The sequence below is a fragment of the Sorangium sp. So ce124 genome (genome assembly GCF_051525235.1).
In the GTDB taxonomy this organism is placed as follows: Bacteria; Myxococcota_A; Polyangia; order Polyangiales; family Polyangiaceae; genus Sorangium; species Sorangium atrum.
In genome coordinates this window covers 2,473,433-2,704,118 of sequence record NZ_CP150312.1, presented here as the reverse complement: position 1 = coordinate 2,704,118, position 230,686 = coordinate 2,473,433, and the positions used below count along the sequence as shown (strand labels likewise).

Below are 230,686 nucleotides of genomic sequence, written 5' to 3'. Positions count from 1 at the left end.
GCTCGCGTCGCGCGCGGCCTTCGCGTCCGTCGCGCCGCCGGCGCTCCCGGCGCCGCCGGCGTCGTCCGCGCGCGACAGGGCGCCCGAGAGCGCGATGCCGAGCGCGCCGCGGTCCTGCTCCGCCGCGACCGTGAGGCGCTGGAGCAGCGGCCGGGCGCTCCCTGGGCCGGCGACGCGGGAGAGCTCGATCGCCGCCCGGAGGCGCACGTCGGCCGACTCGTCGTCGAGCGCCGCGAGCAGGGCGGCGTCCACGGCCGCGCCGAGCGTCCCGGCCGCGCGCGCGGCCCCGAGCGCCTCGATCACGGCGAGGCGGAGCGGCGTGGAGCGCGCCTTGGCGAGCGGCAGCAGCGCCGCCTGCGCGCGCGGCGAGCCGGTGCGCCCGAGCAGCTGGACGAGGGCGAGCTTCTCGTCGGACGCGGTCGCCGGATCGACGAGCAGGGCGCGCGCGGGATCCACCGCGCGCCCGTCGGGCCGCGCTGGATCGAGCAGCGCGGTCGCGGCGCGGATGGCCTCCGCGCGGACCGCGGGGTCGGCGTCGCCGAGCAGCTCCAGCACGCTGGGCAGCGCCGCGGGATCGCCGAGCGCGCCCAGGGCGCGGAGCCCGTGCCGGAGCGGGACGACGCCCCGCTGCATCCCCCGGACGAGCGCGGGCAGCGCTTCCCTCGCCTTGAGCTCGCCGAGCACGAGCGCGGCGCCCGCCGCGGTGTTGGCCGACGGCGCGGCCGAGAGCGCGGCGACGAGGGCGGGGACGGCCGCGGCGCCGGCGCTGACGAGGGCGTCGCGGACCGCGGAGCGCGGCGCCGCGGGGTTGTCCTTCGCGAGCGCCGCGAGCAGCGCCTTCACGGCCGCTTCGGAGCCGATGCGGCCGAGCGCCCGGAGCGCCGCCTCCCGCACGTCGTTGCTCGAGGCGGCGCTGTCGGACGGCCGCGCCCCCGGGAACGCGCCGGCGGCCCCCGGCGACGCCGTGACGAGATCGGCGATCGCGGACGTCGCGTCGTCCGAGCGCAGCCGGCCGAGCGCGGTCACCGCCTCGACGCGCACGTCCTGGGATGCGTCCTGGAGCGCGAGCAGCAGCGCGCTGACCGCGCGCGGGTCTCCGAGCTCTCCGAGCGCGCGCGCCGTCGCCTTGCGGACCTCCGGCACCGAGTCCTGCACCTTGCCGATCAGCGGCACGACGGCGCGCGCGTCGCCGATCCGGCCGAGGGCGCGCGCGACCTCCGCGCGCACCTCCGGCGCGGTGTCGTCGAGGTGGCCGAGCAGCGGCGAGACAGCGTCCGGGAGCCCCGCCGCGCCCATCGCGGTCGCGGCGGCGAGGCGGACGTGCGGATCGGGATCGCCGAGCACCCGCCCGAGCGCGACGACGGAGCGGTCGGTGGGCGCCGCGCGGATGACGTCGCAGGCCGCGAGCCGCAGGCGCGCGTCGCCCTCGCCGAGCCACTCGATCACGAGGTCCCCCGCGCGCGGCATCCGCAGGCGCACGGCCGCCCCGGCGAGGTGCAGCCGCACCTCGACGTCCGGATCGCTCATGCCTCGCTGGATCAGCCGGATCGCCGTCTCCGGGGCGAGCTCGCCGACGCGGGTCGCGGCCAGGCGCCGCTCCAGGGCGTCGCCCGACGTCAGCGCACGCGCGATCTGCTCCGGCACGTTGGGCCAGAGGGTCGCGGCCGCTCCCCCGGGCGACGCGACCGCGGCGGCCGAGGCGGCGACGACGAGCAGGACCTGCGGCAGGCGGCGCAGCGGCGAGGACGAACGGCGCACGGGCCGAGCGTAATACAGCGGGCGCGGCCACGTCATGGCGTTCCAGACGGGCTCGAGCGCCACGGGGCGACGCGCCGCGGGGCGCGCCGGCCGGGCGCGCCGGCGGGGGACGCCTCCTCACCGCGATCCCGCGGAGACCGCGCGCGAGCCGCGCTGGTCCCCGAGCGCTGCCGCAACCGTCCGTGGCGTGCAACAGTCTGGCGAGGTGTCCAACATGATTCCTTTCTCCGTTCTCGACCTAGCTCCGATCGTCCAGGGCGGAGACGCCGCGCAGGCGCTCCGCAACTCGCTCGATCTCGCGCGCCACGCCGAGCGGCTCGGCTATCACCGCTACTGGCTGGCCGAGCACCACAACATGGGCGGCGTCGCCAGCGCCGCGACGTCGATCGTGATCGCGCACGTGGCCGCCGGCACCTCGACGATCCGCGTCGGCGCGGGCGGGATCATGCTCCCGAACCACGCGCCGCTCGTGATCGCCGAGCAGTTCGGCACGCTGGCGTCGCTCTTTCCGGGGCGCATCGATCTGGGCCTCGGGCGCGCTCCGGGCTCCGACCCGATCACCGCCCGCGCGCTCCGGCGCAACCTGGCCGGCGACGCCGACGGCTTTCCCCAGGACGTCCTGGAGCTGATGGGCTACTTCCGCCCGGCGGAGCCTGGCCAGCTCGTGCAGGCCGTGCCCGGCGCCGGGCTCGGCGTGCCGATCTGGATCCTCGGCTCCAGCCTCTTCGGCGCGCAGCTCGCCGCGGCGCTCGGCCTCCCCTACGCCTTCGCCTCGCACTTCGCGCCGGGCCAGCTGATGCAGGCGATCGCGCTGTACCGCCGGGAGTTCCGCCCCTCGGATCGGCTCGCAGAGCCCCGCGTCATGCTGGGGATCAACGTGGTCGCCGCCGGCACCGACGACGAGGCGCGCCGGCTGTGGACCTCGCTCCAGCAGGCCTTCGTCAACCTGCGCCGCGGTCGGCCGGGTCCCTTTCCTCCGCCGGCCGACGATTTCGAGCGCGACCTGAGTCCCCTCGACCGCGCCGGCCTGGAGCAGGCGCTGGCCTGCTCGGTCGCCGGCTCGCCCGAGACCGTGCGGCGGTGGCTGGACGGCTTCATCACCCGCACCCGCGCAGACGAGATCATCGTGAGCTCGCCGATCTTCGATCACGCCGCGCGGGTGCGCTCGCTCGAGCTCACGGCGGCGGTGCGCGACGAGCTCGCCCGCGCCGGGTGAAGCGCTGCCTCGGCACGCAGCGCTCTCCGTCCGGCTCGTTCGCGGGACGGTGCTCGGCACGCGCGCCGCTTTCGAGGCGGCGATGGCCTGGAAGAGGCGCGCGGCGGGGAGCGCATTGCGGGCGTCTGCCGGGCGGACGGGGGCGAAGTCGACGGGCAGGAGGAAGCCCTCGCCGCCTTGATTGAGCATCCGCTTTGAGACCGGCAGATCGCGGCCGAGCGTGCCGAGCGGGGCAAGGGTGAGCGCGTGGCTGGTGCGGCGGTCGCGCAGGTGGTCCCAGGTGCAAAACCGGCAAATCGCGCCGCTGAGCGCCGCGATCGTGGAGGGCACGTGAGGCCGACCGACGTCTGAGCGCCGAGGCCGATCACGTGGACCACGCGCGCACCCACGCTGCTCACCGTAAGACCTCCTTTGTACGCAGGACCTGACCCGCCCCCGCGCTATACCCTGCGTCCGACATGCACCGAGCCGCATGCTTCCTCCTCCCGTTCACCACCCGCCTGTTCGCCGCGTCGAGCCTAATCGCGTGCGACCTATCGTCGCCGGTGCCGCCGAACGCATCCACCACCGGCGCACCGCCGTCTGGGACGTCTCCGCTTTCCTCGTCCAGCGTCACTCCAACCGCATCCAGTGGCGCCGCGACATCCGCCGGCGTTCTCGCTCCGCCGTCCGCTGTCGCGCCGATCCCCGTGATGACGGGTGGGCGTCCAAAGGTCGATGCAGTCACGCCGTTCGACGTTGATGACTGGCTCACGGCCCGCGGCGTACGGTGGCGGCCCGACGCTGCCTGCTGGTCGACGCTCGTCGTCAGCCCACATCATCAGCGGGTCAACGAATGCAGTTGTAGCGGGACGCTCGTTCTGCCCGATGCCGAGCTGCTCGTGTGTTCTCGCGGGCATGAGCAGAAGGCGGCGCTCATCCCCTATGTGGTGCATACGGTGCTCTATCTTGCAGACAAGGGCGCCCTCCGACCTGTCCTCGATCTGCCCGCCTCAGCCGCCCTCGACGAGTGCCCTCCCCAGAACCTGGCCCTGTGCAAGGTCGCAATCACGCCCAGCGTCGAGGAGGGGGTACTCCGGTTCTCCGACGCCGCGAGGGCTCCCGGCGGCTCCTCCTGCGAAGACGCGCTCAAAGCGATCGACGCGGCCCACCACGGCGCCATGCCCGCGGATCGAGCAGCATGGCAGAACGCCCGCGACATCTTCCGACGCCTGTGCAGTGGACGCGGTCGCTATACCTGGCACGGCCGCGCACTCCGGCGCGCGCCCTGAGCTGCTCACTGCGGTCAAGGGGTCATGAACAGCGATTCCTTAAGGAAGCGCAGCAGGAACGTCAGCGCGAACGGTCCCGGGATAGCAATGTACCCTCCGAAAATCGCGAACTGATGCCGCGTATCTGGATCGCTCCGCATGTCTTCCCGATTCTGGAGGACATGATCCCAGAGCGGGTTGACCCCGGGCGCATAACCCTTGTCGCTCTCTGGGATCGCTGTCACGTTCGTGAGCGGTCCCGTCACCCGATTCGTAGTTTGAATCGTCCGATAGATGGATTGGTGCGTCGCCATGCTGTATGCGCCGCCCACCATCCGGAGCCGCGCCTCGGGACGGCTGTTATACCATTGCACGATCGTGCCGGCGCTCGTGCCCGTGCCGACGCAGTCGAAGGCGTACACCTCGTCGACCCGGCCGATGTTCGAGGCCAGCGCTGGCCACAGAGCGCCGCCGCCGCGGCTAAAGCCGGAAACACCGAGCCGGCCGAGGCGGACATTGCCCGTGCTCTGGAAGATGTGCTGGTCGGCCCAGAGCAGGCGGAGCGCGCCGGCGCAGAGTTCCGGCAGATCTTTGCCGGCCGCGCTGCCGAAGTTCGTGCCGCTCGGCCAGGGGTGAAGCAGCACCACGGCGCGCTGGCTTCGCGCGAGCGCGTCTTCAAAGCCGCAGCGGACGAGGTTGTATCCATTCACATCGATGAAATCGCGCTCCCACGACTGCGCTGTGGCGTCGTCCTCTTCCTTGGGCTTGAGAAGATACCGGGCTAGCGCCGACATATGGTGCGGCTGGTTCACCTGGGTATAGCTGTAGTTCGCCGGGCGGAAGAATACAAGACACGAGGCGAAGCCGTTGGCGCAATGAAGGCAGGCGTCCGGGATGCTCGCGAACCAGATGATCGGTGTCGCGCCCGTCGCGCCGAGCACCAGGAGCCTGGTACCCGGCTTATGCTCGGTCGCGTAATAGCTCCAGACCGCCGCGTAGACTTTCCAGAACGGCGTGATGTCGACGAACTCCGTGCGAAGCTTGATGGAGACAGCGGCATGAAGATTAGCCGCTCCGACCATGTGAACGAGCGGATGCGGGCCTGCGTACGCCGGTTGATTCACCGGCCGTAGCCGCGTTCCGCCGTCGACTACATCGAACTCCTGCTGGGCTCGGAGCACGACATGGGTCATCGCTCCGACGTCGATCAGCACATCCGGGTTCTTGGCCGTACCCTTGACCGGGCCGAACGCAACCGAAAAACTCGCCTTCAGCGAGAGCTTCGCCGCACCGTCCGGGATCTCGTACTCCCGCCGCCCCGGCGCAGTCTGCTTCGGCGTGAGCGGTGTGCCTCCGGCTTCCAATCTCACATCAGCGAGATTGTCCGGGAGAAGCGGGCTGTTTGCGTTTGGCCAGGTGACCGCGATGTGCAGGGTCATCCCTCCTCCGACGCCGAGTAGGGAGGATCGACCTGCCCCTCGAAGGCCAGGTGGGTCAAGTGAGCTCGAAAAATGAGCTCTTCGAGGATGGGCGCTGGTGCCTGCGCTGGGGGCGGCGAGGGCTCGATGGGCAGGCTCTCCAGGAGGGAGATGACCGTGTCGAAGTCCTTGTCAAACAGCGCTTCATGAATCCAGTCCACGGCGATGCTGAGCCATTCCGGCGCAGTCAGGTCGCCGGCGGGCTGTGGGGGCGCATCGATTGAGGCAGCGCGCAACCAGGGGGGAAGGGCATCATCAGGCATGACGAAGCGGTCGCCCGGATAGATGATGTCGGGGGTTCGACCCTCGTACGATGCTCGATTCCGTGCCCAGATTTCACCCCAGCGATCCACGGCGCCAAGATGGCGCGCGGCGATGAGACTCAGTGTATCTCCCGGCTGGACGATATAGATATTTGGTGGTTCCCAGCGCTCCGCTTCGCCTGGTAGAGGATCGTTCTTCGGGGGCAGGAACTCGGGTAGGGAGAACGGTTGGCCAAGGACTTGAACCTTTCGCTCCGCCGAATCGGCATGCAGGCTCAGCACCGTCTCGGTGCCCCCATGGAAGGTCCAGGGGCCTGCCGCATCGGCAAGTGATAGCCTTTCCCAACCTGCGACAAGCGCAAACACGTCGGTTCGTGTCACCAGCATGAGGTGCTGTCGCTCGCCGCTGGGCACCGTGATCGGATCAAGCGCTCGCGCGAGCGTGCGGATGTGCCACGCGTCCCCGTCGGGTGGTGGAGCCGTGCGGCGTGGCTTGCGCTCGCGCTCCTTCAAGCTCTCCCGCAGCTCGGCCAAGCCGACCACGGACGCGTTACCGATGCCAGGCGGTAGGTCATCGACGCGGGCGACGCCGCCAGCATCGGTCGTCCTCGTGAACGTGCCGGCCGGCGTGCGCATGGAGAAGCGCACGCCCGCAATGGGAGCATCGAGTTCATCGAGCAGGGTGATCTCGTAGAACGAAAGCGTGGCCGGCGCCTCCAGAGGCGGCTGTCGCGGCTCCGGTGTTTTCGCACCCACGCCTCGCGGCACGAACGATGCCGGCGTGCGAGCCTCGCGAAAGGCGACGAGCTCTCCCCTCTGCAGGGCTTGCCGCAGGCGAACGCCGATCAGCTCGCGAGCCACTCTCTGGTCATAGGCGTGCAAGCTCGACAAGCTACTGAGCGTGAGCTCGCAGAACATGTCCTGCAGGACGCGAACATTGTCGTCCCGCCAGTCATCGACGGCCAACGAAGCGAACACGGCAGGAATAGGCTCGAGGTGGGCCCCAGCCGGCTCGGCCGGTGCATCACGCGCTCGCAGCACATAGGTCCTCTCACCGCCGAAGCCGTAGAGCCTCCACGCTCTAAATAACCAGTAATCCCCCACCTCGAGAAGGCACTACCACTAGGGTGTAGGAAGCGCAAGCGCGTAGGCAAATCAAGCCGGATCCATATCCACCGCGACAGTCCCGTCCGCAAAGGCGCGCTTGAGCGAGAGCCGCAGCAGGCCGTCCTGCTGCGGCTCGACGCGCTCCTTTGCGATCGTGGGTCGCAGCACGTAACGCAGCAGCGCCTCGCTCGCCGCGGCATGGTGCGCACCGGCGCGCGTCGCTGCGTGTCGACCCGCCGCGATGACCCCTGGTCGAGCTTCCGTGACGAGGCGGTCGCCCCCTCTCGGCGCGCCTGTCACGCACGGCGGCGCGCCACGGGCACACGTTCGCCCCGACGCCGCCGAGACCGGCGCTCCAAGCACGTCGGGTCACGCGGCGTCGAAGCTCGGGCTCCGCGCCCGGGCGATCCTCGGCGCCTCCGTGGGCAAGCCGAGATGCGCCAGGATCGCGACGATCCCATCGCGCTCCGAGATGTCGGCCAGGATCCTGCGCCGCCCGCCGCATGGGCAGGCGAGCACGTCTCGCAGGTAGATTCGGCGCAGCAGGGAAGGCTGCTAGGAAGCGCGAGAGCGTTGCTGCCGGCCACGCCGTGCCCGGCGCCCGTCCTCCGGACGTCGAAGGTTCGGCGCAGAAGAAGATCCCAGTCGATGCGGCGCGATCCGGCGAAGAGCTCGCCCTCGCTCGAGCGCCCCCGATGCGCGACGGTGATGCTCGTGGGCATCACGACGTCGGGCGTCGGCCAAAGCGGCGACGTGGCGGGCGGCGCCGGAGCTTCGTTCTCCGTCTGCTCCGGCGCCTTGGTGGACTCGCGCTCCGGCGCTCTCTCGTCCGCCTTTGCGTCGTCACACGCCTTCTTCTCCGCGCGCCGCGTGCCGCTCGCGGGCGGCTTCGGCGTCACGTGGGCGCGCTCGGTCGTGATCGCGCACGTGGCCGCCGGCACCTCGACGATCCGCGTCGGCGCGGGCGGGATCATGCTCCCGAACCACGCGCCGCTCGTGATCGCCGAGCAGTTCGGCACGCTGGCGTCGCTCTTTCCGGGGCGCATCGATCTGGGCCTCGGGCGCGCTCCGGGCTCCGACCCGATCACCGCCCGCGCGCTCAGGCGCAACCTGGCCGGCGACGCCGACGGCTTTCCCCAGGACGTCCTGGAGCTGATGGGCTACTTCCGCCCGGCGGAGCCTGGCCAGCCGGTTCAGGCCGTGCCCGGCGCCGGGCTCCGCGTGCCGATCTGGATCCTCGGCTCCAGCCTCTTCGGCGCGCAGCTCGCCGCGGCGCTCGGCCTCCCCTACGCCTTCGCCTCGCACTTCGCGCCGGGCCAGCTGATGCAGGCGATCGCGCTGTACCGCCGGGAGTTCCGCCCCTCGGATCGGCTCGCAGAGCCCCGCGTCATGCTGGGGATCAACGTGGTCGCCGCCGGCACCGACGACGAGGCGCGCCGGCTGTGGACCTCGCTCCAGCAGGCCTTCGTCAACCTGCGCCGCGGCCGGCCGGGGCCCTTTCCTCCGCCGGCCGACGATTTCGAGCGCGACCTGAGCCCCCTGGACCGCGCCGGCCTGGAGCAGGCGCTGGCCTGCTCGGTCGCCGGCTCGCCCGAGACCGTGCGGCGGTGGCTGGACGGCTTCATCATCCGCACCCGCGCCGACGAGCTCATCGTGAGCTCGCCGATCTTCGATCACGCCGCGCGGGTGCGCTCGCTCGAGCTCACGGCAGCGGTACGCGGCGAGCTCGCCCGCGCCGGGTGAAGCGCCTTGCCCGGAGGCGCGGGCTCGCGCCGGGCGGGGCGCCGGCTCGGCACGCAGCGCTCTCCGTCCGGCTCGTTTCTACTGAGCTGCGCCGACGTCCCACTCCCCGCGGGGAGAGGCCAGGTGATAGGCTTTCGGCGAACACGAGGTGGCGCAGCAGACGCCGGCCTGGGCATGAATCCGCGCGAGGGCGAGCTACTTCATCGAGAGCCGCGGCGGGTCGCCTGAGGCGCCTCGGGCGCGTTGCGCGATGTGAAGCCTGGAGATGTCTCTGAGTTCCTCACAGGCTTCCTCTTCGACAGCAGAACCCACGACGTTCAAATTCCGCCTGAGATATCACTCACGGTCACGAGAGAGGTGATCCCTTCGATCGTCAAATTCGGCGGCGTCCGGCACATCACCCCGAACTGTAGCTCTTTACCGATAAGCTGCGAGGCGGCTCCCTGGTACAACTCACGAACGCCGGCAATCTTCGAAAGCGCGCCGGTATCTTGCATGATTCCATCCCTATCATACCACATGAGCCGGCAGCTCGGGCAAGTCGCGCCGCCCACGCAGGAGTTCGAGTTCGAGGCAGCCGTGTTGTAGATATCCGAGTAGTAGACCGTCGTGGCTGTGACGCTGCGATTATGCTCCCGACTGTCGTCCGAGGGTGGAGCGATCGGGCAGAAGATGTCGACGGGAGAGCTCCCGAGGTTCGTGACCCCACCCCCGTTCCGATAGACGGTCTCGATCGCACCTTCCGTGCCCGCCGGCGAACATTCGACGCCGCTCGTCTGAACGTAGTTCCCCATGGTCGATGAGGTGGTGTCGTCCTCTGGATCGCCGCCTCCGTGAGTGCAGTCACCCGTGAGCTGGCAGAGCTTGGCCTTGTAACCGAGGATCGCCGTTCGTTCGGGCACCAAGCACACGAACTCCAGGCCCTTCACGACGGTATCCTCATGGGCCTCCAGCGTGGTGCCGTCGCCCGTACCGCCCGCCCACTGGCCGCCGCCGCTCGTCGACCCCGCCACGTCGAGCCGACCGACGCCGGAGCCGCCGGTGTCCGAGACCGAGGCGCTGTAGTAAACAAAGTCATCGGAGGCGCGCATCGCGGCGTAGCAGCTCACGGTCCGCGTCCCCGCTCCTCTGCGATCGAAGTAGACGATCGCCGAGAGCGCATCCGCCCAGCGCTTGGCGTTGAACGCCGGCGTCCCGTTCGAGCCCCAGCGGCCCGACAAGGCGACCGGGCAGATGACGCCGCGCTCCGAGGTGCCGGAGTTGTGAATCGCACCGCTCGAATCCATCCGATCGGTGGCGAGCGGGTACGCGAATGTACACTCTGCCCCCCCGTTCTTCATCAGCCAGGATTTGTGCGTCGCGAGCGCCGAATGGCTCAACGAGAGAGCCGAGGCGACGAGCGCCACGATTGTGATCTTCTTCATGCCGTTCACCTGTCAATTCGAAGAGACCGTTGCTTCGTAGGAGCCGATGCTGGAGCTACCTGGCATGGTGCAGGACAGACCCCACTGAACCGATGTCTGCGACGTGAAAGGGTTGCTCCAGGAGAGGGTGTTGAATCCACCGAGAGGAGTCGTGTAGGACCCCGCCGGCGCGCTGGTGCAACCCCCGGCGGTGGAGCACGCGTAGCGGGAGGTGCCCCAAACGACGCTGCCGCCGATCGATTGCGCGAACGGTGTGCAGCGCACCGCCTCTCCCGTATTATCGTCCTTGACCTCGGCCTTCAACCCGGTCGCGGTCACTTCGGTCGCCGTGCTTGATGAGACCGAATCCCCGTAGTAGGCGGTCGCGCGCCTCGTGATCGGGCAAACGACAACCACGGGCGCAGAAACGTTCCCCTTGACCGAGGTCCTCTGCACCGAGTGCGTCAGTTTGTCTTGCTCACTACCGAACGCAGCGCGGCAGCGGGTGCCGCTCATGTTGACGTGGTTCGGACCTCGAGTGTAGACGTATTGCGCGTGCGCCCCGACCGTGACCAGGCCGATCGCGCAGAATGCCAGCGCCCCTATTCGCACCTTGTGTCCCATACCGTTCTCCTCTGTTCTCCGTTCACTTCGACGTCGAGCCGATCAAGGCTCCACGCCGCGCCGCGGCAGCGCAGCTCTCATCGTCCAGAGCCGCGCTCCACAAGCTCGTCGAGGTCGTCCCGAGGCAGCTCCTCCGGAAGCACGGGGCTGTCCGGCGGCGGCGCGTCGAGGATCCAGGTGACCTCCACCCGATCGCCGTCGTGCTCGATCAAGCCGCTGCGCATCTTGCCGGCTTGCCAGCCGTTGAACTCGCGGGTCCGGGTGATCACCGCGGTGGCCTCCTCCGCTTTCACCGCGGATGCATGGACGACCGTCACGGAGCAGCCTTTCGCGTAGCACTCCAGCGGCTCGAACGTCCCCGCGGCCCCCAGTTTCGCGAGCTTGCTCGTCCACGCGCCGACGACGGCCGACGCAGGCGCGAACAAGCGGTGGTCCGGGCCTGAAGCACGGAGCTCACGCAAGACGCGATCTCGATGCTCGCGCGGCGATGGCTCCCTGGGCGGCTCGGCGGGCTCGTTCGAAGGCGGCCCCGGATCGAGGGGCCGGATGGGCGGAGAGGCAGCGCCGGCGGCGTGCTCATCAGCGTGAGCGTGCTGCGCGCGCTCCTCCGCTCCCGGGGCGGCGTTCGGGGCGACCGAGCCTGGCCGCGACGGGCTGTCTTCGTGCTGCCGCTCGCGCTCTGGAAGCGTCGCGCGGGCGCCGAGCTCATAGGCAAAGAACAGCGACCCGATCACCGCGCAGCCCGCGAGCAACCTCCCTATCAAGCGGTCCTTGGAGCGCTCCGCCGGCAGCCCCGGAGAGCTCGAATCTCGTGGGTTCGAATGCAGGCCCGCCCCTGTCCCAGTATCATGCTTGACCAGCTGGCTCATCCCGTCACTTCCATCCTTACTTCTGCAGCCTGGACCGTGCCGCCCGGGCCCCCATGGCCGGAGCTGTCGAGCTCCTGGTATCGGTTCGAGCTCGGCTTCAAAGATCCGCAAGAACGTGGACAACGATCGGCGCGGCTCGGGCTCGTGGCAGTCGTGTCGCCTGCGCGCTGGCTGCCAGGTCTGCCGAGGCGGTCGTCGCCCGGAGGCCCGATGCCCGATGCCTCGCGGTCGTCGTGAACGACGGTCTTCCTCGACCGCTGCCCGGAGGTCCTCGCACGCCTCGTGCCAGGTTCAACAATGGCCTGGGTCGTCCGGCCATCACGCTCCGTGCGGAAGAGGCACGACCGAGCTGGAAATGCGGACCGATGCGCCGCTACCTGTCACGGGTTGAACCGTGACAAGTCACGGGTTGCACCGTGACAAGTCACGGGTTGCACCGTGACAAGTCACGGGCCGCAGCGTGAAATCCCGCTCCGTAACACCACCCAGCTCAGGAGGTCTGGGCGGTGAACGCTTACCAAGATTCTTACCTCAGCGGAAAGATGGGCATCCCCCGGCCAGCCACCTCCGCGCTTCTGTGCCACCTCCAGCACCCCCCGGGCCCCGGTCGCCCCGAAGTTCAGCAATTTCGGTCAGGCACGGCGCGCGGCGCCTCGTTACCTTGCCTCTCGCCGAGGAGGACACCGCGTTGACCGAAGCCGCCGAGAACGCGTATATCGCCAGGTTCCGCAGGGTGCTCGAGCACATCGACGCGCACCTGGACGAGGACTTGACGCTCGAGCGGCTGAGCGGCATCGCCGCGTTCTCGAAGTACCATTTTCACCGGCAGTTCTCCGAGCTGTTCGGAATGGGGGTTCACGAGTACGTGAAGCTCGTCCGCCTGCGGAGCGCGTCCTACCGGCTCGCGCTCCCGGACCGGGAGCACGCCCGGATCATCGATATCGCGATGGCGAGCGGCTACGAGAGCCCCGAAGCCTTCTCGCGCGCCTTCAAGAGGGCGTTCGGGCAGTCCCCCTCCGAGTTCCGGGAGCAGCCCCGGTGGGATCCTTGGCACGCGACCCACGAGCGCCTGAGAGAGACAAGGGCCCTCCCCATGAAGGCCGCTCACCGCGCCGAGGACGTGGCGATCGTGCGGTTCAACGAGACGCGCGTCGCGGCCTTCGAGCACCGCGGCGACCCGAAGCGGATCCTGGAATCGGTGCGCCGGTTCATCACGTGGCGCAAGGAGAACAAGCTCCCGCCGAGGGTCAGCGCGACCTTCAACATCCTGTACGACGACCCGGCCGAGTCCCCGCCGGAGGCCTACCGCGCGGACCTCTGCGCGGGCATCCACCGCCCCATTGCAGAGAACCCGCACGGCGTCGTCGAGAAGGCGATCCCCGGCGGCCGCTGCGCCGTCCTCCGGCACGTCGGATGCGACGACACGCTCTACGTGGCGGTGCGGTACCTCTATGCGACCTGGCTCCCCATGAGCGGAGAGGAGCTGCGGGACTTCCCGCTCTTCCTGCAGCGGGTGCGCTTCTTCCCGGAGGTGCCCGATCACGAGGCCGTCACGGACGTCTTCCTCCCGCTCCAGTGAGCTTCCCGTGAACAGACAGGCATCGTCCCTGATCTTCCCATCCCCCCGACACCGTCCGGAGAAACGAGCATGAATCGATTCGTGGGCTGCCGCAGCCTGACCGTTCGAGACCCGATGCACGACCTCTCGTTCCCGGTCCTCGTGATGTACCCGACGCACGTCCCTGCCGAGGCCGTCGCCATGGGGCCTTACTCGATCGAGGTGGCCTGGAATGCGCCCGTGCACGGCGGCCCTTTCCCCTTCGTGCTCATCTCGCACGGCGGCGGCGGGACGCCGCTCGGGTATCGGACGCTCGCGTCCCACCTCGCACAGAGCGGTTATGTCGTCGCGATGCCCGAGCACCCCGGGGACAACCGCAACGATCGGTCCCTGACCGAGGCGATCGAGAACCTGGAGCGTCGACCCCGGCACGCCCGGCTGGCGGTGGACGCTGTCTGCTCCGACGCGGAGCTCGGGCCTCGCCTGCAGCGCGACGACATCGCCGTCATCGGGCACTCGATGGGCGGCTACACCGCGCTCGCCCTCGCGGGCGGGCAGCCCTGGACGGGGCCGGGGCAGAGGGTCGCGGTCACGAAGGACCCGCGCGTCAAGGCGCTGGTCTTGATGGCCCCCGCGGCGTGCTGGTTCGTGCCCAACGACGCCTTGAAGGACGTCGAGGCGCCCATCCTCCTGCTCGTGGCGGAGCACGACCGCATCGCGCCGAGATGGCAAGGGCAGCTCGTCCTCGACCTCGTCCCCGACCCGAGCCGGGTCACGCTCAAGGTCGTCGAGAACGCGAACCACTACGCGTTCCTGAGCCCGTTTCCTCCCCAGATGCGGCGCCCGGACTTCCTACCGGCGATCGATCGCGCCGGGTTCGATCGCGAGGCGTTCCACCGTCGGCTCGAGCGCGACGTGCGCGCGTTCCTCGACGCGGCGCTGCGGCAGAGCCCTCCGTCGCCGCCACGTCGACAGCCCGTCCCGGAGGAGGCAGGCGACGCGCCGGCGGCCGTGGAGCCACCTCACCCCGGATCGAGCCGGTAGATGCGCCCCGTGTTGAACATCACCACATAGATCTCCCCGGCCGCGTCCTCGCCGAACGAGGATGGGAGTCCATTCGGGTTCAACGCCGAGGTCAGCTCGACGGGATCGGTCGCGGCCTTGCCGTCCCACACGAAGGAGAAGAAGCGGCCCGTCACGTAGTCGCCGTAGAGGTAGCGGCCGCGCAGGCACGGGATCTTCGCCCCGCGGTAGACATAGCCGCCGATGATGGAGCCCGCCTCGCTCCGCGGGTGCTCGACCGCGGGCGGGAGGCCGCGCGGCTTGCACGTCGCGCCGGGAGGGTAGCAATGGGTGCCCTCCATCGCTTCCCAGCCGTAATCGTTCCTGCCCTGGCCAGGGCGCTCCACCAGGATCTCCTCCCAGCTCTTCTGGCCGACATCGCCGATGTACATATCCCCGGTGAGCCGGTCGAAGCTGAACCGCCACGGGTTCCTGAGCCCGTAGTCCCAGATCATCGGGTCACCGCTCGTCATGTTGCCCGCCGGCGCCTTGCCCGGCTGATCGACGTCGATCCGGAGGATCTTGCCGAGCTTCGAGGTGAGATCGGCCGCGGGGCTCGGAGATCGCGCGGAGTCGCCGATCGCGGCGTAGAGATAGCCGTCCTTGCCGAAGGCGAGCATCCCGCCGACGTGGTTCCAGGCGCCGTGCTTCACGTCGACCAGCGACCTGACCGGCTCGGGATGGGCGGAGTCGCCGCCCTGCGCCGCGCGCTTCCACTCCTCGATCACCACGTTGCCGCGCGGGGCCGACGAATAGTGGAGCCAGAAGCGCCCGTTCTTCGCGTAGTCCGGGTGGAACGCGAGCCCGAGCAGGCCGCCCTCCGCGTTCGGCGCCGGAAAGAACACGCGCGATCGCACGTCGAGGAACGGCGCCTGCTGGACGGCGCCGTCCTTGATGAGCCGGACGACCCCCGTCTTTTCGAGCACGAGGAGGCGCGACGGATCGCCGGGCGGCCCGGCGACATACGTCGGCTGGTCGAGCCCGCTCGCCACCATGGTGAGCTTCAGCTGCGGGACGCCCCCGCACTTCGCCGGGCGGGCGAGCTCCGCGGCGCTCGCGGGCGCCCCCTGCGCCGCAGGGGCGCCCTGCGTCGCCGGCGCCCCCTGCGCGGCCGGCGTGTCTTGCGCGGCGATCGCCGCGCCAGGCGCCCCCGTGCCCCCCTGAGCCGCCTGGACGGGGTTCCCCGCCGCCGCGGCCTGGCCGGGAGGGCCGCCCTCGCGAGGCTCTTCGGGAGGCCCCGCGACCTGCACGCGCCTGTCGCAGGCGGCTACACTGCCTGCGAGCAGGAGGCACCAGGCGGTCCGATGGCACGCTCTCGTCACATAGGCAGCGCGCCCCATAACGCGCCGGTGGCTCGGTCTCTCGGGCAAGCGGGCACCTCCCTCTCCACCTTCATCACGAGAGGCCGCGCCTGGCAAGCCGTGCTCGCGTCGCTGCTGCTGGCCGGCTGCGGCGGCTGCGGCGCGCAGGAGGCGCCCCGGCCCGAGCCTCTCCCCACCCGGCCGAACGGGAGCGGCCCGCCGGGCGCGGCCACCGCGCGCGCAGCCGGCACAGGCGATCGCCCCGGCCAAGGCGCGGTCCAGGCGCCCGGAGGCCTGCCGCCGTGCAAGGACGGCGACACCGATCCTCACGATCTCCGCTGCACCGGGCTTTACAGCGACCCCGGCGCGCGCACGATCGCGCCGGGCGTCCGCGAGTTCAAGCCGGCCTTCGAGCTCTGGAGCGACGGCGCCGAGAAGACGCGTTGGATCTACCTCCCTCTGGGCGTGACCATCGATGTCTCCCGGATGAACGACTGGACCTTTCCTGTCGGTACCAGGCTGTGGAAGGAGTTCCGTCTGCCCGTCTCCGGCGCGAGCCGCCGTATCGAGACGAGGTTCCTGTGGAAGACCGCGGAGGATCGCTGGACGCGCGCCACCTACGTCTGGTCGGACGACGGAGCGAGCGCGACGCAGGTGAAGGCCGGTGTCCCCCACGTCCCCGGCGCCCCCGACTATGCGATCCCGGCGCAGGTCGACTGCATCCGTTGCCACGCTGGCAAGACCGACAACTCGCTTGGATTCGAGGCGATCCAGCTCGCCGCGCGGGGCGCCAGCGGCCTGACGTATGCCGAGCTCGTCGAGCGCGGCCTCCTGTCGACGACCTCCGGCGGCCCGCTCCCCGACGCGGCCGCGCTCGAGGTGCCCGGGACCGCGACGGAGCGGCGCGCCCTCGGTCTGCTGCACGTCAACTGCGGCGTCTCGTGCCACCACCCGCTCGGCGTCGCGACGCATTTCGAGATGCGCCTCAACATCGACGCCGCCGGCCGGGTGGGCGACGTGCGCGGCACGCGCGTCTACCAGACGGCGATCAACCAGCCCGCGAAGCTCCGCCCGCCCGGGGCGCCGCCGGGAGCCCGCTATGACCGGCTGAGGCCCCTCGATCCGGATCACAGCGCCGTGCTCCGCGCCATGTCCCGGCGCGACGCGCCCGGCGCGCCGCCCGAGCAGATGCCGCCGCTCGCGACCCGGCGCGTGGACGAGGAGGCCGTCGCCGCGGTCCGCGCCTGGATCGAGGCGATGACCCCCGCCGCCGGCTACCCGCGACCCTCCCCGTGATCGCCCGCCGGGGTTGCCCGGCGCGTCGCGAACACGCCGCCTCGTGGCAGCACCGCATGCCGCCGTCCGAGGCGCCGAGAGGAAGGGAGCACCGGAAACGCGCGAAGGGAGCCCGCGGGAAACGCCATCGCGCGCGCGCCGGCCCGTGGTGATCGCGGCGTTCGAGCTTCATGCTCCCGGCGGGTCGCAGCGCGGCGCGGCCTCGACCGACCTCGCGCTCGCCGCGCCCACGGCGCCGGCGGATGCCCGCCCTTGCCCGACGAGTGCGCACGACCACGACCGGGGGGAACACGTCACGTGAAGCAGCCGAAAGAGATCAAGACCGCGGAGGGCAAGCTCGGGGTCCTGCTGCCGGGGCTGGGCGCCGTCTCCACGACCACCATCGCGGGCGCCCTGCTCGCGCGGCGCGGGCTCGCGGCGCCCATCGGGTCGCTCACGCAGCTGGGCACGATCCGGCTCGGCCGGCGCACCGACGACCGCGCGCCCAGGATCAAGGATTTCCTGCCGCTCGCGGCGCTCGATCAGCTGGTGTTCGGCGCGTGGGACATCTTCCCCGACAACGCCTACGAGTCGGCGCGGCACGCGGACGTGCTCGATCACCGCCACCTCGACGCCGTCCGCGAGGAGCTGGAGCGCATCCGCCCCATGCCCGCGGTGTTCTACCCGCAGTACGTGAGGCGCCTGCACGGCAACCACGTGAAGAAGGGCGCGAGCAAGGCCGCGATGGTCGAGCAGGTCCGGGAGGATATCCGCGACTTCCTGCGCGAGAGCGGCGCTGCGCGCGCCGTCGCCGTGTGGTGCGGATCGACCGAGGTCTATATCGCGCCCGCGGAGGTCCACTCCTCCGTCGCGCGCTTCGAGGCGGGCCTCGCCGAGGACCACCCGGCGATCTCGAGCTCCCAGATCTATGCGTGGGCCTGCCTGAAGGAGCGCGTCCCGTTCGCGAACGGCGCGCCGAACCTGACGGTCGATTTCCCGGCCGCGTGGGAGCTCGCGAGGAAGCAGGAGGTCCCCATCGCCGGCAAGGATTTCAAGACCGGCCAGACCCTGATGAAGACGGTGATCGCCCCGGGGCTCAAGGCGAGGATGCTCGGCGTCGCAGGGTGGTTCTCGACCAACATCCTCGGCAACCGCGACGGGGAGGTGCTCGACGACCCGGACTCCTTCCGATCGAAGGAGGTCTCGAAGCTCGGCGTGCTCGAGCACATCCTCCAGCCGCACGTCCACGGAGAGCTCTATGGCAAGCTCTTCCACAAGGTGCGGATCGAGTACTACCCACCTCGGGGCGACGCCAAGGAGGGGTGGGACAACATCGATCTCGTCGGCTGGCTGGGCTACCCGATGCAGGTGAAGATCAACTTCCTCTGCCGCGACTCGATCCTCGCCGCGCCCCTCGTGCTCGACCTGGCGCTCCTCCTCGATCTCGCGCAGCGCGCCGGGCTGCGCGGCACGCAGGAGTGGCTGAGCTTCTACTTCAAGAGCCCGATGACCGCGCCGGCCCTGTACCCGGAGCACGATCTCTTCATCCAGTCGATGAAGCTCAAGAACACGATGCGATGGCTCATGGGGGAGGACCTCATCACCCACCTGGGCAACGAGTACTACGACTGATCGCCCGGCGGCTCGGCGTCGACGGCAGCGCTCACGGCCTCGCCGCCCTGCTCACGGCCTCGCTGCCTGGAAGAAGAGCTCGGTCCCCCCGCCCTGGCGGTGGCGTCACTGCCAGCGGAGGTGCACGTCGACGACCGCGCCCGTCCGCGTCGAGGCGCCCTCCGAGAACGTGAACGAGGCGCGCTCGATCTCGCAGTTGCCGCGCCCGTCACAGCGCCGATCGCGTGCATACGAGAGCTCGATCGCGACGAGCCCGCGCGACGCGAGCGGCTCGAGCTCGCCGGCGCTCGACGCGCGGTTCGCGTCGCGGTCGCTCCAGAGCACGAGCCGCGACCACGCCTCGTCCCGCGCCGTGATCCGGCCGTCTCCGTCGGTGTCGAGCTCGCGGAGCGCGGTGAACCCGTTGTCCGCGCGGGCGCCGCTCGAGAGCACCGTCGCCGAGCCGAACAGCTCCTCACCGCCGTCGATCGCCCCGTTGCCGTCCCGATCGAACGCGAGCCACGGCGTCGCCGCGGTCGGCCAGTCGGTGGCGATCGTGGCCCCGAGCCCGCTCAGATCGAACGCGCCGCTCATCGCGGTCACGTACTCGACGGGCCGCTGCTCGAAGGAGAGCACGAGCGGCGTGCTGGTGACGCTGCCGCCCGCCTGGCACCCGGTCCACGTCGCCACCCCGTCGATGTTCTCGCACTGCTCGAAGCCCTCTGTCCCGTTGACGGTGCAGCTCCGGGACTCGCCGATCTCACACGCCGCCTCGGCCTCCTCACCTTCGAGCTCCTCGCCTTCGAGCGCGCCCTCGTCGGTCCCCTCACCACGTTCCCCTCCGGTCGTCACCTGCGCGGCGCAGCCTGTGCCGATCGACCCTGCGCCGAGGAGGAGCGCGAGAGAGGCAATTCCCACGGAACCGGAGCGAAGAATGGTCAGCTTGATGTTCATGGCACATGACCAGGAGCAAGCGTTGCGCCAGCCCCTCGTCGCCCGCTCATCCCATGAAATCCCGGCAATCAGCGCAGCAGGAGCCCCTGAAGCGCGCCAATGTGCCACCCTGCGCCAGGAGCACGACGCGAGTCGTGCCAATCTGATCCAACCGTGGCGCCTGGTGCCCAGTCGGACGAGTGAGCCTTACCCGCGAGGCGGCGCGTAGAAATCCACGATCCGGATCGGCTCGGTCAGGCGCACGCGCACCCGCGATCGCTCCCCGCGGACGTCGCCGCCGATCTGGAAGCTCGTCGCCGGGTCCATCTCGATCGTGACCTCATCCACGAAGTAATCGAACACCGTCTCCAGGTCGTCGAACTCTCCGTTCCAGATGCTCGAGAAGTTCCGCACGAACGTGAACGGCGAGACCACCGACACGCGCAGCTGCATCCGGTCCTGGCGATCGTCCGCATAGGGGAACATCCGGAAGCCGAAGCCGTAATAGGGGATCGTCGATAGCGCCGCGATCTTCGCCGGCCCCTCGTAGATGACGCCGCCCTTCTTGATGGGCGCCCCGAGCATCGCCCCCTTCTCGCCGACGCGTATCGCGTCGTTGCCCTCGTTGATGACGCGGCAGTGCGGTGTGCGCCGCACGAGGTAGCTCGGGATCGTTCGCGTCGTCGCGGCGACGGCGTACGCCACCGGCCCCGGCGCGAGCCGCTTCAGCGGGCCGCGCGCGAGCGCCGACTTCACCGCGTTGTAGTCGCGGAGCATCACCGCATCGATCCCGAAGCCGCAGAACGGCGACAGGATGTCCTCGGCCTCCACGAGCCGCAGGTTCCGGCTCCCGGCCTCGGCGCGCAGCCGCTGGAGGTCGACCGCGAGCCCGGGCTTCGCGCCCGCGCCGCCGGACGCGCCGAGCACCCACGCCAGCGAGTTGCCCGTCCCCAGGCGGAGCAGCCCGAACCGCGGCAGCGGCAGCCCGCGCCGCTTCGCCTCGTTCACAACGGCCGTCACCACCACCGTGAACGTCCCGTCGCCGCCGCCCGTGAGGATCGTGCCGTAACCCCTGTCGACGAGGATCCGCGCGATGCCCTCGCTCTCCTCCACCCGCCGCGAGACGAACAGATCCCCCGTGTCAAGGATCTGATCGAGCGTCTCGATCACCTCCGCCGTCACGCTCTTGGCGTTGCCGTTCACCACCACGGCAATGCGGCTGCTCGCGGCGCCTCGCGGCAACTCGCTCGCACGACGCGGCGCATCAGCGACCACGGCCTGGGGGACGTCATCGGTGGGGCCGCGACCGGCGGGCGGAGAGGTCATGCACCGCGATCTACCACGACCCACCCCTGCGCTTGGAGCGCGGGATGACGCGGGACGTGCAACCGACAAACGTGCAACCGACAAACGACCGACAACCGACCGACAACCGACCGGCCGGCGGCCGGCGCGCGACGAGCGCCTCGAGCGCGGCCTTCGTCAGACCGCAGCGCCGACCGCGCCGGGGCAGGTGATTGTGGACCGATGTGGCCGACGCGACGCAGCGGCCCGCCCGACGACCACCTTTCCGGGAGGTCCGATAGCGTGCGATGCTCGCTCGTTTTGGCTCCCGGACCGATCTTGGGTCATGCTGCCCTTCGGGAAAGCGAGGAGCCTCCCCGAAACTTAGTGGACGGGGTGGTCGATTTTTTGGTAAGGCGACGACCTGGCGAGCCAATTGGGCTTGACAGCCGTGCGGGTCTTTACCGCCGCGCGGGCGGCGCGCGCTTGGGCGAAGGGCCGCGACGATCTCGTACCCAGCGGGGGACGCAGCGACATGCCGAAGATCACAAAGCAGGGCAGCTCCGAGAAGGCGACGGGTATGAAGAAGAAGGCCTCTTCGAGCAGCAAGGGGGGCGCAGAAGCTCAGCTTGCGAAGCCCGTGAATCCGGTAATCAAGGAAGATTCGAAATCGGCGTCGAGCGCGTCGAAGCGTAAGCTCGGCCTCCGTGGCGCTGCGCCGTGGGCTGCGCGGCACGCCGCGAAGCACGCGGCCGAGGCGCGGGCCCGGGCCGCGGAGCCGGCGCCCCCTGGCAGCGCCCGGGCGACCATCCGCGTGCCGAGCGGCGCGGAGGAGATCAAGGCGAAGATCGCCGAGCTCCACAACCAGACCCAGAAGATCCGCACGCTCCGCAAGCGGCTCGACAAGGGGTTCTTCGATATCGGGGTGGTGCTCGCCGAGATCCAGCAACAGGAGCTGTATCAGGCGAAGGGCTACGGCTCGTTCGAGGCGTTCCTCGAGCGCGAGATCGACCTCGGCAAGCAGACGTCGTTGCGCCTCATCAAGGTCGCCCACGTCTTCCAGCGCGAGGTGGCCCTCGACTACGGCATGGACCGGCTGTTCGTGGCGCTCGCGGCCCTTGAGGGCGAGGTGCCCAAGCCCGCCCCCTCCGCGATCCCCTCCGCCCCCGGCTCCAAGCCCCCTCTCCCGCTCAAGCCCCCGATGCGTATCGTGGGCTGAGCGGCGCTCACCCGCCCCGTCAGGCGCCAGCGCCGCGCGGGGGGGTTGATCCTGCCGGGCGCTCGATGGGCTCGGGGACGAAGCGGGGGAGGCTCACCCGGACCGTCGTGCCGTCGGCGGCGTGCGCGTCGACATCCACACGGCCCGCGTGCTGGTCGACGATCTTCCGGACGATCGCGAGCCCGAGGCCCGTGCCCGCCGCCTTCGTGGTGAAGAACGGATCGAAGATCTCGGCGAGGATCGTCGGCGCAATCCCCGGCCCCGTGTCCCCGATCGACAGCCACACCTCGTGCGCATCCCCCGACGCGCACGCCCGCAAGACCCCGCCGTCGGGCATCACGTCGAGCGCGTTGACGACGAGGTTCAAGACCACCTGCTTGAGCTTCTCGACGTCGCCCAGCGCGAAGCAGTCGTCCGCGAGATCGCGGACGACCTCGACATGGTGGCTCGCGAACGCCTCCTCCTCGAGGTCGAGCACGTCGCGCACGACGCGGGCCAGATCGACGGGCTCCCGGTGGGGCGCGCGCGGGCGGGCCAGCTCGAGGAACTCGCCGAGGAGCCGGCCCAGGCGGGCGATCTCCGCCTCGACGATGCCGACGCGCCGCTTCATGGGCTCGCGGATCGCCTCGTCGGAGAGGCGATCGATGCCGCGGCTGAGCAGGTGGAGCTCCAGGACCGCGGCGTTCAGCGGGTTCCTGATCTCGTGGGCGAGCCCGAGGGCGAGCGGGGCCATGGCGTTCAGGGCCTCGGCGTCGGCGGCCCGCCGCTCGAGGGCGCGCCGCTCGGTCACGTCGATGCCGATGCCGTAGACGAGGTCGGTCCTGCCGCCGCGCCCGCCGCCGCGGACGCCGGAGAGGTGCCAGCGCACGCGGCGGATCGCGCCCACCGCGTCCCGGACCCCGACCTCGACCTCGGCGGCGGCGTCTCCCTCGACGACGCTCAGGAACGACTGGTTGAACCGGCGCTGATCGGGCTCGTCGACGAGCGCCTCGCAGAACGCCATGCCGAGCGCGGCGTCGCAGGACACGCCGGTCAGCGCGGACAGGCGCGGGTTGAAGAGCGCGACGCTGCCGCCGGCGTCCAGGCCGAGGATGAGCACGTCCGCCGCGTCGATGATCGCCCGGTACCGGCGCTCGAGCTCTTCCCGCTCCCGCTTCAGCGAGATCTTCTCGATCGCCTGGGCCACCGTGGAGATGAGCTCCTCGGGGCGGAACGACTTGAGGATGAAGGCGAAGGCGCCGGCGCGGAGCGCGGCCATGGCGGCGTCGACGGTCGCGAAGCCGGTCACGAGGACGATCTCGCCGTGGGGGGCGGCGGCGCGGAGCGGGGCGATGAGCTCGAGGCCGCTCGCGTCCGGGAGCTTGACGTCGACGACCGCGACGTCGAACCCGTCGCGCCGGGCGGCGGCGAGCCCCTGCTTGCCGTTGGGCGCGAGGGCGACCTCGACGTCGAGCTCGCGCGCTCCCTCGAGCACCTCGCGGAGGTTTCCGGCGAGGCTCGTGTTGTCGTCCACGATCAAGATTCGAGCGGGCACCTGGGGTCTCCTGGGCGAGCGGTCCGGCGGGCGGCCCGAGGCGCGGGGCGTCCTTCCGCTTTGGGGTCTTTCCTAAATTGTATGCTATGAGCCGCCGTCATGCGGTTCGTCGATCGGTGCCGTCTGAAGGTGATCGCCGGGGATGGCGGCAATGGAGCGATCGCGTTCCGTCGTGAGAAGTACATCCCGTTCGGCGGCCCCGCGGGTGGAGACGGCGGCCGCGGCGGGGACGTCGTCTTCGTGGGCGACGGAGGCCTGTCCACGCTACTCGACTTCACCTACGCGCGCACGCTCGAGGCCGACCGGGGCGAGCACGGGATGGGGAGCGACTGCCACGGGCGCGCCGGCGCCGACCGGGTCGAGAAGCTCCCCGTGGGGACGCAGATCTTCGATGCGGAGAGCGGCGAGCTGATCGCCGACGTGACCGAGCACGGCCAGCGGGTCATCGTCGCCCGCGGCGGCAAGGGGGGCCGCGGCAACCTGCACTTCAAGTCGCCGCACGACAGGGCCCCGCGCCGCGCCGAGCCGGGCGAGCCGGGCGAGGCCCGCGAGCTCCGCCTCGAGCTGAAGGTGCTCGCCGACATCGGCCTGCTCGGCTTCCCCAACGCCGGCAAGAGCACCTTCGTCGCGGCCGTCTCGGCGGCCCGGCCCAAGATCGGCGACTACCCGTTCACGACGCTCACCCCGATCCTGGGCATGGTCGAGATCGGCGGCGGCGTCCGGTCGGGCGGGTCGAGCTTCGTCATCGCGGACATCCCCGGGCTGGTCCCGGGCGCGAGCGAGGGGGTCGGGCTCGGCATCCAGTTCCTGAGGCACGTGGAGCGGACACGAGCGCTCCTCCACCTCGTGACGCTCGACCCGGGCGAGGGCCGCGAGCCGCTCGCCGACTACCGGGCGCTCCGCAAGGAGCTCAAGAAGTTCAGCCCGGAGATCGCGGAGCGCCCCGAGATCGTCGTCCTGACGAAGGCCGATCTGACCGAGGTGCGCGAGGCCTACCCGAAGCTCAAGGCGCGGTTCGCGAAGGCGAAGGTGAAGCTCCACCTCATCAGCGCCGCGACGGGCGAGGGAGTGCCTGAGCTCGTCCGCGAGCTCGCGGCGCTCGCGCGCAAGCGGGAAGAGCCGGCAGAGCAGGAAGGCTGAGCGCGCCTCCGCCCGGACGGCGGGCGCGGCGCGCACCGACGGCGCGGGGCGAGCGCCGCCGTCTGCGCAGGGTGACACGGCGGAGCCTGCCGGCTCGCTGCCTTAGTGGACGCTGGGGGCGCCAGAGGCGGCGAAGCGCCAGCGCCGCGCGTCCGCTCGTCATCACGCGTCATCAACCATCTTCCGGCACACGGAAAAAGGGGAGCACTCGTCTTCGCACGTACAGACACAGGGTGTCCTCAAGTGCGTTAATCATCCACATCCGTCGTTGCTTGGCGCGTTCGGGCGCGCGCGGCATCTGGACAGGAGAGCAAAACTCGAGTCCAATTTACGATCCGGACTCACATACCTTGTCGGAAGGAGAAACCCGATGCGCTGGTCGACCCCCAACAAACCGTCTGCTCTCGCGTGGCGTGCGGCCCTCCTCGTGGCGCTCGCCGCGGGCGGGACGGCGCGCGCGGATGTGGTGCAGCCGAACGGCACCGTCGTTCCCGTGATCACGGAGCGATTGAGCGATCTGCTGAACGGCTCGGCAAAGAACGACAGCCTCGACGAGATGATCGACGTCGTGGCCGACGCCGCGGTGGAGCCCCAGGTGTTCTCGCCGCTCTGCGAGTTCAGCGGCAAGTACATCGACAAGGGAGGAGGCGCCAACTTCGCGGTCGGCTGGTACAACGTCGATGATGCCCGCGACAGCGGCGACCCGCCGCGGTACGTCCCAGTGGACACCGGCGCCAACCTCGGCACGCCGGCGCCGGAGAGCGATATCCAGATCCTCTTTCCGTTCTCTGGCGCTCTGCCGCCCGCAGAGAAGCGCGAGCTGACGGCCGTCTCGATCCGGGAGAACCCCGCCTACGCGGGCGGCCTCATCGGCTTCGTGCTGATCCCCAACCCGAACGGCACCGGCGATGGAAACGCCACGCAGTACCACTACACCGAGCATCGGTTCAACGTGGAGTGTACGGCGTGCGCGAGTCCGGGGCCCTGGTACTCCGATCTCATCTACAGGTCGAACCAGCTCGCCAACACGTTCTACCTGGGGTTCGAGGATCTCGACTTCCGGAACGCCGCCGGCGCCGCGGGCGTCAACGGCAACGACCTCGATTACGAGGACTTCCTGTTCCGCTTCTCCGGCATCACGTGCCCCGCGGCCGGCCAGCCGTGCGAGGTCGAGGAGAACGTGGGCGCGTGCCGCGCGGGCATCTCGGACTGCGACGCGCAGGGACAGGCGATCTGCACGCCGATCGTCGAGCCTGGCAGCCAGGCCGAGCAGTGCGACGGCATCGACAACGACTGCGACGACATCGTCGATGAGGAGGCGCCCTGTCCGGAGGACCAGGTGTGCAGCCGCGGCCGCTGCGTGAACCGCTGCGGCTCGGCCGAGTTCCCGTGCGATCCTGGGCTCGTGTGCGTGGAGGGCCTGTGCGTCGAGCAGGCGTGCGTCGACGCGAAGTGCGATGTCGGCCAGGTGTGCCATGACGGCGTGTGCCGCGCCCCGTGCGACGGCGTGTTGTGCCCGCACGGCCAGACCTGTCGCGGCGACCGTTGCCTGGATCCATGCGACGGCGTGACGTGCGGCGCCGGTGAGGTGTGCGAGAGCGGCGTGTGCGTTGTCGAGTGCGGCTGCCGGGGCTGCCCGTCGGACGACCGCTGCGCGGCGGACACCGGGCGGTGCGTCGAGGCGGCGTGCGCCGACGTCGCGTGCGGCGCGGGCACCTATTGCCGCGGCGGGGCGTGCGTCGACCTCTGCGACGGCGTCGTCTGCCCCGCGGGCGAGCGGTGCGTGGCCGGCATGTGCGCCGAGGAGCCGCCGTCTCCCGCCACCACGACGTCGGCGGGTCCGACGCTCGACGTGGCCGCCTCGGTCGGCGCGGGCGACGCCGCGTCGGGCTCGGGCGGGGCCGGATCGGGCGCGGGCGGGGCTCCCTCCACCGGCGCCGGCGAGGACGCGAGCGGGAGCGGGGAGTCGGCGGGCTGCAGCTGCAGCCTCGGCGGCGACGCGCCCTCCGCCGGCGGAGGGGCCGCGTTGCTCCTCGCCGTGGGCCTCGGGCTCCGCCGCAGGAGGCGCGGAGACCCGGGGCGCTCGGCTCCGGGCCTCCGCATCCGTCGCTCAGGGTGATTCGGACGTCGGGCCGAAGAACTCGACGTCGTCGATCTCGATGGTGCCCGAGTCGACCTTGTCCTTGCCGAGGAAGCCGTTCGCGCGAACGCCGTTCATCTCCGCGCTGAAGGAGAGGCCGACGATCGATCGGAGCACGTCGTTCACGTCGTCGCCCGGGTCGCGCCCCTGATCGATGGCCCAGCCGGGGAGCGCCATGTCGGCGAACCTCAGCTCGATCAGCGTCGGCTCGGCGGTGAGCCGCACGTCCCACCCGTGACGAACGCCCGTGAGCCCTTCGCTCTGCGCCGGGCTCTCGACGTCGAAGCGCATCCCCCGCGCCGCCTCCGCCCGCGCCCAGAAGCGGACCCCCTCGAGCGCGGTCGCGTCGATCACGCCCTCGGCGAGAGGCACCCCGAAATACACGTACTGCCCCCAGGGAGCCGCCTCGTCGCGGAAGTCGAAGCGGAGGAGCATGCTCTGCGCGCCGTTCAGGGGATCTTCCTGCGAAAGGCCCGGCACGGCGCTCGACGCGTTGTTGGTGGACACCACCGTCCCGACGTAGAGCCCGAGCGTGTCCGCGGCCTCGAAGTCGTTGATCCCCGTCGCGGTGAACGAGAAGGGCGCGAGCGGCGTGTCGCTGGCGAAGCGCCCCAGGCGCTCTCGCAAGATCGGCAGCTCGTGCCTGAGGCGCTCCACCGCGGGCTCCCACCCGGCGAGCCCGGGCCCGAGCGGATCCTCCTCGACGGCGGCGCGGATCAGCGCCGCGTACTTGTCGACCTGCTCCTCGAGCCGCCCCTCGCTGAACGGGCCCTCATAGAGCGCCTGCAGCGCGGCCTTGTAGCCCGCTGCGTCCTGGTTCAAGGCGCCGAACAGCGCGTCGCAGCCCGGCGGGCGCACGTGCTCGGAGCCCATGAACACGGGGACGACGGCGCTGCAGTCCGCCGGCGTCTCCGTCCAGCGCGGCACGTGGCCGAAGTAGGTGCTGGGGCCGAGGGTCTGATCGAGATCCCACGGGATGAGGTGGAACTTGCCCGACGAGGGCTCGTCGTAGAAGTAGAAGTTGTGGTTGGCGGCGACGCCGGCCTCGTTGGCATAGTAGGTCGTGACGCCGTCCCAGTTCACGATCGTCTCGTCGACGGCCATGTAGCGCTGCAGCTGCTCGATGTCCGTCCACTCCGACAGCGCGGAGAGGCGCCCCGCGCCCTCGGCGGACGCGAGGGCGGTCGAGAACGCGATGAATCGCTCGTGCGTGGCCGCGTCCTCGTTCGTCTCGATCCGCTCCGCGTAGTAGCCGGCGTCGTCCGAGACCGGCCACGCTTCCTTGTAGAGATCGCCGTCCGGAGCGTCGGAGAAGTGGTGTTCCAGGAAGCGGCCATCCACGTCCTCGACCATCGAGAAGAGCCCCTGCGACTCGCCGTTCACGCTCAGCGTCGCCCACGCGCTCCGCGGGGCGGCCACGCCCATCTCCCGGAACAGGCCATAGGCGATCCGCTCGTGGAGCCGTGTGGGGTCCCAGATCATGGAGTGGAAGTTCAGGCGCTTCTGCGCGTAGAAGCGCTGTCCGTCGACGTACTCGTCGAACTTCACCTTCATGCTGAGCTTCGGACAGGTGAGGTTTCCCTCCCCGTCGAAGCACATGTCCAGGGTGCCGTAACCCCCCTTGAAGCGCAGGCCCACCACGCCCAGGCTCTTGCCCTTGTAGCAGGCCTCGGCCTCGACATACTGCTCGTCACGGGCGTTCTCCTTGAGCTCCGCCCAGCGCTCTTCCGGAAGATAGAAGTCGAAGCGCGGGACCTCCTCCGCCGCGTACAGCTCGTCCGCGTCGCTGTCGGCCAGCGCGGGGTCGGACGGCTCGCACCGCGGCGTCGGGGGCTGCCCGCCGCTCCCGCCGTCGCTCGTGCCGCCCTCTCCACCGGCGCCTCCAGCGCCTCCGCCTCCAGCGCCTCCGGCGCCAGCCCCGCCCGAGCCGCCTGGCCCGACGCCGCTGCTCGCGCCTTCGTCATCACCGCAGCCTGCGCCCACCGCGGCAGCCGCAAGTGCAAGCACCATCCAATACCCAAGCTTCATCCAACGATCCTCCAAGAGCCTCGACCCTAGTCGCGGCCATCGCGTCCGTCGATGCCTGATTTTCACGGCAGGCATGGATGCCTCGCTGGACATCGTGCGTCGCCGCGCCGTGCAGGCGCGCCGTGTGACCCCGCGAACCCGCTCATGACCGGCACGGGGCGCGCGGTGATGGTACGTTTCCAGGCGTGAGCCAGCGCCCGTATCCTGAGCCCCAGGCAGCCCGCCTCTTGTCCGTCGCGGAGTGGGCAGCGCTGCCGGAAGACGAGGCCGGTGAGCTCATCGATGGCCGCCTGGTCGAGGAAGAGATGCCCGATTGCGTCCACGAGCTGGCCGTCGCCTGGCTCATCCACGCCCTGCGGGCCTGGCTCATCCCGCGCGGCGGCTTCGTCTTCGGCTCCGAGGTGAAGTACGCGCTCAAGCCGCGGCGCGGGCGCAAGTCCGACGTGTCGGCGTTTCTCCCGACCTCGCGAAGGCCCCCGGCCCGTGGCGCCGTCGGCGTCCCGCCGGACATCATGGTCGAGATCGTCTCCCCCTCGCCGGGGGACAGCCGGCGCGATCGCGTCGAGAAGCTCGAGGAGTACGCCGCGTTCGGGGTGCGCTGGTACTGGTTGCTCGATCCGCAGCTCCGCACCCTCGAGATCCACGAGCTCGCGCGCGGCGGGCTCTACCACCACCGCCTCACCGCGCCCGGAGGGGTGCTCCCGGAGGTCCCGGGCTGCGAGGGGCTGACGCTCGATCTGGACGCGCTCTTTCGCGAGCTCGACCGGCTCGACGCGACGGAGCCGCCGCAAGGCAGCGCGGACGACGAGTCGTAGCAGCGCGAGCGGCGAACGGCGCGGTCGCGCGGCGTCCACCCGCGATGCCAGCGCAGCTCACCCGCGGTGCCGCGGGCCGCGCTCGCTCGCCGCGGGGGCCGGCGCCTCGGCCTCGACGGCCAGGCACGCCTCGAACCCTTCGACGTAGCTCGGATAGAGCAGCGCCATGCCGAGGGCGCGCTTGATCTTCGCGTTGTCCACGGCGCGATCGTGGCGGAGCGTCTCGTGCAGGTCCTCCCGCGGCGCGCCGGCCGGCAGCGCGAGGCCGAGCCGCGCGCAGAGCCAGCGGACGACCTCGATCTGCGGCACGGGCGCGTCGTCCGCGACCAGGAAGGCCTCGCCGGGGGCGGCGCGCTCCAGCGCCGCGAGCGCGAGGCGCGCGAGGTCCTCGACGTGGATGCGCGAGACGACGTTCCTGCCCTGCCGATCGCCCTCGCCGGTCATGCGGAAGTCGCCGCGCAAGAGCCGCTGGTGCAGGCCGCGGCCCGGGCCGTAGATGCCCGCGGCGCGCAGCACCACGGCGCCGCGCGCGCGGTACACGTCCTCGGCCGCGAGGCGCGCCGCGGCGCGGGGGCCGTCGGCCGACGTGGGCGTCGCCTCGTCGATGCGCCCCGTCGCGTCGCCGTACACCGCGGTCGACGAGACGTACGCGATCGCGCGCGCGCGGCGGAGCGAGGGCGCGACCGCGGCGTCGGTCGCGCCGTCGGGCGGGAAGGCGACGAGCACGTCCGCGCCGTCCGTCACGAGCCGGTCGACGGCCTCGGCGGTGAGGGCCGGGAGGACGCTCACCTCGATGCCTGCCTTCGCGAGCTCCGCGGCGCGCTCGGACGAGCGCGTCGTCGCGACGACGCGGCCGCCGGACGCCCTCCGCAGACCGGCGACCACCGCGCCGGTGAAGCCGCAGCCGAGGACGATGAGCGGGGGAGAGGTGTTGAGCATGGGTGCTGGGCGACGCTTCTACCAGCAAGCGCGAGCGGACGCCTCCGCGGCGCGAGAGCGCTGCCGGCCGCGCCCGAGGTGCACGGATGGGGTCGCGACGCCGTCGTCTTCGTGCGGGTGGGTCGCCGGGTCTGCGCATCGCCGCCTAGGATGGTCATGGTCGGGCTGGCGGCCACGCTGCGATCGCCGGCATGGCGGGGGAGCGGCGCACCGAAGGCAGGAAGGACAGGGAGATGGGTAAAAGGGAGAGAGCGAAGCAGTTGCTGCTCGTGGTCGCGACCGCGGGGCTCACCGCGTGTGAGGAGGACGGCTCGACCAATCCCCCGTCTCCGCCGCTCGTGTGCGACGAGGTCGCCGACGGCTCTGCGCTGTGAGCCAGGGGGACGCTCACCAAGGATCCTCAGGAGCCCAGCGCTCTCCTGTGGATCGAGCTGAACCACGAAGGCTCATGGGAGGCCCCCCCGGTCGTGACGGCCCTGTCGGGGATGACCATCACCTCCATCGACACCTCCTTCGGTTCCAGGACCATCTATGCCGTCATGGACGACGGCGCCACGGCTGCCAGCTTCCAGGTGCGCGGCAAGCTCACTGACCCCGAGACGACGTGCGACGTGGACCGCACGTTCACCCTGACGATCGACGAAGAGAACAAGGTCGAGATCACGAGGCACGACGCGCTCCCGTTCCTGCCGCACAGGCACGCCTCGCTCGATCCGCGCAGGCACGCCTCGTTCGACGTGATGCGATGCGACGGTGGCGACGTCGGGCTGCGCGCGCCGGGCGGCGACGACAACGAGCGCGTCCCACAGGCGAAGGCCGCTGGCACCACCGAGGCGACAGCCGATGTGGCGCGCGGCGACGCTGGCCGGAGGGACCGAGCAACGACCAGGCGAAGAGGCTGAGCGAGCGCGACGAGCGCGGCCCCGCGGTGGCGTCGTGGGCATCTCGACCTCACGGGTCGACCGCCCGCGCCCCGGGGAGCCCCCCGGCCGCTTCCACGGCCGGGACGGCGAAGATCCAACGGATCGTCGAGGGCCCACGCCGCGTCTGGTAGCCTGGTCGACGGGGAGCGAGCGGCCAGGACGCAGCGTGCTCGCCGCAGCGACGCTCCTCTGCGCATGGCGGTCCACGTCTTCATCTCCTACGCCCCCGCGGATCGGTCGCACCTCGAAGCGCTCGAGTCGCACCTCGCCTCCCTCAAGCGGCAGGGCGTGGTGAGCACCTGGCACCGCGGCCGGATCGGTCCAGGTGCGATGCGCGACGAGTCGATCGCGGCGGAGCTCTCCTCCGCCGAGGTGGTGCTCCTGCTGGTGAGCGAGGCGTTCCTCGCCTCCGACAGCTGCTACGAGCGGGAGCTCGGGCGAGCGCTGGAGCGGCATCGCAGCGGGGCGGCGCGCGTGGTGCCCATCCTGGTGCGCGCCTGCGACCTCCAGGGCACTCCACTGGCGGAGCTCCAGGCGCTGCCTCGCGATGGGGCGGCGGTGGCGAGCCGGGCCAACCCGGATGAAGCCTGGAGGGAGGTTGTACAAGGCATCCGCGCGGCGGTGGAGGAAGCCGCCGCCAGCGCGCGGCCGGAGGCGGCGTTCACCGGCGCAACCGCGCTGCCCGGCGCGCTCGGCCTGAGCCTGCGCGAAGCAGACGATACGATCCGCGCTGTCGACAAGCAGATCGCCGCCGCACAGAAGCGGCGGGTGAGGCTGAGGGCCGCCGGCGCGAGCACCGAGGAGGTGGACCGGGAGATCGTGGACCTCCGGCGCAAGCGCCGGGAAGGCGGCCAGCTCCACGTCGGCGAGGAGCTCAGCGACGGCCGGTACCTGCTGCTGGAGCGGATCGGGCGCGGCGGGTTCGCGACCGTGTGGCGCGCGCTCGACGCGAGGAGGGGCGACCTGCCCGTGGCGATCAAGGTGCTGCACCCGAACCTGGCGGGCGACGAGGGCCGGCTGGAGCGGTTCTTCCGCGGAGCGCGCGCGATGGCGGAGCTCGACCACCCCGGCGTGGTGCGCATGCTCGATCCCAAGGGCGAGGACAGCGGCTGGCATTACTTCGTGATGGAGCTCGTCCATGGCGAGGACGTGCACAGCGCGGTCATCGGGAAGCGGCTGCCAGCAGAGCGGGTGATCCCGATGCTGCTCAGCGCTGGAGAGGCGATCTCGTTCGCTCATGAGCGGGGGCTCGTGCACCGGGACGTGAAGCCGGCGAACATCCTGCTCGACGCGGAGGGGCTGCCGCGGATCACGGACTTCGATCTGGTGTGGGCGCGCGACACGACGGGGGGCACGAGGAGCGGGGCGCTGGGGACCTTCCTCTATGCGGCGCCGGAGCTGATGCACCGCCCGCAGGACGCCGACGCGCGCGCGGACGTGTACGGGCTCGGCATGACGGCGGTGTTCTGCCTCTATGGGGCGGAGCTGCCGCCGATCATGATGCGGTATCCGGGGCGGGTGCTCGAGCGGCTGCCGTGCAGCGACGCGGTGCGGAAGGTGCTGGAGCGAGCGATCGAGTTCGAGGCTTCGGAGCGATTCCCCGACGTGGCGTCCTTCTGTTGGGCGCTCTGGGAAGCGGCTTCCATCACCCCGGCCCCGCCCACGGACGAGGACGGCGCGGAGCTCGATCCGTTGGACGAGGCCGAGATCATAGACGACGAGCCGTGAATCTGCCTCTTCTCCCCATCGGCGTTGACCGAGATTCACCCCTATCGTCCACATGCACATGGCCGAGTGATCGCCGTCGACGTCCGCGATCGGTTACACGGCCTTGCCATGAAACATGGCCCCAGCCACGGCCGGGCTGCCAGGCCCAGCGAGCGCAGGCACAGGGCAAGAATCGTCCAGAGAATGACGCAGGGCGCGTCGAACGCAGATACCGTCACCCAGCCGGCTTGCGCGTATACCGGTGCTTCACCCCGAGCGGGAAGTACTCCGGATCCCCCGCCGCCCTCAGCGTCACCCGCGGCGCCCGCTTCCCTGCCGGCACGTAGTTCCTGAACTCGCTGTTCAGCCGGACGAGGTGCTCCTCGATCGACCGCTCCGCCGCCTCGCGCCGCGCCTCGCTCTCCCCTTCTCCCGGCGCGAGCTCCACGACCACCGAGAGGACCACATCTCTGTCCGCGCCCTCGCGGACCTCCAGCACGAACTTCCCGGTCACCCACTCCTTCACGCCGGGCTGCTCGATGCCCACGACCACGTTCTCCGGATAGATGTTCGCCCCGAAGTACGACACCGTGAAATCCGAGCGCCCGAACACATAGACGAACGGGAGCTCCCGGGCCCCGCGCTCCCCGTCGAGCTCCCGCAGCGGGTCGAAGCCGAAGCCGCCCAGGGCCGCGATCATGTCCGCGTGCGAGTAAACGCCCCCGCTGTCGAGGATCGCGTAACGGACGAGCGGGACGCCGTTGTCGCCCGAGAAGAGGAGCATCCCGTCGCGCTGCTCGAAGAACCGCTCCGCCGGATCGTACTGCACGAGCGTGGGGAGCCGGTCCTGCCCGAACAGGGCGCGCGCGGCGTCCGGCCTCCCCGCGAGGAACCGGCGGATCGCGACGCTGAGCGGCGTCTCGTTCCCCAGCACGCCGGCGTCCGCCGTCCCGTACAGCGAAGCCGAGTCGTAGCAGGGCGACGTCGACCCGACGCGCTCGCCGACCAGGGTCCGCCACTCCTCGCTGAACACCTCCCCGGCCATCACGAGCTTGATCCGGAAAGGCGCCCAGTCGACGCCCCGGGCCCGCCCCGTGTCGATTACGTCCTTCAGGAACGGCGGATATCCGAGCAGGACGACCTGCTCGAACGCCGGCCCCAGATCCTGCACGACACGGAATATCTCGTCCTTGTTGTTGCCCGGCGTGACGACCGTGATCGGATACCCCTTCGCCGCGAGGTGACGGCAGCACGCGGCGGTGTACATCCCGCCGACCCACGAGCCGAGCGCGAAGCACACGACGGCGAGCGTGCGGCGCGTGTCGGCCCGGAAGCCGTCGTGGAACACCTGCTCGAAGCGCCGGGCGACCGGGAGCTCGTCCGTGATGGAGCGCGGCCAGAACGTCGGCTTGCCCGTCGAGCCCGAGGAGACAGCGATCATGTCGCACGGCTCGACGCGCCCGCCGCGGCACAGATCCGCGATGGGGTGCCTGAGCACGTAGTTCTGCTTCGTGATCACCGGCAGCGCCGCGAAATCCGCGGGCGTCCGGACCGCCGCCGGGTCCACGCCGTGCTCCGCGAGGAAGCGGCGGTAGGCAGGGACAGCGGCGGCGACCTCGTGGAACAGCGCGAGCGCGCGCTCGGCCGGATCGGCCTCACGGTGCCGCGACAGCGCCGCGTCGAGCGGCGTGCTCAGGAAGGCGTCGATGGCCGCCAGGACCCGCTTGGGTTGCACATCCTGCATCGCGAGATCTCCCTCCGTCCGATGGTTCGCAGAAAGCGAACGCCGGTTCAACGAAAGCGCCCGGCTGCCTCTCTATACCCTCGGGGGCGAAAGCGGCCGCGCAGGGTCAGCGCCCTCCACCCCGCACTGCGCCGGAGAGCTCCGCCGCGAGCGCGATCTCTTCGGCGCGCTTCTCGTAGCCGTCCGGCGGCTCGGAAGGCGGGTTCGCGAGCAGCGACGTGATCACCGTCTCCAGCCAGCGCCGGAGCGGCGTGTGCTGGAAGCCGAGCTCCGCCTTCGCCTTCGCTGGATCCAGCAGCGACATCCAGCGATCGCTGAACGGCGACATCGCGACCGGGTCGATGCCGCGGGCCCTGAGCGCCGTCGACGGGATCGGCGCGAGCCGCGCCGGCGCGCCGAGCAGCGAGGCGATGAGCTCGAGCAGCTCGGGGAGCGTCGGCGTCTCGTCCATGCAGAGGTTGTACGCCTCGCCGAAGGTCGACGGCGCGAGGAGCAGCTTCACGATCGCCCTCACGACGTCGCCGCTGTAGACGTGCCGCACCGGGTGTCCGCCGCCGTCCGGGACGAGCAGCGGTCCGCCGTCGAGCATGCGGACGATGTACCGATCGAGGCGGCGGTAGGGATCGCGCTCCCCGTTCACCATCGGGATGCGCAGGACGGTGGCGGGAAAGCGGTCCCTCTGCCAGGCGGCGGCGATCTCCTCCTCGCAGCCGCGCTTGTTCATGCCGTAAGACCACGCCTCGCGGTCCTTTTCGCCCGCGGGCTCCGGGAGCAGCGGGCCGTGGTAGTCGCGCTCGCGCGACGGCCGCGGGCACGCCTCCCGGACGAGGTACACCGAGCCGGTGCTGATCATCACGTAGTGACCGACGCGCCCGCCGCCGAGCGCCTGGGCCGCCGCGCGGCCGTCCGCGGCCGTGTATGCGGTGAAGTCCACCGCGGCGTCGAACTCGCGGCCTCCGAGCGCCTTCGCGAGATCGCCGGCCGCGCGATCGCAGCGGACCCGCGCGACGCGATCGCCGAACGCGTCGGGCGTCGCGCCGCGGTTCAGCAGCGTGACCTGGTGGCCCGCCGCGAGCAGGCGATAGACCAGGAAATGACCCATGAATCGAGTGCCGCCGAGCACAAGGACGCGCATGCGCGGCAACCTATCACCGCCGCGCGCAATGACGATGACGATGACGAGGACGTCATCGGTCGGCACCGCGCGACCGCCGCGCGCAGGCGCCGCCGCCGGGCGGCCGCGCGCGGCGCGGACCGGGACCAGGTCGACCCCCGGTCGTGCTAGATAGCGGGCCGTGCCGTTCTCCCACATCCTCGGCCAGGACACCGCGATCGGCACGCTCGTGCGCGCGCTCGAGGCGGGCCGCGTGCACCACGCCTACCGCTTCGAGGGCCCGCCGGGCGTCGGCAAGGAGCTCGCGGCCGTCGCCCTCTCCCAGGCGCTCGTCTGCACCGGGGGCGACCCGCTCGGCTGCGGCCGCTGCGACGCGTGCCGGCGCGCGGCCGCGCGCTCCGACGGGCGCCCCGCGGCGCCGCTCCACCCCGACGTGCAGATCGTCGCGAAGAACTTCTACCCCGCCGCCGTCATCGGCCGGAGCCGCGACGAGCTGACCGAGATCTCGGTCGACCAGGTCCGATCCATCGTGCTCGCCCACGCCGCCTACCCGCCCCACGAGGGGCGCGCTCGGGTGTTCATCGTCCGCGACGCCGAGGACCTCAGCGTCGGCGCCGCGAACGCGTTCCTCAAGACGCTCGAGGAGCCGCGGCCCGGCACCCACTTCATCCTCTTGACCTCGCGCGGCGACCGCCTGCTCAACACGATCCGCTCGCGCACCCTGCCCGTGCGCTTCGCCCCGCTCTCCGAGGCCCTCATTCGCCGCGTCCTCCGCGATCGCGGCGTGCCCGAGGGGCGGCACGACCTCGCCGTCGAGCTCGCCGCCGGCAGCGCGTCCACGGCGCTCGATCTCGCGGACGAGGAGCAGACCGCCTCGCGCGACGCCTTCGTGAAGGGTGTCCTCGACGCCGCGGCCGCCCGGGACCTCGGCCCCGCCGTCGCGTTCGCCGAGTCGGTCGACCGCGACAAGGGCGCCCTCAAGGACGACCTCCGCGCGCTGAGCGCCGCGCTCGCCCGCGAGGCCCGCGCCGCGGTCGCGTCCGATCCGCGCCGCGCAGGCCTGTCGGCCCGGCGTTACGCGGCGGTCTCCCGCGCCGTGGCGCAGCTCGAGCGCAACGCCTCGCCGAGCCTCGCGATGGCGTCGCTGATCGCGGAGCTGCGCAGCGTCGTCGGCTGACAGGCGCCGCGCGACCCTGCGATGCCGCGCAGGCCGCGCAGGCCGGCGTCAGCCCTCGCCGCCTCCGCCCAGCCGGTCGTATCCGCCGTCCTCGACGCGCCGGCCGGCCCACGCGTGGATCCGCCCCTCGCTGGCGAGCACCACGGCCGCGTCGTGCCCGGCGCCCTCGTAGAGGGCGATGATCCCTGCGTCGCCCACGGAGGGCGCGCCCTGCCCGCACCGCTCGAGCGCCGCCGGCAGCCGCGCCCGCCGCCGCATGGTCGCGCCCGCGATCTCGAGCGTCGCCGGCGGCTCGTCCGGCGAGTCGGCCGCCGCAGGCGCGAGCCACAGGATCTCGCGCCGCGGCGCGGGGAAGGCCACGACCGCCCCGTGCGCGCCGCCCTCGGGCGCGAGGAACACCGCGGCGACGATCTCGCCCCGCTCGCGCGCGACGATCGCGCCCGAGAGCCAGCGCTCCTCGCTCCCGGCGAGGACCACGTCGCCGAGCGCGAGCGGCAGCTCGTGCCACGGCGCGTCCCCCTGGGGCGCCGCCGGCCCGCCCCGCGCGCGCTCGCCGCCGCTCCCTCCCGGCGCCTCCCGCTCGCGGCGCGACGCCATGTAGCCCACGGTCGCGGCCACCGCCGCGGCGGCCGCCGCGAGCAGCGTGAGGCTCATCGCGCGCCCCTGTGCACGGGCGCCGCGCCCGCGCCCGCCAGCGCGAGCGCCTGCGAGAGCGCCTGCTGGAGCGCCCGCGCCCGCGCGCTCACCTCCTCGAGGGCGCGCGGCGCGGGCGTGCCCTGATCCGGCAGCAGCGCGGCGATGATCGCGGCAGCGGAGCAGTGCGCGCCCACCTCGGCCGCCCTCTCCAGCGAGATGCCGCCGATCGCCACGACCGGGAGCCCGGGACGCGCCCGCTCGACCAGGGCGCGCAGCGACGCGAGCCCCTCGAGACCGACCACGGCGTCGGGGCGCTCCTTGCTCGAGGTCGCGAAGATCGGCCCGATGGCCACGTAATCGAGGCGATCGAGGGAATCGCCGGAATCGCTTGAATCGCGGAGCTCGCTCGACGCCCGCAGCGCGGCCTCGATCTGCGCGGACGTGTGGGTGGAGAGCCCGACGCGCAGCGGGACGGAAGCGCGCTGCGCCAGCCCGCGAACCGCGGCCACCGGGAGATCGTCCTGGCCGACGTGCACGCCGTCGCAGCGGGCGAGGATCGCGAGATCCGCCCTGTCGTTCGCGAACAGCGGCACGCCCGCGCGCGCGGCCAGCGGCTGGATCGCGCGGAGGAGCGAGAGCGTCTGGGCCGCGCCGCCCCGCTTGTCGCGCAGCTGGATCGCCGCGGGGCGCGCGTCGAGGACGGCCTCGGCGAACGCCGCAGGATCGAGCCCGCGGCGCGCGAGCGAGTCGGTGTCGACGATGGCGTAGAGGCCGCGCATGACCACGCTTCGAGCGATGGGAGAGCGCCCAGGCGCTCCGGAGGAGGCCAGGCTCGCTGGCTACGCTAAGGTTGACGCCCCCGGAAAGAAAGCGGAAGCGTTCGCTCCCGAACGGATCCTCCATGCGCACACGTCTCGTCCGGATCGCCTGTCTGTTCACCTCGATCGCTCCGGCTGCAGCGGCCGTGATGGGGCTCGCGTCGAGCCCTGCGCTCGCGGAGGAGAAGTCGAGCCCCGCGCAGCAGACCGAGGGGCCGGGCTCCTCCGTGCCCGCCGAGGGGCCGAAGGCAGGCGCGGCCCCGCCGCCCGCAGCGAGCACGGTCGCCGCGCCCAAGGCGAGCGTCGGTGCGCCCAAGGCGAGCGCGAAGAAGAAGGCGCCCGAAGCCCCGCCGCTGCCGCCTGCGCCGGCGCGCCTGTGGCTCATCGCGCCGTCGCCTCACGGGCCATGGACGTTGCGGATCGACAACGAAGGGGAGCGGCCGATGCGCATCCCGGCGGACGTGCGGCTGCTGCGCCTGGAGGTCGACACGCTGAACAAGCGCACGAAGAAGACGGTTCGTTGCGCCGCGCCCGCGGGGCTCAAGCCGAGCGGCTTCCCGGAGCGACGCGCGCTGCTCCTCGCGCCCGGTCAGTCGTACATGGAGCATTTCGACCCGCGCCTGCTCTGCTTCGGCAAGGACGAGGCGGCGCTCGCTGGCGGGTCGGTGGTGAAGGCCTGGTATGGCTGGGGTCCGCCGCCCAAGTGGTCGAAGAAGCCGCCGGCGGCTCCGTTCGCTGCGGAGTCGACGGACCATCCGCCGGCGTTCGCCCCTGCGCCCGGCCTCGCGGGGCCCACCGTCGTGCTGAGCTACGGCCTGCCCCACGAGGAGGCCACGGAGACGGAACACGCGGGCGACGCCAAGACGCCGTCGCCGGCGGACCAGACAGCTCAGCCCCAGGACGACAAGGCCGCTCAGCCCCAAGGCGACAAGGCGGCTCAGCCCCAGGACGACAAGGCGGCTCAACCCCAGAGCGACAAGTCCGCTCAACCTACGGACGACAAAGCGGCCCAGACGTCCGCGGACAGTTCCGCTGGCGAGGCCGCGGAAAAGCGCGTTCCGTCGGACAAGGACCACGGCGCCGGTCCGCGGGGCAAGCCGATCGTGGACGCCAACGCGCCTCGCCTCGAGCTCACGAGCGACCCCTGGTCCGACGCGGCGAACCCTCGCTCGATCGTCGTCCGGGTGAGCGCGAAGAACGCTGGCAGGCGCCCCATGACCGTCGCCATCCGGTCTCGGATGTTCGGGTTCCACGTCGCCGGCCCGAACGGCGAGACGATATGCGCGGCGGCGCCGCCGACCGGGGCGGTCCCACGCGATCTCTTCAAGACGCTGAAGCCCGGCGCATCGGTCGACGTCTCGCTCCTCCTCCGGGAGATCTGCCCCACCGACACGTTCAACCGCGAGGGCCTCTACGAGGTGACGGCCACGCTGCACGCGAACGAGCCGGGCACCGATCTCGCCCTGGACGCGTACACGGCCGTCGTCCCCGCCAAGAACACGACGCTCCTTCGCGTGAAGAGCGCACCAGAGCCGTTCTACGCGGCCGCGCCGAGAGCCGTGCCGACGCCGAAGCCCGAGGCCGGCCAGGCATCGGAACACGAGGATCACGACCCGTAGAACGAAGTAGACACCCTGAGACGGTGAACGCCGTCCCGGGCGCGATCTACACCGGCAGGATCCCCCGCTTCTTCTCCGGCCGCTCCACCCGCTTCTTCCGCGCGAGCTCCAGCCCCCACGCGATCGCCCTCCGCGTGTCCCGCGGATCGATCACGTCGTCGATGAGCCCCCAGCCGGCGACCTTCATCACATCGATGTTCTTCTGGATCGCGTCGACCATCCCCTGCTTCACCTCCGGCGGCGGCGGCGCGTCGCCGAACATCTTCCTCGCCGCGATCCCGAGCATCCCCTCCGGCCCCATCACGCTGATCTCCGCGGTCGGCCAGCCGACGATGAGGTCCGGCTCGTACGCGCGCCCGCACATCACATAGTAGCCCGCGCCGTACGCCTTGCGCACGACCACCGTGATCTTGGGCACCGTGGCCGCCGCCATGACATGCAGCATCTTCGCCCCGTGGCGGATGATCCCCTCGTGCTCGACCTTCGAGCCGATCATGAACCCCGGCACGTCCTGCAGGAACACGAGCGGGATGTTGAACGCGTCGCAGATCTGCATGAAGCGCGCGGCCTTGTCCGACGCGTCCACGTCGAGGATGCCGCCCATCTGGGTCGGCTGGTTCGCCACGACGCCGACCGGCTGGCCGCCGATGCGCGCGAGGCAGGTGATGATCGAGCGCGCCCACCGCGGCTTCAGGTCGAACCGCTCGCCGTGATCGACGATGGCGTCGATCAGCTTCAGCATGTCGTACGCGCGCCGCGGGCTCTCCGGCAGGAGGTCGAGCAGCGACTCCTCCCGCCGGTCGATCGGATCCGTGACCGGCAGGCGCGGCGGCTCCTCGTCGCAGCTCGAAGGGAAGAACGACAGGTACCGCTTCACCGCGGCGACGCACTCGGCGTCGCTCGGGTACTCCGCGTCCCCGACGCCGCTCTTCGTCGCGTGCACCTTGCTGCCGCCGAGCTCCTGCTCGGAGATGTCCTCGCCCGTCATCGCGCGCACGAGCGCCGGGCCGCCGAGCGCCATCGAGCCGACGTCCTTGACCATCGGCACGAAGTCCGCGAGCCCCGGGATGTACGCGGTGCCCGCTGCGCCTGGCCCCACCATCGCCGCGACCTGCGGCACGACGCCGCTCATGTGCACCTGCTCGCGGAACAGGTGCCCGGAGCCGGCGAACAGCGAGATGCTGTCCGGGTGCATCGAGCCGGGATCGATGCGCGCCCCGCCCGAGTCGATGAACCACACGATGGGCCATCGGCCGCGGAGCGCCATCTGCCGCAGCCGGGTCACCTTCTCTTCGCCCGTGTGCCCGATGCTGCCGCCCTTCACGGTGAAGTCGTATGCCGCCGCGCAGACCATCCGCCCGTCGACCTTGCCGAACCCGCAGACCACCGCGTCCGCCGGCGGCCTGTCGCCCCCGTCCGGCCCGGCCGCGAGCCCCATCTGCGTGCCGTGCATCCCCACCTCGAAGTGCACGCCGTCGTCGAAGAACGCCGCGAGCCGCTCCCGCGCCGTCATCTTCCCGCGCGCGTGCTGCTTCGCCACGCGCTCCTCGCCGCCCATCCGCCGCACCTGCTCCCGGCGGGCCTCGAGGTCCTTCACGAGCTCTCGCATGTTCACGGGCCACCTCTCCCTGCGCGCCCCGGCGCGCCTACTTGCCCGACCAGCGGGGCTTTCGCTTCTCCAGAAAGGCCAGGAGCCCTTCCCGCGCGTCGTCCGTCGCGAGGCAGCCGGCGAGCCGCTCGCGCAGGAGCGGCAGCGCCGACTCGAGGTCGAGATCGTCCTGCGCCGCGAACGCCTCCAGGCCGAGGCGCACCGCGATCGGGCTCTTCGAGGTGATGGCGGAGGTCACCTCGTCGACCGCGGCGTCGAGCGCGCCCGGCTCGACCACCTTGTTGAGCAGGCCGCACTGCGCGGCCTCGTCGGCGTCGAGGCGCTGCCCGAGGAGCATCATCTCCAGCAGCTTGCGCCGGCTGACGTGCCGCTGGAGCACCGCCATGATCATCATCGGGAACAGGCCGACGTTGATCTCCGGCGTCCCGAGCTTGGCGCCGCGGGCGCCGATCGCGAAGTGCGACGCCGCGACGAGCCCGAGCCCGCCGCCGAGCGCGTGCCCGTTCACCCGCGCCACGATCGGCTTGCTCGAGTTGGCGAAGGCGAGCAGGAGGTCCGCGTAATCGCCCTTCATCTGGGGCGGCGGCGCCCCGTCGGCGCCCGAGATCTGCGCGAAGTCCCCGCCCGCGCAGAACGCGTCGCCCGCGCCGGTCAGGACCACGCAGCGCACCGACTCGTCCGCCGCGCCCGCCGCGAGGGCGTCGAGGAGCTCGCTCACCATCGCCGGCCCGATCGCGTTCTTGCGCCACGGGTTGTTCAGCGTGAGCCGGAGGACCCCCCCCGCGGAGAACGCCTGGATGACCGTGTACGCGCGCGCCGTCACGAGGCCGCTCCTGCCGCTCCTGCCGCGCCGCCGTCGTGAAGGCCCAGGATCTGCCGGGCTTCCTCGACCGTCGCCGGCCTGCGGCCGACGTCGCGCACCATGCGCACGGCCACCTCGCAGAGCTCACCGTTGCTGCGCGCCATCTCGCCGCTCGGCAGGTAGAAGTGGTCCTCGAGCCCGCACCGCACGTTGCCGCCGAGCACGAGCGCCGCCGCCAGCATCCTCCACTGCCCGTGGCTGATCCCGATCACCTCCCACTCGGAGCCGGGAGGCATGATCCTTGTCTGGAGCTGGAGCGACTCCACGTGCGCGGGGATGCCGCCCAGCACGTTGACGATGAACGAGAACTGGAGCGGTGGTTTGAGGAGCCCCATGTCGACGAGCGGCCAGGTGCCCTGGGTGTGCCCCGTATCGAAGCACTCGAGCTCGGGCTTCGTCCCGGCCTCGTTCATGGCGTGAAGGAGCTTGCCGATCTTCGCGTACGTGTTGGGAAACACCATATCGAAATCGAAGGTCTTCCGCGCGCGGGAGTACTTCGAGTAGTTCATGGTGCCCATGTTGAGCGCCGCGATCTCGGGGCGGCTCTCCCGGAGGGTGGCGCACTGCTCGCTCACGTCGTCGAGGAGGGTGCCCGTCGAGAAGTTCAAGATCACCGGGCAGCGCTGGCGCACCTCGTCCTTGATCCGCGCGAACACGGCCGGAGAGAACGTCGGAGATCCGTCGTCGTTGCGCGCGTGGATGTGCACCGCCGCCGCCCCTGCGTCGTAGGCCCGCTTCGCCTCCTCGGCGATCTCGACCGGCGTATACGGGATGGCCGGGCACTGCTTGCGGCCGGCGAGCACCCCTGTCAGCGCGCAGGTCACCACGCAGATATCGGGATCTCGCCCGTTCGGATCCCTCGGTTCCCCGGTGAACGTCGGCTTCTCTCTCATGCCCCCTGCCTCCCTTTCGCGTCCTCAGCGCCGTCGCTCTTCTTCAGTCCGGTTCTGTCCGACCCGCGACACCACCTGTTTTTGCAGCTTCGTCAGGATCCGGAGCAGATCGCGCAGATCGGTCGGGCTCAAGCTGAGCAGCGCGCTCCGGAAGATCTCCATCGGTTCGACCTGGATCTCGCGGGCGAGCCGCGCCCCCTTCTCGCTGAGCCGGATGTGGACGACGCGCCGGTCGGCCTTCGAGCGTTCGCGCCGGACGAGCCCCTCTCGCTCCATGCGATCGACGATCCCGGTCACGGTGCTGTTCTGCGCCCGGATGCGCTCCGACAGCGTGGACAGCGAGAGATCCTGGAACGACTCGAGCAGCTTGAGGATGGTGAGCTGTGGCCCGGTGAGGCCGAACCCGCTCGCCATGCCCTTCGTGAGCCTGCGCGACTCCGTGTAGAGATAGATGATCATCTCCACGATGGCGTCGATCTCCGGCCTCTCGGGCGGCGGCAGGGTCGCTGTCACGATGCTTCGTGTACGAAATATTCGCTCCCCGGGGTTGCGTCAAGCTCCCGCGCCCCCCGACCGAGCGAGCGCTGCCCCACCGCAGTCCCCCGGTCACCAACGTGAACGTTCACGTCGTCGTGAACGTTTACGTGGTCGTCGTCGTGAACGTTCACGTCGTCGTGGTCGTGGTCGTGGTCGTGGTCGTCAACGATAGGCCGTGAACGACCACGACCACGACCACGTTCACGACCACGTAAACGTTCGGGGGGAGAACGCGGCGCGAAGCGGGAGCTACCGCCGTCCCCGCCGCCGCTTCCCTGTCCCCCGGTCTGCCCGGAGCTCCCGGATGCACCACCTCAGCGCCTCCTGGAGGTCCCGATGCACCTGGACGGACGAGAGCTCGACCCCGAGCGACGAGGCCGTCTGCGCCACCTGCGGCTGGACCCCGGCCACGACCCCCTGCGCGCCGAGCAGCTCGATCGTCTGCAGCATGCTGATGAGGTGCTGCGCCGTCGTGGAGTCGACCTCTTCGACCCCCGTCACCTCGACGATCGCATAACGCGACTTCGTCTCGACGATCGTGTGCAGCAGCTTCTCCGTGATCTCGGTCGCCCGGTGACGATCGATGCTGCCGACGAGCGGCAGCACGAGCACGCTGTCCCAGACCTGGATGATCGGCGTCGACAGCGTCTCGATCGCGGACTCCTGCCGCGAGATCACCGCGCGCATCGACTCCTGCTGCTCGACCACCTCGCGCAGCGACTCCTCGGCGCGCATGCGCTCCAGCGTGATCGCGAACATCTCGCCGATGACCTGGAGCAGCGCCCGGACGCTCTTGTCCCACGCGCGGGTGGATCGCACCGCGTCGAGCCCCACGACCCCCACGAGCCGCCCGGCGTACGCTGCAGGCATCCGGACGAGCGAGGCGATCCCGAGCTCCGTGAAGGCCCGCCGCTCGCTCGCTGCCTCATCCGGCAGATCGGCCACGCGCGGCACGTCGCACACCTCGAGGCGGAACAGCCGCTCGACGAGCCACGGATACACGTCCCTGGACACGACCCCCCGCTCCGCGCGCAGCGACGGCACCCCCTCGGCGCACCACTCGTGCGTGTTCAGGAACCGCCGCCCGTCCTCCGCGAGGAGGAAGAGGCTCGTCCTGTCGGCGCGCAGCGCCTTGCCGAGCTCCGCGAGCGCCGAGTGGAAGCCTCGGTCGACGTCCGAAAGCTTCACGTTGATGAAGTGGGCCGAGATCGACGCGACCAGCATCTTGGTCTCGATCCGCTGCATCAGCGCCCGCTCGAGGCGCTTCTGCTTGCCCACGTTGCGCGCCCAGCCGTACACGAGCCCCTCGCTCGGTACCGAGAGCATCGACCACGACAGCCAGACGTAGAGGCCGCTCCTGCTCCTGCACCGGTTCTCCAGCCCGAGCGTGACGGGCCCCTGCCGGAGCCGATCCATCTGCTCCCTGGTCGCGACGACGTCGTCCTGGTGCACGAGATCGAGGAGGCTCCGGCCGACGAGATCCTCCGTCCCCAGGCCGAGCGTCCGCTCCCAGGCGCCGCTCACACGCAGGAACGATCCATCGCTCCGCAAAACACACAGCGGATCGGGACAGACAGCGAAGAACCTCTCTACGTCCGCTTCGTTCGAAGGTGTGTCCATCGCCGGCAGCCCTACCCAGCCCACACCCCCACGCTTAGGTCTCCTTGACGTCCTCGAACGTCGTCCGCGCGGCCACGTGCTCCTCGTTCAGGTTCAGCAGGATGGGCAGCGTCTCGTGCTGCCAGTCATCGTCGAGGATCCGCCGCACGGTCACCCGGCCGGGCACCAGGTTGTACACGGCGTCCACGATATCCATGATGACGTAGAAGCCGTTCGAGTTGCAGAACCGCATCTTCACGAAATCCATCACAGTGGACGTGATCGGGTGCTGCGGGAGGACTCGGGCGAGCTCGTCCAGGTAGCTCGACAGGTACCGGTACGGGTTGTCGATCCGGATAGCGCCCTCGAAGGTCAAGACGAGGCGGTTGTCGTCATCGAGCCGGGCGACCGACTGAAAGACGCTCAGCCCGCCATCCGTGATTTCTCCATAGCTGAGAGCCTTCATACGCGACCTTTCGTGGAAAACATACGCAGCCTTTTCAAGGGAAAGTAGCCTGGACGACGAGGATTCCATCGACGTACTGCGTCGAGAGATGGAATTTGTTCTCGGCGGTCAACCGAATGAGCCCTAGACCGCCCCTGCGTCGATCGTTGCGCCTCTCGCGCACCGTCCTGGCAAAGAGCTCTCTCGGGTCCTCCGCGGCGAAGATCTCGTCGAATACCGCCTTGACGGTCCGGTACTCTTCCGGCGTAACGCGGTTGGATACCTTGATCAGCAATCGATCCGGATCGATGCTCAGATCGAGCCGCACCTCGCTCTCACGCTCGGTCCCGTGCTGGAGCACGTTGGTGACCAGCTCCGTGACCACCACGTTGACCTTCTGGCAGATCCGTCTGGGATAGAACCTCACCAGAAGCGCGTCCAAAAAGTTCGCAAGCAGGCCGGCCACGTCGCCCGTGATGTGATCGATCGGAGATATATATATCGATGCACCGACCGACGTCTGCGAATGATTCTTCTCGGGCTTCATCAGGCGCACCTTCGCAGGATGATCAGTGTGATGTCGTCCGCGTCCGCGACCCGGAACCGCGTGTAGTCCTCGATGCACCGGTCGAGGATCACCTGCACCGGTTCCTCGCTGTGCTTGACGACGATTTCGTTGAGACGTTGCACGGAATATATCTCCCCGCTCGCGTCCTGCGCCTCGAACATCCCGTCTGTGTACAAGGCGAGGACGTCATCCTCCTCGAACGGCAGCTCGAACTCATGAAATGGCTTGATGCGCAGACCGATGAAGTTGCTCACCCGGTTGAACGAGCGAGGCGTACCGCGACGGACCAGGAGCCCGTACCCTCCGCCCGAGACGTAGCGGAGGAATCGGTCAGTAAACATGACGAAGTTCACCGTCGCGTACCGGCGAACCTCCCGGAGGAACGAGTAAGCGCTCCGGTTCACCCAGTCCACGATCGCCCCTGGGCTATCGAGCCGCTTGGTAGCGTGGGCGAACTGCGCCTTCAGAAACGCCATGATGAGCGCCGACGATACTCCGTGACCTGAGATATCGTAAACACCTATCGCGTGGCGCTCGCCGGGAAGGTAGAAGAAGTCGTAGTAGTCTCCTCCGACCTGGGCGAGCTGCTTGTGGAAGATCGCCATGTCGAACGACGAGGCGATGGCCCCGCTCGCCTCCGGAAGCAGGGCGCGCTGGACCTGCCGCGCCACCGCGAGGTCGTCGTCGATGGCCCGGTTGTACCCTTCAAGCTCGTTCTCGATGCTGGTCGCGTGCTCCAGGATCGCCTCGTGCACCAGCGAGAGGTCGTCGAAGTCGAGCTTCAGCTTGTCGACGTACTCCAGCAGCGCGCTGCAGCGCTCCATGAAGTCTGTGAAATTCCCCTCCTCGCGGAGCAACGTGTTCCACGCTTGCCGCTCCTTCACGATCGCCCTGATGGCATCCAGATTGCTCTGCTTCTGCAGGAAGCCTCTGGAGTGCATCGAGCTGATGTCCTTGGGTGCAGTCATGGCTCGACCTGGACGCGATTCGGGTTGGACGGAAGAACCCATCCGATCTCAATCACAGAGTATCATCTCGAAGTTCTGATTGAACTTCTTGAGGTTGGGCAGCGACTTCCCCTGCCACGGGATGGACTTCGACCCACGGACGATGAGCTGGAGCTCGCCCTTCTTCCTGGTGGCGATCGCGAACTTGTAGAGGACGTTGATCCCCGAGCTGTTCAGGAAGTTCAGCGCCCTTACGTCGAGTGTGATGGTGGGAGGGTTCGTGGCCAGGACCTTGTCGAGCAGCTCCTCGATGGGGGCGTACTCGGTGGTGCCGCCAAGACGAAGGATGCCTTCCAGGTACACCACCACCTCAGAGGGATCGTACCAAACCCGATAGTTACCACCTTTGATTTCCATTCTCGACCTTTCATTCAAAATAGGAATCCTGGCCATGGTCTTGATGCTGAAGCTGTTGACCGAGATCGGGTCCAGCTTCCACCCAAGACTCACACCGTAATCATTCATGATGATGAGATACCCGAGCCCCGACCCGGCGTTCTCCGCGTCTTCGGCGTTCGCCTCCGCCTGCCGACGCAGGAGCTCCCCAGGGTCCTCCTGCGTGAGCTCGAGGAGCTTCTCACGGAGCGAGGGGACGGCGGCGTTCGTGATCTGGTTGCTGACGAGGCACACCAGGTCCTCACGCCCGATACCCACGGTCACGGTGATGTCACCGTGCTGATTGAACTTGACGGCGTTCTCAACCAGTTCGTTCAGAACGTACCCGATGGCGCCTGAGACCTCGTCTCGGCTGATGAGCCTGTCCTCGCCGTCTATCTCCGGAAAGAGCTCGCCGAAGTACTCGGCCATGAAGTTGGCCGTCAGGTTACAAAGGCTCCATCTCACCGCGAACGAGTCGGGGTACAACGTCAGCGACATGTGTTCGCTGAACGAATCGTCTAAAGAGTAGACGCCGATGATTTCGCTCATGGTAATGCCCAGTCTCCCCCTTGCTCATACCCTCTTAATGACAAGTACAGTGATGTCATCATGGATTTTGTTGTAGCCTACGTGCGCCAAGACGTCCTCGATGATAGCGTCCTTGATCTCCCGCGAGGTCCTTTCGTGGTTTCGCGAGATCACCTGACACAGACGGTCGATTCCGTACTGCTCCTCTGCAGAGTCCTCCGCCTCGGTGATCCCGTCGCTGAAGAGCGTCACGACGTCCCCGGGCTCCAGCTTCACCTCGATGCTACCGATGAAATCGCTGATATCCAGGTCGATGCCTATCGGCAACCCGAGCCCCATGGTCTCGACACGATCGAGGGTCCCGTCCTTCCGGACGATGATCAGGTCCTCGTGCTGACCGGTGAGCTGGAGCTCGCCGTCGCTGTAGTCGAGCAGGGTCAGGGACAGGTTCTTGTCTGACCGGATGCGCTGGATGTTCTGGTAAATGACCTTGTTGACGATGCTCAGGAACTTCTTCGGATCCCGCTCGTTGGCCGCGAGCAGCGTCCGGACGGCCGTCTGGACCATGAGCATCAGCACGCCGCTCTCCAGCCCGTGGCCGGTGACGTCGCCGATGCCGATCTTGACGAGCCCGTCGCTCCGGAGCACGTCGTAGTAGTCCCCGCCGACCTCGTCCGCAGGGGCCATGTAGCCCGCGATATCGAGGCCCGGGATCTCCTGGAGCTCGCTCGGCGCGGGGAGCACCATGAGCTGGAGCTGACGCGCGACGTTGAGCTCGGCGCCGAGCCGGATGTTCTCCTGGGCGAGCTTCGCGTTCAGCTCGCTGATCTCCTCGTTCGCCTTCTCGAGGGCCCTCGTCCGCTCGCCGACGAGCTCTTCGAGGTTGTTCGTGTAGGCCTCGATCTCGCTCGCCATCTCGTTGAACGCGACGCCGAGCTGCCCGATCTCGTCCGCGGAGTTCACGTCGATGCGAACGCCGTAATCGCCCTCGCGCATCCGCGTCGCGCCGGTCGAGAGCGCGACCAGCGCGCCCGTCATCTTGCGGGAGATCAGGTAGACGCCCAGCATGAGCACGAGGAACGAGGCGATCGTGATGAGGACCTGGGTCCCGACGATCACCGTCCTGCTCTTCTCGATGCTCTTCTGCGCCGCGAGGAGCGAGGCGTACATCTCCTTCTTCGGGACGACGAAGCCCATCGTCCACCGCTCCTTGGCGATGCGCGCGTCCGGCCCGGCCCAGCCGTTCACCGGCGCGAGCCGCTGGAGGGCGATGATGTACGTCTCGCCCGATATCACCATCTCCCGGTAGTCGACCTTATCATCGTTCGGGAGGACGATGCCAGACACCCCCGCGTCCTCGCTGTCCTTGAAGAACCGCTGCAGCATGCCGACGCCGGAGTTCTGGCCGGCGCCCGCGTCCGTGCGCAGCCGCAGCGTCTTGGCGCCGAGCTCGTTGACCGCGAAGACGTTCCCGTCCGCCTGCGCCAGGAAGGCGAAGCCCGCGGTGGCCAGCTTGACGTCCTTGATCGACGCGATGAGCTGCGCGAGCGTCAGGTCGAGGCCGACGGACCCAACGAACGTCTTGCGGTCCTTCGCCCAGAGCGGGTGGAACGCCGTCATCACGATGCCGCCGCCCGCCGCGTCGTCGTACGGCGCCGTGACCGTGGTCTGATCCGGGTGCGCATCCAGCCCGGCGGGGTCCTTCGCCCACTCGTTCCAGCTCTCGGCGATACCGGGGAAGAAGAACTTGTACCACCCCTGGTCGTTGTGCCCCGGATACAGCCTGTCGAAGGTCGACGCCATGTCCGTGTACGGCGTCAGCCGCACATACGGCTTGTCCTCGGGGCCGATGTAATAGATCTGAAGCTTGTCGGCGCCGTACTTGCCGAACGCGGGCAGGATCAGATCGAGAAACGCCGTCTCGTCGACGGCCCTCTGGACCTCGGGCCGGATCGTCCCGTCCTTCCCCAGGTAGCCCCAGACGCTGACGACGCTCGGCTCGCGCGGATCGTTCTGGTACCAGTTCCCCTTCGGGTTGTACTTCATCTGATCGCGAAAATACGGGAAGTCGGCGGCCGTCCGCAGGAACGGGGCGATCTCCTCCTCGCGATCGATCACGGTCTGAAGGATGCCGGCGAGCGTCTGGAGATCCCTGTACGCCTCGCCGAGCCTGAGGTTGACGTGAGTGGCCTTGTCCTCCAGGTGATTGGTGAGGTACTCGCGGTTCGCCGAGTTGAGGCCTGCCTCGATCTCCGCGGCGGCCTCGCTGCTCAGCCGGTGGATGCCTTGCCGCCCGACGACGACGTTCCACACGGCACCGAGCAGGACGCTGACGCCCGTCACGAAGATGATCTTGGTGCTGAACTTCCTGAACCTGAAGAGCAGGCTCTGAGCCCGCTGTTCGCCAGGGTTCCGAGGTTGGACGCTCACGGCTGGCAATCTCCTAACGGCACGGCCCTGGGCCACTCGATCGGCATCACGACGCGACGGAGCATGATGACCCAGCCTCCCCTCACATGACCCGCATCGGCTTGCGGCCGGAGCCGGCATAGATCGGCCACGAGGCGAGGCCGTGCGGGTGCGTGATGGCCGCCATGTGAGCGCGCAGCCCGGTGCTCAGCTCCGCGTGGTAGTCCGGCGGGGCGCCGGCGGTCCGGGCCATGTTGGCGGTCACGGAGATCCAGCACTCGACGACGCGCGCGAAGTCGAAGCAGTCCGTGTTCATGTTGTTGATGTCGATCAGGTTGACGCGGATGTCCTCGAGGCCGGCCTCCCCCAGGATCTGCCGCGTCTTTATCCCCGTATCGAGATCCATCCCGATCGACCTGCCGAGCTCGACGAACCGCTTGTAGGTCGCGCGGATGAGGTCCTGCTCCGGATAGCCGTACGCGCACGACAGGAGCTCGTTCGTGATGTAGATCCGGCCGCCCGGCTTGCAGATGCGGTAGAGCTCCTGCATGATGCGCTCGGGCTGCGGAAAGACCTGGAGCGACAGACGGCAAGACACGAAGTCGAACGAGTTGTCCGGCAGGAGCAGCGCCGCGGCGTCCCCGTACTGATACTCGACGTTCTCCAGCCCGAGCCGCCGTATGTGGTCCTGCGCGTACCGGAGCGCGGGCCGGGAGTGATCGACCCCGGTGACGTGCTCTGGCTTGAACTCCTTCTGGAGCAAGATCGCGAAGTCGCCGAAGCCGCACGCGATGTCGGCGATCTTCATCCCCGGGTAGAGGCCGTGGTTCGTCAGCCCCGTCTTCTCGTGCTCCCAGATGATCCGCTCCTGGAGGCGGAGGACGTCGATGAACTCGGCATCTTCGAGCATTCCCTGGCTCGGGTAGAACGCGACGTCGTAGATCTCGACGGAGACGCTCGAGTAGATCTCCGCGATGACCTGAAACTTGCGGATCGCCCAGGGGATGACGCTGGAGATGATCAGCCTGATCTTGAGGTTGGGACGAGCCTCGACGGCCCAACGGACAAACCTGTTGATCTCCAGGAATGCCACGTTGTTCATGTACTTGAGCCGCTTGAAGTCCAGGCAGAGCTCGCCGCTCGCGTTCTTGGCCGCGGTCTCCAGCGTGCCGCGGATGGCCCTCATCTGATCGGCACCGAACGGCCGCAGCATGCCCGAGAGCGCAACCTCCTGGTCGGTCTGGTCGACGCGCATGCTGAAGGTCACCTGCGAGCGCCACGAAGGGAGGCCGCTCGCAGACGAGGGCGGTACGGCGGATTCGCGACCGATCGGAGCTGTCATAGTTCTTCTACCTCAGTGAACGGGAACTGAATCGCCAGGAGGAGCCAGTCCCCGCTCGTGGGTTCGGAGATACTGAGCTTCGAGCCGTAGACGACCGCGAGTTCGAGCAGCCCGAGCGCCTGAGCGTCATCATCCGGAACGTCGTGCTCTAGCTGCTCTCGATACCAGGCCATCGGGTCCGGCTGATTGGCCAGCTGGACAGCATGGTTGTAGAACTTGGCGCTCTGCTCGTTGATCGGGACCTCCGCCTCGACGAGGATGTGGTTCTGCTTCTTGCGGAACCGCATCTTGATCTCGCCGGTGGCGCCGTGATTCCGGTATATCGCTTCCAGCAATTCGTTGAAGAACGTCGATAGCAAGGTCGCGTGGCGCTCGGGGTCATCCTCATTGGCGCTCGCGTACCTCGCGAGGAAATTGGCTAGCTGATGACAGTGGTTCCACCGTTTACTGAAGCCACCGACCGAGAAGTTCGCGGAAATGACCATGCCGTCCGCCGGTAACGCGGGCGGCGGTCGCAAGGTCGGAGCTATGTCGGCCTGCTTGGAAACGGACATCAAAGCCTCGGGGGTTGGTTGACAAGTGAGGCACGAACGAGGTTACCCGGGTTCGGGGTGCCCCGTCGAGTGCATCGCGAGGTTTCCAGCGAGCGCCATCCGGGCCTTCACGCGGCAGAAACGTCAGCGGCCGCCCGGCCGGTTGCACCAGGCATGCCATCGCGCCGTAAACTTTCTGTGATACAGCTCTCATTTATCGAAGATCACTGGCCTCATGACCAGGTGAACCGATGTAGGGTACCGTCTGCTGGTCGACGGTTCCGTTCGGCCGTTTCGCTCTGATCCGGGTGAAACGGGCTCCGCTTGCCTCGGCACGCGATGTTCGTGGGTCACCACGACAGGCAGACATTTTGTCCACAGAGCACCCGCGCCGGCGGCGCCATTTGTAATTCGCTACACATGCGCTCGCCGCTCGCCATCGGCGGAGCGCACAGTGGTTGACCATCAGACCATTTAGAGCAGCAGAAGAGAGGTAATCGAAAGTGCGTCGCTGCTGTCAACCCCTTCCTGCGCGCGACGAAGGCGCGCTCAGACATCGTGTGGTCCCGCGAGTCGCCGCGGGAGTGCGAGGAGATCCGTGCGCCCACCTACCAGCTAGCCCATCGCGCGCCGGGGCCGAGTGCGTCTCTCGGACGCGGATTCGGTATGCGGGCCTCTCGCGCGGGAGTCGGCGTCTCGGGGCAGCGCCGCGACGCGCCCGCGCCGGGCGGGCGCTCGCGGCTGGCGCCGGGTGTCGTCTGGCGCCCGGGGAGCGCTTCACAACATGGATGGTACCGCGGCCCTCGACCTGCTGCGGGGCGCCGCTCGGCCGAGCGCCCCTGCCTTCGGCGCGAGCGGCGCGAGCGGCGCGAACGGCGCGAACCGCGCGAACCGCGCGAACGGCGAACCAACGCGCGAGGTCGGACATGGCAACGATTGAGCTTGACAATCAACCACGCAGGCTGCGTGTGTCCGCCGTTGCGCTGCCCGGCGCGGCTGCGCGCCGCCTCCCGAGCGCAGCGCGCAGCGCGGCCCGATCGCGGGCTCGCGCCGTGCAGCGCCGCCGCGGCGCGCGCGACCGGCGCCTCCGTGTCACCGCGGCGCAGCGCCGCGCCGCTCGATGGCGTCGAGCTCGTCCATCACCGCCTTCACCCGCGGATCCGTGGGATCGACGGCGCGCGCCTTCTCGTACGCCGCGCGCGCGTCCTTCAGCTGGCCGGACTGCGCCAGCGCGTTGCCCAGGTTGATCCAGGCGCTCCCGAGCTTGTCGTCGAGCCGGAGCGCCTCGCGGTAGAGCGCGGTCGCCTTCTGCAGGTCGCCGCGGAGGTGGTACGCATACCCGAGGTTCGAGCGGTACGTGGCGCGCGCCGGGTCGCGCGCCACCGCCGCCTCCAGATGCGGAACGGCGCGCGCGGGATCGTTCGCTGCGAGGAGCGCCGTCCCGAGGTCGTTCTGCAGGCGCGCGTCCGCGGGCGAGAGCCTCGCTGCGCGCTCGTAAGCGCGGATCGCGTCGGCCGTCCTCCCCGCGGCCAGGAGCGCTGTCCCGAGGTTCGCCTGCCGCTCCGCGTCCCCGGGGGCGAGCTCCGCGGCGCGCGTCAGCTCGCGGACGGCGTCTTGCAGGTTGCCGAGCGCGAGGTGAGCGACGCCGAGCGCGGAGTGTGCCTCGGCGTCGCTCGGGGCGAGCTCCGCGGCACGTGTCAGCTCGCCGAGCGCCGCGTCGGCGCGGCCGAGGACGAGGAGTGTGCGGCCGAGCTCGAGGTGCGCGAGCGCGTGATCGGGCTCGAGCGTCACCGCGCGCTTCAGCTCCGGGAGCGCGGCGAGCAGCGTCCTGTCGCCCGGCGCCCCGTTGTAGTCGGTGGACACGCCGGCCCTGGCGATCGCCGCGCGCTGGGCGCCGACGATCGCCGCGGCGTCCTTCCTGTCGAGCTGCGCGGCCGCGCGATAGGCCCTCTCGGCAGCGACGAAATCGCCGCTCGCATAGGCGGCGTCGCCCTCTTCGAGCTTCCTGTCCGCCGGCGTGCCGGTGCCGCGCGCGACGCGCGGAGGAGGGCTCGCCGCCGCTGCCTCGCTGGTGGACGGCGCGTCGAGCGGGACGCCCGAGCCGACCGGCGCGCCCACCTCGCCCGGGGCAGCGTCGCTCCCCGCAGGCGGCGCGGGCGCCGCGTTCGCCTGCGGATCGAGCCGGGTAGACGGCGCGGGGACCTCCCCCGAGGGTCGCGACGCCGGCGCCGGCGAGCGCGACGCCGCCGGGGCGCAGCCGGCGAGCGCGAGCACGACGCCGAGCCGGCGGATCGCTCCGCAGGCGCTCACAGCTTGTACGGGGTCATCGCGTGCTCCTTGCCGTCGTAGCGGAGCAGCACAGGCTTGTTATCCATCTTCGTCGCCACGCCGACCGGCCGCTTCCAGCACCGGACGAGCGCCACGAGCGTCTCGCGCGCGTAGTCGGCGCGCAGGTCGAAGCCGCCGTGCACGTGCTCGAGCAGGAGCTCTCCCCGGTTGCCGTAGTTGGCGTCGACGACACGGATGTACGGATCGCCGAAGTTCGTCAGCTGGAAGAGGAGCTTCTCCTTCACCTCCTTGAACTCGCGGCTCTCGATCTCGAACCTGTCGTTCCGCCCCGAGAAGCCGAACGTGTACATCTTCTGCTCGATCACGAACTCCGGCGTCAGGAACTCGTCGATGAAGGTCACGTCGTTGTAGAGCGCGCGCACCTGGAAGATCTTCTCGCGGCCGAGGCCGAGCCGCATGTCCCAGGTGCGCTTCGCGTCGAGGTCCGCGCACTCCTCCCACTCGCGGCCGAAGCGGCCCTTGTTCCATCGCTCCTCGATGTAGCGATAGAGCTCCACGCCGACCTTGTAGGGGTTGAAGCGGCCCGGCGCCGTCGCCATGACACCGGCGTTGTTCTCGGCGTAGTCGATGATCTCGGACGCATCGAGGACCTTCTCGGTCATCATCTTCGAGTGCCAGTACGAGGCCCACCCCTCGTTCATGATCTTCGTCTGGCGCTGGGGGACGAAGTAGTAGGCCTCCTCGCGGATGATCTCGAGCACGTCGCGCTCCCACCGATCGAGCGGCGCGTGATCGAGCAGGAACTTGAGCACGTCGCGCTCCGGGCGCTCCGGCACCTTGCGCTCCGGCTTCTTCTGGTCCTGCCGCTTCTTCCGCTGCGCCGCGAGGATCTCCTCCGGGTTGATGAAGGAGTCCATGTACTCCTTGGCCCGGAGCTTGTAGGTGTCCATCGGCTCCTCCGTGGGCTCCTCGTCCTCCTTGGGCGCAGGGCGGCCGCTGAAGGGGGCCCACGGGTCGATCAGGTTCTCGAGCGAGAGGCAGTGGTCGACGAACGCCTCGACCTTGTTGATGCCGTAGCGCTCGATGTGGCGCGACACGCGCGCGCCGTGGTTCGCCATCTTGTCGATCCACTTGCGGTCCGGATCGTAGGCGTCGCTCTTCCGCACGGGGTCGAGGATCGGGCCGCGATGGTCGAGATCGGTCGAGCGGAAGCAGAAGTTGTTCTTGAAGAAGTCGACGTGCGCGTACACGTGCGCCATGACGAGCTTCTGGTCGGTGAGCGAGTTGCCCTCGAGCAGGTACGCGTACGAAGGGTTGTTGTTGATGACCATCTCGTAGATCTTCGAGAGGCCATACTCGTAGCTCTTCGAGAGCTGCTCGTACTCCATGCCGAACCGCCAGTGCGGGTAGCGGCTCGGGAAGCCGCCGTACGCGGCGATCTCGTTCATCTGGTCGTACGTCAGCATCTCGAAGATGACGGGGAAGAAGTCGAGCCCGTAGTCCTGGGCGATCTTCTCGATGCGCTCCTTCTCGGTGCGCAGGTAGCGGGGAAGCGCGGTGTTCAGGGCGAACTTGCTCATACCGCTCTACTTCCCCTTCCCCAGGAAATCCTTGATGCTGCCCACGATGGCGTCCTTGTCCCTGATCTCGCTCACCACCACCCGATCGTCCTGCGAGAAGTGCTCTTTCAGATCCTTGATGAACTGGCCCGAGCCGTACGGGCTCTCGACCTGCCCGTAGGCGAACATGTTGACCCGCGGCAGGATCTGGGTCTTGAGCACGTCCACGCAGGAGAGCGTGTCGTCCATCGACCAGTTGTCGCCGTCGGAGAAGTGGAACGGATAGATGTTCCACTCGTCCGGCGGGTAGTCGTTGTCGATGATCTGCGAGCAGAGCTTGTAGGCGCTCGAGATCATCGTGCCGCCGGACTCGCGCGTGTGGAAGAACGTGTCCCGGTCGACCTCGCGGGCGATCGCGTCGTGGATGATGAAGCGCGACTCGAGGCCCTTGTACTGGCGGGTCAGCCACGCATCGATCCAGAACGACTCGATGCGCACGATCTCCTTCTGCTCGTCGCCCATCGACCCGGAGACGTCCATCATGTAGATGATGACCGCGTTCGCGACGGGCTCGGTGATCGTCTTCCACGAGCGGTACCGCTTGTCGTCCGGGACGGGGACGACGACGGGCGCCGTCGGGCGGAACGTCCCGCTCGAGATCATCCGCTTCAGCGCCTCGCGGTACGTCCGCTTGAAGTGGCGCAGCGACTCGGGGCCCACCCTGCGGATGCCGGAGTAGCGATCGTGGGCGTTCGAGATCTTGCTCTTGCCCTTGTCCTGGATGTCGGGCAGCTCGAGCTCCTCGCCGAGGATGCCGGCGAGCTCCTCGAGCGTGACGTCGACCTCGAGGAGGTGGTCCCCCTCGCCGCTGCCCGCCTGCCCCTGGCCGGGCTGCTTGTCGTCCGAGCCCCCCACGGGGTCGCCGGGGTTGCCGTCGCCCTGCCCCACGCCGCCGCGCTGCTTGTCGCCGAAGCGGAAGCGCGGGATGTCGATCTGAGGGATGGGAATCGAGACGAGGTCCTTCCCCTTTCGCCCGATGAGCTCGCCCTGCGAGATGTACTTGCGCAGGTTCTCGCGGATGCGGCCGCGAACGATCTGACGGAAGCGCCCGTGATCCTGGTCGATCTTCAACGACACGCTCGCGAGTGTAGCATCGGAAGCCGCCTCGGGTCCGCACGTTCGGCGGGCCGCCGAGGTCTCCCGCCCCGGGGGCGTCGCTTCGCCGCTTCCCCGCTTCCGTTCGGCATCTCCATCTCCACTTCCCCTTCCCCACGTCCCCGCCGTTGCCCCACCGCCACGCCCGCCCGTCGTGAACTGACCCCGTGTTAGCCTCGGCGCCGTGCTTTTCCGAGCGCGCTCCCTCCTCGTGTTCCTCGTGCTCGTGGTCCTCGCGGGGCCGGCCCTCGGGTGCGGCTCCCGAGAGCAGCTCGCCGGGCCGCCCGATCTCGCGGGCGCAGGGGGCGCCCCCGACGCGCCGCCCCCGGACCCGCCGGTGTGCCGGGAGGACGGGCTCCCCTGCCAGGGCGCGGCGGACTGCTGCAGCGCCGTGTGCGCGCAGGGGATCTGCGGCGGCGACAGCTGCGCGCGGGACGGCGCGCCGTGCGCCGCCCCGGGCGACTGCTGCGCCGGCCTGTGCACAGGCGGGCTCTGCGGGCAGGGCTGCTCCGCCGACGGGGCGCCGTGCCAGAGCGCGGCGGACTGCTGCACCGGGGTCTGCATGGGCGGCGCCTGCGGGCGGGGCTGCTTCCGGGACGGGAGCGCGTGCGGGTCCGCGGGGCAGTGCTGCTCGCTGAGCTGCGTGGACGGCGCATGCCGCGCGCCGTGCAGCCCGAACGGCGCGCGCTGCATCGCGGGCGACGCGTGCTGCAGCGGCGCCTGCATCGCGGGCGTCTGCGCCGAGGCGTGCGCGCCCGACGGCTCCGTGTGCGGCCAGAGCGCGGACTGCTGCACCGGGCGCTGCAACGCGGGCATCTGCGGCGGGTGCATCTCGGACGGGGACGCGTGCGGCTCGGCCGACGCGTGCTGCTCCGGCGCCTGCGCGCAGGGCGTGTGCGGGGGCGCGGCGTGCTCGCACGCGCCGTGCGCGATCGGCGCGCCGCTCGCCGCGGAGTGCGGCGGGTGCGCGGCGGAGCTCTGCCGGTTCGATCCGTTCTGCTGCACCACCAGCTGGGACGAGATCTGCGCCGGCGAGGTCCCCAGGCTCTGCGGGCTGGTCTGCGCCGAGTGCGCCGAAGACGGCGGCCGCTGCGCGTCCGGCGAGGCGTGCTGCAGCGGCGCGTGCGAGGACGGCGTCTGCCGGCCCCCGTGCACGCCCGATGGCCAGCCGTGCGCGGACGCCGGCGAGTGCTGCAACGGCAGCTGCCAGGACGGCCTCTGCGGCGGCCCCGCTTGCTCATCCGACGGGACGGGCTGCGGAGGATGTGTGGCCGAGAGCTGCTGCGCGCAGCTGAACCAGTGCCTGCTCCGTTCCGCTTGCGCGGACGACGTGGCGTGCTTCTTCGGCTGCCTCGACAAGGGGAGCGGCCCCGCCGTCTGCGGCTTCGAGTGCATCCACAGCCCGGAGACGTTGCAGCTGCTGCGCTGCGTGGGCACGAGCTGCGGCGGCGGCACCTGCTTCTGACGCGGGGCGCGATGGCGTCGCGAGGGGAGAGGGTCCCGCGCGGGCGACGCGCTCGCCGCGCCTGCGGCTCCTCCGAGCGCGTCTGGAGCGCGGATTTGCCGGGCGCCTGACGCGCAATAGGCGCTTCCGCCGGGGTTGGCTACAGCGGATCCTGATTTCGATTCCGGTGCTTCCCGCCGACTTTCCGACCGGGAAAGAGGGAAGGCTGTGGCACCATGAGTCCACGAGCGAGCTCATGTCGAGAGAGCTCGGGGGGAGGGCTCAATGCCGAGAGGCGAGACATCGAAGGATACGTCCAAGCAGAGAAAGCGGGTTCAGAGCAGCGAGCGCGAGCAAGCTGCGCCTGCGAACTCCCAGGGTGAGGCCGGTCGGAAGGCGCCGCGCAGGCGGACGAAGGCCGCTGCCGGCGCGCGGATGGCCGCTGGGTCGACCCGGCGGGTGACCCGGGCGAAGAAGGGAGCGAGCAAGGCAGGAGCGAGCAAGGCAGGAGCGAGCGCCTCGGCGCGGCCGAGCGCGCCGCGGAGCACCGCGGGGACGCAGAAGAAGAAGACCGGCAGCGCGTCGAGGAAGACGACCGCCGGACAGACGAGCCGGCAGCAGAGCGGCGCGGCCAAGAAGGCGGCCACGACGAGGAAGCGGACCGCCACCGGTGGCGCGGCGGGGCGCGGCCGGAGCTCGGCTGGCGCGACGCCTGCCGGCGGGCGCAAGACGACGCGCTCGGCGGGCGCGAAGCGCGCAACGCCGCAGCGCGCAGCTGCGATGAGGAAGCCGTCCGCCAGCGCCCGCGTCGGGCGCGGAGCAGCACGGCGAACGAAGGCGGCGCAGCCGGGCGCACAGAGGGCGGGGCAGAAGCGCGCGACCGCCGGCAAGCGGTCGGCGGCCAGCTGAGCTGCAGCATCGGGCGCGCCGCTCGCCGCGGAGCGCCCAACCGCACCTTTCCCGGCGCATCCCATCACAGACATCCCAAGAAGGCGCCGGCAGAGGCTCGGCTGTCGAGCCTCCGCGCCCGGCCGCGATCAGGGCGGTGACGGCAACGGCTCGCCGACCATGAGGACCACCCAGGTGGCGGCCAGGAAGGGATACGGCGCCCCGCCGAGGCCTGGCATCGCCGACCGCCCGCGCCGCGCGCAGAGGGGGCAGCCCGCGTCGCCGCGCCGGCCGAACAGGTACCGGCGCGAGGGCGGCGGCGACGCAGGACAGACGACCTGAACTTCATCGCCCTCCATCACTCCGCGCAACCCCCCCATCTCGCCCTGCAGCGGAAGCGCCTCCGTGCGCCCGGTCTCCTGCGACGCCCCGCGCGACAGCGGAGCGCGACCGCCCTCGCGAAGCCAGCGCTCGATGGCCCGACAAGCAGCCGCTGGCGTAGGGCGATGCTGGACCATCGTAGGAATGTTCCTTCTGCCGAGCCGAACACAAGCGGCCCAGGCTCCGGATGTAACCCCGCACTGCGGGCGAGGTTCATCCTAGCAGGATCCCCGGACCATGCATGGATGACATTCCGTATCTGCGTGGTGCTTCCCACCGCGACAGCCTGTTGTCTCGGCTGTCGTCATGATTGTCGTCTCGTACGCTTCCGTCTGCTCCCCCTGCTCAATCGATATCTCCGAGGCGCACGCGGAGGGCAGGGCGGCGACATGGCTGCGCAGCGCGGCAGCGTGCCCCGCCGCCGGCTGGCGCGCAATGGAGCACAGACGCTCCCCGGCTCGCGCTCTCCAGCGATCAGGCGAGGCGGATAGCGACAGGACATCCCGGAGAGGCGCGAAGGCGAGCCCCGATGGCGCGCGGCGCTCGCCGGGTCGAGCGGAGAGGACGCTCTCCGCCCATCGTCAAGGATCGTTTGCGGGGCAGCTCGGGATGGAGACGACGTGGCTCAGGAGAATACCGACATGCGTCCTTCAGCCCTGGCGGGAAGCTCCGGGGCCGGCGCACGGGCGCCGGCGGGGCGGCGGACGCGAGCGAGGCAGGTCACTGCGGGATGGGGATCGGCGGCGGCTCGTCGTCGGGCACGATGCAGGACGACAGGTCGAACAGCATGAAGAGCAGCGCCTTCTCCTGAGCGCTCAGCTCCTCCGTGGAGCACCCCCCCGGGAAGGGCGGGCCCGTGAGGTCCGCCGCAGAGACATGGATGTCCGTGAACACGAGGCGCCCGCACTGCTGATCTTCTGCGGCGTCGACGGGCGTGTTGAAGGTGAAGTACTGGACCCCGGGCGGCTCGGGTTCATCGTAATAGATCCACCGGGTCGAGATGCCTTCGGTCACGTCGCTCACCGTGTGCTGCGCGCCGTTGATCACGATCTCGCCGGGGACGTCCGACGCGCCGACGTTGACGAGCCACTCCGCGAGGGCTTGCCCCTTCGGGAGCGTGGTGTCCACGCGCGCCGTGAGGGGGCTCTCCGGGTCCTCGATGTTGTTGTCCCAGACCGCCGTGTCCGGGAACGGCGCCGGCCCCTTCTTCAGCCAGACGTTGTGCCAGTGGGACGCGAACACGCGCCCGCCGAGCGAGGTATAGTCCAACATGGCCTGGCGCGCGGGGCCGGGCTTGTCTTCCTGGTGCGGATCGCCCTCGCAGGCGAGGATCACCATGTCGTACTGGCGCAGGGCCTCGACGGTCCCCCAGAGGCTCGTGGCCGGGGTGAACTCCGCGCCTTGATTCAGGCCATCCGCATAGCGCGTCGTCACCACGTGATCGACGTCCCCGCGGCCGGCGAACAGGTTGATCCGTCCGGTCCCGGTCTCCGGCGTGAACTCGCTCTCATCGATCCCGAGCTTGTGCAGCAAGCACTCGAGCGGATCGGCGCCGCCCGTCGTGAGCGCGATCTTCGGGATGTGCCCCTCCGATTGGTTGCGCGGCAACCGGATGATCCCGGCGTCCGTCGCGGTGTCCTCGCATCGCTTGACCACGGGGAGCGTCATCTCGCGGCGCCATTTGCCCACCTGGACCACCAGCGGGATGTTCTCGCCGACCGGCACGTCCTCCAGGACGAACTTTCCTTCCGTATCGGTCAGCGCCGTCACGAGGGGTGAGCCGGAGAGCGTCGCGCTGCACTGATCACAGGTCGCGCCGTCGGGGATGGGATCGAGCGGCGCATTCGGGACGTAGACGATCACGTTGTAGAGCGGCAGTTTGCCCGAGGGGTCGTATACGGTGCCGCTCACCGTGGTCTTCGCCCCGTTCTCGCATTCGACCTGCTGGCACTCGAGGCCCTCGCAGCCCCCTGCGCCTCCGACGCCGCTCCCGCTGGCGATCGCCGGGAAGCCGCCGAAGCCACCGCCGCTCCCACTCCCGCCGCCAGGCCCAAAGCCGCCAGGCCCCGCACCGCCGGACGCTATGGGCGCCGTGCCCCCGGTATCTCCGCAGGAGCATCCAGCCATGACGCCCGGTGCTACAGCGATCGCAGCCATCAAGACTCCCGCCTTGCCCGACCAAGTCACCATTTCGAGCCTCCCGGCGACGCGAGCAAAGGTGCTCTGCTGCCGCCCAGTCTCTATCGTATGCCAGACTGTAGAAATCGGGAAGTATGTCCAGCAAAGAGCAGGAATGGAGCGATGGGTTATTAGGGCGAGTCCTGATACCTCTGACTACCGCGTCCGCGGAGGACACGCGTGTCGCGCGGTCGGACGGCCTGGACAGCGGATCTCCGTGCGTCCGACATGGTGCGTGACGCAATGACAAGAGGGATTGACGGATAGATGATTCGTAACGAGCGCGTTGCCCTGGCGCGCCGCGCAATCGCGCCGCGAGCGAGGCCCCGCGACGAGCGCCTCTCGCGCCTCCGGCTCGCCTGAGCCCGCCTCGGGCCGGACCGGCGGATTACTGCGGATCGACGCGGGTCAGCCCGAACCAGAGCACGGCGTGCCACCGCTCGTGCCACTTCAGCAGCATCGGCCCGATCGCGAGCCCGGCCTCCACGGTCCGCAGCTCGTCCTTGAGCGCGCGCACGGGCCAGGGATTGCCGAACGCCTTCTCGCCATACGTCAGCGCGAGCGTCGGCTCGCCGTCGAGCTCCGAAGGGAGCAGCTGCGCCTTGAAGCGGCACACCCGGCTCCCGAAGACCACGTTGGTGCCGGAGTTGCCGCCATGATCGAACTCGTTCCCTTTCCAGGGCATCCAGCGCGACGCGAGCGCCGTGATCAGCGGGCGCGTCGCCAGGTGGATCCCGGCCGTCGGCTGCAGGGCGAGCAGGCGCCCTCGCGGTAGATCGCCGAGCTCCGCCGGATCCGCCGGCTTCCCTGCCTCGTAGAACTGCCTCAGCGTAGCCGGGTGCGCGCCGACGAGGCTATCGAGGGAGGTCGTCCTGGTGCCATGACGGTGCCCGACGGACGGGCGTGCGCTCTGCTCGCTCTGGGTGGTCATCGGAGCGCCTGGCATTCCACCGCGTCCGACAAGGGTCAACGGCAACCGTCAGCGCTCGTCTTCGCCCGGTTCCCCCGGTTCCTTCGGTTCCCCCGGTTCCCCCGCGCTCGCCGTGTTCGCCTCTCGCGCCTCTCGCGCCTCGCCGAAAGGCGCCGCGCCGCCCGCGACGATCGCCTGGTACGCCCGGCGTACGCGCTCGGTGATCGCGCCGTAGCGCGCGAGCAGCTCGCGCGCGGCCTCGGCCGCGGTGCGGCCCCGGATGCCCGTCCGACGCGCGAGGGTCGGGACCCCGGGCGCGTCCTCCTCGAGGAGCTGCGAGGCGTCGGCGTGCACGATGCGGATCCGCTGCTCCAGCTTGCGCAGGAACGCGTGGCCGTCCCGGAACGTCTCGGCGTGCTGGGCCGAGAGGTGTCCGGCCGCGGCGAGCGCGTCGATCGCCGCGAGCGTCTCGGTGGTCCTGACGCGCGGATCGGCGCCGTGCCGGATCTGAAGGAGCTGCACCGCGAACTCGATGTCCGCGAGGCCGCCCCGCCCGAGCTTGAAGTCGCGGCGGCCGCGGCGCTCGTGCGAGAGCTCTAGCTCCATGCGCAGCCGGAGCCTGTGGATCTCCTCGGCGATCCGATCGAAGTCGTCCGCCTGGAGGTACGCGGCCTCGTGCGCGATGGCGATCGCCTCCGCCCCGAGCTCGGGATCGCCGGCCGACGCGCGCGCCCGGATCAGCGCGAGCCGCTCCCAGATCGCCGCGCGCATGTGCCGCGCGCCGGGCGACGACTCCGGCTCCGCGGGCGCCGGGGAAGCCGCGTCGGCGCGGCGGATGCCGTGGTAGCGAGCGAACGAGTCGACGGACGTGACGAGCAGCCCCTGGCTGCCCGACGGGCGCAGGCGCGTGTCGAGCTCGTAGCCGGGGCCCGCCGCGTGCGACATGGAGATGAGCCGGATGATCTGCCGCGCGCGCCGCGCGTAGTACGTGCCGGGGTCCGACGCGACCCCGTGCTCGCCGGGCGGCGCGCACGCCGGGTCGAACAGGAAGAAGACGTCCAGATCCGAGCCGTAGCCGATCTCGCGGCCGCCGAGCTTGCCCATCGCGATCACGGCGAGCCCTCTCACGGGCTCGCCCGCGGGCGTCCCCAGCGCGAAGCGCGTCGCGGCCTCGAGCGACGCGTCGGCCAGATCCGAGAGCGCCAGCGTCGCCTCGCGCGTGCCGACCTCGCCGCTCAGGTCGGCGAGGCCGACCTCGATGGTGACGCGCGCCTTGGCGCGCCGGAGCGCCCCGATGAGCGCCTCCTCCGGATCCTCGTCCGGCGACGCCTCGCTGAGGCTGGCCTCGATCGTGTGTCGGATCAGCTCGGCGCTCGGCGCGCCGCGCGCGAACAGGACGGCGTCGACGAGCTCGGGGTACCTCACCATGGCGTCGCCGATGAACGCGCTCGACCCGAGCGCCTCGACGAGCCTGCGCAGCGCGCGAGGATCGTCGCCGAGCATGCGCGCGTAGACGGAGGAGTGCCTGATGCGGGAGAAGCACAGCCGGAGGAAGCGCGCGGCCTGCTCCGGATCGGCGGCGTCGACGACCGCGGCGAGCAGCGTCTCCGCGAGGGACGAGGACGCCTCGCGGCTGCGCGCGCCGAGCAGGCCGTCCGGGTGACGCGAGAGCTCGAAGAGATCGTCGGCGACGTCGCGGAAGCGCGCCGCAAGCGTCGCGTTCGGCTCCGGCGGCGCGGCGGGCTCGGGCGCGGCGCCGCCGGCGCCGGCCGCCGGCTCGCCGCCGAGGACCAGCACGGCGTGCTTCGCCAGCGCCTCGGCGAACGCGTCGCGATCGCCGTGGTCGAGCGCGGCCATCGCGTCGATCCACCGCGACGGCCGGGAGCTCCCCTTCGGCAGGAGCGACAGGAGCCGGGCCTTGATGCGCCCCCGGCGCTGCGCGGTGTCGGCCAGGAACGCCGCGGCGTCCTCGAAGCGCAGCGTCCGCGCGAGGCGCGCGATCTCCGCCTCGCTGTCGGGGAGGAGGTGCGTCTGCACGCCGGTCGCGGACTGCACGGCGTGCTCCGCGCGCCGGAGCGCGAGGTAGCCCTCCACGAGCTCCCGCCCCTCCCGGTCGGTCACGTACCCGAGGGCGCGCAGGCGCCGCAGGCCGTCGAGCATGCCCTGCGCGCGCGCGCGGGGCTCGCGCCCGCCCCAGATGAGCTGCAGGGCTTGCACGAAGAACTCCGCCTCGCGGATCCCGCCCGGGCCGAGCTTCAGGTCGCGCGACGCGTCGTGCGGGAGCTCCGCGCGAGCGCGCTCGACGAGCTCGATCATGTCGACGGCGAGCTGCGGATCGACCTGGCGCCGCCACACGAACGGGCCGAGCACCCCGAGCGCCTCGGCGCCGAAGTCGAGATCGCCGGCGATCTCGCGGGCGCGGAGCAGCGCGGCGCGCTCCCAGAGGCGGCCGAACGACTCGTAGTAGCGCTCGGCGGCGGCCAGCGAGTTGACGAGCGGACCGCTCCGGCCCTCGGGGCGGAGCCGGAGATCCACGCGCCAGACGAAGCCGTCCTCCGTGACCTCCTCGAGCGTCGACGTGAGGCGGCGCGCGACGCGGGCCCAGAAGTCGTGCAGGGTGACAGAGACGGCGCGATCGCCGGGCAGGCCCACGTGCCCGTCGTCCGTGTCGTAGAGGTAGATCAGATCCACGTCGGAGCCCGCGTTGAGCTCGTCGCCGCCGAGCTTCCCCATCCCGAGCACGACGAACTTCGAGCGCGCGCCCGTCGCGGTGCGCGGCTCTCCGAACCGCGCGGTCACGGCGGAGACGGCCTCGGCGAGCGCGACCTCGATCGTGGCCTCGGCGAGGGCGGTGAGCTCGCGCGCGGTGACGTCGATGTCCGCGCCGCCCGCCGACGGCGGGAGCAGCTCGCGCAGCGCGACGCGGATCCGCTCCTCGCGCGCCACGCGCCGGAGCTCCCGCCGGACGCGGTCCGTGTCCGAGACGTCGCCGACGCGGCTCCGGATCCGCGCCAGGTACGTGCCGCGATCGCGGGCCGTCTGGTGGCCTTCCGCCGCGAGCCGCTCCACGATGTCCGGATTTGCCTCGATGATCGCGCCGATCGCGGGGTAGGCGGCCGTCAGGAGCGCCGCGATGGCGAACGGCATCGTCCCGGGACGAAGCCGAGACGACAGCCGCTCCGCGCGGTCCTTCACGCGTTGCTCATCGATCGCGCTGGCGATCTCCAGGAGCCTCGAGACCTGTTGCATGGCGGGAGGCTAGCAAGACCGTGGGGGCGTGAACGGCGGTTCCGCAGGGCCCGACCGCCGGTTTATCGCGACCTGGCCCCACCTCGCGCCTTGGCGGCGTCGCTCTCAGATCCTATGCTCGCCGGGTGCGATTGCTCTGCGTCTCGGATATTCACGGCCACGCCGACGCGCTCGCGGCGGTCCTGGCCACGGCCGAGCGCCGAGGGTACACCCAGCTCCTGGTCGCCGGAGATCTCTGCTTTCCCGGCCCGAAGCCGCTCGAGACGTGGCGCCGGCTCACCCAGGCCAAGGCGGTTTGCGTACAGGGCGTATCGGATCGCGCCCTGGCGACGCTGGACCTCGACAAGGTCAGGGCGCGGAGCGAGCACGAGCGAGCGCGGCTCGATCGCCTGTCCCAGACGCGCACCGAGCTCGGCGAGCTGATCCTTGCGCGGCTGGCGCGGCTCGCCCCGACGTACCGCCTGCCGCTCGAGGACGGCGGCGAGCTCGTCCTGGTCCACGGCTCCCCGGCGGATCCGCTCGAGCCGATCTCTCACGACATGACGGACGAGGAGGTGCTCTCCCTGCTCGGCGACGATCCGGCGGATGTCGTGATCTGTGGTGGCTCCCACGTCCCGTTCGATCGGATGGTGGGCGGCGTGCGCATCATCAACGTCGGCTCGGTGGGTGAAGCGCCGTGCTCGCTGCGGAGCGACGTGCGGGGCGCCGTTGATCACGTGCGCGTCGGTGCGCGCGCCCCTGGCGAGCTTGGCGAGCTTGTGCGGAGCGGCGGTTCCGTCACCGCGTATGGCGCGATGCACGCCGACGCGACGTTCATCGAGATCCGGGCGGGCGAGCTCTGGGTCGAGCAGGTCGTGGTGCCGCTCGGCAGGGCTGCGTGAGCGCGCGGGTGAGCAGGTGCGCGGGTGCGCTCCGTCGGGAGCGACGCGCAAGTCGTGGGAAACGCTCGAACCACGCGGACCACGCGGACCACGCGGCCCACGCGAACCACGCGCGACGCTCCGTCACGCACCCTACCCGACAGGGAACATCGCCTGTGCCATGCCCTCCCGCTTGAACCTATTTCAAGGATTTAGGATCATCCTCAGGGAGCATGGGCAGCTACCTCCCCGACGATGACTTCGAGGCCACGCGGGTGGCCAACGTTGGGGAGCTCCACAAGGAGATCCCGGCGCGCTCGCCGAAGGACCGCGCCTACCTCATCGTGCTCGCTGGCTCGAACGTCGGCGAGATGTACCGGGTCGAGGGCGCCGAGATCGTGATCGGCCGGGCATCCGGGGCGACCATCCGGCTGAACGACGACGGCATCTCGCGGCGCCACGCGCGCCTCCTCCAGATGGACAGCCAGGTGCTGATCGAGGATCTCAACAGCTCGAACGGGACGATGGTGAACGGCGAGCACGTCACGCGCCTCGCCCTGCACGACGGCGACAAGATCCGCCTGGGCTCGACGACCATCCTCAAGTTCACCTACCACGACCACCTGGATGAGTCGTTTCAGCAGCAGATGTACGACGCCGCGCTGCGCGACGCCCTCACCAAGGCCTTCAACAAGAAGTATTTCCTGGATCGGCTCGAGACCGAGGTCTCCTATGCCCGGCGGCACGGCGCGCACCTGTCGCTGCTCATGTTCGACGTCGATCATTTCAAGAGGATCAACGACACCTTCGGGCACCTCGCCGGCGACTACGTGCTTGCGAGGATCGCCAAGATCGCGAGCCACACGGTGCGGACCGAGGACGTGTTCGCGCGCTACGGCGGTGAAGAGTTCGGCATCCTGTGCCGCGGCGTGGGGCTCGAGAATGCGGGCATCCTCGGCGAGCGGCTGCGCCTCCTCATCGAGGGGTCGGTCTTCGAGCACGAGGGCGTTCGCATGCCGACGACGATCAGCGTCGGCGTCGCGGCGCACCCCGAGCTCTCGGTGCAGACCGGCATGGAGCTCATCGCGGCGGCCGATGAGGCGCTCTACGAGGCGAAGCGCACAGGCCGCAACCGCGTGCTCCTGAAGTTCGGCGCGAAGCCGTAGAGCGGGGCCCCGGCTCATCACACCACCGACCAGCGCGGCCGCGGCCGCGCGACGCCGCCGCGCCACCCGGTGCGCCGGGGCATCGGACGATGCGCCCGCAGAGCGCGGGGCGACCGGGCGACAGCGCGCGGTCGCTGGCGCGCGCCTCAGTCGATCTTGAGGAGTTCCTTGACCTTGGCGATGACTTGCGGGGCCTGGATGGGCTTCGTGATGTACGCGTTCGCGCCGAGCTGCAGCGCGCGCTGACGATCCTCCTGAGACCCCTCGGTGGTGATGATGATGATCGGGGTGTCCTTGTGGACCGGATCCGTGCGCACGCGCTTGACGAGCTTGAGCCCGTCCATGATCGGCATGTTGATGTCGGTGATGATCACGTCGTACTTGGTCGAGGCGAGCTTGCGGAGACCGTCGACGCCATCGTCCGCCTCGGTGACGCGGAGGTTCTTCACGCGCGCCAGCGCGAAGACCAAGAGCTGCCGCATCATGGGCGAGTCTTCAACGATCAGACACGAGTACTCGGCCATGATCAGTCCTCCAGGTCCAGGAATGCCTGGACGCCAGGCACCTTCCGGCCGGCGTCGGTGAAGAGCCGCGCGTTGATGAGGGCGGGGGCGGCCTGGGCCCCGAGGAGCTTGAAGAGCTCGGTGTCCACGTTCACGAACTCCGTCTTTTGCGGGAGCGTGCTGAAGATCGCGATGACACCCACGGTGCGCCCGTTGAAGTCGAGCGGGATCACTGCAGCGGGATCCTCGATGCTCCCCTTGGAGACGTCCTTGGTCTCGTCGAAGAAGATTTCCCCCTTCGAGAATGCCTGGCCGACGACGCCTTCGGTCACCGGCATGCGCACGATCTCCTCCACCGCGACGCCTTCGCTCGCGATCGAGACGAGCTCTTTACCATCGGGAGACGCCAGGTACACGGAGAAGGCGCCCGCCCCGAGGAACTGCGCCAGGAGCTCCTTCAGGTTGCGGAGGACATGGCGCACGTTGCGCGCCGCATGCAACTGCGACAGCGCGACGTACAGGTTCGCGAGGTTCGCTAGCTCTCCCTCCGCCTCCGAGTAGCGGCTGTTGAAGCGGTCCGAGGCCGCCACCATCCGCACCGACTGCGTCACGAGGTCGCGCTTCTCCTGCTCGAGCTCCTCGATCTTGCGGAGCAGATCACGGATGGCCGAGTCGCTCGCGAGGTGCGCGCGGAGCTTGCCGTTCTCCGACTCGAGCTCGGAGATCTTGTCGCGAAGGCGCTCGTTCTCGCGGAGGAGCTCCTCGGTCAGCTGCGCCCCCTTGCGGAAGAACTGCTGAATGAAGGCATCGCGCTCCTTCTTCAGGTCCTCGGGGGGACGATCGCTCGGACGCCCTTTTTTCTCCGTCATTTTATCCCGGGGTTCTCCAGAGCTTCGGACCGTATCATGCGGGGCTGACCGGACGGAAGCGTCGAGCGCGGGCCAGAGGGGTGCCCGGCGCCCCCGCCGAGGGCAGCGACCGGCAGCCGCGTCGCCGTCCCCGCGGACAACGTCGGTTCGGCCCCGCCGGCCCTACCCCGGGGACCGGACCCCGCCGTCTCGGCCCCCCTGCCCCCGTTGCCCCCACCGCCACGACTACGCCCTCTCCAGCTGCTTCATCTGCTTCAGCAACCTGGTCCACCTGCGCAGCTCCCGTCCGAGCAGCACGGGTGACTTCTGGAGCGACGCGATGTCGCGCGCCCCGACGAGCAGCATGACCGCCCGGAGCTCGGCCTCGACGGTCTCGAGGTACCGCACCGCTCCGTCCCGTCCCCCCGAGACGAACGCCTGGAGGACCGGACGCGCGATCCCGGCAGCATGCGCGCCGAGGGCAATCGCTCGAGCGATGTCAAGGCCGCTCGTGACGCCCCCGGTCGCGATGATGGTCTTGAAACGAGGACGGATAGCGCGGGCGATGAGCACCGAGGCGGCCGTGGGCACACCCCATTCGCGCAGCGCCTCACCGAGGGAGCGGGCTGCGCCCTCGGCGCGCGCCGCCTCGACGGCGACCCAGGAGGTGCCTCCGGACCCGGAGACGTCCAGATCGCGGACGCCTGCCCGGACCAGGCGGTACGCCGTCCCCGGGCCGATCCCGCAGCCGGTCTCCTTCGCGATGACCGGCACGCTGAGGCCGCTCGCGAGCCGGGCCATCGCGTCCAGCGCGCCGGCGAAGTCCCGGTCGCCGCCCGGCTGGACCAGCTCCATCGCGGGGTTCATGTGGACGCAGAGCGCGTCGGCGCCGACCTGGGCCACGAGCTCGGCGACCGCCTCCGTGGACAGCGATCGCGCCTGCACGGCGCCGATGTTCCCGAGGAGGAGGGTGGTCGGAGCGTGCGCGCGGACCTCGTACGTCGCGGAGGCGTCGCCGTTCAGCATCGCCCGCTGGCTCCCGAGCCCGAAGCCGTACCCGCGCTCCTCGGCGATCTGCGAGAGCTCCCGGTTGATCGCGTGCGCGCGCTCCGTCCCGCCGGTCATGGCCGCGATCAGGAGCGGAGCGCGGAGCCGCTTCCCGAGCAGCAACACCGAGGTGTCGATCGCGTCGAGGGAGAGCTCCGGCAACGCGTCGTGGATCAGCTCGACCTGCTCCAGCAGCGTGGTCTTGGCTCGAAACCCGACATCACCGGTCGCGCAGAGCTCGATGTGGTCCGCTTTCCTCTCGGAGATGTCCTTCGCCTCTTCCGTCATGGGGGCACAACTTTACGCGGTCGCCGACCGCCGTCGAAAAGGAAGTGGCATGGACAAAGAAACGCCAAAATTCGCCCCCCCGGGCCAGGCGTTGCCGCCCGGTCCGCCTTCTGCTGTAGCTACGGGGGAACTACCGCGCGACCGCCGCGCGGCGGTGGCATACAGTAGCTGTATGGACCTCCCGGACGAACCGCAGATCCGCTGGATCCTTCGTACGACCGCAGCGCTCCTCCAGCACGGCGCGGAGCCGGTGCGCGGGCTGGTTCAGCCGACGGCCGAGTTCTTCCCGGACGCGTTCGACGGCTCGCCGAAGACGGTGGCCGCCCTGATGCTGCGGGTCCAGGAGCACGCCGGGCTCCAGGATCTCCCGGTGGAGCTCGCGGTGGTCACCCCGGAGGGGCAGGCCAGCACCGTGAGCTGCTCGAGCGGCGCGTGCGGCGGGATGGCGCTGGAGTCGAAGCTGGAGCGCGTCGCCCCGCGCGGCGACGGCGGGTACCGGGTCGCGCTCTCCGCGGGCGAGCTCCGCAACCCCACGGTGCTCACGACGGCGTTCGTGCGCGCCGTGGCGTACATGTTCCTGAGCGAGGCCGGCGCCTTCGACGCGCTCGCGCCGTCGGACCGCGAGCCCGCCGTGGATCTCGCCGCCGTGCTGCTCGGCTTCGGTGTCCTCACCACGAACGGCTCTTACCTGTACGCGAAGGGCTGCGGCGGCGTGCAGGTGCACTCGGCGACCAAGATGCCGGTCGACGAGCTCGCGCTCGCGCTCGCCATTTACTGCCGGCTGCACGACGTGCCCGATCGGACCGCCGCGCGGCACCTCGACGTGACGCCGCGCGCCCACTTCGACGAGTCCGCCGTCTGGGCCAGCTCCAACGCCGCGCTCGTCCGCATGCTGCGCGCCGCGCCGGACCGGATCGCCGCGGACGACTACGCGATCGGCGAGTCGAGGAGCTGGCTGGCCCGCGCGCTCGGCCTCGGCAAGCGCCGGCCGACGCGGACGGCGGACGACGAGCTGCGCGAGCTCGAGCGAGAGCTCGCGCCCGCGGCCGGCGCGGCGAAGCCGCGACCGCTGGACGAGGGCAAGGCCAAGAAGCTTGCCGAGATCCGTGCTCTCGTGGACGAGAGCCTGGGGAGCTGAATGAGCGTACGACTCTGGGACAAAGGGGGCGCGACCGACGCCCAAATGCTGCGTTACACCTCGCGCGACGACTGGCAGCTCGATCAGCGCCTGCTCGCGTACGACCTGCGGGCCACCGTCGCGCATGTCCGCGGGCTCGCGCGGATCGGCGTGCTCAGCGAGGCGGAGCGGGACGCGCTCGTCCGCGAGCTCGAGGTGCTCGCGGCGCAGAACGAGGCCGGCGAGCTGCGGCTCACCGAGGACGACGAGGACGGCCACAGCGCGATCGAGGCCGCGCTGGTCGCCCGCATCGGCGACGCGGGCAAGAAGGTGCACACCGGCCGGAGCCGCAACGATCAGGTGCTCGTCGCCACGCGCCTGTACGAGCGCGACGCGCTGGACGAGCTCGCCGAGAACGCGACGGCCGGCGCCCGCGCGCTGCTCGAGCTCGCCAGGCGCGAGGCGGAGACGCCGATGCCCGGCTACACGCACCTGCAGCGGGCGGTACCGTCGTCCGTCGGCTACTGGGCCGCCTCGTTCGTCGAGGGGCTCACCGACGCGATCGACGTGGTGCGCGCGACGCGGGCGCTCGTCGATCGCTGCCCGCTCGGGGGCGCCGCGGGCTTCGGCGTGAACCTCCCGCTCGATCGCGTCGGCGTCGCGCGCGAGCTCGGGTTCGCCGGCGTGGCGCTGAACCCGCTCGCGTCCCAGACGTCGCGCGGCATCATCGAGGCGCAGATCCTCGCCGCCGCGTGGCAGGTGATGGCCGTGAGCCGCCGGCTCGCGTGGGATCTCAGCCTGTTCGCGATGAGCGAGCTCGCGTTCATCCGCCTCCCGGAGGCGTTCACGACCGGCTCGTCGATCATGCCGCAGAAGCGCAACCCCGACGTCGTCGAGCTCATGCGCGCCGCGTGCTCCGTCGTCCAGGGGGCGCTCGCCGAGGTGCAGTCGATCGTGGCGCTCCCGTCGGGCTACCACCGCGACCTCCAGCTCACGAAGGGCCCCACGATGCGCGGGCTCGACGAGGCGCTCGCGACGTCGCGCCTCTTGCCGCGGCTCGTCGAGGGGCTCGCGTTCGACCGGGAGCGCATGGCCCGCGCGATCACGCCGGAGTGCTTCGCCACGGATCGCGCCGTCGAGCTCGCCGTGGAGGGCGTCCCCTTCCGCGAGGCCTACCGCAAGGTCGCGGCCGAGATCGCGGCGCTGCCGGCCGGCGACGCCGCGGCGAGCCTCCGCGCGCGCGTGTCGCTCGGAGCTCCGGGCAACCTCGCGCTGGACGATCTTGCCCGCAGGCTCGATCGCCACGCCCGCTAGCTCCGCCCGTCAGAGCTCCCGCGGTGGGCGCGCGCGCCGCGCCGTCGCCGCCCGCCCGAGGTCCGGGGCCCCGGCTCCGCGTGTCAGCGATCCCTGATGGAATTCCTGACACGCGGAGCTAGCGCCGCCGCGTCAGCTCGCGGACGGCGCCCGGGTCCGCCACCAGCACGAGGGTCGCCATGTCGAGGAACAGCCCCGTGTCGACGACGCCGGGGATCTTGCGGATGCGCGCGTCGACCGCTGCGGGCGCGTCCATCGGGCCGAACGCGGTGTCGAGGATCCAGTTGTGGTTGTCGGTCTGGAAGGGATACCCGTCCGCGTTCTTGCGGATCGCCGGCTTGCCCCCGAGCGCGGTCAGGTGCCGCGCGGCCGTCGTGCTCGCGAAGGGCACCACCTCGACGGGGATGGGCACGCGCGAGCCGAGCTTCTCGACGAGCTTCTCGGGCGTGACGAGGATGATGAACTCCGCGGCCTCGTAGGCGACCACGCGCTCGCGGAGGAGCGCGCCGCCGAGGCCCTTGATGAGGCCGAGGTCGGGCGCCACCTCGTCGGCGCCGTCGACGGCGACGTGGAAGCGCTCGACCTCCTCGAGCGACACCATCGGGATGTTCTCGCGGCGGGCGAGCTCCGCCGAGCGCTCCGACGTGGCGACGCCCTTGATCTGGAGCCCTCGGCGGACGCGCTCCCCGAGGCGGCGGATGAAGGCCTCGGACGCGCGCCCGGTGCCGAGCCCGAGCAGCATCCCGCTGTCCACGCGCGCGAGCGCGGCGTTGGCGATTCGATCGAGGTCGGAGGGGTCCGGTCCCGCGGTGCTCATGCGCTGCTCATCGGCCATCGGGACCGTCAGCGCAACGGGATTTTGTCGAGCTCGTCGAGCGGCCCCGGGCAGAGCGGCCGGAGCCTGCACCCCTTGCACTCGGCGCCGGTCCAGATCGCCTCGAACGTCGCCTGCATCTCGTCGAGCAGGAGGTCGTCGTCCGTGAGCACGCCCGCCTCGAAGTTCCGCCGCCCCTCGCCCTTCGCCCCGAGCCCGGCGCCGGTGAGGTTCGCGGAGCCGAGGTACAGGAGCGCGCCGTCGACGGCGATCATCTTCAGGTGGACCCGCGGGCAGCGGCGCATCTCGATCGGCGGCCGGGGCCGCCGCCGGAGCTCGGCGCGGAAGGCGCGCGACGGGATGCCGGCGTGCAGCAGGCGCAGCTCGACCCCCCGGGCGGCGAGCGCGTCGAGCAGGTCGAGGAACGACATGTACCGGCCGCGCGCCCGCGCCCTCGATCCGATGGGCGCCTCCACGCGCAGCTCCTTCACGTTGGCCGTCGCGATCCACACGGACACGCGCGCGTTCGCGACGGCGCCCATCACGAGCGCGTCGTAGTGCGCCCTGTCGCGGAGGAGCGTCAGCTCGACGCGCCGCTTCAGCGGCGATCGCGCCTTCGCCTCGGGTTCGGTCCCCGCGCGTGCCCGCGCCCGCGGGCGCGCCGGCCGAGCGCTCACGCCCGTCGACCGGCGCTGGAGGGCGCCTGATCGAGCTCGAGGTGGGCGCTGAGCAGGGCCCGGACGTCCTCCGGCATCGGGACCGACACCAGCTGCACGAGGTCGGTGGTCACCGCCGTGTGCCGCAGCTCCGCCGACAGCACGCCGTCGTGGGCGCGGTGCATGCGGTACCGGAGCGTGGCGCTCCGCCGGCCGATATGGACGACCGACGTCTCGATCCGGAGCGCCTGGCCGTAACGCACAGGCGCCGCGTAGTCGGCCTCGACCCGCACCGCCGGCAGCCCGATCCGCCGCTCGAGGATGAGCCCGGCGTAGCCTCCCTCGAGCGGCGCGAAGAACCGCTCCATCGCCTCGTGCGCGTAGTTGAGGAAGCGCGCGAAGAAGACGATGTTCGCGGCGTCCACGTCTTCGAACTTGATCGGGCGCTCGAGGGAGACCATCGCGGCTAGGACAGGTCCTCGGCGAGCTTGTCCAGGGTCGCCCTCCCGAGCGGCGCCTTCACCGCGTAGCGCGGGTGCCCGACGACGATCGATGCCGTCGCCTTCCTCGCCTTGATCGCGGCCTGCGCCTCGGCCGGGAGATCCGCCTTGAGGTAGTGCACGGCCGTCGTGCGATCCTCCATCGATCCGTCGCGCTTGCCGAGCGCCCGCGCGGCGACGCCGTCGACCTCGATCGACACCGTGTCCTCGAGGCCCACCAGATCGACGAGCATCCGGTCGCGCAGCGCTCGATCGGGGATCTCGACGAAGAGCGTCATGCTGAGCTGCCCTGCGCCCGGGATGAGATCGTTGTAGGTCTCGATCTCGTGGAGGATGCCGCTCTCGCTCGTGATGCGCTCGGTGCGAAGCATCTCCTGGATCTGGAAGAGCACCGAGTCGCGGTTCTCGAACACCGCGGTCAGGTGGTCTCCGATCCGCACGCGGCGGGGCCGCTTCTCCTGGATGATGCGGCTCCGGAATCGCTCGCGGATCGCCTCGTATTCGCCGATCCCGAGCACCTCGTTGCGATCGATGGGACGCATGACGCTCCTCTCCTTGACGACTTCGGACCGAGGTTCACGGCGTCGGGCCGAGCCCGTACGCGTGGGCGAGCGCCTCGACCGGGTGCAGCACCTTCGCGCCGTTCTCCTTGACCATCCTGAGACCCGCGAGGGTGCAGTCGCTGACGATGACGTCCGCGCCGCCGACGCCGCGCACGAGCTTCGACGCGTACTTGCGCCCGGTCTCGTAGTGGGCCGCCTTCATCCCCCATGTGCCGTCCACCGCCGAGCACTGCTCGATGACGCGCACGTCGGTGTCGGGGACGACGCCGAGCACCCTGGCGCCGGGGAAGCCGATCTTCTGCGCGCGCAGGTGGCACGCGGCGTGGTACGCGATCGTGCCGAGCCCCTTCTTGAACTCGCGGTTGAGCTTCTTCTCGCGGCCGAGCTGGACGAGGAACTCCATCATGTCGACCGTCGCGGCCGCGACCTCGCGGGCCTCTGCCGTCTGCAGGTACTCCGGCCACTCCTTCTTCATCGTGTAGCCGCACGTCGGGCCGATCACGACGATCTTCCTCCCCCTGCGCACGTGCGGGAGCAGGAGCGCGACGTTGTGCTTCACCTTCGCGGTGAAGGCCGCGAGATCGCCGCCGTCGAGGTTCGGCATCCCGCAGCACGTCAGCGCCCCCGCCGGCGTGCCTCGCGGCTCGTCCGCCGAGGAGCAGCCCGGGACGTGCACCGCGTAGCCGTTGTGCTCGAGGACGCGGACCGCCGCCTCGGGGACCGCGGGCGTGTTGTACTCGCCGTAGCAGGTCGCGAAGAGCACCACGTCGCCTTGCTTGCCGGCGTCGGCCGCGGCGCCGTGCTCCGCGAACCAGGACGAGAACGGCTTGCGCGCCATCTCCGGGAGCGGGAACTCCGACGAGATCCCGGTCACCTTCTCCTGCACCTTGCGCAGCAGGCGGCTCGCCTGCACGAGGTTCGCGAGCGGCGCGACGGCGCCGGAGCCCAGCTCGCCGATCAGCTGCGGCTCGCCGAGGATCCTGTCCACCAGCGGGATGCCGTCCCGCTGGGCGCGCACCGCGCGCTCTCGCGCGAGCACGCGCGGGAAATCGAGGAGCTCGTAGGCGTGCTCGTCGGCCGTGTACGGGCACTTGATGTAGCAGAGCTTGCACTGCCAGCACTCGTCGCCGACGGCCTTGAAGTCATCGTAGGTGAGGGCCTCGGCGCCTTCGGCGACGCCGGCCTCGATGTCCCTGTCGACGCGGGCGAAGAGCGCGGGGAACGAGCCGCAGTATCCGACGCACATGCGGCATTCGTGGCAGATCTGGAACGTTCGCCGCAGCTCTGCCTCGAGATCGCGGGGCTCGAGATATCGCTCGTCGTTCGGCGATGTCGCCGGTGGACGGTCTGGTGCACGCCGGATGACGCTCACTGGTCGGCTCCTCTCAAAAGCTTCAACTTGGGGTACGGCGCGGAGGGACGGCTCGCCGCGCGGCCCGGCGCCGGACGGCCGTCGAGGTCGCGATGGCGCGCGCGCCCCGGGTCGAGTCGCCGTCGGTTCGGCGCGCCCCGGAGCGCTCGCGCTCTCGCGTCGGTCGCCCTCAGAAGTCGAGCGACTGCAGCGCCTTCGTGAAGCGCCCGGCGTGCGACTTCTCGGCCTTCGCGAGCGTCTCGAACCACTCTGCGATGTCCTCGAAGCCCTCGTCGCGGGCCTCCTTCGCGAAGCCCGGGTACATCGTCTCGTACTCGTGGGTCTCGCCGGCGACGGCGGCCTTCAGGTTCTTCTCCGTGCTGCCGATCGGCAGGCCGGTCGCCGGGTCGCCCGCCTGCTTGAGGTAGTCGAGGTGGCCGTGCGCGTGGCCGGTCTCGCCGTCCGCCGTGTCCTTGAAGAGACCGGCGACCTCGGGGCGACCTTCGACGTCCGCGACCTTTGCGAAGTACAGGTAGCGGCGGTTCGCCTGCGACTCCCCAGCGAACGCGTCCTTCAGGTTCTGGTGCGTCTTCGTGCCCGTAAGCTGCTTGGTTGTCATGGGTTCGCTCTCCTTCTGTTGAACGGCTGCGATGATAGGTCCCTGATGCCCGCGCAGGTCAGCTCGGCGGCGCGGTGGATCCGCTAGACACGTCCAGGGCGCCGCGCTCCTCGAACCCCTGCGGGGCGAACTCGACTGCTCGCCGCGCTTCGCCCGGCGTCCTGCGCCTTGCCCCGCGCATTTTCGCCCCCCCGGGTGCCCTTCGCGCAGGCAGCGCAGAGCCCCCGGTAGATCCGCTCGACGGCGCGGACCTCGAAGCCCGGCGCGGCCGCGAGGGGCGCGGGGACGATCTCGTCCGAGCGCTCGGCGGACGGATCGCCCGGCTGGCACGGCACATCGCGGACGAGCCCGCAGCGATCGCAGACCGCGTGATGATGCGCCGCCATGTTCGGGTCGAAGCGCGAGGCGCCCGGCGACAGCGACAGCGCGACGCACAGCCCCGCGGACGCCAGGGCGTCGAGCGTGTTGTAGACGGTGGCGAAGCTCATGGTCGGCAGCGCCGGCCGGAGCCGTTCGAACAGCTCCTGCGCCGTCGGATGCGTCGGATCGGCCGCGAGCTCGCGCACGATCGCCAGGCGCTGCGGCGTCAGCTTGAGCCCCGACGCTCGCACGCACGCCAGCATGGAAGCGATCCGGGTATCCTCCTCGACCGCCCTGCGCTCGAAGCCAACCGCGCGCCCCCGGGCATCGCGGGGCGCAGCCCCCTTTGCAGCAGCTATCCGCGAGGTAGCCACAGCGAGATGTGTACTTAGAAGGTTTCTCAGCTGCAAGTCCTAATAATTGCCGACGGACCGCCAGAAAAATCCGGGGCTCGCGCGGATTTGGGCGAAGCCTGGCGAGCTGGATGAGCTTGGCGAAACCGTCGGGGCTGACGAAACTGACGAAACTGACGAAACCGACGAAACACCCCGGACGTCGCGCCGCGACGCCATGCTCTGCGGCCGCCGGGAGGTCTTGCGAGGCTAGAGGGCCTCTGCCATAGTGCGCGCCCCGCGCTGCCGGCCCCCGCCGGCTTGCATTCTGCCCGCCAACTGGGCCAGTTTTTTTCCCAGCAGAGGACGCTTCTAGACATGCCGACCGACGCCATTCAGTGCAAACCGCTCGAGGTCGCCGTGGGCGACAAGGGCATCGAGCGCGCCATCAAACATCTCAAGAGGAAGATGGCTGCCGAGGGGATCCTCCGCGAGCTGAAGCGGCGTCGGCACTACATGAAGCCGTCCGTGAAGCGACGGAAGAAGGCCTCGGAGGCCGCTCGTCGCCGCCGGAAGCGGTCCAAGATGGACATGGTCGCCTAGCGCGACTGGAGCGACTGGAGCGACCGCCCCCGCGCGAGAGCAGCCGGCCAAGACGCAGAAGACGCACACGGACGCTTGATTCGAGCGTCCGCGGCGTGCTCTGCGTCTTGTCATTTTGTTCGTCCAGCGGTCACCCCGGCGGCGTGGTGCAACCGCGCCTGAGCGACGCGGAGGCGGTGCCCGCGCCGCGTCTAGCCTGGCGAGGTCCCGATGCGCGCCGTGGTGCTCACGACGTCCTATCCGGTCAGCGACGAGGATCCTTCCGGCCACTTCGTGCGGTCGTCGGCGGAGGCGCTCACGCGCAGCTGCGCCGAGGTCCACGTGATCGCCGCCGGGGGCTCGGTGCTCGATCCGCCTCATCGAGACGGCCGGCTCGTCGTCCATCGTGCAGGCGGGGGCGCGCTGTTCTCGTGGCCCGGCGCCGTGGCCCGCGCGCGCGAGTCGCCGCTCCGGCTGCTCTCCGCGGCGCCGTTCGCGGCCGGCGTGCTCGATCGGCTCCGTGAGATCGGGCCGGTCGACCGCGCGGTGGCGCACTGGATCATCCCGTGCGCGTGGCCGCTCCTGCTCGCCCTGCCGCGCACGCCGCTCGAGGTGCACGCGCACGGCGCCGACGTCCGGCTCCTGCTCCGCGCGCCGCGCGCGGCGCGCGGCGCGGTGGTGAGCGCGCTCCTCCGGCGCGACGCGCGCTTCGTCTTCGCGGCGCGCGCGCTGCGCGATGCGCTCGCAGGCTCGCTCGCCCCGGAGCAGGCTCGCGCGCTGGACCTCGCCTCGTGCGTCGAGCCCCCCGTGTTCGATCTGCCGCCAGTGGCCGGGCGCGCTGCCGCGCTCCGTCGCGAGATCGTGAAGGGCCCCCGCGAGCGCCTCGCCGTCGTCGCGTGCCGGCTGATCCCGACGAAGCGGGTCGAGCTCGCGATCGAGGCGGTGCGCGCTGCGGGACCCGGGTTGCGCCTCGTCGTCGTCGGCGACGGTCCACAGCGCGGCGCGCTCGAGCGCCTCGCGAGCGGCGGCGACCTCGACGCAGGGAGCTCACGCGGCGCGGGCGTCACGGCGACGAGCGAGGGCAGCGCGGCGGTGCGCTTCACGGGCACGCTCCCGCGGAGGGAAGCGCTCGCATGGATCGGCGCAGCAGACGTGCTGCTGCACCCTTCATCGCACGAGGCCGCCCCCACGGTGATCCGCGAGGCGCGCGCGCTCGGCGTGCCCGTCATCGCCTGCGACGCGGGCGACGTGGTCGCATGGTCGAGGAGCGACGACGGCATCCTCGTCGCTGACGGCACCGCGCAGAGCCTCGCGGCCGCGCTCCGCGGCATCTGACCGCGCCGCTCGGATCGCGCGCCCGCGGCGTCGCGCGGAGAGCCCCGGCGTTCTCGCCGGCCGATCCGCGCCACGCGCCCCGCTGCAGCAGCGCCAAACGCCCCGTCTGGAGCGAGTCCGCGATCCTCGATGCGATCCCCTTGCAATTCCCAAGGCTTCGACTACGGTGCGCCCTCGCTCCGCAGCGAAACGAGGCGGCGGAGTGGCTCGGGGCGTAGCGCAGCCTGGTTAGCGCACTTGACTGGGGGTCAAGGGGTCGGTGGTTCGAATCCACTCGCCCCGACTGGTCCGGCGGAGAGTTCTCCGGCGGACCTTTCGGCTTTGTAGGGCTTCAGCTTCTGTCGACTGTGAACGCGCCGGACAGCGGCCGCGCGGCGGCATCATCGAGTTCCGGTGTCGTCCTGGTCAGCCGGCTCCCGGCGTTCGCCGCGTCATCCGGCGAGCGAGGGCGGTGAGACAGGCGTGACGGGCCGATCGGTCTCGCCGGCGAGCTCGTCCTCGATGGCGATCATGGCGGCCATGACCAGGTGTTCGCTGAACGGGAAGCCGACCACCTGCACCCCGACGGGCAGCCCGACGCTCTTCGCATCGATCTCGGCGGCCCGCTTCTCCAGCCGGTCGCGCGGCCGCTCGCGGCGCGCCTCCTCGGGCCGCACGCGGGTCACGGGGACGACGCCGGCCGGGAACTGCGTGAGGTTCCAGAGCATCGCGGCGCTGCCCGCGAGGACGAAGTCGCGCGACGCGGTGTGCGGCAAGGCCGGCGTGGCGTACGGCGGGCAGAGCAGCAGGTCGAGCGCTTCGGCGCGCATCGCCGACGCGATCGCGGCGCGCGCCTCGCGCAGGGCGTGCGTGGTGCGCCAGAACTCCGAGACCGACTTCGGCCCGGTGACCTCGAGGAGGCGCTGGAGCCGCCGCTCGCCCGCGAGGCCAGCGACGCGCGCGGCCGCGCGGCGCGCGAACGGCGGGAGCGAGGCCATCGTGCGGAGCGAGCGGAGCGAGACGTCGATGTCCGTCCGCTCGCTGCCGTCCTCGCCGGCGTCGAGGAGCGACAGCGCCGTCGCGCCGCCGTCCGCCGAGAGCGCTGCAAAATACGCGTAGACCGCGTCGGGGATCCCGGGCGGCGTGAACGGCACGACCGTCGCGCCCCGCGCGCGCAGGGCCGACGCCGCCTTCGCGACGGCGCGGGCGACGGCGGTCGAGGGCGGGACCAGCCCGTCGTCGCAGTAGAACCCGACGCGCAGGCGCGCCACCTCGACGCTCGCCGGCTCGACCATCGGGAGCGGCGGCACGCGCACGTCGAGCTCCGCCATCGACGCGGGATCGAGCTCGGACATGACGAGCGCGACGTCGCGGGCGCTCCTGGCCATCGGTCCGATCTGCGCGCGGATCGCCTCCTGCCCGAGGAGCGCCGTGTTGCTCCCCTTGTTGGTCCAGCGATCGAGCGTGGGCTTGAGGCCGACGATGCCGCAGCAGTGCGCGGGGACGCGGATGCTGCCGCCGATGTCCGTTCCGATGCCGAGCGGCGACATCCCCGCCGCGATGGCGGCCGCCTCGCCGCCGGACGAGCCGCCCGGGCTGTGATCGAGGCTCCACGGGTTCGCCGTCTGCCCGAAGAGCGGGTTGCGCGCCTCGTTGTACAGGAGCAGCTGCGAGACGTTCGTGCGCCCCAGGATCACGGCCCCGGCGCGGCGGAGCAGCGCCGTCACCGTCGCGTCGCTGGTCGCCCGGTGCCCCCTGCGGGAAGCGACGCCGAGCGTGGAGGCCATGCCGGCCATGTCGAGCGACTCTTTCACGGTGATCGGGAGCCCGTGGAGCGGGCCGCGGATGTCCCCGCGACGGCGCTCCTCGTCGAGGCCGCGGGCGGCCGCGAGCGCCTCGTCGTGGAGCACCTGGGTGAACGCGTGCAGCCGCGGTTCGAGCGCGTCGATGCGCGCCAGGTGCGCCCGCGTGAGCTCCTCGGAGCTGATCTCGCGCGCCGCCAGGAGCGCGGCGAGCACGGTCGCTGAAAGATGGGTCGGATCGGTCGATGCGCTCACGGCGATTCGACGAGTATCACAGGTCCGCGCGCGCCAAGGATTGCTAGGCTCCGCTGCCGCGCGCCCACCGCGCGGAGAGCGCCGAAGCCATGCAGCCGCTGCCGATCGATCCGATCCTCCCCGATCTCTGCGCCGCCCTGCGCGCGCGCCCGAGCGTGGTGCTCGAGGCCCCGCCCGGGGCGGGCAAGACGACGCGCGTACCGCGCGCGCTGCTCGACGCGGGCTTCGCGGAGCGCGGCGAGATCCTGGTGCTCGAGCCGAGGCGGCTCGCGGCGCGCCTGTCCGCGCGGCGCGTGGCCGAAGAGCTCGGCGAGCGCGTGGGCGAGACCGTGGGCTACACGATGCGCTTCGAGGAGGCGTCCAGCCCGGCCACGCGCGTCCGCTTCGTGACCGAGGGCGTGCTGACGCGGCGGCTCCTCGTCGACCGCGAGCTCCGGGGCGTGAGCGCCGTCGTGCTCGACGAGTTCCACGAGCGGCACCTCGCAGGCGACGTCGCGCTCGCGCTGCTGCGGCGCCTGCAGCGCGGCGCGCGGCCCGATCTCCGCCTCGTGGTGATGTCCGCGACGCTCGACGCCGGGCCGATCGCGGCGTTCCTCGGCGGGCCGGAGGCGCAGCCCGCCCCGGCGGCCGAGGCTGGACGCGGCCACGACGCGACGGCGGCCGGAGCCTCGATGGCCCCGACCCTGCGCGCCGAGGGGCGGATGTTCGACGTCGCGATCGAGTACCTGCCGAGCGCCGGGGTGAGCGCGTCGACCCACGCCGCGGGCGACCGCCGCGCCCGGGCGCACTGGGGCGACAGGACGCTCGAGAGCCTGGTCGCGTCGTCGGTGCGGCAGCTCGTCGAGGAGGGGCTCGACGGCGACGTGCTGGTGTTCCTGCCCGGCTCCGCGGAGATCAGGCGGGCGATGGACGCGTGCTCAGCCATCGCGAAGAGCGAGGACCTGCTGCTCCTGCCGCTCCACGGCTCGCTGTCCGCGGCGGAGCAGGACCGCGCGGTGCGCCCCGCGGATCGGCGCAAGATCATCCTCTCGACCAACGTGGCCGAGACCTCCGTGACCATCGACGGCGTCGTCGCGGTCGTCGACAGCGGCCTCGCGCGCGTGGCCGCGCACGCGCCGTGGTCTGGGTTGCCGACGCTCCGCGTCGCGCCCATCGCCCGCGCCTCCGCGGCGCAGCGCGCGGGGCGCGCCGGGCGGACGCGGCCCGGCCGCTGCCTCCGGCTCTACACGCGCGGTGATCTCGCCTCGCGGCCGGAGCACGAGGCGCCCGAGATCCGCCGGCTCGACCTCGCGGAGACGGTGCTCGAGCTCTGCGCCGCGGGGGTCACGGATCTCGAGGGGTTCGGGTGGCTGGAGGCGCCGCCCGCCGCCGGCCTCGCCGCGGCCGAGGCGCTGCTCGTGCGGCTCGGCGCGCTCGACGAGGGGCGGCGCGTGACGCCGACCGGACGGCGGATGCTTCGCTTCCCGGCGCACCCGCGCCAGGCGCGGATGATCGTCGAGGCCGAGCGCCGCGGCGTCGCCGACGACGGGTGCACGCTCGCGGCGCTCGTCGCGGAGCGCGACCTCGGCGCGCCGTCGGGCGCGCGGGAGCCCCATGGTCGGAGGAGCGACGCGCGGCACAGCTCCGACCTGCTCGCCGCGCTCCAGGCCTTCGAGGAGGCGGATCGCGCGCGCTTCGCGGTGGACCGTCTGCGGTGGCTGGGCGTGGACGCGGCGCGCGCGCTCACCGTGGAGCGGACGCGCAAGCAGCTCTCGCGGCTCGCCGATCGCCGCAGCGCCGCGCCGCCGGAGACCGTCGAGGCCCGCGAGATCGCCCAGCGCATCGCGATCCTCTCCGGATACCCCGACCGGGTCGGGCGCCTCCGCCGGCCGACCAGCGCGACGGGGCGGACCGGACGGGAGGTCGTGCTCGCCGCCGGCGGGACGGCCGCGCTCTCCGAGGCGAGCGTCATCGACGACGTCGATCTCGTCGTCGCGGTCGACATCGAGGAGCGCAGCGAGGGGCGCTCGGCGCGCACGGTCGTCCGGGCGGCGAGCGCGATCGAGGCCGACTGGCTGCTCGACCTCTTCACGGACGCGATCCGGGACACGACGGAGGCGACGTGGAACGCCGCCGCGGAGCGCGCCGAGGTCGTGCGCCGGCTGTCGTACGACGCCCTCGTGCTCGAGGAGGCGCGGCCAGCCGCGGGGGCGGGCGGTCCGCTGGCGGAAGCGGCGGCGCGGGAGCTCGCGGCGCAGGCGAGGGCGAAGGGGTGGCGGGCGTTCGTGAAGGGCGACGCCCTCGAGGGCTGGCTCTTGCGGGTCGCGTTCGTGCGCGCACACTGCCCCGACGCAGCGTTACCCGACGTGGACGAGGACGCGGTGCTCGCCACGCTCGAGGCGCTCTGCGACGGGCGCCGGAGCTTCGCCGAGCTCCGCGACGCCGATCTCTCGAGCGCCGTGCAGGCCTCGCTGAGCCCCGCGAAGGCGCGAGCGCTCGCCGAGCTCGCCCCCGAGTCGATCGTCCTGCCCGGCGGCCGGCGGGCGCGCCTCGAGTACGCGGCGGGCGCGCCGCCGTCGCTCGCCTCCCGCCTGCAGGACTTCTTCGGCATGGCGGAGGGCCCGCGCGTCGCCGGTGGCCGGGTGCCCGTGGTGCTGCACCTGTGCGCGCCGAACCAGCGCCCCGTGCAGGTCACGACCGATCTGTCGGGGTTCTGGGCGCGCCACTATCCCGCCATCGCGAAGGAGCTCCGCCGCCGCTACCCGAAGCACGCGTGGCCGGACGACCCCGCCCACGCCGCGCCGCCTTCGCGCGCGCCGCTCCGCAAGGCTTGAGTCAGCGCACGACCGCCACGCTCCGCGCCGTGTCGGCGACCGTGCGGAGGAGCATGCGCACGATCCCCTCGCCGAGGGGCAACGTGAACGCGACGTCGCTCTCGCGCTGCGCGACCTGCATCGGAGGGACGGAGCCGTAGCCGAAGCCCCACGAGGAGAGCACGCTCGCGATCCTGGCGATCTGCTCGAGGTTGCGGAGCGCGACGGCGCCGTTCGCCGCGCTCTGCGGGTCCGTGTACGTGAGGGCGCCGGCGAAGTTGACCCCGGGCGGCTGGAAGTTGCCGATGACGCGCACGTACTGGAGCCCCGCGAGGAAGGGGAGCTGCCCCGCCGCAGACGAGACCGCCGCCTGGCTCGAGAGGTCGCCGGCCACGGCGAACGACGCGCCCTTCGTCCCGAGCAGCTCGACCATCCACGAAGGCACGGAGCGCTTCAGCTTGCCGGAGCGGAGCCGATCGAGGGCCCGCCGCATCCCGGTCTCGTTGCCGGTGAGGATCGTGTGCGGCGTGAGCACGACGAAGCCGACGTTGCCGGCCGTGAAGAGATCGTTGTCCGCGTAGCGCGTCTTCACGAGCGGCGCGCCGATGACGGTGACCGACCTGGCGTCGGCGGAGCGGCGGATCGCGTCGACGTCGAAGTTGCCCTGCATCACGGCGCAGAAGTCCGCGCCCTGCATGGCGTAGAGACCGCCGTAGACCTTCACGATGTCGCGCGACGGGACGAAGTTCGACTCGGGGCCCAGCGGGAGCAGGCTCGTGACGATCTGGTTGACCTCGCCCCCCAGGCCGGAGGTGAACATGGCCGCCGCGTCGAGGTAACCGAGCATCACCGCGCCGCTCGGAAGGACGGCCAGCGGGTCGCGATCGATCGCCGTCGCGTCGATCTTCTCTCCGCCGACCAGCGCGAGGCTGTCGTCGGCGCCACCGCAGCCGCCGAGCGCCGGGAGGGCGAGCGCCGCGATCGCGATCGCGCGCGCCGCGCGGCGCAGGGCGGCGGCGCCTCGGGAATGGAACAGCGTCCGCACCATCGCGCTCGCCATCAAGCTCGCTCGTGCGGCGGGTCGGGGCGCTCCAGCGGGAAGGAGCCGATGATCTTCAGCATCTTCGTCTCGCGCTTCACGCCCTCGAGCGCCGCGACGAGCGCCCGATCGGTCGTGTGTCCGCTGACCTCTACATAGAACACGTAGTCCCAGCCCTCGCCGGGGACGGGGCGGGAGTGGACCCGCCGGAGGTTGCAGCTGCGCTCCTTGAAGTGCTGGAGGATGTCGTGGAGCGCGCCGGGCCGATCGTGGACGCTGAAGAGGACCGCCGTGGCGTCGTGGCCCGAGCGCGGCGAGGGGAGCCGGGACAGCACCGCGTAGCGGATCCGGAGCTCCCCCTCGTCGCCGACGTTCTCGCGCGCGACCCTGAGCTCCTGCCCGCCGCCCGCGAAGCCGCGGGGGACGATGGCGGCGCTGCCCTCGTTCTCCGCCGCGAGATCCCAGGCGGCCTGCGGGCCCCGCACGTCGAGCACCAGCGCGCGCGGGTGCTGGAGCTCGAGGTAGTTCACGCAGGCCACGTGGTCCTGCGGCGAGGCGTACACCCGCTCGACGTCGGCGAGGTTGCCCGTCCGGTTCACGAGATCGAGCGCCTGCACCAGCTGGCGCTCGCCGACCACCTTGAGGTCGGCGCCGCCGATCGCCTGGATCGTCGGGAAGATCGGCCCTTCTTTGAGCGATTCGTACGGGACCACAGCGAAGTCTGCGCGCGAGCGCGCGACCTCCTCGATGGCGGCGAGGGGGCTGTCGGCGCGGACGAACTCGCCGCCGATCCCGAAGTGATCGTGCGCCGCGGTCCAGCCATAGTCGCCCTCGGCCCCCAGGTACGCCACCCGGGGCGCGACCTCGAACGCGCGCGAGGCCGCGTCGATGGCGACGAAGATCGGCCGCACCGCGCGCTGCGGGAACGGCGGCGTCACGGCGCGCTCGAGCGCCTGCACGTGGGCGGCGTCGGCCGTGGGGGCGAACCGGGCCGTGCCCGTCCTCAGCTTGGCGAGCTCGTGCGCGATGCGAGCCCGCCGCTCGATGCTGCGAAGGATTTCTTGATCCAGCTCCGTGAGCTGCCGGCGGAGCTCCTCAAGTCGCTTTCTCTCATCCATCCAGGGCACCCTAGCACCGCGCCCGGCGCCGGTGGGCACGCAGCACGGCCGGCGCACCACGACGGCGCCGCTGCGCGCTGCGCCGCGCTGGCCACACCCCCGTCGCTGCTCGCCGAGCTGGCGTCAGGCCGCCGCGGAGGAGGCGGACGACGCGCTGGAGTCGCTCTTGGTGCCGCCGCTCGCCGACGAGGCGCTGCTCGACCCCGAGTCCGAGCTCGCCCCTTCCGACCCTGACGAGCTGCCCGACCCGCCGTCCGACTTCGCGGGCGGCTTGTTCGAGCCCGACGCATAGAGGTCGGAGTACCAGCCGCTGCCCTTGAGGATGAAGCCCGTGCCGCGCGAGATCTGCCGCCGGGCTGTCGCGTTGTGACACGACGGACACTCCGAGAGCGGCGCCTCCTTGATGGACTGCTCGGCCTCCCATTCATGCGCGCAAGATGTGCAGGCGTACTCGTAAGTCGGCATGACGTTTCTACTCCTCGGAACAACCCGAGGAGTATGGTCACGTTAGCCACCTGTCAAGGCGGCTGCCAAAAGCACACCTTGCGCCGTGGACATCGCACCACCCGCGGGATGCGCAAGACTTGGTCCTCGGTGCGCGGGCGGAGCCAGGATTCCGAGCTTGCCGCGCGGCGCCAGCCCACGTAGACCCCGAGACGCCAGTTGTGACGGTACGTGGCGTGCTGTGACGATACGTTTAAGCCCGCCCGGCCGGTCCCAGGGACGTCATGCGCATTCGTAAGCTCGAGATCAGCGGGTTCAAATCGTTCGTCGACCGGACGGTGGTCCATTTCGACACGGACGTGGTGGGCATCGTCGGTCCCAACGGCTGCGGCAAGTCGAACATCGTCGACGCCATCCGGTGGGCGATCGGCGAGCAGAGCGCGAAGCACCTGCGCGGCAAGTCGATGTCGGACGTCATCTTCAACGGCTCCGAGACCCGCGCCCAGCACGGGATGGCCGAGGTGACGCTCACCTTCGACAACAGCGAGCCGACGGCGGCGTCGCAGCTGCCGCTCGAGTACCGGGACTACGCGGAGATCGCGGTGACGCGGCGGCTCTTCCGCGACGGGACGAGCGAGTACCTCATCAACAAGACCCAGGTCCGGCTCAAGGACGTGACCGACCTCTTCCTCGGCACCGGCGTCGGCACGAAGGCCTACTCCATCGTCGAGCAGGGCAAGATCGGGCTCATCGTCTCGGCGCGCCCCGAGGACCGGCGGATGCTCATCGAGGAGGCCGCCGGCATCACGAAATACAAGGCGAGGAAGAAGCAGGCCGAGCAGAAGATGGACCAGACGCGGCAGAACCTGCTCCGCGTGGGGGACATCGTCTCCGAGATCCAGCGGAACCTCGCGTCCTTGAAGCGCCAGGCGGCCAAGGCCGAGCGGTACGTCAACTACCGCAAGGAGCTGGAGGACCTCGTGCTCCACGAGGCGTCGCACAAGCTCCTGGAGCTCACGGTGCTCACGCAGCACGAGTCGCTCGGCAGGGCCGCGCACGCGGAGCGCGAGCAGGCGTCGCGCACCGCGCTCTCGGCGCGCGAGGCCGAGATCGAGGTCACCCGGCTCGAGGCCCTCGCCTGCGAGGAGCGGGCCGAGCGCGCGCAGAACGAGGCGTTCGCGGCCGACAACCAGGTGCGCACCCACGAGGCGGAGATCGCGCGGGCGCGCGACCGCCTGCGGCACCTCGAGGAGCGGCTCGTCACCGCGGCCAAGGAGCAGGGCGAGCTCGAGAAGACGGTCGAGGAGCTCAGCGCAGAGAAGGCGCAGCTCGAGGCGCAGCTCGCCGGCGTCGACGAGGAAGAGGCGCGGGAGAGCGAGCTCGCGCTCGAGCAGCACGAGCGGCTCGAGGAGCTGCGCCACGGCGAGCGCACCGCCGAGCACGAGGTCGCCGCCCTGCGCCGGCGGGCCGCCGAGGCCACCGCGGCGGTCGCGGCCGCCGAGGCGTCGCTCGCCGGGTTCGATCGGCGCATGACGGAGATGAGCCAGCGGCGGGCGAAGCTCGAGGACGAGCTCGGGCGGCTGATGTACGAGTCCGAGGAGCTCGAGCGGCGGCGCTCGTCGCTGACGCGCAACGTCGCGGAGCTCGCCGAGGGGAAGCGGCTCTCGGCCGAGGAGCGGTCGCGGCTCGACGTCGAGATGAAGGCGCTGCGCGAGCAGGCGGTCTCGAGCGACCGCGCCGTGGAGCACGCCAAGAACGAGCTCGGGCAGCGGCGCAACCGGCTCCGCGCGCTCGAGGAGCTGCACGCGCGGCTGGAGGGCGTCGGCGCCGGGGTGAAGAACCTCCTCAAGACCAAGGACCCGGCGCTGCTCGGGCTCGTGGCCGACCGGATCGAGGCGCCGGCCGAGCTGACCGCGGCCTTCGCGGGGCTGCTCGGGGACCGGCTGCAGTGCGCGGTGGTGAGCGACGTCGAACGCGGGATCGCGCTGCTCGCGGATCTGTCGAAGAACAACCGCGGGCGGGCGAGCGTGATCGCGGCGCGGCCCTCGTTCGTGGCCGGCGCGACGCGGCGGCCTCCTCGCGGGGAGGGCGTGCTCGGGCCGCTCGTGGACCGGCTCGTCTTCGCGCCCGAGGACGAGGCGCTGGCGCGCGCGCTCGTGGGGGACGCGGTGGTCGTCGCCTCCGCCGAGGTCGCGGCGCGGCTCGCGGCGGAGGGCGCGGGGTGCACGCTCGTGACGCTCGACGGCACCGTCCTCCGCGAGGACGGCGTGGTGAGCGGCGGCTCGGGCGACGCGGTCGCGGCCGGCATGATCGAGCAGAAGCGGGAGATGCGCGCGCTGCACGAGTTCGTCGCGACCAAGTCGGAGGAGGTGACGGCGCTGCTCGACGCGCAGCAAAAGCTCCGCCTGCGCATCACCGAGGTGGGGACGGCGCTGGAGCGGGCGCGGAGCGAGGCGCACGAGGGAGAGCTCGCCCTCGTGACGGCCGAGAAGGACCTCCGCCGCGCGGAGGAGCAGCTCGCCGCGGCGCAGAAGCGCGAGGGCGTGGTGCGCTCCGAGCTCGAGGACCTCGCCGACAACCTCGACGCCGGCGGGAGCGAGCAGCAAGCGGCCCGCGACAAGCTCGAGGCGGGGCGAGCGACGCGCGAGGCGGCGGCGGCCGGCCTCGAGCACGCCGAGCAGGTCGCGGCCGAGTGGCGCGAGCGGGTGCTCGGGCAGCAGTCGGTCGTGACCGAGCGCAAGGTGAAGCTCGCGCGCGTGCGCGAGCGCGCCGCGGCGGCGCGGGGCACGGTCGAGCGGCTCACGCGGTCGTGCAACGAGCTCCGGGGCCGGATCGCCCGGCTCGACCAGGAGCGGACGGAGAGCGCCGTGGGCGCGGGGAAGGCCGCGGCGACGATCATGATCGCGCGCGAGGCGCTGGTCCGCGCCGTCGCGGAGGCGCACGCGGCGCAGGCCGCGCTGACCGAGGCGCGGCGCTCGCTGGACGAGGCGCGGCAGGCGCACGGGGTGCGAGAGGCCGACCTGCGCGGGCTGCGGCAGGAGCTGGCCGAGGTGTCGGAGCGGCTCCGCAAGCACGAGCTCGCGCTGGAGCGGCTGCGGGTCGAGCACGACCACCTCATCGAGGGGGTGCGCGAGCGCTTCCGCGGGCTGGAGCTCGCCCGCGTGGTCGGCGACTACCACAAGCGGCCGCCCGCCGACGCCTCGCACCGCGCGCGCATCCAGGAGCTGACGGAGCTGCTCGACCGCATGGGCCCCGTCAACCTCGACGCCGTGCGCGAGCACGCCGAGGCCGAGGAGCGGTACACGTACTACTCGGGCCAGAAGGCCGATCTCGAGAAGGCCCTCGACGACCTCGAGAAGGCGATCGCCCAGATGAACCGCGAGTCGAAGCGGCTCTTCAAGACGACGTACGACGGCATCAACGCGCGCTTCAAGGCGCTGTTCCCCAAGATGTTCCGCGGAGGGCAGGCGGAGCTCAGGCTGACGAACCCCGACGACATGCTGGAGACGGGGATCGAGATCCTGGCGCAGCCGCCGGGCAAGAAGCTCGGGAACATCGAGCTCATGAGCGGCGGCGAGAAGGCGCTCACCGCGGTGTCGCTCATCTTCGCGATCTTCCAGTTCAAGCCGTCGCCGTTCTGCATCCTCGACGAGGTCGACGCGCCGCTCGATGAGGCGAACGTGGCCCGCTACAACGAGGCGATCCGGAGCATGACGAGCCACTCGCAGTTCATCCTCATCACGCACATCAAGCGCACGATGCAGTCGGTCGACGTGCTCTACGGCGTGACGATGCAGGAGCCCGGCGTCTCGAAGCTCGTCAGCGTGAAGATCAACGAGACGGCGAAGCGGCCGGAGCGCGAGGCGGCGCCGGCGGCGGCGGTGGCGTGAGCGCGGACGGGACGGCCGGGCGGCGCCTGTCGCGCGGCGCCTCGGGGCTCCGGCACCTCCGCTGGGCCCGCGAGGTGCTGGCGACGCTCGAGGCCCACGTCGAGCACAACACGGCGCTCTCCGGCGCCGATCGCGAGGCGCTCCGGGGCGAGGCGAGCGCGCTCGCGGCGGCGGTGCAGGCGCTCAGCGGGGCGGTGAAGCCGTACCGGGATTTCCTCGAGCGGACGCGGGTCCGCCACCGCGGGCGCGTGCGCGTCGCGGAGTACCTGGTCCGAGAATCCGACGCGGGCGAGGCGGGCGGCACGGCGCACGCGCACCTTGGTGCGGCGCGCGCGCACCTTGAGGAGGCGCTTGTGGAGCTCACCTGGATGGAACAGGCGCAGCGCCAGCCGCTCAAGGCAGCGCTCTCGGCCGAGATCGATCGGCTGCGCGAGGCGATGGCGCGGATGGATGCGCACCTCGCGGGGCGGATCTCCGAGAAGTTCGTCGAGAGCCTGTACCCGCCGCTCACGGACGACGCGACGAGGGTCGCCGACGACGGCGATCCGGACGACGACGCGACGGCCAGCCCTCGATAGCCGCGCGAAGCGGGCGAGCCGAGCGGCTGGCGAGCGGCTCGAAGGAGACCGGCGACGCGACGAGGTCGCCTGGCAGGCACAGCGGAACGGATCACCATGCCTGCACGCCGGGGTGGAGATGCGGTAAGGATCCTCGAAGGACTCCTGAAACGGGTCTTCGAAGGACAGCTGAGAGGACGTCGATGGGCTGCGCGGAGCCGGCCGCCATCCTGCTCCTCCGCGGGTGCGCCGCGGCGAGCGAGCGATTCGAAGCGCTGATCCGACGCCATGTGCCGGACGTCGGCGTCACCTCCGATCCAGCGCACGCCCTGGAGCGGTGCCTTGGCGAGGCGCCGCCGGTGCTCGCCGTCGACTGGAGCGAGCCCGCCAGCGCCGCCGCGTTCTGCAGCCACGTGCGGGCGCAGCCCGGCGGCGATGCGGTGTTCGTCCTCGCGATCACCGAGCGCGACGCGGACATCGACGGCATCCTCGCGGCCGGCGCGAGCGATTTCCTGCTCGCGGGCGGCGACGGCGCGGGCCCCCGGGCGCGGCTCTCCGTCGTCCGCGAGCGCGCCGCGCGCGACGCCGTCTCGCGCCGGGCGCTGGCGCAGACGCAGGTCCGCCTCGTCGGCGCAGGTCGCATGGCGAGCGTCGGCACGCTGGCCGCCGGCGTCGCCCACGAGATCAACAACCCCCTCGCCTTCGTCATCACGAACGTCGACGCGGCCATCCGGCGCATCGGCTCGCTCGATCGGCGGAATAGCGCTGCGCGCGGCGGCCCCTGGGCTCGCTCTCACGGCGACGGCCGCGCGTCATCGAGCGAGCTCTCCGACGTGCTGAGCCTGCTGGAGGACGCGCGCGAGGGCGCCGAGCGGGTGCGGATCATCGTGCGCGATCTCCACAGCTTCTCGCGCGCCGAGAAGGACCGCCGCGGGCCGGTCGACCCCCGGCGGGTGCTCGACTCCTGCATCCACATGGCGATGAACGAGATCCGGCACCGCGCCCGCGTCGTCCGGAGCTTCCAGGAGGTGCCGCCTGTCCAGGCGAACGAGCCGCGGCTCGCGCAGGTCTTCCTGAACCTCATCGTGAACGCCGCGCAGGCCATCCCCGAAGGGCTCGCCGAGCAGAACGAGATCGAGCTCTCGACGCGCTGTGACGCCGAGGGGGCGGTCGTCGTCGAGGTGCGCGACACGGGCGCCGGGATCGCGCCCGAGTCGCTCGGGCGGATCTTCGAGCCGTTCTACACGAGCAAAGAAGCTGGCGAAGGGCTCGGGTTGGGGCTCGCGATCTGCCACTCCATCGTCACGGCGCTGGGGGGTCGGATCGAGGTGGACAGCCGCCCCGGCAAGGGGAGCACGTTCCGCCTCGTCCTCCCCGCCGCCGCGGCCAGAGAGGCGCACGCCTCTGCGGCGCCCGGCCCCGGCGCGTCGAGGTGGCCGCGCGAGAGCGGCAGCCTCGCCGCGCTCGCGCCGGAGGCGGCGCCGCGGCAACGGGTCCTCATCATCGATGATGAGCCGCTGCTCACGCGGGCCATCGCGGGGACGCTCGAGCCACGGCACGAGACGACCGCGACAGCGAGCGCGCGCGACGCGCTCCGCCGGATCCGCGCCGGAGAGCGGTACGACGCCATCCTGTGCGACCTCATGATGCCCGACATGACGGGAATGGACTTTTACACCTCACTTGCCGAGCACGCGCCCGAGCAGCAGCGCCGTGTCGTGTTCCTGACCGGCGGCGCCTTCACGGAGCGCAGCAAGGCGTTCCTGCAGCAGGTCGAAGCCCGGCTGCTCCTGAAGCCGTTCGACGCGGCGACGCTGCTCTCGCTGGTCGACGAGGTCGTCGCCGCTCGCTGACGAGCGCGCTGGTCGACGAGGTCGTCGCCGCCCCTCTGACGAGCGCGCGCGCTCTCCTCACGCGCCGCCGATCGCCCTGCGCTCCGGGAGCGCGACGCCGGCGCGCCCTCAGCGGTAGTCGCGCGACTTGAGCGCGATCTCCTCGCCGCTGGGCAGCTCCAGCCGATCGAGCTCGCGCGCGAGGACGTGGACGACCTGGCCCTGCCGCTCGACCCGCCCGGCGACGAGCAAGAGCGCCGCGTTCCTCGCCACGTGCTCGTACTCCGCGAAGACCTGCCTCTGGACGATGACGTTGACCACGCCGGTCTCGTCCTCGAGCGTCATGAACGTCACGCCGCTCGCGGTCGCCGGCCGCTGGCGTCCGACCACCATCCCGGCGACGCGCACGCTCTCCCCGTCGCGCGCGGCCTTGATCTCCTCGGCGGTACGCACGCGCCCGGCGCCGCGCCGCCGCTTGAGCACCCGCCGCACGTGCCGCATCGGGTGGTCGTGCAGCGACAGACCCACGCGCCCGTAGTCCAGCGCGAGCTGCTCCAGCGGCCTGAGCGGAGGGAGCCCGACGTCCCGGTCCTGCTCGATCGGAACGCCCTCGAACAACCCCTCCACGCGGGGGGCGCGCGCGCGCCAGAGCGCCTCTCTCCGGGCAGGCACCAGCGCGGCGAGCGCGCCCGCTTCTGCGAGCGCCTCCACCTCGTTCTTCTTCAGCTCCGTGCGCCTCACGAGATCCGGGAGGCTCGTGAACGGCGCTTCCTCGCGCGCCGCCACGATCGCCGCCACGGCCGCCTCGCCGAGCCCCTTCACGAGCCGCATGCCGAGCCGCAGCGCCGGGCCCGCCGAGGGCTCGGCGCCGGGCTCGAGGGTCGCGTCCCACGCGCTCTGCACCACGCACACCGGCCGCACGTCCACGCCGTGCCGCTGCGCGTCCTGCACCAGCGCCGACGGGCTGTAGAACCCCATCGGCTGCGCGTTGAGCAGCGCGCAGGTGAACGCCGCCTGGTGGTGGACCTTGAGCCAGGCCGACGCGTACACGAGGAGCGCGAAGCTCGCCGCGTGCGACTCCGGGAAGCCGTACTCCCCGAAGCCCTGGATCTGCTGGTAGAGCATCTCCCCGAACTTCGCCGAGATCCCCTGCTCGGCGAAGCCCTGGATGAGCCGCCCGCGGTGCCGCTCCAGGCGCCCGTGCTTCTTCCACGCCGCCATGTCGCGGCGCAGCTGGTCGGCCTCGCCCGGCGTGTAGCCCGCGCCGACCATCGCGATCTGCATCACCTGCTCCTGGAAGAGCGGAACGCCGAGCGTGCGCTCCAGGATGGGATCCAGGCACGGGTGCGGGGACACCGGCGGCTCCTGCCCCGTCCGCCGGCGCAGGTAGGGGTGCACCATCCCGCCCTGGATGGGCCCGGGGCGCACGATCGCCACCTCGATCACCAGGTCGTAGAACTTGCTCGGCTTCAGCCGCGGGAGCATCGCCATCTGCGCGCGGCTCTCGATCTGGAACACCCCCACCGTGTCGGCCCGGCCGATGGCCTCGTAGACAGCCGGATCCTCTGGCGGGATCTGCGCGAGCGCCGCGATCGGATCGAACGGGGCGCCTCGGCCCGCGTGGAGCAACGCCCCCGCAGGCGCAGGGGCCCCTGCCGCGTCGACCGAGGGACCCGCGAGCCCGGCGTACCGGTCCGAGTGGATCAAACCGAGCGCCTTGCGGATCGCCGTCAGCATGCCGAGCGCCAGGACGTCGATCTTGAAGAAGCCGAGATCGTCGAGATCGTCCTTGTCCCACGGGATTACCGTGCGGCCCTCCATCCGCGCAGGCTCGACCGGGGCCACCTTGTGCAGCGGCTCCGACGACAGCACGAAGCCGCCCACGTGGATCGAGAGATGACGCGGGAAACCCTCGAGCGCGCTCGCCATCATGACGGCCTGCCGGACGCGCACGTCGTCCGGATCGAGGCCCGCCTCGCTGACCCGCTGCTCGGTGATGTCCGCCTCATGGTGGAGCACGAGGCCGCTCAGCCGATCGACCTGATCCGCCGAGAAGCCGAACGCCTTGCCCACCTCGCGGAGCGCGCTCTTGCCGCGGTAGGCGATCACCTCCGAGACCATCGCCGCCCGGTCGCGCCCGTACATCTCGTAGATCGCCTGGATCACCTCCTCCCGGCGCTCGTGCTCGAAATCGACGTCGATGTCCGGGGGCTCGTGGCGCTCCTCCGAAAGGAAACGCTCGAAAAGCAGGCTCGACCGGGCCGGGTCCACCGCCGTCACGCCGAGCACAAAGCACACCGCGCTGTTCGCCGCGCTCCCGCGGCCCTGGCAGAGGATCTGCCGCGCGCGCGCGATCTTCACGACCTGCTGCACGCTGAGGAAATAAGGCGCCACGCCGAGCTTCGCGATCAACGCGAGCTCCTTCTCGATCTGCGCGCGCACCGGAGGCGGCGTCCCCTCCGGGTAACGGTCGCGGCAGCCCTCCTCGGTGAGGCGGCGCAGCGCCTGATCCGACGTCTCCCCCGGCATGCAGAGGGCGTCGCTCGGGAAGCTGTAGCGGAGCTCGGACAGCGAGAAGCGGCAGCGGGACGCGACCTCGACCGTGCGCGCGAGCCAGGCCGGATGATCGCGGAACAGCGCCGCCATCTGCGCGCCGGACCGCACGTACGCCTCCGCGTTCGGCGCGATCCGCGTCCCGGCTTGATCGAGCGTGGTCTTGGTCCGGATGCACGCGAGCACGTCCGCGAGCGGCTTGCGCGACGGGTGATGATAGAGCGGGCGCGCCGTCGCCACGACGCAGGGGCCGTAGCGGCGCTCCGCCGCGAGGGCCGCCGCGACGCGCTCGCCGTCGCGGCGGTCGAGGTGCTTCCAGGTCGCGACGAGCGCGCGCTCGCCGAACGCGTCGCGCAGCGCGCCGATGAGCGCGCCGGAGACGCCCGCGGGCACGAGAGGATCGAGCGGCACGATCGCGGAGAGGCCCCGCTGCGCCGCCGCGATCGCCTCCGCCGAGATGCTCGCCATCCCCTTCTCGCACTCGGCGTGCGCGATCGTGAGCAGGCGGCAGAGGTTCGCGTAACCCTCGCTGTCCTCGACCAGGAGGACCACCGACGGACGGACCTCCGGCGCGCGCTCGCCGCCCCCGCGCGGCGCGCCCAGCGTCAGCTCGGCCCCGACGATCACCCGCTGCTCGACCTTCTTCGCCGCCGTGTGCGCCCGCACGCTGCCGTAGATCCCGTCGCGATCGCAGAGCGCGATCCCCTCGAGGCCGAGCTCCTTGGCGCGGTGCACGAGCTCCTCGGGGTGCGAGGCGCCCTCCAGGAAAGAGAAGCAGGAGCGGCCGCAGAGCTCCACGAACGGGACCGACGCGCCGGCGCTCACTCGCACCACCCCTGCAGGAAGGCCTCGCCCGTCGCGCGGTCGACGTAGATCCACGCTTCGCCGCAGGAGCTCGCGCTCGCGCCGTCTCGAGAAGGGCGCAGCTCGCCGAGGCGCGCCGGGGCGGCCTTGCCGGACGGAGAGCCCGAGACGAGCCAGGCGCGCGCGTAATCGCGCGACGCCGGCGTGGGCGTCCACCACTCCACCGCGTCGATCCGCATCACGAAGGAGAGCCGCTCGATCGCGTAGAGGTGCCGATCGACGGCCACGATCGCCCCGCGCCCCACCCGGCCGAGCGGGATCGGCTGCGCGAGGAGCCGCGCGGGCTCGAGCACCTGCGCATCCGCGCCCTCCGCCTGCTCCGCCGCGCCCCGATCTGCCGCGGCGCGCGCGCGGGCCGCGGCGGACGCGCGCGTCATGGCCGCCTCTCCGGAGGCCGGCACGAGCCGCGAGCGCGCCTCGGGGCGGTGCGCGTCGGCGATCTCCAGGATGCCCACCCGCTCCTGGCCGATCTCCGCCGAGAGCTCGGCCAGGAGCGCCGGCAGGCTGTCGGGATCGACCGACCGGTCGCGCGACAGATCGAGCTGCACCCGACGAGCCCGCGCGATGCGCGAGGCGATGACGTGGACCCCCACCGCGGGCGCCGCGAGCTCGATCCGCTCGAGCTTCGCCTTCAGCGGGCGGAGCAGATCGCCCGCGTCCGAGAGGGGCACCGGCATGTCGACGTGGAAGCGCAGCGAAGGGCCGCGCCCGTCGTCTTCCAGGAGCGCCGCGGCGCCGTCGTCCTCGCGCTCGCCGAGGCGGAGCCGCGCGATCGAGCGATCGTAGGCGATCGCCACGTTGAGCCGCCCGCACGCCTCCCCGCGCGCGGCGAGCCGCGAAGCGATCCGCGACGTCATGCCGCGCAGCACGAACAGGAGCGACTCGGCGCTCTCGATCGGCTCGTCGAAGAGCACCTCCTCCTCGAGCAGCCGGGGCACCTCGAACGGCAGGAGCGGCACGGGATCGCGCCCGGCGAGGAGCTCCATCACGTCGGCCGTCCGCGGCCCCAGCCGCGCCGCCACCTGCGCCCGCGGCAGGCGCGCGAGATCCTCGACGCGGAGCACGCCGAGCCGGACGAGGAAGCTCGCCACCTCGCGCTCGACCGGGAGCGCCTGCACCGGCAAGGACCCGATCGCCTGCGCCCCCTTGCCCGGCGGCGCGATCGGGGCCTCCGCCCCTCCCCCGCCGTCCGCGTGCGCGCCGAAGCGCGCGAGCGCCTGCGCGAGCCGCGGCCCGTCGGCGATCGCGAGCCGCGCCCGGTGGCCGAGCGCCGCGACGCGCTCGCCGAGCTCGCCGAGCAGCGCCTCCTCACCGCCGACGAGGTGCGACGCCCCGGTGATGTCGAGCCACACCGTGTCGTACGGGCCGTCGCCCCAGGGGCTCCTCGCCTCGCTCGCGGCGCGCTCGGGAGCGCGGCTCGCCCGCGACGCGCCGGCGCGCGGGGCGCCCTGCTCGCCGAGCTGGATCGCCGCCGTCGCCCCGAGCCCGAGCGCCACCTCGGCGACCCGGCCGAGCGCCGCGTCGATCTCGGCGAACGTCACCCGGTGGATCGCGAGGTGGGCGACCAGCGCCGCCGCCTCGACCACCTTCTGCCCCGGCCTCACCCCGTACCGCCTCGCCTCGTCGTCGACCACGTCGATCACCGCCGCCGGCGCCTGCGGCTCGCGCTCGGGCTCGGGCCGCGGCGCGGCCGCCGCGCGGCGGTCCTCGTCGCCCCCGAGGATCACCGCGAGCGGCGCCTTCCCGCTCGGCGAGACCGGCCCACGCTGCTTCACCAGCTCGCACGCGAGCTGCGGGAGCACGATCGCCACAATGCGCTTCACCGCCATCGCCTCTCCTCCCTCACGCCCGCGACAGCGCGGGCCGCGGCTCGCCGCCCGCCGTCCGCTCTGCCCTGTCCCCGGGCCGCTCCCCGAGCACCACCGGCGTCGGCGAGGTCACGCGCCCTCGGCGGTCCTTGGCGACGCGGACCATCAACCGGTTCTCGGCGACCTGCTCGAGCTCCAGCCGCATCGCGACCGGCAAGGGCATCGGCCGCGCCGCCTGGCGATCGGTGAGGAGCAGGATCGTCCCGTCGCTCCCCTCGATCGCCAGGGCGAGCTTGCGCACCACGTTGACCCAGCGCGCGAGGTCCTCCTCGCGGCGCCCCGCCCCGGGCGCGCTCCGCTCCCCCTTCCCCACGCCCTGGCCGAAGGCCCCCGGGACCCCAGCCACATCGATCACGAGCACCGCGAACGCCCGGCTCATCGCCATCCGGACCGCGACCTTCGCGAGCACCTCCGGCGGGGGCCGCACCACGAGCAGCCGGCTCAGATCGACCTGCGCGCGCGCGACCGCCGGCGCGAAGAGCGAGCCGCTCGGGTCGATCCACGCGCACCACGCCCCCGCCGTCGCGCTCGTCCCGCGCAGCCGCGCCTCCGCTTGCGCCGACGCGCACGCGGAGAGGGCGAGCGAGGTCGACCGCCCCAGCCCCCGCGGCGCGGCGAGCTCCACCACCCCCCCGCGCGGCAGCCCCCCTTCCGGGAGCGCCTCGTTGATTTCCCGCAGGCCGAGCGGGAGCGTCTTGGCGCGCGCTTCGAACTCGGGGAGGGTATGGCGCAGGAGGTCCCGGGCAAGCGGAGCGGCAAGAGCGGCGGACGACATACTGAACACGATAACAGTGCCCCCGCGCGGCTGCCAACTTTGCAGGACGAACAACGTCCTACCTGCGCCCGTGGCGTTCTCCTTTCGCCCTCCCAGGGCTCTGGAGCGGCCTCTCCGGCAATTTCTGTGCAGATAGGATGGCAGGACGACGGGGATGAAGCGAATGCCGTCACGGGCTCTTCAATAAGTCCGACCGGGGCAGGTCGACCTCATGGTCGGCGATGACCAGCGCTCCTGCCGACAGCCTCGCCGCGCGCGCGGCGGGCCCGACGCCTCAATGCGGCGGAGCTGCCGCTGCGGGGACGCCACCGATGTAGCGTGAGCTCGGGCGAATGAGCCGCCCCGCGCGCCGCTGCTCGTCGATGTGCGCGCACCAGCCGGCGACCCTGCCCACCGCGAAGGTCGGCGCGAAGAGCGCGCGTGGCAGCCCGAGCGCGTCGAGCAGCACCGCCGTGTAGAACTCGACGTTCGCGCGCAGCGGGCGATCCGGGTGCCGCGCGCGGAGCGCGGCCTCCGCCGCCCGCTCGACCTCACGCGCCAGCGCGAGCCGGGCGCTCTGCGCGCCGCCTGCCGTCCGCCCGAGCCGCTCGATCGCCCGCTCGAGCACCGCCGCCCGCGGATCCCTCACCCGGTAGATCCGGTGGCCCATGCCCATGATCCGCCGGCCCGCCGCGAGCTCGGCCTGGATCCAGCGCTCGGCGCAGCCCGGCAGCGGCGCGCCGCCCTCGACCGCCTTCGCCGCGACCGCGTCCAGCATGTCGAGGACCGGCCCGGGCGCGCCGCCGTGGAGCGGCCCCTTCAGCGCGCCGATCGCCGCGACCACCGCCGAGATCGCGTCCGACCCCGTCGAGGTGACCACGCGCGCGGTGAAGGTGGACGCGTTCATGCCGTGATCCGAGACCGTCACGAGGTACGTGTCGAGCTCGCGCGCCTCGGCCTCGCTCGCCGCAGCCCCCCGCGCCATGCGCAGGTAGTCGGCCGAGAGCCGGAGCGCCGGATCGGGCGCGACCGGCGCCTCCCCCGCGCAGCGCCGCGCCCACGCCGCCGCGAAGGTCGCTACCGCCCCGGCGATCGCCGCGGGCGGGACGTCGGCCGAGAGGTGCGCGACCGCGGCGCGGAGCGCATCCATCCCGTCGCTGGCCTGGAGCGCGTCCCCGAGCCGCCCGAGCAGCGCGAAGGCCCTCGTCCGCCCCTCGGCGATCGCTCGCCGGAGCGACTCCCGCTCCGCCGCCCCGGGCAGCGCGCCGCCCCAGAGCAGCCCGCACACGTCCTCGAAGGTCACCCCGCCGCCGCCGGCGAGCTCCTCGACGTCGTGGCCCGCGAGGGTGAGCCTCCCCCGCTCTCCGTCCACCTCCGAGAGCCGCGTCTCCGCCACCACCACGCCTTCCAGGCCGCTCGCGAGCGGCGCCGCCACATCCCTCATTCCGATCACCTCCGCTGACGACATCTTGGGCACCGCACGAGGTTGATCAACCTTGATTGTACAATCAACCATGCACGGCCTCGAAGCGCGTCGAGGAAGAATCCCGGAGGAAGCCGAGGAGGGCGGTGCTAGGAGGGATGGGTGTCGCCGGCGCGCGCGACGCCGGCGCCTCGTGCATCGGAAGACAGGATGGATGCAACGTTGATGGGCGCTCATGGTGGATCTACCTGACTCCGGGCAACGGCCGTCGGCGTACGTGACCGGCGCCGAGGCGGCGGAGCTGCTCGGCGTGAAGCGGGAGACGCTCTACGCGTACGCGAGCCGGGGCGTGCTCCGGGGGGTGCCTGGCGGGCGAGGGCGCGCGCGGCTCTACCTCCGGGCGGACATCGAGCGGCTCAAGGCGCGGCACGACGCGCGCGCCGGCCACGGCCCTGTCGCCGCCGAGGCGCTCCGGTGGGGCGAGCCGGTGCTCGAGTCGGCGCTCACCGCGATCGGCCCGCGCGGGCCCGTCTACCGGGGCAAGGAGGCGGTCGCGCTGGCGCTCGACGACGTGCCCTTCGAGGCGGTCGCCGAGCTGCTCTGGACGGGCGAGCTGCCGGCGGAGGGCGCGCCGGCGGCGCGGCCAGGCCGGCTGAGCGTCCGCCCGGCCAAGCTCGCGGCGCTCCTGCCGGAAGGCGCGCCGCCGTTCGTCGCGCTCGCGCTCGTGGTGCCCGCGCTCGGCGCGCACGACCCGACCCGCCACGTGGGCGCGCCTTCGGGCGATGGGCGCATCCCCACGGGCGACGCGGAGCGCACACGGGCGCGGGCCCTCGTGCGATCGCTCGCGGCGCTCGTGGGCCTCGGGCGGGACGCGCGCAGGGCGACCGACGCCCTCGAGGCCGACGGGGCGGCGCGGCGGCTGCTCATCGCCCTCGGCGCGAACGCCTCGAAGAAGGCCGAGCGCGCCGTGAACCGGGCGCTCTTGGTCTCGGCCGATCACGAGCTGAACGCCTCGACGTTCGCGGTCCGGGTGGCCGCGTCCACCGGCGCCGACCTCTACGCCTGCGTCAGCGCGGGGCTCGCCGCGCTCTCCGGCCCGAGGCACGGCGGCATGACCGACCGGGTGGAGGCCCTGGTCGCCGAGGCGGGCCGGCCCGAGCGCGCCGCCGCCGCGGTCCACGAGCGGCTGCGCCGCGGCGAGCCCATCGCAGGCGTCGGGCACAGGCTCTACCCCGAGGGCGACCCCCGCGCCCAGCTGCTGCTCGACACGGCCCGCGCGCTCGCCCCGCAGAGCACGGCCTTGCGCACGGTGCTCGCGCTCGTCGACGCGCTGCGCGACGCCGGCCTCGATCCGCCGTCGCTCGACCTGGGCCTCGTCGCGATCGCGGCCGCGCTCGGCCTGCCGGCCGGCACGGCGGCGGCGCTCTTCGCGGTGGGGCGCGCCGCCGGCTGGATCGCCCACGCGTTCGAGCAGCGCGAGGCGGGGTACATGCTCCGGCCGCGCGCCCGGTACACGGGGCCCTGATCGCAGCCTCCTGACGCCATCGACGTCAGGCCCGAAGCGGCGCTGCACGCAAGAAGCGGCGCTGCACGCAAGACGACAAGCGTGGTTCGCGGGGTGGTGGGGCCCCGACGAGCTTCGCTCGGCGGGGCGGCGGGGGCGCGTGCCCCCGCCGTCAAAAATCGACCTGCATTCCGAGCTCGACCACGCGGTTCGGCGGCAGACCGAAGTACGCCGTCGCCGGCCGCGCGTTCCGCGAGATGAAGGCGAACAGCCCCTTGCGCCACCGGGACATCTTCGAGCGCCCGGTCGTCAGCAGCGTCTCCCTGCCGAGGTAGTAGCTCGTCCTCCCGAGATCGATGTCGAGCCCGTGCCGCTTGCACCCCTCGAGCACCGACGGCGCGTTCGGCGTCTGCATGAAGCCGTAACACGCCGTGACCTGGTAGATCCCCTCGCCCCGCGGGATCACCGTCGTTCGCCGCTCCGCCGGCACCTCCGGCACGTTCGTCACCTGGATCGAGAGGAGCACCACCTGCTCGTGCAGCACCTGGTTGTGCTTCACGTGGTGCAGCAGGATCGGCGGCGTGCCCTCCGGGCTCGACGCCATGAAGACCGCCGTCCCGCGCACCCGGTGCGGCTTCACGCGCTTCACGTCCTCGAGGAACATGTCGAGCGGCAAGATCGCCGACTTGATCGCCGCTGCGAGGTGCTTGCGCCCCGTCTTCCAGGTCGTCATCACCGTGAAGATCGCCGCGCCCATCACGATGGGCACCCAGCCCCCGTGGAAGAACTTGGCGCTGTTCGCCGCGAAGAACGCGAGATCGATCACCAGGAAGAGCCCGGCGAGCGGGAGCGATTTCCAGACCGGCCAACCCCACGTCTTCCGGGTGACCACGTAATAGACCACCGTGGTGATCCCCATCGTCCCCGTGACGGCGATGCCGTAGGCAGCCGCGAGCGCGCTCGAGTTCTTGAACGTGAGAACCAGCACGATGCACGAGATCAGGAGCCCGCTGTTCACCTCGGGGATGTAGATCTGCCCCGCCTCGTCCTTCGACGTGTGGACCACCGTGACGCGCGGGAAATACCCGAGCTGCACCGCCTGCTGGGTCAGCGAGAAGGCCCCGGAGATGAGCGCCTGGGACGCGACGACCGTCGCCGCGGTGGCGATCGCCACCGTGGGGTAGAGCGCCCACGACGGGACCAGCGCATAGAACGGGTTCGCCGCCGCGGTGGGGTCCGCGAGGAGCTTGGCGCCCTGGCCGAAGTAATTGATGAGCAGCCCGGGCCAGACGATCGTGTACCAGGTGTACTTGATCGGCACGCGGCCGAAATGCCCCATGTCGGCGTACAGCGCCTCGCCGCCCGTGATGCAGAGGACGACCGCGCCGAGGATCAGGAAGCCATGCAGTTGATTCTCGACAAAGAAGCTCACCGCGTAGGTCGGTGAGACGGCCCGGAGCACTCCGGGGCTGCCGATGATCTCCTTGGCCCCGAGGAGGACGAGCGTGACAAACCACACGAGCGTCACAGGCCCGAAGATCGACCCGACCCCGGCCGTACCGCGCTTCTGCACGAGGAACACGGCGAGCAGCACGCCGCAGGTGATGACCGGCACGACGGAAGGGTCCAGCTTCGGGATCGCGACCTCGAGGCCCTCCACGGCCGAGAGCACCGAGATCGCGGGCGTGATCACGCCGTCGCCATAAAGGAGCGCCGCGCCGAAGAGGACGAGGAGCACGAGGAGGCCGCGGCCGTCGCCCTTGCGATCGCCGCTCGGGACGAGCGCGAGCAGCGCGAGGATGCCGCCCGCGCCCTCGTTGTCGGCCCGCGTGATGAACGTCACGTACTTGATGGTCACCACCATCATCAACGACCAGAACATCAGCGAGAGCACCCCGAGCACGTTCTCGGGCGTCGGAGCGACGTGGTGCGGGCTGCTGCGGCTGAAGCACTCCTTCATCGCGTAGAGCGGGCTCGTCCCGATGTCGCCGTAGACGACCCCGAGCGCGGCCAGCATCAGCGGCCACATCTTCTTCGAGCTCCCCATGTGGGCGCGCTCGGCCATCGGAGAGGGCGCGGGGCGCTCTGCGGCAGGGACCGGTCGTGGGCTCATCGTCATCGGGGGCGGATCCTACTCCATCGAGAGCGCGCCTCGCGAGGAGGCGGAGCGCGACGGCTCAGCCGAGCGCGCGCGCCGCCACGGTGAGATCTTCGATGAAGCGGGAGAGCTCGGCTCGCCTCGTCGCTTCGTCCGGCATGCGGAGGATCGACGCGGGGTGCACGGTCGCCAGCACGCGCGGCGCGAGCGGCGAGGCGACGATCCTGCCGCGCTCGCGCGTGACCCGGAACGAGCCGCCGAGCAGCGCCTGCGCCGCCGTCGCGCCGAGGCATACCACGATCGCCGGCTGCACCACCGCGATCTCCGCGGCGAGCCACGGCAGGCACGCGCGGATCTCGCGCACGTCCGGCTTCATGTGGATGCGGCGCTTGCCGCGCGGCTCCCACTTGAAGTGCTTCACCACGTTGGTCACGTACGCCCGGCGCCGCTCGATCCCCGCCGCCTCGAGCGCGCGATCGAGCAGCTGCCCCGCTGGGCCCACGAACGGTTTACCGGCCAGGTCCTCCTTGTCCCCCGGCTGTTCGCCGACGAGGAGCACGTCCGATCGCGCCGCGCCTTCGCCGAACACCGTCTGCGTCCCCCGCTCCCAGAGCGGACACGCCTGGCACCGCGCGGCGGCCTCGCGCAGGCTCGGCAACGAGGGAGGGCTGGGGACGAGCGCCGCCGCCGTCGCCTCGCCGACGCCGCGCCCTGCTGCATTTCGTCTCGCCACGGTCGCCATGACCGCCTCCGCAGCATCGCTCGTGCCATGGGCAATGCGGCGCGGTCGAACGCGCCGCGTCGCGAGGAGCGCGGCCGACGAGCGTCTTGACGGCATCCGGCAGCCTTCCCATAGTGCCACGGTCCTCCGACGTTGACCGACCAGTCAGAATGCCCCGCCTCGCCGATCGCCGCGCCAGGATCGAGCTGCTCCGCGCCGCCGAGGCTGCCTTCACCGAACGCGGCCTGGCCGCCGCGAGGGTCGAGGACATCACCGAGCGCGCGGGCGTCTCGAAGGGCGCGTTCTACCTGCACTTCCAGAGCAAGGACGACTGCTTCAAGCAGATCGTCGAGACCTTCATCGCGCGCCTCGCCGACTGCGTGGAGCCGCCGCCCGTCGTCTTCGAGGCCGAGCGAGCGTCGGTGAACGAGTACTTCAAGCGGCTCCTCGCCCACGACATGGAGGTGCTCGAGTTCTGCTGGCAGAACCGGGCGCTCCTCAGGATGATGCTGGCGGGCGGCGGTGGGACCCCGTACGCCTACCTGATCGACGAGTTCGCCCAGCGCGTCGCCCGGCAGGTGGAGGGCCGCCTCCGGTACGCGATCGACATCGGCCTCTACCGGCGCGATCTGGATCCCAGCGTCATCGCCGCGCTCATGTCCGGCGCCTTCGATCGCCTGGTGCGCAAGCTCATCGACGCGCCGTGCAGGCCAGACATCGCGGCCTGGGCTGCGCAGGTGCTCCAGCTCTTCACGCACGGCCTGCTCGCCCCGGAGGTGCGCGCCGTCGCTGACCAGTCGGTCATGGAAGCCCCCCCGCGCAGCGCGCGGCAGACCGCCGATCCGGCGCCTGCCTCGGCGTCGAGCAGCGAGCGCCGGCGCTCCAAGGCGAAGACGACCTAGGTGACCTGGCTGACGAGGGGGCACCGCGCACCGCGCTCCCGCGGTCGTCGGCGCACTCCGCCTCCATCGGAAACGTTGGAGCCGTCGGAACCGCCGATATGGAAGGAGCCTTGGAAACAGGATCCAGTCCGCCGCCAGCCGTAGGGCTTTGCCTGAATGAAATGGCCGGAAACCCGGCGGTACCAGGACAGCTTACAGGGAATCCCTGACGAACGATTCCACATCGCCCTAGCGGTCGGTCAGGCAGCAGCTGAGCTACAGCTGGCAGTCAACGGGATTTTCGGCAGGACAGTGAGGGGGTGGATCGGGGGGCCAGAGGGGAACCGTTCAGGCAACTCGGGAAGAGCGCAGCCTTGGAGAGCGGTCCTGCCCGTTCAATCGCGCCAGGCTGACCGTCGCGCGCTCTGGCCGGTCACGGGCACTCTCTGGACGGCTCTCCGCAGAGGAACGGAACTGTCGAGGGGGGCGGAATGGGCATACAGACGGGTCGTGATAGACGGTTAATCCACGAGCTGCTCCGGCAGACCTGCCGATCGATCCAGTGGCGTGCGGACACCGCAAGGTCGATTGCAGAGAGGATCGAGGTCGCCCTCGCCGAGCACGCGCTCCACGTCTCCACGCCGGACGTCGACCTGCGCGTCCGGCTGACCAAGGACTTTGCGCTCGCCATCGCGATACGCGTGCTCTCCTTCGGCGAAGACGCCGAGGAGTCGCTGAGCAAAGCCCTGTGTCAGGACAGATCGCTCATGGCGGAGCTCGTGAAGGAAGAGTGGCAGCTCGTGCGCACCGCCTGCAGAACGGCCGAGCAGACCGCCGGGAGGCTGGTGCTCCTGACGGCGGTACCGGGGGCGTGAGACCGCGAGCAGGACGCACGCCGAGAACGCGACCGGGCCCACGAGGCGATAGAGATGGCGCCCCAGACCAGCTACAGCATTTACGTTCGCTTCCGGGGCAGGCGGCTCGCGCTCATGAGGCACATCCGCTCGCTCGAGACGGCGCGGTTCCAGCTGCGGTCCTTCCGGGCAGAGCGGTTCCACGACGCCGATCAGGTCTTTCTCGTCAACGACGCGACGAGGCAGATCGTCGACGAACGGGGGTGGGAGGACGCCGGAGAGGCCGGGGAGGCTCGGCAGATCAGCGTCGACATGCGCCTTCCGACCGATGGCAAGCGTACGGAGCGCACGCACGACGCGGGGAACGAGGCGGCTCGATCGCTGGGAGGGGCGCAGGCTCCCCCGCTGCTCGCGGCGCCCGAGGCGCCGGCGCCGCCGCTCGCGGCGCCCCTCGATCACCTGGCGCGATCCGACGGCGAAGCCCGGCACGTTCCACCGGAGAGGAGATGGTCCGGGGTCGAGAACCCGGAGCCGCCGCGCGCACGCCTGCGCCGCGCGATCGCGGCAGCCCAGGTCGCCCGAGCGCGCCACGACGCCGCGCTGGAAGCCCTGACCAGGCTCCAGCCCGGCGGGAGGATGGATGAGATGACCCTGAGGAGGCTCAACGATTCTGCCCGAATGGTATCCGATCGATCCGCACACATCATCGAGCGGCTCGAGCAACTCCTGAAGCGCCTGGAAGGGGCGCGCTGATATGGTGAGATGACCGTGAGGCGCCGTGTCCCATGCGCGACATGGACGACGACAGCCATCGTTGACCGATCGCCCACCGGAACCCTGGCTTAGTCCCTGTCAGGCTCTCGCCATAGCGAGACGCGTGAGAGAGCGCCCAACCGTTCAAGCCGACAATGCCCGAACAGAAGAAGTCACGCCGGACGCAACTCGGGGCATCGGGGCAGAGCGACGCCGCGCCCCAGGCCGGCAGGGCATCCGCGCCGGGGCGGGCGCCGGTCCCGCTCCAAGGCGCCGGCGAGAGCGCCGCAGCGGTCGAGCCGCGCCCCGAGGGCGAGCTGCGCTTTCCCGTGGTCTGTGTCGTCGCTTCGGCCGGCGGACGCGGCGCGATCGCGGAGCTCCTCCGGCGGTTGCCCAGCAGAGATACCAGCCTCTCTCTCGTCCTGATCTACAGCGCAGATCCAGGGGAGCTCCCCCTCCTCGAGCTCGTGGCGCAGAGCAGCCCTCTCCCCGTGGCCGAGCTCCGATCGGGGATGAAGCTCGCGCCTGGTCGTGTCCAGGTCCTGCCCCCGGAGGCGCAGGCGACGCTGGCGGGGCTCCGCGTCGACCTCGCGCCGCGGGGCGAGGGCGGCCCGGGCCCTGGCGATCTCTTCCTGCGCTCGCTCGCGGGCGAGCTGGGGTCGGGCGCCGTGGCCGTCGTGCTGTCCGGCGCCGGGAGCGACGGCGCGCTGGGGCTGAAGGACGTGAAGGCCGAGGGCGGGGTCACCTTCGCGGAGAACCCGCGCGGCGCCGAGCGGCCGGCGCTCCCGCGGAGCGCCATCGCGGCCGGAGGCGTCGACTTCGTCCTCAGCGTCGAGGAGATCGCGGCGGAGCTCGTGCGGATGGGTCGCCCCGGGCACGTGCTCGCTCCATGGCTCAGGCAGGGTGCGCCCCTCGGAATGGACCCCGATCTCAGCAAGCTCCTGAGGCTGCTTCACGCCGCGGTGGGCGTCGACTTCAGCCAGTACAAGAAGAGCACGCTGAGGAGGCGCATCCAGCGGCGAATGACGCTCCACAGGCTCGCCACCCTCCAGGATTACCTGGAGCACTTGAAAGCGCACCCCGGCGAGATCGAGGATCTCTACCAAGACCTCCTCATCAAGGTCACCACGTTCTTCCGCGATCCGGGCGCCTTCGCCGCGCTGAAGACCCACGTGTTCCCGGTGCTCATGCACAGCAGGCCGCAGGACTCCCCTGTTCGCATCTGGGTGCCGGGCTGCTCGACGGGCGAGGAGGTCTACTCTCTCGCGATCTCGTTGCTCGAATTCCTCGAAGCCGACGCGACCGATCATGCCATCCAGATCTTCGGCACCGACCTGAGCGAGGCCGCCATCCAGCAGGCGCGGTCCGGGATCTACATCGAGAGCATCTCGATGGATGTCTCGCCCAGCCGGCTGCGCCGCTTCTTCGTCAGGGTACAAGGCGGCTTTCAGGTCAACAAATCGGTCCGCGATCTGTGCATCTTCTCGCGCCACAACGCCGCGGCCGACCCGCCCCTGTTGAAGCTCGATCTCACCAGCTGCCGCAACCTGATGATCTACCTGGAGCCGAGCCTGCAGCGCCGGCTGCTGCAGACGTTCCACCAGGCCCTCAAGCCCACGGGGTTCCTGCTCCTCGGCTCGTCCGAGAGCCTCACCACGACGCCCGATCTGTTCGGGGTCGTGGACAGGACCCACAGGATCTTCTGCAAGCGCGCCGCGTCGGAGGCGGCCCACTCGCTCGCCCTCGCCGCGCCCGCTCTGCCCGGCGTGCCGGTGGTCGCCCTGGCGACGGAGAGGCCGCGGGAGCCCGAGGGGCTCGGCATGGATGCGGTGCGCAGGGAGGCCGACGCCATCGTCATGGCGCGCTATGCCCCCGCCGGCGTGGTCGTGGACGAGGAGATGCAGATCGTCCAGTTCCGGGGCAAGACGGGGCCCTACCTCGAGCCGTCACCGGGCGACGCTAGCCTGCACCTCTTCAAGATGGCCCGAGAGGGGCTCGTCCTCGGCATCCGGGCCGCCATCGACGCGTCGATGAACTCGGGGGCGATGGCCCGCAGGGAGCAGATCAAGGTCAGGCAGGACGAGAAGATCCGGTACGTCGACGTCGAGGTCTGGCCGCTCAAGGTGCGGCTCCCGCAAGGGCGCTGCTTCCTCGTCACCTTCTCCGAGTCGGGCGCCGCGAGGCTGGACCGGCCGGGCAGCGACCCGGCCCCGAGCGACACCCAGAAGGATCTGGAGATCGTCCAGCTCCGCAGGGAGCTCGTGACCACGAGGGAGTACCTCCAGTCGCTCATCGACGAGCTCGAGGCGACGAACGAAGAGCTCCTGTGCACGAACGACGAGCTCCTCGCGAGCAACGACGAGCTGCAGAGGGTGAACGACGCGCTCGAGGGCGCCCACGACGAGCTCCAGTCGGCGAACCAGGAGCTCACGACCATCAACGAGGAGCTCCGCAGCAGCAACGTCGCGCTCGGCCTCGCCAACGACGAGCTGCGCAAGCACCTCGGCGACATGAACATCCCGATGCTGATGGTCGACGCGGACCTGCGGATCCGCCGCGTCGCCGGCGCCGCCGACGAGCTGCTCGGCCTCGCCGCGAGCGACGTGGGCAGATCCATCCTCGAGGTGAAGTCGAGGAGCGTGGCCGACATCGCGCCCGTCGTCGCCGAGGTGCTCGGCAAGAGGAGCACCGTCGAACGGCACGTCGAGGACCGCGACGGGCGCTGCTATCTCATGCGGGCGCGCCCCTCCCGGACCACCGACGACGAGGTCGACGGCGCGGTGATCTGCTGGCTGGAGAGCGAGGCGCCGAGGAGCGCCGCGCGCGAGCTCGCGGGCGCGCGCGGCGGCCTCTCCGCCGTCTTCGAGGTGCTGCGCCACCCGTTCCTCCTGCTCGACGGGGAGCTCCGGATCCGGGCGGTCACCCGGCGCTACTGCGAGCAGTTCATGGTGCCTCTCGGCGACATCGAGGGACGATCGCTCTCGGCCATCGATGCCGGATGGAACACCCCGCAGCTGGAGCAGCAGCTCCGGGACGTGCTCCACCGCCGCGCCGCGCTCGTCGACTTCCGCCTCGAGGCCGTGCTCGCGCACGCCGGCCGCAGGACGCTCTCGTTCTCAGCCTTCCGGCTCCAGGCCGACGAGGGCGAGCTCCCGGCCCTGCTGCTCGTCGTCGAGGACAGGACGGCGCCCGAGATCGACCCGGCCGCTCCATCCGGGGTGCGGCCAGCGCGCCGCCCCGGCCCCGGCTGACGCGCTCATCGCCGCCGTGTCCGCCAGTCTCCGGAGGCGATCCGAGGCCACCCCATCGCCTGCCCGGCGGGCATCAGGTAGGCCTCGCAGAGCGCGCCCCCGTGGAGCTCGATCGGCTCACGCCTGAAGACGTCGGGGCAGCCCTCGTAGAGGTCGAGCGAGGGCAGCGCCTCCGGGTCCGGCTCGTACAGCTCCCCGAGGACCGCGACCGAGCCCCCGCGCACGAGCGCCGGGTAGGCGCCGAGATCGGCGAGCTCGAACGACGGGGCGGTGCGCGCGTCCACGAGGCGACGCGCGCGCCCGAGCAGCGCGTGCGCGCGCTCGCCGCGCATCAGCGTGCCGTACACGAACAGGCGCGCCGTCACCGGCAGTGCTGTTCGACCGCGGCGAGCAGCTGCTCGAGGTTGATCGGCTTCTTGAGGAACTGCGCTGCGCCGAGCGAGGACACGAACTCGTCGCGGCCCGTCGCCGAGATGATCACCACCGGGATCGCGGCGAGCTCCGGATCCTTCTTCTGCTCCGCCCTGAACTGCCAGCCATCCATGATCGGCATCATGAGATCGAGCAGGATGAGCCCGGGTCTCGGATCCGTTCTAAGCGCGCTGAGCGCCTCGCCGCCGTGCGCCGCCGACGCGACGGCGTAGCCCTCCTCCTGCAGGAGCTCGGCGAGGGTCTCTCGAATATCCGGATCGTCATCGACAACGAGGATCCTCTTCAAGGGAGTGGCAGGCACGGTGCATCAACCACTATGCGAAAGCCTGACGTCACGGCGAAACAGGGAAAGCCCTGAATCCCTGCTCGGGTTCCGCTTGATCGGGCTCGTTCTGCGAGGAAGGGGGCGCATGAAGGTCTCTCTACGTCTCTCTCCGGCAATCAGCGCCGCAAACGCGCCTTGGAGCGGAGCCCGCTCCCGCGTCGCTCGGGCCGCCATGCAGCGGCGCGAGGTCGACGTGGGTTGAGCCGGGGCAGCTCTGGCAGGCGGGTTCGGGCGTACGCATCACGGGGATCGATCGTCGGCGGTCGAGCCCGATGTTACAGCACGGTGGCGCTCCGGCGAAGCCGCTCTGTGCCCGATCTGCGGCCAGCCAGGGTGAGCGCAGCACGGCTTGGTCGCCATCCAGCACGTCATGAGCTGCGATCCTACCACCGACGCCGAGGGGCGCAGCAGCCTGGCGTCCGCCGGAACGACGGCCCGAGGCGCTCGCGGCGTGGTCCGAACGGGCAGCGTCAACGGTCGATGTCTGTTGAGCCGAGCGAGCCGAGCACCACCTTCGAGAGGGTGCCCAGCAGGACGTCGATGTCCACCGGCTTCGGGATGAGCGCGGCCGCATGCAGCCGCTCGGCGATCGCCTGCATCTCGTGGGGGAGGCGGGCCGAGAAGATCATGAGGGGCGAGGGCGTTCCGAGCCCCTCGATCTCGGAGACGAATCGGTCCGTCGTCATGCCCGGCATCGTCAGATCGAGGAGGACCGCGTGGAAGCGCCGCTCCGCGAGCGCATCGAGCACCGCGCGCGCGGTCGCGGTCAGCTCGACCTCGTACCCTTCCAGGGTCAGGAGCTCTTCCAGCATCGTCGCAGTGTCAACGTCGTCCTCCGCAACCAGGATCACGTGCTTGCCACACATGGCTCCCCTCGGCTTTCTTCAGTAGCGGGGGTCGCTCGCCAGGGCAGCGCGCCCTCTCTTCCCCATCCTGGGGGAGGACTGGATGGGCGCTCGACGCTGCCCGAGCCTCCACTGGCCAGCGCAGCGCAAGCAACCTCGGTGATGCGCCCGGTGTGACGAATCGCCCGGACACACCGGAGCGCTCGCCGCGGTGCGCCACCCCCACGACCACGCCGCGAAGTGCGCAGCCCGACAGTCCGCCGCTGTCCGCCGATCCGGTACGTTCCGTTCCCCCTCTCCCGCCCAGGGCAGTATGAAAGCCCGACTGCGCGCCGGATGCAACTCCGGGCAGAAGGAGCAACTCCGGGCGCAAGGAACCGACCGGGGGGCGCCGGGGGGGCACGAGGGGGCGAAGAGCGCAAGCAGACAGAGAGCGCGAACGGACTCCCCGACAGGGGAGACACCCTGGTAGACTCTCATGGATGCCTGGCGAACGCCGCGTCGCGCTACTCGCGATGGAGCCAACCATGCCGGACGGGGGGGGAGCGCCGTCCAGCCATGGAGTCCGTCGTGTCGAGGCCTCCTTGCTCGCCGATCCGGACCTCGCCGGCGTGCCGATCCACGTGATCGACGCGCAGACGAGGGATCTCGACGCGTGGGTCGCGGAGGTCGAGACCGTGGACGCGGACGTGGTCGGCCTCGCCGCGCACGTCTGGTCGTTCCCCACGTTCATCGAGGTCGCGCGCCACCTGCAGCGCAACCGGCCGGGGCGCACGATCGCGCTCTGCGGGCCCCTCGCGCGCCCCGCGATGTTCGCGCTCGCGCCCTGGCGCGACGCCACCGCTTGCATCGACGCCCTCGTGCACGGCAACGAGCTCACGTTCCGGAACATCGTCCGGCTGAGCGAGCGCTCTCCCGAGGCGCTGCGCGCTGTGCCGGGGCTGCACGTCTCCACCGCGGGCGGCTGGGTCTCGACAGGCGAACCGCCCTACGTGGCGCCCGACGAGCTCCCCTCGCCGATCCGGATGAAGCTGCTCCCGAGCGATCGCATCGTCCCGCTCGAGATCTGCCGCGGGGGCGCCATGAGCTGCGCGACGTGCGGCGTCTCCACGGGCGACGCTGGCGGCGTCTTCTCCGAGGCCTACCTCGTCGAAGAGCTGAGCGCGCTCCGCGCCGCCGGCGCGCCGGGCGCGCAGATCGTCGACGCCCCGCTCAACCTGAGCGCGGAGGCGTTCCGGAACCTGGTGGCCGCGGAGAAGCAGGTCGGCTTCTTCAAGCAGGCGACGCTGACGGCATCGATCGATCCGGAGCACGTGCACGACGAGCACCTCGAGTTCCTCCGCGGCGTCGCGCGCGTCTCGCTCGACGCGCGGCTGCCGCCGCTCAACAAGGAGACGGGCGACGGCACGCAGCGCCCCTTCAGGGAGTCGAAGTTCGCGAAGGTGATCGAGGAGCTCTCGACGTTCACGGACATCGAGGTGGACATCCTCCTCGGCCTCCCGGGCGACGGTCCGATCACGTTCCGGCGCACGCTCGAGCGCGCGCGCGAGCTCCCGTGCAAGGTCCGCATCTTCCACAGCCTCGTCCTCCCGGACGACCTCATGGTCCGCGCGCCCGCCTCGTTCGAGCTCCGCTTCGACCCGTTCACGCTGATGATGCGCTCCTGCCTCGGCTGGTCCGAGGACGCGCTCTCTCGCGAGCGCAGCCGCCTCATCGAGATGGCCTACCGCGAAGGCGGCGAGATCACGCCGGACATGTGGTCGTTCCCCGGGCCTCGCGAGATGCGGCGGCCCGCGATGCCGCTCGGCAGCGGCGTGGTCCCGCCGGGCGCCGAGATCCGGGTCGAAGGCGCGACGACGCTCGCGCCTGCAGGCCAGGACTTGCAGCGCGTGCTCGAGCTCGGGATCAAGGAGGCGACCTCCGGCGGGTGGACGTTCGTGGAGGCCTCGGCGCGCCCGGGCGAGATCGTCGTCATCATGAAGACGCGCGACGGCGCGCTGGTCGTCGAGATGCGCCCCGCCTCGCCCACGGAGAACGCCTACAAGGTCGTGGACGGCGTCGCGTTCGGCTACCGCTCGCCGCGCGGCGTGAAGATGAGCGACGGCGCGCTCCGCCTGCTCGATCGCGTCCTCCAGCGCCTCCACGCGCCGGCGCGCACGGCGCTCGGCCTGTCGACGCAGGACGGCGGCCCCGGCTCGGCGCGCGTCCGGCGCTTCCGCGCCACGCCCTCGTGACCCCCTCGACCCGATCGCGGAGCGTGCCGCGCGCCTCCGGTTACTCCTTGCCGCGCAGGGCGGCCGGCGCCCGCGGCGGCATCGAGTCCATGGGACGGGCCCTCGAGAGGAGCTCTCGCCGGAGCTCGCCCAGGCGCGCCGGAGAGAGATCCATGTGGTCCACGATGTACGGGTGGACCTGACGGCTCTTGCCTCGGATGCTCAGCGCGCCGGTCGGCTGCGCCGGGACGCAGTCGTCGAGGGTCGCGTACGTCGTCTGGCAGATGATGATCTTGGAGCCGAGCTCCTTGTTGAACTGCTCGAGGCGCGCGGCCGTGTTTACCGTATCTCCGATGCAGGTGTACTCCATGCGCTGGAGCGAGCCGATGTTGCCGGAGATGACGGTGCCGGTCGCGATCCCGACGCCCATCTGGATCTCGCCGCCGCCGAGGAGCTTCCGCTGGTTCATGCGCTCGAGCGCCTGCACCATCTCGATCGCCGCGATCACGGCGCGCTTCGGCGCGTCCTCGACCGAGAGCGGCGCGCCGAACACCGCCATCAGGCCGTCGCCGATGTACTTGTCGAGGGTGCCCCCGTAGCGGAACACGATGTCGACCATCTCCGTGAAGTACTCGTTCAGGAACGAGACCACGGCCTCCGGCTCGACCGACTCGGTGAGCGGGGTGAAGTTGCGGATGTCGGTGAACATCACCGAGACGTGGCGCCGCGTTCCTCCCAGCTTGAGCCGCCTCGGATCGGACAGGACGAAGTCGACGAGATCCTTCGATAGATACCGGCCGAGCTCCTGCTTCTCGCGCTCGAGCCGGAGGCGGGCCATCGACTCCACCTCGGCCCGCACGACCAGGTTGCGCGACATCCGCGCGATGATGCCGGCGACGACGCCGGGGAGCGCGATGAAGAGGATCTGCTGGCACTGGTCCGCGATGTTGATGGCGTTCTTCCCGTAGACGGACACCGAGCTGATCGGGACCGCGCCGGAGCCGACCGTGACGGCGAGCACGATCGAGTTGAAGACGGCCGACAGCCCCGCCGAGTACAGGCACGCCGCGAGGCTGTAGCGGAAGCCCGACATCAGGTTCCAGAGCACGTAGACGGTCGCGAGGTAGCTCGTGAAGTACTCGATGATCCCCGAGTGGTTCCTCGCCGTCCCCAGGGCCGTGAGCGTCAGGAGCGCGAGATCGACGAAGATGCTCACGTACTTGAGCCAGCCCACGTAGACGCCGGGGCGCAGCCGGAAGAACGTGTAGAGCACGAGCGAGTAGGCGAGGTACCCGCCGTTCAGGATCGCGAAGATCTGGTTGGCGGCCGGGGTGTTGATCCGCCACACGTGCATGAAGGTGGCGGCGCTGAGCAGCGCGAACGCGAACCGGATGTGGTTCACGATCTGCTCCCCGCGCATCTCCTGCGCCTCCATGATCCGCACGATCTCGGGCGACTTCTCGATGCTCATGTGCGCCGCTCCTCTCCGCGCCGCAGCCGAGACCGCGCCGCGGCGAACCCACGCGCGCAGAGCGCGGTCGTCAGCGCTCTGCCCTGGTGGAGCCCCTCGCGACCGCGCTTCATGGGCACCCGGTAGAGCGGCTCCGCAGGCCAGGAGCCGTCCACGAGCTGGCGCTCGCCGAGGTAGCGCAGCCCTCGCGTGAGGAGCAGCGGATCGGGCCGCTCCCTCATCGCCGCGCCCTCGAGGCACGCGGCCGTGGAGAGCGGCGCCCCGAAGCCGCCGTCGAGCCGCTGCGATCGGAGCATCCGCGACAGCGTCGCGACCTCGACCGCCGCGACGTCGTCGGCCCACCGCGCGTCCCCCGCCCTCTCCCGGTAAAGCCGCGCGAAGCGGAGGAACGCGAGATCCGTGTACGAGGCATCATAGAAGCAAGCGCCCTCGATGCCGCCCTCCGAGGCGGCGTCGAGCGCGCGCCGCGCGTTCGCGTCGATGAGCCGCGCGAACCGCTCCGCGTCGAACGAGAGCAGGCCCACGAGGAGGTTCAGCCGGACTGTCGCGCAGTCGTCGCCGGCCCACGCCACGCCCGGCGTGGTCGGCCCCGCGGGCCCGCGGTAGAACCAGGTTGGAACGACGCCGTCCTCACCCACGTTGGCCAGCATGACCTCGATCCACGACTCTGCCCGCTCCTTCGCGGCGCCCGTCTCAGCGACCAGCTCGAGCACGACGCCGAGGAGGTCGGCGTCCGGCGGGACGCCGCGGAACCCGCCGAAGTAGCGGAGCTCTCCCGCCGGGATCTCATCGAGCAACGCCGCGGCGTCGGCGCGGACGTCGCGCCCGACCTCCCCGATCTCGAGCAGCGCTCTCAGGATCGTCGCCCGGACGAACCAATGCCCGACCGGCTGCTCGCTCGACCCGAGAACGCCGAAGCGCTGCACCTCCCAGGACTCGCGCCACGGCGCAGCGTCCAGGAGGAACGCGACCGCCGCCTGCAGATCCGCGCGCGCCTCGCCGGGCGGCGCCGGCTCCCCCTGCGCGCGCGGCGGCCCGAGCGCCGCGCCGGGGCCGAGGAGATCGCGGAAAGACATCAGCCCCTCGAAGAAGCGGAGGCGCTCGCCGAGCGCGTCGAGGAATTCGCGCTGCGCCTCGGCGAGGCCGCGCGCGCTCGGGCTCGTTCGAGGAGAGGTGGCCACGACCTCACGGGCCGAAGCGAGCGCCTCCTGCATGCGCGCGGCGAGCGCGGCGCGGTACGGGCGGGTCGCGAGCAGGCTGTGGATCTCGCCGCGGCGCACGCGGGACGCGCGCTCGCCCGAGAGCGCGCGGAGCAGCGGAGGAGCGAGCCCCGCGCCGCGCAGCCAGAGCGCGAAGAGCGGCGTGAGCGTCGGCGCTGCGAGGTCAGGAGCGATCGGATCGATCCAGAGGCGCACGAGCCCGTCCAGCAGCCAGATCGGCTCGGCCACGGCCTCTCCGAAGCGACGGGCGGGCGCGAGATCGTCGCCTGCGACGAGCGCGGGCGCCGTCCAGAGGGCCACGGCCTCGCGCACGCCGGCGGCGGTGGGCGCCGCCAGGGCGCCGGAGCCGTCGATCTCGATCACCGGGTTCTCGCGCCATGAAGCCTCCGCCAGCTCGGCCAGCCCCAGGAGCCACCCGTGCGCGCGCGTGTCGTCCGCGTGCTGCGCGAGGAGACGCGCGGCGATCGCACCCCGCACGAGCGCGTCCGGAGCGCCTTCGATGCCCCCGGCGGCCACCGCGGCGACCGCCACGGCGGCGTCGGCGGCTGCGTCGGGCGCAGACACCCGCCCGCAAAGCCGCAGCGCCCAGCTGGCCCACGGGATGCTGTACCCGGGCGGTGCGCCCACGCCGCGCTCGATCGCGAGCGCTCCCCACGCCGCTTCACCGCGCTGATGCGCCCCCCCCGGTAGAAGCGCCGACCAGGCGCGCTCGCACGCAGCCCGGTCCCCCGGGTCGAGCCATGGCCAGGCGGCGGTCACCCCTCCAGCAGGGGACAACGTCACATACCGACTCCGCCCTCACGCGCCGCGGCCGCGATGGCCGCATCGACCGCTTCGGGCGTGGAGGTCGCGGCATCCCGGATGCGCTGGAGCGTCTCCGCCCCGACGTCGTATCCCTCCGCCTGGATGGTGCGCTCGGGATCGGCAAGGAGCTGCTGACGGAAGCTCGAATCCACGACGGCACGACCGATGAGCTCTGCCTCTGATTTCTTCGACGTCACGACTCCTCGCTTTCTCGCCCGGGAGGCTAGGAGACCTCCAAACGGCTAGCAAGTACAAGCAGGCGCGTCTGCGCGTCCTCGCGGGGTGTTGCGTCCGCGCGTCCGCGCGTCCGCGCGTCTGCGCGTCCTCGCGGGGTGTTGCGTCCGCGCGCGGCATACCGGTTCATCGCGGCTCGCCAGCGAGCGCGCTGAAGAACGCGAGGAATACCCGCCGCTGGATCGCGACCATGTACTGCTCGCGCTCCCTGCAGAAACGCGCAGCCTCCGGTAGCCCGAGGGCCCCGGCGGCGACCTCGGCGCGAGCGAGCTCACAACGCGCCTCTTCCAGGATGGCGTCGAAGCCGCCGCGCGCAAACAGCCGCGCGCGCAGCGCCGTCGCGCTGCGCATCGCCTGATCGCGACGAGGCCCGCTGCCAGAGACGACGGCCCCGCTCGGCGGCGCCGCATCCGCCGCAGCAAGCGCCCAGATCCTGGAGAGCACATACGTTGTGTTACAAAAATCACGATCTTTCTCGGCGTGCAGCAGGTCCGCGAACAGCTGATGCGCTGCCACGAGGGCGGAAACGAACTCCTCGAGGGCGGCCAGGTGCTCGGCCTGCGAGAGCGCGAACAGGGCCGCCGCCGCCGGGAGCACGAGCGGGCGCGAGCGGGCGAGCACCCGCCGGAACGTGGCGCCGTCCTGCGGACCTGCGCCGCGGTGGAGCCGCCGCTCGAGGAGCATCGCCTCGCCGTACCCGAGCCAGACCTCTTCGAAGAGGCCCCAGAACGCGCTTCCGCCGGGCAGCACGCGGGCGAGCAACGCCTGATGGCGAGCGAACAACGCCCCGGACAGGAGCACCGTCGCTGCAGGCTCACCGACCCCTTCGTCCAGCAGGTCGTCCTCGATCCGGACGTGCAGGTACCCGACCGCTGCCGCCTCGGCGAGGTCGGCGGCGAGCGGCGGAAGCGCCGGCGATCCAGCGTCCCGCGCGAGCGCCGGCCCGCCAAGACGCGTCGCGACCCAGAGCGGCAGCTCGAGCACCGGGAGCGCCGTCGGGTGCGAGAAGTAGCCGTCGCCCGGCTCACCCTCGAACAGCCTGAGGCGCGCGGCGAGCTCATCGAAGAGCGCACCGAGCTCGCTCCCCAGTCGGACTCGGAACGACGCGAGCCGCCGCAGCACCTCGGCCTCGAGCGCCGCCTCGACGGCGCCTCGCGCGCCCTCGCCTCCCCCTGCGCGGCTGTCCTCGCTCATCCCACCTCCGGACGGCGCTGGCGGCGCCGACTCGGGCGACGCTAGCACGAGCAGCCTCGTCCGAGGGCGCGGGCGCCGCCGACTTTGCCCCGCGCGCCGCCCGTGCGACACTCAGCGACTTCACGAGATCAGAGACCATGATCGATTCCGAGCGTTTCGCTGGGCGTCACGGGGACATCACGACCGACGCGCGCGCTGACGTCCTCGATTTCCGCGACACCCTCTATCGCCCCACGATGGTGGAAGTGCCTCCGATCATGCCCCCGGAGCGCTTCGTCGAGCACGGCGTGCCCGTGCTCGACCAGGGCAAGAACAACGGCTGCACCGGGTTCACGGTCGCCACCGTGGCGCACTACCTGCTGCGCAGGCGCAAGATCTCGCCGGACCGCTGCCTCGTGAGCCAGAACATGGTGTACACGATGGCGCGCCGCTACGACGAGTACCCCGGCGAGGACGACGCGAGGGGATCCAGCCTGAGGGGCGCCATGAAGGGCTGGCACAAACACGGTATTTGCTCCTATGAGCACTGGCCGTGGGACGCGAACGATCTCCACGGCACGCTCACGCCGGAGCGCGCGGTGGACGCGATGCTCCGGCCGCTCGGCCTGTATCAACGGGTGAACCACAGGGATCTCCCGGCGATGCACAACGCCCTCGCGGAGGTCGGGATCATCGCGGCCTCCGCGCTCATCCCGTTCAACGGCTGGTATTATGGGACCCAGAGGAACGGCATCATCCCGACGGTCGACAGGACGAATCCCTTCATCGCCCCCTGGGGAGGTCACGCGTTCGCGATCATCGGGTATGACGCGGAGGGGTTCTGGATCCAGAACTCGTGGGGTGTCGGCTGGGGCAAGGGCGGCTTCGGTCGACTCTGTTACGACGACTGGCTCCAATACGGCTTCGACGCGTGGGTCGGGCGGCTCGGCGTCCCGATCCGCCTGAACCAGGCGCGCTCGCTCCGCCCGCTCACGTCCACCAGCCGGACGTTCGCCAGCCTGCGGCCGCACCTCATCAGCGTCGACATGCACGGCCAGCTCCAGCAGCGCGGAGCCTACGGCACGTCGTCGGAGGACGTCCGCATCATCATGGAAGAGGATTTCCTGAGCGCGACCGCGACCTGGAAGCGCCGCCGGCTCGTCCTGATCGCGGGCGGCGGGCTGCGCCGGCAGATCGACGCGATCAACCGGATGTCGCGCCTCCGGCCGAAGCTGCTCGGGCACGAGATCTACCCCATCGAGCTCCTCTGGGAGACCGACCACTACCCGCGCCTCCTCGAGATCCTCCATCGCGCCACGGAGGGGCGCCGCCACGACGGCTACGATCCCAGGGCGTTCGGGTTCATGATCGATCGGCGCGACGACGCCCTCGAGCCGCTCGTCCGCCGCATGGGCGGCAAGGCCGAGTGGGACCGCATGAAGCTGGCAGCGGGCGACGCGACGATGGACGCCGACCACGGCGGCCTGCGCGAGATGATCGGCCGCCTCGCGTCGCTGATGGACAGCGATCCGAAGATCGAGCTCCACCTGGTCGCCCATTCGAGCGGCACGTTCCTGCTCGCGCCGCTGGTCCAGCTTGTCACCTCGGAGAAGGGCAAGAAGATCGAGGGCGGCCCGATGCGAGGTCAGCTCGGGCTCGGGCTCCCCATCGAGTCGCTCTCCTTGCTCGCGCCGGCGAGCGCCCTGGACGCGTTCCGCGACACGTACATGCCGCCTATCAAGAGCGGCATGGTGCGCCGGTTCGCCTTGTTCACGCTCACGGACGAAGCGGAGCTCCAGGACCACTGCGAGGTGTACGGCAGGTCGCTCCTCTACCTGGTGTCGAACGCCCTCGAGCGGCGCCCGCGGGTGCCCGGCACGAGCGGCGTCTCGCTGCTCGGCATGGAGGCGGGGCTCCTCGATCCGGAGAACGCCGACGTCCTCTCGCTGCTCACGGAGACCAAGGACGATCGGCCCGTCGTGTTTCCGAGGGCGGAGTGGATCAAGGGACCCAACACGAGGCCTCCTCCCCACGGCTCCGAGGCGCGGCGGCACGAGGACTTCGAGAACGACGCGACCACGTGGAAGTCCGTCATCGCCCGCATCCTCAACCAGCCGTTCGCCGATCACCTGCCGCCCATGTCGGCGCGGGATCCGTGGTGAACGCGCGCCCCTCACCCCTCCGGACGGCGCCGCTCCGCTGAGCTCAACCCGGGGAGGGCCGGGGCGCCGAGCCGCCCGGACGCGAGCGGCGGCGCGCTCGCGCCGCTCAGGAGGAGCGCGAACGATGCCCGGATCTCCTCGCCGAAGTTGATCCGGAAGAGGCCCATATCGGGGCGGCTGCGGATATCGCGGATCACGTCGCTGGGATCGCAGACCTGGCGCATCCCGATGAGCAGGGCGTACATCCGGATGAGGGTCGGGCCGCCATGGCCGGGAGCGAGGGACGGCAGGCACCGCTCGAGAAGCACCCCGGTGCGCTCGACGTGACCCAGGAGAGAGAGCTTGAAGCGGAGCGCGGCCTCATAGCTGACGTTCTGCTCGAGCACGCTGTGGAGGATGCCGAGCAAGCGTGTCATCGCGTCGCGCGCGGCGAGGGTCGTCGACAGGATCGAGGCGACGCTCGCCGAGGCGTCCTCGGCAGGCGCCCCGGGCGCGCCGCGGCGGGCCCGCGAGGGCCGAGGGCGCGCCGGGCTCGCGTCGCCGCGGGAGGCGCAGAAATGCGTCAGATGGATATCCACATCGTGGAACCACTTCGCGAGCTCTTGATCGACGACCGCGAGAAAGAGCTCTTCTTTCGTGGTGAAGTAGAGGTAGAGCGTGCCCTTTGCGAGGCTGGTGCGCTCGGCGACCTGAGCCATGGTGACCTCGGAATAGGCGGTCTCCTGGAACAGCCGCCAGGCTGCGTCGATGATGAACCGCCGCCGCTCCTCCTTCTGCTCCTCCTTCCTCGCCCTCCGCGTCGAGCTCATAGACTCCCCGGTCTACGATGTCTCCAGAAGCGCCGCAATCCAGACTCAACGGTCGCCACACAGCGCGAATTCGAGCCGACGGGCGCGACCAGCGCTCGTCGCGATCGGCGCGCACACTCAGCAGAGCAGCAAAACGCATGTTGCAGCCGCGGTAGCTGCATTCATCACATTTCGCCGGACACGGTCACACCGAACCCGTGCAGGCCAAGGAACATCGGGGCGATGCCCGAACGCGCCACCCGCGCGACGGTCCTTGAGAAGGCGCGCGCGACCCGCGCCGGGAGCCATCCTGAGCCATCGGGTACGGCGGGAGGCGCGGCGGCGCGCGAGACGCGCGAGACGCGCGGCGCAGGCAGCGCGAACAGGCCAGCGCCATCATTGCAGGGCAGCGCGAAGCAGAGAGGAGAACAGACCACGGTCGCCACCGTGGCGACCACCAATCCCCTCATGATCGCCGAACCAGCGCTCACCGCGACACCCACATCTAACGTAGCGCTGCCACCGGCGATTGTCGTGAGCGACAGGGCAGCAAAATAACGTCGCCGCTGTCCAACACTGGAAGTTCGACGTGGAGAGTCGCTCTTTCTGCGACATCCCACCTCCGCCACGGCCGCGCCAAGTCGGGCGCTCCCTGGATCGCGCTGTTCAGCCGGCGGCCGCCATCGCCAGGGCCTTGTGGATCACGCGGAGCGCGACGTCGGTGAGGCCGTAGGCGGGAAGCTCGGGGACGGGGACGAGGGCCGCCTCGGAGGCGTCGTCTCCTGGAGAGAGGGCGCCTCCGATCGACTCGCACAGATAATCGAGGATCACATAATGATAGGGAGTCGCCACGATCTCCACGACCTCCACGAGGGGGCCGACGCGGACGTCGAGGCCCGTCTCTTCGCGGATCTCGCGGGCAACGGCGTCCGCGAGCCGCTCTCCGGGCTCCACGCGCCCACCCGGGAGCGACCAGGAGCCCGCGAGGGGAGGACGAGCGCGCTTGACGACGAGCACGCGCGGCGCGTCAGGCGCATCGGACCGGCGATCGATGACGACGGCGCCCACCGCGACGCGCGGGGGCGAGAGGGCGCATGCCGGCGCGTCGCTCACGGGGCGGCAGCTTCCGTGCGGCCGGCCTTGCAGCGGACGTCGCCCGGCGTCGCGACCGCGAGGTCGTACTCGCCGAGCGCGAAATCGCCAGGGATGACGACGGCCCCGTCGTATCGGCCGCGGTCGTCGGTCGACAGCGAGCCGACCGTCACGCCCTGCGGCGCCGCGGTCCCCGTCAGGACCACGTCGACGCGGACGTGCCCGCACGGCGCCCCGGCGCTGCTGACCTGTCCCTGGAGGTGGAGGGGAAAGCCGCGGCGGATGTCCTTGTCCAGCGCGGTCACGACGACGTCGGTGCTCTCTGCCGCGCGCCCGGCCGCGTCGCTCGTGGGCGTGGGCGCAGGAGGCGGCGGTACGGCGGCGCCGCTGCTCCCGGCCCCCGGGCCAGCGGGCCCCTGCTGCGCCTGCTCGGCGCGCGTGCGGTCGGCGAGATCCTGGCCCGAGTCGCGCTGCTCCGGCCAGCTGTAGGGATCCGGCGGCGGCACATGGGGCGGGCGGCTCGGATCGACCTCCTGGTCCATGTTGAGGGCTGCCCCCCCGAGGTCGATGCGGTGCCAGAGCGAGCCATCGAAGACCTCGACCCAGGCGTGCGCTTCGTTGACGACCATCCGCGCGGGGATCCCGATGTGCAGGGCGGTGACGAGGAACGCGAAGGCGCGGTGGCGGCAGACGCCTTTTCGCGAGAGCGCGAGATCCAGGTAGATGTCGCCGTTCCCCCTGGGCGGATCGTCCGACGGGGCGAACGACCGGAAGTACTCGACCATCTTCTGTACGACGTCGCGCGGCCGCATCGCAGACGAGATGCCGATCGCCTGCGCGACCTGCCTGAACGCCGCCTCGTGGGAGGCCTCCGGGGGCGCGCGGAAGGGCTCGAGCTTGCTCCAGCTGACGTCGGCGAACTCGCTGCCGAAGGTCGCGCGGGCGATGGCGAGCTGCACGATGAGCCGGACGCGCGCGCTCTTCGCGCTGCGCACGAACCAGTTGTCGGCGCCGTCACGCAGGACCACGACCGGGGTATCGGGGTTCACGTGCATCCGCACGAGGCGCGTGTCCGGTCCCACCGTCGGGATCCGGACGGGCTCGTTGGGCACGAGATCGACAGCGATGTCCCCGTAGAACGCCTCGTCGCCCGCCGAGACGGCGCCGTCCGCCTTGACGGTCTTCAGGCTCCGATCTCGGACGACGAGCGAGTAGTCCGCCCTCACGGCGTCATACGCTTGCAGCCGCTTGAACGGCGCGGTCGCTGGAGAGAACGGATCGTCGTAGCGCTCGACGTTCGGCCGGCGGGTATCCCGATCCGGCTCGTAGGACGCGTCGGGGCCGGCGTCGGAGCCGACGTTGCTGTAGACCTGCTGCTGGTTCGACGGCGGGCGCTGCGGATCGGGCGCCGTTGCCAGGCCGCTCGGCGTCTGGATCGCCGCGGGGAGCCCGCCGTCGAGCGTCGTCGTGGCGAGCGAGACGTCCTCCGCGGGATCCGGCGCGATGAACTCGTGCAGGAGCGACGCCTGCGCATCGGCGAGCCGCGATACGGCGCAGGCGAGCGCGAACACGAGCAGGCCGCGCGCCGAACCGCCGAACCGGCGCCTGGACACGGGGACAGGCGGCGGAGCAGCAGAGCGCAGGCGTGCGACCGGAGAGGACATCAGGGGCCTCTTATGAAACCAGAAACCCCGGTGATGTTCCACGGCGGCGGGTCGGTCGCCGTCAGCTACTTGCCCGACGGCCGCCTCTCGCGCCGCCGACGTCGGCGACGTCGGCGACGTTTATCACCGGTCAGCGCCGGAACTGCGCGGCGTCGGCGTGCTGGCGCCGCGGGTGCGGGGCGGAGCGCAGCCTGTCGATCGCTTCCGTCGACTCTCCGCGCGCGGTGAGCTCGGCGGCCAGCACGTCGAGGGCAGGCTGGAAGATGTCCGTCCGCGCGAAGCGGCCAGCGCGACCGCCCGCGAGCCTCGGCAGGACGGCGACGATGCGCCGCATGCCGTCGGCGTAACGGCGGGAGATGGCCAGCCGATCGATGAGAGGCTCGAGGAAATCGGCGACCGCCGCCGCGCGGTCGCGGACGCCGTCGCAGGCCTCCTTCATCGGCTCGAGGAGCAAGAGCGTCCAGAGGACCGTGTCGTCGAGCGGCCGATCCGCCGCGGTGCGCCGGTCGACGTAGTCGAGCACGCGCCAGAGGCGCTGCCCGGGGCCGTCATCGCCGCGATCGTCGTAGAGCAGCGCCGAGACCTCCGGCAGGAGGACGTCGAGCACCCCGGTCTCCCACGCGAGGTAGATGGTGCGGCGCGCCTGGCCGCCGCGCAGCAGGCGCAGGATCTCCTCCGAGAGGCGCGGGCGCGCCGCGAGCGCGAGCGCGTCCCGGCAGTAGACGACCGCATCGTAGACGTCGGGGGTGATCCCGAAGCCCAGCCGACCAGCGAACTTGAGCGCGCGCAGGATGCGGATCGGATCCTCGCGGAAGCGCGTCTCCGGATCGCCGATCGTGTGGACCACCTGGCGGCGCACGTCCTCCATGCCGCCGACCCAGTCGAGGATCTGCCGCGCCTCGACGTCGTAGAAGAGCGCGTTGATCCGGAAGTCGCGGCGGAGCGCGTCCTCGTGCGCGACGCCGAACGCGTTGTCGCTGCGGATGAGCAGCTCGCTCCCGTCGTCGGAGTCTTCTTTCGGGTTGCGGCGGAAGGTCGCCACCTCGATGACCTTCCCGCCCTGGAAGAGGACGTGCACAAGGCGAAACCGCCGGCCGATGATGCGCGAGTTGCGGAACAGCTCGCGGACCTCCTCCGGCCGCGCGCTGGTGGCGACGTCGAAGTCCTTCGGGCGCCGATCGAGCAGCAGATCCCGCACACAGCCGCCTACCAGGTAGGCCTGAAAGCCGTGGCGTACGAGACGTCGCACGACTTTCTGGACATCCGGATCGATCCGCGCCTCGTCGAAGACGACCTGGTAGCGGCGCGGGGTGGGGATGTCCTCGTCGACGAACTCGACGCGGAACGGATCTTCGTCGAGGGCGCCTGTGTCCGTCGGCATGAGGTCGCCCTCGGGCCCAGCGCGTGGCCCGGAGGCGCTGCGGCTCTCGTACATCGGGAGTTCGGCGTCTTGGAACGCCGCTGTACCGTTATCAGGTGATGGGGTCGCGCGACCCATAGTCAGCAACCGAGAAAGCGCCAGGCAGAGCCTGGAGGGAGTGGAGGACGACTGGCGCGCGATTCTGGGATCCCAGTACTCGCTGGAGAACCGACCCGCGCAGATGAGGCCCGCGCCCGCGGACCTCCGAACCGAGCCGGGTCGCTCGCCGCGGCCAGCGTCGGCCTGACGAGCGGATCCGGCTGTCGCCCGGAACAAGAGATGGTAACGGCCGTCTAGCAGGGCTTCGCCGTGAGAGCAAAGCCGAGGCGCAGGGAGGGCGACGGAAGCCTCCGGAGCGAGCGGGCTTCACGGTTTGGTGCCCCAGTGCCCGACGCCGGGGGGCGGCGGCGCGCCGGCATCGGGCGGAACCGCGGAGGACGCCCCGACGCGGGCCTCGGGCGTCGCGAGCAGCGCCTGCCGTAGCTCCGCCATCGAGGCGAACCGGCCGCGGGGGTCCTTCACGAGCGCCTTCCGCACGACGGCGTCGAGCTCGCGCGAGATGAGCAGCCCGGGGTGGACCCGGTGCAGCGGCGGCGGCGGCTCGCGCCCGTGCTTCTCTGCGATGGCCGGGTACGGGCCCTGAAAGGGGACGCGGCCCGCGAGCATCTCGTAGAGCACGATGCCCAGGGAGTAGACGTCGGCGGCAGGCGCCGCCGGCGCGCCCTGCGCCTGCTCGGGCGCCATGTACTCCGGCGTCCCCACGACCCGGGGGAGCGGCGCGCCTTCGGCGCCCTGGCTCTGGATGCACGAGAAGCCGAAGTCGAGCAGCTTGACGATCTCGCGCCCGTCGGCCGCGTGCACGAGGAACACGTTCTCCGGCTTCACGTCGCGGTGAATCACCCCGGCGCGGTGCACGGCATCGACGCCCGAGGCGAGGTCGGCGGCGATCCGGACCGCGCGAGACGGGACGAGCGCTCGGGTGAACGTCAGCGTGTCGGCGAGATCGAGCCCGACGAGCAGCTCCATCGCGAAGCACGGCGCGTCGCCGGCGCGCTCGAGCGCGTCGACACAGAGGACGTTGGGATGACGGACGCGCGACGCCGCGCCGGCCTCTCGCTCGAACCGCGCGACGAGCAGCGGATCGTCGCGGAGCTCTGCCCGGAGGACCTTGAGCGCGACGCGCGACGTCGCGGCCTCACGCGGCCTGCCGACGCGCTCCGCGAGGTAGACGTGCCCGACCCCGCCGCTGCCGAGCAGCTGCACGACGCGGTACTTGTCGCAGAGGAGCTTGCCCACGAGCGCTTCAGCGGCGACGCGAGCGGGAGGCATGGGATCGATCGTAGCGCAGTCGCGCCTGCCGAAGGGCACGGAGGGCACACGGACGCGACGGCGGCGCAGAAGACAGCGCTGGCCAGCCCGCGCGCAGCCAGGAGAGGTTCGCGCCCGTACCATCGGGCGGCCGCATCGCGCGCTCCGCGGCAGCACGAAGCTCCGGCCGCGACCGCTTCCAGCGACCGGGCCGGCGCCACGGGAAGACCGTGGCGCAGGGGGATGACGCGCAAAGTCATCGGTGTGCGCGCAGACCTCGTCGTGCCTGCGCGGGCGTGGTCGAGGGTCCCGCGGCCAGGCGAGCATCACGCCGCCACGGCAGGGCCGCGCCGCCGGCCAGCAGCGCGGCGTGCGCTCCGAGAGCGCTGCGAGCTACCCGCCCTGAACGCAGGCGCGCGTGGATCGCTTGAGCGGCGACGAGGAGGCGGCCACGCTAGGCGGCGCATGACCGACGACCGTCGATCCTCCACCCCGAGCACGCTCGACCTCGACGCCGAGCTGGCCCCCGCGGCGCCGAGCTCCGCAGAGCCGAGCGCAGCAGCCGCTTCGCCCCCGCCCCCGCTGCGATGGAAGAAGAACCTCGCGCTCTTCTGCGTGACGGTCATCTCGGTGTTCGTCGCCGGCACCCTCTGGGCTCCGATCACGCCGGACGACGACAGCGCGCTCTCGTTCGTGAAGGCGCTGCCGCAGACGTGGCCGTTCGCGGTGCCGTTCCTGTCGATCCTGCTGGCGCACGAGTTCGGGCACTACTTCGCGGCGCGCGCGCACGGGGTCGAGGCGTCGCTCCCCTACTTCATCCCGCTCCCTGTGGTGAGCCCGCTCGGCACGATGGGCGCGGTGATCTCGATGAAGGGCAGGATCAAGTCGCGGAACGCGCTGCTCGACATCGGCGCCTCCGGCCCGCTGGCCGGCCTCGCCGTGGCGCTCCCCGTCCTCTTCGTGGGCCTCATGCGCTCGGACGTGCACGCGAGCTCCGGACCTGCGCTGCAGGAGGGGCGCAGCCTCCTCTATCTCCTGCTGAGGCGGCTCGCGGTCGGCCCGATCCCGGAGACCCATGACGTCTTCCTCGGCCCCACGGCGATGGCGGGGTGGGCCGGGCTGCTCATCACGGCGTTCAACCTCTTTCCCGTCGGTCAGCTCGACGGAGGGCACGTCGCCTACGCGTTGTTCGGCAAGCAGCAGGACCGCTACAGCCGCGCCGCGCACTTCCTGATGCTCGCGCTCTTCGTCGGCAACGTCGCCTATTTCACCCGGCGCTTCATCGCGGAGGGGCTGTCCGACGCGCTCAGCTCCGCGGTCGCGAACGGGATGCCGTGGCTCACGTGGTTCGGCGTCGTCTACCTGATGCTGCGCGTCGGCGGGCGGGAGCACCCTCCCACGGAGGCCGGCGAGCTGTCGCCAGCGCGCAAGGCGATCGCGGTGGTGACGCTGCTCTTGTTCGTGCTCCTGCTGATGCCGACCCCGTTCGGCACGTACTGAGCGCGCGAGCGTCAGGTCTTCGCGGCGCCGAACTTCGACCGGAGCGCGTCGCAGACGGCGGCGGGCGCGTAGTGGCTGACGTCGCCGCCGTGGCTCGCGATCTCGCGCACGAGCGACGCGGAGACGAAGCCGTAGTGGGTGCGCGTCGGCAAGAAGACGGTATCGACGCCGGGGAGCATGTCCGCGTTCGCGTGGGCGATCTGCAGCTCGTACTCGAAGTCGGTCGCCGCGCGCAGGCCGCGGACGATCACCCGCGCGCCGACGCGCTGGCAGTACTGGATGAGGAGCCCCTCGAACGAATCGATCCGCGCGTTCGTCACCTCGCTCGTGGTCTGGCGCAGCAGCTCCAGCCGCTCCGAGTACGTGAACAGCGGGTGCTTCGTCGGATGCCTACCGACGGCGATGATCACCTCACCGAACAGCTTCGACGCCCGCTGGATCAGGTCGAGGTGACCGAACGTGATCGGATCGAAGCTCCCCGCGTAAACAGCCAACAGATCCTTGGACATGATGCTCACTGGTCCGGCGTCCGCTTGGGAGCGCCCGCGGGCGGCGCCGACTTCGGAGCGGCCGCAGGCGGAGTCGACTTCGGAGCGGTCGTGGGGGGGGCCGTGGGGGGGGCCAGCGGCGCCTGGAGCGCGGGCTCCTGGAGCGAAGGTGAGCCGGGCGCGCCTGCTGGACCGGCGCCCTCTGCTGGCGGCGCGGCGGGAGCCTGCCCTTCGTTGACGGGCGCCGGCGCGCTGCCCCGGAGCACCTTGTTCACGGCGGTGTCGTCCTCGATCCACATGAGCCGACCGCCGTCGCCGAAGGTGACACGGAAGTAGGCGAGCAGCCCCGCGCCGATCACCCCATCCAGATCGAGCTGGAGCTGCTTCTCGACCGCCTGGAGCGGCGCCCCGTACACGCCCGGGACCTTGGGGATCTCCAGCGCGCCCAGCCGCAGCATCGGCACGACGCCCTGCTTCAGCTTCTGCTCCGGATCCTGCTCGACCCGCTTCAACCCATCGGCCTCGAAGCCGGCCTTCTTCCAGCCTTCCTTGTCGAGCGCGATCGGGAACGTCATCGACGTGTCGATGAGCAGCGGCCCCTGCACCGACTTGTCGGGGCCGAGGCTGCTCCGCAGCACCATACCGCCGCCCTTGATGAACGCGACGTCGACGCGCGTCGCGTCGGGCGGCGCCGGCGGAGAGAAGCTGCGCACGACGAACTGCCAGCCGCTGTAATCGATGGTCGCGTTGAGGCGCCGGAGCAGGTTCACCCCGAGCAGCGCCTTGACCGGCGCGCCGATCTGCTTCGAGACGCCCGAGAGGTCCTGCGTGAGGGCGGGCACGTCGTTGATCTCGAGCTTCTTCCCGAAGCGGAGGGAGACCCAGCTCGGCTCCTTGCGCGTGCTGCTGTCGAGGACCACCTCGCCCGTGCCGGTCGACACCATGGCGAGCGCCGACTCGCCGTCGATCTCGAGCGGGACGACGAAGAACGGGGCCGCGGCGCTCACGTGCTGCATCTCGATCGCCGCGAGGAGCGCGCCCGAGACGGTGAACGGCGCGCGCCCCGCGCCGCGCCTCGCCAGCTTGGCGATCGACTTCGCCCACTCATCGACGACATCGGGATCGTCGAGCATCGCCTCGAGCTCGTCGGCGGCGGCGTCGAGATCGCCCTTGTACCAGAGCGCGCGCCCGCGGAGCCCCGCGGCCTCGGAGCCGGCGACGCCCTTGAGGAGGCGCAGCGCCTCGGCGTAGTCGAGCCGGGCCAGCGCGATGCGCCCCGCGAGAAGCCGGGCCTCGGTGTCGGTCGGCACGATCGTCAGCGCCCTCGAGACCGCATCGCGCGCGTTCTCGACGTCGGCGGACTGGAACTCCTGTCGAGCGCGGGCGAGCCATTTCTCGGCCGCCGGCGGGCGGGCGGACTCCGGGCCGATCATGCTCGAGCACGAGGCGAGGAAGGTCGCGGTCAGGAGGCCGCCGAGGCGGACAGCGAGGGAGCTTCTCGTCGGCGGGTTTCGGTTCGAATGGATTCGCACGTGGATCTCAGGCCCTTTGCGGCACACCGTCCGGCCCGAGCTCTCCCGGCGAAATCGGCTCGATCGCCAGGATGCGATCGGCCCGTAGCTCGCGACGGCTGCGCGACGGGAGCAGATAGCCGAGAACCCGGGGTGGGTCGAGGTCCGTTCGCACCCCCGTTACGCGCACGACGAGCTCCTCCGGCCCCCGGCGCGCCGGACGGTACCGCACGCGCACGGTGGCGGCATGCTCGGCCGCGCGCACCGCCGCTGCCACCAGCGCCGGGCGAGCGTGGCGCTCGCCGATCCGGACGTGCCACAGGTCGCGCGGCGTCCGCGGCGCGAGGACCTCCACGACCTTGCGGAACACGGAGCGCAGGGCATGGACGTCGTCTTCGGCGCGGTGAGCGCGCTCGCGGTGCACGCCGAGCTCCCTGCAGAGGGAAGCGAGGCTGTGGCTCGGCAGGGCGAAGGCCCGGCGGGAGAGGACGAGCGTGTCGAGGTAGTACGGGAGGCGCCTCGCCCTGCCCGCCCGCGCGAGCTCGGCCTCGAGGAACGCCACGTCCCATGCGGCCGCGTGCGCGATGAGCACCGCGCCCTCCGTGACCTGGTCGATGCGATCGCAGAGCTCGGCGAACGTGGGCGCGCCCGCGAGCTCCCGCGGATCGATGCCGTGCACGTGCGCGTTGCCGAACACGCCCGGCTCGGGCCGCACGAGCGACGTGATCGCGTCCTCGCACGCGTCCCCCCGCGTCCGCTCGGCGCAGACCTCGATCACGCGATCGCTCTCGGGGCGGAGGCCCGTCATCTCGAGATCGAGGAACACGAGCGGCGCGCTCTCGATCGGATCATCCCAGGGCGAGCCGGCGGGGGGCTCCGCGCCGGTCGCCCGCTCAGGCCCCACCCCTTCGCGCTGCTCCGTCATCCGACCTGCTTCCCCACCACGGCGGCTCGACCCAGGAGACGACCGTCCCTCGACATGGACGCGTCTTAGCGAATACGGCGCCCGATCGAAAGCGATCCGCGCGGAGCGTCGAGCGCGGCACGTCCGGCCCGTGACGTCCGGGCTCCGGCGTCATGGCCTCGCGCAGCCCGAGCGTCGACGGGGCGGGCGCTGGGGGGTTGGAGGCGATGCCCTGACGGCGCAGGGGCCGCGCCGCGCGGCAACGGCAGAGATCCAGCAGAAACGCTGCCGTGCAGCACTGGATGTTCACCGGAGCTTTCGTTGCTACACTGCCCAGCGTGCCGGACGGGGTAGCTACAGTCCCGGGGGGCTCTCCTCACGAGGAGCTCGATCTCGGCGACGGGTTTTCGGGGTTCCGCTACGAGCGTAGGACGACCGAGCCGCTCGATCTCCCGGTCCTCGTGGTGAACCGCTTCTTCCAACCTGTGCAGATCACGACGGCGCGTCGCGCGTTCCTGCTGCTCTTCGGCGGGGCCGCCCTCGCCGTCGACGAGGTCGGCGATCTCCACGATTTCTCGGCGTGGCGAAGCTTGCCGGTGCGCGACAAGGACGATGGCCTCCCCGTGGTCGGCGGCTCGCTCCGCGTGCCGCGCGTCCTCCACCTCCGCCGGTACGACCGCATGCGGCGCCCGACGATCCGGCTGACGCGGAAGAACGTGATGCTCCGCGACACGCACCAGTGCCAGTACTGTGCGCGCCGCCCGCCCGTTCGCGATCTCAACATCGACCACGTGCTCCCCCGGTCGCGCGGCGGCGAGGACACCTGGGAGAACCTCGTGACCGCGTGCCGCACGTGCAACCTCCGCAAGGGCTGGCGCACGCCGGACGAGGCGAGCATGCGGCTCATCCGCCAGCCTCTGCCGCCGCGGTGGTCGGCGACGATGCAGATCCTGATCGGCTTGCCGCATTCGTTCGACGAGTGGAGCCCCTTCCTCAGGGCTGGCTGACGGTTCCCCCGTGGGTCTCTCCTCGGCGCCGAAGGCAAGCGCTGACGAGCCGACCGTTCAGCTCCGAGCAGCCCCGGGCGCCGAGGTGGGCGCCGATCGGCTGATCGTTCACGGCGCCACGGTCACTCGCCCCTGCTCGTCGCAGTAGGCGATCGCTCGCCACCCCTCCTCGGTGCAGAGGAAGAAGTCGATGCAGCCGGTCCAGCACGCGGTATCCACGCAGGTCTCCGCGGCTGCCGCCGGGCAGTCCGGCTGCTGCAGGGCGGGCGTGCAGCCCGCGGCCTCACCGCTGCGATCGAGCGTCACGACCTCGCACGCGCCGGGGCCGCCACCCACGCCCGCGTCCCCGTCCTCGGCGGGCGCCTCGGGGGAATCGCAGCGCGCGACCTCCGTCCAGGCCCCCTCGAGGCAGTCGTAGAGCGCACGACACGCGGCATCGCCGCAGGTGCCCCCCCGGCCGACCGGACACCCTCCCTGCGGGATCTGGCCGCACAGCCGCGGCTCCGCGATGGGATCGCAGCCTGCCGCGGCGAGGACGGCGACGGCGGCGGCCGCGATGAAGCACAGCGGGATCTTCAAGACGGCCGTCGAGGAGAGCTCAGGTTGCCGGCGCGAGGCGAGAAAAACGCAAGGCGCCTCGCCTCCGCTCGGCCGAACCGTTTAGTATGCGCGCCATGCGTCCCTGCGCCACTGCCAGCGCCGTGTTCACCGGAGTCCTCCTCGCCGCGGCCCTGTTCGCGGCCTGCTCGAGCGGCACCGCGCCGCCGCCTTCACCGCCTGACAGCGCGTCGCTCAACGCTTCGCCTTCGCCGCCGCCTCCCTCGCAGCCGGCGTCCCCTGGCGCCGCGGACCCGGGCGCCACGGCCCCTGGCGCCGCGGACCCGGGCGCCACCGCGCCCGCGCAGCCGGACCGGCCTGCGAGCCGCAAGAAGGCCCCTGAGACCGTCGAGGACTGCAAGGTCATCGCCTCCGATATCACGAACGAGCCGCCGGACGGCGGGGTCGTGATGAACAACGCCACGACCTCGGCGGACGCGGGATCGAGCGATCGCCTGCAACCGCTCGTCGACGCGATCAAGGCGAGGCGCGACGGCTTCCGCTGCTGCTTCGATCTGTACGCCCGCAAGCACCAGGGCGCGCAGGGCAGGATCACGTGGCAGCTCAAGCTGAAGCCCGACGGGACCTTCGAGGAGGCGAGCATCGTGCGCGACAAGAGCGACGTGACCGCGCCGCAGGTCGAGTCCTGCATGGAGGAGCTCGCGAAGTCGATCACCTGGGCGCGCTCGCCGAGCGGCAAGGAGACCGTGCTGACCTACCCCTTCGACTTCAAGCGGCGCAACTACTAGCAGCGCGCCGCCGGCGAGGAGCACGTCAGTGTCGAGCGACGCTTCGGGGATCCTGCGCGGCTCGGGCCACCCCGGCCGCAACGCCTACGCCGAGCTGCTCCGCGACACGCGCGGCCTGAGGCGCGAGCAGCAGCAAGCGCGCGAGGCGTGGTTCGCGCGCCTCGCGGCCGACAAGAAGGACGAGACGCTCTTCGAGCTCGAGATCCTCCTGAAGGGCGTCGCCTGCTTCGCGAACCCGCGGAACCACCCGGGCGCCGCGCGGCGCCAGACGATCGTCAGCCACGATTTCCGCGAGCACCTCCAGCACGCCCGCGACGGCATGGCGCGCGTGGTCCAGCTGACGCGCACCATGCTCGGCGATCGCGATCGCGCGTTCGTCTTCCAGCGCTACCTGGAGACGGTGCTCCCGGAGGACACGGCGCGCACGCGCCTGCTCCACGCGACGATGGCGCAGGAGTCGCCGGAGTCGAGCCTCTTCGTGCTCCGGCACGGCTTCACGAACCTCATCGAGGTCGCGGGCGGGCTGCTCCGGCTGCCGAGGGTCAACTTCAGGCTCTTCTACGCCCACCTCGCGACGGCGATGCGCGAGATCGCCCAGAGCACGTTCTTCAACCCGCTCCACGCGCTCGAGTTTCGCCCGGAGTTCGATCGCATCCCGTCGACGCAGGTGCTCGAGCTGATCCACCGCGTGCCCGGCGAGCAGGCGCACCGGCTCGTGGCGCTCACGTTCCTCGCGCTGTTCAGGATGCTCAGGTACCTCCGCCTGCTCGATGCCATCGCGCTCGACCACTCGGATCACCGCGTGGCGGGGCGCGGGTACCTCGTGCTCGCGGTCCTGCGCAGCGACGCCCGCGCGCTCTCGAACTACCTCCGGCGCCGGGCGGGCGCGCTGCTCGCGGACAGCTTCGAGCGCGATCTCCTGCGCGTGCCCGCGAGCGACATCGTCGCGCGCCACGACGAGCTCGCCGCCGAGGGGCACCGCCTGCTCTCCACGAAGGCCGCGCTGACCGGGCTCGCCGCGAACCTGCGGCTCGAGATGCGCCGCGCCTTCGAGCACGACCTCCCGCCCGCGGACGCGCTGGTGAACGAGTCCGAGTACCGGGTCCGCCTCCGCGCCGTCTCGCACGGCCTCCGCCCCGCCCTGCAGAACGCGATCCTGTTCCTCGGCAGGTCGCTCGGCGCGAAGCTGGAGGAGGGCCGCGTCTTCGATGATCAGGCCGCGCGGCGCGCGACGAGCGATCGCCTCCGACGCGACGTGTGGATGTTCGCCCAGATCGCCCGTGCGTTCGCGAGCAAGGCGCGCAACACCGGCCCGGCGCCCGATCGGTGGACCGGCATCGCGAGCTTCGCGTTCGTGCGCGAGTTCCTCTCGTATTTCCGGGCGATGGGCTACCCGCTGCTCCGGGTGGGCGACTATCCCCACGTCGACGCGTTCGTCTCCGCGATGACGGCGCTCGAGGAGAGCGACCTCCTCGATCCGCAGCGGCTCGACGCCGCCATCCGCGAATGCGAGGCGTTCTTCGAGTTCCTGATGAAGCTGTTCGAGCAGATCTCGAAGCGCGAGGACCTCGCCGGCGTCCCGTTCGATCGCAAGGGCGCCGCGCGCGCTCTCCGGCTCTACCTCGGCGAGCGCACCTGAGCGCCCCTCGCGGGCCGCGCCGCCGTATCCTCGGCGCACCGAGGGCACGAGCGCCGCTTGCAGCTCCTGGAAGCCCCCCGCAGTCCGCCGTCACCGAGCGGGACAACCGCGCATCACGCGCTGCTCCGGCACCCCGACGAAGAGGGGCGGCGCGCCGCGCGTCGATGCCGGCCACCGCGGCCGCAGGCGGCGGCGCCGCTGCGAGGATGTCGTCCACCCGCGCGCGCCTCCGGCCTGGACCCGCGTGCCCGGATCTGCGGCGTCCTCACCCCCCGAGCGTCTTGTAAGACGGATTATTTCGTCACAACCGGCGGGCCGGCACGCTGCGCCTCGTTCTGTTGGAAGACCCGAGGCGCTCCCGTGTCGCCTTATTCCGACTCGTCGGACGGGCCGGTGCTCGCAGGAGCCGGAGCCGGCGTGCTCTTGCGCGCGCCGCGGGTGCTCGCGCCCTTGGCCGGCGCGCGCTTGGCGGCGGCGCGTCCTCGAGGAGCGGCCGCCTTCTTCGGCGCAGCCGCCCGCTTGCCGGCGGCCTTCGCCTTGCGCTTCGGAGCGGCCTTCTTCGCAGCCGGCTTCTTGGCGGCGGCGCGCTTCGGGGTCTTCTTGGCGGCGGCGCGCTTCGGGGCGGCCTTCTTCGCTGCCTTCCGCGCCGGCTTCTTCGCGACCTTCCCGGCCTTCGCGGCGGCCGGCTTCTTGGCCGACTTCGTCACCTTCTTCGCAGGCTTCTTCGCGGTCTTCTTAGCAGCCATTGGAAATCCTCCTGCATTCGCCCCGGCACGGCACGGCGGACATCGCCAAACGTCCTCTCCGCTACAGTTTCCTTACCGAGGCAACAGATGTTGCACGACGTATATTGCCACGCATGGTGATGGTCAAGGAAAATCTTGCAGGCCCTAAACCGATGTATCCCATGTGTTCCAGGCAAACTGGTCCGCAAGCGTTGCGAGGGTAAACGTCGGAGCAGGCCATGGTGAAGCAACCAGACCGAACCGTATGACTGATTTTTGTTGACAGTTGACGGGATGTCTGTCTTGGCGCTTTGCGCTCCTCCCCGGCGATCGTGCGCCTGCACGGCGCAGTAAACGGCGCCGGAGCGCTCATGGTCGCACGGAGCACCAGCGTTGCGCAGGCTCTAGAGAGCCTTGTGCGGCGCCATTCGCCTCGCTACGGTCGCGCCGCCTGCGCGGCGCCCCTCATGGCCGAGCGCCGCGCTGCTCTAGGCTGCTCTAGGAGGAAAGGTATGTTGGTTCGTCGCTCGACGTCGTGGTTGTTGCTTGGCGCAACGCTCCTTGCGGGCTCGGGGGCGCTCGGGTGCGGCTACTCGGAGGAGGAGATGCAGGCGAAGGTCCGCGAGATCGAGGGCCTGAAGACCCAGCTGAGCGCCGAGCAGGCGCAGAACAAGAAGGCCAAGAGCGAGCTCGACGAGGCGGCCGCCCGCATCGAGCAGCTCAAGTCCCAGCTCAAGACGGCAGGCGTGGACATCTCCAACCTGAACGCGAACCTCGAGCAGCAGGCGCGCGCGCTCGAGGACTTCCGCCGCCGTGCCCAGCAGCTCGAGGACATCAAGAAGCGCTTTGAGGTCCTGCGGGACAAGCTCCAGGCCCTCACGAAGCTGGGGCTCAGCGTGACCGTCCGCAACAACCGGATGGTCATCCAGCTACCCGGCGATGTCCTCTTCGACTCGGGACGGGAGACGCTCAAGAAGGAGGGGCAGGAGATCCTCATCAAGGTGGCCGAGGTCATCCGCAACGACTCCGGCCTGTCGGCGCGCTCCTTCCAGGTCGCCGGGCACACGGACAACGCGCCGCTGGCCGGCGGCCGCTTCAAGGACAACTGGGGGCTCAGCGTGATGCGCGCCCGCGAGGTGCTGGCGTTCCTGCTCCAGCCCGAGGACAAGGGCGGCGGCGGCCTCAAGCCCGAGCGGTGGAGCGCCTCCGGCTACGGCGACACCGATCCGGTGAAGCCCAACGACACCCCGGAGAACAAGCAAGCCAACCGGCGCTGCGAGCTCGTGGTGCTGCCGAACGTCGAGGAGATGCTCGACCTGAAGACGCTCACCCAGTAAGGCTCGGGGCATGAGCGTCGCGGCCATCGACATCGGCACGAACTCGGTCCTCCTGCTCATCGCCGAGCGCCGCGGGGGTGAGCTCGTCGCGCTCGTCGAGCGCGCGACCATCACCCGGCTCGGCCAGGGGGTCGACGCGGCGCGCGCGCTCGCCCCCGAGGCCGTGGAGCGCACGCTCGCCTGCCTCGCCCGCTACGGGGAGGAGCTCCGGTCCCGCGGCGTCGAGCGCGTGGACGCCGTCGGGACCAGCGCGATGCGCGACGCCGCCGGCGGCGAGGCGTTCATCGCCCGCGCCCGCGAGCTCATCGGCGTCGCCCCGCGCGTGATCTCCGGGCCGGAGGAGGCGGAGCTCACCTACGCCGGCGCGCTGACGGGGCTCGACCTGCCGGCCCGCGGTCCGACGATCGTGTTCGACGTGGGCGGCGGCAGCACGGAGATCATCGTCGGCAGCGCGCGCGGCGCGGTGGAGCAGGCGGTGAGCCTCGACGTGGGGAGCGTCCGCTTGACCGAGCGTCACGTCCGCACGGACCCGCCGGCCGCCGCGGATCTCGAGGCCGTCCGCGCCGACGCTCGTGCGGCGCTGGCGACGGTTCCAGCCGTGCCCCTGCTCGCCGCGCCCACCCTGGTCGGCGTCGCGGGCACGGTGACGACCCTCGCCGCGCTCGTGCGCGACGTGGCCCCCTACGACGGCGCGCGCGTGCATGGCGCGCGGGTATCCGGGGCAGAGATCGTGGGCGCCACGTCCCGCCTCGCTTCCCTGCCGCTCGCCGCGCGCAGGCAGCTGCCCGCCCTGGATCCAGCGCGCGCGGACGTCATCGTGGCGGGCAGCGTGCTCATCGAGGAGATCCTCGCGTGGGCCTCGAGGCTCGCCGGAGCTCCTGTCGATCTCGTCGCTTCGGATCGCGGCGTCCGCTGGGGGCTCGCCGAACGGCTCAGCCCCGTCTGAGTACGCCGGTTCGTTTGAAGGCAGGACGGACGAAATGCGCGAGGTCCGTCGCGTCCGTCACATTTTCGAGTCATCCCACCCAGGTCCGGTCCGCCACCTCTCCCGGAGAGGCCCGCTCTGCCCTAAACTAGGCGGGTGAGCCGGCGCGCACCCACGCCGATGCCTCCATCGGTACACATTGTAACCCCGCCCGACCCCGAGGAAAAACCAGAGTGATCACGCCACGATGGCTCAACCACGGGGAATTTCGTTGACGTATCTCGGCCGGCTCACTAGAGTGCGCGCGCCTGGCGCAAACCGGCCCTTTTCCAAGAGGGCCGTTCCCCCAACTTCAATCCCTTCCGCCCGCAACCGTCCGCTTCAACCGCCGCTTCTCAAGATTCCGCCGTGCACGCCAGAGCACCGAGCTCTCGCGGGTCATGGCGGGTGCTCGCGTTTCTGCTTCTCGCACAGCGGTCTCGAGCAGCGGCTCATGGTTCTTTTCTCGGAATTTTTCTCGGAATGCGTGACGGTGTGTGTCGGTTCTGCGGGTCCAGGTTCAACCGCATGTGCAACGTACGCCCCTCGAAGGGATTTCGGGAGGCAGACGAAAAACTAAAAGGACGGCGGGGTGGAAGGCAAAGGAGACGATATGCAGGCTCGTTCGGAGATCCAGTTCAAGGTGGGCGACAAAGCCGTCTACCCGGCCCAAGGCGTGGCCGAGGTGGTCAACATCGAGGAGAAGGACATCGCTGGCAACCGTCAGCGATTCTATGTTCTCCGCATCTTGGACACGGATCGAAAGATCATGGTTCCAGTCAGCAACGCGAGCGCGGTCGGCCTTCGCCAGGTCATCTCTGAACAGGAAATCCGGGAAATTTTCGACATCCTCCGCGAGCGTACCATCGCGTTCGACAACCAGACCTGGAACCGTCGGTACCGCGGCTTCATGGACAAGATCAAGACGGGTTCTATCTACGACGTCGCCGAGGTGCTCCGCGACCTCTATCGCTTGAAGACGGACAAGCAGCTCTCGTTCGGTGAGCGCCGCATGCTCGACACCGCCCGGACGCTGATCGTGAAGGAGATCGCGATCGCCCGAGGTCAGACGGAAGAGCAGGTGAAGACCGAGATCGAGGCGATCTTTCTCGCCAACTAAGGCGTTACCTCATGGTTAGCGGCCCTGCGGCCGCTGCCGATGGAGGCCGGCACTGCCGGCCTCCGGGCTTTTGTGGACAGCAAATTCCACGCACCGTCGGCTCGAGCGCGTTTCAGAGATCGCTGCCCGGTCGCTTCTGCACGGGAGGGAGCGGGGGCAGCGCCACATCGACGCGCCACCCCGCGTCCTCGTAGACGCAGGGCACCTGGACGCGCTCTCCCGGGAGCAGGCCGGCGACGTCCACGAGGGCGTGGGCGCCGGCGATCTGGGCGGTGTAGCGCTGCGGCTCGAAGCGCAAGAGGAAGCGGGACGGCGTGATCATCGCCTCGGGCGCGATCGCCTTACCGGTCGCGGCGCTGTAGCGCTGCGCGCGCGACGCGAGGTTGTCCCGAGCGCGGCGCGACAGGAGCTCGAAGGCGGCCTTGGCGTCAGCCGGATCGCCGTGCAGCTGGCGCAGACGAGCGACCAGCTCCCGCACGGCGCCGTCGGGCGTGCCGCTCGGAGGCCGCCTGCTGCATCCCGCGGAGGCGAGCGCCGCGACCGAGAGCGCGACCGCCATGCCGACGCGGACGAGGCGCGCGGCCGGCCGTCGGGCGTCATGTCGCGCGGGTTGCCGGTGCATGACCATGCCGCCCTCTCCTTAGAACGACGCGTCGCCGACGTCCACGGCGCGTAGCCGCCGGGTCCGGGGTGACGGCGCAGCGGATGGCGCTGTTCCTCGCCGGTGCCGCGGCGTCACCCCGGCGCGGCACCGGCGAGCGCGCCCACCTGGCGGAGCGCTTCGTACAGGACGATGGACACCGCGTTGGCGAGGTTGAGGGAGCGCACGGGACCCAGCGTGGGAATGCCGAAGACATCGTCCGGCATCCGGGCGAGGAGCTCGGGGTCGAGACCGACGCTCTCCTTGCCAAAGACCAGCGCGTCGCCTGGCCGGAAGTCCGCGTCGAGGTAGCTCCGCGAAGCCACCGCGCTGAAGAGGCGCAGCCGAGCGTTCGGGTGATGGTGGCGAAAGTGGGCGATGTCGAGCTGCTGCTCGAGCGTGACCAGGTGCCAGTAGTCAAGCCCCGCGCGGCGGACGCTCCGCTCGTCGATGCGGAACCCCAACCTCCCGAGCAAATGCAAGGGGCTCTGCGTCGCAGCCGCGAGCCGCGCGATGTTGCCTGTGTTCTGGGGGATCTCCGGCTCCACCAGCACGATCCGGAACGGCGGATCGAGCGGCGCCGCACGGAGCCGGGGGCGACCATCGTTGAGCACGCCCTCTCTTTCCGCGACACGACCGCGCGCCGCAACCCCCGAGCGAGGGCTCGCGCGCGTGGCCTGGCTCGCCAGCGCCGCCTCGACGGATAGCCGGCCCACGCGGTCGCGCGGAAAACGCGAACCGAACGGACGGAGGCCCCTCTGTTCGCTTGACGGCTGTACGAGCGGACACGTAGCCTCCCGCCTCGGAGACACGGAATGCGCGCATCGTGCTGGATCGCTTCGGCTATTGCCCTCGCAGGAGTGGCGTCGTCCTCGCTCGCGGCCGCCGACGCCATGGATCCGGCGCTCGCGCGGCTCGTGCGCGACCCGGAGCCGAGCGTCGGCGGAGCCGTGCCCTGCCGCATCACAGGGCCGAAGAATGGCCTCTACTACAACCCCGCCTCCCGTTATCAGCGCTGCCTGACCGACGACGCTGCGTTCGCCAAGCTCATCGCGCAGTACGGCTTCGCGGTGGCGCCGTCGGCGATGCACTCGGCGCGGACCACGGGCTACGGCGGGTTCGAGATCGGCATCGAGGCCAACTACACGAAGATTGACAGCGACGCCGACTACTGGAAGCAGGGCACGCAGGGACCTCAGGATCCGACGAGCAAGAACTTCTCCATCGAGAACCGGAGCCCGGACTCCTTCCTGCAGCACTACGGCCTCAAGGTCCGCAAGGGCTTTCCGTTCGGGTTCGAGCTCACCGGCGCCGTCGGGTTCCTCGCCAACACCAGCCTCGTCAGCGCGGGCGCCGACGTGCGCTGGTCGCTGTTCGAGGGGTTCCGCCGAGGGCTCCCCGCGATCCTCCCGGAGCTCGCCGTCGGCGGCAGCGTCCGGACTATCACCGGGACCGAGGAGTTCCAGCTGACCGTGGCCGGCGCCGACGCAGAGATCTCGAAGCCCCTGCCGATCGGCGGCACCGTCGTGATCACCCCCTACGTCGGCTACCAGTGGCTCCGGATCTTCGGAGACTCGGGGCTCATCGATCTCACCCCGAACACCGACGCCGTGAACTTCTGCAACTTCCGAGGGGTGAACTCGCCCGCCAACCCCGTGCAGGGGCAGGACGGCAAGCCGCTCCCCCACGACGGCCAGCCGGTGTGCGACGGCGGCTCCCAGGCCGACTTCAACAACACCGTGGTGTTCGACGCCGTGCGCATGAACCGCCACCGGCTGCATTTCGGCGCGCAGCTGCGGTTCCAGATGGTCAAGCTCGGCGCGCACTTCATCACCGACATCGTGAGCCCCGAGGACGCGAACCAGGGCGCGGCGAACGAGATCGACGGCGAGAACAAGTTCGCCGGGCTCGGGTCGCAGTGGACCCTCGGGATCGATCTCGGCGCGATGTTCTGAGGCGCGCTGCGCCGGGGACGCTCGCCACGGGCCCCGGCGCAGACCTGCTTCGAGCGGACGCGGCTCGCTCGAGGCGCGCGCGGCCTCAGCGCTTCGAGCTCAGATCGGGCAGCGCGTAGCCGAGCTCGGCGAGGAGCGCACGGAATGCGCGGTCCTCGTTCCGCGCCACGGTGAGGTGCTCCATGAACTTCTTGAAGTTGCCCTGAGCCGCCGCGTCGGCGGCGCGCTCGCTGTTCTCGAGCACGAGCAGGAGGTGCGGGTGCGCCTTGGCGACGGAGCCAGGGCACTCCATCTTGCTCGCCACCCGCGCGCGCGCTTCCGCGAGCGCATGCACCACCATGACGAGCTCCTTGTCATGGGTCCGCGGCAGGAGCATGTCGCCCTCCCTGCGCGCCTCTTCGAGCAGCAGGCTCGCCCTGTCCAGGTAGCTCCCGGCCCAGGCCGGCAGCGCGACGAAGAGCGAGCAGAGCGCAAAGCTGAAAGCAAGCATCAGGTGACGCATCATCGACTGGGTCCTCGGTCGTTCACGGTTTGCTCGGAGGACGCCCCGCCGGAAGGCGGGCCCCCCCTTCCCTCGGGCGCACCTTGCAGGGCGTCGGCGGCTGCCCGTCCATCGGATACGGCGGCCGCGGGCTCCGGCGCGGCGCACGAAAGGAGCGCGGCGCGCGCGGCCGCCTGCTCCGCAAGCTTCTTCGACCGGCCCCGGCCGGTGCCGATGACCTGGCCGTCGACCTCGACGGCGACGAGAAACGCGCGGTCGTGGTCGGGCCCCTCGGTGCCCATCAGGCGGTAGCGCGGCGACGCCGCGCCGCGCGCCTGCACGCGCTCCTGCAGCTCGCTCTTGGCGTCGCGCCCGAGCATGCTGCCGCTCGCGAGCTGCGCGAGCGGGCTCGCGGCGATCTTCCGGCTCAGCGCCCGCGCGCTCTCGAAGCCGCGATCGAGGTACAGGGCCGCGACGAGCGCCTCGGTGGCGTCGGCCAGCACGTTCGTCTGGTCGCGCTCCCCGGCGACCTCCGCGCCGCGGCCGACCCTGAGCGCAGCGCCGAGCTCGATCCCCCGCGCCCACGCCGCCAGCGCGTCCGTGTTGACCAGGGCCGAGCGCATCATCGAGAGCTCCCCCTCCCTGGCCCCCGGAAAGCGCTCCATGAGGAGCTCCGTCACGCACAGGCCGAGCACGGCGTCCCCCAGGAACTCGAGGCGCTGGTTGTCCACGCGCCGGCCGCCTCGCTGCTCGTTCGAGAAGCTCGGGTGCGTCAACGCCTCCTCGAGGTGCGGCAGGTCCCCCTCCAACCCCAGATCCAGGCGTTGCAGCAGCTCGCTCGGGAGCATCCCCAGCACCTTGCCCACGCGCAGCGTCAGCCCGCGCTCAAGCGGTCGGTCAGCTCGGCCAGCTCCAGGTCGAGCGCGGTCAAACCGCCAGCGTCATGCGTGGACCACGCGACCCGCACCTTGCCCCACGACAGCGCGATGTCCGGGTGATGATCACGCCGCTCGGCCAGCAGAGCGATCTGCATCACGAAGCCCACGCCGGTCCCGTAGTCCGGAAACGAGTAGCTCCGTTCGATCCGCTCGCCCGCTCGCACCCAGCCCGGGTGAGCAGCGACGAACCCGGCGATCTCATCGTCCGAGAGCCGATCACGCTTGCCCATGGGACGCAACTATGGGCTAAGCCCTGCCCCGGTGGAACCCCGGAATGCGGTCCCGCCCCGCGCGGCGTCCGCCGCGCGCGCCGCTCGCCGTGCGCTATCCTCCCGCCTCGATGACCGGGCTTCACGCCTGCCCCTTCTGCCGGGAGATGTTCGAGGCGAAAGAGGCGTCCACGTGCCCCGCCTGCGGCCTCCGGCTGGAGGCGCTCGCGAAGCTTCCCCCCTCGTACGACGCGCTCCAAGATGAGCCTGACGAGCCGCTCCCGCCGCACATGGAACCGCTCCCGTGGACCTACGCCGGGCGCGGCCGGGGCGCCCTGCTCGCGCTCGCGCTCCTCGGGCTCGCGGCGTTCTTCGCGCCGTGGATCCACGAGACGGCCCCCGAGCTCCGCGACCTCAGCGGCTTCGGGCTCGCGCGAAGGCTCGGCTGGATGTGGGCCCCCGCGGTCGCGTTCTTCGTGATGATCCCGCTCGCGCTGACCCGGAGGTCGATCCACAAGATGCGCGGCGCCCGCGTGGCCGTCGCTTTCCTCGCCGCGGTCGCCCTCGTCACCGTCGCGATGCGCCTGCTGTTCACGCCGGGCAGCACGCTGCTCCGTCCCGTCCGCTTCACATGGGGCTACGGGCTCTACGCGACCGGTGCGATCGCGCTGCTCGCGCTGCTCACCGCGGCGTTCTTCGGAGGAAGGATCGACGACCTCCCCACGGGGCAGCGGCGACGGGGCGACGAGGTGCTGCACTGAGCAGCGTGTGACCGGTGACATCTCGGGTCGACAGGCCCGCTCGTGCGACGTAACCTTGATGGGAGTGGCCTTTGTCCGCTGCTCGAAGGTGCGCAATGGCCAAGAGATCTGCCAGCGTACGCCGTGAGCTCGCGCGGGACGACGAGACGTTCGATGTCCCCGCGGCGGTGCTCTGCGCGTGCTGCGGACAGCCCGACTGCGCCGGGTGCTCCGCGGCGAGCGACGAGGGCTCGGGGGTCGTCGCGATAGTCCCGTGGGAGCGCCCGGTCGGCGGGGTCTGGTCGCGGCTCTGGGCCACCTCGAGGGCGACCACGCTGGGAGCCGAGACGTTCTTCGCGACGATACCCGACGGCGCGCTCCCCGCGGCGATGCGCTTCGCCCTGCTGGCGGAGACGCTCGCGATCCTGTCGATGATCGCCGCGCTCCTGCCCCTCGTCGCGCTGGCGCTGCCGGGCCTGACGCTGGAGCTGGCTCGCAACCCGGCCGCACGCGCGAGCGCCCTCCAGTGGCTCGCTATCGGCGTTCCGGGGGTCACCGTGTGGATGGTGCTCGCGCACACCTTGCACGGCGCCGCGCTCGACCTCGGGGCACGGCGTCAAGGCGCGCGGCCAGAGCGCCGGCGCGCGCTCCGCTTCGGGCTCTACGCGTGCGGCTGGGATCTCATGGCTGGCCCGCTCGGCGCGCTGGCCATGCTCATCACGGGCGGCACCAAGGGAGCCGAGCAGGTCCTCTCGGCCTCGCTCCGGGTACCGGGCAAGGCCTCGATGGCGCTGCTCCTGGGCGTCTACGCGCTCCACCCCGACGCGGCGGAGCGCGCTCGACGCGCCGGAAGCATCGCCGCGCTCGCGCTCACCATTGCCTCCGGCTTCGCCGCCATCGCGCTCGCCATCGCCTTCAGCTGACACGCCGTTCAGCGCCCTCGGAGGCGGCGGCGCCGCTGACGGAGTCGCCCTCGGGGGGCGGCGCCGCCGAGGATGGCGAGCGCACGTCCGTGCGCGTCGGCCGCCTCAGCGCATGTCCTGGCGCGGCGCGGGCGAGGGCGGAGGCGCGCCTGGACGCCGGCCGCTCGCGAGGGTGCCCGGGCGCTTCTTCGGCTGCAGATCGCCCGTCGACGTGATGTCGATGAGGTCCACGAGCTCGGGGGCGTGACCGGATACGTCCTGCGCTCGCAGGCAATCGAGGAGCTGCTTCACCTGCGCCTCCGCCTTGCCGTGCGCGAGGATCTGACGGATCGACGGCGCCTCCTGCTCGAGCGAGCGGCTCACGGGTTTCTTGCTCTGGCGCCGCCACAGCACGGCAAAGCCATCGCCCTCGGGCACGGGCTCGGGCACGAGCTCCGCGTCCTTCACCCCGGCGGCGGCCGAGAGGAGCCCCGGGTCGACCTTCAGCCCCGGCTCGGCCGTGGTGCCATCGGACGCCACGAAGCCGAGATCGCCGCCGCGCATGTTCGTCGCCTTGTCGAGCGATTTCTCGCGCGCGATCTCCTTGAAACGCTGGGGTGACGGGTCCTTCTTCAGCTCGGCCAGGATCGCCTCGGCCTCCCCGCGCGTCGCGACGAGGATGCGCCAGAGCGCCACCATCGCCGGGGAGCTGAACCTGTCGCGGTTCGCCTCGTAATAGGCACGGACCTCCTCGTCCGTCACCGGAGAGCTCGTCGCCGCCTCCGCCTGGATCCGCTGCAGCAGCGCGGAGCGCAGGACGCTGCGCACGCGATCCTGCACGTCGGCGCGCTCCGTGAGCTTCTGCGCGGCGGCCCCCTGGGCGAGGAGCAGCTCGCGCACGAGGACCTGGCTGACGAAGTTCTTCCGGATCTCGTCCGGGGTGCGCCCGAAGGTCTGGAGCTGGAACGGCGGGACCTGCGCGAGCCTGCGCTCGACCTCCGACGCCGTGATCGCCGCGTCGCCGACGCGCGCCACCGGGACGTCCGCCGCGGCCGCTGGCTGGGCCTCAGCGCGGAGCGACAGGCCGGTCGACGCCGCGCACACGACCGCCATGGCGGCCGCGCCGAGAGGGAGCTTCAGCGTTCTCGCGCGCATCGGAGCGGGTTATCCCCGCGCCGGCAGGCAAGGTCAAGCCGCCCCGCGGCGCTCCCTCGGCGGACACGCCGCGCTCGCCTCCGCGCTCCCCGCCCCGCAGAACCCCGGCCTTCCGCAGCGCGTGGGCGTCGAGCCCGACGAACCGGTACACGTCCGCAGAGAAACCGTAGGCGCGGTGGAGGTGCTTCAGGCCTTCCACGAGCTCGGCGGTCACCTCGACCGGGGGCGGTGGCGGGTACGCCTCGCGGATCGAGGCGAGCGGTTCGCCCAGCTCCAGGAGCTCCTCGACGCGCGATAGCACGTCGATCGGCTTGAGCGCACGCTTGCCTCGCCGCGCGACCCCCTCGGCCAGCTCGGCGAGCAGGCGCCGGCGCCGGCGCTCGGTACGGCCGTCTCCGGCGCGGCCGCCGCCGCCCAGGAGCAGCTCGTTGAACCGGCGCGCGGCCCGGCGCTTCTCGACCGCATCCGGACTTCCCCGGCGGTTCTGCGCACCGCCACCCCGCTTGGCTGGACGTGGCGCTTTGGTGGACCCGGCCGTGCCGGCCGGTGAGCTCTTCGTCTTCACGATCCTCGGCAAGAGCACAGCGGCGCTCGAGGAGCCGGTATTCCCCGGCACATCTTCTTGCTGTCCCAGCAGTATAGACAGCTCATCCTCCTGCTTCGAAGAAAGCGGCGGGCGCACGGTCACGCTCGCCCCGCGCGGCGCTGGACGTCAGCGCCCCCCTGCGCACCACGCGAGGGCCGTTCCGACGGCGGCGATCAGCCAGGCCGGCCACGTCGCGCGCACGAAGCCGGCGACGTCCGACAAGGCGCCGCGCCGCGCGCGCCGCACAGCCTCGGCGTGGCCCACCCGGCGCACCTGCTCGCGCGCGATCTGCTCGTGCTCCTCGTCGTCGAGCGGATCGCTGCCGGCCAGATGGTGCAGGTGATGTGTCACCTCATGGTCGATCGTCTCCTCGATCTCCGCGTCGATGTCGAAGCCGGGATCCTCGCGGGCTTCCGACCTGAACGTCCGATAGAAGATCCGGATCTCCGGAGGATGGGCGATCCCGAGCGCATCCGCGGGTGTCCCGGGCGTGTAGCATCCGAGCAACGGCTCGCCTCCGTCGTCGCAGGCCGGCACCCCTGCGTCGATGAAGAGATCGATGTTCCGCACGCCGCGGGCCTCGTAGATGCGTCCGGCCGCAGCGCGGACGCGCTCCTCGAAGCCGTCGAGATCCGGAAAGGCGCTCGAGGCGCTCGCCCGAGCCCTCGTCCCTGCCCGCGTCGAGCGGGGCTCCCCGAGCTCGTCCGCGTCCGCTCCGTCCACTCCAGCAGCGCGCAGCGGGGCGCGCGCGAGCTCCCGCTCGAGCGGCACGTCGAGATCGTTGCGGGCGCCGCAGCCCTGGCAGCGGTAGACGGCGAGGAGCCGCGCGGGGTAGCGCGCCTCGTGGTAGAGGTCGACGATCGCCCCCCACGCCTCGTCGGGAGCGCTGGCGAGCGCGTCGGCGATCACCGGCGCGCGGCGCTCGCGGCCGAGCGCCGCGATCCCCATCGCCACCACCAGCGACGGCGTGATGCGGAGGACGCCGTCGGCGGGCAGGCGGAGGAGCGGCATCGCTTCCTCGACCGTGCGCTCCACGAGGCGTACGGCGCGGCAGACGGCGCGACCCACGCGCAGCGCCGGGATCGGGTGTGAGACGCCGAAGTCGAACGGGCGATCGAGCTCTGGATCGTCGAGCTCGCCGTCGGTGAACGGCCCGATCTCCAGCAGGCTCGACGGAGCGACCTCGAACGGGGCGCTGCAGTTCTCGCAGGTGTAGGCGCCTGGCTCCTCGGGCACGATGCCGGCCGCAGCGAGGAGCGCGCGCAGGACATGGGCATCGGTGAGCGGGAGGCCAAGAGGATCCAGCGGCACGCCGCGCGCATCGGCCAGGACCGACGGGCCCGCGAGGACCTGCACGTCGAGCGCGCACCTGCCGATGACCGCGCGCTCTACGCCGCGGCGTGCGGGAGCGCCGAAGACGGAGGAAGCGCGAGCGCGCGCGGCGGCGTCCGACAGGCGCGCCACGCCGCCGGAGGGGAGGTGGACCTGAGCGGGGAGCAGGCGTCGCGCGGGCGCAGGCATCGCGGCGGCCTATATAGCGGGTGGCTCGCCTCAGGGGTCCTCGGGACGCGACCGACCGCCGGCGGCGCCCTCGTCGGCCGGAGCGAGCGATCCCCACGGCTCGCGATCCCTGTCGGTCTCGGACGGCTCGCCCGCCGCGCGGCCGACGTCGAGGCCGGCGGCGCTGGCGAGCTCGGCGGCCACGGCCGCGGAGAGCGAGCCTCCGCTGAGCGGGGACGCGCCGGTGACGCTCGACACGGTCGACACGGGCGACGGCTCCGAGGAAGAACGATCCCGGCGGCGACCTCGAGCGAGCACCGGCGCGCGCTCCCCGTCGCCGGCCGGATCCGGCGCCGCCGCGCCCACACGATGGACGGTCGCGCGCAGCTGCACGCGTCCGAGCGACAGGCTCGCCGCGCTCGCGGGCGGCACGCTCGACGAGAGCTCCGCGCCCACGGGTCCGCCTGTCCCGAAATCGAGATAGCGGGTGATCGCCAGGGCGTAGATGAGCTTGCGTACGATGGGCTCCGGCGCGACCCCGGATCGGAGGAGCGCGGCGAGCGTGGGCGTGGAGCTCTCCAGCGCCTCAATCACGGCGAGCTCGCCCTCGCGGAAACCGAAGCGGCCGGGCTCGAGGGCGGGGTGCAGCCGGAGGGGCACGGCCCCGATCCGCTCCAGGGTCCGCTGGAGGCGCGTCGAGCGCTCGCCGTGCTCGCGCAGCCCCGTCCAGAGCAGCGCGAGGGGATCGACCTTCGCGGGATCTCCCCCCCACTCGGCCAGCGCGTCGAGGCCGTCGAAGTAACGGTACTTCGTCTCCGGAGGCAGATCGAACAGGCGCATCATCCGCCGCACGAACTGGACCTGGGCAAGCCAGTCGATGGTCGCGGCATCGACGCACCCCGACAGCAGCAGCACGTCCCCCAGGAGGCCCCTTGTCGCGAGCGCCTCCGCCAGGATCTCGGCGGTGATCACTCCCTCCTCGAGCAGGATCTCCCCGAGCCGGGCGTACCCGTCGCTCGGACGGATCTTCACGGGGTTCCCCCGGACGATCCGCAGCGTGTGCTCGGCGCCCGTGGGCTCCACCAGGATGAGCGCGCCGGTCAGCCGATGCTCGACGGCATAGACGAAAAGATGAGCGAACGGCGTCCGCTCCAGATCTCCTTCCGCCGTCGCGAGACCGTCGGGAGACATCCTGGGCCAAGCTACCATAGCGCGCGCAAGCCGGATCCCCCTTTCTCCACGCGCAGCGGCGCGGAAGCGGGCCTTGCGTCGCTGGTCCCGGAGCGCGCGGTGTTCACGCCGCCTCACGCCGCCTCATGCCGCCTCACGCGTCGGGTCGCAGCCATGGATTCTTGCCGCCGCCGACGCGCGCTCGACGCACTCTCCACGCCCGTTCCATGCACTGGTTCCGGCGGAGTGCGCCCGCGCTCCGGCAGGGTGCTCCGCGCTCCAGCGTCGGCGCGCAGCCGGCGGGCATCGGCCGCGGCGGTTCCGCGCTACGGTGGCAAACATGCCGCGCGGACATGTGCTGGTGCTCGACGACGAGCGGGCGATCTTGACGACCCTCCAGAAGGCCCTGTCGCTCGAGGGCTACACGGTCGACGTCGCCGGCGGCGTCGGGGTGGCCGAGGAGAAGCTCGCGAAGCGGAGCTACGACATCGCGCTCTTCGACGTCTCGCTGCCCGACGGTGACGGCGTGGAGCTGCTCCAGCGGATACGCGTCGCCGGCTCGGAGCTGCCCGTCGTGATGATGAGCGGCCACGCGACGGTCGACGCCGCCGTCCGCGCGACGCGGCTCGGGGCGATCGACTTCCTGGAGAAGCCGCTCTCGACCGATCGGCTGCTGCTCGTGCTCGAGAACACCCTGCGCCTCGTCCGCGCCGAGGCCGAGGCGAAGGCGCTGCGGACGCAGACCGGCCAGGTCGGCGAGCTCATCGGAGAGAGCCGGGCGATGTTCGACCTGCGCGAGCAGATCGCGCGCGCGGCGAAGGCGACCGCGACGGTCTTCGTGACGGGCGAGCGCGGCACCGGCAAGGAGCTCGTCGCGCGCGCGATCCACGGCGCGTCGAAGCGGGCGCGCGGGCCGCTCGAGAAGATGAACTGCGCCGCGGTCCCGAGCGAGCTCATCGAGAGCGAGATGTTCGGGCACGAGGCCGGCGCGTTCACGGGCGCCACGAAGCAGCGGCGAGGGAAGTTCGAGCGCGCGAGCGGCGGGACGCTGTTCCTCGACGAGGTCGGGGACATGCCGCTCGCGATGCAGGCGAAGCTGCTCAGGGTGCTCCAGGAGCGGGAGATCGAGCGCGTGGGCGGGCACGAGACGATCAAGGTCGACGTGCGCGTGGTGGCGGCGACGAACCGCGACATCGAGGCGGCGTGCCGGGAGGGGCAGTTCCGGCCGGATCTCTACGATCGGCTGAACGTGCTGCCGCTGTCGCTGCCGCCGCTCCGCGCGCGGCGCGAGGACGTGCCGCTGCTCGCGCGGCATTTCCTCGCGCTCGCGACGCAGGCGAACGATCGGCCCGGGATGGCGTTCACGGACGGCGGGATGAGCATGCTTGTCGCCTACAGCTTCCCGGGGAACGTGCGGGAGCTGCGCAACATCATCGAGCGGCTGGTGATCCTGACGCCGGACGAGACGATCGACGAGGGCGACGTGAAGGTCTGCCTCGGGGGACAGCAGGCTGCGATGAAGGGCGGGCTCTTCCGGCCGGGGGTGCCGTTCCGGGTGCTCGCGGAGGAGGCGGAGCGGACCATCCTGGAGGAGGCGCTCGGCCATCACGGCGGGCAGATGGCCGCGACGGCCCGCGGGCTCGGGCTCGAGCGGAGCCACCTGTACAAGAAGTTCAAGGCGCTCGGGCTGCGGGGGGACAAGGGCGAGGCGGAGGACGAGTAGGTCGCCAAGGGAGGCGGCCCTGCCGGGAGGCCGCGCCGAGGGGAGGGTCTGCGCGGCGGCCGCGGGTGGGCGCTCGGCCATCCGCCGAGGCGGGAGCGCGGAGCTTGCGCATGGACCACCGCCCGGCATGTCTCCCTTCGGGCCTTGCCACCTGGGACGTTTCGTCGCGCGCCACACAAGGCGCGCCTGAGACGTGGAGCCTGCTGGGACCTTATGGCACCTCGGTCGGTGCTCGATCGCGCCCACCCCCGGCCGCCGCGCAGACCCTCCCCTCGGCGCTACGGGAGTGGCGACGCGGGACGGGACGGACGACGCATGGCCTGGACCGCGATGGGTGTGGTACGCGGAACCAAGATGCTGCGATCGCTGCACTTGGAAGGAGTGGGGCCGGCCGACCAGCTCGACTTGAAGCTCGGCGAGCGGCTCAACGTGCTCACGGGAGACAACGGGCTCGGCAAGAGCTTCGTGCTGGAGGTCGCCTGGTGGGCGCTCACCGGAACGTGGACGGAGCGGCCGGTGCTGCCGCAGCCGGGTAAAGAAGCGAGCGCACGCATCTCCGGGGAAGCCGAGCCGGGTACCGAGTTCGAGCAGTTCGAAAGCAAGTACGATCGTGTCGCTCAGCAGTGGCGCGACAGGTTCGGTCGCGACATGGGCCGCAGCTGGACCAATACTCCTTCCGGGGTGGTCATATCTTCGTGGGTGCGCGGCCTGGTCCCGGTGCTCCACGTCCGTACGAATGGCGCGTGCTCCGTCTGGGATCCCTGTCGAAATATTCCCTCGATGGGCAGCGCTCTGTACCGGCTCTCGTCGTCGCCTTCGCCCGATCCCCAGCCCTATCTCTTCGAGGAAAGACAGCTCTGGGACGGGCTTGTTCACGAGGGCAAACCCGTCTGCAACGGGCTCGTCCAGGACTGGGTGACGTGGCAGCTCGAGGCGGCGGACAACGACGGGGCTCACCCGTTCGAGCTCCTCTGCCGCGTGCTCGATCAGCTTTCTCATCCTGAGGAGACGATGAAGCCCGGCAAGCCGGTGCGGCTCTACCTGGACGACGTTCGCAAGTTCCCGACCGTCGAGCTGCCGTACGGAACGATCCCCATCGTCCACGCGTCCGCCGGGATGAAGCGGATCCTCGCGCTCTCCTACCTCATCGCGTGGTCCTGGTCGGAGCACGTGCAGGCGTCACGTCTCATCGGTTGGCAGCCCTCGGACCGTATCGTCGTGTTGATGGAGGAGCCCGAGACGCACCTGCATCCCAAGTGGCAACGCCACATCGTCCCGGCGCTCCTCGGCGTGCTGAGCGGGCTCTCCCCTTCGATGCGCCCGCAGGTGCTGCTGACGACGCACTCGCCCCTCGTGCTCGCATCGATGGAGCCGCACTTCAAGCCGGCTAGGGACAAGCTGTTCGTGTTCGAGCTCGACGGCGCCGACGTGACCGTCCGCGAGCTCCCCTGGGCGAAGCGCGGCGACGCGATCGGGTGGCTCACCTCCCCGGTGTTCGGCCTGGAGCAGGCGCGCTCGATCGAGGCGGAGCGCGCCATCGAGGCTGCAGAGGCGCTCATGCGCGGCGAGACCGGTGCGCTACCGGAGGGGCTCAGGAGCGAGGAGGAGATCCATCGGGAGCTCGTGCGCCTCCTGCCGGATCAGGATCGCTTCTGGCCGCGCTGGATCGTGCGTCGGGAGCGGGCGGGCGCATGATCCCGTTCGAGCGCACGCCTGAGCCCGCGGACTTCGATATCAGAGTGCGACAGCCCGGCCAGCGGTGGCTCGCCGAGGGCGCCGCCAAGAGGATGCCGGACTACTGGCGGCGCGCTGCGCGCGACCTTCAGGCAGCTTTCAAGGGCTTGTGCGGCTACACGGCCATGTGGCTCTCGGCCCCGGGGACCGTCGACCACTTCGTCTCGCGCGATGAAGATCCCAGCCTCGCCTACGAGTGGAGCAACTTCCGCTACGCGACGGCATCAATCAACAGCAGCAAGAGCGCGCTCCGCTCCGATCAGGTGCTGGATCCATTTGAGGTCGGAGACGGCTGGTTCGAGGTGATCCTTCCCTCGTGCCAGATGGTGCTCACCGATCGCTGCCCGCCCGAGTTCCGAGATCGCGCGCAGACCATGCTGAAGCGGCTCAAGCTCGGCGATGGCGAGAGCGTCGTCGACTTCCGGCAGCAGTGGTACCGGATGTACTGCGAGGGAAAGCTCAGCCTGGAGGGCCTCGCACACTGGGCGCCCCTCCTTGCGCGCGCGGTGCGGAAGCAGCGGGAGCAAGCAGCCGCCGAGCCGGTGGCTAGTGACGGGGCCCCGCGCTCTACGCAAGCCGGAACCTCGGGCTCATGACTGCTGCTGCGCCGTAGGGCCGTTTCCGGTTCCTCGGAGGCTCCCAGCTACCTCCCCCGAACCGTTTCCGGTTCCTCGGGGGCTCCCAGCTGCCTCCCCCGAACCGTTTCCGGTTCCTGGGGGGCTCCCAGCTGCCTCCCCCGAACCGTCTCCGGTTCCTGGGGGGCTCCCCAGCTGCCTCCTCCGAACCGTCTCCGGTTCCTCGGGGGCTCCCAGCTGCCTCCCCCGAACCGTTTCCGGTTCCTCGGGGGCTCCCCAGCTGCCTCCCCCGAACCGTCTCCGGTTCCTCGGGGGCTCCCAGCTGCCTCCCCCGAACCGTTTCCGGTTCCTCGGGGGCTCCCCAGCTGCCTCCCCCGAACCGTCTCCGGTTCCTCGGGGGCTCCCAGCTGCCTCCCCCGAACCGTTTCCGGTTCCTCGGGGCTCCCCAGCTGCCTCCCCCGAACCGTCTCCGGTTCCTCGGGGGCTCCCAGCTGCCTCTCCGGAACCGTTTCCGGTCTGCCGAGGGCAAGCCGTGCTCGTCGAGCGCGAGGCTGGGGGAGCGTTGTGTTGCGGTTGTCAGCCCTGGCGCATGGCAGCTCGATCCGGCACCACGCGAGCGCCGGAGGGGGTCTCCGCGCGGCAGGGCGCGGGTGGGCGCGGCGAGCACCGACCGAGGTGCCATAAGGTCCCCGAGGGCTCCACGTTTCAGGCGCGCCTTGTGTGGCGCGCGACGAAACGTCCCGGGTGGCAAGGCCCGAAGGGAGACATGCCGGGCGGTGGTCCATGCGCAAGCTCCGCGCTCCCGCCTCGGCGGATGGCCGAGCGCCCACCCGCGCCCTGCCGCGCGGAGACCCCCTCCGGCGCGTGCAGCCGGGATCTCCGCCCTCCCTTCCCCGCTCACACCTCGCCCCGAGCCCCGAGCCCGAACCTCAATCCGGCATCGCCCGCGGCGCAGGCGGCGACGCGCCCTTCATCGCCTTCTGGTACTCGAGCGCCTGCTTCGCGTAGTCGTCCCGCTTCATCTTCGCGTACGCCTTGGCGAGCTCCCCGTAGATCTCCGCGGCATCCCCCGGCTTCGACCCGGACAGGAGCGCGCTGTTCAGCTCGTAGATCGCCGACACGTGCCGCCCCGTGCGCGCCAGCGCCCGCGCATAGAGCCGGTGGATCTCCGGGTTTGCCACGTCGACGAAGATCGCGCCCTCGCCGACCTTGCGCGCCTCCTCCCACGCGCCGCGCTCCACGAGCAGCCGGAGCAGCCGCCGCCAGACACGGCGATCGTGCTGATCGAGGAGCGCGAGCCGGCGCAGCGCCGAGAGCTCGCCCGCAGCGTCCTTCTGCCGGCGCGCGAGGTCGCAGAGCCCCTGGAGCGGCTCGGCCTGCGTGGGATCCTGGCGCGACGCCGCCTCGAGGTTCGCCTTCATCTTCGCCGCGTCCTTCTTCAGCTCGGCGAGATCGGCGAGCTTCATCCGCACGACGTAGCCGTCGTTCCCGTCGGCGATCATCTTGCTCAAGAGCCTCGCCGCCTCGTCGGGCTTCTTCTCGGCGAAGGCCGCCCGCACCTTCAGGTAGGTCGCGTCAGGCTGCTTCGGATCGACCCGCAGCGCCTCGGCGAGCACCGCCTCGCCCTCCTGGCGCTGCCCGTCCTCGAACAGCGCGAGCGCGAGCTCGACGAGCCGCTTCGCTTCCTTCGGAGCGCGCGCCGCCGCCTTGCGCGCCTCGTCGAGCGGCGGCGCGTGCAGATCCGGGACGTACTGCTTCTCGTAGCGCTCGAGCCGGGGCTTCAGCCACGCGCGGAAGCGCCGATCGAGCTCCTCCGCGCTGATCCCGAGCGACTCCTTCACCACCTCCTGCGTCCGCTTGCCCGCGGCCCACCGGGGCAGCATCGAGACCACCTTCGGGAAGCCGAACTCGCCCGCCATGAAGACCACGATCTGGCTCGCCGCAAAGTAAGCCATCGTCACGTCCTCGATGTTGTCGACGTGCGTGAACGCCCGGTTGAACCCGTCGACCGCCGGGATCCTCCCGCCCTTCAGGGCGGCGAACAGCGCCGGATCTTCCTCGCGGTGCCACTCGGGCCGCCGCACGATCGTCTCGTACTCGCTGAGCCCCTCGGTGAACCAGCGCGGGACGTGGTTCTTCGAGAGCTGGATCGCGAAGACGTGCCCGAGCTCGTGCCACAGCACGTTCCCCCAGTTGAACTCCCCCGCCGCCGGGCTCAGCGCCGCGAGCGTCTGGCCGAAGCAGACGCCCTGGATGCCCACGTTGGGCAGGCCGCTCGTCCTGACGCTGAAGTTCTCCGTCGACGCGTAGAGCTCGATCGAGACCGGGACCTTCGGCGTGAAGCCGTACCGCTTCACCATCGAGCCCCACGCCTCCTCGAGCATGCGCGGCACGTACCGCTCGAGGATCGCCCGCTCCTGCTTGTGGTAGCGGACGCGGAACGTCTGCCCCTCCACGGTCACGTACTGCGTCGCGATGTCCTTCTCGTAGAGGTTCAGCGTGTTGAAGACCCGCACGTTGAAGCGGTCCTTGTCCCACGCCTTCTGCAGCGAGAGCACGCCGCTCTTCTCGTCGCCGGCGCGGATCAGGTTCAGGCCGAGCGTGGCGTGCGCCTTCGCGTCGTCCGGATCGACCTGCGTCGCCTCCCCCATCATCTTGACGATGTCGTCGTAGCGGTGCTCCCACTCCGCGAACTCGCCGACGATCTGGAAGAACCGCGAGAACCCTGGGTTCAGGCCGAGCACCTTCGCCTTGATGGCCTCGAAGCCGGCCGCGTCGTCGGCGAGGAAGCGGCCCGCCGCCTTGATCGAGAGCAGCTCGAGGTCGTTCGGGTTCACCTTGAGCCCGCGGTCGGCTGCAGCGTCCGCGGCGTCGATGTCCATGTCGCGGAGCGCGAGCCCGGCGCGGACGAAATAGGCCTCGGCGAGGTTCGGGTTCACGGAGAGCGCCTGCGCGACCTCGCTGTCGGCGCCGCCGAAGTCCATCGCGCTCTCGAGCTTGACGCGCGCCATGGCGACGCGGGAAAACGGATCCTTCGGGGCGAGCTTGAGCGCCTCCTTCACGACCTGCCCGGCGTGGCCGGGGTCGTATTTGTCGAGGAACAGCTCGGCCCGCCAGAGCAACGTCTCGACGCGCTGCTTGCCGCCCACCTTCTCGGCCGCGTTGAACGCGTCGTTCGCGTCGCGCGCGCTCCGGAGCAGGTGCGCCGCGCGCCCGACCAGCGACAGCCCCTCCGCGTCGCTCGCGGTGATCTTGTCGTCGTTGTAGTCGTCGATGATCGTCATCAGCGGCGCGCGCGCCTCGCCCCGCTTGCCCGACTCGATCAGGAGCTCGCCGAGCATGAGCCGCGCGCGGCGGGCGTCGTCCTCCCGCTCCACCTCGCGCACCGCCGCGATCGCCTCGGCCATCTTCCCGCGGCGCGCGAGCGCCTCGGCCCGGAGCGGCGCGGCGGCGATCCGCGCCTCCTTGCCGAGCGCGGCGGCGGCCTTCGCCGTCTTCGCCGCGTCGTCGTAGCGTCCCGTGAGCAGCTCGATCCGCGCCTTCGCGAGCAGCGCCGCGGCGCGCTCCTTCCCGCCCTGGAGGCTGAGGACGACCTTCTCGGCCTCCGCGTAGTCGCCCTGCGCGAGGAGCGCCTCCACGCGCGAAAGCGAGGGGGGCGGCTCGCCGGAGGCGGGAGCGGGGGCCGCGCAGGCGGCGGCGACGAGGAGAGCGGCAAGAGAGCGGCGGATCGAGTGGCTTCGCATGTCACCCCGTGCGCAACGATGCGCGACCGTTCGTCATCGTGCACAACCGCACGCAAACGAACGCAGACCTACGCAAAACGAACGCAAACATTCGCAAAACGAACGCAAACCTACGCTGAGACGCGGCGCCCGGTCGAGCCGGGAGAGGCCATCGTAACCGACGCCGCCGGCGCGACCGAGCGGCGAGAGGCCGAGCATGCGCGAGCGCGCGAGGGCGCGCTAGAGCGCGCGCTCCCGCGATCGTGGTATGCGGGCGGCCATGGCAAGCAAGCTCGCCGGTCGGGTCGTTCTCATCACGGGCGCGTCGTCGGGCATCGGCGAGGCCCTCGCCCGGGAGGTCGCCCGGCGCGGCGGCCGGGTCGTCCTCGCGGCGCGGCGGACCGAGCGGATCGAGGCGCTCGAGACGGAGATCCGGCGGTCCGGCGGCGATGCGCTCGCGACCCCGTGCGACGTCACGCGCGACGGCGACGTGGAGCGCGCCGTCGCGCAGGCGAGCGAGGCGTTCGGGGGGATCGACATCGCCATCGCGAACGCCGGGTTCAGCGTGGCGGGACGCGTCGAGGATCTCGCGCTCGACGATTTCCGCCGGCAGCTCGAGACCAACGTCTTCGGCGCGCTGCGCACCGTGAAGGCCGCGCTGCCGGAGCTCAAGCGATCGCGCGGCGGCGTCGCGCTCGTCGGCAGCGTCCTCGGCTACCTCGCGGTCCCCGGGGTGGGCGCCTACACGATGAGCAAGTTCGCGGTGCGCGCCCTCGCCGAGACGCTGCGCGCGGAGCTCCGCGCCGAGGGCGTCGCGGTCACGCATGTCGCGCCGGGGTACGTGGCGAGCGAGATCCGCCAGATCGACAACGCGGGCAACCTGCACGAGGGCGCCCAGGATCCCGTGCCGCGCTGGCTCGTCATGCCGGCGCAGACGGCGGCGCGACAGATCATGGACGGCATCGTCGCGCGGCGCGCCGAGGTGGTCGTCACCGCCCACGGCAAGCTCGGGGTGTCGCTCTCGAGGCACGCCCCGGGACTCCTCCGCGCGACCGTGTCGAGGCTCCCGCGCAAGCGCCGCGTCAGCGGCGAGCGCTGAGCCGGCGCGGCGCCGCCTACGGCGCGGCCTGCGCGAGCTCGCGCCGGACGAGCGCCTCCAGGGCGTCGATGAAGCGCGGCCGCGTGTTCACGGCCGGCGCCCGGAAGAGCCGCGCGAGGCCCGCCTCACGGGCGAATACCTGCGCCTCCACGTCGAGATCGTAGAGGGTCTCGACGTGATCCGCGACGAAGCCGATCGGCGCGATCAGCGCCTCCCGCACGCCGCGCGCGGCGAGGCCGGCGAACGTCGACCGCAGATCCGGACCCAGCCAGGCGTCGCCGGTCATGCCCTGGCTCTGGAAGGCGACGAGCACCGGGTTCCCGCGAGGGGCGATGCGGCGCTCCACCTCGGCGGCCATCGCTCGGAACTGGCGCTCGTACGGATCTCCGGCGGCGATGATCCGCTGCGGGAGGCTGTGGGCCGAGAGGATCACCGCCACCTTCGCCCGGCCCTCCTCGGGGACGCGCGCGAGCGCCTCGTCGATCACCTCGACGAAGGCGTCGATCAGCGCCGGCTCGAGCCCCCACGCGGGCACGCACCGGACCTCCATGCCGCCCTGCTCGGCGGCCGCGTCGCGGACGACGGCGTGGTAGACGTCGACGGACTGCGGCGCGAGCGGCAGCGAGACGACGCGCCTCACGCCGCTGCGGTGGAGCGCGCCGAGCACCTCGGCCGGATACGGGTGCCAGAGGCGCCCGGCAATGGCGACCGGGAGACCGAGCCTCGCGGCGAGAGCGTCCGCCTGGGCTTGCGTGATGCGCATGAGCGGCGAGCCGCCGATCGCCTCGAAGCGGCGGCGGACCTCGTCGATCACCTCCGGCGGGGCCGGCCTGCCGCGGCGGATGTTGGTGACGAATGCGGGCAGATCGTCGAGCCGCTCGACGGTGCCGTGGCAGCTGAGGAGGACGGCGGTGGTCACGGCGCCACTCTACATCGCCGCCGCGGGAGCAGCGCAGCCCTCGCCGCGCAAGCAAGGCGGCCCTCGACGGCGCGTGGGGCGGCACCGCCGCTCGCCGGCGCTGGCTCAGTCCGCGTCCCAGGCGACGAGGACGCGATCGTGGCCGATGAGGCCGTTTTTCTTGCGGGCCAGGTGCTGCGCGACGACCCGATCGCCGGCCGCATAGACGCGCACCTCCATGTACGCCAGCCCCTCATCGGTCTCGATTCCATCCAGGATCTCCGTCGAATCGAGCTGGCGCTCCCAGTCCGAGACCGGATCGCGGAAGAGGTCGCTCTTGAGCCGCTCCATGATCGCTTGCCTCCCGCGGGTGACGCTGGGGTGGGCCGGCGGATCGCGGCTGCTCACCTCCTCGATCACGGCGTCTTCCGCGTAGATCTGGGAGAGGGCCTCGATGTCCTTGTCCCCCAGGGCACGGGTGATCTCTGCGAGCAGTCCACCGTTCACCCGCTGGGCCGAGGGTCGCGTCCGCGCCGAGCCTTCCATGCACGCTTGCATGGGACGCAGCGGCGCAGGCGTCGAGCCCGTGCCAGGGCTGCGCGGCGACGGTGACGGAGGGCTGCATCCCGGCAGCGGTGACGGATGCGACAGACCAGCGCTGAGCTCGGTGGGCAGCCCTCCTCCACAGGGCCACCAGCCGAGATCGCGCGGCCGGCGGCGAGTTGCAGCGCCCGGGCGGACGTGATGAATAAGGAAGGTTATGACGCAGCGCCGCACGGTCGTGCTCGCCGATCTCCATCTCGTGCGCCAGACGCCGCGCGACGTGACCGCCGATCTTGCCCGGTTCGTGGAGGCCCACCGGGGGGCACGCATCGTGGTCGCTGGCGATCTGTTCGATCTCTCCTCCGAGTCGCCCTGGATGCCCCGGCCACGCGCGCTGCGCGAGGCGCTGCGCGCGCACCCGACCGCGCGGGCGGCGCTCGCCGAGCACCTCGACCGGGGCGGCGAGCTCTGGCTGGCGGGTGGCAATCACGACGCCGAGGTCGGGGCGCCCGACTTCCCCGTGGCGCTGGCGGAGGCGCTCGAGGTGACCGGCGAGGCCCGGTCGCGGATCCGGACGACGCCCTGGTTCTTCCGCGAGGGGGCAATCCACTTCGAGCACGGCCACCTCTACGATCCGGACAACGCCCCGGCTCACCCGCTCGTGGTCGGCGAGCGCAGCCTCGGCGTTCACTTCGTCGAGGAGTTCATCGCGCCGACCGGCGCGCACCGTTATCTGCAGGCGAACGATCAGACGCCGCTCAGCTTGTTCCTGTCGGCGTTCACCTGGTACGGCCCTCGCGCGCCCTACGTCATCTACCGCTACTTCCACGCGGCGATCGGCGCGATGTTGAAGAGCGGCCCGCTCTACCGCGCGGAAGGCGAGGCCGCGGTGGGGGCCGCGGCCATGGAGCGCTTCGCGCACGAGCTCGGGGTGCCGCGCGCGATGGCAGACGCGCTCGTCGGGCTCGGGGCCACGCCGACCCTGGAGAGCGCGGCGCGCACGTTCACGCGGCTGTACTTCGATCGCGTGATCGCGACGTTGTCGATGGGCGCCGGGATCGCGGCGCTCGGGCTCGGCGCGCGGGGGACCGGCGCCGCGGCGCTCGGGCTCGGCGCGCTGCTGATGGGCGCGAGCTGGGCGAGCGGACACAACCGCTACGCCGGCACGGTCGCCGAGCGCCTGGCCGAGAGCGCCAGCCGCGTCGCGAGGACGACAGGCGCGAAGCTGGTCGTCTTCGGCCACACGCACCGCGAGGCGCTCGGCGACGGTTACGCGAACACCGGCAGCTTCTCGTTCCCACGCGCCGCGCCCGGCCGGCCCTACGTGGAGATCGAGGGATCGCCCGAAGCCCCCCGCGCGGCGACCCGCTTCTGGCGAGCCGTAGCGTGACTCCGAACCGCTAGAGCGCCGCCGAGCGGCGGCCACCCGCACAGGAGGCGGCCGCCGCTCAGCTGCCGCTCGCGTGGGCGGTGAGCGCGCCCTCTACCAAGTCGAGCGCGAGCGGGACGTCCTCTTCCGGGATCGGCGCGCCGCCGAGCATCGCTGCCAGCAGCCGCTCCCTCGGCTCCGGCCGCAACACGACAGGGCCGCCGCCACAGGCCCGGCAGACGAGGCCGCCGCGCGCCGGGTCGGCGCAGGCCGACTGCGTCGCGTCGCAGGCGCGCCCGCAACGGACACACTGCGTGAGCTCGAGGCCCCAGCCGAAAGCGACGAGCAGGCGCAGGCCGGTCTCCGCCAGCAGCGCCTGGGGAGGAGGCGTGGACACCTCGTCGAGGCGGTCGAGCAGCTGGTTCAGCTCGCGCCACGCCGCCGGCTCGGCGGTGTGCGCCGGCGCGATCTCCCGCACCCAGCGCAGCGCGCGCCCGGCCACCTCGAGGCGCCCGAGATCCCCCGCGAGGCGCAGGCGCGGGCGCTCGATCGCCGCTTCCGTGAGCTGGGCGAGCTCCGCGCCAGGACGGATCTCCAGGGTCACGCGGAGCAGGTGCATCGGCTCGAGCGCCGGGAAGCGCTTGGCCGAGCGGCGCGCGCCGCGCGCCGTGGCAGAGATGAGCCCACCCTGCTCGGTGAAGAGCCCGACCAGGAGATCGGCTTCACCGAAAGGTACACGCCGGACCAGAAGCGCCCCGGTCCGGAGGCGCTCCGTCCGCGGGCGAACCGATCGAGGCATGGCAGATACCGGCGGGTTACGACGTGAACCGCGCGCGAGCGCGCGGCGAAAATTTGGCCCTCAGACCGAGAGGGAGGTACTCGCCCTCGCGCGGGTACCCTCCGACAGCTCCGGCGGCATGTCGTGGCCGCGGGGCCTGAGCACGATGCTGAGCGCCAGCGTGAAGAGGATGAGCAACAACACGAACGCGATCGCGACCCCGAAGCGCCTGCTCTGGGTGCGGCGCGCGGGCGCCGCGATGGGCAGCGGTGTCACAAGCGCGATCCGGCGGCTCGCCGTGTATCGGGCCAACACCTCCTCCATCGGGAGCGAGACCGCGCGCGCGTACGCCTTCAAGAACCCGCGAACGAACACCTCGCCAGGCAGGTCGTCGAAATGATCTGCCTCGATTCGCTCGATGGAGATCACCGGGATGCGCGTGGCGCGGGCGACTTCCTCCACGCTCATGGCTCGAGCCTCACGCGTGCGTCTCAGGTAGCGTCCGATCGACTCCATCCCATTCCACCCATCGTCATTCGGTCGTCACTCTACTCACCCTGAGAACCGTTGCTCAACCCCCTAGCGCGCCCCGCGGTACTTCTCGGAAAGCGGCGCGCCGAGGTCCTATTGCAACGTCTGTAACTGTGCAGCGCAGCGCTGCCCTACCGGCGTCGTCGCGTCGATCTCCCGGCACCGCTCGAGATCGGCGCGCGCGTCGTCCACGAGCCCCCTCTTCTCGGCGATGCGGGCGCGCGCGTCGAACGCGTCCTGCAGCCGCGTGCACTCCGGCTGGTCGGTCTCGACCGCCCTCGTCAGCGCCTCGCGCGCGAGATCGAGCTCGCCCCGCTTCTCGTAGGCCAGGCCGAGCCGGTACTGCCCGACGCAGAAGAGCGGCTGCGCGGCGACCGCGCGGCGTAGCGCGTCGATCGCCTCGTCGTTCCTGCCCTTGAGCAGGTACGCCCAGCCCAGGTTGCCCCACGACTTCTCCGGCGAGGCGTACAGGATGTCCTCGGTCAGCGGCTTGAGCACCGCGATCGCCTCGTCGTAGCGCCGCTGATGCACGAGGATGACGCCCAGCGCGTTCTTCGCGTCCCGCATCTCCGGGTTCGCCTCGAGGGCACGCCGCGCCATCTTCTCGGCGCTGTCGAAGCGACAGTCGCTGGACTGAGCATCGCCCGCGCAGAAGCCGAGCAGGATCAACGCGCCGAGGTAGGACGCCTCGGCGTTGTCCTCGTCGTGCGAGAGCGCCTCCTCGACGTGCGCCAGCGCCTCGCGCAGGCGACCGCGCTGGAACGAGTCGCGCGCGAGATCATACTCCGCGAGCGACCGCGCGTCGCTCGTCTGCGCCGAGGGCTGCGCGCCGCCGCACGACGCGAGCGCGAGCGGCGCAAACGACGTAAGCGACGCAAACGACAGCAGCGACCCCATCGACACGACAGCGGCCGCGCCGCGGATGCACCCCGCGCGGGTCGCTGCTGTCCTGTGTCGCTGCGAGGTCATGTGCGATCTTGAATCCGCTGCCGAACGATGCCGCGGCGCGGCACATTGTCAGGACGGGACTTCGCCTGCCCTGCGGGGACCCCTGAGTAAACCAGGCCGCTTGTCACGTCAACCCGCGAATCTCCCCGGAAGACGCAGCGCGTCCTCAGGATCCCGATTCGGCTTCCAGCAGTCGTCAGGTCGGCGTAGGATGGAGGCGCAGGCGGTTCCTGCTCATCACTGTTCGCCACGGATCTCGTCCTTGAGACCCAGCAGGCCGAACAACCTCCGCAGCGCTTCGATATCGGGGATCTCGAGGCGCTCGTCGGCGACGCGCAGGTACTGGCCCTCCCGGAGCTGCTGGACGGCGCGCTTCACCGTGTCGACGTCGAGGCCGACGCGGGTGGACAGCTCCATCGGCGAGATCGCGAACGAGGCCCCGTTCGAGGCGGCGCCGCCGGTGGCGCGCGACTGCTGCGCGAGCTTGAGGAGCGCGTTCACGACCTTCGACTGCGTGTCGTTGAGCATCATGATCTCGATCTGGTCCTCCGCGTCGCGGAGCCGACCGACGAGCTGCTTGATGATGCGCATCGCGACGGCCGGGTTGCGCTCGACGAGGTTCTGCAGCGTGCCCTGATCGAGCGCGAGCGCGACCCCGCGGGACAGCGCGATCGCCGTCGACGAGCGCGCCGCGCCGCCGAGGAGGGCGGATTCGCCGAACAGATCGCCGGGCTTCAGGACCATCAGGCTGCGCTCGGCGCCGCGGACCTTCTTGATGAGCCGGACCCGCCCTTCCTCGAGGAGGTACGACTCGGTCCCGGGCTCGCCCTCGCGGAAGATGACGTCGCCGGCCTCGAACGGGCGGCCGAACCGGGCGCGGAGCCGCTCGGGATCAGGCCCCGACTCGGCCGGCTCCACGCGGGCGGAGGCCGCGGCGGGCTCGTCGCGCGACGCGGCGGGGACGGAGGGAGAACGAGCTGGCTCCGCTGCCGCGGCGGGCGGCGGAGCGCGCTCCGCGTCGCTGGGGCTCGAGGCCTCGCGCTCCGCGTCGGGTACGACGCCGTCCCCTTCAGGCGAGCTGATCATCGGGGCGGAGTGTATCCCAGCTCGGCCGGCTTCGCGTCCGGCGCGCGCACATAGAGCGGCTCCAGGAGCGCCGGATCATGCGGGGCCTCCGCTGACCCGCGCTCGCCGCCCGCGGCGGCCGCCCGGAGCCGGTCGATCGCGAGGCGTCCGATCCACGTTGCGTCGGGGAAATCCAGCGCGTCGCCCCGCGCGGCGAGCGGCCGGAGCGCCTCGATCTCCTCGGCGACGGCGCCGACGACGACGATGCGGCGCCCCGCGGCGAGCTCGGCCACGACATCGAACGCCGCGTCGCGCGGCAGGTGTCGCGGCGGGAGCGAAGGCGCCGCCGAGGGCGCGTCGAAGGCGGCCAGGAAGACCTCACCCTTCTTGGCGTCGATCAGCGGGACCAGCAGATCGCCGGGGCTCGCCGCGCCAGCGGCGAAGGCGGCGGCGGCCATCGCCTCGAGCGAGGTGACGCCGGCGACCGGGACGTCGAGCGCGAGGGCGACGCCCTTGGCCGCCGCGACAGCCACCCGGACCCCGGTGAACGAGCCAGGCCCCACGTCGCAGCCGAGCGCCTGCACCGCCGCGGCCGGTATGCCTGCCGCAGCGAGCACCTCGTCGACGGCTCCGAAGATGCGCTCCGCGTGCCCGTGCACGTCGGCGTAGCTCGTCGCCGCGAGCAGCCGCGCGCCGGCCGCCGGCGCCGCGGCGACGCCGGCGGCGGAGGGGGCGCCGCCGCGCAGGGCCGCCGCCTTGGCGTGCAGGTCCACGTCCGCTGCTTCGAAGAGGGCGGCGCTGCCGCGCGGGGTCGAGGTCGAGAGGGCGAGGAGCTTCAAGGCGCGCTCGGGAACGTTGCAGCCGCGATGCTGTCTGGCAGAACCTCGGGCCAAGGGCAACGAGCTTCAGCGAGGCGCTGGGGCCGCTGCCCGTCCGACGGGGTCGAAGGGCGGGGTGCGAGCCGATGCGCGATCAACGAGCGATGCTGCCGGCGCTCCTCGTTTCGACGCTCGTCCATCTGGGCGCGTGGAGCTCGGCGCGGCTGTCGCCGGAGGTGCCCGCCCGCGATCCCGCCGCGCCGGCGGCAGAGCGCGAGCCGATCGATCTCTGGACCGGGCTCACGGCCGCGCTGCCGGGCAGCGGCGGCGCCGCGCGCCCGAGCGACGCTCGCAGCGGGCGCGACGAGGCCGCCGGGCGCGACGGGCCGACGAGCATGCCAACGGCGCCCGCTCCGGCCGATGCCAGGCCCGCGGCGCCCGCAGAGCGCCATGCAGCGGCCGGCGGCGAGCCGGCGCCGCCCATGACGGCCGCGCCGCGCGGCCAGGCAGCGCCTCGGCCGACGGCGACGCCCCGGGCCAAGGCGACGCCTCGGCCCGCAGAGCGACGCCGGGAGCCCGCGACGAGCGGGGAAGCCGGCGCACCGGCGCGCTCCGCCGCCCCGCGGACGAGCGCCGGCGCCGGAGAGGACGGCGAGGGCGACTTCGGGGCGGCCGGCGTCAGCGCTGTACGCAACCTCGGGCGCGCCTTCACGAGGGCCATCCCGCCCGCGTGCCAGGCGGATCCGATCTGGGCGACGCTCCCGCCCGGCAGCGCGGGGAAGGCGCGCTTCGTGATCGACATCGACGACGCGGGGCACATCGCGACGTGGCGTCCGGAGCCGGGAGGGGAAGAGCCCGCGCGACACCTGAGCAACCTGGCGAAGCGGACGATCGCGCTGCTCGGCGCCGGGACGTTCGCCGTGGCCCGGGGCGCCGTGACGGCGGGAAAACAGACGCTGGAGGTGAGCGCCGTCGTCCGCGTCGGCGAAGGCGCAGGAGAGACGGGCGCTCCTGCCGATCTGGCGTGGCGCTTCGAAGGAGGGCGCGGCAAGGCGTCGTTCGTCCAGCCCGGCGGTCGCCTGGTGGAGGTCGTCGTCCAGGTGGTGCGCACGGAGGTCGCGCGAGGCGCGCCTCCTGGCTGAGCGGCCGGCGCGCCGCGCTTGCCGCCTCGTCCGGCCCACGGGGCAGCTCGGCCGCGGCGCGGAGCGCTCTCCAGCGGGCGGTCCTTGCGCGCTTGCGGTCCCGCCTCGAGGCTCTACGTCGGGCGCGTGGGACGGCTCCGCGCTGCCGCATGGGCGTGTGTCGGGTTCCTCGGGACCGCACCGCTCGCTGCCTGCAACGACCGGGCAGCCGCGCTCTCGCCCCCTCCATCGCCCCGCGGCGCGGTGAGCGCGCCGTGCTCGGTCCTGCGCGCGGAATCGCCGCCCGAGCCGCCGGCGGCCCGCAGCACGATGACCCTGCCTGCGCTGGTCGAGCAGGTGCGGCCGGTGGTGGTGACCATCATCACCCTGCGCGCGCCTTCGTTTCCAGAGGGGCGCGCGAGTCCGGCGCTCCCGTTCGAAGGCCGTGGGCAGCGGGTGGAGCGGGCGATCGGATCCGGGTTCGTGATCGCCGAAGAAGGGCTCGTGCTGACGAGCGATCACGTGATCGGCGACGCGTTCGGCATCGAGGTGCAGCTCTCGGACGAGCGCGCCTTCGAGGCGACCGTGGTCGGTCGGGATCCGACGCTTGACGTGGCGCTGTTGAAGCTGCTCGGAGCGGGGTCGCTGAGGGTCGCCTCCCTCGGATCGAGCGCGCCGGTCCGGCCTGGCGACGGCGTCATCGTGATCGGGAGCCCGTTCGGGCTCGGACCGACGGTGACCCGCGGCATCATCAGCGCGACGTCGAGGCCCATGGGCACGGGGAGCCTCGACGGCTTCCTCCAGACCGACGCCGCCATCAACCCGGGAAACAGCGGCGGGCCGCTCTTCGACGCGACGGGGCAGGTGATCGGCATCGCGACGGCGATCCACGCCGATGGCCGCGGCATCAGCTTCGCCCTGCCGATCGACGAGGTCCTCGAGATCCTGCCCGAGCTGCGGGAGACGGGCCGCGTGGACCGGGGGCGCATCGGGATCAGCTTCCAGGAGGTGACCTCGCAGCTCGCGCGGGTGCTCCGGCTGCCAGGGCCGATGGGCGCGCTGATCACGGAGGTCGAGCCGGAGGGCCCCGGATCGCGGCTGGGCTTCAGGCCGGGCGATGTGATCACCTCGGTCGAGGGGCGCCGCGTCGAGCACGCGCGCGAGCTCGCGCGCATCCTCCGGCGAGCCAAGCCGGGAGACGAGGTGGAGCTCATCTACAAGCGCGACGGCGCGGACCGGCGCGCGACGATGAAGCTCGATCCGTCGGCCCCCCACGAGCCGTCGCCGAGCTGGCGCGCGCCGGACGATCGCGCGCCGAGGGACGCCGAACAGCCGCCGTTCGGCGTGCTGGCGAGCGACGCGCTGGAAGGAGCGCGCATCGAGTCGATCGCGCCTCGGAGCCCCGCGGCTGGCCGCCTCGAGGTGGGCGACGTGGTGCTCGACCTGAACGGCGCGCCGGTGCGTGGCGGCGCCGACCTGACCGCGCGCCTGGGCGCGGCGGCACACCAGGATCTCCTGTTGCGGGTACGGCGCCACGGCGCGCCCCGCTACCTCGCGGTCCCGGCGCGCTGAGCGGGCGTCGCGGCTGCGAGCTCGGTCCAGCGCGCTGAGCGCGGGCCAGCTGCTCACCGAGCGCGGGCCAGCCGCTCACCGAGCGCGGGCTACATGCCCGCAATGGACGCTGCTACGTTACGCCGGATGGGAGCTTTGGCAGGCGCGAGGTGCCCGATTTGCCGCAAGTCGGCGGGGCTCAGGCCCGAGAACCCGGTCTTTCCGTTCTGCTCGCCTCAGTGCAAGCTGGTGGACCTCGGCCGCTGGCTCGACGGTGGCTACCGGGTGCCTGGCCCGCCCGTCTCATTGACAGGGGATGCCGAGACCCTGGAATCGAAGGGACGAACCGACGGACTCGACGGGAACATCCAGGAAGAGGACGAATGATCGCTCGTCGCGCGCTTTGCTTGCTCACCGTTCTCACGTCGGCGTCCATGACCTCCGCGGCCCTGGCACAGCAGGGGCAGCCGCTCCCGGGGACCTCGACGAGCGTCGGCGCTGCCTCGCCCACCGGCGCCGCGGCCGCGCAGCCGAACCCGTACGATCCATCGATGCAGGCCGGAGGCCTGGCGCCGCCCCCTCCGATGACCACGCCCGAGCCAGAGCCCGCCGCCCCCGATGGCACGGAGCACCGCCTCGACGAGGCCAAGGAGCGGGACTCGGGGCGCGGCCTCGAGATCGTCTGGCTGAACGTCGAGGGGGGCTACGAGAACGTCGGTCTCCAGACGTTCAACATCGACGAGGACGACTTCACGGCCGGGTTCGTTTCGAGCGCGGCGAACGGGGGCGTCGTCGGCGCCGGGGTCGGCGTCCGGCTCCTGTACTTCACGCTGGGCGCCCGCGGACGGGTCGGGTTCTTCAGCGACTGGCAGCTCTTCACCCTCGGCGGCGAGCTCGGCATGCACCTGCCGCTCGGCAGGCTCGACCCGCACGTCGATCTGGGCTTCGGCTACGCCGGCCTCGGCAGCGTCAAGAGCGCGGTGAGCGGCGCGGCCGACGCCATCGCGATCCGCGGCTTCTACGGAAGGGTCTCCGGCGGGCTCGACCTCTACCTGTCGCCGGTCTTTTCGATCGGCGCGAACGCGAGCTGGGAGCTCCTGGCGCTGACCAGGCCGGGGCTCTCCACGGCCGCGATCGATCGGATCAAGGGCGGAGCCGCCGCGCCTCAGCAAGCCAAGGCCGATCTGCTCGCGGCCGAGGGCTCCAGCGTGGGCTCGGCGCTCGCCCTGACCGCGGTCGCCGGGCTCCACTTCTAGCCGCAGCGAAGCCAGCTCCGCCGTCCCGCCCCTCGCGCCCATGAACGCCGCCGCCGCGCTCCTCTGGCTCGCCACCGTCGCCGCGCCGCTCGGAGGGCTGGCCGCGCTCCTCGTCTGGTCGCAGCGCCTCTATGGCAGGCGCCGATTCGCGGTGGGGACCGCGTTGCTCGGCGCGCTCGCGTTCGTGCCGGCGCTGCTCATCGAGACCTTCCTCCAGCGCTGGCAAGGCCTCGACAAGTCCGCCAGCACGCTCGACGCCGTCACGCTCGTCTACATCTTCGTGGTCACGGCGCCGCTGGAGCAGGGGCTCAAGGTGGCGGCGGTCGCGCCGTTCGCGCGGCTGCGCGCGGTGGAGGAGCCGTTCGATGGGCTCGTCTACGCGGCCGCCGCGGCGCTCGGGTTCGTGTCGGCCCGCAACGCCGTGTACCTGTGGGGCCGGCCGCTGGACCCGCTCGACATCGCGCGGGCCCTCCTCGCCGTGCCGGCGCACCTCTTCTTCGCCTCGCTCTGGGGCTACGCGCTGGGCCGCGAGCGCACGCGGCCGCTGGGCGGCCGTCGCTTCAACGCCATGTGGCTCGGCGCGATGCTGCTCAACGGCGCCTACGACTACATCGTCTTTGCGTGCCGCCCGGTCGCGCTCTTGATCGCGGCGCCGGTGCTCCTCGGCACCGGCCTCGTGACCTTCCTCGCGGCCCGCGACCTGCTCCGCCGAGGCGCGTCGCCGCACAGCTCGCAGCGCAGGGAGCGCCGCTTCCTTCCGCGAATCGCTCCGCCGTCGCTCGGAACGTTGCGTGAGGCGCTCAGACGCACCGAACGACCGGTGACGCTCACGTGGATCGCCTTCGGCGCGCTCGTCACGGTCGGGGTGATGACGACCGCGCTCGCGGCCGCTGTCGCGCTCGGCCACCGCTTCGGCGTCGACTTCGCGGCGGTGGACCGGGGCGACGCCTCGACCGCCGCGGCGGCGCCGCTCCTCTTGCTCGTCGCAGGGGCGATCGCAGCCTTTCCCGTGGCTGGCTATCTCGTCGCCCGGGCCTCGTCGACGGGCAGCATCCTGGAGCCGGCCGCCTCGGCGGCGCTCGCCATCCTCGGTTCTCTCGTGCTGCTCGGCCTCGCGGCGCCCGTCGCCGTCGTGTTCGCGGCCGCGCTCGCCCCCATCGCCTTCAGCCTCGCTTGCGCAGGCGCCTGGATCGGCACGACGCGCTGAACGCGCCGCAGGCTCACGCCTGGCGCCGGAAATCCTGCCAGCTCGCCGGTCGTCGGCGCCGCGCCCGCGCGTCCCCGACTTCGTCTCCGCGCAGCGCCGCCCCACGCCGCAGCGCTGGCCGCAGCTCGTCGACCAGCAGCGCTACGCGGTCGCCGCCTTCGCCGCCGGCTGCTGCTTGGCTACCTCGTCCTGGAACCTGCGGAGCAGCTCCTGCGCCGCAGGCGACAGGTTCCGCGGCACCTCGACCTGGATGATCACCTGGAGCGCTCCGCGGCCGCGACCGTCGATCCGGGGCGCGCCCTTGCCCTTGACCGAGATCACCTCGCCGGGCTGCACGCCCGCCGGGACCTCGACGTCGACCGCCGTGTCGTCCGGCAGGTCGATCTTGACCGTGCTGCCGAGCGCCGCGTCGGCGAAGGAGATGGGCGCGCGCGTGATGAGGTCGAGCCCGTCGCGCTCGAAGCGCTCGTCCGCGGCGAGATCGACGTCGACGTACAGATCGCCGGGCGGCGCGCCCTGGGCGCCCGGCATGCCCTGCCCCGGTACCCTGAGCCGCTGGCCGCCGTCGATGCCGGCCGGGAAATTGACGACGACCTTCCGCGTCTTCTCGACCGCGCCGAACCCCTTGCAGGTGGCGCAAGGCGTCTTGATGACAGACCCCTCGCCCGAGCATTCAGGGCACGTCTGGGTGAACATCACGAACCCGCGCGAGGTCGAGACCTGCCCGGCGCCGCCGCACGTACCGCACGGCTTTCGCTTGGTCCCCGGCTTCGCCCCCGAGCCGGAGCAGTCGTCGCACGCCACCGGCGTCCGCAGGACGACCTCCCGCTTGCAGCCGAGCAACGCGTCCCGCAGCGAGAGCCGCTGCTGAACCCGGATGTCCTGGCCGCGCGCGGGCCCGCGCCGCCGGCGCTGCCCGCCGCCGAAGCCGCCGAAGAACTCCGAGAAGATGTCCTGGAAGTGAGAGAAGATGTCGCCGTCGGCCGCGCCGCCGATCCCCTCGAGACCGGCGTGCCCGAACTGGTCGTACCGCCTGCGCTTCTCCTCATCGGAGAGGACCTGGTACGCCTCCGTGGCCTCCTTGAAGCGGGCCTCCGCCGACGCATCGCCGGGGTTCCGGTCCGGATGGTTCTTCAACGCAGCCTGACGATAGGCCTTGCGAATGTCGTCAGGCGTCGCGTCCCGCGCGAGGCCAAGAACTTCGTAGAAGTCGCGCTTTTCACTCATGAATCGTGGACCGCCGCGTCGATCCTGCCCGACAGCGGGCACAGGCGCCGGCTGACCATAAGTCGTCGTGCGCGCCTGTCAACGCGTAATACAGCGTGAACGCCCGCGGTGGCTGCGCAGCGGGAGTTCTTCCGTGCGGGCTGCGGCGCTGCTACTGGCCCCGGCGCTGGAACGCGGGCGTGTCCCAGTCGGAGTCGAGCGGAGGGACGAAGCTCGCGCGGTCGCGCGGGCCGCCGCCTGCCGCCTGCACCTGCGGCGCGGGCCGGCGGGTGGTCGGATACGCGACCTCTTCGTGCCGGTGCGGCTGGCGCTGCGTCATGGGCATGGGAGGAACGCTCGGGGCGGAGCGGCCCGACATCGGCCCTGCCGCCGCGGCCAGCGACGCTCCGATCGAGTGCGCGGTGGCGCGCGGCTGCGCGGCGCTCGCGAGCTGCTGCGGGACCTCGGCGACGAGGTGATCGAAGCCGGTCGCGATGACCGTGACCTTGATCATCTCGCCCATGTTCTCGTCGATCGTCGCGCCGAAGATGATGTTCGCGTCCTCGTGCGCCTGCTCCTGCACGAGCGTCGCGGCCTCCTCGATCTCGCGCATCCGCATGTCGGGGCCGCCGACGATGTTGATGAGCACGCCGGTCGCGCCCTCGACCGAGATGTCGTCGAGCAGCGGCGAGCTGACGGCCATCTCGGCGGCGAGGCGAGCGCGGCCCTGCCCCTTCGCGCAGCCGGTGCCCATGAGCGCGCGGCCCATGTTCGACATCACCGTCTTCACGTCCGCGAAGTCGACGTTCACGATCCCGTTCTGCGTGATGAGATCGCTGATGCCCTTGATCGCCTGATAGAGCACCTCGTCCGCCTTGCGGAACGCCTCGACGAACGAGAGGTCCTCGTCGCCGAGCGAGAGGAGCTTCTGATTCGGGATCGTGATGAGCGTGTCGACGTGCTCCGCGAGCATCGCGAGGCCGAGCTCGGCGCGGCGCGAGCGCTGCTTGCCCTCGAAGAAGAACGGCTTCGTCACGACGCCGACGGTGAGGCAGCCCTCCTCGCGCGCGAGCTGCGCGATGACCGGCGCGGCGCCCGTGCCCGTGCCGCCGCCCATCCCCGCGGTGACGAACACCATGTCCGCGCCCTGGATGCACTCCTTGACGCGCGTCACGTCCTCGAGCGCCGCCTTGCGGCCCTTCTCGGGATCGGCGCCCGCGCCGAGACCACGCGTGACGCTCGCCCCGATGTGGAGCTTGGTCGGAGCGAGGCTCGCGCCGAGCGCCTGGGCGTCGGTGTTGACGACGATGAACTCCACGCCCTCGAGGCCGAAGTTGATCATCGTGTTGACTGCATTGCCGCCAGAACCGCCACAACCGATGACCTTGATCCGGGCGTCGTACCCGGTGTGCTCGTCGGCAAACTCGATGGAGAAACTCATGAACTCCTCCCGGGGAAGTACAGCTAGCCGCTCGGCCCGGCGCCGACCCCTGCGGAGGTCGAGCGGCTCGGAACCCTCAGTGCGCGAGGAAGTCCTCGCTCCGGACGGTCTTCGGAGGGGCGCCTCTTCCCCTTCGAACACCGCGCTTCAAACCCTCTTGACTTCGCGTTCAAGAGCGATCGCCGGTGCGCTATCGGACCCTCTCAAACCCAATTCTCTAACAACTTTCTCTTGCCACGTCATGCCTAGAATGCTGCTCGAAGCCAGTTCCAGAACCTCCCGCTCGACCTCTTTTCAATCGTCATTTCTTCGACGACATCTCGGCGCAGCTCGCGCTCGCGGAGCTTCTCGCGACGGATCTCCGCGCGTCCTGCGTGGCCGGCGTCGAGCGTCACCGGCGTGAGCGCGCGCGCCTGCGCGAGTGCGTTGGCGCCGTACTGAACGAGGCCCACGCCGGTCGCGTACTGCGGGCCGGCCACGAGCTGCGTGATGCCTCGCACGCCGACCGGCACGCCGAGGCGCACGGGCATCCCGAGGATCTCCTCGGCGAACTCCGTCATCCCTTCCATGAGGACGCCGCCGCCGGTGACCACCGCGCCGGCCGAGAGCTGCTCGAGCATCCCCGTGTCCTCGATCCGCTTGCGGATGACCGCGAAGATCTCCTCGACGCGCGGCTCGATGATGTCCGACAGGACGCGGCGCGCCGCCTTGCGCGGCATGTGCCCGCCGACGCCGGGGACCTCGATCTCCTCCTCGTCGCCCACCATTCGGCCCAGGGCGCAGCCGGCGTTGCGCTTCAGGCGCTCGGCCTCGCCCATCGGCGTGCGCAGCCCGGCGGCGATGTCGGCCGTCACGTTGTTGCCGCCCGCCGGGATCACGCTGGCGTGCGCGATTCCGCCGTCCACGTAGAGGAGCAGGTCGGTCGTACCGCCGCCGATGTCGATGATGGCGACGCCGATCTCCTTCTCGTCCTCGGAGAGGACCGCCTCGGCGCTGGCGAGCGGCTCCAGCACCACGTCGGCCACGGTGAGGCCGCAGCGCTCCGCGCAGCGGACGACGTTCTGCACGCACGAGGTCGCGGCGGTGATCAGGTTCACCTTCACCCCGAGCCGGACGCCGCTCATCCCGACCGGGTCGCGGATGCCGTCCTGGTTGTCGACCGTGAACTCGCGCGGCAGGACGTGCAGGATCTGACGATCGGCGTCGACCGGGATGGCCCGCGCGCCCTCGAGGACGCGCTCGACGTCCAGCCGCGTGACCTCGCCGCCGGAGACCGCGGCGACGCCGTCGGACTGCTGGCAGCGGATGTGGCTGCCCGCGACGCCGGCATACACGGTGCGGATCTCGACGCCCGCCATCGTCTGGGCGGCCTCGATCGCCTCGGCGATCGAGCGCACCGTCCAGTCGATGTTGCTCACCACGCCCTTCCGCAGGCCGCGGCACGGGACGTTGCCCACCCCGAGGATGGTGATCCCATCAGCGTCGATCTCGCCAACGACCGCCGAGACCTTGGTCGTCCCGATGTCGAGTCCGACGACGATCTCAGTAGTCTCCATCCGGCTCTTCATTGCGTGCACCACCTCATGCGGGGACGAGCCCCATGCGCGTGTAAGGCGGGCACGACGCTGCCATGAGCCAGCAGCACCGGCCAAGTTTTGCTCGGCGATCGCCGGCGCGGAGAGCGGGCCCGACGGCGCTCATCTCATCCTCACCACGACGCGCTCGGGGTGCGCGTCGTTGTCGAGGAAGATCACCGACGCGCTCGCCTTTCGCTGGGCGAGCTCGGTGAGCACCCGCGACGCCTGGGCGACCTTGTCCCGGTAGGGCGGCTGCCCGAGGTGGAGCGAGATCGCCTCCTTTCCGATGGTGACGACGATCGACCCGTCCCGCTCGACGTGGAGCTCCTGGGTCGGATAGCGGCGCGCGACGCCGGCGCGCTCCAGGTCCTCGACCACGTCGAGCAGGCTCCGGACCGCGATGACGACGCCGGGGCGATCCCGCGCCACCTGTTCGCCGGTGATCCCCGTGACGATGGGGAGGTCGACCGGGTCGTCCTCGGCGAGCTCCTTGAAGAGCTCGCCGTCGCGCGTCGCGAGGTAGAGATCGCCGCCGATCGCGACCATGGCCTGCGCCTCCCGCTCGACGACGTCGACGTGGATCGTCGAGGGGAGCCTGCGCGTGACCGTCGCCTTCTCGATCCAGGGGTCGGTGGCGATCGAGGCGCCGGCGAGCTCGAGATCGAGCGTGAAGATGTTCTTGCCCACCTCGATGCCGCCGGAGCTGGCCACCTGCTCAGCGGTCCGGCGCTGGACGCCGTCGACGAGCACCGTGCGCACGGCGAAGCGAGGGCTCGACACGATGTAGCGGCGCGCGCCCCACGCGACGGCGGTCGAGGCGACGAGCACGACGGTGGCGCCCGCGAGCAGCTGCAGCGCGCGGAGGTGGCGCGCGATCGGCCGCCGAGGGCGCGCCGCGGGGGGCGCGCCGTCCTTCGTCGACGGGCGCGGCGGGCGCACGGAGACGCTCGTCGCCGGCGGGGCCGGCGACTCGTGCGACGACGGGGTCGACGCGCGCACGCGCTCGTTCTTCGGCGGCACCGCCGCGACGGGCTCGGGCTTCGAGCCGCGCGCGGAGGCCGCCCGGACCGGCGGCGCCGCGGGCACCGAGGGCAGCGTGCGGCGGCGGTTCGGCGGGGGCGCGCTGGGACGCTCGGTCATGAGCTGCCCTCCTGCGGCGGAGACTTCGCCTCGAGCCGCGCCTTGAGCCCCCGCACGCACGCGTTCACGTCGCCCGCGCCGAGCGCGATGACCACGTCGCCGGGCCGGACGATCTTCTCGAGGGCCTCCGGGAGGTCGGCCTTGTCGGCGATGAAGCGCGCGTCATGGTGGCCGTGCTCCCGGATCGACTGGACGAGGCGGTCCGCGGTGACGCCGGGGATCGGCGGCTCGCCCGCGGCGTAGATGTCCGTGACGAGCAGGACGTCGGCCTGGTTGAAGGCGCGCGTGAACTCGTCGAAGAGATCGCGCGTGCGGGTGTGCCGGTGCGGCTGGAAGGCCACGACGACGCGGTGATCCTCGCCGGGGAACGCCCGGCGGGCCGCGTCGATGGTGGCGCGGATCTCGGCCGGGTGGTGGCCGTAGTCGTCGATCATCGTGACGCCGCCGATCGATCCGACGACCGTGAAGCGGCGAGCGACGCCGCCGAACGTGGCCAGCGCCTGCTTGGTGACGTCGAGCGGCACCTCGAGCTCGTCCGCGACCGCGATGGTGGCGAGGCAGTTGAGGACGTTGTGCGCGCCCGGCATCTTCACCGTGAAGCCGCCGAGCGGCTCCCCCCGGCGGTACGCGTTGAAGCTCGTCTCGAGGCCGCGGAACTGGATGCCGCGCGCCGAGTAGTCCGACTGCGGCGAGACGCCGTACGTGACGTGGCGGCGCGGGATGCGCGGGAGCAGATCCTGGACGTGCGGGTGGTCGAGGCAGAGCACGGCGAGCCCGTAGAACGGGACGCGCGCGGCGAACTCGACGAAGGCGTCCTTGATGCGCTCGTGCGTGCCGTAGTGATCGAGGTGCTCGGGGTCGATGTTGGTGACCACCGCGATCGTCGGGGTGAGCCGCAGGAACGATCCGTCGCTCTCGTCGGCCTCGGCGACGAGCAGGTCACCGGCGCCGAGCCGCGCGTTCGTGCCGAGCGCCGCCATCTTGCCGCCGACGACGACGGTGGGATCGAGGCCGGCGGCGCGCAGGACGGTGGCGACCAGGGAGGTCGTCGTGGTCTTGCCGTGCGAGCCCGCGATCGCGACGCCGTACTTCACGCGCATCAGCTCGGCGAGCATCTCCGCGCGCCCGATCACCGGGGTGCCGAGCGCGCGCGCCTCGGTGAGCTCGGGGTTCTCGGGGCGGATGGCGCTCGAGTACACGACGACATCGACGCCGCGGACGTTCTCGGCGCGGTGGCCGATGTCGATCCGGACGCCGAGCGACGTGAGCCGCCGCGTCGTCGAGCTCTCCTTGAGATCCGAGCCGGAGACCTCGAACTCGAGCGAGCGCAGGATCTCGGCGAGGCCGCTCATCCCGACGCCCCCGATGCCGACGAAATGGACGTGGCGAACGCGACCGCGGAACATCAACCTGCCTCCTCCCAGCCGAGGCCAGCGCCGAGCGGCGCGGCCTGGTTCGTCACGACGCCGCGCTGCGCCTCGTCGACGCGCTCACCGCGAGCGCCGAGGGTGGGGAAGCGCAGCGCGCGGTGGCGCGGAGCCCGCGCGAGCTCGAGCAGATCGGCGGCGACGCGCGCCGCGGCGTCCGGCGTGCCGAAGGCCGCCGCGGCGTCCGCCATGCGGGCGCGGAGCGCCGGGGCGGCCGCGAGCCGGGCAATCTCGTCGGCGAGGCGCGCCTCCGTGGCGTCGCCCTGGGCGATCGCGACCGCGGCGGAGGCCCGCTCGAGGGATTGCGCGTTCCTCAGCTGGTGATTGTCGGCCGCGAACGGGTAGGGAATCAGGATTGAAGGGCGCCCGACGGCGCAGAGCTCGGCGAGCGTCGACGCGCCCGCGCGGGCGATCACGACGTCGGCCGCGGCGAGCGCCTCCGCCACGTCGTCGATGAACGGGACGACGCGCGCGCGCCCTGCGAGGCCGAGCTCGGCGTAGAGCGACCGGACCGCGGCCTCGCGATCCCTGCCCGTCTGGTGCACCACCTCGATCTCGACGCCGCGCTCGCGGCCTCGCGCGATCGCGCGAGGGACGACGTCGTTCAGCGCCAGCGCGCCCTGGCTGCCGCCGAGCACCAGCAGGCGGAGCGCGCCTTCGCGCGGCGCGTACGGGGCGCGGGCGAAGGCGCGCCGGAGGGGGACGCCGAAGAGGCGCACGGTGCTCGGGCGCAGCGCGCGCGCCGTCTCCGGGAAGGCGACGTACGCGCGGTCGACGATGGGCGAGAGCAGCCGGTTCGAGAGCCCGAGGACGCTGTTCGGCTCCAGGATCGCGACCGGCACGCCGAGCGAGCGGGCCGCGAGGGAGACCGGTCCGCCGGCGTACCCGCCGAGCGAGAGCGCCACGCGGGCGTCGAGCCGCTCGACGAGCCGCCTCGCCTCCGGGAGGACGCTGCCCGCGCGGGCAGCGCCGCGCACGAAGCCGGAGAGGCCGCCCCCGCGGAGCGGCAGGACGTGGAGCAGCTCGAGGCTGTCGCCGCGCTCGCCCATCACGCGCACCTCGATGCCGCGCGCGGTGCCGACGTAGACGACGCGCGCCTCGGGCGCCGCAGCGCGGACGGCGTCGCCCACGGCGATCATCGGGAAGACGTGGCCGCCGGTGCCGCCTCCGGCGATGAGCACGGTCACCATGTGCCGCCCTCCTCGGCCGACGCGGCGACCACGGCCGACGCGCTCGGCGCGTGCGGGATCGGCGCAGCGCCCGCCTCGCCGCTCTTCTCGGAGGCCACGACGGTCCGCGACCGGCTGATGCTGAGCAGGATGCCTGCGGCCACGGCGTTCACGAGCAACGAGGAGCCGCCATAGCTGAGGAACGGCAGCGTGAGCCCCTTCGTGGGGAGGATCGCCATCGCGACGGCGAGGTTCGTCATCGCCTGCACCCCGAAGAGCGTCGCGATGCCGAACGCCATGAAGCTGCCGTAGTCATCGGCCGCCTCGAGGGCGATCTTCACGCCCCGCGAGACGATGACGAGGTATGCCGCGCACAGGCCGACGATGCCGACGAAGCCGAGCTCCTCGCCGACGATCGCGGACACGAAATCGGTGTGCGCCTCCGGCAGGTAGAGCACCTGCAGCCCTCGCCCGAGGCCGAGGCCGAAGAGCCCGCCCGAGCCGAAGCTCATGACCGACTGGAACGGCTGGTAGGCGAGGTCCGCGCGGTTGTTGTCCATGTCGATCCACGCGAGGTAGCGCGCGTAGCGGTAGCCGCTGAAGCGAACGAGCGCGGCGCCGGCGAGCGCCAGCAGCATGGAGAACGCGGCGATGTACGGGACGCGCGCGCCCGCCACGAACAGCAGCGTGAAGGTCAGGAAGAGCAGCACGACAGCGCTGCCGAAGTCGGGCTGCTTGAGGCAGAGGAGCATCAAGAGCCCGACGACGAGGAGGTGCGGGAGGAAGCCGACGGAGAACGACTTGATGCGCTCGGCCTTCTTCGACAGCGAGTAGGCGAGCCAGAGCACGATGCCGAGCTTGGCCACCTCGGCCGGCTGCACGTGGACCGGGCCGAGCGAGATCCAGCGGTAGGCGTTGCCGGCCTTGTGGCCGAGCCCCGCCACGCAGGCGACCAGCATCGCCGTGACGGTGATGAGCACCGGGTACGTGAGGACCTTGAGCCGGCGGTGATCGATGCGGCTCGTGATCCACATCGCGGCGACCGAGAGGACCGCGTAGACCGCCTGACGCTTGAGGAAGAACTGGGCGTCCTTGTAGCGCACCGTCGCCTCGACGGCGCTCGCGCTGTAGACCATCACCACGCCGAAGCCGATGAGGGCCGTGACGACCGCCGCGAGCAGGGCGTCGACCGGCCCCGACGGGCTCGATCGCACCTTCCAGAAGGCCTCGGCGGCCGCCGCGATCCCGCCCGGCGCCGCCTTCTCCTGGTCCGGGGGACCGACGTGCCGGTTCTTGGGTGCATCGCCGCGCGCGCCGAACGCGCCGCTCCACGACATCACGACGCCACCTCCCCGGCGGCCCCGCCGGCAGCTCCCTGGAGCTCGCGGACCGCGCGGACGAAGGCGTCGCCGCGGTCCTTGTAGTCGCGGAACATATCGAAGCTGGAGCACGCGGGGCTGAGCAGCACCGCGTCGCCCGGCCGCGCGAGGGAGCGCGCCGCCAGGACCGCCTCCTCCATCGAGCCCGCCCGCGCGATCGGCAGGGCGCCGGCGGCCGCAGCGGCGATGCGGTCCGCGGCCTCGCCGAGGACGACGAGGGCGCGCCCCCGCTCGCGCAGCGCCGAGACGAGCGGGGCGTAGTCGCCGAGCTTGTCGCGCCCGCCCGCGATCAGGACGGCCTTCGCCTCGCGCAGGCCAGAGAGCGCGGCGACGGAGGCGCCGACGTTGGTCCCCTTCGAGTCGTCGTAATAGCGGACCCCGTCGACGTCCGCGACGAGCGCGGTCCGATGCGCGAGCCCCTCGAAGCTCGAGAGCGCGTCGCCGATAGCCGCCGCGGGGGCGCCGAGCGCGGCGGCGAGCGCGACGGAGGCGCAGGCGTTCGCGAGGTTGTGCGCGCCCGTGAGCCGCACGCGATCCAGCGGGTAGCTCGCGCCGGCGACGCGGTCGACGATCGCGTCCCCCGCGGCGCTCACGTCCGCGCGGGCGTCGCGCGCGCTGAACGTCACGACGCGGGCGCGCCCGCGCGCCGCCTGGCGGGCGACGAGCTCGTCGCCGAGGGGGACGACCGCGACGTCGTCGGGCGTCATGCGCTCGAACGGGTTGCCCTTCGCGTCGGCGTACGCCGCGAAGCTCGGGTAGCGGTCGAGGTGATCGTCCGTGATGTTCAGCAGCGCGTGGGCGCGGGCGTGCAGCGTCGGGACGCGCTCCGCCTGGAAGCTCGAGATCTCGAGGACGAGGACGTCCCACGTCTGGTCGACGACCTCGGCGAGGGGAGTCCCGAAATTGCCGCCGACGAACGTGCGCAGGCCGGCCCGCTCGAGCATCGCGCCCGTGAGCGCCGTCGTCGTGCTCTTGCCGTTGGTCCCGCCGACGAGCACGACGGGCGCCGAGACGAAGCGCGAGGCGAGCTCGAGCTCGCCGATGACCTCGCGCCCGGAGCGAGCGACGGCGTCGAGCGCGGGGAACGACGGCACGCCCGGCGAGACGACCACGAGGTCGGCGCCGTCGAACAGCGCCGGGTCATGCCCTCCCGGCGCGAGGGCGACGCCCTCGCCCTCGAGGGCCGCGGCCGCGGCGGAGAGCCGCTCGCGCGGCGCGCCGTCGTTCGCGATCACGCGCGCGCCGCGCGCGTTCAGGAGGCGCGCGGCCGCGACGCCGCTCCGGCCGAGCCCCACGACGATCACTGTTCGCCCGCGGACGTCCATCATGCCCTCACCGCAGCTTCATCGACGCCAGGGAGACCAGCGCCAGGAGGATGGAGATGATCCAGAAGCGGACGATGATCTTGGGCTCCGCCCACCCCTTCTTCTCGTAGTGGTGGTGGATCGGCGCCATCAAGAAGACGCGCTTGCCTGTGAGCTTGAACGAGAGGACCTGCGTGATGACGCTGACCGTCTCGATGAAGAAGATCCCCCCGAGGATGATCGACAGGAGCTCGTTCTTGGTGAAGACGGCGAGCATCCCGAGCCCGCCTCCGAGGGCGAGCGACCCGACGTCCCCCATGAAGACCTGGGCGGGGTACGTGTTGTACCAAAGGAAGCCGATCCCCGCGCCGATGACCGAGCCGCAGTACACCGACAGCTCGCCGGCCGACGCGATCGCCGGGATGTCGAGGTAGGTCGCGAGCGAGAAGCTCGCGATGGAGGCGCCGACGATGTACGCGAGGATGAGGTAGGTCCCCGCGTTGATGATCACCGGGCCGATCGCGAGGCCGTCGAGGCCGTCGGTGAGGTTCACCGCGTTCGACGTGGCGACCACGACGAAGACGGCGAACGGGATGTAGACGTAGAGCGGCAGCTCGATCGGGTACTTCGAGAACGCGACGAACGGGATCGCGAGCCGCGTCCTGATCTCCGCCCAGTCCGGCGGGAGCTTGGACGCGAGCAGGAACGTGTAGGCGACGGCCGCGCCGCCGATGAGCACCTGGCCGATGAGCTTGTAGCGCCCGGGCAGGCCGCCGCTGTTCCGCCGCTTGATCTTGAGGAAGTCGTCCAGGTAGCCGATGACGCCGTAGCCCGCGGTGACGGCCGTCGTCGCGAGGACGAAGGGGTTCCTGAGGTCGGCCCACAGCACGGTGGGGAGCAGCAGGGAGAGCAGGATGAGCGCGCCGCCCATCGTCGGCGTGCCCGCCTTGATCTTGTGCGTCTCCGGCCCCTCGGCGCGGACCACCTGCCCGATCTGCTTGCGCCGGAGCTCGCGGATGAACCACGGCGCGAGCACGAACGTCAGCACCATGGCGGTGATCGTCGCCATGATCGTGCGGAACGGGATGTAGCGGAGGACGTTGAGCCAGCTCAGCCAGCCGTAGTGGAACTTGAGCGGGTAGAAGAGCTCGTAGATCACCCCGCACCTCCGTGCGGCGGCTGGTCGCCGAGGGCCCGCGCGCGGCGCGCCGCGAGCGCGCGCCGCGCCTCGTCGCGATCGTCGAACGGCAGCGTGACGCCGCCGAGGATCTGGTACGGCTCGTGGCCCTTGCCGGCGATGAGGACCACGTCCCCCGGCTCGGCGTCGAGCACCGCGAGCTCGATCGCGCGCGCTCGATCGAGCTCGACGACGACGCGCGCGCGCCCCGCGGCGAGCCCCGGCAGGATGGCGTCGGCGATCGCGCGCGGGTCCTCGCTCCGCGGGTTGTCGTTGGTGACGACGGCGACGTCGGCGGCGCGGCCGACCGCCTCGCCCATCTGCGGCCGCTTCAGCGGATCGCGGTCGCCGCCGCACCCGAAGACGCAGAGGGTACGCCCGCCGCCGAGGGCGCGGACGCTCGCGAGCACGCGGGCCAGCGCGTCCGGCGTGTGCGCGTAGTCGACGAGCACGATCACATCGTCGGAGCCCGGGGTGTCGCAGCGCTCCAGGCGACCCGCGACCTGGATCGGAGACGAGAGCGCCGCGGCGGCGTCGCCGACGTCGAACCCGAGCAGGTAGGCGACGGCGAGGGCGGCGAGCAGGTTCGACGCGTTGTGCGCGCCGAGCAGGTGGGAGCGGATGGTGACCTCGCCGGCGGGCGTGCGGGCGCGGATGAACGTGCCGCTCGCGCTGTGCGCGAGCTCGACGGGCGCGATCTCCGCCGCGTCCGGGCGCGCGCCCACCTCCGCCGAGTAGCGCGCGAGCGTCGCCGCGGTCGGGCGCGAGAGCCCGCCCGGGGCGAGCATCTCGACGAGCTGCCGCCCGAAGGGATCGTCGACGTTGATGACCGCGGCGCCGGGGCCGAGATCCACGAACAGGCGCGCCTTCGCCGCCGCGTACGCCTCCATCGTGCCGTGGTAGTCGAGGTGATCCTGCGTGAGGTTCGTGAAGACGGCGATCCGGAACCGGACCGCGTCGACGCGCTTCGCCGCGAGCGCGATCGAGGACACCTCCATCACGAGGTGCGTCGCGCCGCGGGCGACCATCGCGGCGGCGACGCGGGCGAGCTCGTCCGCCTCGGGGCTCGTGTGCGAGGCGTGGACATCGAGATCGCCGAAGCGGTAGCCGAGCGTCCCGACGATCCCGGCCTGGCCACCGCACCGATCGATGCAGGCCTGGACGAGGTGGGCCGTCGTCGTCTTGCCGTTCGTGCCGGTGATGCCGACGACCTCGAGCGTGAAGGTCGGGTGTCCGTAGACCACGGCGGCGGCCTGCGCGAGCGCGAGCGGCACGTCGGGGACCTCGACGCGCGCGGCGCCGAGCGTGTCGGCCGCGCTCCCGCGGGCGACGATCACCGCCCGCGCGCCGCGCGCCACGGCCTCGGGGATGAAGCGCTCGCCGTGAGCGCGCGCGCCCGCGCGCGCGACGAAGATGTCCCCCTGCCCCACCTTGCGCGAGTCGAGGTGCACGCCCGTCACGACCATGTCCGCGGCGCCCGCCGGAGAGAGCGCGGCGCCCGGGATCTCGCGCAGCACGTCGCCGAGGCGGAGCGCGAGCTCGACCTCGCCCAGGCTGCCTTCCTTGTGATCGCGCTCCGTCATGTGGGGGGCTCGAAGATGAGCTTCAGGGGCGATCCCTTCGGCAGCACGGTCCCGGGCGGGGGCTCCTGGCGCGCGAGCCGGCCCGTGCCCTCGACGCTCGGATCGAGCCCGAGCGCAGCGGCGCTCTTCACGGCCTCGCGCTGCGGCAGCCCCGTCAGATCCGGCACGCGCAGCTCCCCCGCCTTGAGCGGCGCGGACGGCGTGACCACCCCCGTCGAGATCGGCGCCGCCGCGGCGCGCGCCTCGCTCAGCACCTGGTAGGTGCTCGCCGCGAGGTCCTCCCCCGACTGCTCGCTGATCTCCGACAGCTTCATCGGCACGCTCCCGCGCGGGGTAACGCCCAGGTAGCGCAGCGCCATCTCACCGACCCGACGGAAGACGGGCGCCGCGACCGAGCCGCCGGCGTACGTGCCGCCCATCGGCTCATCGAGCACCACCGCGATGGTGAGCCGAGGCCGCTCGGCCGGGACGAACCCGACGAACGACGCCACGTAGTGGGTGTCCGTGTACTTGCCCGTCGCGGGATCGATCTTCTGCGCGGTGGCCGTCTTCCCCGCGACGCGGAACCCAGGGATCGCGGCCTCGACGCCGGTCCCGTCCCCCTCCGTCACCGCGACGAGCATCTCCGACATCATCCGCGCGATCGGCGCCGGCACCGCGTCGCGGCGCACGCGCGGCGACGCCTCCGACAGCGTGACGCCGGTGCCGTCGGTGACCCGCTTGATCAGGATCGGCTCGAGCAGCCGCCCGTGGTTGGCGACCGACGCCATGGCCATCGCGAGCTGGAGCGTGGTCACGCTGATCCCCTGCCCGAACGCGGCCGCCGCCGTCTCGACCTGGACCCAGGGGCGGCCGCGCGGCCGCAGCACGCCCACGGACTCGCCCGGCAGCGGCACGCCCGTCAGGTCTCCGAAGCCGAACCGACGGAAGCCCTCGTAGAGCCGCTGCTCGCCGAGCCCGAGCGCGATCTTCGCCGTCCCGATGTTGGACGACTGGGCGAGGATCTGCGGCAACGTCAGCCACTTGTGCACGTGCGTGTCGTGGATCACGACGTTGTCGATCGCCATGTTCCCCTCCTCGCAGTAGATGGTCGCGCTGGGGGAGACGCTCTTCGCCGCGATCGCGCTCGCGATGGCGAACACCTTCATCGTGGAGCCGGGCTCGAAGCGATCGACGACGCAGCGGTTGCGCCGGGACCCCGGATCGCTCTGCGAGTAGTCGTTCGGGTTGAAGCCCGGCGCGCTCGCCATGGCGAGGATCTCGCCGCTCTCCGGATCGACGACCACGATCGACCCGCCGAGCGCCTCGTAGGTCTTCATCGCCGCCTCGAGCTCGCGCTCGGCGGTGAACTGGATACCCTTGTCGATCGTCAGGTGGACGTTGTGCCCGGCGAGCGCCTGCTCGTCCTCGATCCCCTCCGAGAAGATGAGCCGGCCCGAGCGATCGCGGAGCCCGCGCACCTCCGACGCGTTGCCGCGGAGCTCGTGCTCCAGGCTGAGCTCGATCCCCTCCTTGCCCTCGCCGTCGGTGGCGACGAAGCCGAGCAGCGGGCCGGCGAGCTCGCGGTTCGGGTAGAAGCGGCGCCCCTCGCCCTCGATCACGAGCCCGCGCACCGGGTAGCGCTGCGTCCTGTCGCCGAGCGCGCGGACGTTCTCGACCTCCTGCTCGGAGATGCGGCGCTTGAGCCACGCGAAGCGGCGCCTCCGGCTGAGCTTCTCCACGACCTCCTCGAGCGGCAGCGAGAGCGCCTGCGCGATGCGCTCGGCGTACTGCTGGATCCGCATCGGGACGTACTTCTCCTCGATGCCGCGGAGCATCTCGACCGCGTCCACGGAGACGCTGGGCACCTCGACGCTCTCCGCGAGCGGCGCGCCGTTCCTGTCGTAGATGGTGCCGCGCTTCGGCGTGATGTGGAGCCGCCGCTGGCGCTGCCGCTCGGCGAGGTCGTACCACGCGTCCCCGTCCTCGACCTCGATGCGGTAGGCGCCGGACACGACGCCGCCGAGGCCGAGCGCCATGAGGCCGCAGAGCAGCCCCATGCGGATGCGGATCCACCGCGCGCGCCGGGGATCGAGGTTCTTCACGGCTGCCCTCCGCTCGGCGGCGCGCTGCCGGACTCGTCGCCGTCGGGCTCGCGCTCGCCGGGCGGCGCCGAGTAGCCCCGCACCGGGATCACGCGCTCGGGCGGGGGCGGCGTCATGCCGAGCAGCGAGCGGGCGACCATCTCCACGCGCTGCGGCGTCTCGTAGCTGGCCGCCTCGAGCGAGAGCACCCGCTTGACCTCGCGCAGCCGCGCCTGCTCGGCGCGCGCTCGCCCGAGCTTGTAGCCCAGGTCCACCGTGCGCCCTCGCAGCGCGAGGTGCACGACGAACGCCGCCACCGTCGCGGCCACCGCGAGCGTCCACAAGATCAGGAACGGACGCTGCTGCGTCACGCGAGCGCCTCCGCCCCGCCCACGCGCCTCGCGGCGCGGAGCTTCGCGCTGCGGGCCCTCGGGTTGCCTTCGACCTCGTCGTCGCCCGCGGTCACCGGCTTCTTCGTCAGCGGCTCCCAGATCTCCGGCTCACGCAGCGCGCGCTTGACGATGCGGTCCTCCAGCGAGTGGAAAGAGATCACCGCGAGCACGCCGCCCGGCGCGATGATCCTGGGCGCCGCCTCGAGCAGCGCCTCGAGCTGGTCGAGCTCACCGTTCACCGCGATGCGCAGCGCCTGGAACGTGCGCGTCGCCGGATCGACGCCGCCGATGCGCGCCGGCCCGACGGCGCGCACCACGGCGCGCCGCAGATCGAGCGTCGTCGCGAGCTCGCCGCTGTCGGCCGCCTGCTTGATGCAGCGCGCGACCCTCCGGCTGCGGCGCTCCTCGCCGTAGCGGTAAATGAGGTCCGCGAGCTCCTCGTCGCTGAGCCGCTCGATGAGCTCGAGCGCCGTCTCGCCGCGGCTCGGGTCCATCCGCATGTCGAGCGGCCCCTCCGCGCGGAAGCTCATGCCGCGGGCCGGGTCGTCGAGCTGCATGGAGCTCACGCCGATGTCGGCCACGAGGCCGTCCACCTGCGGGACGCCGAGGACCGCGAGGTGCCGCTCGATCTCGGAGAACTCGCCGTGAACGTAGGTCACCCGCTCCCCCGCGCGGGCGAGCCGGGCGCGCGCGATGGCGAGGGCGCGCTCGTCGCGATCGATCCCGATGACCCGGGCGCCGGGCGTCTCGAGGATCGTCGCTGTGTGGCCGCCGGCGCCGAGGGTGGCGTCGACGTAGACGCCCTCGCTGACCGGCGAGAGCGCCGCGAGCACCTCGCGGCCGAGGACGGAGACGTGCTGCTCGCCGCGCGGGCGCGGCGGCGGAGGAGGCAGGTGCATGGGGACTACATTGACGACGTTCATAGGCGGAACTGCTCCGCGATTGCGTTCTTGAAGCTCTGAAGCTCGACCTCGCTCATCTGCTGAGCGGCCTTCCACCGTTCCTGCGACCAGAGCTCGATCGTCTGGCCCATGCCCGCCCACAGCACGTCCTTCGTGAGGTCCGCGTGCTCGCGGAGGGACGGCGGGATGAGGATCCGGCCCTGCTTGTCAAGGTCACACTCGACGGCCGCGGACAGGTAACGGCGCCGGAATGCGACAACGTTCGAATCAAATTGCGGAAGTGCTGCAATTTTCGCCTCCAGCTCTTCCCAGGCCTTCATCGGGTACGCGTGCAGGCAGGGGTCGAAGAGGGCCGGGGTGATGACCATCCGCAGGTCGTTCGCGGCCGCGAGCACATCGCGAAAGCGCGAAGGGAGGCTCGTGCGCCCCTTCGCGTCGATCGCGTGCTCGAAGTGACCGCGAAACATCGTGCTCATCGACCCCAGCTCCGGCTGGTCCGTCCCGCCGAGGGGTTGGCGACGCGTTGCTCCACCGGGCGCACGCCGCGTCGTGACATTCTCTGCCACTTCTTCCCACGAAGCTCCGCCACGCTACGGAGTGAGGTGGCGAGTGTCAACAGTTTGGGAGATTTCTGGACCTCATCCACCACCTATGTAGGACACGAACCCTCAAAGTCGCACCCCACAAAACAGCGTGATTTATCGACAAATGGTCCCCGAGCAGGTCCGTGGGAGGAAGTGGGGAGCCGCTGGGAGGTGGGCTGGAACGCGTCCGGCGGACGCTGGCAAGACGGAAAGCAGGCAAGGCGGATCGCCGCGGTTGAGCACGTCGATTCGCAGCCGGACGAGCGGGTGCGTATCCGGGTTATCGGACGGGCTCAGCGAACCCTTTGCCGGGGGGAAGCCCGGTGGGGAGGAGCGCGGTGGCCTGGTGAGGAGGAGCGCGGTGGCCCGACCGTGGTGGCCCGGCGGGAGGAGCGCGGTGGGGGAGAGTGGGGAGGATCGACGCGGCGGCGGTCAGCTGTGGGGGGTCACGTTGGTCTGGACCCACTCCACGATGCTCTTGAGGGTGGTCCCGGGGGTGAAGACGCCCTTCACGCCGGCGTGCTGGAGCCGCGCGATGTCCTCATCCGGGATGATGCCCCCACCGAACACCACGATGTCCTCGGCCCCGTGGTTGCGGAGCGCTTCGATAACCGCGGGGAAGAGGGTGTTGTGCGCTCCGGACATGATCGACAGGCCCACGGCGTCGACGTCCTCCTGCACGGCGGCGGAGGCGATCATGTCGGGGGTCTGGTGCAGGCCCGTGTAGACCACCTCGAACCCCGCATCGCGGAGTGCCCTGGCGACCACCTTGGCGCCGCGGTCGTGGCCGTCCAGGCCGGGCTTCGCCACGAGGATTCGGACTTTGCGCTCTGCCATGAGCGCGTCGATTACCGTCTGCCTGGGCAGACGTAAAGCCAAGCGCCCGCTCGAGCGGCCTTCGCTCCGCGGGTGTGTCCCTGCCGAGCAGCGGGCGCTACTGCGCGGCGAAGACGAACGGAATGGTCACGGGGGTGGAACCCGAGGAAGGAGGGAACCGCCAGGACTTGATCCGGGAGGCGATACAGCTCGACAGGCCGGGGTAATCCTTCTCCGACCCGCCGGCCGAGACGGACTGGACGGCGCCCGAGGCGGCGATGACCACCGAAGCGGAGACCCTCGCGGTGCTGGCCGCGTTGCTGGCGCGCGCGTCGAGGGCGGGCTGCCAGCAGTGGCGCCGGACGCTGGGGCGGTTCGACTCGACCACGCCGGAGATCTCCCCCTGGGAAAGCGGGCTCAAGCCGGCACCGGCCCCCTGGCTCCCCGGTCCTGACGAGGGGCCGGGGACCCCAGCGCCGAACCCGGACCGGTCGAACTGGGCAGAGGCAGAGGCCGGCGGCGCGGCTGGCTTGTCCGGAGGAGGGCGCTGGCTCGCGACGCCGCCCGCCTTGCCCGTCGAAGCGACCTCTGGACGGGCGGAGGCCGTCTCGGCTGGCGCAGGCGCGTCCGGCTCGACGCCCGGCGGTGGCGGCGGGGCCGCCGTGGGCAAATCCGCCGGCTGGCTCTGCGGTGGGGGGGCTGTCACGACCTGCACGGGCTGCGGCTTCGGGGAGAGGAGGACGAACGCGGAGACGCCACCGAACGCCGCTGCCATGGCGATGAAGGCGTAAGCGAGCGGGCTCATGCCCGAGCGCCGCCTTGGCGCGACCGTCTCCACCAGGCTGCCAGGCGTGGCCACCAGTGGTGCGGGCTCCGCCGCGGAGAGGGCCCCTGCCGGCGCGGCGGACGAGGCCCCGGCGGTCAACCTTCCGCCTGCCGGCGCCGTCGCAGAGCGCGCTACCCCAGCGGCCAGGCCGCCCGCGGGCGCCGCCGCAGAGGGCGCCCCACCGGCGGCCAGGCCGCCGGCCCCACGAGCGAGCTCGGTCGAGGCGGACGCGGGCAGCTCGGGTCCGGGCGCGAACGCGACGGGGGCCGTTCGATCGGCCGCGAAGGGATCGGCGAGCACCTCCACCGGCGCAGCGCCCGCGGCGTGGGTCCGCACGGCGCCTGGCCATGCGGCCGGCGCGCTCGCTGCTGGCACCACCCCCGGCGTGACGCGCGCAACGGACGCAACGGACGCAACGGACGTAGCTGACGCGACCGGCGCGGGCAGCGGGGTCGATGCACCGGGCGTCCCCGCCGCGGTGAAGGCGGCGATGGCCGGGGCCTGCTCGTTCAGGCCAGGAGGCTCCGGCTCACGTGTCGCCGGGCGCGCGGGCGCGGCCCCTGCGAGCGCAGGGATCCTCGACGAGGAGGGCGCCTTCGCCGACGGAGACGCCTGCGGCTGACCGACAGAGGAGCCCGTGGTGCTGATGCGGCGCGCGGGCGGAGACAGGCGGGTGGACTGAGCCTGCGTGACGATCTCGAGCAGCTCCGGGAAGTTCTTGAGGGGCAGCCACTCATCGAAGCCCTCGCGCCAGACGAGCGATTCGCCGTCCACCGCGCCGGCAAGCGCCTTGTCGCGAATGACCGAGAGGCGTACCGGACCGAGCGGGACGCCGCCGACCCCGACGTACCAGTCCTCGCTCGCCGTGGCGCGCACGGCCGGCGCCTTCCCGAGCGGGCGGTCGTTGGACATCGCGCGCGTGAACGCGCCGGCGGCCCCCGCCGGGGGCGCGGGCTCCGCCGCCCTGGCGGCAGGCGCAGGGGAACGCGCCGCCGCTGCGGGCGCCGGCGGCACGGCCCGGGCCGCAGGGGCCGCCTGCGGCGCGGTCGCCGGACGCGGGCTCGACGCCGGTCCGGGGACGGCGCGCGGCGCGACCGGAGGTCGAGGAGCGCCCGCCGGGCGCGGCAGGGCCTGGGATGTCGGCCGGGGCGGCACCGGCGCGGCGCCCTGGCCCAGCGAAGAAGCCGGTGGCGGCTTCAACGGGCTCGCTGCCCCCGCGTCCGCCGCCGGCGCCTCGTCGCTCGGAGGGGCGACGTGCGCATCGTCGCCCGCCTCGCGCGGCGGCTCGACAGGGAGAGCACGCGCGACGGAGCTCTCGGTGACGCTCGCGCTGACCTGAATGAGGTGCCCGCAACGCCGGCACTGCATCCGCACCATCTTGCCGGCGACCTTCTCGTCACCGATCTGGTACTTGGCCTTGCAGTTATCGCAGATGAATTTCATCCAGGGACGCGCCTGCCGGTGGAATGGCGCAGTCTACGACAGCTTGGCCCCAGACGACATGGGGTAGGCGGTCAGAGCAGCCCGAGCAAGTGCTCCTTGATCGATTGCCGCGTCGGGTCATCGGGGGCGACGCCCAGCGCGCGCTCCCAGGTCTCGATGGCTTTGTTGCGGAACCCGGCCTTCTGATAGAGCACGGCGAGGTTCTTCAGCGCGGGGAAGTGCTTGCCGTTGATGTGCAGCGCCGTCTCCAGCTCCTGGATGGCGTCGTAGAGCTGCCCCTGCTTGCCGTAGAGCAGGCCGAGGTGGAAGTGCAGGCGGTAGGCGAGCGGGTCGATCGCCGTGCCCTCGCGCAGGTGCCGCACGGCCTTGTCGAAATCGCCCGCGCGATACGCCGCGATCCCCGCGGCGAGGAGGCGCTCCGCCTCCGCCGAGATCCGGTCCTGATCGCCGCGGATCGAGCGCGCCTGGAGCGCGTTCTCGACGGCGGCGACGACATCGGCGACGCGGAAGGGCTTCTCGATGTAAGCCTCGACGCCGTAGCTCGACTTCAGGTCCTCCGCGAACCGCCACCCGCGGTAGACGGCCGAGATCATGATGATCGGGATGTGGCCGTAGCGCTGGGTGCCCTTCATGCGGCGGGCGATGTCGAAGCCGTGCACCTCCGGCAGCATGGCGTCGAGGATCATCACGTCGGGCGGATTCTCCTTGACCATGCGCAGCGCGAGGAGCCCGCGATCGGCCTCCTCCACGCGGTACCCGCGCTCCTCGAAGATGCGACGGAGCAGCTTCCGGATCTCCGGCTCGTCGTCGACGACCAGGATCGTCGTCTGATCGCCCTGCGGCGCCTTGCCTGCGCCCGGGAGCGACTCGACGACGGACAGATCGCGGTCTGCGGTGCCGAAATCCGTGTCCGTGAGCTCGTCGGCCGCCGCCGCCCTCCGCATGGCGTCGTCGACGACGAGCGGCGGCCCCGCCGAGGAGAGGCGGGCCGGCGACGTGGCAGCAGGCGGACTCGGCTCGTCGGTGAGATCGGCGAACGAGATCTCCGCGTCGTCACGCGGGCGCTCCGGCGCGGGCCGCGGCGGCGGGGCGGCGCTGGGAGCAGGCGCCGCAGGGGCCTGGGCCGCCGGGGCCTGGGCCGCCGTCGCCGGGGGCACGGCGGACGCAGGCCGGCGCGGCGCAGGCTGCGAAGGCTGTGCAGGGGCGGGCGGGGGCGCGGGCGGCGCCTCGGAGGCGGACGACGTGGAGGAGCCGAGCCCGGCCCGCTTCAGCACCTCGGGCGGGCACTTGGCGCCCACGTAGAACGGCTCGCCCTGCTCCTTCATGTCGTAGGCGGCCGCGATGGTCCGCACGAGGGGGCCCGCGAGCGCGATGTACGGGAAGACGCGCTTGCCGGTCACGAACTCGAGCTCGTCGATGACCTTCTTGTCGGCGGGCGCGGCCATCGCCACGAGGATGCGATCCTCGCGCACGAGCACGGGAAGGAGCTTGTGCTTGGCGGCGATCTCGCGGGGGAGGATGGAGAGGTCGCTCAGCTTGATGCAGACCTGGTTGAGATCGATGCCAGGAACGCCGCTCTGCTCGGAGAGGGCCTTCAGCGCAGCGACCTCGGAGACGGTGCCGCTCTCGATGAGGTTCGTGGCGAGGGGCACCCCCTTCGCGCGCGCCTCGAGGAGCGCCTGTTCGAGCTGGGGCTGGGTGACCGCCCTCTGCTGCAGGAGGATGCGTCCGAGCGGCTTCTTGTTGGCGTCTTGCGTCATTCCGCGGGCCGAGTTCGAAGGCTAATGGACGAGGAATGCGCGGGCAAGCACGCGACCCGCGCGCAAGGGCGGCCGTCCGACCGACACGACCGGCTCGGGCCCGTGCGCCGGCGGCTCGGGCATACGGCCGGGTCGAGCGCGGCCAGAACGCCGCCCGATGCGCGCGGATCCGAGCGCGCGTCCCGGCGCCAGTGGCGAGAGCTCACCATCCGCCCATGTTACTCCGGAACCCTCCCGGCAGCGCAGGCGATGCGCCCGCGGCGCGACGGCGCCCTCTGCGCCCGCTCCGTGAACGCATCGAAGCGGCCATGGCGACGATGTAGGGTCACTCCGTCGACTCGGTCGTGTCCGCTGTATCGTTCGCGCCGTTCGCCTTGCCGGCGTCGCTCGCGCCGATCCACGCGCGCGCGAACGCCGCGTACCTCCCCTCGGCGATCGCCGCGCGCGCCTCTCGCATCAGGCGGCCATAGAGGTGGAGGTTGTGCTCCGTCAGCAGGCGCAGCACCAGGATCTCGCCGGCCATGTAGAGGTGCCTCAGGTACGCGCGGCTGTATCCGCCGGCGCAGGTCGGGCAAGCGCAGGTCGGATCGAGCGGCGAACGATCCTCTTTGTAGCGGGCCTGCTTGATGACGATCTTGCCGTGCTGCGTGAGCGCCTGCCCGTTCCGCGCGTTCCGGGTGGGGAGCACGCAGTCGAACATGTCGACCCCGGCGCCGATGGCGTGCACGAGGTCGAGCGGCGTCCCCACGCCCATGAGGTACCGGGGGCGCGTCGGGTCGAGGTGCGGCGCGATCTGCGCGACCACCTCGTGCATCATCGCGATCGGCTCGCCCACGGAGAAGCCGCCCAGGGCGAGCCCGTCGAACGGCAACGCGCCGAGCTCATCGGCGTGCGCCATGCGCAGCGCGACCGAGGTGCCGCCCTGCACGATGCCGAAGAGCGCCTGGCTCGGGCGCTTCGCGGCGAGGCAGCGCTTCCCCCAGCGCGTCGTCAGGCGACACGCCTCCTCGACCTCTGGGCGCGGCGCGCCGCCCGGCGGGCACACGTCGAGCTGCATCGCGATGTCGGCCCCGAGCAGCCCCTGCACCTCCATCGCGACCTCGGGCGTGAGCGTCTTGCGGGCGCCGTCGAGGTGCGATCGGAACACGAAGCCGTCCTCGATGAGGGTGCGCCGCTCGGCGAGCGAGAAGGCCTGGAAGCCCCCGGAGTCCGTGAGCATCGCGTGCGGCCAGCGGGTGAACGCGTGCAGACCGCCGAGGTGCGCGACGAGCTCGGGGCCAGGGCGGAGCCACAGGTGGTACGTGTTGCCGAGGACGATCCTCGCGCCGGTCGCGGCCACCTCGGCGGGGGTCAACGTCTTCACGCTGCCCTGGGTGCCGACCGGCATGAACGTCGGGGTCAGCACGTCGCCGTGCGGCGTGGAGAGCACGCCCGTCCGGGCATGCCCGTCCCTCGCGAGCTCGGAGAAGGAGAAACCAGGCGTCCGGCTCATGGCGCGTCCACCCCGCGGATCAGCATGGCGTCACCATACGAATAGAAGCGGTAGCCGGCGTCGATCGCCGCGCGGTACGCGAGGAGCGTGCGCTCGCGACCGGCGAAGGCGAACACCAGCGCGAGCAGCGTCGAGCGCGGCAGGTGGAAGTTGGTCAGCAGGGCGTCGACGACGCGGAACCGATAGCCCGGCTGGATGAGGAGGCGCGTCTCCCCGGACTGCGCCCGCACGAGGCCTGCGCGGGCCGGATCGGCGGCCGACTCGAGCGCGCGCACCACGGTGGTGCCGATCGCGATCACCGGCGCGCCGCGATCGCGCGCCGCCGCGATCGCGCCCGCGGTCGCGTCCGGGATCGAGTAGACCTCCGCGTGCATCGGGTGCAGGTCGAGATCGTCGACCGTGACCGGCTGGAACGTACCGAGGCCGACGTGCAGCGTGACGCTCGCGATCTCGACCCCGTTCGCGCGCAGCCGCTCGACGAGGCCGGGCGAGAGGTGGAGGCCCGCCGTGGGCGCGGCGACCGCCCCTGGGACCCGGGCGAAGATGGTCTGGTACCGCTCGCGATCGGACGCGTCGTCGCCGCGCCCGAGGTAGGGCGGGAGCGGGACGTGCCCGTAGGCGTCGATCGCAGCGGCGACGGACAGCCCCGCGGGCGACGAGAGCTGCACCGTGAGCACGCCGTCCTCGGCGCGCTCCAGCACCTCCGCGACAAGCGCGCCGTCGCGCTCGAGATCGAGCACCGATCCCGGGCGTATCGGCTTGGAGGCGCGCCCCATCGCTCGCCAGCGCTCGGACCGCGGCGCGCTCTCCTGCGGCCCTCCGCCGAGGTCCTCCGCGCCGGCCGGGGCCCCGTCCAGCCGGTGCAGCAGGAAGAGCTCGATCTGCCCGCCTGTGCCGCGCTTCCTCCCGAACAGACGAGCGGGGACGACCTTCGTGTCGTTGACGATGACGAGCGCGCCGCGCTCGATGTACCGGTCGAGATCGCGGATCGCCGCGTGCTCGACCTCGCCCGCTCCGCGGCCGCGATCGATGAGGAGGAGCCTCGCTCCGTCGCGCTCCTCGGGGGGCCGCGAAGCGATCAGCGCTTCAGGGAGTTCGTAGTCGAGCAGCTCGCAGCGCACGCCGCGCTACTAGCACGACGCGGGCGTGAGCACGTTCGTCTTGGCGCGGAGGAAGCGACAGATCTCGCCCACCTGATAAGGCTTGGGGACGAAGGCCACCGCGCCGCAGTCGGCGCGCTCGACCTGGCGCGCGGAGAGGTGATAGGCGCTGGAGAGCACGACCCGCACCCTCGGGAACGCATGCCGGATGTGCCGCGCCAGCTCGAGGCCGTTCAGGTCCGGCATCATCAGGTCGATCATCGCCACGTCGACCGGAGACGAGCCGAGGGTGAACAGCGCATCCTGGAACGAGGCGGCGAACACGACCTCGAACCCCTCGACGCTTAGCCCTGCCGAAAGAGCGCGACGCTGGGAATTCTCACCGTCCACGATCAGCATGCGGGCCATTAAGCGTCCTCCTGCGGCGATCGCCGCCATTCAATACGCCTATCTGTCTAGCAATCATCGGGCCAAGTTCCCGAATCGACGCGTTGCGGTTGCCGACGCTAAAGTGAAACAGAAGAGCACAGTCTACATCAGGCGCCTCATTGCACTAAGGCAAATCCCGACCCTGCATCATTGCAAAGATGCAATCTCGCGTAGGCTAGCTCCCCCGATTTGCTGCTGAGTCAGGTGGTTTGCTCCGATCGAGAGGCCGCTTCCCTACGACCCGAACGGAGGAATGCAGGCTGAGCTCGACGGGCAGCATGTCGCGGTGCCGGGGGAGCACGACCCGTCGAGCGCGGTCCGCCAGAGGTCGCTGTGTGCCATGGGAACGGGCTGCTGAGCCCGTCTGGCAGGCGATGGAAGGCGCTCGGCTGATCGGCGCCGTTTCAGCCCGGGGGATACGTGATCGCCAGGCGGGTCATCTTGCGCCACAGCGTGGTCGCGCTGATCCCGAGCACCTCGGCGGCGCGTTCCCGGCTGCCGTCGCACTCCCGCAGCGCGGCCTCGATCGCCTGGCGCTCGGCGCAGTCGACGACGTCGGCGAGCAGCCTGCCGCCGGCTTCTGGCGCGCGCTTCGGCTGCACCGCGGCGGGCAGCACGTCGTCGACGCTGATGACGCCGCCGCCCGAGAGGGCCACCGCTTGCTCGACCATGTTCTCGAGCTCGCGGATGTTGCCGGGGAAGTCGTACTGCGTCAGCGCCTCGACGACGCCGTCGGCGGCGCGGGCGCGGCAGCTCATCTTGCGGTTGTACTTCTCCAGGAAGAACTCCCAGAGGATCGGGATGTCCTCGCGACGCGAGCGGAGCGGCGGGAGCACGAAGCGCGCGACGTTCAGCCGGTAGTAGAGGTCCTGGCGGAACCGCTTCTCCGATACCGCGGTCAGGAGCTCCTGGTTCGTCGCGGCGATGATGCGCACGTCGACGTTGATGGGTTTGTTCTCGCCTACCCTCCGGATCTCGTTCTCCTGGATCGCGCGGAGCAGCTTCGCCTGGAAGGTGAGCGGGGTCTCGGCGATCTCGTCGAAGAAGAACGTGCCCCCGTCGGCCTCCTCGAACAGCCCTTTCCTCGCCGAGATCGCGCCCGTGAACGAGCCTCGCGCGTGGCCGAACAGCTCGCTCTCGAGGAGCGTCTCGCTGATGGCGGCGCAGTTCACCGGCACGAACGGGCGGTCGGCGCGCTTGCTGTTGGCGTGGATGGCCTTGGCGACGAGCTCCTTGCCGGTGCCGCTCTCGCCGGTGATGAGCACCGTCGCGTCGGTCGGCGCGACCTTGACGATCCGGCCGAGCACCTCGCGGACCGCCTGCGAGCGGCCGACGATGTTCTCGAACCGGTAGCGCTCCTTGAACTCGCTGGCGAGCAGCTGCACCTCTCCGGTGAGCTTGCGGTTCTGGATCGCGCGCTCGGCCTTCACGAGCAGCTCCTGCTCCGAGAAGGGCTTCTGGATGTAGTCGAACGCGCCGAGCCGCATCGCCTCCACCGCGCTCTCGATGGTGCCGTACGCGGTCATCACGATGACCTCCGTGTTCGCGTTCGACTCCTTCACCGCGCGCAGGACGCCGATCCCGTCGAAGCCGCCCATCCGGAGGTCGGTGAGCACGACGTCGTACGCCCCCTTGGCGCCCAGATCGGCGCCCTGGCTGCCGTCCGCCGCTTCATCGACCTCGTACCCGGCGCCACGCAGCATCATCGCGAGCGTGGTCCGCATGTTCCGCTGGTCATCGACGACAAGAATCTTCGACATGGATTTCCCCCGCCGCGCTCATCCTCCTCCGGGGAACGAGGGCGGCGCGACGATCACGACCGACGTGCCGCGCTGGCGCGTAAGCGCGCGAGCACGGTCGTCCGCGGCGCCTTGGACATGCGTCCATAGCATCGTACGTCAAGCACGACCTCCGCCGCCAGAAGGGTGCACTAGGGATGCCCTCTGCGCGAGGGGCGTCCCCCACCCTCCCCTACTCGCGGATCTGCTGGGCGAGGTAGGCTGTCTCGCCGAGCTTCTCGATCAGCCCGATTTGTGTCTCGAGCCAGTCGATGTGCTCCTCCTCGGACTCGAGGATCCTGGCCAGGAGCTCCTCGCTGGTGCGATCGCCCCTGTCGCGGCAGAGCGCGATCGAGGAGTTGAGCCGCTTGACCGCGTTGTACTCGAGATCGAGGTCGCTCTTGAGCTGCTCCGGCACGCTCTGCCCGATGTGCAGGGTGTCCAGGCGCTGCAGGTTGGGCAGCCCGTCCAGGAAGAGGATGCGCTCGATGATCGCATCGGCGTGCTTCATCTCGTCGATCGACTCGGCGCGCCCGCGCGCAGCGAGCGTGACGAAGCCCCAGTGCGAGCACATCTTCGCGTGCAGAAAATACTGGTTGATCGCGACGAGCTCTGCTGCAAGCACCTCGTTCAACGCATCAACGACGTCTTTTGCACCCTTCATCGAACCCCTCTCGCGCTCATGCTCGCGCTCATGCCTGTCGTGCTGGCCCCGCCCCTGTTGGGCGGGGGGACGCTGACTGGAGCGCCAGCGCCCCGCACAAATGCGCAAGGTCCGTGGAGGTGCGCAAGAAGTTTCTAAGGAAACAGGCGGCGATGCCGTCGCTCCCGACGGAAACCAAGGCGTTCAGCCTGTCGCCGGCCAGTCCGGAGAATCAAGCTGCGCTGGAGACCGGCGCAATCACCAGGCGGCGCGGCGTCGAGGCGCCGTCGCGCTCGCCGACAAGCTCGGCGATCGTCGACCGACAGGAGCCACAGCGCGTACCGGCGCCCGTGCACTCCATCACCTGCGAAACAGAGCAGGCGCCCTCACTCATCGCTTCGCGAATCTCTCGATCACAGACGCCCATGCAGAGGCAGACGTACATGCAGAACCCCGGCTACGGAACGGGTGGGATTGATATTGAACATAGCTTTCAATATCGAAGCGTCAAGGGGAATGTCGCCTGGGCGGATTGTCGAGTCGGCGCGTGGTCCGAAATCGCCTTGGATCGAGCCAGAAGCGCTCGATCCAGCGCGCGCTCGGCCGATCGAGCGCGCGAGCGCGCCGAGCAGCGCTCGGCCGATCGAGCGCGCGAGCGCGCCGAGCAGCGCTCGGTGAGTCGAGCGCCGCAGGAGCACCGGGGAAGAGGGATCGGGCAGGGATGCAGCCGGTCAGACCGGCGGAAGATGACGCCGCGCGAGCGCGGGCTGGCGGGCGAGGAGGCGAGGCGCGAACGCTCGCCCACCGCGGAGCGATCGGCCGCGCGAAGGCGTCACATCGTGAGGCCGCCGTCGACGTCGATGCAGCGACCGTTGAAGTACTCGCACTCGATCACGAAGCGCACGGCCTGCCAGATGTCCTCGGGCACGCCGATGCGGCCCACAGGGATCATGGCGACCAGGGCGTCGCGCGCCTTCTGGTGCATGCCCTGCGTCATGGGCGTCTCGATCATGCCGGGCGCAACGGCGCCGACGCGGATGCCGAACGGCGCGAACTCGAGCGCCCAGGTCTTCGTGTTCGCCGCGAGCGCGCTCTTCGCGGCGGTGTAACTCGACTGGCCGCGGTTGCCGTGGCGCGCGATGGAGCTGATGTTGACGATGACGCCCTTCTGCTCGGTCTCGATCATCTTCGCGACGACCTCGCGGACCATGAGCGTGGCCCCCGTCAGGTTGACATCGATGACGGCCTGCCACTGCGCCGCGCTCAGCTTGACGACCGCGCCCGTCTGCCGGTCCTTCTTGACCAGCAGGCCGTCCCGCAGGATGCCCGCGTTGTTCACGAGGCCGTTCAGGCCGCCCATCGCCTCGTGCGCGAAGCGGACGAACGCCTCCACCTCCACCTCCACCGCCACGTTGACCGCCCGCGCGTGGATCTTGCCGGCGAGCCCCCTGCTCGCCTCGACGAGCGACGCGAGCCCCTCCTCGTTCATGTCGCCGGCGGCGACCTGGCCCCCGAGCTCCGCGAGCCGCAGCGCATAGTGGCGACCCAGCCCCTGGGCAGCACCTGTGACGACGAACTTCGTGTCCTCGAGTCGCATGATCGCACTCCTCCAGGGATCGCTCCCGATCACCGTGTCGAGCGCGCCGTCTACCACGACACAGCCGCGAGGCGGCGGACCACGTCGCAACGCGCAACCAACGCCCGCGACCCCCGCCCGGCGTGCAGGGCCCCGCGTGACGCGGGCAACCCGAGCAACCGCCGCTTGCGCCGGGTGGCATCGATGTTATTCAGCGCCCATGAGGTCGATCGCGCTCGCCGCCGTGTGCGCCGGCATCCTGACGCTCGCGCCTGCATGTGACCGCACTCCCCCGGTGCCCGAGACCTCCGATCCGACGGGCAAGGATCTGGTGATCGGCGCCGTGGTCGCAGCCGCCGAGCAGAGCGGAGGGCTCCGCATCTACAAGATCGTCGAGGTGGAAGAGCTGCCCGCGCCGTTCGGGTCAGATCTGCACATGATCGCCTACGATCCGAAGGCGCAGAGCTTCGAGGAGGCCGCGGAGCTCCGTCGCAGGGGGAAGCTGACCGTCGCGAAGGACCACATGACGGTCCGGCTCGTGTATTTCCTGCCGCGCGACCACCGGGTGATCAGCAACGAGCCGGTCAGCGACGAGGAGCGGGCCCCGTATCTCCGCTCGCTCCAGAGCCGGCAGCGCTGACCGGCATCCGCCGCGCGGGCGGCGAGCGCCCGCGCCTCAGCGCGCTGTGCGGAGCAGCTCGCCCAGGCGCTCGATGGCCTGGCTGTGCAACCGGCTCGCCCAGCTCTTGCTGATCCCGAGATCCTGCGCGATCTGATCGAAGCGCTCGTCGTCGAAGTAGTGGCGCTCCACGAGGGCGCGCTCGCGCTCCGGGAGCTCGCTCACGGCGTGACGCACGGCCTGCGCGAGCTCGGCGCGAGAGGCGCGCTCCTCCGGGTCGTCCGCGGCGTCGGGGACTGCAGCGACGTCCCCGTGGCTCGAGAGCAGGCCGAGCGCCATCGCGGCCGCGTGCCCTGCGAGCAGATCGCCGAGCCGCGCGGCGTAGGCCTCCTGCGTGGCAGGCGCTTCGGCGTCGTCCTCCGCCCCGCGCCCCTCGGCGAAGCGCGCCGACGCAGCGAGCGCGCTGGCCCGCGCGGCCGCGGAACGCCAGCGCGTCTCCCTCCGGACGCCGTCGAAGATGGCCCACCGGAGCTTCCTCTTGGCGTAGGCCTCGAAGGTGGATCGGCTCGGATCGTGGGTCCGCACGATCTCGAGCAGCGCCGGGTGCCCCAGCGCGACGAGGTCCTCCACCGGGATGCGGCGGCCCAGACGGCGCGCGATGCGCTTCGCGACCAGCTGAAGCAGGTCGAGCCCCTCGGCGAGCAGCCGGTCTTCCGGAGTGCGCACCGCTATCCCGCCTTGGCGCGCCCCGCTGCGCCGAGCACCCCGAACGCCCGCTCGCCGCTCTCGTCGACCTCGCGCGGATGTGCGCGCCGCAGGAGGCGGCTCGCCTCGTCGTCGTGCAGGAGCACCTCCGCGAGCTGCTCGCGCATCCACGCGATCTCGTGCGCGGGCAGGCGCCCCACGTAGGGCGCCACGGCGGCGTCGACCTGAGCGGCGATCCAGGGGTCATCGAGGAGCGAAGCGTCCATGGGTGACGGCCATTATATCTCCACAGAGCGCGCCGTCATCCACCGCTCGCCGCGTCGCCGAGGCGTCATTGGGCCGGCGGCGAGGCGTTGAGGCAGGCCTCGAACGCCCTGACGGTCCGCGCGTCGAACGCGCACTTGAGCGACCTCGGATCCACGCTCTTGCCGACGTTCTGCTCGCACGACCGCGCGTACTGCTCCCCCAGCGTGGCCGCGACGGCGTCGATCTTCTTCTCGGTCTCGCCCCGCTGCTCCGCCGTGAGCTTGGCGCTGAGCGCCGCGACCTGATCCGAGCGCGTGAGCACCGTGAGCCGCTTGCCGAGCTCCACGCAGTCGCCATGCATCAGCGCATAGTCGTCGGGCACCGAGTCGTCGCGACGCGGCGGCGCCGGCGCCGGCGCGTCGGGCGCCGGGTCTGCCTCCCGCGCCGCGGCGCCCTGGGCGGCATCGCTCGTGGGCTCGGCCGTCGGCGACGGCTCCTCCGGCCGCGCAGGCTCGGGCTGCTCGATCGGAGGCGGCGAGGCACCTCCGCACCCGAGCAGCGACGTCGACAGCAGACCCGTGACCATGATCAAGAAAAGAGCTCTCCCCATGCAGCGAGGGTTGATCGGCTCGCGCCGGGCGTCCATGCCGCGCCGGGCGCGCTCGGCGCTGCGCGGCGGATCGAGCGACCCCTCGGCCTGCCGCGCTTGCCGCGAGGGTGCACGGGCCGCCTTGGCAGGCTCCGTGCAGGGCGCACCGTGACGACAGGTCGGCCTCACCGACCATGTCGCCTGTCCGTGCGGAGGCGGGAGCATGCGGTCGCTCTGGATTGTTCTCGTCCTGGTGCTCGGCTCGGCGTTGCTGCTTCAGGTGATGGCGGCGTCCGACGGCCGGATCCCGTACGCGCGCTTCCGCTCGCTCGCGGAGAGCGGAGAGCTCGCCGAGATCGAGATCCGGGACGACGTGTACATCGGGCGCGCGGTGCCCGGCCTGAGCGCGCGCGCGCCGCAGACTTACCGCACCGGGCGCATCGAGCAGACCGAGAAGGATCTGCTCGCCGATCTCGACCGGCGAGGGATCCCGTACACGCGCGTCGCGGACGAGCTGGGGTTGCCGCCGTACCTCTGGCTGCTGCTGCCGCTCGCCGGTCTGGCCGCGATGGGCCACCTCGCGTCGCGCCGCGCGGCGACGGCAGGGACCATCTCGGGCGCCGCGACCGCCTTCGGCAAGCACAAGGCGCGGCTCTACGAGGAGCGGGGCGCGATCGCGACGTTCCGCGATGTCGCCGGCAACGCCGAGGCCAAGACGGAGCTCGGCGAGATCGTCGACTTCCTCAAAGCGCCCGAGCGCTACGAGAAGCTCGGCGGGCGGATGCCCAGAGGGGTGCTCCTCGTGGGGCCGCCCGGCACGGGCAAGACGTTGCTCGCTCGAGCGATCGCGGGAGAGGCGAGCGTCCCCTTCTTCAGCGCGAGCGGGTCGGAGTTCGTCGAGATGTTCGTCGGCGTCGGCGCCGCGCGCGTGCGCGACCTCTTCTCCCAGGCGCGCGAGAAGGGGCACTGCCTCGTGTTCATCGACGAGCTCGATGCGGTCGGCAAGGTGCGCGGCCTCGGCGGGTCCGTCGGCGGACACGACGAGCGGGAGCAGACGCTCAACCAGCTCCTGACCGAGATGGATGGGTTCGACGCGCACACGGCCATGGTCGTGATCGCCGCGACGAACCGCGCCGAGATCCTCGATCCGGCGCTGCTCAGGCCAGGGCGGTTCGACCGCCGGGTGCACATCGACCGGCCCGACCTCGCCGAACGGAAGGAGATCCTCGCGGTGCACGCGAAGAAGGTGGCGCTCGATCCCTGCGCGGATCTCGACGCCGTGGCCGCGCAGACCGCGGGGCTCGTCGGCGCCGACCTCGCGAACATCGTCAACGAGGCGGCGCTGCTCGCGGCGCGGCGCGGCGCGGCGGCGGTGGGACACGGCGACCTGGAGGCGGCGATCGAGCGCGGGCTCGCGGGGCTCGAGCGCCGTGGCAGGCGGCTCGGAGCGCGCGAGAAGCTCGTCGTCGCCTACCACGAGGTGGGGCACGCGCTGACGGCCTCGCTGCTGCCGACGCAGGATCCTGTGCGCAAGGTGTCCATCGTGCCGCGGGGGCCGGGCGCGCTCGGGTACACGATCCAGCAGCCGCGCGAGGATCGTTACCTGTGGAGCCGGCAGGAGATCCTCGATCGGCTGGTCGTGCTGCTGGGCGGGCGCGTCGCCGAGGAGGAGGCCGTCGGAGACCTGTCGACCGGCGCGCAGGACGATCTGCTCAACGCGACCGAGCTCGCGCGTCGCATGGTCCGCGAGCTCGGGATGGGCCAGGGGGTCGGCCTCTCGGCGCTCGAGCCGCGCCGGCCGCTGTCGTTCCTCGGCGAAGCGCAGGGCGCGATGCCGTCCGGCGCAGGGCCGCGCGAGTGCAGCGACGCGACCGCGCGCGCGATCGACGCGGAGGTCGCGCGCATCCTCGCGGACGCGGAGGCGCGGGCGCGCGCGTTGATCCAGGGGCACCGGCCGACGCTCGAGCGCGTCGCCGCCCGGCTCTACGAGGTCGAGACCCTGAGCGGCGATGAGCTCAGGGAGATGGTGGCGAGGAGGGAAACGTAAACGTAGAGGACGCGCTCAGTCCACGCTCCGCAGAGCGCGTGACAGATCGAAGCCCGCGGCGTCGTAGTGATAGACGACGCGGAGCACACGGCCGCGCAGGAGCTCTCTCGGCACCGCCCCCATCGCTCGGCTGTCGAGCGACGCGGCGCGGTTGTCGCCCATCACGAAGAGGTGGTCCGGCGGGACGACGACCGGACCGAACGCGTCGAAGTCGGTCTCGCCGGCCGCGTGCGTCACCTGGCCGAGGTGCTCCACCCGCGTGCCGTCCCCGCGCTGCTCGAGCGCTTGCGCCGCGCCGTCGACGTACAGCACGCCTCGCCGGAGCATCACCGTCTGACCGGGGAGCGCGATCACCCGCTTGACGAGGAGGGTGGAGCCGCCGCGCGGATCCGCGAAGAGCACCACGTCGCCGGCGCTCGGCCCGCTGCGCTCGAACAGGTAATGCTCCATGAGCGGGACGCGGAGCCCGTAGGCGACCTTGTCGACGAGGATGCGATCACCCGGGGCGATCGTCGGCCACATCGAGCCGGTGGGCACGTGGTACTGGTCCGCGAGCGTCGAGCGACCCAGCGTGAGGATCGCGAGCGCCGCGAGGATCTTGAGGAGGCTCCGCCCGAACGGCGCGACCCTCTGGTAGGCGCGCCGCGCGAACGCCCGCTCGGATCGAAGCATGAAAAGTCCGGCCTTGTCGGGCTGGAGGCACACCGCCGCGGCCTCCACCGCCGGCTGGGGAACGCTGGGCTCGCTCATCTCTGGCGGGGCTAGCATCCGCGCTCGAGACAAGCCAGCTTCGCTGCATGCACGGCTGCACTTCATCGACTGCACCACTCTCCCAAGCTCTGGGCCGCCTCACACTCTGCGGATCAATGTCGCGTCATCCGGTAACGACAGGGGCCGCCATGCACCTCGCCGGCTACCGCGCGCTGGGACTCGATTTTACCTATATCCCTTTTGCGGTGACCGATGTTGAAGGCGCGACGCGCGGGATGCGCGCGCTCGGGATCCGCGGCCTCGGCGTGTCGATGCCCTACAAGCAGGCGGTAATTCCATTGCTCGACGAGCTCGATCCCGTCGCCGAGCGGATCGGGGCGGTCAACACGATCGTGAACGATGACGGGCGCCTCAGGGGCCACAATACCGACTGGATCGGCGCGGTGCGGGCGCTCGAGGAGGTGACGCAGCTCAGGGGCGCGCGGGTGCTGCTCCTCGGCGCCGGCGGCGCGGCGCGCGCGGTCGCGTTCGGGCTCGCGGAGCGCGGCGCCCGCGTCACGGTGGCGAACCGCGATCTCGAGAAGGCGCGGCAGCTCGCGGCGGCGGTCGGCGGGGCGGCCGCGCCGCTCGACGCAGCGGCGCTCGCGCACGACCACGGCGTCCTCGTGAACGCCACGTCGCTCGGCATGGCCGAGGTCGATCCGCGAAGCCCTGTCCCGGAGGAGGCGTTGCGGGAAGGTCTCCTGGTGATGGACATCGTGTACAAGCCGATGATCACGGAGCTCGTGGCGGCGGCGCGGCGGCGCGGAGCGACCGCCGTTCACGGCGGGAGGATGCTCCTCCACCAGGCTGCAGAGCAGTTCCGGCTGTACACCGGGCGGGAGCCGCCGCTCGATACCATGGACGAAGCGCTGCGCGCTCAGCTCGGCTGACGCGTGGAGCCGCCTTTCGGCGCCACGGACGAAGCGCTGCGCGCTCAGCTCGGCTGACGCGCGCGACGTCCCGCGCCAGGCTCGCGCTGTCCGGCCGGCCAGGGCGCGCGATGACCGCCGCTCTGCGCCGTGCGCACAACCTCCGGAGCAATGGCCAAGGACGGGCGCCACGCGTAGGCTTCCGGCGATGGTCTCGTTCGAGATACGCGCAGCCGTGACCGGCGACGAGGAACAGCTCCTCTATGTCGCGCGCCACCTGAACTCGGTCAACCTGCCGAACAACCGTGACGCAATCCACGAGATCGTCGCCGAGAGCCACAAGAGCTTCAACGGGACGATCCAGGATCCCCGCCTCCGCCAATACGTCTTCGTCCTCGTCGACCTGACGAAGGGCGAGAAGGGCATGATCGTCGGGACGTCGATGATCATCGCTCAGCTCGGCCGGCGCGGCGTCCCCTACATCTTCTTCGACGTGCTCGACGAGGAGAAGTACTCGGCCACGATCGACAAGCACTTCCATCATACGGTGCTGCGCATCGGCTACTCGTACAACGGCCCCACGGAGATCGGCGGGCTGGTGCTCATGCCGGAGTACCGGCAGGGGCCCGAGCGGCTCGGCACGATGATCTCCTATGTTCGCTTCCTCTACATGGCCGCGCGATCCGCGCTGTTCCAGGAGGAGATCCTCGCGGAGCTGATGCCCCCGCTCGAGCCGGATGGGACAAGCCACCTCTGGGAAGCGCTCGGGCGCAAGTTCACCGACATGAGCTATGCCGACGCGGATCTCCTCTCCAAGAAGAACAAGGAGTTCATCAAGGGGCTCTTCCCTGAGGGGACCATCTACGCCTCGCTGCTCCGCGAGGACGCGCAGCGCGTGATCGGCAAGGTCGGATCGCAGACCCGGGGGGTGGAGAAGCTGCTCCGCCGCGTCGGCTTCCGTTACGCCCACAGGGTCGATCCGTTCGACGGAGGGCCGCACTTCACCGCCCGCATGGACGAAATCTCGCTCGTGAGCGATACGCGCCGGGCGAAGGCGGGCCGCCCGTTCACCCCGAGCCCGTCGGATCCGAAGGGCATTCTCGCGATCGAGCGCCCGGACGCCCCTTATTTTCGCGCGGTCTCCGCGAGCCTCCGCGATGAGGGAGAGCTCGGCATGGCGATCGCCGAGGACGCCTGGAAGCACCTCGATCTTCAGCCTCGCTCGCCGATCTGGGTCCTGCCCATGCCGTGACAGGGCGCCTGCGGCCACGTCCAGCACGCGCGAGATCAGCGGACCAGGCCGCCTGCGCGCCACGTCCAGCGCGCGCGAGGCGCGAGGCCAACGGACCAGGCCGCCTGTGCGCCAGGTTCACCAACGGATCAGGCCGCCTTGCACTGCAACGATTCTGTTGCTACAGAATTAACAGAAGTTTTCACGAGCGGTTCGGAGGACCATGACCCTTGGATTGGACCTCGATTTCGGGCGCTTGCCCGCGCTGGAGCGGACGGAACGTTGGCCCGGGACGCCGAGGGAGGATGCCGGCGCGGAGAGGGCCCCCGCGGCAAAGGGCGGCGCGGAGCCCAGGCTCTCTGGGCGGGAGATGCGTATCGCGGCAGCGCTCGCCGAGGCGGCGATGCCGCCCGGGCGCTTCCTCGACGGCGCAGGCGCCGCGACCGCCAGCCGGCTCGCGGCCTGGCTCGGCTCGATCCCGCCGCACCTGGCGCAGGGAGTGCGCGCGGCGCTGTGGGCGATAGAGCTCGCCCCCCTGCCCTTCCGGCTCAGACCGCTGTCGGCGCTGCCGCTCGAGGAGCGGATGGAGGTGCTCCGCGGCTTCGAGCAGAGCCGGGCGCGGACGCTGCGCTCGCTGCTCCGCGCCGCGCTCACGCCGCTCAGGTTCGTCCACTACGACCGGCCCGAGATGTTCAAGCACGTCGGCTGCCGCTACGAGCTGCCCACGGTGCGCGACGAGGCGCCGCGCTGGCTCGCGCAGGTGACGGACGGGCGCGAGGTCGAGGAGGACCTGGAGCTCGAGTGCGAGGTCCTCGTGATCGGCACCGGCGCCGGCGGAGCGGCCGCGGCCTACGAGCTCGCGTCGCGCGGTCACGCGGTGCTCATGCTCGAGGAGGGCGACTTTCACCGCCGCTCGAGCTTCACCGGACGGCCCGCGCGCGCGTACCGGGAGATGTACCGCGACCACGGGCTCGATATGACGCTCGGCAACGTGAATATCCCCGTGTTCGCGGGGCGCGCCGTCGGAGGGAGCACCGTGATCAACTCCGGTACTTGCTACCGGGCTCCGGAGAGCACCTTTGCGTCGTGGCGAGACGGCATGGGGCTCCCGGCGGAGTTCTCGTCCAGCGGGCTCGCTCCCTATTACGAGCGCGTCGAGCGCATGCTCCAGGTCGCCCCCGCGGATCCGCTCCACCTCGGGGCGATCGGGCCGATCGTCCGGCGCGGGGCGGAGCGGCTCGGCCTGCGGCACGGGCCGCTCCAGCGCAACGCGCCGGACTGCGATGGACAGGGGATCTGCTGCTTCGGCTGCCCCACGGGGGCCAAGCGCTCGACCGACGTGAGCTACGTGCCCGAGGCGCTGAAGCGGGGCGCGCAGCTCATCACGGCGGCGCGGGTCAGGACGATCGACATCGTGGCGGGCCGCGCGCGGGGCGCGACTGCAGTGCTCGGCGGGGACACGAGGGCTGCAGGCAACGGCGACCGCGCGGCGAGCGGCGCAGGGCGGCGGCCGCGGCTCGTGGTCAGGGCGGAGGCCGTCGTCGTGGCCGGCGGCGCGCTGATGACGCCGCTGCTCCTGCGCCGGAGCGGAGCGTGCCTGTCGAGCGGCGCGCTGGGAAAGAACCTCTCGATCCACCCGGCCTCGAAGGTGATGGCGCTCTTCGATGAGCGGATCGATCAGTGGCAAGGCATCCCGCAGGGCTACCAGATCGACCACTTCGCCGATGATGGGCTGATGTTCGAGGGAGGCTCGCTCCCGTTCGACGTCGCCGCGCTGGCCGTGCCCTGGACGGGGCACCGCTACACGGAGCTGATGGAGCGGTACCCGCACCTCGCGACGTTCGGGTTCATGATCAAGGACACGAGCCGCGGCGAGGTGAGGCCCGGGATCGGCGGCACGCCGCTCGTGCTCTACACGATGAACCGGGAGGACGTCGCCAAGATGCAGCGCGGGGTCGAGCTGCTCTGCGAGGTGTTCCTGGCCGCGGGGGCGCGGCGCGTGCTGCCGCTCGTCGCCGGCTGCGACGAGGTGAACGGCCCCGTGGACCTGGAGCGGCTCAAGGCGCGGCAGATCCAGGCGGGCGACCTCGACGTGGCCGCGTTCCACCCGCTCGGGACGTGCCGTATCGGGGTGGATCCGCGGTCGTCGTGCCTCGGCCCGGACCACCAGGCGCACGACGTCGCCGGGCTCTACGTGTGCGATGGAAGCGCGATCCCCTCGTCGCTCGGCGTGAACCCGCAGATGACCATCATGGCCATGTCGCTGCGCGCGGCCGAGCTCCTGAGCGAGCGGCTATCCGGCTGAGCCGTCGCGGTACCCGAGGGCCGCGGCGCGCTCGCTGCCGATGCGATCGCTCTCGATCGTCCCGTCGCGCATGGTCACCACGCGCGGCATCGACTCGGCGAAGCTGAGGTTGTGCGTCACCACCACGATCGTGGTGCCGTGCTTGCGGTTCATCTCGAAGAACAGCTGGTGGATCGAGTCGCTCGTCGCGGTGTCGAGGTTGCCGGTCGGCTCGTCGGCGAGGAGGAGCTTCGGCGACAGGACGAGCGCCCGCGCCAGGGCGACGCGCTGCTGCTCGCCGCCCGACAGCTCCCCCGGCCGGTGCGTGGCGCGCGCCGCGAGCCCGACCTCGGCGAGCAGCGAGCGCGCGAGCGGCTCCATCTCGCGGCGGGTCTTCCCCTGGATGAGGCCCGGCATCATCACGTTCTCGACCGCGTTGAACTCGGGCAGCAGGTGGTGGAACTGGAAGACGAAGCCGATCGTCCGGTTCCGGATCGCCGCGAGCCGCGAGCCCGGGAGGCCGGTGAGCTCGTCGTTGCCGAGGCGGATGCGGCCGCTCGTCGGGAGGTCCAGCGTGCCGATGCAGTGGAGGAACGTGCTCTTGCCGGCGCCGGAGGGGCCCACGAACGCCACGACCTCGCCCTGGTTGATGACGATGTCGATGCCGCAGAGCACGTGGAGCTCGCGGCCCATGTGAACGAACGTCTTGCGGAGGTCTTCGACGACGACGAGCGGAGTGGACATGGAGTGATTACTCGTAGCGGAGCCCGTCGACCGGAGAGAGCCTCGAGGCAGCGCGGGCCGGGTAGATGGTGGCGATGGTGCAGATGAGCATCGACGCGACCGCGACCATCGCATAGTCGGAGAGGTTCACGTTCACGGGCAACCGGTCGATGTAATAGACGTCCGGATCGAGCCGGACACCGAACCAGTACAGGCCCGTGCAGACCGCGAGCGCGGTGCCGACACCGTAGATCGTGCCGATGGCGCCGATGATCACGCCCTCGAGCATGAACACGCGCATCACCGCGTTGTCCGAGGCGCCCAGCGCCTTCAGGACGGCGATCTCCTTGCCCTTCTCGGTCACCATGAGGAGCAGCGTGCAGACGATGCAGAAGCTCGCGACCGCGATGGCGATGGACAGGATGATGAACGTCGCGATCTTCTCCAGCTTGAGCGCGCTGAAGAGGTTCTTGTTCATCTCCATCCAGTCGCGGACGCGGAGCTGCGGCGGCGGCTTGCCTCCCTCCGGCGCCTCGTCGAGCGCGGCGCTCGCGGCGACGGCCGCCTCCACGGCCGGGCGGACCTCCTGCACCCGCTCGGGATCCGGGACCCGGATGTCGATGTGGGTGATCTTGTCGTCGAGGCTGAAGAACTTCTGCGCCTCTTCCATCAAGACGTACGCGTGCGTGACGTCGTACTCGTACATTCCGCTATAGAAGATCGCCGCGACACGGAACTTGCGGGAGCGCGGCATCACGCCGGTGGGGCCGAGCTCGCCCATCGGCGACAGGAGGGTCACCTCGTCCCCGACGAGCACGTGGAGCGATTTCGCGAGCTCGCGGCCGATGATGACGCCCGGGTAGATGCGCGTTTGCTGCTTCAAATAGTCGCGCACCGACGGGTCGACGTCCGTCGGCTGGCGGAAGTCCGGCCCCTTGAAGTACGGCTCACCGCCCGGACCTCGGCCGATGATCTCCTCGGGAGGCAGGCTCGTCAGCTTCTCGGGATCGCGCAGGTAGTCGAAGCTGCCGACCTCGATGTTCTTGGGGAGGTCGATGACCTGCCCGATGGTGTCCGGATCGATGCCGCGGACGAGGGCGCCCGCGGTGTTCGAGGCGCTGGAGCCCATCGCCTCGCCGGCCGCGACCGGGGTCGCGGCGCCTCCGTAGGGCGCGAGCGCGACGCGCACCTGGGTGAGCTTGTCGTCCCAGTTGCCGAAGCCGCCGGGGCGGGAGGCGTCGACGACCATGTGCGCGTTGTTGCCGAGGATCTTGCGCTTCAGGTCGGCGCCGAAGCCGCCCATGATGCTCGTCACCGAGCACAGGGCGCACGAGCTGACGGCGACGCCGGCCATCGACAGGACCGAGATGACCGTGAGAAAGCCGCTCTTCGAGGCGCGCACGTGGCGCGCGGCCACGTGGGGCACGAAGCTCCGGCGCTCGAGCGCGTCGAGGGCGATCGGCAGGAGCGCCGACAGCACGAAGAACAGGAAGGCGACGCTCGAGACGAGCGCGGTGAAGCGGATGATCTGATCCGTGGCGTTGAACGACGCGCCCTTCCCGACGGGCATCCTGGCCGTGAGCGTCGCGGTGGCACCGAACGCCACGCCCACGAGCGCGCCCCACCACCAGCCGAGCGCGCGATAGAGCCCCTTGCGGACAGGGCGGCTCCCGGCGACCAGATAGCCCGTGCCCGCGCCGAACAGGACGCCTCCAAGGATCCACCGGAAGGTCGGCTGGATGGGCAGGACCGCGACCCAGAGGACGACGATCGCGAGCGCGGCGAGCAGGGACATCGCGCCGAGCACCCGGAGCCCCGCGCGGGCCTTGGAGCCCCACCTGCCGGAGAGCCACCGGGCCTTGTCCGCGGTCGCCCTGGCCCGGAACAGCCGAAGACCCCCGCCCACGATCAGCGCGGCGACGAGCTGGGCGATCAGCTCGGTATTGCTGGAGAAGAAGGCGCCGACGAGCGCGAGGCCCTTCGCTCGCCCGCTGGACGCGATGAGCGTGAGCGCGAGCAGGCCGGCGCCCGTGAGCGCGACCACGACCCCGCCGCGCACGACGCCGGGGCGCCGCGGCTCCAGCTCGCCCTTCTTGTCGAAGCGGGTGTAGCCCCGCCAGGCGAGCAGGACGATGCCAAGAGCGACGGCGGCGAGGAGCGCGGCCTGCAACGACCTGGAGAGCTCGATCACGCGTCGGTCTCGGGACGGAGGAGCGGGAACAGGATGACGTCGCGGATGGAGGTCGCGCCGGTGAGGAGCATCGTCAGGCGATCGACCCCCATGCCGAAGCCCGCCGTCGGCGGGAGGCCGTGCTCCAGGGCGCGGACGTAGTCGGCGTCGTAATCCATCGTCTCCTCCTCGCCCCGCGACTTCTTCTCGACCTGCGCGCGGAAGCGCGCGTCCTGGTCCTCGGGGTCGTTGAGCTCGCTGAAGGCGTTGCAGAGCTCGCGGCCGTCGATGAAGAGCTCGAAGCGGTCGACCAGCGAAGGATCGCTGTCCTTCTTGCGCGCGAGCGGCGAGACCTCGAAGGGATAGTCGATGATGAAGACAGGGACGCTCTTGTCGCCGGCCTCCGTGCGGTAGTCCCTCGTGAGGAACGGCTCGACCACGTACTCGTACGCGCAGAAGACGAGCTCACCGGGCGACTCGCACTTCTTCGCGCCCGCGCGGAAGTTCGTCCAGTCGATCTCGCGCCCGCTCGCCTTCGCCGCCTTCGCCCACTCCTTGATCGGGGCGTCGTCCGCGGCGACGCGCTGCGGGACGTCGGCCGGCAGGCCCGACTTCGCCAGGGCGCGGGCGATCCCCTCGGCCATGGGGACGCGCTCGAAGCGCTCGAGCGAGTACGTGCGCTGCGCGGACCAGGCCGCGTGCTCGGCCGGGAGCCGCTCGGCGAGGCGGGCGTCGACGTGGCGGAGCATCGCCTCGGTCGCGTCCATCAGCGTCTCGTACGTCGCGTACGCCTGGTAGTACTCGAGCATCGTGAACTCGGGGTTGTGCCGCGTCGACAGCCCCTCGTTCCGGTAGCAGCGGGCGATCTCGTAGACGCGCTCGAAGCCGCCGACGACGAGCCGCTTCAGGAAGAGCTCCGGCGCGATGCGCATGAAGAGCCCGAGGTCGAGCGCGTTGTGGTGGGTCTTGAACGGCTTCGCGGCCGCGCCGCCGACGAGCGTGTGCATCGTCGGGGTCTCGACCTCGAGGAAGCCGCGCGCGTCGAGGAACCCGCGCAGCGCGGCGACGATCGCGGTGCGGGCGCGGAAGACCCCCGCGACGTGCGGGTTGGCCACGAGATCGACGTACCGCATGCGGTAGCGCGACTCGACGTCCTTGAAGCTCGTCTTGGTCGGCAGCGGGCGGTAGGCCTTCGTGAGCAGCCGGAGCCGCTCGGCGCGGATCGAGAGCTCGCCCTTCTGCGTCGCCATCGCGACGCCGCGGGCCTCGACGAAATCGCCGAGATCGATGTCCTCCAGCCGCTCGAAATCGGCGAGGCTCCCCTGCTCGCAGTAGAGCTGGAGCTCGCCGGTGCGGTCGCGCAGCCGGACGAAGGTGACGCCGCCGAACGAGCGCACGAAGAGGACCCGGCCCGCGACGCGGAACGGGACCGGCTCGACGCGCGCCGGATCGTAGCGATCCGCCGCGGCAGAGGCGGATCGCTCGGACGCCGCGCCCTCGGGCCTCGGCTCGGCCGCGGCCCGCGCCCCGTCGAAGCGGGCGCGGACGGCCGCGAGCTCGACGAGCGGCTCGCCCTCCGTGACGTCGTTGGCGAACGGGTTGTCGCCGCGGGCGCGGAGGCGCGCCGCCTTCGCCTTGCGGGTGGCGATCAGCGTCTCCTCGGCGCGCGCCGCCTCGGCGGCCTCCTTCACGAGCCGCTCGGTCTTCTTGTCGTTCGGTCTGTCTTTTTGCTGGCTCACGGAGCGTCGTCCTCCGCGACGGAGCCGCCCTTCCTGAGCGAACCGCCGGCCGCGGCGAGCAAGTAGGCCTCGATGAAGCCCTCGAGATCGCCGTCGAGGACGGCGTCCACGTCGGTGGCCTCGGTGGAGGTGCGCACGTCCTTGACGAGCCGGTAGGGCGCGAGGACGTAGTTCCTGATCTGGCTGCCGAAGTTGATGGCGCTCTTCGCGGCGTTGTAGGCCTGGACCTCGGCGTCCCGCTTCTGGAGCTCCATCTCGTACAGCTTCGCCTTGAGGACCTTCATCGCCATCGCGCGGTTCTGGTGCTGGCTGCGCTCGGCGCGGCACACGATGTTGAGGCCGGTCGGGAGGTGCCGCAGGCGAACGGCGGTCTCGACCTTGTTCACGTTCTGCCCGCCCTTGCCGCCGGCGCGCATCGTCGTGATCTCGATGTCCTTCTCGTTGACCTGGATGTTGATCTCGTCGTCGCTGTCCGGGGTGACCTCGACGGCGGCGAACGCGGTCTGGCGCGTGTGATCGGCGTTGAACGGGCTCATCCGGACGAGGCGGTGGACCCCGGCCTCGGATCGCAGATAGCCGTACGCGGCGTCGCCGCTCACCGTGAGGGTGACGGCGTCGATGCCGGCCTCGTCGCCGTCCTGGTAGTCGATGATCTCCGTCTTGTACCCGCGGCGCTCGCAGAAGCGCAGGTACATGCGGAGGAGCATGGACGCCCAGTCCTTCGCGTCGGTGCCGCCGGCGCCCGGGTGGATGCTGACGATGGCGTTGCCGCGGTCGGCGGGGCCGGACAGCATGCGATCGAGCTCGACCTTGCGCAGGCGCCCGGCGATGGCGTCGGCCTGCGCGTCGGCGTCGGCGATGACGCCCTCGTCGTTCTCGGCAGCGCCGAGCTCGAGGTACTCCGCGAGATCCTCGATCTCACGGCCGAGCCGCTGCGCCACCTCGAGCTTCGACTCGACCTGGGCGCGCTTGCGGAGGACGGCTTGGGCTTTTTCCTGATCGTTCCAGAACCCCGACGACAGCGTCGTCTGGGTCAGGTCCTGGAGCATCCGTTCGAGCTTGGGGACGTCAAAGATGCCCCCTTAGCGCCTCAAAGCGCCTTTTAATGTCCAGGACTTTCTCGCGGGTCTCGGAGAGCATGGCGGGGGATCTATTCGATCTGGGCGGCGATCGCCAGGAGAGACGCCAGGCGAGAGCGCCGCGCGCGGGCGGACCGAGGCGGGTCCACGTCGGCTCCACGTCGGGCGCGCCGGCGAGGCGCTCTTCAACGCGGCGCGCGGGCGGGAGAGGGTGCGGCGGATGACCCGGCGCCGCGGATTCCTTGGCGGTGGACCACGTCACGGCCGCCGGACGCCCCGAGGCCGCGCGAGCTCCGCTCTTCCCGTCCAGCGCGACAAGGCGCCTCAACCAGGAGTCGGCGCGGGGACGGATTCCTGGGCGGCGCGGCGGATCTTGGACCAGAGCCGCTGAGCTCTCCGCGCTCGCCTTGGGCTCCGCAGGGCATCCCGGATGGCCCTGAGGGAGACCGCGGGAGGCGGCGCCTTGCTGCTCAGCGCGGTGTCGAGGTAGCGGGCCAGGAACTCCGTCAAGGCGACGGCGGTGACCGCATTGGAGAAGAGGCCGGCGACCGGGACGAGGCCGAGCGTGAAGTTGGCGAAGAGCCGCACGGCCGCTCCACCCCAGATGATCTTGCTCACCTGCAGCCACGGAGCCCTGCGGAGCGGCGCGCCCCGGCGCCGGGTCAGCGACACGGAGAAGTAGTAATGAATGGGAACCACGATCAACTCATCTGCGCCGGGAATGGGCTGAGTGACGAAGCTGATCACTGCAGTGATGGCAGAATACTTGTTGGTCAGCCGGCGGATCGTCGGTTCCATGGGTCGTATATACGGCGTGGAGCCAGCCGCCGGGAGGCCGAGACAAGCATGTTGACGAGGGTGCCGCGCGCGCAGCCGAGGGCGGATCGCGCTCGGCCTGGACGAAGCATGGGAGTCTCCGCGTTCGTCGGTGTCCTGCGGGCCCTGGAGATCGTTGCGGGATAGAGAGAGGGAGATCTCCAAAGCACGTTGGTGCGGCCCGCAGATTGGAGCCCGGGCATGGGAAAGACCATTTCCCACGGGCCGTGGCGTCGCAGCCCTCGCGGGGCGCCGGCGCTACGGATCGAGCCCTTCCCTGCACGCGACCCGGAGCTGACCGAGCGCGGCGACGAGCGACTCCCGCTCGCTCTGCCATGCCGGCGACGGGTCCTCGGCGTCACGCCGGCGGAGGTGCTCGCGGGCCTCGTCCCAGAGCGGACGCGGCGGCACGAGCGGCGGCACCCGCGCGCGCACGGCGTCCGTCAGGCGCAGCACGCGCTCGACGCGGGACAGCGCCTCGCCGAGCGGCACCTCGCCCGCCTTGCAGCGCCGGAGCAGGCCGCACTCGTAGCTGCTGCACACGGAGAAGCGCATCTCGTAGACGGTGCACTTCCGGTCGAGATGGCAGGGGCACGGCAGGCTGAAGGCGTCGTGGTACCGATTGCAAGCGAGCGGCAGGCGCAGCTTCTCGGCCCGCGGGAGCTCGTGCTCCTCGAGCGGCGCGACGTCGAAGAGCAGCCCCGTGCAGCAGAGGCCGCACGCGGTGCAGAGGTCCGAGCCATCCGGCCGCGCCTCGGGGGCCTCGTTCGCTGGGGGAGAGCTCACCCGCGTCGATTGGCACGCGCGTGGCCGCGCGTCGAGGCGCGAAGCGGGCGGGCGACGCGCGCGTGTCGGACGAGCGCGTGTCGGACGAGCGCTCAGGGCGCGGCGTCGTCGAGCACGATCTCGCGCAGGTGGTCGAGCCCGACCGACCCGGAGCCGATCACCCTGGCGTGAAACGCCTTCAGATCGAACGCCTCGCCCTGGCGGCGCTTCAGCGCGTCGCGCAGCTCCAGGACGACCCGCTCGCCGACCTTGTAGGAGATCGCCTGCCCCGGCCAGCCCAGGTAGCGCGTCGCCTCGCTGTGCGCGTGCTCCAGCGGGAGGAAGGCCCGGCGGTGGAGGTACTCGACGGCGATCTCGTAGCGCCAGGGCTCCCCGGCGTGGAGCGGCGCGTCCCGGGGGATCGGCAGCTCCAGGTGCATGCCGATGTCGAGGACGACGCGGTAGGCGCGCGTCAGCTTGCCCGAGAGCATCCCGAGCACGTAATCGGGGCGCTCGAAATAGCCGAGCTCGTACATGAGCTGCTCGGCGTAGAGGGCCCACCCCTCGGCGTGGCCGGAGTTCGTCACCAGGAAGCGGTGGAGTCGGCTCAGCCGGTCATCGAGGTGCACCTGGAGCGCGCACTGCAGGTGATGGCCGGGAAAGCCCTCGTGGTACGCCGTGGTGATCTCCTCGTAGAGCGGGAACGCCTGCTTCGTGCCGGGCGCGTACCAGACGGTGCCGGGCCGCTTGAAGCCGTCGCTCGGGGGCACGTAGTAGGCGCCGAGCGCGCCGCCCGGCGGAGCGAGCTTCACCTCGATGTGGCGGATGGGCGCCGGGATGTCGAAATGGACGCCGTCGAGCTCGGCGAGCGCCTTTCGCTGGCGCTCGGACATGATGCGGAGGAACTCGTCGGCGCTCGGCGCGCACCGGGCGGGGTCGGTCATGAGCAGATCGATCACCTCGGGCAGCGACGCGCCGGGGAGGATCTCGCCGGCGAGGCGCGCCATCTGGGCCTCGATGGCGTGCACCTCGGACCACCCCCAGGCATAGGTCTCGATCGGGTCGATGCTCGCGCCGAGGAAGCGGCGCGAGAGGCGCAGGTAGCGCTCCTTTCCCACGGCGTCCGCGGCGCGCGCGCTCGGCAGGTACGTCTGCTCCAGGTAGCCGGCGAGCGCGCCGAACGCGGCGCGCGCCCGCTCGACGCCGTCGGCGACGCGTGCGCGGCTGGCGGCGATGCGCGCGCGATCTGCGTCCGCGCCGCAACCCGACGCCTCGTAGGCGGCCGGCAGGGTGAGGAAGAACGATGCGTCGCCCGCCTGGTAACGCGCCTGCTCGATCACGGCGCACACCTGGCGACGCGCGACGACCTGGCCCGTCCGGCGCCCCTCCTCGAGCGACGCGCGGTAGCTGTCGCACGCGCGCGGCAGGCCCTCGAGGCGCGACGCGATGGCCTCCCAGCCGGCGGCGCTGTGGACATCCATCAGGTCGAAGACCATCCGGAGGTGCTGGAACGCCGACTCGATGTTGTTGAGATCGCGCAGGTGCTCGCCGTGACGGAAATCGTCGAGCCGCTCGTCCAGGTGATCCGCCATGACACGGCGTGCGAGGCGACACCACCGCGCCTCCGCCCCGGGGCGCGGCGGCGGCAGCGAGCGGAGCCGCTCCTGGAAGGACGCGACCGTGGAGGCCCACGACGCGGCGCCGCTCGGGCTCCAGTCGTTCCAGGCGCCTTCGTCGCAGGGGATGCCCGCGAGGGTGGCATGGGCAGGACAGCGGGCAGCGAAGGCTTCGACGAACTCGTCGCTGAGGGCGAAGATCGGATCGCGCGCGTCGTGGTCTTGGCTCACTGCGACAGCATATGCGGCCACGACCGGATTTTCTCCGGGCGCGCGAGACGATCCGTCGGGTCTTCGTTACGCTTGCTGGAGGGAGGTCGCTCACGCGGCGGCCTCGGGGAGCGACATGAACCACCGCGGCCTGCCAGGCGAGCTCCATGACGACGACCAGCGCTCCTGCGCGGCTCCTCCATCGCGCCTCCAGCCCCCGCGGCGGCCCGTCTGGCCGCGCGCCTCGGCGCTCCTCGCCGCGGCGGCGATCGCGGCGCTCGGCTGCGCCGCGACCTCGGCCGATCAGCCGGCGCTCTCGGCGTCACAGCCCGCCGCGATGACGCCAGCGCAGATCGCCGCGCGCGCCATGCCGGCGGTCGTCACGATCCGCGGCGACGGCTCGCTCGGGGCGGGCTTCCTGGTCCGCGAGGACGGCTGGATCGCGACGAATTTCCACGTCGTCGCCGGGATGCCGGACCTCAAGGTGGTCCTCGCGGATCAGAGCGAGCACCCGGTGCTCGAGGTGCTCGCGTTCGACGAGGCCCGGGATCTCGCGATCGTCCGGATCCACGCGCCGCGGAGGCTCCCGCTGCTCTCCCTCGGCAACAGCGGCGCGGTCCGCCCCGGCGATCCGGTCGTCGCGATCGGCCATCCGCTCGGCCTCGCGGACACCGTGTCGAACGGCCTCGTGAGCGCGGTGCGCGTCGTGGATCCGGAGCTGACGCTGCTGCAGATCTCCGCGCCGATCGCGCCGGGCTCCTCGGGCGGCCCGCTGTTCAACGATCACGGCGAGGTGATCGGCGTCGCCGCGGCGGTCTCGACGCAGGGGCAGAACCTCAACTTCGGCGTGCCCGCCGACTACCTCAAGCTGCTGCTCGTGCGCCCCGATCCCGTCCCGCTCTCGACGTTCGCGGCCGAGACGGCCGACGAGGAGCGAGGGCTGCCGGCGGTCAAGCGATCGGTGCCTCACCACGCGCTCGCGATCCTCCGCGGCTGCACCGAGGGGGATCTGCTCGTGCTGGCGCGGACGATGGACGGCGCGATCCAGGTCGGTTCGCCCCTCTACAACCAGGGGGATTTCGCGTCTTGCTATCATGTCTACGCGGGCGCCTCGCTCGACATGGAGCGCCGGCTCGGCCCCGCGTGCAGGGGCCCCAGGAACGCGCTCGTCGAGGGCCGGCGCAAGGCGGCCGGGCTCGACGACGAGGCCGCCCAGGCCTGGGCGATGCGCGACGCGTTCGACGGGCTGCTCGAGGTGATCCTGCGAAAGGTCCACGGCGAGGCGCAGTGAGCGGTGCCTCGCCGCGGTAGCGAAGGGGGCCGGGCGCGGCGCGCCGCGGCCCCTGAGGGCGGCCGGGGTGCCGCTAGTCGAGCTGCGCCGGCGCCGGCCGGCCCGCATCGTGCCCGACGGCGGCGCGCACCGCGGCGCCGCGATGGCCGGCCGCGACGACGCCATCCCCCACCGGAGCGGCGCCGTCCTCCCCCGTCCCGCGCGGCGCTCCCTGGTCGTCGCTGCCCCGCATGAAGGGCAGGATCCGCATGAGCCACGACGAGACGTCGTCGAACAGCGAGTAGGCGACCGGGGTCGCGAGCAGCGTCAGGAGGAGCGCCAGCGTCTGCCCGCCGATGATCACGAAGCCGGTCGCGCGGTTCGTACCCGAGCCCGCGCCGCTCGAGACGACGAGCGGGATCATGCCGGCGACGAACGCGAGCGTGGTCATCAGGATCGGCCGGAGCCTGTCGCGGTTCGCCTCCAGGATGGCCTGCGCCCGCGGCAAGCCGTGCTCGCGCAGCTTGATCGTGTGATCGATCTGGAGGATCGAGTTCTTCTTCACGACGCCGAACAGCACGACGATGCCGAGCAGCGAGAAGATGTTGAGCGACTGCCGGAAGATGATGACCGCGATGAACGCGAACGGCACCGTCAGCGGCAGCGACAGGAGGATCGTGATCGGGTGCAGCCACGACTCGAACTGCGCCGCGAGCACGAGGTACATGAAGACCAGCGACAGGAGGAGGGCGACGAGGAAGCTCTTCATCATCTTCACGAGCTCCTTCGACGCGCCGACGGGACCAGCGGAGTAGCCGGACGCGAGGTTCATCTGCGACACAGCCTTGTCGAGCTCCTGGATGACGGTCTGCTGCGAGTACCCCGCCTCGAGGTTGGCGGTCAGCATGACCTGCCGCTGACGGTTGTACCGCTCGATGCGCGACGGGCCCGTCCCCTCGGAGAACGACACCACGTTGTCGAGCGTCACGGCGCCGAGCTTGGTCGACGGCACCGTGATCTTCGCGAGGCCCTCCTTGTCGGAGCGGAAGCTCGGCAGCGCGCGCGCGCGCACCTCGTACTGCTCCCCGCCTTCGTTGTAGGTCGACACCTTGTATCCGCCGACCAGGAGCCGAAGGGTGCTGGCCACGTCGCCGACCTGAACGCCGAGATCGGCGGCCTTCTTGCGGTCGATGACCACGCGGATCTCCGGCTTGCCCACCAGCAGCGAGGTGTCCGGATCGACGACGCCCGGGATCGCCTTGAGCTTCTGCAGCAGCGCGTCGGAGTACTGGCCGATCTTCTGGAGGTCGGGGCCCTGGACCTGGTAGGCGATCTGGGTGCTCTGACCGCCGGAGAAGGCGGGCACGACGCCGATGTTCGCCCGCAGCTTCTCCGCGTCGAACTGCGGCTTGAGCTCTCGCCGGGCGCGATCGATGAGGTCCTGCTGCGACAGCGCGCGCTGATCCGCCGGCTTGAGCTTCACGTAGATGGTGGCGAGGTTCGGCGTCTTCTGCGGATCGTCGCCGATCGTCGTCAGCGTGTAGAGCACGCCGGGGAGCTTCTCGATGTCCGACGCGATCCGCGTGGCGATGACGCGGGTCCCGTCGAGGCTCACGCCCTCGGGCGCGCGCATGCTGACCTGGAACTGCGACTCGTCCTCGACCGGGAGGAAGTTGAACTTCGCCATCTTCCCCAGCACCGGGATCGAGACGAGCGCCATGAGCGAGGCGAGCACGATCACCCAGCGGTGCGCCATCGACCAGCGGAGGATCGCCATGTAGCCGCGCTCGATCGGCCCGTAGAAGCGCGACTCCTTGGAGCTGCCGGCGTCGTGCTTCGCCGGCTTCTTCAGCCATCGCGCGGACAGCATGGGCGTCAGCGTGAAGCTCACGATCAGCGAGACCAGGATCGAGAACGCCATGGTGAGGCCGAACGAGTTCAGGAAGCGGCCGACGATGCCGCTCATGAACGCGACCGGGAGGAACACGGCGACCAGCGAGAGCGTCGTCGCGAGCACCGCGGGCCCGATCTCCTTCGTGCCCTGGAGCGCCGCCTCCCACGGGCTCACGCCCTTCTCCTCGATCCAGCGGTAGCAGTTCTCGAGGACGACGATCGCGTCGTCGATCACGATGCCGACCGCCAGCGTCAGCGCGAGGAGCGTGATCCCGTTGAGCGTGAAGCCCGCCACCTTCATCAGGGCGAACGTGGAGATGATGCTCGTCGGGATGGCGATCGCCGAGATGAGCGTGCTCCGGGCGTTCGCGAGGAAGATCGCGACGATGATCGCGGCGAGCAGCGCGCCGAGCACGAGGTGCTCCTTGACGGCGTGGACCGAGTTCTTGATGAACTCCGACTGATCGCGGGCGACGGCGATGTGGTACCCCTCGGGGAGGCGCTTCTCCACCTCGCTGATCCGCGCCTTCAGCCCGTCGATGACCTCGACGGTGTTCGTCCCGCTCTGCTTGCGGATGCTGAGGAGCACGGCAGGGTCGAGGCCGCGGAAGCCGGCGGACTCCGGCTCCGCCATGCCGTCCTGGACCTCCGCGACGTCGCCGAGCCGGACGGAGTAGCCGTCGCGGTTCGCGAGCACGATGTCCGCCATCTGCTGGACCGACTGCACGCGGCCTCGCGTCCGCAGGGTGAGCGCCCTGCCCCCTTGCTCGATCCGGCCGGCCGGGATCTCGACGTTCTGGCTCGCCAGCGCCTGGGCCACCACGCCGCCGGTCAGGGAGTACTTCTCGAGCTTCTCCGGGTTGATCCAGATGTTGATCTGCCGGCTCCGGCCGCCGATGAGCAGCACCTGTCCGACCCCGGCGAGCGACTCCAGCTCGCGCCGGAGCGTCTTGTCGGCGAACTCCGTCACCGCGCGGACGTCCGCCTTCGGAGACGAGACGGCGAGCGTGAGGATCGGCGCGGCGTCCGGATCCAGCTTGCCGACCACCGGCGGATCGATCCCCTCCGGCAGATCCGCGAGGATGCCTTCGACCTTGTCGCGCACCTCCTGCGCGGCGACGTCGACGTCCTTCTCGAGCTGGAAGGAGATCATGACCTGGCTGAGCCCCTCGACCGACGCGGAGCGCAGCTCGTCGATGCCGCTGATCGTGTTGACCGCCGACTCGATCTTGTCGGAAATCTCGGTCTCCACCTCCTCGGGCGCGGCGCCGGGGAGGACGGTCGTCACGACGATGAACGGGAACTCCACCTTGGGGAACCGGTCCACGCCGAGGCCGAAGTAGGAGAACGCCCCGAGCACCGTCAGGAGCAGGACGATCACCGAGGCGAAAACCGGCCTACGGATGCAGATTGCCGCGAGCCATTGCATGGTCGCTACCTTTCTTCAGTAATGAGGCGCGCGTGCGCTCGGCTCACTGCGCCGCCGCGACCTCGATGCCGTCCGCCAGCTCGTTCACCTTGTCGATCGCGACTTCCTCCCCCTCGGAGAGCGGACCGACGACCTCGACGAGGCCGTCGATCTTGCGGCCGGGCTTGACGAGCCGCTCCGTCACGCGATCGCCCGACTTCACGAACACGCGCGCGCTCGTCCCGGAGGTGCCGACCGCCGACTCGGGGACGAGGATCGCCGTTCTTGACTCGCCGGTCAGCGTCAGCTCCCCCTGCGCGAAGAGGCCAGGGCGGAGCTTGCCCTCGCTGTTGTCGAACTCGGCCTCCACGGGCAGGGTGCGCGACGAGGCCTTCAGGCTCGCGCCGATCCGCTTGACGACGCCCGGGAACAGGCGACCGGGGAAGGAGGCGACCGAGACGCTGACCGGCTTGCCCACCTCGATGTTCGCGATGTCCGCCTCGGGCACGTCGATCCGCAGCCGCAGCGGGTTGTCGCGGACCACGACCGCCACGACGCGGCCCGGGCTCGCGTACTCGCCGACGCTGATCCGCTTCTCGGCGACGGCGCCGTCGAAGGGCGCCCGCACCGTCGTGTCGGACACCGCCTTCGAGGCGAGCCCCGCCTGCGCCTGCGCGGACGTGAGCGACGCGACGGTCGCGCGGATGCCGTTGACAGCGGCCTCGTACTGCGCGGTCGCGTTCTGGGCCTGCGTGCGCGCCGCGTCCCAGGTCGACTGGGGGACGGCGCCCTGGTCGTAGAGCTGCTTCACGCGCTCGGCCTCGGACTTCGCGAGCTCCATGCTCTGCTTCGCGGCCCGGACCTCGGGGACCTGGTCGGGGTCGATCCCCTTCGGCGACGCGCCGTCCTGCAGCGCGAGCTTGGCCCGCGCCTGCGCGACGGCCGCGGACGCGGCCTGCGACTGGAGGGCGACGTTGCGCGCGTCGAGCACGACGAGCGGATCGCCCTTCTTGACCCGGGAGCCCACGTCGATCGCGACGCTCACGACCAAGCCGCCGACCTGCGTCGCCGCCTCGCTCGTCTCGTCGGCGACCAGGGTGCCGCTGATGTCGAGCGTCTGCGCGAGCGGGCGCGCGGTCACCTTCCCGAAGTGCACCGCGGGCTTCTGGCGTGGCGCGGCGGTGTCGCGCGCCGGCGACGGCTGCGCGTCCGCCTCGGGGCGCTTACAGGCCGTCAACGTAGGCACCGCGAGCGCAGCGAGCAGCGCCGCGACGAGGGCGGCGCGGGAGTGATTCGATGCGGCGCTACGAGCGCCGAGAGCCCATCGAGCGATATGGCGCTCGGGTCCGCAAGGAGGATGTGTCATGGGGAGTCCGCCCGGTTCTTTGCCAGCGCCTGCCGGTGCGGTCCAGGAGCAAAGCTGGCGGGCAACACACTAGGGTGCTGACCGGCCGGTCATCAAGGGGGTGTTCCGGACAAGGTCTCCGTCCCTCTCGCACTTCATGCCGCCATGGCCGCGAAAAACGTGCTGGGAGCTGTGCGCCGGGTCGCGCGGCCGGCGGCCGGCGACGAAACGGGCGGGTGAATCGCGGGTCACCCTCCCGAAAAGAGGCGTTGAGGGCACCGCCGCGCGGCGCACACGCCCTCCCATCGAGTCGACCGCCGCGGCGCGGAGGGTCGGCGATCATGTGAAATACCGTCACAGAATATTTTAACGTAAGCAGATTCTATATTAGCGGAAGAAATCTTCTGCTCGTGGAGCGCGGGAGAGCCGGAGGCGAGCGGCGCGGAGAAAGGCCGGCTCAGCGCCACGGGTCGAAGGCGCCTCGGAGCGCAGGGCCCGAGAGCTCGGCGAGGAAAGGGTCGAGCGCGCAAAGCGCATCGAGCCATGCCACGTCGGAGGGCGAGGCCGTGGGCTGCTGGGCCAGGCACGCGAGCCGGCGGGCCCGGGTCGCGTGGGTGTGGGCGCGCGCCTCGGCATAGGGAGCCATCTCCCCGGCCGACATCATGAAGGCCCAGTCGCTCGATTGAAGGAGGAGGAGCTCGCGGATCGCCTGGTCCAGCGCGCGGCCGGGCAGTCCGCCCGCGTGGCGGCAACGCGAGAGCGCGCCCAGCACGGCGCGCTCGGCGTGGTGCACGTGGCGCCACAGGGACGCCGCGCTCGGGCCCGTCCAGAATGCGCCGAACCCGCCTTCGCCCCACGTCGAGGGAGCAGGCTCCACGACCTCGACGGGCGGATGGCGCTCCAGGTACGCGCCGAGCGCGATCGGGACGGCGCGATCCGAGGCCGCGAGGCGGCGCAGGGCGTGCTCGAGGAACTCGGGCCCTTCGAGCCACCAGTGGCCGAAGAGCTCGGCGTCGTACGGCGCCACCAAGATGGGCGGCGGGGCGTTCACGCCGCGGCTCGACGCGAGCGCGGCCTCGCGGCGGGCCACGAAGTCCGCGGCGTGCGCGCGCGCCTGCGCGGAGGCGCGGGCCGGGTCGTACGGGGCCTTGTCGGGGCCGGGCCCGGTCACGCGATGGAGCTTGAGGCCGGTCATGAGCCGGGCGCCGTCGGGACCGACCTCGCCTTCGAGCTCGCGCTCGGGCAGGTCGAGCCCAACGTCGCGGTAGAACTCGCGGTAGACGGGGTGGCCCGGATAGCCGGCGTCGCGCGACCAGACCTCGCGCGCGCTGTCGCGATCGCGCCCGAAGCACGCGAGGCCTGCAGGCGAGAGCACCGGGACGGAGGCGCCGGCGGACGCAGGCGGCGCGGCGAGCGTGAGCGCGTGGGCGTCGAGCACGGTGAAGCGGATGCCCGCCGCCGCGAGATCGGCGTCGAGGCGGGGGGCGTAAGCGCACTCGGGCAGCCAGAGGCCGCGAGGCTCGGGCGCGCCGGTGAAGGCCGCGAAGGCGCGGCGGCCGAGCCGGAGCTGCGCCCGGATCGACGCCGGCGTGCCGAGCAATCCGGGCAGGTACGCGTGCGTCGCGGCCGTGGTGAGGAGCTCGACGCGGCCCGCCCCGGCGTGGCGCACCAGGGCGCCCGGGACATCGCCGCCCAGCGCCTCCCAGGAGCTCGCCGCGTCCGCGAGCCGCGCGCGGTAGAACGCGGCGGCCTCGGCGAAGCCGCTCCCGGCGAAGCGGGCCTCGACCCGGGCCGCAAGCGCGGTGAGCCGGCGGAGGTGGTCCTCGAACCGGCGAAGGAGCAGCTCGTCGCGCAGCATCGCGAGGAGCGACGGCGAGACGGAGAGGGTCAGCGGGGCGACGACGCGATCGGCGGCGAGGCGATCGAGGACCCCGAGCAGGGGGAGATAACACTCCCAGAGCGCCTCGAAGAGCCAGCGCTCCTCCAGAGAGCGGACGTGCTCCGGGTGACGCACGTACGGCAGGTGAGCGTGGAGGACGAGGGCGACGTAGCCCGGCATGGCGCGCTGGGCGGCGGGAAACCGCCGACGAGCAGTCGTCTCGCACGGTCACGCCCGCGCGGGAAGCGTGCGGCGAAGGCGCTCCCGTCATGGGCGGCGCGCAAGGCGCGGGCCGACGGGCTCCGCCTCGAGGTGCCGGCGCGCCGAGCGCTGGCGATCACATCGCCAGGTGACCGTTCATCGCGCCGTGGTACGGAGATCCCTGGTCGGGCGCTGAGGGGGCCGCGGGCGTCTCCTCCGGCTCGGACGCCTGCGCTTCCAGCTCGGGTGCCGACGCTTCCGGCTCGGACGCCTGCGCCTTGCGGGGTTTGAGCACGCCGCGCGTACCAGGCCCCAGAACGAGCTTCCGGATCGACCGGTTCCTGCGGCGCGCCTCCGCGAAGCTGCGCATGGCGACGGCCATCTCCCGCAGGAGCCGCCCCTCGGCGCGCACCAGCGCGGCCGCGTCGCGCTTCCCCATTTCCGCTGCCTCGCCCTCGCCCTTCGCGTCACCATCGCTTGCGGCCTCGGCACCGTCGCTCGCTGCCTCGACGCCATCGCTCGCGGCCCGTGCGACATCGCTGGCTGCGCGATCGAGCTCATCGGCAGAGCGCCAGGCGGTCTGCGCATGAGCATCGGTGAGACCAGCCGACGCGACGAGCGCGCGATCCACCTCGCCTTCCCGGCGCAGCCAGTCCTGCGCGAGGAGCGAGAGCGCGCGCAGCGACGCCGCGAGCTCGCCATCGTCGGACACCGTCCCTTGCGCCCTCGCGAGCGCGTCGACCTCGGCCTCTACCCCCCCGGCCAGCTCGGCGAGCATGCCGAGGAGGTATTCGCGGGTCTCGAGCGACGCCGCGCGCGCATGTTCTCCGAGGCAGCGCGCAGCGCCGGGCGAGCCCTGCGCGCTCTTGTACAGCGCACGCTCCTTCGCGAGCGCAAGGAGGCACTCCAGCAGCCAGGTGAACCGGTCTTCCGAGTACCGCAGCCCCTCGTGGGGCCCCTCGAGCGTCTTCTGGATCCGCGCCGCCCACTCGAGCCCTTCACGGAACACCTGCCCGCTCTTCGCCCGAACGCCGAGCTCATCGCACTGCGCGTCCGAGAACCGACTCCGGAACGCTGCCCGCTGCACGTCCGTCAGCGGCCACCTGGGGCGCAGCATCCGCTCGACCTGAGCGATCTCACGCCACCGCGCCGCTTCACCCGCGCCGTAACGCTCCGTCCGCTTCGCTTTGACCGTCTCGGCGCTCGATATTGCCTTCGCCATGCGATCTTTGAATCTCATTCATTCGAAATACAGTTTCTTCAGAAGATCGTCACAGAAATTCCACACTAAAAATGTTCTGGACGTGGCAGCCTTTCAATCGAGTTACGCGCCTCACCCCTTCTTGAGCTCCGCCCCGAGGTCCGCTCCGAGGCGCTCGGCTTCGTGCGTGTTTCCGGGCCAAGACAGGCGCCTTTCTGCCCTTCGCAACCGGGAGCCGTCGGGCTCGGCAAGGAGCGCCCGCAGCCACAACGCGTCGCCGTCCCGCACCGCATAAGCGGCCACCGGCGTCCGGCAACTGCCCTCCACCGCGGCCATCACAGCTCGCTCGGCGGAGACGCAGGTCGTGGTCTCGGCGT

At 71.3% G+C, this 230,686-nt stretch carries 192 protein-coding genes and 1 tRNA gene (2 of these 193 cut by a window edge); 62 read left to right on the top strand and 131 right to left on the bottom strand.

Features of this window, described 5'->3' with window-relative positions; all coding sequences use genetic code 11:
- Positions 1-1,758: the 5' portion of a HEAT repeat domain-containing protein gene (locus tag WMF19_RS10340; RefSeq protein WP_437898913.1), read on the bottom strand. Its footprint begins 888 nt before the window's first position; only the first 1,758 of its 2,646 coding nucleotides appear in the window; its start codon is at positions 1,756-1,758; its stop codon lies beyond the left edge, outside the window.
- Positions 1,759-1,972: 214 nt separating this feature from the next.
- Between WMF19_RS10340 and WMF19_RS10335 the strand changes: the two genes are divergently transcribed.
- Both WMF19_RS10335 and WMF19_RS10330 read left to right on the top strand, forming a co-directional pair.
- Positions 1,973-2,974 (top strand): LLM class flavin-dependent oxidoreductase, encoded by a 1,002-nt coding sequence (locus WMF19_RS10335; protein ID WP_437898912.1) that lies wholly within the window; start codon positions 1,973-1,975, stop codon positions 2,972-2,974.
- Between the two features lie 692 nt (positions 2,975-3,666).
- Positions 3,667-4,245, top strand: a complete 579-nt coding sequence (locus tag WMF19_RS10330; protein WP_437898911.1) for a hypothetical protein — start codon at positions 3,667-3,669, stop codon at positions 4,243-4,245.
- Positions 4,246-4,259: 14 nt separating this feature from the next.
- Here the strand turns inward: WMF19_RS10330 and WMF19_RS10325 are convergent, their stop codons facing one another.
- The 3 genes from WMF19_RS10325 to WMF19_RS10315 all read right to left on the bottom strand — a co-directional run bounded on the left by WMF19_RS10325 (position 4,260) and on the right by WMF19_RS10315 (position 7,591).
- A complete protein-coding gene (locus tag WMF19_RS10325) occupies positions 4,260-5,663 on the bottom strand; it encodes a hypothetical protein (protein WP_437898910.1) in 1,404 nt (467 codons plus the stop codon).
- On the bottom strand, positions 5,660-6,943 hold the full coding sequence (locus tag WMF19_RS10320) for a LysM peptidoglycan-binding domain-containing protein (protein WP_437898909.1): 1,284 nt from the start codon (positions 6,941-6,943) through the stop codon (positions 5,660-5,662). Before WMF19_RS10320 ends, WMF19_RS10325 begins: the two co-directional genes overlap by 4 nt.
- Positions 6,944-7,441: 498 nt before the next feature.
- Positions 7,442-7,591 (bottom strand): hypothetical protein, encoded by a 150-nt coding sequence (locus WMF19_RS10315; protein ID WP_437898908.1) that lies wholly within the window; start codon positions 7,589-7,591, stop codon positions 7,442-7,444.
- A 129-nt stretch (positions 7,592-7,720) separates the two neighbouring features.
- On the opposite strand from WMF19_RS10315, the gene WMF19_RS10310 reads away from it, so the two are divergent.
- Complete coding sequence (locus WMF19_RS10310; RefSeq protein WP_437898907.1) at positions 7,721-8,815, top strand: LLM class flavin-dependent oxidoreductase; 1,095 nt, start codon at positions 7,721-7,723, stop codon at positions 8,813-8,815.
- A 317-nt stretch (positions 8,816-9,132) separates the two neighbouring features.
- Here WMF19_RS10310 and WMF19_RS10305 read toward each other — a convergent pair whose 3' ends face one another.
- From WMF19_RS10305 to WMF19_RS10295, 3 genes are all read right to left on the bottom strand, one after another.
- A complete protein-coding gene (locus WMF19_RS10305) occupies positions 9,133-10,248 on the bottom strand; it encodes a hypothetical protein (RefSeq protein ID WP_437898906.1) in 1,116 nt (371 codons plus the stop codon).
- A gap of 3 nt (positions 10,249-10,251) precedes the next feature.
- Positions 10,252-10,842 carry a hypothetical protein gene (locus WMF19_RS10300; RefSeq protein WP_437898905.1) on the bottom strand — a complete coding sequence of 197 codons (591 nt, stop codon included), beginning with the start codon at positions 10,840-10,842 and terminating at the stop codon, positions 10,252-10,254.
- Between the two features lie 77 nt (positions 10,843-10,919).
- The gene (locus tag WMF19_RS10295) at positions 10,920-11,711 is read right to left on the bottom strand and encodes a hypothetical protein (RefSeq protein WP_437898904.1); all 792 of its coding nucleotides are present in this window, start codon (positions 11,709-11,711) and stop codon (positions 10,920-10,922) included.
- 688 nt (positions 11,712-12,399) lie between these two features.
- Here WMF19_RS10295 and WMF19_RS10290 point away from each other — a divergent pair.
- Together WMF19_RS10290 and WMF19_RS10285 are read left to right on the top strand one after the other, a co-directional pair.
- Positions 12,400-13,290, top strand: coding sequence for an AraC family transcriptional regulator (locus WMF19_RS10290; RefSeq protein WP_437898903.1), 891 nt, complete (start codon positions 12,400-12,402; stop codon positions 13,288-13,290).
- A gap of 69 nt (positions 13,291-13,359) precedes the next feature.
- Complete coding sequence (locus tag WMF19_RS10285) at positions 13,360-14,313, top strand: alpha/beta hydrolase family protein (protein ID WP_437898902.1); 954 nt, start codon at positions 13,360-13,362, stop codon at positions 14,311-14,313.
- On the opposite strand, the gene WMF19_RS10280 is transcribed toward WMF19_RS10285, so the two are convergent.
- Positions 14,292-15,581 (bottom strand): PQQ-dependent sugar dehydrogenase, encoded by a 1,290-nt coding sequence (locus WMF19_RS10280; protein WP_437898901.1) that lies wholly within the window; start codon positions 15,579-15,581, stop codon positions 14,292-14,294. The two genes, WMF19_RS10285 and WMF19_RS10280, sit on opposite strands and share 22 nt — an antisense overlap.
- A gap of 99 nt (positions 15,582-15,680) precedes the next feature.
- On the opposite strand from WMF19_RS10280, the gene WMF19_RS10275 reads away from it, so the two are divergent.
- Together WMF19_RS10275 and WMF19_RS10270 are read left to right on the top strand one after the other, a co-directional pair.
- Positions 15,681-16,928 (top strand): hypothetical protein, encoded by a 1,248-nt coding sequence (locus WMF19_RS10275; protein WP_437898900.1) that lies wholly within the window; start codon positions 15,681-15,683, stop codon positions 16,926-16,928.
- A gap of 297 nt (positions 16,929-17,225) precedes the next feature.
- Positions 17,226-18,539, top strand: coding sequence for an inositol-3-phosphate synthase (locus WMF19_RS10270; protein ID WP_437328549.1), 1,314 nt, complete (start codon positions 17,226-17,228; stop codon positions 18,537-18,539).
- Between the two features lie 105 nt (positions 18,540-18,644).
- Here WMF19_RS10270 and WMF19_RS10265 read toward each other — a convergent pair whose 3' ends face one another.
- Positions 18,645-19,436: a calcium-binding protein gene (locus tag WMF19_RS10265; protein ID WP_437898899.1), complete on the bottom strand. Its 792-nt coding sequence runs from the start codon at positions 19,434-19,436 to the stop codon at positions 18,645-18,647.
- Positions 19,437-19,658: 222 nt separating this feature from the next.
- Complete coding sequence (locus WMF19_RS10260; protein ID WP_437328547.1) at positions 19,659-20,777, bottom strand: diacylglycerol/lipid kinase family protein; 1,119 nt, start codon at positions 20,775-20,777, stop codon at positions 19,659-19,661.
- 493 nt (positions 20,778-21,270) lie between these two features.
- Here WMF19_RS10260 and WMF19_RS10255 point away from each other — a divergent pair, with 493 nt between their 5' ends.
- Positions 21,271-21,954 (top strand): hypothetical protein, encoded by a 684-nt coding sequence (locus WMF19_RS10255; RefSeq protein WP_012234436.1) that lies wholly within the window; start codon positions 21,271-21,273, stop codon positions 21,952-21,954.
- Positions 21,955-21,973: 19 nt separating this feature from the next.
- Here WMF19_RS10255 and WMF19_RS10250 read toward each other — a convergent pair whose 3' ends face one another.
- Positions 21,974-23,488, bottom strand: a complete 1,515-nt coding sequence (locus WMF19_RS10250) for an ATP-binding protein (RefSeq protein ID WP_437898898.1) — start codon at positions 23,486-23,488, stop codon at positions 21,974-21,976.
- 99 nt (positions 23,489-23,587) lie between these two features.
- On the opposite strand from WMF19_RS10250, the gene obgE reads away from it, so the two are divergent.
- The gene (obgE, locus tag WMF19_RS10245) at positions 23,588-24,628 is read left to right on the top strand and encodes a GTPase ObgE (RefSeq protein ID WP_437328545.1); all 1,041 of its coding nucleotides are present in this window, start codon (positions 23,588-23,590) and stop codon (positions 24,626-24,628) included.
- Positions 24,629-24,998: 370 nt separating this feature from the next.
- Positions 24,999-26,747 (top strand): MYXO-CTERM sorting domain-containing protein, encoded by a 1,749-nt coding sequence (locus WMF19_RS10240; RefSeq protein ID WP_437898897.1) that lies wholly within the window; start codon positions 24,999-25,001, stop codon positions 26,745-26,747.
- Here WMF19_RS10240 and WMF19_RS10235 read toward each other — a convergent pair.
- On the bottom strand, positions 26,739-28,796 hold the full coding sequence (locus WMF19_RS10235; protein ID WP_437898896.1) for a CotH kinase family protein: 2,058 nt from the start codon (positions 28,794-28,796) through the stop codon (positions 26,739-26,741). The two genes, WMF19_RS10240 and WMF19_RS10235, sit on opposite strands and share 9 nt — an antisense overlap.
- A 185-nt stretch (positions 28,797-28,981) precedes the next feature.
- On the opposite strand from WMF19_RS10235, the gene WMF19_RS10230 reads away from it, so the two are divergent.
- On the top strand, positions 28,982-29,611 hold the full coding sequence (locus WMF19_RS10230; protein ID WP_437898895.1) for a Uma2 family endonuclease: 630 nt from the start codon (positions 28,982-28,984) through the stop codon (positions 29,609-29,611).
- 57 nt (positions 29,612-29,668) lie between these two features.
- Here WMF19_RS10230 and WMF19_RS10225 read toward each other — a convergent pair whose 3' ends face one another.
- On the bottom strand, positions 29,669-30,550 hold the full coding sequence (locus WMF19_RS10225; protein ID WP_437898893.1) for an NAD-dependent epimerase/dehydratase family protein: 882 nt from the start codon (positions 30,548-30,550) through the stop codon (positions 29,669-29,671).
- A gap of 233 nt (positions 30,551-30,783) precedes the next feature.
- Between WMF19_RS10225 and WMF19_RS10220 the strand changes: the two genes are divergently transcribed.
- The 3 genes from WMF19_RS10220 to WMF19_RS10210 all read left to right on the top strand — a co-directional run bounded on the left by WMF19_RS10220 (position 30,784) and on the right by WMF19_RS10210 (position 33,201).
- On the top strand, positions 30,784-30,924 hold the full coding sequence (locus WMF19_RS10220; protein ID WP_437898892.1) for a hypothetical protein: 141 nt from the start codon (positions 30,784-30,786) through the stop codon (positions 30,922-30,924).
- 93 nt (positions 30,925-31,017) lie between these two features.
- Positions 31,018-31,452 carry a hypothetical protein gene (locus tag WMF19_RS10215; RefSeq protein ID WP_437898891.1) on the top strand — a complete coding sequence of 145 codons (435 nt, stop codon included), beginning with the start codon at positions 31,018-31,020 and terminating at the stop codon, positions 31,450-31,452.
- Between the two features lie 216 nt (positions 31,453-31,668).
- The gene (locus WMF19_RS10210) at positions 31,669-33,201 is read left to right on the top strand and encodes a protein kinase domain-containing protein (protein ID WP_437898890.1); all 1,533 of its coding nucleotides are present in this window, start codon (positions 31,669-31,671) and stop codon (positions 33,199-33,201) included.
- 214 nt (positions 33,202-33,415) lie between these two features.
- On the opposite strand, the gene WMF19_RS10205 is transcribed toward WMF19_RS10210, so the two are convergent.
- Positions 33,416-34,924 (bottom strand): phenylacetate--CoA ligase family protein, encoded by a 1,509-nt coding sequence (locus WMF19_RS10205; protein ID WP_437898889.1) that lies wholly within the window; start codon positions 34,922-34,924, stop codon positions 33,416-33,418.
- Between the two features lie 106 nt (positions 34,925-35,030).
- Positions 35,031-36,059, bottom strand: a complete 1,029-nt coding sequence (locus WMF19_RS10200) for an NAD-dependent epimerase/dehydratase family protein (RefSeq protein WP_437898888.1) — start codon at positions 36,057-36,059, stop codon at positions 35,031-35,033.
- Between the two features lie 160 nt (positions 36,060-36,219).
- Here WMF19_RS10200 and WMF19_RS10195 point away from each other — a divergent pair, with 160 nt between their 5' ends.
- Positions 36,220-37,215: an ATP-binding protein gene (locus tag WMF19_RS10195; RefSeq protein WP_437898887.1), complete on the top strand. Its 996-nt coding sequence runs from the start codon at positions 36,220-36,222 to the stop codon at positions 37,213-37,215.
- 48 nt (positions 37,216-37,263) lie between these two features.
- Here WMF19_RS10195 and WMF19_RS10190 read toward each other — a convergent pair whose 3' ends face one another.
- Complete coding sequence (locus tag WMF19_RS10190) at positions 37,264-37,869, bottom strand: hypothetical protein (RefSeq protein WP_437898886.1); 606 nt, start codon at positions 37,867-37,869, stop codon at positions 37,264-37,266.
- The gene (locus WMF19_RS10185) at positions 37,866-38,630 is read right to left on the bottom strand and encodes a thiamine phosphate synthase (RefSeq protein WP_437898885.1); all 765 of its coding nucleotides are present in this window, start codon (positions 38,628-38,630) and stop codon (positions 37,866-37,868) included. The genes WMF19_RS10190 and WMF19_RS10185 overlap by 4 nt, the downstream gene beginning before the upstream one ends.
- Positions 38,631-38,752: 122 nt before the next feature.
- On the opposite strand from WMF19_RS10185, the gene WMF19_RS10180 reads away from it, so the two are divergent.
- Positions 38,753-40,288: a hypothetical protein gene (locus tag WMF19_RS10180; protein WP_437898884.1), complete on the top strand. Its 1,536-nt coding sequence runs from the start codon at positions 38,753-38,755 to the stop codon at positions 40,286-40,288.
- A gap of 46 nt (positions 40,289-40,334) precedes the next feature.
- Here WMF19_RS10180 and WMF19_RS10175 read toward each other — a convergent pair whose 3' ends face one another.
- Genes WMF19_RS10175 through WMF19_RS10160 form a run of 4 tightly spaced genes read right to left on the bottom strand, consistent with a single transcriptional unit; the run spans position 40,335 to position 44,165 of the window.
- Positions 40,335-41,897 (bottom strand): acyl-CoA carboxylase subunit beta, encoded by a 1,563-nt coding sequence (locus WMF19_RS10175; protein WP_437901610.1) that lies wholly within the window; start codon positions 41,895-41,897, stop codon positions 40,335-40,337.
- A 37-nt stretch (positions 41,898-41,934) separates the two neighbouring features.
- Positions 41,935-42,720, bottom strand: coding sequence for an enoyl-CoA hydratase/isomerase family protein (locus WMF19_RS10170; protein WP_437898883.1), 786 nt, complete (start codon positions 42,718-42,720; stop codon positions 41,935-41,937).
- Positions 42,717-43,652, bottom strand: coding sequence for a 3-keto-5-aminohexanoate cleavage protein (locus tag WMF19_RS10165; protein ID WP_437898882.1), 936 nt, complete (start codon positions 43,650-43,652; stop codon positions 42,717-42,719). Before WMF19_RS10165 ends, WMF19_RS10170 begins: the two co-directional genes overlap by 4 nt.
- Before the next feature lie 24 nt (positions 43,653-43,676).
- Entirely contained in the window at positions 43,677-44,165 is a 489-nt protein-coding gene (locus WMF19_RS10160; RefSeq protein WP_272101458.1) for a MarR family winged helix-turn-helix transcriptional regulator, read from the bottom strand.
- An 8-nt stretch (positions 44,166-44,173) separates the two neighbouring features.
- On the opposite strand from WMF19_RS10160, the gene WMF19_RS10155 reads away from it, so the two are divergent.
- Positions 44,174-44,368, top strand: a complete 195-nt coding sequence (locus tag WMF19_RS10155; RefSeq protein WP_437898881.1) for a hypothetical protein — start codon at positions 44,174-44,176, stop codon at positions 44,366-44,368.
- A gap of 70 nt (positions 44,369-44,438) precedes the next feature.
- Here WMF19_RS10155 and WMF19_RS10150 read toward each other — a convergent pair whose 3' ends face one another.
- The 11 genes from WMF19_RS10150 to WMF19_RS10100 all read right to left on the bottom strand — a co-directional run bounded on the left by WMF19_RS10150 (position 44,439) and on the right by WMF19_RS10100 (position 57,983).
- Positions 44,439-45,809 (bottom strand): STAS domain-containing protein, encoded by a 1,371-nt coding sequence (locus WMF19_RS10150; protein ID WP_437898880.1) that lies wholly within the window; start codon positions 45,807-45,809, stop codon positions 44,439-44,441.
- A 34-nt stretch (positions 45,810-45,843) separates the two neighbouring features.
- Positions 45,844-46,254, bottom strand: a complete 411-nt coding sequence (locus WMF19_RS10145) for a hypothetical protein (protein ID WP_012234416.1) — start codon at positions 46,252-46,254, stop codon at positions 45,844-45,846.
- Between the two features lie 34 nt (positions 46,255-46,288).
- Positions 46,289-46,780: an ATP-binding protein gene (locus WMF19_RS10140; protein WP_231864758.1), complete on the bottom strand. Its 492-nt coding sequence runs from the start codon at positions 46,778-46,780 to the stop codon at positions 46,289-46,291.
- Positions 46,780-47,769 (bottom strand): PP2C family protein-serine/threonine phosphatase, encoded by a 990-nt coding sequence (locus tag WMF19_RS10135; protein WP_044964406.1) that lies wholly within the window; start codon positions 47,767-47,769, stop codon positions 46,780-46,782. Before WMF19_RS10135 ends, WMF19_RS10140 begins: the two co-directional genes overlap by 1 nt.
- A 48-nt stretch (positions 47,770-47,817) precedes the next feature.
- Positions 47,818-48,735, bottom strand: coding sequence for a slr1658 superfamily regulator (locus WMF19_RS10130; RefSeq protein ID WP_012234413.1), 918 nt, complete (start codon positions 48,733-48,735; stop codon positions 47,818-47,820).
- Positions 48,736-48,759: 24 nt separating this feature from the next.
- A complete protein-coding gene (locus tag WMF19_RS10125) occupies positions 48,760-51,144 on the bottom strand; it encodes a PP2C family protein-serine/threonine phosphatase (RefSeq protein WP_437898879.1) in 2,385 nt (794 codons plus the stop codon).
- A gap of 82 nt (positions 51,145-51,226) precedes the next feature.
- Positions 51,227-52,390, bottom strand: coding sequence for a methyltransferase domain-containing protein (locus tag WMF19_RS10120; protein ID WP_272101455.1), 1,164 nt, complete (start codon positions 52,388-52,390; stop codon positions 51,227-51,229).
- 71 nt (positions 52,391-52,461) lie between these two features.
- Positions 52,462-53,019, bottom strand: a complete 558-nt coding sequence (locus WMF19_RS10115) for a hypothetical protein (RefSeq protein ID WP_272101454.1) — start codon at positions 53,017-53,019, stop codon at positions 52,462-52,464.
- 1,071 nt (positions 53,020-54,090) lie between these two features.
- A complete protein-coding gene (locus WMF19_RS10110) occupies positions 54,091-55,308 on the bottom strand; it encodes a tetratricopeptide repeat protein (protein ID WP_437898877.1) in 1,218 nt (405 codons plus the stop codon).
- Positions 55,305-56,867 (bottom strand): SpoVR family protein, encoded by a 1,563-nt coding sequence (locus WMF19_RS10105; RefSeq protein WP_272101452.1) that lies wholly within the window; start codon positions 56,865-56,867, stop codon positions 55,305-55,307. The genes WMF19_RS10110 and WMF19_RS10105 overlap by 4 nt, the downstream gene beginning before the upstream one ends.
- Before the next feature lie 6 nt (positions 56,868-56,873).
- Complete coding sequence (locus WMF19_RS10100) at positions 56,874-57,983, bottom strand: DUF444 family protein (protein WP_272101451.1); 1,110 nt, start codon at positions 57,981-57,983, stop codon at positions 56,874-56,876.
- Positions 57,984-58,185: 202 nt separating this feature from the next.
- Between WMF19_RS10100 and WMF19_RS10095 the strand changes: the two genes are divergently transcribed.
- Positions 58,186-59,466 carry a hypothetical protein gene (locus WMF19_RS10095; protein WP_437898876.1) on the top strand — a complete coding sequence of 427 codons (1,281 nt, stop codon included), beginning with the start codon at positions 58,186-58,188 and terminating at the stop codon, positions 59,464-59,466.
- Positions 59,467-59,780: 314 nt separating this feature from the next.
- Here the strand turns inward: WMF19_RS10095 and WMF19_RS10090 are convergent, their stop codons facing one another.
- The 5 genes from WMF19_RS10090 to glnE form a co-directional block, all read right to left on the bottom strand.
- Positions 59,781-60,419 (bottom strand): hypothetical protein, encoded by a 639-nt coding sequence (locus WMF19_RS10090; RefSeq protein ID WP_437898875.1) that lies wholly within the window; start codon positions 60,417-60,419, stop codon positions 59,781-59,783.
- A gap of 63 nt (positions 60,420-60,482) precedes the next feature.
- Positions 60,483-60,851, bottom strand: coding sequence for a hypothetical protein (locus tag WMF19_RS10085; RefSeq protein WP_437898874.1), 369 nt, complete (start codon positions 60,849-60,851; stop codon positions 60,483-60,485).
- 583 nt (positions 60,852-61,434) lie between these two features.
- Positions 61,435-62,841 carry a carboxypeptidase-like regulatory domain-containing protein gene (locus WMF19_RS10080; RefSeq protein WP_437898873.1) on the bottom strand — a complete coding sequence of 469 codons (1,407 nt, stop codon included), beginning with the start codon at positions 62,839-62,841 and terminating at the stop codon, positions 61,435-61,437.
- 439 nt (positions 62,842-63,280) lie between these two features.
- A complete protein-coding gene (locus WMF19_RS10075) occupies positions 63,281-63,823 on the bottom strand; it encodes a hypothetical protein (protein ID WP_437898872.1) in 543 nt (180 codons plus the stop codon).
- Positions 63,824-63,871: 48 nt separating this feature from the next.
- Positions 63,872-67,051 (bottom strand): bifunctional [glutamate--ammonia ligase]-adenylyl-L-tyrosine phosphorylase/[glutamate--ammonia-ligase] adenylyltransferase, encoded by a 3,180-nt coding sequence (gene glnE / locus WMF19_RS10070; protein WP_437898871.1) that lies wholly within the window; start codon positions 67,049-67,051, stop codon positions 63,872-63,874.
- 125 nt (positions 67,052-67,176) lie between these two features.
- Here glnE and WMF19_RS10065 point away from each other — a divergent pair, with 125 nt between their 5' ends.
- Together WMF19_RS10065 and WMF19_RS10060 are read left to right on the top strand one after the other, a co-directional pair.
- Positions 67,177-67,932, top strand: a complete 756-nt coding sequence (locus tag WMF19_RS10065) for a metallophosphoesterase family protein (RefSeq protein WP_272101444.1) — start codon at positions 67,177-67,179, stop codon at positions 67,930-67,932.
- A gap of 212 nt (positions 67,933-68,144) precedes the next feature.
- A complete protein-coding gene (locus WMF19_RS10060) occupies positions 68,145-69,077 on the top strand; it encodes a diguanylate cyclase (RefSeq protein WP_437898870.1) in 933 nt (310 codons plus the stop codon).
- Between the two features lie 146 nt (positions 69,078-69,223).
- On the opposite strand, the gene WMF19_RS10055 is transcribed toward WMF19_RS10060, so the two are convergent.
- The 3 genes from WMF19_RS10055 to fni form a co-directional block, all read right to left on the bottom strand.
- Entirely contained in the window at positions 69,224-69,601 is a 378-nt protein-coding gene (locus WMF19_RS10055; protein ID WP_012234398.1) for a response regulator, read from the bottom strand.
- A gap of 2 nt (positions 69,602-69,603) precedes the next feature.
- Complete coding sequence (locus WMF19_RS10050) at positions 69,604-70,449, bottom strand: GAF domain-containing protein (RefSeq protein WP_272101442.1); 846 nt, start codon at positions 70,447-70,449, stop codon at positions 69,604-69,606.
- Between the two features lie 225 nt (positions 70,450-70,674).
- Positions 70,675-71,763 (bottom strand): type 2 isopentenyl-diphosphate Delta-isomerase, encoded by a 1,089-nt coding sequence (gene fni / locus WMF19_RS10045; RefSeq protein WP_437898869.1) that lies wholly within the window; start codon positions 71,761-71,763, stop codon positions 70,675-70,677.
- Between the two features lie 172 nt (positions 71,764-71,935).
- Between fni and WMF19_RS10040 the strand changes: the two genes are divergently transcribed.
- Together WMF19_RS10040 and argH are read left to right on the top strand one after the other, a co-directional pair.
- A complete protein-coding gene (locus tag WMF19_RS10040; RefSeq protein ID WP_437898868.1) occupies positions 71,936-72,901 on the top strand; it encodes a hypothetical protein in 966 nt (321 codons plus the stop codon).
- Complete coding sequence (argH, locus tag WMF19_RS10035; RefSeq protein WP_437898867.1) at positions 72,902-74,194, top strand: argininosuccinate lyase; 1,293 nt, start codon at positions 72,902-72,904, stop codon at positions 74,192-74,194.
- Positions 74,195-74,312: 118 nt separating this feature from the next.
- On the opposite strand, the gene rpiA is transcribed toward argH, so the two are convergent.
- The 7 genes from rpiA to WMF19_RS10000 form a co-directional block, all read right to left on the bottom strand.
- Positions 74,313-75,011 (bottom strand): ribose-5-phosphate isomerase RpiA, encoded by a 699-nt coding sequence (rpiA, locus tag WMF19_RS10030; protein ID WP_437898866.1) that lies wholly within the window; start codon positions 75,009-75,011, stop codon positions 74,313-74,315.
- Between the two features lie 26 nt (positions 75,012-75,037).
- On the bottom strand, positions 75,038-75,685 hold the full coding sequence (locus tag WMF19_RS10025; protein ID WP_437898865.1) for a phospholipase D family protein: 648 nt from the start codon (positions 75,683-75,685) through the stop codon (positions 75,038-75,040).
- The gene (locus tag WMF19_RS10020) at positions 75,682-76,125 is read right to left on the bottom strand and encodes an acyl-CoA thioesterase (protein WP_437898864.1); all 444 of its coding nucleotides are present in this window, start codon (positions 76,123-76,125) and stop codon (positions 75,682-75,684) included. The genes WMF19_RS10025 and WMF19_RS10020 overlap by 4 nt, the downstream gene beginning before the upstream one ends.
- A gap of 5 nt (positions 76,126-76,130) precedes the next feature.
- Complete coding sequence (locus WMF19_RS10015; RefSeq protein WP_437898863.1) at positions 76,131-76,706, bottom strand: DUF3501 family protein; 576 nt, start codon at positions 76,704-76,706, stop codon at positions 76,131-76,133.
- 34 nt (positions 76,707-76,740) lie between these two features.
- Positions 76,741-78,099 (bottom strand): hypothetical protein, encoded by a 1,359-nt coding sequence (locus WMF19_RS10010; protein WP_437328511.1) that lies wholly within the window; start codon positions 78,097-78,099, stop codon positions 76,741-76,743.
- 169 nt (positions 78,100-78,268) lie between these two features.
- Complete coding sequence (locus tag WMF19_RS10005; RefSeq protein ID WP_272101433.1) at positions 78,269-78,697, bottom strand: rubrerythrin family protein; 429 nt, start codon at positions 78,695-78,697, stop codon at positions 78,269-78,271.
- 83 nt (positions 78,698-78,780) lie between these two features.
- Positions 78,781-79,320: a Fur family transcriptional regulator gene (locus tag WMF19_RS10000; RefSeq protein ID WP_437898861.1), complete on the bottom strand. Its 540-nt coding sequence runs from the start codon at positions 79,318-79,320 to the stop codon at positions 78,781-78,783.
- A 447-nt stretch (positions 79,321-79,767) separates the two neighbouring features.
- Between WMF19_RS10000 and rpsU the strand changes: the two genes are divergently transcribed.
- The 3 genes from rpsU (at position 79,768) to WMF19_RS09985 (ending at position 81,589) form a co-directional block, all read left to right on the top strand.
- The gene (gene rpsU, locus WMF19_RS09995) at positions 79,768-79,992 is read left to right on the top strand and encodes a 30S ribosomal protein S21 (RefSeq protein ID WP_012234386.1); all 225 of its coding nucleotides are present in this window, start codon (positions 79,768-79,770) and stop codon (positions 79,990-79,992) included.
- Between the two features lie 210 nt (positions 79,993-80,202).
- Entirely contained in the window at positions 80,203-81,306 is a 1,104-nt protein-coding gene (locus WMF19_RS09990) for a glycosyltransferase (RefSeq protein WP_437898860.1), read from the top strand.
- Between the two features lie 208 nt (positions 81,307-81,514).
- Positions 81,515-81,589, top strand: a tRNA-Pro gene (locus tag WMF19_RS09985).
- 148 nt (positions 81,590-81,737) lie between these two features.
- On the opposite strand, the gene WMF19_RS09980 is transcribed toward WMF19_RS09985, so the two are convergent.
- The gene (locus tag WMF19_RS09980) at positions 81,738-83,342 is read right to left on the bottom strand and encodes an amidase family protein (protein WP_437898859.1); all 1,605 of its coding nucleotides are present in this window, start codon (positions 83,340-83,342) and stop codon (positions 81,738-81,740) included.
- 89 nt (positions 83,343-83,431) lie between these two features.
- Here WMF19_RS09980 and hrpB point away from each other — a divergent pair, with 89 nt between their 5' ends.
- Positions 83,432-86,155 (top strand): ATP-dependent helicase HrpB, encoded by a 2,724-nt coding sequence (gene hrpB / locus WMF19_RS09975; protein WP_437898858.1) that lies wholly within the window; start codon positions 83,432-83,434, stop codon positions 86,153-86,155.
- A 1-nt stretch (position 86,156) separates the two neighbouring features.
- Here hrpB and WMF19_RS09970 read toward each other — a convergent pair whose 3' ends face one another.
- The 3 genes from WMF19_RS09970 to WMF19_RS09960 all read right to left on the bottom strand — a co-directional run bounded on the left by WMF19_RS09970 (position 86,157) and on the right by WMF19_RS09960 (position 88,756).
- Complete coding sequence (locus WMF19_RS09970; RefSeq protein ID WP_437898857.1) at positions 86,157-87,194, bottom strand: hypothetical protein; 1,038 nt, start codon at positions 87,192-87,194, stop codon at positions 86,157-86,159.
- The gene (locus WMF19_RS09965; protein ID WP_437328505.1) at positions 87,194-88,291 is read right to left on the bottom strand and encodes a bifunctional chorismate mutase/prephenate dehydratase; all 1,098 of its coding nucleotides are present in this window, start codon (positions 88,289-88,291) and stop codon (positions 87,194-87,196) included. Before WMF19_RS09965 ends, WMF19_RS09970 begins: the two co-directional genes overlap by 1 nt.
- A gap of 123 nt (positions 88,292-88,414) precedes the next feature.
- Positions 88,415-88,756 carry an FmdB family zinc ribbon protein gene (locus tag WMF19_RS09960; RefSeq protein WP_272101426.1) on the bottom strand — a complete coding sequence of 114 codons (342 nt, stop codon included), beginning with the start codon at positions 88,754-88,756 and terminating at the stop codon, positions 88,415-88,417.
- A gap of 263 nt (positions 88,757-89,019) precedes the next feature.
- Here WMF19_RS09960 and smc point away from each other — a divergent pair, with 263 nt between their 5' ends.
- The 3 genes from smc (at position 89,020) to WMF19_RS09945 (ending at position 95,035) form a co-directional block, all read left to right on the top strand.
- Complete coding sequence (gene smc / locus WMF19_RS09955; protein WP_437898856.1) at positions 89,020-92,625, top strand: chromosome segregation protein SMC; 3,606 nt, start codon at positions 89,020-89,022, stop codon at positions 92,623-92,625.
- Positions 92,622-93,203 carry a hypothetical protein gene (locus WMF19_RS09950; RefSeq protein ID WP_437898855.1) on the top strand — a complete coding sequence of 194 codons (582 nt, stop codon included), beginning with the start codon at positions 92,622-92,624 and terminating at the stop codon, positions 93,201-93,203. Before smc ends, WMF19_RS09950 begins: the two co-directional genes overlap by 4 nt.
- A 182-nt stretch (positions 93,204-93,385) precedes the next feature.
- The gene (locus WMF19_RS09945) at positions 93,386-95,035 is read left to right on the top strand and encodes an ATP-binding protein (protein ID WP_437898854.1); all 1,650 of its coding nucleotides are present in this window, start codon (positions 93,386-93,388) and stop codon (positions 95,033-95,035) included.
- A gap of 108 nt (positions 95,036-95,143) precedes the next feature.
- Here the strand turns inward: WMF19_RS09945 and WMF19_RS09940 are convergent, their stop codons facing one another.
- The 4 genes from WMF19_RS09940 to WMF19_RS09925 all read right to left on the bottom strand — a co-directional run bounded on the left by WMF19_RS09940 (position 95,144) and on the right by WMF19_RS09925 (position 102,497).
- On the bottom strand, positions 95,144-98,392 hold the full coding sequence (locus WMF19_RS09940) for an error-prone DNA polymerase (RefSeq protein WP_437898853.1): 3,249 nt from the start codon (positions 98,390-98,392) through the stop codon (positions 95,144-95,146).
- Entirely contained in the window at positions 98,389-100,260 is a 1,872-nt protein-coding gene (locus WMF19_RS09935; protein ID WP_437898852.1) for a DinB/UmuC family translesion DNA polymerase, read from the bottom strand. The genes WMF19_RS09940 and WMF19_RS09935 overlap by 4 nt, the downstream gene beginning before the upstream one ends.
- Positions 100,261-100,273: 13 nt before the next feature.
- A complete protein-coding gene (locus WMF19_RS09930; protein WP_437898851.1) occupies positions 100,274-101,074 on the bottom strand; it encodes a recombinase A in 801 nt (266 codons plus the stop codon).
- 274 nt (positions 101,075-101,348) lie between these two features.
- Positions 101,349-102,497, bottom strand: a complete 1,149-nt coding sequence (locus WMF19_RS09925; protein ID WP_437898850.1) for a citrate synthase — start codon at positions 102,495-102,497, stop codon at positions 101,349-101,351.
- A 214-nt stretch (positions 102,498-102,711) separates the two neighbouring features.
- On the opposite strand from WMF19_RS09925, the gene WMF19_RS09920 reads away from it, so the two are divergent.
- Positions 102,712-104,001: a citrate synthase family protein gene (locus WMF19_RS09920; RefSeq protein ID WP_272101418.1), complete on the top strand. Its 1,290-nt coding sequence runs from the start codon at positions 102,712-102,714 to the stop codon at positions 103,999-104,001.
- 151 nt (positions 104,002-104,152) lie between these two features.
- Here the strand turns inward: WMF19_RS09920 and WMF19_RS09915 are convergent, their stop codons facing one another.
- Both WMF19_RS09915 and WMF19_RS09910 read right to left on the bottom strand, forming a co-directional pair.
- Positions 104,153-106,099, bottom strand: a complete 1,947-nt coding sequence (locus WMF19_RS09915) for a potassium transporter Kup (protein ID WP_272101417.1) — start codon at positions 106,097-106,099, stop codon at positions 104,153-104,155.
- Between the two features lie 58 nt (positions 106,100-106,157).
- Positions 106,158-106,820, bottom strand: coding sequence for a UdgX family uracil-DNA binding protein (locus WMF19_RS09910; protein ID WP_437898849.1), 663 nt, complete (start codon positions 106,818-106,820; stop codon positions 106,158-106,160).
- Positions 106,821-106,969: 149 nt separating this feature from the next.
- Here WMF19_RS09910 and WMF19_RS09905 point away from each other — a divergent pair, with 149 nt between their 5' ends.
- The 4 genes from WMF19_RS09905 (at position 106,970) to WMF19_RS09890 (ending at position 112,538) form a co-directional block, all read left to right on the top strand.
- Positions 106,970-107,701, top strand: coding sequence for a TetR/AcrR family transcriptional regulator (locus WMF19_RS09905; protein WP_272101415.1), 732 nt, complete (start codon positions 106,970-106,972; stop codon positions 107,699-107,701).
- A gap of 470 nt (positions 107,702-108,171) precedes the next feature.
- Positions 108,172-108,555 (top strand): hypothetical protein, encoded by a 384-nt coding sequence (locus tag WMF19_RS09900; protein WP_437898848.1) that lies wholly within the window; start codon positions 108,172-108,174, stop codon positions 108,553-108,555.
- Positions 108,556-108,609: 54 nt separating this feature from the next.
- Positions 108,610-109,287: a hypothetical protein gene (locus WMF19_RS09895; RefSeq protein WP_437898847.1), complete on the top strand. Its 678-nt coding sequence runs from the start codon at positions 108,610-108,612 to the stop codon at positions 109,285-109,287.
- 155 nt (positions 109,288-109,442) lie between these two features.
- Positions 109,443-112,538, top strand: a complete 3,096-nt coding sequence (locus WMF19_RS09890; protein ID WP_437898846.1) for a CheR family methyltransferase — start codon at positions 109,443-109,445, stop codon at positions 112,536-112,538.
- A 5-nt stretch (positions 112,539-112,543) separates the two neighbouring features.
- On the opposite strand, the gene WMF19_RS09885 is transcribed toward WMF19_RS09890, so the two are convergent.
- The 3 genes from WMF19_RS09885 to WMF19_RS09875 all read right to left on the bottom strand — a co-directional run bounded on the left by WMF19_RS09885 (position 112,544) and on the right by WMF19_RS09875 (position 114,161).
- On the bottom strand, positions 112,544-112,903 hold the full coding sequence (locus WMF19_RS09885; protein ID WP_437898845.1) for a gamma-glutamylcyclotransferase family protein: 360 nt from the start codon (positions 112,901-112,903) through the stop codon (positions 112,544-112,546).
- On the bottom strand, positions 112,900-113,256 hold the full coding sequence (locus tag WMF19_RS09880; RefSeq protein WP_044964390.1) for a response regulator: 357 nt from the start codon (positions 113,254-113,256) through the stop codon (positions 112,900-112,902). Before WMF19_RS09880 ends, WMF19_RS09885 begins: the two co-directional genes overlap by 4 nt.
- A 509-nt stretch (positions 113,257-113,765) precedes the next feature.
- Positions 113,766-114,161 carry a response regulator gene (locus WMF19_RS09875; protein ID WP_437328491.1) on the bottom strand — a complete coding sequence of 132 codons (396 nt, stop codon included), beginning with the start codon at positions 114,159-114,161 and terminating at the stop codon, positions 113,766-113,768.
- Between the two features lie 506 nt (positions 114,162-114,667).
- On the opposite strand from WMF19_RS09875, the gene WMF19_RS09870 reads away from it, so the two are divergent.
- Complete coding sequence (locus WMF19_RS09870) at positions 114,668-116,374, top strand: B12-binding domain-containing radical SAM protein (RefSeq protein ID WP_437328490.1); 1,707 nt, start codon at positions 114,668-114,670, stop codon at positions 116,372-116,374.
- A gap of 40 nt (positions 116,375-116,414) precedes the next feature.
- Here WMF19_RS09870 and WMF19_RS09865 read toward each other — a convergent pair whose 3' ends face one another.
- The 4 genes from WMF19_RS09865 to WMF19_RS09850 all read right to left on the bottom strand — a co-directional run bounded on the left by WMF19_RS09865 (position 116,415) and on the right by WMF19_RS09850 (position 121,276).
- On the bottom strand, positions 116,415-117,824 hold the full coding sequence (locus WMF19_RS09865; protein WP_437898844.1) for an adenylate/guanylate cyclase domain-containing protein: 1,410 nt from the start codon (positions 117,822-117,824) through the stop codon (positions 116,415-116,417).
- Positions 117,821-119,827, bottom strand: a complete 2,007-nt coding sequence (locus tag WMF19_RS09860) for a hypothetical protein (RefSeq protein ID WP_437898843.1) — start codon at positions 119,825-119,827, stop codon at positions 117,821-117,823. Before WMF19_RS09860 ends, WMF19_RS09865 begins: the two co-directional genes overlap by 4 nt.
- Positions 119,824-120,045 carry a Franean1_4349 family RiPP gene (locus WMF19_RS09855; RefSeq protein WP_272101405.1) on the bottom strand — a complete coding sequence of 74 codons (222 nt, stop codon included), beginning with the start codon at positions 120,043-120,045 and terminating at the stop codon, positions 119,824-119,826. Before WMF19_RS09855 ends, WMF19_RS09860 begins: the two co-directional genes overlap by 4 nt.
- 163 nt (positions 120,046-120,208) lie before the next feature.
- Complete coding sequence (locus WMF19_RS09850) at positions 120,209-121,276, bottom strand: geranylgeranyl pyrophosphate synthase (RefSeq protein ID WP_437898842.1); 1,068 nt, start codon at positions 121,274-121,276, stop codon at positions 120,209-120,211.
- 137 nt (positions 121,277-121,413) lie between these two features.
- On the opposite strand from WMF19_RS09850, the gene WMF19_RS09845 reads away from it, so the two are divergent.
- Positions 121,414-123,417, top strand: a complete 2,004-nt coding sequence (locus WMF19_RS09845) for a C1 family peptidase (protein WP_437898841.1) — start codon at positions 121,414-121,416, stop codon at positions 123,415-123,417.
- An 11-nt stretch (positions 123,418-123,428) separates the two neighbouring features.
- Here the strand turns inward: WMF19_RS09845 and WMF19_RS09840 are convergent, their stop codons facing one another.
- The 5 genes from WMF19_RS09840 to WMF19_RS09820 all read right to left on the bottom strand — a co-directional run bounded on the left by WMF19_RS09840 (position 123,429) and on the right by WMF19_RS09820 (position 129,710).
- Positions 123,429-124,226 (bottom strand): TetR/AcrR family transcriptional regulator, encoded by a 798-nt coding sequence (locus tag WMF19_RS09840; RefSeq protein WP_437328485.1) that lies wholly within the window; start codon positions 124,224-124,226, stop codon positions 123,429-123,431.
- 645 nt (positions 124,227-124,871) lie between these two features.
- Entirely contained in the window at positions 124,872-125,318 is a 447-nt protein-coding gene (locus WMF19_RS09835) for an NUDIX hydrolase (protein WP_437898840.1), read from the bottom strand.
- On the bottom strand, positions 125,315-126,961 hold the full coding sequence (locus tag WMF19_RS09830) for a transglutaminase-like domain-containing protein (RefSeq protein ID WP_437898839.1): 1,647 nt from the start codon (positions 126,959-126,961) through the stop codon (positions 125,315-125,317). Before WMF19_RS09830 ends, WMF19_RS09835 begins: the two co-directional genes overlap by 4 nt.
- Before the next feature lie 130 nt (positions 126,962-127,091).
- Positions 127,092-128,342, bottom strand: coding sequence for a polynucleotide adenylyltransferase PcnB (gene pcnB / locus WMF19_RS09825; RefSeq protein WP_437328481.1), 1,251 nt, complete (start codon positions 128,340-128,342; stop codon positions 127,092-127,094).
- A gap of 405 nt (positions 128,343-128,747) precedes the next feature.
- Positions 128,748-129,710 (bottom strand): serine/threonine-protein kinase, encoded by a 963-nt coding sequence (locus tag WMF19_RS09820; protein ID WP_437898838.1) that lies wholly within the window; start codon positions 129,708-129,710, stop codon positions 128,748-128,750.
- A gap of 444 nt (positions 129,711-130,154) precedes the next feature.
- Here WMF19_RS09820 and WMF19_RS09815 point away from each other — a divergent pair, with 444 nt between their 5' ends.
- Positions 130,155-131,189, top strand: coding sequence for a site-2 protease family protein (locus tag WMF19_RS09815; RefSeq protein WP_437800368.1), 1,035 nt, complete (start codon positions 130,155-130,157; stop codon positions 131,187-131,189).
- Positions 131,190-131,200: 11 nt separating this feature from the next.
- Here WMF19_RS09815 and coaD read toward each other — a convergent pair whose 3' ends face one another.
- Genes coaD through WMF19_RS09800 form a run of 3 tightly spaced genes read right to left on the bottom strand, consistent with a single transcriptional unit; the run spans position 131,201 to position 134,113 of the window.
- The gene (coaD, locus tag WMF19_RS09810) at positions 131,201-131,698 is read right to left on the bottom strand and encodes a pantetheine-phosphate adenylyltransferase (RefSeq protein ID WP_272101394.1); all 498 of its coding nucleotides are present in this window, start codon (positions 131,696-131,698) and stop codon (positions 131,201-131,203) included.
- A gap of 5 nt (positions 131,699-131,703) precedes the next feature.
- Positions 131,704-133,209, bottom strand: a complete 1,506-nt coding sequence (locus WMF19_RS09805) for a tetratricopeptide repeat protein (RefSeq protein ID WP_437898836.1) — start codon at positions 133,207-133,209, stop codon at positions 131,704-131,706.
- A gap of 7 nt (positions 133,210-133,216) precedes the next feature.
- Positions 133,217-134,113: a 3'-5' exonuclease gene (locus WMF19_RS09800; RefSeq protein WP_437328477.1), complete on the bottom strand. Its 897-nt coding sequence runs from the start codon at positions 134,111-134,113 to the stop codon at positions 133,217-133,219.
- A 317-nt stretch (positions 134,114-134,430) separates the two neighbouring features.
- On the opposite strand from WMF19_RS09800, the gene WMF19_RS09795 reads away from it, so the two are divergent.
- Positions 134,431-135,099 (top strand): HNH endonuclease, encoded by a 669-nt coding sequence (locus tag WMF19_RS09795; protein WP_437800362.1) that lies wholly within the window; start codon positions 134,431-134,433, stop codon positions 135,097-135,099.
- A 108-nt stretch (positions 135,100-135,207) separates the two neighbouring features.
- Here WMF19_RS09795 and WMF19_RS09790 read toward each other — a convergent pair whose 3' ends face one another.
- Positions 135,208-135,678 (bottom strand): hypothetical protein, encoded by a 471-nt coding sequence (locus WMF19_RS09790; RefSeq protein WP_437898835.1) that lies wholly within the window; start codon positions 135,676-135,678, stop codon positions 135,208-135,210.
- 95 nt (positions 135,679-135,773) lie between these two features.
- Here WMF19_RS09790 and WMF19_RS09785 point away from each other — a divergent pair, with 95 nt between their 5' ends.
- The gene (locus WMF19_RS09785) at positions 135,774-136,445 is read left to right on the top strand and encodes an AgmX/PglI C-terminal domain-containing protein (protein WP_437898834.1); all 672 of its coding nucleotides are present in this window, start codon (positions 135,774-135,776) and stop codon (positions 136,443-136,445) included.
- Positions 136,446-136,473: 28 nt separating this feature from the next.
- Positions 136,474-138,084 (top strand): hypothetical protein, encoded by a 1,611-nt coding sequence (locus WMF19_RS09780; protein ID WP_437898833.1) that lies wholly within the window; start codon positions 136,474-136,476, stop codon positions 138,082-138,084.
- Between the two features lie 368 nt (positions 138,085-138,452).
- Here WMF19_RS09780 and WMF19_RS09775 read toward each other — a convergent pair whose 3' ends face one another.
- Positions 138,453-138,830 carry a hypothetical protein gene (locus WMF19_RS09775; RefSeq protein ID WP_012234342.1) on the bottom strand — a complete coding sequence of 126 codons (378 nt, stop codon included), beginning with the start codon at positions 138,828-138,830 and terminating at the stop codon, positions 138,453-138,455.
- Positions 138,831-139,321: 491 nt separating this feature from the next.
- On the opposite strand from WMF19_RS09775, the gene WMF19_RS09770 reads away from it, so the two are divergent.
- The 3 genes from WMF19_RS09770 to WMF19_RS09760 all read left to right on the top strand — a co-directional run bounded on the left by WMF19_RS09770 (position 139,322) and on the right by WMF19_RS09760 (position 142,230).
- Complete coding sequence (locus tag WMF19_RS09770) at positions 139,322-140,146, top strand: OmpA/MotB family protein (RefSeq protein WP_272101387.1); 825 nt, start codon at positions 139,322-139,324, stop codon at positions 140,144-140,146.
- A gap of 10 nt (positions 140,147-140,156) precedes the next feature.
- Positions 140,157-141,092, top strand: a complete 936-nt coding sequence (locus WMF19_RS09765; RefSeq protein WP_437898832.1) for a Ppx/GppA phosphatase family protein — start codon at positions 140,157-140,159, stop codon at positions 141,090-141,092.
- A gap of 631 nt (positions 141,093-141,723) precedes the next feature.
- Positions 141,724-142,230: a CarD family transcriptional regulator gene (locus WMF19_RS09760; protein WP_012234339.1), complete on the top strand. Its 507-nt coding sequence runs from the start codon at positions 141,724-141,726 to the stop codon at positions 142,228-142,230.
- Positions 142,231-142,342: 112 nt separating this feature from the next.
- On the opposite strand, the gene WMF19_RS09755 is transcribed toward WMF19_RS09760, so the two are convergent.
- Together WMF19_RS09755 and WMF19_RS09750 are read right to left on the bottom strand one after the other, a co-directional pair.
- A complete protein-coding gene (locus WMF19_RS09755; protein WP_437898831.1) occupies positions 142,343-142,852 on the bottom strand; it encodes a hypothetical protein in 510 nt (169 codons plus the stop codon).
- A 113-nt stretch (positions 142,853-142,965) separates the two neighbouring features.
- The gene (locus WMF19_RS09750) at positions 142,966-143,484 is read right to left on the bottom strand and encodes a tRNA (cytidine(34)-2'-O)-methyltransferase (protein WP_272101384.1); all 519 of its coding nucleotides are present in this window, start codon (positions 143,482-143,484) and stop codon (positions 142,966-142,968) included.
- Positions 143,485-143,730: 246 nt separating this feature from the next.
- On the opposite strand from WMF19_RS09750, the gene WMF19_RS09745 reads away from it, so the two are divergent.
- The gene (locus tag WMF19_RS09745; protein WP_437898830.1) at positions 143,731-144,825 is read left to right on the top strand and encodes a hypothetical protein; all 1,095 of its coding nucleotides are present in this window, start codon (positions 143,731-143,733) and stop codon (positions 144,823-144,825) included.
- Positions 144,826-144,910: 85 nt separating this feature from the next.
- Here the strand turns inward: WMF19_RS09745 and WMF19_RS09740 are convergent, their stop codons facing one another.
- Genes WMF19_RS09740 through WMF19_RS09730 form a run of 3 tightly spaced genes read right to left on the bottom strand, consistent with a single transcriptional unit; the run spans position 144,911 to position 146,474 of the window.
- Complete coding sequence (locus WMF19_RS09740; RefSeq protein ID WP_437898829.1) at positions 144,911-145,315, bottom strand: hypothetical protein; 405 nt, start codon at positions 145,313-145,315, stop codon at positions 144,911-144,913.
- Positions 145,316-145,326: 11 nt separating this feature from the next.
- On the bottom strand, positions 145,327-146,154 hold the full coding sequence (gene rnc / locus WMF19_RS09735; RefSeq protein ID WP_437898828.1) for a ribonuclease III: 828 nt from the start codon (positions 146,152-146,154) through the stop codon (positions 145,327-145,329).
- Between the two features lie 26 nt (positions 146,155-146,180).
- Entirely contained in the window at positions 146,181-146,474 is a 294-nt protein-coding gene (locus WMF19_RS09730; protein ID WP_272101380.1) for a 4a-hydroxytetrahydrobiopterin dehydratase, read from the bottom strand.
- Between the two features lie 44 nt (positions 146,475-146,518).
- Here WMF19_RS09730 and WMF19_RS09725 point away from each other — a divergent pair, with 44 nt between their 5' ends.
- Both WMF19_RS09725 and WMF19_RS09720 read left to right on the top strand, forming a co-directional pair.
- Positions 146,519-147,214: a hypothetical protein gene (locus WMF19_RS09725; RefSeq protein ID WP_437898827.1), complete on the top strand. Its 696-nt coding sequence runs from the start codon at positions 146,519-146,521 to the stop codon at positions 147,212-147,214.
- A 95-nt stretch (positions 147,215-147,309) separates the two neighbouring features.
- Entirely contained in the window at positions 147,310-148,116 is an 807-nt protein-coding gene (locus WMF19_RS09720; protein WP_437328469.1) for a hypothetical protein, read from the top strand.
- Between the two features lie 105 nt (positions 148,117-148,221).
- On the opposite strand, the gene WMF19_RS09715 is transcribed toward WMF19_RS09720, so the two are convergent.
- Genes WMF19_RS09715 through WMF19_RS09700 form a run of 4 tightly spaced genes read right to left on the bottom strand, consistent with a single transcriptional unit; the run spans position 148,222 to position 152,527 of the window.
- Positions 148,222-149,250: a peptidyl-prolyl cis-trans isomerase gene (locus tag WMF19_RS09715; RefSeq protein ID WP_437898826.1), complete on the bottom strand. Its 1,029-nt coding sequence runs from the start codon at positions 149,248-149,250 to the stop codon at positions 148,222-148,224.
- Entirely contained in the window at positions 149,162-149,932 is a 771-nt protein-coding gene (locus WMF19_RS09710; protein ID WP_437898825.1) for a hypothetical protein, read from the bottom strand. Before WMF19_RS09710 ends, WMF19_RS09715 begins: the two co-directional genes overlap by 89 nt.
- Positions 149,933-149,962: 30 nt before the next feature.
- On the bottom strand, positions 149,963-151,357 hold the full coding sequence (locus WMF19_RS09705; protein ID WP_437898824.1) for a metallopeptidase family protein: 1,395 nt from the start codon (positions 151,355-151,357) through the stop codon (positions 149,963-149,965).
- A 30-nt stretch (positions 151,358-151,387) separates the two neighbouring features.
- Positions 151,388-152,527, bottom strand: a complete 1,140-nt coding sequence (locus tag WMF19_RS09700; protein WP_437328465.1) for a hypothetical protein — start codon at positions 152,525-152,527, stop codon at positions 151,388-151,390.
- Positions 152,528-152,846: 319 nt separating this feature from the next.
- Between WMF19_RS09700 and WMF19_RS09695 the strand changes: the two genes are divergently transcribed.
- The 3 genes from WMF19_RS09695 (at position 152,847) to WMF19_RS09685 (ending at position 156,559) form a co-directional block, all read left to right on the top strand.
- A complete protein-coding gene (locus tag WMF19_RS09695; RefSeq protein ID WP_437898823.1) occupies positions 152,847-154,229 on the top strand; it encodes a sigma-54-dependent transcriptional regulator in 1,383 nt (460 codons plus the stop codon).
- 354 nt (positions 154,230-154,583) lie between these two features.
- On the top strand, positions 154,584-155,924 hold the full coding sequence (locus tag WMF19_RS09690; protein ID WP_437898822.1) for an AAA family ATPase: 1,341 nt from the start codon (positions 154,584-154,586) through the stop codon (positions 155,922-155,924).
- On the top strand, positions 155,921-156,559 hold the full coding sequence (locus WMF19_RS09685) for a hypothetical protein (RefSeq protein WP_437898821.1): 639 nt from the start codon (positions 155,921-155,923) through the stop codon (positions 156,557-156,559). The genes WMF19_RS09690 and WMF19_RS09685 overlap by 4 nt, the downstream gene beginning before the upstream one ends.
- Positions 156,560-157,467: 908 nt before the next feature.
- Here WMF19_RS09685 and WMF19_RS09680 read toward each other — a convergent pair.
- Positions 157,468-160,281, bottom strand: a complete 2,814-nt coding sequence (locus WMF19_RS09680; RefSeq protein ID WP_437898820.1) for a tetratricopeptide repeat protein — start codon at positions 160,279-160,281, stop codon at positions 157,468-157,470.
- 259 nt (positions 160,282-160,540) lie between these two features.
- Here WMF19_RS09680 and WMF19_RS09675 point away from each other — a divergent pair, with 259 nt between their 5' ends.
- Entirely contained in the window at positions 160,541-161,359 is an 819-nt protein-coding gene (locus tag WMF19_RS09675; protein WP_437898819.1) for an SDR family oxidoreductase, read from the top strand.
- Between the two features lie 16 nt (positions 161,360-161,375).
- On the opposite strand, the gene hemH is transcribed toward WMF19_RS09675, so the two are convergent.
- Positions 161,376-162,278, bottom strand: coding sequence for a ferrochelatase (hemH, locus tag WMF19_RS09670; RefSeq protein ID WP_437898818.1), 903 nt, complete (start codon positions 162,276-162,278; stop codon positions 161,376-161,378).
- Between the two features lie 105 nt (positions 162,279-162,383).
- Complete coding sequence (locus tag WMF19_RS09665; RefSeq protein WP_437898817.1) at positions 162,384-162,803, bottom strand: hypothetical protein; 420 nt, start codon at positions 162,801-162,803, stop codon at positions 162,384-162,386.
- A gap of 214 nt (positions 162,804-163,017) precedes the next feature.
- On the opposite strand from WMF19_RS09665, the gene WMF19_RS09660 reads away from it, so the two are divergent.
- Positions 163,018-164,190 carry a hypothetical protein gene (locus WMF19_RS09660; protein ID WP_437898816.1) on the top strand — a complete coding sequence of 391 codons (1,173 nt, stop codon included), beginning with the start codon at positions 163,018-163,020 and terminating at the stop codon, positions 164,188-164,190.
- Between the two features lie 58 nt (positions 164,191-164,248).
- Here WMF19_RS09660 and recO read toward each other — a convergent pair whose 3' ends face one another.
- The 5 genes from recO to tsaB form a co-directional block, all read right to left on the bottom strand.
- Positions 164,249-164,968 carry a DNA repair protein RecO gene (recO, locus tag WMF19_RS09655; protein WP_437898815.1) on the bottom strand — a complete coding sequence of 240 codons (720 nt, stop codon included), beginning with the start codon at positions 164,966-164,968 and terminating at the stop codon, positions 164,249-164,251.
- 60 nt (positions 164,969-165,028) lie between these two features.
- Positions 165,029-165,463, bottom strand: a complete 435-nt coding sequence (locus WMF19_RS09650) for a helix-turn-helix domain-containing protein (protein ID WP_437328456.1) — start codon at positions 165,461-165,463, stop codon at positions 165,029-165,031.
- 108 nt (positions 165,464-165,571) lie between these two features.
- Complete coding sequence (locus WMF19_RS09645) at positions 165,572-166,447, bottom strand: tetratricopeptide repeat protein (RefSeq protein ID WP_437898814.1); 876 nt, start codon at positions 166,445-166,447, stop codon at positions 165,572-165,574.
- A gap of 216 nt (positions 166,448-166,663) precedes the next feature.
- Positions 166,664-167,512 carry a Crp/Fnr family transcriptional regulator gene (locus tag WMF19_RS09640; RefSeq protein WP_437328454.1) on the bottom strand — a complete coding sequence of 283 codons (849 nt, stop codon included), beginning with the start codon at positions 167,510-167,512 and terminating at the stop codon, positions 166,664-166,666.
- Positions 167,509-168,330, bottom strand: coding sequence for a tRNA (adenosine(37)-N6)-threonylcarbamoyltransferase complex dimerization subunit type 1 TsaB (tsaB, locus tag WMF19_RS09635; protein ID WP_437898813.1), 822 nt, complete (start codon positions 168,328-168,330; stop codon positions 167,509-167,511). The genes WMF19_RS09640 and tsaB overlap by 4 nt, the downstream gene beginning before the upstream one ends.
- Before the next feature lie 125 nt (positions 168,331-168,455).
- Between tsaB and WMF19_RS09630 the strand changes: the two genes are divergently transcribed.
- From WMF19_RS09630 to WMF19_RS09610, 5 genes are all read left to right on the top strand, one after another.
- The gene (locus WMF19_RS09630; RefSeq protein ID WP_437898812.1) at positions 168,456-169,451 is read left to right on the top strand and encodes a hypothetical protein; all 996 of its coding nucleotides are present in this window, start codon (positions 168,456-168,458) and stop codon (positions 169,449-169,451) included.
- A gap of 126 nt (positions 169,452-169,577) precedes the next feature.
- Positions 169,578-171,002 (top strand): trypsin-like peptidase domain-containing protein, encoded by a 1,425-nt coding sequence (locus WMF19_RS09625; protein WP_437898811.1) that lies wholly within the window; start codon positions 169,578-169,580, stop codon positions 171,000-171,002.
- 126 nt (positions 171,003-171,128) lie between these two features.
- A complete protein-coding gene (locus WMF19_RS09620) occupies positions 171,129-171,368 on the top strand; it encodes a DNA gyrase inhibitor YacG (protein ID WP_437898810.1) in 240 nt (79 codons plus the stop codon).
- Positions 171,365-172,237 carry a hypothetical protein gene (locus WMF19_RS09615; protein WP_437898809.1) on the top strand — a complete coding sequence of 291 codons (873 nt, stop codon included), beginning with the start codon at positions 171,365-171,367 and terminating at the stop codon, positions 172,235-172,237. The genes WMF19_RS09620 and WMF19_RS09615 overlap by 4 nt, the downstream gene beginning before the upstream one ends.
- A 40-nt stretch (positions 172,238-172,277) precedes the next feature.
- A complete protein-coding gene (locus tag WMF19_RS09610) occupies positions 172,278-173,444 on the top strand; it encodes a PrsW family intramembrane metalloprotease (RefSeq protein WP_437898808.1) in 1,167 nt (388 codons plus the stop codon).
- A 141-nt stretch (positions 173,445-173,585) separates the two neighbouring features.
- Here the strand turns inward: WMF19_RS09610 and dnaJ are convergent, their stop codons facing one another.
- From dnaJ to WMF19_RS09490, 24 genes are all read right to left on the bottom strand, one after another.
- Positions 173,586-174,671, bottom strand: coding sequence for a molecular chaperone DnaJ (dnaJ, locus tag WMF19_RS09605; protein ID WP_437800311.1), 1,086 nt, complete (start codon positions 174,669-174,671; stop codon positions 173,586-173,588).
- Positions 174,672-174,822: 151 nt separating this feature from the next.
- Positions 174,823-176,091 (bottom strand): cell division protein FtsZ, encoded by a 1,269-nt coding sequence (gene ftsZ / locus WMF19_RS09600; RefSeq protein WP_437898807.1) that lies wholly within the window; start codon positions 176,089-176,091, stop codon positions 174,823-174,825.
- A 245-nt stretch (positions 176,092-176,336) separates the two neighbouring features.
- Positions 176,337-177,659 (bottom strand): cell division protein FtsA, encoded by a 1,323-nt coding sequence (ftsA, locus tag WMF19_RS09595; protein ID WP_437898806.1) that lies wholly within the window; start codon positions 177,657-177,659, stop codon positions 176,337-176,339.
- A gap of 129 nt (positions 177,660-177,788) precedes the next feature.
- Positions 177,789-178,808, bottom strand: a complete 1,020-nt coding sequence (locus tag WMF19_RS09590) for an FtsQ-type POTRA domain-containing protein (protein ID WP_437898804.1) — start codon at positions 178,806-178,808, stop codon at positions 177,789-177,791.
- Positions 178,805-180,214, bottom strand: coding sequence for a UDP-N-acetylmuramate--L-alanine ligase (murC, locus tag WMF19_RS09585; protein WP_272101351.1), 1,410 nt, complete (start codon positions 180,212-180,214; stop codon positions 178,805-178,807). Before murC ends, WMF19_RS09590 begins: the two co-directional genes overlap by 4 nt.
- Positions 180,214-181,425: an undecaprenyldiphospho-muramoylpentapeptide beta-N-acetylglucosaminyltransferase gene (gene murG / locus WMF19_RS09580; protein WP_437898803.1), complete on the bottom strand. Its 1,212-nt coding sequence runs from the start codon at positions 181,423-181,425 to the stop codon at positions 180,214-180,216. Before murG ends, murC begins: the two co-directional genes overlap by 1 nt.
- Positions 181,419-182,741, bottom strand: coding sequence for a putative lipid II flippase FtsW (gene ftsW, locus WMF19_RS09575; RefSeq protein ID WP_437901609.1), 1,323 nt, complete (start codon positions 182,739-182,741; stop codon positions 181,419-181,421). Before ftsW ends, murG begins: the two co-directional genes overlap by 7 nt.
- Positions 182,741-184,111: a UDP-N-acetylmuramoyl-L-alanine--D-glutamate ligase gene (gene murD, locus WMF19_RS09570; RefSeq protein ID WP_437898801.1), complete on the bottom strand. Its 1,371-nt coding sequence runs from the start codon at positions 184,109-184,111 to the stop codon at positions 182,741-182,743. Before murD ends, ftsW begins: the two co-directional genes overlap by 1 nt.
- Before the next feature lie 4 nt (positions 184,112-184,115).
- Complete coding sequence (gene mraY / locus WMF19_RS09565) at positions 184,116-185,246, bottom strand: phospho-N-acetylmuramoyl-pentapeptide-transferase (RefSeq protein ID WP_012234296.1); 1,131 nt, start codon at positions 185,244-185,246, stop codon at positions 184,116-184,118.
- Complete coding sequence (locus WMF19_RS09560; protein WP_437898800.1) at positions 185,243-186,847, bottom strand: UDP-N-acetylmuramoyl-L-alanyl-D-glutamate--2,6-diaminopimelate ligase; 1,605 nt, start codon at positions 186,845-186,847, stop codon at positions 185,243-185,245. Before WMF19_RS09560 ends, mraY begins: the two co-directional genes overlap by 4 nt.
- Positions 186,844-188,931 carry a penicillin-binding protein gene (locus WMF19_RS09555; protein ID WP_437898798.1) on the bottom strand — a complete coding sequence of 696 codons (2,088 nt, stop codon included), beginning with the start codon at positions 188,929-188,931 and terminating at the stop codon, positions 186,844-186,846. The genes WMF19_RS09560 and WMF19_RS09555 overlap by 4 nt, the downstream gene beginning before the upstream one ends.
- A complete protein-coding gene (locus WMF19_RS09550; protein WP_437328440.1) occupies positions 188,928-189,281 on the bottom strand; it encodes a hypothetical protein in 354 nt (117 codons plus the stop codon). Before WMF19_RS09550 ends, WMF19_RS09555 begins: the two co-directional genes overlap by 4 nt.
- Positions 189,278-190,201, bottom strand: a complete 924-nt coding sequence (rsmH, locus tag WMF19_RS09545; RefSeq protein WP_437901608.1) for a 16S rRNA (cytosine(1402)-N(4))-methyltransferase RsmH — start codon at positions 190,199-190,201, stop codon at positions 189,278-189,280. The genes WMF19_RS09550 and rsmH overlap by 4 nt, the downstream gene beginning before the upstream one ends.
- A gap of 20 nt (positions 190,202-190,221) precedes the next feature.
- Positions 190,222-190,680: a division/cell wall cluster transcriptional repressor MraZ gene (mraZ, locus tag WMF19_RS09540; RefSeq protein ID WP_012234291.1), complete on the bottom strand. Its 459-nt coding sequence runs from the start codon at positions 190,678-190,680 to the stop codon at positions 190,222-190,224.
- A gap of 540 nt (positions 190,681-191,220) precedes the next feature.
- Positions 191,221-191,625 (bottom strand): cobalamin B12-binding domain-containing protein, encoded by a 405-nt coding sequence (locus WMF19_RS09535; RefSeq protein WP_437328438.1) that lies wholly within the window; start codon positions 191,623-191,625, stop codon positions 191,221-191,223.
- Between the two features lie 97 nt (positions 191,626-191,722).
- The gene (locus WMF19_RS09530) at positions 191,723-193,873 is read right to left on the bottom strand and encodes a GYF domain-containing protein (protein WP_437898796.1); all 2,151 of its coding nucleotides are present in this window, start codon (positions 193,871-193,873) and stop codon (positions 191,723-191,725) included.
- Positions 193,874-193,944: 71 nt separating this feature from the next.
- Positions 193,945-195,633: a response regulator gene (locus WMF19_RS09525; protein WP_437898795.1), complete on the bottom strand. Its 1,689-nt coding sequence runs from the start codon at positions 195,631-195,633 to the stop codon at positions 193,945-193,947.
- 325 nt (positions 195,634-195,958) lie between these two features.
- Complete coding sequence (tgt, locus tag WMF19_RS09520; protein WP_437898794.1) at positions 195,959-197,125, bottom strand: tRNA guanosine(34) transglycosylase Tgt; 1,167 nt, start codon at positions 197,123-197,125, stop codon at positions 195,959-195,961.
- Positions 197,122-198,246 (bottom strand): tRNA preQ1(34) S-adenosylmethionine ribosyltransferase-isomerase QueA, encoded by a 1,125-nt coding sequence (gene queA / locus WMF19_RS09515; RefSeq protein ID WP_437328434.1) that lies wholly within the window; start codon positions 198,244-198,246, stop codon positions 197,122-197,124. The genes tgt and queA overlap by 4 nt, the downstream gene beginning before the upstream one ends.
- 9 nt (positions 198,247-198,255) lie before the next feature.
- Positions 198,256-198,663 carry a response regulator gene (locus tag WMF19_RS09510; protein ID WP_437328433.1) on the bottom strand — a complete coding sequence of 136 codons (408 nt, stop codon included), beginning with the start codon at positions 198,661-198,663 and terminating at the stop codon, positions 198,256-198,258.
- A 395-nt stretch (positions 198,664-199,058) separates the two neighbouring features.
- Positions 199,059-200,414: a sigma-54-dependent transcriptional regulator gene (locus WMF19_RS09505; protein ID WP_272101339.1), complete on the bottom strand. Its 1,356-nt coding sequence runs from the start codon at positions 200,412-200,414 to the stop codon at positions 199,059-199,061.
- Between the two features lie 211 nt (positions 200,415-200,625).
- Positions 200,626-201,096, bottom strand: coding sequence for a bacterioferritin (gene bfr / locus WMF19_RS09500; protein ID WP_272101338.1), 471 nt, complete (start codon positions 201,094-201,096; stop codon positions 200,626-200,628).
- A 211-nt stretch (positions 201,097-201,307) separates the two neighbouring features.
- Positions 201,308-201,520, bottom strand: coding sequence for a (2Fe-2S)-binding protein (locus WMF19_RS09495; protein ID WP_437898792.1), 213 nt, complete (start codon positions 201,518-201,520; stop codon positions 201,308-201,310).
- 387 nt (positions 201,521-201,907) lie between these two features.
- Positions 201,908-202,672, bottom strand: coding sequence for an SDR family oxidoreductase (locus tag WMF19_RS09490; RefSeq protein WP_437898791.1), 765 nt, complete (start codon positions 202,670-202,672; stop codon positions 201,908-201,910).
- Positions 202,673-202,871: 199 nt separating this feature from the next.
- Here WMF19_RS09490 and WMF19_RS09485 point away from each other — a divergent pair, with 199 nt between their 5' ends.
- A complete protein-coding gene (locus WMF19_RS09485) occupies positions 202,872-203,291 on the top strand; it encodes a hypothetical protein (protein ID WP_437898790.1) in 420 nt (139 codons plus the stop codon).
- Positions 203,292-203,327: 36 nt separating this feature from the next.
- On the opposite strand, the gene WMF19_RS09480 is transcribed toward WMF19_RS09485, so the two are convergent.
- The 3 genes from WMF19_RS09480 to WMF19_RS09470 all read right to left on the bottom strand — a co-directional run bounded on the left by WMF19_RS09480 (position 203,328) and on the right by WMF19_RS09470 (position 204,831).
- Entirely contained in the window at positions 203,328-203,996 is a 669-nt protein-coding gene (locus WMF19_RS09480) for a sigma-70 family RNA polymerase sigma factor (RefSeq protein WP_437328427.1), read from the bottom strand.
- Positions 203,997-203,998: 2 nt separating this feature from the next.
- Complete coding sequence (locus WMF19_RS09475; protein WP_437328426.1) at positions 203,999-204,241, bottom strand: hypothetical protein; 243 nt, start codon at positions 204,239-204,241, stop codon at positions 203,999-204,001.
- Positions 204,242-204,306: 65 nt separating this feature from the next.
- A complete protein-coding gene (locus WMF19_RS09470) occupies positions 204,307-204,831 on the bottom strand; it encodes a hypothetical protein (RefSeq protein WP_437898789.1) in 525 nt (174 codons plus the stop codon).
- Positions 204,832-205,033: 202 nt separating this feature from the next.
- Here WMF19_RS09470 and ftsH point away from each other — a divergent pair, with 202 nt between their 5' ends.
- Positions 205,034-206,857: an ATP-dependent zinc metalloprotease FtsH gene (gene ftsH / locus WMF19_RS09465; RefSeq protein WP_437898788.1), complete on the top strand. Its 1,824-nt coding sequence runs from the start codon at positions 205,034-205,036 to the stop codon at positions 206,855-206,857.
- A gap of 15 nt (positions 206,858-206,872) precedes the next feature.
- Here ftsH and lepB read toward each other — a convergent pair whose 3' ends face one another.
- Positions 206,873-207,607, bottom strand: coding sequence for a signal peptidase I (lepB, locus tag WMF19_RS09460; protein ID WP_437898787.1), 735 nt, complete (start codon positions 207,605-207,607; stop codon positions 206,873-206,875).
- Between the two features lie 149 nt (positions 207,608-207,756).
- Between lepB and WMF19_RS09455 the strand changes: the two genes are divergently transcribed.
- The 3 genes from WMF19_RS09455 to WMF19_RS09445 all read left to right on the top strand — a co-directional run bounded on the left by WMF19_RS09455 (position 207,757) and on the right by WMF19_RS09445 (position 212,015).
- A complete protein-coding gene (locus tag WMF19_RS09455; protein ID WP_437898786.1) occupies positions 207,757-208,500 on the top strand; it encodes a shikimate dehydrogenase in 744 nt (247 codons plus the stop codon).
- Positions 208,501-208,687: 187 nt separating this feature from the next.
- Positions 208,688-209,731: an arginine N-succinyltransferase gene (locus WMF19_RS09450; protein WP_437328421.1), complete on the top strand. Its 1,044-nt coding sequence runs from the start codon at positions 208,688-208,690 to the stop codon at positions 209,729-209,731.
- Positions 209,732-209,933: 202 nt separating this feature from the next.
- On the top strand, positions 209,934-212,015 hold the full coding sequence (locus tag WMF19_RS09445; RefSeq protein WP_437898785.1) for an FAD-dependent oxidoreductase: 2,082 nt from the start codon (positions 209,934-209,936) through the stop codon (positions 212,013-212,015).
- Here the strand turns inward: WMF19_RS09445 and WMF19_RS09440 are convergent.
- The 7 genes from WMF19_RS09440 to WMF19_RS09410 form a co-directional block, all read right to left on the bottom strand.
- Positions 212,004-212,738, bottom strand: a complete 735-nt coding sequence (locus WMF19_RS09440; protein WP_272101325.1) for an ABC transporter ATP-binding protein — start codon at positions 212,736-212,738, stop codon at positions 212,004-212,006. The genes WMF19_RS09445 and WMF19_RS09440 overlap by 12 nt on opposite strands.
- Before the next feature lie 7 nt (positions 212,739-212,745).
- On the bottom strand, positions 212,746-214,908 hold the full coding sequence (locus tag WMF19_RS09435) for an FtsX-like permease family protein (protein WP_437898784.1): 2,163 nt from the start codon (positions 214,906-214,908) through the stop codon (positions 212,746-212,748).
- Positions 214,905-216,626, bottom strand: a complete 1,722-nt coding sequence (lysS, locus tag WMF19_RS09430; RefSeq protein WP_437898783.1) for a lysine--tRNA ligase — start codon at positions 216,624-216,626, stop codon at positions 214,905-214,907. Before lysS ends, WMF19_RS09435 begins: the two co-directional genes overlap by 4 nt.
- Positions 216,623-217,766 (bottom strand): peptide chain release factor 2 gene (gene prfB, locus WMF19_RS09425; RefSeq protein WP_437898782.1). Its coding sequence is split into 2 segments (ribosomal slippage): positions 216,623-217,696 and positions 217,698-217,766, totalling 1,143 coding nucleotides; the frame shifts between segments, so codons are not numbered across the junction. Before prfB ends, lysS begins: the two co-directional genes overlap by 4 nt.
- A 263-nt stretch (positions 217,767-218,029) precedes the next feature.
- Positions 218,030-218,503 (bottom strand): hypothetical protein, encoded by a 474-nt coding sequence (locus WMF19_RS09420; RefSeq protein WP_437898781.1) that lies wholly within the window; start codon positions 218,501-218,503, stop codon positions 218,030-218,032.
- Positions 218,504-218,779: 276 nt separating this feature from the next.
- Positions 218,780-219,307 (bottom strand): hypothetical protein, encoded by a 528-nt coding sequence (locus WMF19_RS09415; protein WP_437898780.1) that lies wholly within the window; start codon positions 219,305-219,307, stop codon positions 218,780-218,782.
- A gap of 92 nt (positions 219,308-219,399) precedes the next feature.
- Entirely contained in the window at positions 219,400-221,133 is a 1,734-nt protein-coding gene (locus WMF19_RS09410; protein WP_437898779.1) for a DUF885 domain-containing protein, read from the bottom strand.
- A gap of 115 nt (positions 221,134-221,248) precedes the next feature.
- Between WMF19_RS09410 and WMF19_RS09405 the strand changes: the two genes are divergently transcribed.
- Positions 221,249-222,403 (top strand): S1C family serine protease, encoded by a 1,155-nt coding sequence (locus tag WMF19_RS09405; protein ID WP_437898778.1) that lies wholly within the window; start codon positions 221,249-221,251, stop codon positions 222,401-222,403.
- A gap of 73 nt (positions 222,404-222,476) precedes the next feature.
- Here WMF19_RS09405 and WMF19_RS09400 read toward each other — a convergent pair whose 3' ends face one another.
- The 5 genes from WMF19_RS09400 to hemC all read right to left on the bottom strand — a co-directional run.
- The gene (locus WMF19_RS09400; protein ID WP_437898777.1) at positions 222,477-225,704 is read right to left on the bottom strand and encodes an efflux RND transporter permease subunit; all 3,228 of its coding nucleotides are present in this window, start codon (positions 225,702-225,704) and stop codon (positions 222,477-222,479) included.
- A 43-nt stretch (positions 225,705-225,747) separates the two neighbouring features.
- Entirely contained in the window at positions 225,748-226,929 is a 1,182-nt protein-coding gene (locus WMF19_RS09395) for an efflux RND transporter periplasmic adaptor subunit (protein WP_437328411.1), read from the bottom strand.
- A 556-nt stretch (positions 226,930-227,485) separates the two neighbouring features.
- Entirely contained in the window at positions 227,486-229,087 is a 1,602-nt protein-coding gene (locus tag WMF19_RS09390; RefSeq protein ID WP_437898776.1) for a glycoside hydrolase family 57 protein, read from the bottom strand.
- Between the two features lie 157 nt (positions 229,088-229,244).
- Positions 229,245-230,330: a hypothetical protein gene (locus WMF19_RS09385; RefSeq protein ID WP_437898775.1), complete on the bottom strand. Its 1,086-nt coding sequence runs from the start codon at positions 230,328-230,330 to the stop codon at positions 229,245-229,247.
- Between the two features lie 111 nt (positions 230,331-230,441).
- A protein-coding gene (hemC, locus tag WMF19_RS09380; protein ID WP_437328409.1) for a hydroxymethylbilane synthase crosses the window boundary here: on the bottom strand, positions 230,442-230,686 show its 3' end. 661 nt of this gene lie beyond the right edge of the window; 245 of the gene's 906 nt are visible here — the last part of the coding sequence; its start codon lies off the right edge, out of view; the stop codon is at positions 230,442-230,444.

Bases quoted from the DNA above. Each gene is read 5' to 3' on its own strand.
- WMF19_RS10335 (WP_437898912.1), top strand. From the start codon at position 1,973: ATGATTCCTTTCTCCGTTCTCGACCTAGCTCCGATCGTCCAGGGCGGA.
- WMF19_RS10330 (WP_437898911.1), top strand. From the start codon at position 3,667: ATGACGGGTGGGCGTCCAAAGGTCGATGCAGTCACGCCGTTCGACGTT.
- WMF19_RS10325 (WP_437898910.1), bottom strand. From the start codon at position 5,663: ATGACCCTGCACATCGCGGTCACCTGGCCAAACGCAAACAGCCCGCTT.
- WMF19_RS10310 (WP_437898907.1), top strand. From the start codon at position 7,721: ATGCGGCGCGATCCGGCGAAGAGCTCGCCCTCGCTCGAGCGCCCCCGA.
- WMF19_RS10300 (WP_437898905.1), bottom strand. From the start codon at position 10,842: ATGGGACACAAGGTGCGAATAGGGGCGCTGGCATTCTGCGCGATCGGC.
- WMF19_RS10295 (WP_437898904.1), bottom strand. From the start codon at position 11,711: ATGAGCCAGCTGGTCAAGCATGATACTGGGACAGGGGCGGGCCTGCAT.
- WMF19_RS10285 (WP_437898902.1), top strand. From the start codon at position 13,360: ATGAATCGATTCGTGGGCTGCCGCAGCCTGACCGTTCGAGACCCGATG.
- WMF19_RS10260 (WP_437328547.1), bottom strand. From the start codon at position 20,777: ATGACCTCTCCGCCCGCCGGTCGCGGCCCCACCGATGACGTCCCCCAG.
- WMF19_RS10255 (WP_012234436.1), top strand. From the start codon at position 21,271: ATGCCGAAGATCACAAAGCAGGGCAGCTCCGAGAAGGCGACGGGTATG.
- obgE (WP_437328545.1), top strand. From the start codon at position 23,588: ATGCGGTTCGTCGATCGGTGCCGTCTGAAGGTGATCGCCGGGGATGGC.
- WMF19_RS10240 (WP_437898897.1), top strand. From the start codon at position 24,999: ATGCGCTGGTCGACCCCCAACAAACCGTCTGCTCTCGCGTGGCGTGCG.
- WMF19_RS10235 (WP_437898896.1), bottom strand. From the start codon at position 28,796: ATGAAGCTTGGGTATTGGATGGTGCTTGCACTTGCGGCTGCCGCGGTG.
- WMF19_RS10225 (WP_437898893.1), bottom strand. From the start codon at position 30,550: ATGCTCAACACCTCTCCCCCGCTCATCGTCCTCGGCTGCGGCTTCACC.
- WMF19_RS10220 (WP_437898892.1), top strand. From the start codon at position 30,784: ATGGGTAAAAGGGAGAGAGCGAAGCAGTTGCTGCTCGTGGTCGCGACC.
- WMF19_RS10210 (WP_437898890.1), top strand. From the start codon at position 31,669: ATGGCGGTCCACGTCTTCATCTCCTACGCCCCCGCGGATCGGTCGCAC.
- WMF19_RS10205 (WP_437898889.1), bottom strand. From the start codon at position 34,924: ATGCAGGATGTGCAACCCAAGCGGGTCCTGGCGGCCATCGACGCCTTC.
- WMF19_RS10200 (WP_437898888.1), bottom strand. From the start codon at position 36,059: ATGCGCGTCCTTGTGCTCGGCGGCACTCGATTCATGGGTCATTTCCTG.
- WMF19_RS10190 (WP_437898886.1), bottom strand. From the start codon at position 37,869: ATGAGCCTCACGCTGCTCGCGGCGGCCGCCGCGGCGGTGGCCGCGACC.
- WMF19_RS10185 (WP_437898885.1), bottom strand. From the start codon at position 38,630: ATGCGCGGCCTCTACGCCATCGTCGACACCGACTCGCTCGCGCGCCGC.
- WMF19_RS10180 (WP_437898884.1), top strand. From the start codon at position 38,753: ATGCGCACACGTCTCGTCCGGATCGCCTGTCTGTTCACCTCGATCGCT.
- WMF19_RS10175 (WP_437901610.1), bottom strand. From the start codon at position 41,897: ATGCGAGAGCTCGTGAAGGACCTCGAGGCCCGCCGGGAGCAGGTGCGG.
- WMF19_RS10165 (WP_437898882.1), bottom strand. From the start codon at position 43,652: ATGAGAGAGAAGCCGACGTTCACCGGGGAACCGAGGGATCCGAACGGG.
- WMF19_RS10150 (WP_437898880.1), bottom strand. From the start codon at position 45,809: ATGGACACACCTTCGAACGAAGCGGACGTAGAGAGGTTCTTCGCTGTC.
- WMF19_RS10145 (WP_012234416.1), bottom strand. From the start codon at position 46,254: ATGAAGGCTCTCAGCTATGGAGAAATCACGGATGGCGGGCTGAGCGTC.
- WMF19_RS10140 (WP_231864758.1), bottom strand. From the start codon at position 46,780: ATGAAGCCCGAGAAGAATCATTCGCAGACGTCGGTCGGTGCATCGATA.
- WMF19_RS10135 (WP_044964406.1), bottom strand. From the start codon at position 47,769: ATGACTGCACCCAAGGACATCAGCTCGATGCACTCCAGAGGCTTCCTG.
- WMF19_RS10130 (WP_012234413.1), bottom strand. From the start codon at position 48,735: ATGAGCGAAATCATCGGCGTCTACTCTTTAGACGATTCGTTCAGCGAA.
- WMF19_RS10115 (WP_272101454.1), bottom strand. From the start codon at position 53,019: ATGTCCGTTTCCAAGCAGGCCGACATAGCTCCGACCTTGCGACCGCCG.
- WMF19_RS10105 (WP_272101452.1), bottom strand. From the start codon at position 56,867: ATGAGCAAGTTCGCCCTGAACACCGCGCTTCCCCGCTACCTGCGCACC.
- WMF19_RS10090 (WP_437898875.1), bottom strand. From the start codon at position 60,419: ATGGGATGCGCCGGGAAAGGTGCGGTTGGGCGCTCCGCGGCGAGCGGC.
- WMF19_RS10085 (WP_437898874.1), bottom strand. From the start codon at position 60,851: ATGGTCCAGCATCGCCCTACGCCAGCGGCTGCTTGTCGGGCCATCGAG.
- WMF19_RS10080 (WP_437898873.1), bottom strand. From the start codon at position 62,841: ATGGCTGGATGCTCCTGCGGAGATACCGGGGGCACGGCGCCCATAGCG.
- WMF19_RS10075 (WP_437898872.1), bottom strand. From the start codon at position 63,823: ATGACCACCCAGAGCGAGCAGAGCGCACGCCCGTCCGTCGGGCACCGT.
- glnE (WP_437898871.1), bottom strand. From the start codon at position 67,051: ATGCAACAGGTCTCGAGGCTCCTGGAGATCGCCAGCGCGATCGATGAG.
- WMF19_RS10060 (WP_437898870.1), top strand. From the start codon at position 68,145: ATGGGCAGCTACCTCCCCGACGATGACTTCGAGGCCACGCGGGTGGCC.
- WMF19_RS10055 (WP_012234398.1), bottom strand. From the start codon at position 69,601: ATGGCCGAGTACTCGTGTCTGATCGTTGAAGACTCGCCCATGATGCGG.
- WMF19_RS10050 (WP_272101442.1), bottom strand. From the start codon at position 70,449: ATGACGGAGAAAAAAGGGCGTCCGAGCGATCGTCCCCCCGAGGACCTG.
- fni (WP_437898869.1), bottom strand. From the start codon at position 71,763: ATGACGGAAGAGGCGAAGGACATCTCCGAGAGGAAAGCGGACCACATC.
- WMF19_RS10040 (WP_437898868.1), top strand. From the start codon at position 71,936: ATGGACCTCCCGGACGAACCGCAGATCCGCTGGATCCTTCGTACGACC.
- argH (WP_437898867.1), top strand. From the start codon at position 72,902: ATGAGCGTACGACTCTGGGACAAAGGGGGCGCGACCGACGCCCAAATG.
- rpiA (WP_437898866.1), bottom strand. From the start codon at position 75,011: ATGAGCACCGCGGGACCGGACCCCTCCGACCTCGATCGAATCGCCAAC.
- WMF19_RS10020 (WP_437898864.1), bottom strand. From the start codon at position 76,125: ATGGTCTCCCTCGAGCGCCCGATCAAGTTCGAAGACGTGGACGCCGCG.
- WMF19_RS10015 (WP_437898863.1), bottom strand. From the start codon at position 76,706: ATGCGTCCCATCGATCGCAACGAGGTGCTCGGGATCGGCGAATACGAG.
- WMF19_RS10005 (WP_272101433.1), bottom strand. From the start codon at position 78,697: ATGACAACCAAGCAGCTTACGGGCACGAAGACGCACCAGAACCTGAAG.
- WMF19_RS10000 (WP_437898861.1), bottom strand. From the start codon at position 79,320: ATGCTGGCGTGCGTGCGAGCGTCGGGGCTCAAGCTGACGCCGCAGCGC.
- rpsU (WP_012234386.1), top strand. From the start codon at position 79,768: ATGCCGACCGACGCCATTCAGTGCAAACCGCTCGAGGTCGCCGTGGGC.
- WMF19_RS09990 (WP_437898860.1), top strand. From the start codon at position 80,203: ATGCGCGCCGTGGTGCTCACGACGTCCTATCCGGTCAGCGACGAGGAT.
- hrpB (WP_437898858.1), top strand. From the start codon at position 83,432: ATGCAGCCGCTGCCGATCGATCCGATCCTCCCCGATCTCTGCGCCGCC.
- WMF19_RS09970 (WP_437898857.1), bottom strand. From the start codon at position 87,194: ATGGCGAGCGCGATGGTGCGGACGCTGTTCCATTCCCGAGGCGCCGCC.
- WMF19_RS09965 (WP_437328505.1), bottom strand. From the start codon at position 88,291: ATGGATGAGAGAAAGCGACTTGAGGAGCTCCGCCGGCAGCTCACGGAG.
- WMF19_RS09960 (WP_272101426.1), bottom strand. From the start codon at position 88,756: ATGCCGACTTACGAGTACGCCTGCACATCTTGCGCGCATGAATGGGAG.
- smc (WP_437898856.1), top strand. From the start codon at position 89,020: ATGCGCATTCGTAAGCTCGAGATCAGCGGGTTCAAATCGTTCGTCGAC.
- WMF19_RS09945 (WP_437898854.1), top strand. From the start codon at position 93,386: ATGGGCTGCGCGGAGCCGGCCGCCATCCTGCTCCTCCGCGGGTGCGCC.
- WMF19_RS09935 (WP_437898852.1), bottom strand. From the start codon at position 100,260: ATGGCGGTGAAGCGCATTGTGGCGATCGTGCTCCCGCAGCTCGCGTGC.
- WMF19_RS09930 (WP_437898851.1), bottom strand. From the start codon at position 101,074: ATGTCGTCCGCCGCTCTTGCCGCTCCGCTTGCCCGGGACCTCCTGCGC.
- WMF19_RS09925 (WP_437898850.1), bottom strand. From the start codon at position 102,497: ATGAGGGATGTGGCGGCGCCGCTCGCGAGCGGCCTGGAAGGCGTGGTG.
- WMF19_RS09920 (WP_272101418.1), top strand. From the start codon at position 102,712: ATGGTGGATCTACCTGACTCCGGGCAACGGCCGTCGGCGTACGTGACC.
- WMF19_RS09915 (WP_272101417.1), bottom strand. From the start codon at position 106,099: ATGACGATGAGCCCACGACCGGTCCCTGCCGCAGAGCGCCCCGCGCCC.
- WMF19_RS09910 (WP_437898849.1), bottom strand. From the start codon at position 106,820: ATGGCGACCGTGGCGAGACGAAATGCAGCAGGGCGCGGCGTCGGCGAG.
- WMF19_RS09905 (WP_272101415.1), top strand. From the start codon at position 106,970: ATGCCCCGCCTCGCCGATCGCCGCGCCAGGATCGAGCTGCTCCGCGCC.
- WMF19_RS09900 (WP_437898848.1), top strand. From the start codon at position 108,172: ATGGGCATACAGACGGGTCGTGATAGACGGTTAATCCACGAGCTGCTC.
- WMF19_RS09895 (WP_437898847.1), top strand. From the start codon at position 108,610: ATGGCGCCCCAGACCAGCTACAGCATTTACGTTCGCTTCCGGGGCAGG.
- WMF19_RS09890 (WP_437898846.1), top strand. From the start codon at position 109,443: ATGCCCGAACAGAAGAAGTCACGCCGGACGCAACTCGGGGCATCGGGG.
- WMF19_RS09875 (WP_437328491.1), bottom strand. From the start codon at position 114,161: ATGTGTGGCAAGCACGTGATCCTGGTTGCGGAGGACGACGTTGACACT.
- WMF19_RS09870 (WP_437328490.1), top strand. From the start codon at position 114,668: ATGCCGGACGGGGGGGGAGCGCCGTCCAGCCATGGAGTCCGTCGTGTC.
- WMF19_RS09865 (WP_437898844.1), bottom strand. From the start codon at position 117,824: ATGAGCATCGAGAAGTCGCCCGAGATCGTGCGGATCATGGAGGCGCAG.
- WMF19_RS09850 (WP_437898842.1), bottom strand. From the start codon at position 121,276: ATGAGCGAGGACAGCCGCGCAGGGGGAGGCGAGGGCGCGCGAGGCGCC.
- WMF19_RS09845 (WP_437898841.1), top strand. From the start codon at position 121,414: ATGATCGATTCCGAGCGTTTCGCTGGGCGTCACGGGGACATCACGACC.
- WMF19_RS09840 (WP_437328485.1), bottom strand. From the start codon at position 124,226: ATGAGCTCGACGCGGAGGGCGAGGAAGGAGGAGCAGAAGGAGGAGCGG.
- WMF19_RS09830 (WP_437898839.1), bottom strand. From the start codon at position 126,961: ATGTCCTCTCCGGTCGCACGCCTGCGCTCTGCTGCTCCGCCGCCTGTC.
- pcnB (WP_437328481.1), bottom strand. From the start codon at position 128,342: ATGCCGACGGACACAGGCGCCCTCGACGAAGATCCGTTCCGCGTCGAG.
- WMF19_RS09820 (WP_437898838.1), bottom strand. From the start codon at position 129,710: ATGCCTCCCGCTCGCGTCGCCGCTGAAGCGCTCGTGGGCAAGCTCCTC.
- WMF19_RS09815 (WP_437800368.1), top strand. From the start codon at position 130,155: ATGACCGACGACCGTCGATCCTCCACCCCGAGCACGCTCGACCTCGAC.
- coaD (WP_272101394.1), bottom strand. From the start codon at position 131,698: ATGTCCAAGGATCTGTTGGCTGTTTACGCGGGGAGCTTCGATCCGATC.
- WMF19_RS09800 (WP_437328477.1), bottom strand. From the start codon at position 134,113: ATGACGGAGCAGCGCGAAGGGGTGGGGCCTGAGCGGGCGACCGGCGCG.
- WMF19_RS09785 (WP_437898834.1), top strand. From the start codon at position 135,774: ATGCGTCCCTGCGCCACTGCCAGCGCCGTGTTCACCGGAGTCCTCCTC.
- WMF19_RS09775 (WP_012234342.1), bottom strand. From the start codon at position 138,830: ATGGCTGCTAAGAAGACCGCGAAGAAGCCTGCGAAGAAGGTGACGAAG.
- WMF19_RS09770 (WP_272101387.1), top strand. From the start codon at position 139,322: ATGTTGGTTCGTCGCTCGACGTCGTGGTTGTTGCTTGGCGCAACGCTC.
- WMF19_RS09765 (WP_437898832.1), top strand. From the start codon at position 140,157: ATGAGCGTCGCGGCCATCGACATCGGCACGAACTCGGTCCTCCTGCTC.
- WMF19_RS09760 (WP_012234339.1), top strand. From the start codon at position 141,724: ATGCAGGCTCGTTCGGAGATCCAGTTCAAGGTGGGCGACAAAGCCGTC.
- WMF19_RS09755 (WP_437898831.1), bottom strand. From the start codon at position 142,852: ATGCACCGGCAACCCGCGCGACATGACGCCCGACGGCCGGCCGCGCGC.
- WMF19_RS09740 (WP_437898829.1), bottom strand. From the start codon at position 145,315: ATGCTTGCTTTCAGCTTTGCGCTCTGCTCGCTCTTCGTCGCGCTGCCG.
- rnc (WP_437898828.1), bottom strand. From the start codon at position 146,154: ATGCTCCCGAGCGAGCTGCTGCAACGCCTGGATCTGGGGTTGGAGGGG.
- WMF19_RS09730 (WP_272101380.1), bottom strand. From the start codon at position 146,474: ATGGGCAAGCGTGATCGGCTCTCGGACGATGAGATCGCCGGGTTCGTC.
- WMF19_RS09725 (WP_437898827.1), top strand. From the start codon at position 146,519: ATGCGGTCCCGCCCCGCGCGGCGTCCGCCGCGCGCGCCGCTCGCCGTG.
- WMF19_RS09720 (WP_437328469.1), top strand. From the start codon at position 147,310: ATGGCCAAGAGATCTGCCAGCGTACGCCGTGAGCTCGCGCGGGACGAC.
- WMF19_RS09715 (WP_437898826.1), bottom strand. From the start codon at position 149,250: ATGCGCGCGAGAACGCTGAAGCTCCCTCTCGGCGCGGCCGCCATGGCG.
- WMF19_RS09705 (WP_437898824.1), bottom strand. From the start codon at position 151,357: ATGCCTGCGCCCGCGCGACGCCTGCTCCCCGCTCAGGTCCACCTCCCC.
- WMF19_RS09700 (WP_437328465.1), bottom strand. From the start codon at position 152,527: ATGTCTCCCGACGGTCTCGCGACGGCGGAAGGAGATCTGGAGCGGACG.
- WMF19_RS09695 (WP_437898823.1), top strand. From the start codon at position 152,847: ATGCCGCGCGGACATGTGCTGGTGCTCGACGACGAGCGGGCGATCTTG.
- WMF19_RS09690 (WP_437898822.1), top strand. From the start codon at position 154,584: ATGCTGCGATCGCTGCACTTGGAAGGAGTGGGGCCGGCCGACCAGCTC.
- WMF19_RS09685 (WP_437898821.1), top strand. From the start codon at position 155,921: ATGATCCCGTTCGAGCGCACGCCTGAGCCCGCGGACTTCGATATCAGA.
- WMF19_RS09680 (WP_437898820.1), bottom strand. From the start codon at position 160,281: ATGCGAAGCCACTCGATCCGCCGCTCTCTTGCCGCTCTCCTCGTCGCC.
- WMF19_RS09675 (WP_437898819.1), top strand. From the start codon at position 160,541: ATGGCAAGCAAGCTCGCCGGTCGGGTCGTTCTCATCACGGGCGCGTCG.
- WMF19_RS09665 (WP_437898817.1), bottom strand. From the start codon at position 162,803: ATGGAAGGCTCGGCGCGGACGCGACCCTCGGCCCAGCGGGTGAACGGT.
- WMF19_RS09660 (WP_437898816.1), top strand. From the start codon at position 163,018: ATGACGCAGCGCCGCACGGTCGTGCTCGCCGATCTCCATCTCGTGCGC.
- recO (WP_437898815.1), bottom strand. From the start codon at position 164,968: ATGCCTCGATCGGTTCGCCCGCGGACGGAGCGCCTCCGGACCGGGGCG.
- WMF19_RS09650 (WP_437328456.1), bottom strand. From the start codon at position 165,463: ATGGAGTCGATCGGACGCTACCTGAGACGCACGCGTGAGGCTCGAGCC.
- WMF19_RS09645 (WP_437898814.1), bottom strand. From the start codon at position 166,447: ATGACCTCGCAGCGACACAGGACAGCAGCGACCCGCGCGGGGTGCATC.
- WMF19_RS09640 (WP_437328454.1), bottom strand. From the start codon at position 167,512: ATGATCAGCTCGCCTGAAGGGGACGGCGTCGTACCCGACGCGGAGCGC.
- WMF19_RS09630 (WP_437898812.1), top strand. From the start codon at position 168,456: ATGCGCGATCAACGAGCGATGCTGCCGGCGCTCCTCGTTTCGACGCTC.
- WMF19_RS09620 (WP_437898810.1), top strand. From the start codon at position 171,129: ATGGGAGCTTTGGCAGGCGCGAGGTGCCCGATTTGCCGCAAGTCGGCG.
- WMF19_RS09615 (WP_437898809.1), top strand. From the start codon at position 171,365: ATGATCGCTCGTCGCGCGCTTTGCTTGCTCACCGTTCTCACGTCGGCG.
- WMF19_RS09610 (WP_437898808.1), top strand. From the start codon at position 172,278: ATGAACGCCGCCGCCGCGCTCCTCTGGCTCGCCACCGTCGCCGCGCCG.
- dnaJ (WP_437800311.1), bottom strand. From the start codon at position 174,671: ATGAGTGAAAAGCGCGACTTCTACGAAGTTCTTGGCCTCGCGCGGGAC.
- ftsZ (WP_437898807.1), bottom strand. From the start codon at position 176,091: ATGAGTTTCTCCATCGAGTTTGCCGACGAGCACACCGGGTACGACGCC.
- ftsA (WP_437898806.1), bottom strand. From the start codon at position 177,659: ATGAAGAGCCGGATGGAGACTACTGAGATCGTCGTCGGACTCGACATC.
- WMF19_RS09590 (WP_437898804.1), bottom strand. From the start codon at position 178,808: ATGACCGAGCGTCCCAGCGCGCCCCCGCCGAACCGCCGCCGCACGCTG.
- murC (WP_272101351.1), bottom strand. From the start codon at position 180,214: ATGTTCCGCGGTCGCGTTCGCCACGTCCATTTCGTCGGCATCGGGGGC.
- murG (WP_437898803.1), bottom strand. From the start codon at position 181,425: ATGGTGACCGTGCTCATCGCCGGAGGCGGCACCGGCGGCCACGTCTTC.
- ftsW (WP_437901609.1), bottom strand. From the start codon at position 182,741: ATGTCGTGGAGCGGCGCGTTCGGCGCGCGCGGCGATGCACCCAAGAAC.
- murD (WP_437898801.1), bottom strand. From the start codon at position 184,111: ATGATGGACGTCCGCGGGCGAACAGTGATCGTCGTGGGGCTCGGCCGG.
- WMF19_RS09560 (WP_437898800.1), bottom strand. From the start codon at position 186,847: ATGACGGAGCGCGATCACAAGGAAGGCAGCCTGGGCGAGGTCGAGCTC.
- rsmH (WP_437901608.1), bottom strand. From the start codon at position 190,201: ATGCACCTGCCTCCTCCGCCGCCGCGCCCGCGCGGCGAGCAGCACGTC.
- mraZ (WP_012234291.1), bottom strand. From the start codon at position 190,680: ATGAGCACGATGTTTCGCGGTCACTTCGAGCACGCGATCGACGCGAAG.
- WMF19_RS09535 (WP_437328438.1), bottom strand. From the start codon at position 191,625: ATGGCAGAGCGCAAAGTCCGAATCCTCGTGGCGAAGCCCGGCCTGGAC.
- WMF19_RS09530 (WP_437898796.1), bottom strand. From the start codon at position 193,873: ATGAAATTCATCTGCGATAACTGCAAGGCCAAGTACCAGATCGGTGAC.
- WMF19_RS09525 (WP_437898795.1), bottom strand. From the start codon at position 195,633: ATGACGCAAGACGCCAACAAGAAGCCGCTCGGACGCATCCTCCTGCAG.
- tgt (WP_437898794.1), bottom strand. From the start codon at position 197,125: ATGAGCCGGACGCCTGGTTTCTCCTTCTCCGAGCTCGCGAGGGACGGG.
- WMF19_RS09510 (WP_437328433.1), bottom strand. From the start codon at position 198,663: ATGGCGGCGATCGCCGCAGGAGGACGCTTAATGGCCCGCATGCTGATC.
- WMF19_RS09505 (WP_272101339.1), bottom strand. From the start codon at position 200,414: ATGTCGAAGATTCTTGTCGTCGATGACCAGCGGAACATGCGGACCACG.
- bfr (WP_272101338.1), bottom strand. From the start codon at position 201,096: ATGAAGGGTGCAAAAGACGTCGTTGATGCGTTGAACGAGGTGCTTGCA.
- WMF19_RS09495 (WP_437898792.1), bottom strand. From the start codon at position 201,520: ATGTACGTCTGCCTCTGCATGGGCGTCTGTGATCGAGAGATTCGCGAA.
- WMF19_RS09490 (WP_437898791.1), bottom strand. From the start codon at position 202,672: ATGCGACTCGAGGACACGAAGTTCGTCGTCACAGGTGCTGCCCAGGGG.
- WMF19_RS09485 (WP_437898790.1), top strand. From the start codon at position 202,872: ATGAGGTCGATCGCGCTCGCCGCCGTGTGCGCCGGCATCCTGACGCTC.
- WMF19_RS09475 (WP_437328426.1), bottom strand. From the start codon at position 204,241: ATGGACGCTTCGCTCCTCGATGACCCCTGGATCGCCGCTCAGGTCGAC.
- WMF19_RS09470 (WP_437898789.1), bottom strand. From the start codon at position 204,831: ATGGGGAGAGCTCTTTTCTTGATCATGGTCACGGGTCTGCTGTCGACG.
- ftsH (WP_437898788.1), top strand. From the start codon at position 205,034: ATGCGGTCGCTCTGGATTGTTCTCGTCCTGGTGCTCGGCTCGGCGTTG.
- lepB (WP_437898787.1), bottom strand. From the start codon at position 207,607: ATGAGCGAGCCCAGCGTTCCCCAGCCGGCGGTGGAGGCCGCGGCGGTG.
- WMF19_RS09455 (WP_437898786.1), top strand. From the start codon at position 207,757: ATGCACCTCGCCGGCTACCGCGCGCTGGGACTCGATTTTACCTATATC.
- WMF19_RS09450 (WP_437328421.1), top strand. From the start codon at position 208,688: ATGGTCTCGTTCGAGATACGCGCAGCCGTGACCGGCGACGAGGAACAG.
- WMF19_RS09445 (WP_437898785.1), top strand. From the start codon at position 209,934: ATGACCCTTGGATTGGACCTCGATTTCGGGCGCTTGCCCGCGCTGGAG.
- WMF19_RS09440 (WP_272101325.1), bottom strand. From the start codon at position 212,738: ATGTCCACTCCGCTCGTCGTCGTCGAAGACCTCCGCAAGACGTTCGTT.
- WMF19_RS09420 (WP_437898781.1), bottom strand. From the start codon at position 218,503: ATGGAACCGACGATCCGCCGGCTGACCAACAAGTATTCTGCCATCACT.
- WMF19_RS09405 (WP_437898778.1), top strand. From the start codon at position 221,249: ATGAACCACCGCGGCCTGCCAGGCGAGCTCCATGACGACGACCAGCGC.
- WMF19_RS09400 (WP_437898777.1), bottom strand. From the start codon at position 225,704: ATGCAATGGCTCGCGGCAATCTGCATCCGTAGGCCGGTTTTCGCCTCG.
- WMF19_RS09390 (WP_437898776.1), bottom strand. From the start codon at position 229,087: ATGCCGGGCTACGTCGCCCTCGTCCTCCACGCTCACCTGCCGTACGTG.
- WMF19_RS09385 (WP_437898775.1), bottom strand. From the start codon at position 230,330: ATGGCGAAGGCAATATCGAGCGCCGAGACGGTCAAAGCGAAGCGGACG.